Origin of the sequence: Streptomyces sp. NPDC088923 (assembly GCF_044749745.1) — a bacterium.
Classification (GTDB): Bacteria; Actinomycetota; Actinomycetes; order Streptomycetales; family Streptomycetaceae; genus Streptomyces.
Window position 1 is genome coordinate 641,998 of the sequence record NZ_JBIVIO010000002.1, and the last position, 166,027, is coordinate 808,024.

Genomic DNA, 166,027 nt, shown 5'->3' on the forward strand with positions numbered 1-166,027 from the left:
TGCGCCAGCTCCTCCGTCACGCCCTTGTGCGCGCGCAGCCCGGCGTACTCGCGCGCGAAGCGGCCGCGCAGCTCGGAGTCGTGCGGGTCGAGCAGCTCGGCGCCCTCGACGTCCACGCCGAGGTCGGCGGCCTTCTTGCGGATCACCGCGGGGTCCCCGAGCAGCGTCAGCGCGCACACCGAGCGGCGCAGCAGGATGTCGGCCGCGCGCAGCACGCGCTCCTCGGTGCCCTCCGGGAGCACCACGCGGCTGTTTCGCGCGCGGGCCTGCTCGATGAGCTTGTGCGCGAACATCATCGGCGTGACCCGGCCGCTGCCCGCGACGCGGATGCGGTCCAGGAGCGCCGGACCGTTGACCCAGCGCTCGAAGAGACCGAGCGCGGTCTCCGTCTTGCGCGGGGTCGCGGCGCCGAGGCGCCCTTCGAGGGTGTACAGCTCGGTCGCGGTCGGGAAGCTGTTGCCGGGCACCGAGACGATGGGGGTGCCCGGGGCGAGCTGCCCGGCGAGATGCAGTATCCCCTGGTCAGGGCGCTCACCGAGGGTCAGAAGGACGCCCGCGATGGCCGGGGAGGAGGCCGAGTGCGCGGCGAGCGCGCCCACGACGAGGTCCGAGCGGTCGCCCGGGGTCACGACGAGGCAGCCGGGGGTGAGGGCGTGCAGGAAGTTCGGCAGCGTCGCGCCGCCGAAGACGAAGTCGAGCGCGTCGCGCGAGAGTCCCGCCTCGTCGCCCAGCAGAACCGTTCCGCCGAGCGTGTGCGTGATCTGCGCGACGGTGGGTGCCGACAGGCTCGGCTCGTCGGGCAGCACGTACACGGGCACGCCGACCCGGCCCGTGAGGCGCTCCTGCACGAGGTCGCGGTCGGCGGGCGCGACCCGGTTCACGATCATCGCGAGGACGTCGCAGCCGCGGCCCGCGTAGGCGTGGTAGGCGTTGTGCGCCTCGGAGCGCACCGATTCGGCCGACTGCTCCTTGCCGCCCACGACGGGCAGCACGAAGGCCCCGAACTCGTTGGCGAGCCGCGCGTTGAAGCCCAGCTCGTCGGGGAGCTGGGTGTGCGCGAAGTCCGTGCCGATGACGAGGACGGCGTCGTACTCGGCGGCGAGCCGCTGGTAGTCCTCCACGAGCCGCGAGACGAGTTCGTCCAGGCCCTGCTCGGCCTGGAGCGCGCTCGCCCGCGCGTAGTGCATCCCGAAGACCGAGTCGGGCGGCTGTGAGAGCCGGTAGCGCTCGCGGAACAGTTCGTACATGCGGTCCGGGCCGTCGTGGACGAGCGGCCGGAAGACCGCGACCCGGTCGACCCGGCGGGTCAGCAGCTCCATGACCCCCAGCTCGACGACCTGCCGCCCGTCTCCCCGGTCGGTCCCGGTCACATAGACACTGCGCGCCACCGGTATTTCTCCGTTTCCCTACTCATACGAATTCAGGGGTACTCATCAGAGCACGCCGGAATCGTTCTCGGCATCCCGCGCGGAGCGCAAGAGAATGCCGGAGAACTCATAGGACAAAAACACCTGATCTGCTGAACCTGCCCCCTTGACACTACCCACAGCACTCGGTATGCCGCCTGCGCGGGCCCCCGGCGCGCCCGTATTTCCGCGCGCCCCCTACCGTTGTTCCGCTCCGGTACCGGTAAACGCGCGCCCCCGGGACGGACGTATGTTCCGGGCTTTCCCCGGGCGTGCGAGAATCGGCCCGAGTTCAGGGGGAACCCGCACCGTCCATCCGCGTTCTTCGCGTCCTTCCCGTCCTCTCAACCCCCGCGCACCTCTAGTAAGCGAGCAGGAGAACAGCACGATGCGCATCGGAATTCTCACCGCAGGCGGCGACTGCCCGGGCCTCAACGCAGTGATCCGGTCGGTCGTGCACCGCGCCGTCACGCACCACGGTGACGAGGTGATCGGGTTCGAGGACGGATACAAGGGGCTGCTCGACCGGCACTACCGCGAACTCGACCTCGACGCGGTGAGCGGCATCCTCGCCCGGGGCGGCACGGTCCTCGGCTCGGCCCGTCTGGAGCGCGGCCGGCTCGCCGAGGCCTGCGCCAACGCCCCCGAACTCGCCCGCGAACTGGGCATCGACGTCCTCATCCCGATCGGCGGAGAGGGCACCCTGACCGCCGCGCGGATGCTCTCGGAGAGCGGGATGCCGGTCGTCGGGGTGCCGAAGACGATCGACAACGACATCTCCTCGACCGACCGCACCTTCGGCTTCGACACCGCCGTCGGCGTCGCGACGGAGGCGATCGACCGCCTCAAGACCACGGCCGAGTCCCACCAGCGCGTCATGGTCGTCGAGGTCATGGGCCGGCACGCGGGCTGGATCGCGCTGGAGTCGGGCATGGCGGGCGGCGCGCACGGCATCTGCCTGCCCGAGCGGCCCTTCGACCCGGCCGACCTCGTGAAGATGGTCGAGGAACGTTTCGCGCGCGGCAAGAAGTTCGCCGTCATCTGCGTCGCCGAGGGCGCGCACCCGGCGGCGGGGACGATGGACTACGGCAAGGGCGAGATCGACCAGTTCGGCCACGAGCGCTTCCGGGGCATCGGCACGGCCCTCGCCTACGAACTCGAATCGCGCCTCGGCAAGGAGGCCCGCCCGGTCATCCTCGGCCACGTCCAGCGCGGCGGCACCCCGACCGCCTACGACCGCGTCCTCGCCACGCGCTTCGGCTGGTACGCGGTGGAGGCCGCCCACCGGGGCGACTTCGGCAATATGACGGCACTGCGCGGCACCGACGTCGTGATGGTCCCGCTCGCGGAGGCGGTCACGGCGCTGAAGACGGTGCCGAGGGAGCGGATGGAAGAGGCGGAGTCGGTGTTCTAGGAGGACGGGGGCGGAGTCCGGCCCCTGTGCCACGGGCTTCCCCACGCCTGCCACCTGGACTTTTGCTGCCGGAGGCCATGGTCACGCGGCCCGTGCCCGCACTAGTGTGACGGCACCGCTGTTCCCCGATGGAGAGGTGATCGCATGCGCGCGTTCCGTGCGGCCGTGGAGGCCCGTGACCTGGCGGCGATCGAGGCCCTGCTCGCCGAGGACGTCGTGTTCACCAGCCCGGTCGTGCACAAGCCGTACCAGGGCAGGGCGATCACCGCCGCGATCCTGCGCGGCGTGCTCCGCGTCTTCGAGGACTTCCGGTACGTGCGCGAGATCGGCGCGGCGGACGGAGCCGACCACGCCCTCGTCTTCGCGACCCGGGTGGGCGACCGCGAGCTGACCGGCTGCGACTTCCTGCACGTGAACGAGGCAGGCCTGATCGACGAGTTCACCGTGATGGTCCGCCCGCTCTCCGGCGCGCAGGCGCTCGCGGAGGCCATGGGTGCGCAGTTCGAGCGGATCACGCGCGAGGCCGCCTCCGCCTGAGGGCTCAGCCCCGCGCCTCCCAGCGGTAGTGCAACTCCGGGCGCCCCACCTGCCCGTAGCGCGGGGCGCGGGTCGCGAGGCCCGCGGTGACGAGGTGTTCGAGGTAGCGGCGGGCCGTGATGCGGGACAGGCCCGCGAGTGTCGCCGTCGACTGGGCGGTGAGCCCGTCCTCGCCCGCCGCGCGCAACGCCTGGGTCACGCGGTCCAGGGTCGGGGCGCTCACGCCCTTCGGGGGATCGGCCGGGCGCGGGGCGCGCAGCGCGGCGAGGGCGCGGTCCACGTCGTCCTGGCCCGCGGCCTCGCCCGCCGCCGCCCTGAACTCCCCGTACCGCGTGAGCCTGTCCCGCAGGGTCGCGAACGTGAACGGCTTGAGCACGTACTGCACGACCCCGAGCGAGACCCCCTCGCGCACCACCGCGAGGTCCCGCGCGGAGGTGACCGCGATGACGTCCGCGCGGTGCCCCGCCGAGCGCAGCCCGCGCAGGAGTTGGAGCCCGTGCCCGTCGGGCAGGTAGAGATCGAGGAGCACGAGGTCGATCGGCGTGCGCTCCAGGGCGCGGCGCGCGGCGGCCGCAGAGTGCGCGACGGCCGCGACCGTGAAGCCCGGCACCCGCTCCACGTAAAGGCGGTGCGCGTCGGCGGCGACGGCCTCGTCCTCGACGACGAGGACGCGTATCGGCTCGCTCATCGCGTCGCCTCCCCGGCGGGCAGCGGCAGCCTCACGGTGAACTCCGCTCCCCCGCCCGTACGTTGCCGTGCGGCCACGCTCCCGCCCGCGCGCCCCGCCGCCTGTCGTACGAGCGCGAGGCCGAGGCCGTGCGCGCCCGGCTCGGCGGCCTTCGTGGACCAGCCGTCGCGGAAGGCGTCCTCGGCGTGCTCGGGGTCGAGCCCGGGGCCGTTGTCGGCGACGCGGAGCAGCAACTCATCGCGTTCCTCTCCGTGTTCGGCGCGCGCCGTGACCGTCACCCGCGCCCCCGGCGTGCCTTGGGCGGCCTCCACCGCGTTGTCGACGAGGTTGCCGAGGATCGTCACGAGGTCGCGCGGCGGCAGGCTCGTGGGGAGCAGCCCGTCGTCGAGCCCGCTGTCCTCGCTGAGGACGAGCTCGACGCCGTGTTCGTGCGCGTACGCGGTCCGGCCCAACAGCAGTGCGGCCAGGACCGGTTCGCCGACCGCTCCCGTCATGCGGTCCGTGAGCGCCTGCGCCAGCTCCAGTTCGGCCGTGGCGAACTCCACCGACTCCTCGGGGCGCCCGAGTTCGACGAGCGAGACGACCGTGTGCAGCCGGTTCGCCGCCTCGTGCGCCTGCGCCCGCAGCGCCTTGCCGAAACTCCGCTCGGCATCCAACTCTCCCATCAGCGCCCGCAGTTCCGTGTGGTCCCGCAGGGTCACGATCGTCCCCGAGCGCTGACCGCCCGAGACGGGCGAGGTGTTGACGACGAGGACGCGCTCCTCGGTGAGGTGCACCTCGTCCACCCGCGGCTCCGAGGCGAGCAGCGCCCCGGTGAGCCCGCGCGGCAGCCCCAACTCCGCGACGGGCCGCCCGACATAGGCGCCGGGCGGCAGGCCGAGCAGTTCGCGCGCCCCGTCGTTGAGCAGGGCCACGGCCCGGTGCCCGTCGAGCAGGAGCAGCCCTTCCCGTACGGCGTGCAGCGCGGCCTCGTGGTAGTCGTGCACGAGGGCGAGTTCGGTCGCGTTCATGCCGTGGGTGTGCCGGCGCAGCCGCTGGTTGACCACGTACGTGCCCGTACCGCCGAGCAGGAGTGCCGCCGCCGCCGTCACGAGGAGCAACAGCACCTGGTGGCGCAGACGTTCGCTGATGGCCGTGACGTCTATCCCCGCGCTCACCAGCCCCGTGACGCGGTCGCCCTCCTCGATCGGCGTCACGACCCGTACCGAGACCCCGAGCGTGCCCCGGTACGTCTCCGAGAACGTGCGCCCGCGCAGTGCCTCGGCGCGGTGCCCGAGGAAGCGCTCGCCGATCCGGTCGGGGGTCGGGTGGGTGTAGCGGATGCCCTCGGGGGACATGATCGTCACGAAGGTGAGGTCGGCCTCGCGGCGGACCTTCTCCGCGTAGGGCTGGAGGGTGCGGGTCGGGTCGGGCGCGCCGACGGCCTCGCGCACGGTGGGCGCGGCGGCGATCGCGAGCGCGGCGGCGGTGGCCTGGCGCTCGGCGGCGGTACGCGCCTGGCGGCGGTCGCTCACGTACGTGAAGAGCGCGCAGCCCGCGACGACGAGCGCCACGAGGAGCACCTGCATCGCGAAGAGCTGACCGGCCAGGCTCCGGGGACGGGGGAGACGCATCGGGACAGTGTGCCCACGCCGGGCGCGGTCCGCGGCCTCCGGGGCTGGTCCGCGCGACCTTAATGACCGAAACCGTGACGCCGGTCACACCGTACGGGATAGTCGCCGCAGCCCGGCGTGCGGAGCGAGCCGCAGTCTCCCGCGCCTGCCCGGACGACGACGTCACCAGGAGGAACCCGTGTCAGCCACCGAGGCAGCAGCCCCCGAGCCCGAGGGACACGGGCCCGCGACCCCGCCGCCCGCCGCGCGGGGACGCCGTGACAAGAGCCACTACCTCTACCTCGCCGTGATCGGCGCCGTGATCCTCGGGATCGTCCTCGGCTTCGCCGCGCCCGGTGTGGCCGTCGAGCTGAAGCCGCTCGGTACCGGCTTCGTGAACCTGATCAAGATGATGATCTCGCCGATCATCTTCTGCACGATCGTGCTCGGCATCGGTTCGGTCCGCAAGGCCGCGAAGGTCGGCGCCGTGGGCGGGCTCGCGCTCGGCTACTTCCTCGTGATGTCCACCGTGGCGCTCGCGATAGGCATCCTCGTCGGCAACCTCCTGGAGCCGGGCCAGGGCCTCCACCTGACCGAGTCGGTGCGGGAGGTGGGCGCCGCGCAGGCGCCGAAGGCCCCCGAGTCCACCGTCGACTTCCTCCTGGGCATCATCCCGACGACGCTCGTCTCGGCGTTCACGAGCGAGAAGGTCCTCCAGACGCTCCTGGTCGCCCTCCTCGTCGGCTTCGCGCTCCAGGCGCTCGGCAAGAGCGGCGAGCCGGTCCTGCGCGGCATCGGCCACCTCCAGAAGCTCGTCTTCCGCGTCCTGTCCATGATCATGTGGGCGGCCCCGGTCGGCGCCTTCGGCGCGATGGCCGCCGTGGTCGGCGAGACGGGCGTCGACGCGCTCAAGTCGCTCGCGGTCATCATGATCGGCTTCTACGTGACGTGCCTGCTCTTCGTCGTGCTCGTCCTCGGCGCGCTGCTGCGGGTCTTCGCGCGCGTCAACATCCTGCTGCTCCTGAAGTACCTGGCCCGCGAGTTCCTGCTGATCCTCTCCACCTCCTCGTCCGAGTCGGCGCTGCCGCGCCTCATCGCGAAGATGGAGCACCTCGGCGTCTCGCGCCCGGTCGTCGGCATCACCGTCCCGACGGGCTACTCCTTCAACCTCGACGGCACCGCCATCTACCTCACGATGGCCTCGATCTTCGTCGCGGAGGCGATGGACCAGCCACTCTCGATCGGCCAGCAGATCTCGCTGCTCGTCTTCATGATCATCGCCTCGAAGGGCGCGGCGGGCGTCACGGGAGCGGGGCTCGCGACGCTCGCGGGCGGCCTCCAGTCCCACCGCCCCGAACTCGTCGACGGCGTCGGCCTGATCGTCGGCATCGACCGCTTCATGAGCGAGGCGCGCGCCCTGACGAACTTCGCGGGCAACGCGGTGGCGACGGTGCTCGTCGGCACGTGGACGAAGGAGATCGACAAGGGGCGCGTCGACCAGGTCCTGGCCGGGAAGCTGCCGTTCGACGAGAAGACGCTTCTGGACGAGGGGGAGACGGGGACCGGGGCGGACGGTGGGGCCGACGCCGATGCGGACGCCCGGGCGGGGGCCGGTGCGGAGCGGGACGTGCCGGAACCGAGGGACGTCGCAGGGCGGTCCAGTCGCTCCGGCGTGTGAGGAAACGGGGCGCGGGGCGGTGCGGGGGTCGAGCCCTCACGCCGCCCCGCTGGCGTGCGCGGCGGCTCGGGGCGTGCGGGGACGGATGGGTGCGGGGACGGATGCGTGCGGCCGGGCGGGGCAGGGGCGACCATGGGGGCTGACGGTGCCGCCGCCCGCGAGGAGGACGTACGACCATGACCACGACACCGCTGAGGCTCGCTCTCGGCCAGCTCACCTCGGGCCCCGAGCCGGCGGCGAACCTGGACCTCGTCCGGGAGCGCACGCGTGAGGCCGCCCGGGGAGACGCCCGGCTCGTCGTCTTCCCCGAGGCGACGATGGCGTGCTTCGGCATCCCGCTGGGGCCGGTGGCGCAGCCGCTCGACGGGCCGTGGGCGCAGGGCGTCCGCGAGGTCGCGGCCGAGTGCGGGATCACCGTGGTGGCCGGGATGTTCACGCCGGCCCCGGACGGGCGCGTGACGAACACGCTGCTCGCGACCGGGCCCGGGGTGGAGGCCGCGTACGACAAGATCCACCTCTACGACGCCTTCGGCTTCGCCGAGTCGGCCACGGTCGCGCCGGGCTCCGAGGTCGTCACGATCGACGTGGACGGCATCCGCATGGGCCTCGCGACCTGCTACGACGTCCGCTTCCCCGAACTCTTCCGCGCCCACGCGGACGCGGGCGCGGTCCTGAGCCTCCTCCCGGCCTCCTGGGGCGCGGGCCCCGGCAAGCGCGAACAGTGGGAACTCCTGGTCCGGGCCCGCGCCCTGGACGCGACGCTGTACGTGGCGGCGGTGGACCAGGCGGACCCCGGGACGAGCGGCCTGCCCCGCTCGGGCAAGGCCCCGACGGGGATCGGCCACAGCTTGCTGGCGGGGCCGGACGGAACGGTGCGGGCCTCGGCGGGGGCGGAGCCGGGGGTGGTGTTCGCGGACGTGGACGTGGCGGAGGTGGAGCGGGTGCGGGAGGCGATTCCGGTGCTGGGGAACCGGAGGCTGGGGGTGGGGTGAAGGTCCCCGCGGGACCTACCTTTCGCGCCCTGCGGCTTCACGCCGCGCTGCGCCCGATTCCCGTCGCTCGGTTCGCCCCACCCCAGCCGTACGCCCGGCCGAACGGGCCCCGTTCCACTCGCCCAGCGCGAGCACCAGCGTCCCGCTCGCCGCGAGGAGCGTGCCAGGCACGGCGAGGAAGCCGCGTCGCTCGGCGGCCTGTACCTCCTCGTAACGCTCCCGGGAGATCCGTATCCGGTCCTTCGTGCGGGTGTCGAGCGCCGAGTAGCCGCTCGGCTCCGCCCGTGCGTCCGAGAGATCGCCGAGGTGCGCGAAGCCCGTCGCGGTCACGAGGAAGCCCGCCAGCACCAGCGCGGCGCAGCCGACCTGTACCGCCCTCGGCAGACAGCGGAACGAGGCCCACAACGTGGCCCGGTCGACGCTCGCCCACACGCCGCGCAACACGGCAGCGGCACCTACCGGCAGCGCCACGGCGAACCCGGCCACGACGAGCCACCCGGCGCCGGTGCCCCACCGCCCGAGGGGCAGCCCGAGCGCGATGAGCACGGCGCCGAAGCCGAGCGCGAGCCCCGCGTGCCACGTGAATGTCCGTCCCATGGGGGGATCTTCGCAGGGGCATCGCGCGAGGTCACTGCCGGTTTCCGGCAGCGTTGGGTGGCGTGGGGCGGCGAAGTCGTCCGAGGCGCGAAGAACACGCGAAGAGAGGAGACGGGACACCACCCCCGCGCCTGCGGGGCTCACGGCACCGCCCTCCACGTCCTGGCGCACACCATGGGACACCCCCGCGCCTGCGGGGCTCACCACTCCTTCGTGACGGCGACGGGCTGCCAGCGCGGGACACCCCCGCGCCTGCGGGGCTCACCCTTTCCGACCTGCTGCTTCGTGGGCGCTTTGCCAGTCCTTCGCCCTCGCCTCACGCCGCGCCCCCAGCCTAACCGCCCCCCCCGCCTCATCCCGCGCGCCGACCTCCGCACTCCGCGCCCCCGCCTCGTACCGCCCCCACACCAGCTCCACCACCCTCCACTCCGCCCCCAGCGGCGCAGCCACCCGTACGCCCAGTCCCTCCAGCCGACGGGCGAAGAAGCCCGGGGCCAGACACCGACGAGTGGGCCGCCGACCCCGAACGCCTGCGCCGCTTCGCCTCCTTCACCAACGCCCCCGGCACCCCCGACCCCACCGTCACCTTCGTCCCCGAACGCGGCCAGATCCGCCCCGCCCGCCCCGGCGAGCCCGGCACCCTGCTCGACACCCCGGCCGCCTCCCGCGTCCTCATCCCGCTCCCGGCCGTCCCCCGCCGCCACCGCCCACCGCGTCCAGGAGGCCCACCGATGATCACCGCCCCCACCACCGCCCCCGTCGTCGCCACACCCGCCACGACCGCCCCCCTCGCCTACGGGGCCTTCCTCGCGGTGTACGTCGTGTGCGGCGCGGTGACGTGGACGGCGTACGCGCGCCGGGAGCGGTGACACGGGCGGGCGCGGTGCCACGGGCGGGAGAGACCGGCCCGCGCGGGGAGCGGTGACTGCGGGGGCTGGCCTTGACGCCGGGGTCAAGCCCTACCGTCGGGGCATGGACGACGGCGAGATGCGCATCGGGGAACTGGCGGAGCGCGCGGGGACCACGACGCGGGCCCTGCGCTACTACGAGGCGCGCGGCCTGCTCGCCGCGCGGCGCGACGCGCACGGGCACCGCGTGTACGGCGCGGCGGACCTCCGCCTCGTCCGCCAGATCCGCACGCTCCAGGAGGTCGGCTTCGGCCTGGAGGAGACGCGGCCCTTCGTGGAGTGCCTGCGGGCCGGGCACGAGGAGGGCGACACCTGCCCCGCCTCGCTCGGCGTCTACCGCGGCAAGCTCGCCGAGATGGACGCCCTCGTCGCCCAGGTCCTCGCCGCCCGCGCCCGCGTCGCCACCCGCTTGGCGCGCGCGGAGGCGGCGGTACGGGCCCTGGCGGGCGAGGCGCCCCCGGAGCCCGGCTGCGCCCTCGCCCCCGTACGCGACCAGCCGGCCGCCCGGCGGTCCGCCACCCCGACCCGTGAGGAGAACCACCATGCCCGTCAGCTCTGACGTCCTCCACCTCACCGACGACCGTTTCGAGGGCGACGTGCTCCTCGCCCCCGGCCTCGTCCTCGTCGAGTTCACCGCGACCTGGTGCCCGCCGTGCCGCCAGCTCGCCCCCGTGCTCGCCGACCTCGCGCGGGAGCGGTCCGGCGCCCTGCGGGTCGTCGTGCTCGACGTGGACGAGGCGCCGCTCACGGCCGCGCGGTACGGGGTGCTCGCCGCGCCCACGATGATCCTCTTCCGCGACGGCGAACCCCTCGGCAAGCTCGTCGGGGCCCGCTCGGGCCGCAGGCTGCGCGAGGAGCTGGACCGGATGGCCGCCTGACCCCGTAGCGGCCCTGACCCCATAGCGGCCCGGTACGAGTAAGCCCCCGCGACGCGAAAACGCCCCGGCCACTTGAGGCCGGGGCGTTTCGACGCGTATATTGAGCAATTCCGCGCTGCCTCAATTCGGGCACACGGAAGTGCATGTACTCGAATCTTAACGGGCAGGGAGCAGTCTTGTCAAACGAGACCGGCACGGCCGGGAACGGTCAAGAGGGGCGTCGGGACGAGCGGGGCCGCGAGGAGCTGCGTACCGAACAGGATTACGTGGATCTCCTGCACGCCTGCCTCGACGCGCTCAGGGACCGGGCCGAGGGCGCCGCCGAGGACGCCCTGCGCCCGGTCGGCAAGGGGCATCAGGCGCAACTGGAGCGCTCGATCGCCGCCTTCGAGTACGGCAGGACGCTCGCCGAACTCGACGGCATCGAGGAAGGACTCTGCTTCGGGCGGATCGACCAGCGCGACGGCGTGACCCACCACATCGGCCGGATCGGACTGCGCGCCGACGACGGCGAGCGCACCCCCCTGCTCATCGACTGGCGCGCCCCCGTCGCCCGCCCCTTCTACCTCGCCACGGGCCTGCACCCGATGGGCCTCCGCCGCCGCAGGCACCTGACGACGAAGGGCCGTACCGTCACCGCGCTGCACGACGAGACCCTCGACCTGGAAGAGACCGCCCCCGGCGCCTTCGAGAACCCGAGCGGCGACGCCGTGCTGCTCGGCGCGCTCAACGCCGCGCGCACGGGGCGCATGAGCGACATCGTGCGCACCATCCAGGCCGAGCAGGACGAGATCATCCGCGCCCCGCACCGCGGCGTCCTCGTCGTCGAGGGCGGTCCGGGGACGGGCAAGACCGCCGTCGCGCTGCACCGCGCCGCCTACCTCCTCTATGCGGACCGCGAGCGCCTGAACCGCAGCGCGGTCCTGATCGTCGGCCCGGGCGGCGCCTTCCTCAACTACATCGGGGAAGTGCTGCCCTCGCTCGGCGAGACCGGCGTGTGGCTCGCGACGCCCGGCGAGCTGTACCCGGGCGTCAAGGCCACGGGGACGGACTCCCCGCGCGCGAGCGCCGTGAAGGGCGACGCGCGCATGGCCGACGTGCTCGCGAAGACGCTCGCCGACCGGCAGGCGCTCCCCGATCCCGTCCTGGAGATCGCGCACGAGGACTACGGGACGCTCACGCTCGACCGCGAGACCGCCGCCGCGGCGCGCGAGCGGGCGCGGGGCGCCCTCGTGCCGCACAACCTCGCGCGCCCCCACTTCGCCTTCCGCGTCATCGACGCGCTCACCGCGCAACTCGCGGACCGCCTCGGCGCGGACCCCTTCGGCGGCCCCAACTTCCTCGACCCCACCGACGTAGCCGAACTCGGCAAGGAGATCGCCGCGAGCCCCGCCGTGCAGGCCGCGATCGACACGCTGTGGCCCCGCCTCACCCCCGAGAAGTTCCTCGCCGACTTCCTCGCGGAGCCGGACGCCCACGGGCACCTGGCCGCCGAGGACGCCGACGTGATCCGCCGCGCGCCGGGCACGTGGTCGGGGAGCGTCTTCACGCCCGCGCCCTGGACCCCCGCCGACGTCGCACTCCTCGACGAGGCCGCCGAGCTCCTCGGCGAGGACGACTCCGCGCGGCGTGCCGCCGAGACGCGGCGGCGGCGCGAGGAGGCCGCGTACGCGCAGGGCGTGCTCGACGTCGCCGCCGCCTCGCGCACGTACGAGTTCGAGGACGAGGAGTCCGAGGTGCTCGGCGCGCAGGACGTCGTGGACGCCGAGCGGCTCGCCGAGCGGCACGAGGAGCGCGACCGGCGCAGCGCGGCCGAACGGGCGGCCGAGGACCGCACGTGGGCCTTCGGGCACATCATCGTCGACGAGGCGCAGGAGTTGTCCGCGATGATGTGGCGGCTGCTCATGCGGCGCGGTCCCAACCGCTCGATGACCCTCGTCGGCGACCCCGCGCAGACCGCCGACCCGGCGGGCATGCGCTCCTGGGACAGCGTCCTCGCCCCGTACGTCGGTGACCGCTACGCCTACCGCCGTCTCGACGTCAACTACCGCACCCCGGCCGAGATCATGGACGTCGCCGCCGCCGTGCCGCGCGCCGCGGACCCCCGCTTCGCCGCGCCGCGCTCGGTCCGCTCGACGGGCGTGCGGCCGTGGGCGGGCGCGTACGGGGCGGCCGAACTGCCGCGCGCCGTGGGCGAGGCGGCGGCGCGCGCGACCGAGGACGAGGGGCGTGTCGCGGTGATCGCGCCGCGCGAACTGCACCACGTGCTGCTCCCGCACCTGCCCGGCGCCTCGGCGGGCGAGAGCCCCGACCTGACCCGGCCCGTCGTCCTGCTGACGCCGCGCCAGTCCAAGGGCCTCGAATTCGACGAGGTGCTGGCCGTGGAGCCGCAGCGGTACGAGGAGTCCGACCTGTACGTCGCGCTCACCCGGCCCACGCAGCGGCTCGGCCTCCTGCACAGCGAGCCGCTGCCCGAGGCGCTGGCCATAGCGCTCAAGGCATAGCGCTCCAGGCGTGAGGCGTACGGGGTGGTCCCGCGCGGTGTCCGGGATCACCCCGTGCCGGCCGGCGCTCAGAGCCCGATCGGGTCGACGAAGGTGCCCGGGTGCGTGGCGCCCGACTGGTCGAGGATGCCGCCGCCGAACTCCCACGGCAGCGTGACCTGCTTCGTCTCGTCGGGGAGCGTCATGACGACGTCCTGCGGGACGAACACCCGCGCGTCCGGGTCCGTCTCGGGCATGATCGTGAACTTGATGTGGGCGGTGTCGTCACCGGGCTTGAGCGTCATGGTGTCGGCCCGGGCGTTGGAACGGGGGAGGTCCCAGCGCTCGCCCTTCGCGCTCACGAGCTGGACGCCGGGGAAGCCCTTGAGCGTGCACGTGCGCTTGCTGTGATTGGTCAGCCGCACGGTCACGGACTGCTGGTACTTCGACTGCTCCATGTCGGGCTTCCCGCCGTGCGGCGCCCAGAAGTCGAAGTCGATCTCGCTCGTCGAGCAGTGCGCGCCGCTCGGCTTGCCCGCCTCGTCCGAGGGGTTGATGCCGTCGTCGTTCTGCCCCTCCTCCTTCGGAGCGGCGCTCGGTGCCGCGCCCTGACCGCCGCCCTGCGAGGCGCCGTCGTCCCCCTTCGACGCGTCCTGCGCGGGCGCGCCCGCGTTCTGCGAGGCGGTGGGCGCGGCGCTCGCGGAGTCGTCGTCGCCGTCACAGGCGACGGCCCCGGCCCCGAGGGCGAGGACGGCGAGGGCGGCGGCGGTGGTGCGGACGGCGCGGGGCGTGATGATCGACATGGTGTCTCTTTCCGCAGCGGGTGAGTGCGTACGGACTATCTGATGATCACCACCCCCCGCGCAGTTCACGGAAAACTGTCAGGGGCCTGTAACAGCGCGGAAGTGCCTGGTCAGACCCGGCGCAACCACACCGTCGCGAGCGGCGGCAGCGTCAGTTCCAGGCTCTGGGCGTGGCCGTGCGCGCCGGTCTGGTCCGTCCTCGCTCCGCCTTCGGGGGTCGCCGTGATGCCGCCGCCGCCGTAGCGGGCCGCGTCCGTGTTGAGGGCCTCCGTCCAGCGGCCCTCGGGGGCGCCGACGCGGTAGTGCTCGCGGACGACGGGGGAGAAGTTGCACACGGCGAGGAACGGGGTGCCCTCGTGGTCGTGGCGGAGGTAGGCGAGTACGTTGTCCTCGGCCGCGTCGCCCACGACCCACGCGAAACCGCCCGGGTCCGTGTCGCGCTGCCACAGCGGCGGCGTCGCGGTGTAGACGGCGTTCAGGTCGCGCACGAGGTGCTGCACGCCCCGGTGGTCGCCGCAGGCCTCGTACGCCGGGTCGAGGACCCACCAGTCCGGGCCGCGCGCCTCCGACCACTCCGAGCCCTGCGCGAACTCCTGCCCCATGAACAGGAGTTGCTTGCCCGGGTGGGACCACATGAAGCCCAGGTAGGCGCGGGCCGTCGCGCGGCGCTGCCACCAGTCGCCCGGGATCTTCGAGACGAGCGCCTGCTTGCCGTGCACCACCTCGTCGTGCGAGATCGGCAGCACGTAGTTCTCGCTGTACGCGTACACCATCGAGAAGGTCAGCTCGTTGTGGTGGTACTTGCGGTGCACGGGCTCCTTCGCCAGGTACTCCAGCGAGTCGTGCATCCAGCCCATGTTCCACTTCAGGCCGAAGCCGAGGCCGCCGAAGCCCCCGGGCCCGCTCTGGTCGGTCGGCCGTGTGACGCCGTCCCAGGCCGTCGACTCCTCGGCGACCGTGACGACCCCCGGGTTGCGGCGGTAGACGGTCGCGTTCATCTCCTGGAGGAAGCGCACCGCGTCGAGGTCCTCGCGCCCGCCGTACGCGTTCGGAGACCACTGCCCGTACTCGCGCGAGTAGTCCAGGTACAGCATCGAGGCCACCGCGTCCACGCGCAGCCCGTCGATGTGGAACTCCTCGCACCAGTACGTGGCGTTCGCGACGAGGAAGTTGCGCACCTCGGTGCGGCCGAAGTCGAAGACGAGCGTGCCCCAGTCCGGGTGCGAGGCCCGCTGCGGGTCGGCGTGCTCGTACAGCGGCCGCCCGTCGAACTGCGCCAGCGCCCACTCGTCGCGTGGGAAGTGCGCGGGCACCCAGTCCATGAGGACGCCGATCCCCGCCCGGTGCAGGCTGTCGACGAGGAAGCGGAAGTCGTCGGGCGTGCCGAGCCGCGAGGTCGGCGCGTAGAAACCGGTGACCTGATAACCCCACGAACCACCGAAGGGGTGCTCCGCGATCGGCATCAGCTCGACGTGCGTGAACCCGAGGTCCTTCACGTACGCGGGCAGCTCCTCGGCCAGCTCGCGGTACGTGAGCCCCGGCCGCCACGAGGCGAGGTGCACCTCGTAGACGGAGAACGGCGCCTCGTGCACCGGGCGGTCGCCGCGGTGCGCGAGCCACTCAGCGTCGCTCCACTCGTACGCGGACTCCTCGACGATCGACGCGGTCGCGGGCGGCACCTCCGTGCGCCGCGCCATCGGGTCCGCCTTGCGCACATGGTGGCCCTCGGGCGTCGTGATCTCGTACTTGTACAGCTCACCGGCTTCGAGCCCCGGCAGGAACAGCTCCCACACCCCGGTCCCGCCGAGCGAGCGCATCGGGTGCCCGGTCCCGTCCCAGTAGTTGAAGTTCCCGATGACGCGCACGCCTCGCGCGTTCGGCGCCCACACCGTGAACCGCGTGCCCCTCACGCCGTCCCGCTCCATGACGCGCGCGCCGAGCGCCGTCCACAGCTCCTCGTGCCGCCCCTCGCCGATGAGGTGCAGGTCGACGTCGCCGAGCGCGGGCAGGAAGCGATACGCGTCCTCCAGCGGCGCGCCCTCGTCCTCCTCGTATGTGACGAGCAGCCGGTACGGGGTGCCGGGCCGCGTCCCCGCCGGGAGGGGGCCCGAGAAGAAGCCGTCCCCGTCGGAGCCCAGCGGGACCCGGCCGCCGTCCGCGAGCAGCACGGTCACCGCGCGGGCGTGCGGCTTCAGCACCCGCACGACCGTTCCCTCGCCGTCCGCCGCGGGGTGCGCGCCGAGCACCGCGTGCGGGTCGTGGTGCGCCCCGGCGAGCAGCCGCCCCCTGTCCCAGGCGCTCACCGCGTGGGGCGACTCCAAAGCGGGCTCCCGGAGCGATTCCGCGGCGGGTTCGTGCGCGGGCGCGGGGACGGGGGCCTTCCCGGGGAGCGTCGCCGGTTCGGGGGCGGCGGCGTTCTCCGGGGCGGCCGGGTCCAGGGGCGCCGGCCCCTGGGGAGCCGTCTCCTGGGGTGCCGGGGCGGCCGGCTTGCGGCGCGGGGCCTTCGTGGCCTTGGCGGGGCGGGACGAGGACGAGGAGCGGGGGGTCACGGGTAAAACCTCCTGGGGCCGGTGCGGGTCGAACGGAGGACGCGGGCCCGGGGCGTGCTGCCCCGGCGGGTCACAGCAGCTTGGTGGAACGGCGTCCCGCGCCGGGCTCCTCGCGGGACGGCCCCCCGCGCGCGCCGCCCCGCACGGGGGACTGGCGGGCGGGGGCGACGTGGGCGGACTCGGGCCGCGCGGGCTCCGGGTCCCGCGTCTCGCGCGCGGCCTGCGCCTCTCGCGCCTCGCGCGCCTGCGAGTCCCCCGCGAGCCGCGCGATCGCCGCGAGCGGGACGGGGAGCCAGTCGGGCCGGTGCCTGGCCTCGTACAGGACCTCGTACACCGCCTTGTCCGTCTCGTACGCGGTGAGCAGGTCCGCGTCCTCGCGCGGGTCGCGGCCCGCGATCTCCGCGTACCCCTCGCAGTAGGCGGCGCGGCAGGCCGTGGCCCACTCCGGCGCCCACGGTTCGTGCGAGCGGGCCGCGTAGTCGAAGGAGCGCAGCATCCCGGCCACGTCGCGCACGGGCGGGAAGGCGTGGCGGCGCTCGGCGAGCGGCCTGGCGGGCTCGCCCTCGAAGTCGATGAGCGACCAGTAGCCCTCCGCCGAGCGCAGGCACTGCCCGAGGTGCAGGTCGCCGTGCACGCGTTGCGCGGTCCACGTCCTGCCCTCCCGCCCGGCCAGGGCCAGGCGCGCGAAGGCGGCGCGCAGCCCCGGCACGTACGGCTGGAGCTCGGGCACCGCCGCCGCGGCCTCCTCCAGGCGGCGCGTCATGTCCCCGGCGAGCGCGGCGAGCTGCCCGGGGCCGAGCGTCGCGGCGGGCAGCGCCGTCGCGAGCGCGGTGTGCACCTCGGCCGTCGCCCGCCCGAGCGCGCGCGCGTCGGCGGTGAAGTCCTCGCCCGCCGCGAGTCGCCCAAGTGCCAGCTCCCAGCCGTCGTCCGAGCCCTTCAGGAAGGGCTGGAGCACCCCGAGCACGTACGGCTCGCCGCCCGCGCCGCCCTCCGGCTCCGCCTGCATCCACGCGACCGGGGCGGGCACCCGCGCGCACCCCTGCCGCGAGAGCGCGAGAGGCAGCTCCAGGTCCGGATTGGCCCCGGGCACGACCCGCCGGAAGAGTTTGAGGATGAACGTATCTCCGTATACGAGCGAGGAGTTGGACTGCTCCGAGCCGAGCGGCCTGGGCGTCAGCCCGCCCGGGATCGTGGTCCGCGCGTCGTGCCCGAAGCGCAGGGCGCCGAGCCGGCCCGGCAGCCGCATCCGTTCCAGGAGGAGTTCGGCCGGGCGCGGGTCCTGGAGCGCCTCGTACACGACGTGTCCGGCGAAGGGCCCGGACTCCGGGCGGCCGATGCGCGCGTGCGCCAGGTGCGGCGGCAGTGCGCTCCGTACGCCGAGCAGCAGCTGGTAGCAGTCGCCCGGGCGGTCCGCGTCCTGGTCGGCGCGGACCAGGAGGTGGAGGAGGCCGGGGCCGCCCCCGCGCCCGCCGCGCCAGGGCAGCAGTTCGGTGAGTGAGACGAGGGTGAAGCCGGTGACGGGGCGGCCCTTGCCGGCGAACCAGCGCTGCCGGGGCAGCCAGCCGCGTAGCAGCGGGTCGAGCGAGGCGAGCAGTTCCCCCGGGTCCGGGACGGGGCTGGGGGAAGGGACGAGCGTCCTTGGGGCATCCGACATGGCGGCGGTCGTGTCCTTTCCCCGGGTACACCAGCAGGTTCACGCGCCCCGCGCGAAGCGGTAAGACCCTGGCGCGCAGGCCCCACGGTGACCGGTGGGGCAGTAGGGAGGAGTCCGTACGGTGACGGGCCGTTCGCTGGGCCGACCCGTCGGTGGTGCCGGTATTCCGGGAGGGTGCCCGGGGTGGGACACAGTATGCGGGTCGGGACCCAACGGACGTACGGGTCTGGTACGGGATTTCCCTGGCCGAAACCATACGGGTACGTATGGGGCACGGCGACCGCAGCGCCGCCGCTCCGCACGCGTGTCGCGGCCCCCGCGCGGGGCGGGGGCCGCGCCCGTTCAGCGCTCGGCCGGGTCCTTGCGCAGCCGGAACCAGTAGAAGCCGTGGCCCGCGAGGGTGAGCAGGTACGGCAGTTCACCGATCGCGGGGAAGCGCACGCCACCGATGAGTTCCACCGGATGGCGGCCCGCGTACGCCTGGAGGTCCAGCTCGGTGGGCTGGGCGAAGCGCGAGAAGTTGTGCACGCACAGCACCAGGTCGTCCGAGGTCCCGTCCTCCGAGCGCAGCTCGCGCAGGAAGGCGAGGACCGCCGGGTTCGAGGACGGCAGTTCCGTATACGAACCGAGCCCGAAGGCGGGGTTCTGCTTGCGGATCTCGATCATGCGGCGGGTCCAGTGCAGCAGCGAGGCCGGGGCGGACATGGCCGCCTCGACGTTCGTCACCTGGTAGCCGTAGACCGGGTCCATGATGGTCGGCAGGAAGAGCCTGCCCGGGTCGCAGGAGGAGAACCCGGCGTTGCGGTCGGGCGTCCACTGCATCGGGGTGCGCACCGCGTCGCGGTCGCCGAGCCAGATGTTGTCCCCCATGCCGATCTCGTCCCCGTAGTACAGGATGGGGGAGCCGGGCAGCGAGAGCAGCAGCGCCGTGAACAGCTCGATCTGGTCGCGGTCGTTGTCGAGCAGCGGCGCGAGGCGGCGGCGGATGCCGATGTTGGCGCGCATCCGCGGGTCCTTGGCGTACTCCGCGTACATGTAGTCGCGTTCTTCGTCCGTCACCATCTCGAGGGTCAGCTCGTCGTGGTTGCGCAGGAAGATGCCCCACTGGCACCCGGCCGGGATGGCCGGGGTCTTCGCGAGGATTTCCGAGACGGGGTAGCGCGATTCGCGCCGCACCGCCATGAAGATGCGCGGCATGACCGGGAAGTGGAAGGCCATGTGGCACTCGTCGCCGCCCTTGGAGAAGTCGCCGAAGTAGTCGACGACGTCCTCGGGCCACTGGTTGGCCTCCGCGAGGATCACGGTGTCCGGGTAGTGCGCGTCCACCTCGGCCCGCACCCGCTTGAGCATCTCGTGCGTCGCGGGCAGGTTCTCGCAGTTGGTGCCCTCCTCGGCGTAGAGGTAGGGGACCGCGTCGAGGCGGAAGCCGTCGATGCCGAGGTCCAGCCAGAAGCGCAGCGCCGCGATGATCTCCTCCTGCACGGCCGGGTTCTCGTAGTTGAGGTCCGGCTGGTGCGAGAAGAAGCGGTGCCAGTAGTACTGCTTGCGGACCGGGTCGAAGGTCCAGTTGCTCGCCTCGGTGTCGACGAAGATGATCCGCGCGTCGCTGTACGCCTTGTCGTCGTCGGCCCAGACGTAGTAGTCGCCGTAGGGGCCTTCGGGGTCCTTGCGGGACTCCTGGAACCACATGTGCTGGTCGCTCGTGTGGTTCATGACGAAGTCGATGATGACGCGCATGCCGCGCTGGTGCGCCGCGTCCACGAACTCGACGAAGTCGGCGAGGTCCCCGAACTCGGGGAGCACGGCGGTGTAGTCGGAGACGTCGTAGCCGCCGTCGCGCAGCGGGGACTGGAAGAACGGCGGGAGCCACAGGCAGTCCACGCCGAGCCATTGCAGGTAGTCCAGCTTCGCGGTGATGCCCTTGAGGTCGCCGACTCCGTCGCCGTTGCTGTCCTGGAAGGACCGGACGAGGACCTCGTAGAAGACGGCGCGTTTGAACCAGTCGGGATCGCGGTCCTTGCGCGGGGTGTCCTCGAAGGTGTCGGGGACGGGCTCGTTGACGATCATGATGCGGGTGACCCTCCGATCAGCGGGGACGGTCGCAGGGTGAACACGTGCGCGGGCGTGGTGCCCGGCTCGAGGCGCACGTAGTTGGCCCTGCCCCAGTGGTAGGTCTCGCCGGTGAGCGCGTCGCGCACCGGGACGGTCTCGTGCCAGTCCAGGCCGAGCGCCGGCATGTCCAACGAGATCGTCGCCTCCTGGGTGTGGTGGGGATCGAGGTTCGCGACCACGAGCACGACGTCGTTGCCCGCCCGTTTGGAGTACGCGATGACCTGGTCCTGATCCGCGTGGTGGAAGTGCACCCGGCGCAGCTGCTGGAGCGCCGGGTGCAGCCTGCGGAGCCGGTTGAGCTTCGTGATCAGCGGGGCCAGCGAGCGTCCCGCGCGCTCGGCCCCCTCCCAGTCACGCGGCTTGAGCTGGTACTTCTCCGAGTCCAGGTACTCCTCGGAGCCGGGCTTCAGCGCCTGGTTCTCGTACAGCTCGAAGCCCGCGTACACCCCCCACGTGGGGGAGAGCGTCGCCCCGAGCACGGCCCGGGTGGCGAACGCCGGCGGCCCGCCGTCCTGGAGGTAGCCGTGCAGGATGTCCGGGGTGTTGACGAAGAAGTTGGGCCGCATGACCCACGCGGATTCACCCGCGAGTTCCTGGGCGTACTCCGTCAGCTCCTGCTTCGTGTTGCGCCAGGTGAAGTACGTGTACGACTGCTGGAAGCCGACGGCGGCGAGGGTGCGCATCATCGCCGGGCGGGTGAACGCCTCCGCCAGGAAGATGACGTCGGGATCGCGCCCGTTGATCTCCGCGATCACCTTCTGCCAGAACACGACCGGCTTCGTATGCGGATTGTCCACCCGGAAGATCCGCACCCCGTGGTCCATCCAGAAGCGCAGGACGCGGCACGTCTCGGCGATCAGGCCGGGCATGTCCTTGTCGAAGGCGATGGGGTAGATGTCCTGGTACTTCTTCGGCGGGTTCTCCGCGTACGCGATCGAGCCGTCCGGGCGGTGGTGGAACCACTCCGGGTGCTCCTTGACCCACGGGTGGTCGGGCGAGCACTGGAGCGCGAAGTCGAGCGCGATCTCCAGGCGCAGTTCCCGGGCCCGCGCCACGAAGGCGTCGAAGTCCTCCAGGGTGCCCAGCTCCGGGTGGACCGCGTCGTGCCCGCCGTCCGCCGAACCGATCGCCCACGGCACGCCCACGTCCTCGGGCGTCGGGTCGAGCGAGTTGTTGCGGCCCTTGCGGTGCGTCGTCCCGATCGGGTGGATGGGCGGCAGGTAGACGACGTCGAAGCCCATCGCGGCGACCGCGGCGAGCCGCTCGGCCGCCGTCCGGAACGTCCCCGAGCGGCTTCGCCCGTCCGCCGTGACCCGCGCCCCCTCGGAGCGCGGGAAGAACTCGTACCAGGAGCCGACGAGCGCCCGGCGCCGCTCCACGAGCAGCTTGAGCGGCTTCGAGGAGCTGACCAGCTCGCGCAGCGGGTGCCGGTCCAGGACCTCCACCACCTCCGGCGCGAGCGCGGCGGCCAGGCGCTGCCCCGGGGTGCGCGAGGTGTCGCGCAGCGCGTCGGCGGCCGCGAGCACCACCTCGCGCCTGCCGTCCTGCTTGGGGACCTTGCGCGCGGCGCGCTCGTGGAGCAGCGCGCCCTCCTCCAGGACGAGCGCGGTGTCGATCCCGGCGGGCACCTTGATGCCGGCCGCGTGGCGCCAGGTGGCGAGCGGATCGCTCCAGCCCTCCACCTTGTACGTCCAGCGCCCCTCGACGTCCGGGGTCACCTCGGCGCCCCAGCGGTCGGTGCCCGGGGCGAGCTCCCGCATGGGAATCCACGGGCCCGGACGGCCGTCCGGGGACTTCAGTACGACGTTGGCCGCGACGGCGTCGTGACCCTCGCGGAAGACGGTGGCACTGATCTCGAAGGTCTCGCCGACGACGGCCTTGGCGGGCCTGCGGCCGCAGTCGACGAGCGGGGACACATCCAGCACGGGGATGCGGCCGATCGGGGTTTTCACGGCATCACCTGGTGACGTAGCGGGTGCGGGTGCGGGTGCGGGTGCGGGTGCGGGTGCGGGTGCGGGTGCGGGTGGTCGGGCGGCGCGGCGGGGTTCCGGGGGCGCGTCGCGCGCGGACCGCTCCGGTCGCCCGGACCGCCCCCTCGCGGGGACGGCCCGGGCCTTCGCACCGTCTATCGGCAGCGCGGACCCGTCCGTTGACCGGGTCTTCACCCGATTCCCTCTCCGGTGTCCCTGAGGCATGGCCGCTCCTGTCCGCGTTCACCCGAGTGGGTGGATGGAAAAGGGGTGCTGCGGTGGGCTACCGCGGAAGCCTTCCCCCGGTATCCGTATGGGCAACCCGACGGCGTGTTAACTACTCGCTCATCAACACGGACACGATTCCGGCCACGTCACACGGCACCCGGGGGTGCGGCCCCGCCCCATCGGATTGTGGCTGGTGAGCGGGGACGCGGCGATTCGGTGGGCGCATTTGAGGGGCGCGGGGAGCGTAGGGGGTACCGGCGTGCGCCGTGGTTGGCGCGGCACACCCCGCGCTAGGGTCGCCGGGAAGCGGCCTTTGTCCCGGTACCGGAGCCGGTGGCGGTCCTGGTGACCTGCCCCGGGCCCGGCCGGTGACGGGCCGTCTGTTCAGCTTCCTGACGCGAAGGCGGCAACGTGAAGGCCATCCGACGATTCACCGTCCGGCCCGTACTCCCCGAACCCCTGCGCCCGCTCGACGCACTCGCCCGCAACCTGCGCTGGTCCTGGCACCCCCCGACGCGTGAGGTGTTCCGCGCCGCCGACCCCGTCCTGTGGGAGGAGAGCGGCCAGGACCCGCTGCGCCTGCTCGCCGCGCTGCCCCAGGACCGGCTCGCCGCCCTCGCCGCCGACGAGCGCTACGTACGGCGCCTCGGCGAGGCCGCCGCCGCACTGGACACGTACCTCTCGGACGGCCGCTGGTACCAGGAGCGGGACCCCGCGGCGCTGCCCGGCGCGATCGCCTACTTCTCGCCCGAGTTCGGCGTCACCGCGGCGCTCCCGCAGTACTCGGGCGGCCTCGGCATCCTCGCCGGGGACCACCTCAAATCGGCCAGTGACCTCGGCGTACCGCTCATCGGTGTCGGCCTCCTCTACCGGCACGGATACTTCCGCCAGTCCCTCTCCCGCGAGGGCTGGCAGCAGGAGACGTACCCCGTGCTCGACCCGGGCGAGCTGCCCCTCGCCCTCCTGCGCGAGGCCGACGGGACCCCCGCCGAGGTCGCCCTGACACTCCCCGCCGGGCGCGTCCTGCGGGCGAGGATCTGGCGCGCCGCGGTCGGCCGCGTACCCCTCCTGCTCCTCGACTCCGAGGTCGAGGACAACGACCGCGCGGCCCGCGAGGTGACCGACCGCCTCTACGGCGGCGGCAGCGAGCACCGCCTCCACCAGGAGATGCTCCTCGGCATCGGCGGCGTCCGCGCCGTGCGCGCCTACTGCCGCCTCACCGGGCACCCCGAGCCGGAGGTGTTCCACACGAACGAGGGACACGCGGGCTTCCTGGGTCTCGAACGCGTGCACGAGCTGCTGACCAGTGAGGACCCCGCGCACCCCGACTTCGCCTCCGCGCTCGAAGCCGTCCGCGCGGGCACCGTCTTCACCACTCACACCCCCGTCCCGGCCGGTATCGACCGCTTCGACGCCGAGCTGATCGCCCGCCACTTCGGGCCCAGCGCCGAACTGCCCGCGCTCGACGTCGAGGACGTGCTGCGCCTGGGCCGCGAGACGTACGAGGGCGGACAGCCGCACCTGTTCAACATGGCCGTCATGGGCCTGCGCCTCGCCCAGCGCGCCAACGGTGTCTCGACCCTGCACGGGCAGGTCAGCCGCGAGATGTTCGCGGGGCTCTGGCCCGGCTTCGACGCCGAGGACGTGCCGATCACCTCCGTCACCAACGGCGTGCACGCGGCCACCTGGGTCGCCCCCGAGGTCTTCGCGCTCGGCGCCGGACGCATCGGCGCCGCGCGCGCCGAGGAGGCCATGGCGGTCGGTGGCTCGCCCCGCTGGGACGCCGTCGCCGACATCCCCGACACGGACATCTGGGGGGTACGCGGACAACTCCGCGCCCGCCTCGTCGGCGAGGTCCGCCGCCGCCTGGCCGCCTCCTGGCGCCAGCGCGGCGCGGGCGCGGCCGAACTCGGCTGGATCGAGGGGGTCCTCGACCCCGAAGTCCTCACGATCGGTTTCGCCCGCCGCGTCCCCTCGTACAAGCGCCTCACCCTCATGCTCCGCGACCGCGAGCGCCTCACGCGCCTCCTGCTCCACCCCGAGCGCCCCGTGCAGATCGTCGTGGCGGGCAAGGCGCACCCCGCCGACGACGGCGGCAAACGCCTCGTGCAGGAACTCGTCCGCTTCGCCGACGACCCGCGCGTGCGCCACCGCATCGTCTTCCTGCCGGACTACGGCATGGGCATGGCGCAGACCCTCTACCCCGGCTGCGACGTGTGGCTCAACAACCCGCTGCGCCCGCTGGAGGCGTGCGGTACGAGCGGCATGAAGGCCGCGCTCAACGGCGCGCTCAACCTCTCCGTCCTCGACGGCTGGTGGGACGAGTGGTACGAGCCCGACTTCGGCTGGGCGATCCCCACCGCCGACGGCAGCGCGCACCTCGACGAGGAACGCCGCGACGACCTGGAGTCCGTGGCCCTCTACCGCCTCCTGGAGGAACGCGTCGCCCCGCGCTTCTACGACCGCGACGCGCAGGGCCTGCCGGGCCGCTGGATCGAGATGGTGCGCCGCACCCTCACGGGCCTCGGCCCCAAGGTCCTCGCCGGGCGCATGGTCCGCGGCTACGTGGAGGACCTCTACGCCCCCGCCGCGCGCGCCCACCGCGCCCTCACCCCCGAGGCGGCCGGGCAGCTCGCCGCGTGGAAGGCGAGGGTGCGCGCGGGCTGGGGACAGGTCGCCGTGGAGCAGCCGGAGACGACGGCGACGGGCACGGGCGCCGAGTACGGGGCGAGCCTGGGGCTGCGCGCGCACGTCTCGCTCGGGGCGCTCGCGCCCGAGGACGTCGAGGTGCAGGTCGTCTCCGGGCGCGTCGACGCGGACGACCGGATCAGCGAGCCGCACACGGTGCCGCTCAAGCCGGTCGGGGCCGGGCCCGACCTGGAGGGCCGCTGGACGTACGAGGGGCCCCTCGCCCTCGACCGCACGGGCAGCTTCGGCTACACCGTGCGTGTCCTGCCCGCCCACCGGCTGCTCGCCTCGCCCGCCGAGCTGGGGCTCGTGGCGGTGCCCGCGGAGGCGAAGGGGGACGGGGGAGGCGTGCTGATGCGGTGAGGGTGGCGCACGCGGGCGGGCGCGGTGCGCTGATCCGATGAACGGGCGGAAAGGTAAGGGGCGTTCACCAGGTGAACGCCCCTTACCTCATGCCGTGCGCCCTGCCGTCAGCTCACGTTGATCGCCGCCCAGGCCGCGTCCACCGCCTGGTACTCGGCGGAGTCGGCCCCGTACAGGTCACCGGCCGCGCTGAGGGTGGCCTCGCGGGCGTCCGCGTAGTCCGTCGTCGAGGTCATGTACTCGCTGAGCGCCTTGAACCACACCTGCGCGGCCTTGTCGATGCCGATGCCGGTGACCGTCGAGTCGTCGTAGGTCGGCGAGTCGTAGGAGACGCCGTTGACGGTCTTCGCGCCGCTGCCCTCGGACAGCAGGTAGAAGAAGTGGTTCGCCGGGCCCGAGGAGTAGTGGACGTCGGTGTTGCCGAGGTCGGCGGACCAGTAGTCGCGCGAGGCGCCGTCCTTGCTCGGCTCGTCCATGTACCGCAGCGGGCTGCCGTCGCCGTTGATGTCGATCTTCTCGCCGATGAGGTAGTCGCCCGGGTCCTCGTCGGTGTTCGAGTAGAACTCGACGGCGGTCGCCATGATGTCGCTCGTCGCCTCGTTGAGCCCGCCGGACTCACCGCTGTAGTTGAGCCCCGCGGTCGCGGCCGTCACACCGTGGCTCATCTCGTGCGCGGCCACGTCGAGCGCGGTGAGCGGCGCGGCGTTGCCGGCTCCGTCCCCGTACGTCATGCAGAAGCAGCTGTCCTGCCAGAAGGCGTTGACGTAGTTGTTGCCGTAGTGGACGCGCGAGGTCGCGCCCTTGCCGTCCCCGGCGATGCCGGAGCGGCCGTGCACGTCCTTGTAGTAGTCCCAGGTCTCGGCCGCGCCGTAGGCGGCGTCGACGGCGGCGGTCTGCGGGTCGCTCGCGGTGCCGTCGCCCCACTCGTCGTCGTCGTCGGTGAAGAGCGTGCCGCTCCCGGAGGAACTGTTGCCGAGGTCGTACGTCTTGTGCCCGCCGCGGTCCGCGTCGGTGAGCGTGTAAGCGCCCGCCGAGCCGCTCGTGCCGAGGTCCACGTCGCCGTTGTACTCGCTGTGCCCGAGGCCGGTCTCGACGCCGTCCCACCGCGCGAGGCGCTTGCCGCTCGTCGCGTCGGTGACGGTGTGGATCTCGCTCGGCGTGCCGTCCTTCCTGACGGACGTCGCGACGGACTCGTAGGCGAGCACGGGGCTGCCGTCGCGGGGCGCCCACACCACCTTCGTGGCGTTGTCCGGCGCGGCCTTGAGCGTCTTCGGGCTCGTGTCCACCTTGAGCCCGGCCTTGCTCGCGCGGTTGACGCCGAGTTGCTTCCCGCTCTTGGCGGTGTGCACGACGAGGTCGCCGCCGAGGACCTTGAGGCCCTGGTAGGTGCGGTCGTAGCGCGTGTGCACGGTGCCGTCGCGGTCCTGCACGACGTCCTTGACGTGCAACTCCTCCTGGGCGCCGAGCCCGAGGGTGCGCGCGGTGGCCGCCGTGTCCGCTTTCGCCTCCTTGAGGAGACCGGCGCGCAGCGACGCGGTCATCGTGAGCGGCGTCGCGGACGGGGTGCGGTCCGCCGCCGTGGCGGGGGCGCCGAGGGCCCCCGCGAGCAGAGCGGCGGAGGCGACCGCGGTGGCGGTCACGAGAGCCGTTCTGGAGAAACGGGAGGTACGGGACGTGCCGGGGTTACGGGACAACGCTGACTCCCAGTCGATTCGTTCCAGTGGGGGGAGCGCGGACCGGTGTCGTGGCTCGGCGGGGCCTTCGCCCGGGTAGGGCGGTGCCCCGGCGGGGCCGTGCCTCGTGGGAAGGCGGACGACGGGCCGCGCGGTGAACTGACGGGCGTGCGGGTGCCGCGGGGCCGGATCGTCGGGGGAGACGATCCGACCCCGGGGGGTGGGGGGTGTGGCCGACCGTGGGGGGTGGCGCATCGCCACCTTCGCATCGCGGGGCACCGCGTGTCATGACCACGAAGAGAGCTTGGCCGGAACCGTGCCACCCGCTTGTGGTGGTGGCGCCGCGCCTCCCGCGCGGCGGGAAGGAGCACACGGGTTACGCGTCGGTAGCTCAACAAGGCCGGGGGAGCGGTTTCCCCGCACATGCCACAAGGTGGTGCGGCGGGTCTGTGCGAGGGCTGTGAGCGGGACTGTCAAGGGCCCGATGGGTGCGGGCCGTTGGCTGGAAAGTGAGGGACGGCCCCGCCGATGCCGATGGAGGTGGGCCGGACCTCACTCGCCCTCCGCGTCCCCGCTCCACACCCCCGCCCGCGCCGCCGTCGCGGCCGCGTGGGCCGCGCGGCGGGCGTGGTGGTCCGTGAGCGGGGTGCCGAGATTGAGGAAGGCGTAGTACAGCGGGGCCGATACGGCGGCCACGACCGCGTGCGCGTCCGTCCCCGCCGGGAGCTCGCCGCGTGCCACGGCGTCCGTGACGCACCCGGCCCACTCCGCGACCCGCACCTCGTAGAAGCGGTGCAGTGCCCCGGCCGTCTCCGTGTCGCAGAGCGAGGCGGCGACGAGGGCCCGGAAGAGGCGGCCCTGGCGCGGGTCCGTGAGGGTCTTCACGACGAGGCGGGCGTTGGCGAGGAGGTCGCCCTCGACGCCGCCGGTGTCCGCGCGCGGCAGGGACTGCTCGGCCATGTCGGCGAGCAGGTCGGCGGCGAGTGCGGCGGGGGTGCCCCAGCGACGGTAGACGGTCGTCTTGCCCACGTCGGCGCGGCGGGCGACGTCGGCGAGGTCCAGCGCCTCGAAGCCCCGCTCGGCGAGCGCGTCGCCGCTCGCGCGCAGGACGGCCTCGCGGACGCGGGCCGTGCGCCCGCCGGGGCGCACGGTGCCGGGGGGTGGGGCGGGAGCGGGGGTGGCGGTCATGGCGACAGCTTAACGGAATCGGAGTTCCCTTACCGCGTCGGACGGTGCTACCTTTCTCGCCGTAACGGGAATTCAGTCCCGTTTATGGCGGGCGAGTCGTCCGCCGCTCCCGCTGAAGGGTTCGTCATGTCCGTACTCCGCACCGAGACCACGAAAACCCCCGCGCCCGCCGCGCCGCCCCCACCGCCCGGCGCGCCGCGCCTCACCGGGCGGCTCGGGCTCGTCCTCGCCGTCCTGCTCGTCGCCCAGTTCATGCTGGCCGTCGATTTCTCGATCCTGAACGTGGCGCTGCCCGCCATCGGTGAGGGGCTCGGCTTCTCGCTCGCGAACCTCCAGTGGATCGCGACGGCCTTCGCGCTGTGCGCGGCCGGTTTCACCCTCTTCTTCGGCCGGATCGGCGACCTGATCGGCCGGAAACGGATCTTCCTCGGGAGCCTCGCGCTCCTCGGCGCCGCCTCGCTCGCCGGGGGCCTCGCCACGAGTCCCGGCGTGCTGATCGCCGCCCGCGTCGCGCAGGGCCTCGCGACGGCGGCGGCGACCCCGGCGGGCCTCTCGCTGCTCACGACGTCCTTCCCCGAGGGCCCGCTGCGGCAGAAGGCGCTCGGCATCAACGGGGCCCTGATGTCCGCGGGGTTCACGACCGGAGCGATCCTCGGCGGCGTGCTGACGGACCTGCTCTCCTGGCGCTGGGCCTTCTTCGTCAACGTGCCCGTCGCCGTCGCCGTCCTCGTGATCGCGCCGACCGTCATCAAGGAGTCGCGACCCGCGGTGCGCCCGCGCCTCGACCTGCCGGGCGCGCTCGCCGTCACGCTCGGTCTGCTCGGTCTCGTCTACGGGCTCACGCAGGCGGGCGAGTACGGGTGGGCCAGCGGGCGCGCGCTGACCGGGCTGCTCGGCGGGGCCGTCCTGCTCGCCGTGTTCGCGCTCGTCGAGCGCACGGCGCGCGAACCGCTCGTCCCGCCGCGCGTCCTGCGCCGCCGGGGCGTCGCGCTCGGCAACGTCCTCGGCCTGCTCGCCTTCGTCACCGAGACCTCGCTCGTCTACCTCCTGACCCTCTACCTCCAGAAGACCCTGGGCTTCTCGCCGCTCGCCGCGGGCGTCTCCTTCGGTGTGCTCGGACTCGGCACGGTCGCGGGCGGCCTCCTCGCCCCGAGGGTCATCGCCCGCACGTCCACGCGCACCGCGCTCCTCGCGGGCGGCCTCGTCCAGACCGTCTTCACGGCCGCGCTGCTCTTCCTCGGTCTCCTCGGTACGAGCGCGGGCGCGGCGCTCGGCCTCCTGCTCCCCGCGACGTTCTTCGGCGGCGTCGGCAACATGCTCGTGATCGTCGGCTTCATGGTCACGGCGACGAGCGGCCTCCCCGACGAGGAACAGGGCCTCGCCACGGGCCTCGCCTCGATGTCCCAGCAGATCGGCATCACGATGGGCACACCGCTCATGTCGGCGGTCGTCACGGCGAGTTCGGCGGGCGCCGCCACCGCCACGGCCGTCCGCCACGGCGTCACCACCGCACTCGCGGTCAACGCGGCCCTCGTCCTGGTGGGCGTGCTGATCGCGACGCGGCTCCGGCGCCGCGCGTGACGCGGGCCGTACGCGCCCCGCTCACCCCGCCGCGTGGGGCGGCCCCGACGATCGCCGGGGCCGCCCCACGCCGGGCGTCAGGCCAGACTCTCCCGCCACGTCTTGTGCAGCCCCGCGAACGTCCCCGTCCCCGCGATGAGTTGTTCCGGGGTGCCGTCCTCGATGATCCGGCCCCGGCTCATCACGAGGACGCGGTCGGCGATCGCCACCGTGGAGAGACGGTGGGCGATGACGACGGCCGTGCGGCCGTGGAGCACCGTTTCCATCGCCTCCTGCACCGCGCGTTCGCCCGGGATGTCGAGCGAGCTGGTCGCCTCGTCCAGAATCAGGACCGCCGGGTCGGCGAGCAGCGCGCGGGCGAAGGCGACCAACTGGCGCTGGCCCGCCGAGATGCGCCCGCCGCGTTTGCGTACGTCCGTGTCGTAGCCCTCCGGGAGCGCGGCGATGAACTCGTGCGCCCCGATCGCCTTCGCCGCCTGCTCGATCTCGGCACGGCTCGCCTCCGGGCGGCCGATCGCGATGTTGTCCGCGATCGTCCCCGAGAAGAGGAACGCCTCCTGCGTCACCATGACGACCCCGCGCCGCAGCTCCGGCATGGGCAGGTCCCGCAGATCGGTGCCGTCGAGCAGGACACGGCCCTCGGTCGGGTCGTAGAAGCGGGCCAGGAGCTTCGCGAGCGTCGACTTGCCCGCGCCCGTCGAACCGACCACGGCGACCGTCTGCCCGGCCGCCAGCCGCAGGCCGAAGCGCGGCAGCACCTCACCGCCCGTGCGGTAAGAGAACGAGACACCGTCGAAATCGACCTGACGGCCGGGGAGCGCGGCCCTGGCCGGCGGCAGCTCGCGCGGCACCGCCGGCTCGGGCACGCCGGGCTCCTGCGCGAGCAGCCCGGCGACCTTCTCCAGCGAGGCCGCCGCGGACTGGTAGGCGTTGAGGAACTGGCCGAGCCGGTCGATCGGGTCGTACAGCCGCCGCAGGTACAGCGCCGCCGCCGCGAGCGTGCCGAGCGCGAGCGTCCCGTCCGCGACCCGGTAGGCGTCCCACAGCACGATCGCGGCGATCGTCGTGTTCGCCACGAGCCGCGAACCGACCACGTACCGCGCCATCTCGATGAGCGCGTCGCCGTTGCTGCGCTCGTGTTTCCGGTTGAGCGCGCCGAACTCGGCGTCGTTGACCGCCTCGCGCCGGAAGGCCCGTACCGGGCGGATGCCGTTCATCGTCTCGCCGAACTTCACGATGACCGAGGCGATCGCCGTCGAGCGCCGCGCGAAGACCCGCCCCGCGCGCCGCTGGTAGAGCCGCACGAGCAGGTACAGCGGCACGAGGGAGAGCACGGCGAGCGCGCCCGTCCACAGGTCGAGCACGAGCAGCACGACGGAGATCGACAGGAAGGACAGGAGCGTGTTGATCAGCTCCTGAAGGCCCTCGTCGAGCAGCTCGCGCAACGACTCGACGTCCGTCGTCGAACGCGAGATGAGCCGCCCCGACGTGTACCGCTCGTGGAAGTCCACGCTCAGCGCCTGCGCGTGCCGGAAGATCCGCCCGCGCAGATCGAGCAGCACGTCCTGGCTCACGCGGCCCGACAGCTTCGTGTACAGGAACTGGAAGACGCCCGAGCCGAGGGCGCACAGCGCGTAGGCCGTGCCGAGCGCGATGAGCGGACCGTACTCCTCGCGGCGCACCGCCGGGACGCCGTGGTCGATCGCGTACGCGACGAGGAGCGGGCCCGCCTGGGTCGCCGCCTGCTGGAGCAGCAGGAACAGCACCGTGAGCGCGACCCGCCCCCGGTGCGGGCGGAGGAGCGCGCCGAGCAGCGCGCGGGTGGCGCCCTTGGCGACGGGCAGATCGTCCTGGTCGAAGGGATCGGGGGGCGGGGCCGCGTCTTCCGGGGCGGTGGCCGCGGGGGCCGCGTCATCCGGGGCGGTGGCCGCCGGTGTTGTCGTCCTCGCCGGTGCGGTCTCCTTCGGGACCGGCGGTACGGCCGCGGGCGGGGAGGTCAGCAGCGCCTCCGTGCCCGTACCCTCGGCCCCCTCCTCGCCCGCTCCGCCCGGCCTTCGTTCGTCGGCTCCCGTCGTCATGCCTGTCCCTCCAGGGCCCGTTCCGCACCCGACATGAGCCAGGCGTACTCGGCGTTCTCGCGCAGCAGTTGGTGATGAGTGCCTACGGCCGTGATCCGGCCGCCCGAGAGCAGCGCGACCCGGTCGGCGAGCTGCACCGTCGACGGCCTGTGCGCCACGACGAGCGCCGTCGTGCCCTCCAGGACGCGGCGCAGCGCCGCCTCCACGGCCGCCTCGGTGGCGACGTCGAGCGCCGAGAGCGGGTCGTCGAGCACGAGGAAGGGCGGCGAGCCCACCACCGCGCGGGCGAGCGCGAGCCGCTGCCGCTGCCCGCCCGACAGGCTCAGTCCCTGCTCGCCCACCTCGGTGTGCTCGGCGTGCGGCAGGTCCTTCACGAAACCGGCCTGCGCCACGTCGAGCGCCCGCGCCAGGTCCTCCGTCCCGGCCTCGGCACCCGCGCCCATCAGCACGTTCTCCGCGATCGACGCCGAGAAGAGCGTCGGTTCCTCGAAGGCCACGGCGACGAGCGAGCGCAGCCGCTCGCGCGGCATCGCCGTGATGTCCTCGCCGTCGAGCGTGATCCGGCCCGCGCTCGGCTCGTACAGACGCGGTACGAGGTGCGTCAGCGTCGTCTTGCCGCAGCCCGTGGCGCCCACGAGCGCGACCGTCTCACCCGGCCGTACGTGCAGGTCCACGCCGTCGAGCAGCGCGGGCGCACCGGGCGCGGCGTCCGGGAAGCGGAAGCCGACCCCGGCGAAGCGCAGCCCGTCGCGCGTGCCCGGCGCCACGGCCGCCGCGACCGGGGCGGGCGCGGGGACGTCCTCCTCGGGCCGCTCGTCCATGACCTCGAAGTACCGCTCCGCCGCCGCTGCCGCCTCCTGGCACATCGCGAGGAGGAAGCCGATGGACTCGACGGGCCAGCGCAGCGCGAGCGCCGTGGACAGGAAGGCGACGAGGGTGCCCGCCGAGAGGTCGCCGTCCGCGACACGGATCGTGCCGAGTACGAGCGCCGTCACGATCGCCAGCTCCGGGAGCGTCGTGATGACGCCCCAGATCCACGCGAGCAGGTGCGCCTTGCGCAGCTCCGTGGCGCGCAGTTCCTTCGCCCGCGCGCGAAAGACGCGCGCCTGACTGCGGTGCCGGCCGAAGCCCTTCACGACGCGGATGCCGAGCACGCTCTCCTCGACGAGCGTCGTGACGTCCCCGATCTGGTCCTGCGCCCGGCGCGCCGCGGTGCTGTACCGGCGCTCGAAGTACGTGCAGACCGGGACCAGCGGCGCCACGGGGACGAGCAGCAGCAGCCCGAGCCCCCAGTCCTGGATGACCAGGATCACCACGCCGACGACGATCGTCACCCCGTTGACCAGGAGAAAGGTCAGCGGGAAGGCGAGGAACATGCGCAGCATCATGAGGTCGGTCGTCGCGCGCGAGAGCAACTGGCCCGAGGCCCACCGGTCGTGGAAGGAGGTGGGCAGGCGCTGGAGGCGCCCGAACAGGTCCCGCCGCAACTCCGCCTCGACCCCCGCGAGCGGTCTCGCCACGAGCCAGCGCCGGAAGCCGAAGAGCCCCGCCTCCGCTATCCCGAGCAGCAGCAGCCCGAGCGCCCCGAGCCACACCCCGCCCGGGTCGTGGCCCGCGACAGGGCCGTCCACGATCGCCTTGAGCACGAGCGGCACCACGAGGCCCACGCAGGAGGCGAGCACGGCGATCACGGCGGCGGTCGCGAGCCGGGCCCGCACCGGTCGGACGTAGGGCCACAGGCGCGCGAGGGTCCGCGCCGCCGAGCGGCCCTTGGGGGAGTCGGGAAGTTCTGCTGTCACAGCGGCGAGGTTACGTTCCGCCACTGACAATGCCCACCGAGTTTCCCTGTACGCCCCAAACATCCGGCCACCGCGCGGCGGCCGACCGCCCCGCCGCGCCCCGCCCACCGCCGCGCGAGCACCATCGACCGATCGGATGATGGTCCCTGGCGAAGTGGCCGATACCGTGCGCCCGTCCGCCCCGCGAGCCTGGTGCCATGACCGCTCACCCGGACCCCGAGAGCCCCGCCGCAAACGCGGCGCCCGTCCTCGTTGACGTACGTGACCTGCGCAAGAGCTACGCGGGACGCCCCGTCGTCGACGGCGTCACCTTCCGCGTGCACGAGGGCGAGGTCTTCGGCGTCCTCGGGCCGAACGGGGCGGGCAAGACGACGACCGTCGAGTGCGTCGCGGGGCTGCGCGTCCCCGACGGCGGCTCCGTCCGCGTCGCCGGACTCGACCCCCGCGCCGAACACCCCGCCGTCAGCCGCCTCCTGGGCGTGCAGCTCCAGGAGAGCGCCCTCCCCCCGAAGATCACTGTGCGTGAGGCCCTGCTCCTCTACGCCTCCTTCCATCCCGCCCCCGCCGACTGGCGCGCCCTCGCGGAGCGCTTCGGGCTCGGCGACCGTCTCGACGCGCGCTGGGCGAAGCTCTCGGGCGGCCAGAAGCAGCGCCTCTCGATCGCCCTCGCCCTCCTCGGCCGCCCCCGCGTCCTCCTCCTCGACGAACTCACCACGGGCCTGGACCGGGGCGCGGGTCCTCGTCCTCACCACGTACGACAGCGACGCCGACACGCTGCCCGCGATCGAGGCGGGCGCGACGGGCTATCTGCTCAAGGACGCCCCGCGCGAGGAACTCTTCGCCGCGGTACGGGCGACGGCCGCGGGCCGCAGCGTGCTCGCCCCGGCCGTCGCCTCGCGCCTCGTCACCTCGCTGCGCGCGCCCGCCGCCGACGAGGCCCCGCCCCGTACCGCCCTCTCGGCCCGCGAACGCGAAGTCCTCGCGCTCGTCGCGCGCGGCACGCCGAACCGCGAGATCGCCCGCCTCCTCTTCCTCAGCGAGGCCACGGTGAAGACCCACCTCACCCACCTCTACGCCAAACTCGGCGCCACCGACCGCGCCGCCGCCGTCGCGCGGGGGTACGAGCGCGGCATCCTCGGGACGGGGAGCGCGGGGACGTGACGCGCCCGCGACGGAGAAGCGTGTGACGGCCCGCTGACGCACCGCACCCCCGCCCCTCCCGGCCCCCCTCCGTTTCCCGCGCCCCGTAGGATTCACCCCCAGGACACCCCCGCGCCCCGTACCGGCGACGCGCGGGAGCCCGGGTGGGGCGTCCCCGGCGGGGTCCCGACCGGCGGAATCACGGAGCGGAGCGGAGGCGGCGGCCATGCGGCGTGTGGTGCGGATGGCCGGGAGCGGGCTCGCTCTCGCCGGGCTGCTCGGTGGGGTGAGCGCGTGCGGGAGCCCCTTCGGGAGCGAGCACGCCGTGTTCGGCAAGCCGCTCTCCCAGCAGCTCCGGGCCGCCTCGCGGGCGAGCCAGGAAGGACTCACCGCGCGCTTCACCTCGCGCCTCGACTACGGCGGTACGGGCACCAAGGCCACCGACGTCGTCGCCGGGACGCTCGACTGGGACCAGGACGTCGCCCGCGCCGAACGCACCGTCCACGTCCCCGCGCCGCTCGCCGAGGCCGACGCGGGCGCCCTCGGCGGACGCGAGGGGCGCCGCGACGTACGGCAGACGTACGCGGTGCGCGGCCACGGCAGCGTGTACGTCGCCGTGGACGGCGACAAGGGCCGCACCTGGGTGCGCTTCACCCCCGCCGAGCGCAAGAAGCGCGGCCTCAACGGCGACAGCGACCTCAACCGCCTCAACGGCGCGGTCCTGCCCTACGGCGGCACCCTCGCCGAAGTCCTCCCCTACGCGAAGCCCGGCAAGGAGCCCGCGCACCTCCCCGGGGGCGGCCGCCGCTACACCGCGACCGTCCCGGCCGCGCACGCCGCCGACGTCCTGCCCGCCGCCCTCGCCCGGCCCCTGCGCCAGGCCGAACGCCTCGGCCACGCCGAGGGCTTCACCGTCACCGTCACGACCGACGGCAAGGGCCGCGTCGTGAAGATGACCGCCGACCTCGCCGCCCAGCTCGACGAGTTGCACACCCGGGGCCTCCTGCGCGACGTCACGACGCTCCACTCCGAACTGCGCCTGAGCCGCTACGGCCGCTGGCAGCGCGAGGACTTCCCCGGCGCGCACCGCCTCGTCACCTCGACGGAGACCGTCCGCACGGCGCGCGGCCTCGAACCCGGCCAGTGCGCGGACACCCAGCTGCTCGGCCTCGGCAGGCGCGCCCTCTTCCCCGTCGACTGCGCGGACCCGCACGACCTGTGGAAGTTCCCGAGCGGCACGTACGAGCGCACCCTCGGCACCCTCGACGGACTCGACGCCCTCCCGCTCGCCGCCTGCCGCGCCGGACTCGCCGACGCCGGGCCGGTCAACGGCGCGCCCGACCCGAAGACCCTCGCCGTGACCCGCGACGGCCTGCGCTACGCCGTCGTGGGCACGAACGGCGCGGACAAGGCGCCGGACTGGCGCGCGACGCCGCCCACGAAGCTCCCGAAGAACACGGAGCTGCGCGTCGAGGGCGACGCCTCGTGCCTCGTCACGACCGCGTACGAACCGCTCGCGTAACGGCCGTCAGCCGAGCACCCGCAGCACCACCACCGACCGCCCCTCCACCCGCACCGTCGCCCCCGCCGCGTGCACCGTCCCCGGCGCCTCTTCCTGCTCCTCCCGCGCCGTGTCCACGACGACCTCGTACGACGCCCCCCACGGCGCCCCCGGCAGCGTCAGCTCGGCCGGTTCGGGGTCCGCGTGCAGGAACAGCAGGAAGCTGTCGTCCATGACCGGCGCGCCCCCGGCGTCCCGGGCGGGCAGGTCGCGGCCCGAGAGGTACATGCCGAGGCTGCGGCCCGGCGCGTACCAGTCGTCCTCGGTCAGCTCCGCGCCGCGCGCCGTGAACCACGCGACGTCGCGCCGCCCGTCCGCGAAGAGCGCCCGGCCCGTGAAGAAGGACCGCCGGCGCAGCACCGGGTGCGCGCGGCGCAGCGCGACGAGCCGCGCGACGAGCGCGCACTGCGCGCGCCACTCGGGCGCGTCGAGCAGCGACCAGTCGAGCCAGCCGATCTCGTTGTCCTGGCAGTACGCGTTGTTGTTGCCGCCCTGGGTGCGCCCCAGCTCGTCCCCGGCGACGAGCATCGGGACGCCCGTCGACAGGAGCAGTGTCGTGAGGTGGTTGCGGAGCTGGCGCCGCCGCAGCGCGCGGATGCCCACGTCCTCGGTCTCGCCCTCCGCGCCGTGGTTCCAGGAGCGGTTGTCGCCCGTGCCGTCCCTGTTCCCCTCGCCGTTCGCCTCGTTGTGCTTGTGGTCGTAGGTGACGAGGTCCCGCAGCGTGAAACCGTCGTGCGCCGTCACGAAGTTGACGCTGGCCTGCGGACTGCGCCCGCTCCACGCGTACAGGTCGCTCGACCCCGACAGGCGGTAGCCGAGGTCCCGTACGTCGGGCAGCGCCCCGCGCCAGAAGTCCCGCGCCGCGTCCCGGAAGCGGTCGTTCCACTCCGCCCACAGCGGCGGGAAGGCGCCCACCTGGTAGCCGCCCGAGCCCACGTCCCACGGCTCCGCGATGAGCTTGACGCGGCGCAGCACCGGGTCCTGCGCGATGACGGCGAGGAACGGCGCGAGCATGTCGAAGCGCTGCTCCTCGCCGTCCCGCCCCGCCCGCGCGAGCGCCGCCGCGAGGTCGAAGCGGAATCCGTCCACGCCCATCTCGCCGACCCAGTACCGCAGCGAGTCGGTGAGCAGCCGCAGGACCTGCGGCTGGACCACGTTCAGCGTGTTGCCGCACCCGGTGAAGTCGCGATAGCGGCGCGCGTCCTGCTGGAGCCGGTAGTAGCCCCGGTTGTCGATGCCGCGCAGCGAGAGCGTCGGGCCTCGCTCGTCGGCCTCGGCCGTGTGGTTGTAGACGACGTCGAGTATCACCTCGATGCCCGCCGCGTGCAGCGCGCGCACCATGTCGCGGAACTCGCCGACCTGTTCGCCGCGCGTCCCGCGCGAGGCGTACGCGGCGTGCGGCGCGAAGTAGCCGATCGAGTTGTACCCCCAGTAGTTGGTGAGGCCGCGCCGCAGCAGGTGGTCCTCGTGCGCGAACTGGTGCACGGGCAGCAGCTCGACGGCCGTCACGCCGAGCCGCTTGAGGTGCGCGAGCGCCGCCGGGTGCGCGAGCCCCGCGTACGTGCCGCGCAAGTGCGCGGGGATGCCGGGGTGCCGCATCGTGAAGCCCTTGACGTGCACTTCGTAGAGCACCGTGTCCGCCCACGGCGTCTTCGGGCGGCGGTCGTCGATCCACTCGGCGGCCGGGGACTCGTCGTGCACGACGACGCCCTTCGGGACGTACGGGGCCGAGTCGCGGTCGTCGCGCACGGTGTCCGCGACGTGCTGCTCGGGCCAGTCGCGCACGTGCCCGTAGACCTCGGCCGGCAGCCTGAAGTCGCCGTCCACGGCGCGCGCGTACGGGTCGAGCAGGAGCTTTGCCGGGTTCCACCGGGCCCCCGTCCACGGGTCCCAGCGGCCGTGCACCCGGTAGCCGTACCGCGTCCCCGGCGCGACGCCGGGCACGAAGCCGTGCCAGATCTGGTCCGAGCGCTCCGCGAGGCGCACCCGCCGCTCGTTGCCCTCCTCGTCGAACACGCACACCTCGACGGCCTCGGCGCCGCCCGCCCACAGCGCGAAGTTCGTGCCCGTGCGCCCCTCGGGACCCCGGTGCCAGCGCGCGCCGAGCGGCGTGGGGGCGCCGGGCCAGGCGACGTCGCGGGCGAGGGCCGCGGGAGGCGCGGGGCGCGGGGGAGGGCCGTGGCCCGTGGTCGTGGGGGGCGGTCCGGGGTCCGTGCCGTCCTGGCGGGCCCCGGTCTCCTCCTGCTCGGCTGCGCTCGTCACCTTCCGGCCTCCTGGCGGCTCCGGGGACGCGGACGCCGCGCGGCGCCCGGGGCACGTGGTGCGTGGCGTGCCCGCGGTACGGCGTGCGGCATCCGGCCGTGGCTCGGCGGCTTCGTCCCACCCCTGTTCTTCCCCTCGCGAGGGCTTCGCTCACGTTTCGCCCGCGCGGGGCGGGGCGTTCACCCGGGCCCCGCCTCCCGGGCGGACGGGGCTGCGCGGCGCCTGTCGGGAAGAGCGCAGGTGGGGGCGGGAGTTGGAACGCAACAGTGACAAACGCGGGGGTCTCGCGTGTTCGGGTGTGTGGTTATCTGACTGTGCGGATCGGACGCGGGGGGCGCACAAGCGGTCCCCGCGCGTGTGCGAGGGGAGACACCGGAGTGAGCGGGCGACCGACGGCGTACGCGGGTGCGGGGTGGCTGCGGGGGAGCGGTGGCGGGGCACGGGCCCTGCCCGCGCTGCTCCTCGGCGTGCTCCTGCTGCTCGTGACGGCGTGCAGTGGGGGCGGGGACGGCGACGGGGCGGGCGCGGACGGCGAGAACGGGGGCAGGGTCAAGCCGAGCCCGACCCTCTCGCAGGCCGTCGTGACCGTCGCGCCGAAGGACGGCGCCAAGGACGTCGACACGAGCGGCGCCCTGAAGATCACCGCGAGCAAGGGGACGCTCACCAAGGTCCAGGTCGCCGACGACAAGGGCACCGAGGTGGCGGGGGACATCGTCGAGGGCGGCGCCGCCTGGCGGCCGAAGCTGCACCTGGCCGCCTCTACCACGTACAAGGTGCACGCGGTCGCGAAGGACACGCACGGCCGCGAGTCGGCGAAGGACACGACGTTCACGACGCTCGTGCCGAAGAACACCTTCATCGGCCGCTTCACGCCCGAGGACGGTGCGACGGTCGGCGTCGGCATGCCGGTCTCGCTCAACTTCTCGCGCGGCATCACGGACCCGAAGGCCGTCGAGCGCGGCATCGAGGTCAAGGCCGAGCCCGCCATCGAGATCCGCCACAAGTGGTACGGCAACGACCGCCTCGACTTCCGTCCCGAGAAGTACTGGGCGCCGGGCACCAAGGTGACGCTCACCCTCGCGCTCGACGGCGTGGAGGGCCGCCCGGGGGTCTACGGCAAGCAGGCCAAGACAGTGCACTTCACGATCGGCCGCAGCCAGGTCTCCTATGTGGACGCGAGCGCGCACACGATGCGCGTGACCCGCGGCGGCAAGACCGTCAGGAACATCCCCATCACGGCGGGCGCCCCGGGCAGCACGACGTACAACGGGCAGATGGTCATCAGCGAGAAGTACCCGGTGACCCGTATGAACGGCGAGACGGTCGGCTACGGCGGCGAGTACGACATCCCCGACGTCCCGCACGCCATGCGCCTGTCCACCTCGGGCACCTTCGTGCACGGCAACTACTGGGCGGGTCCGGGCGTCTTCGGCAACCAGAACGCGAGCCACGGCTGCGTCGGCCTGCGCGACGCGCGCGGCGGCGGCGACTCCTCGACACCCGCCTCGTGGTTCTACAACAGCTCGCTCATCGGCGACGTCGTCGTCGTCTCGCACTCCAACGACAAGCGGATCCAGTGGTGGAACGGCCTCAACGGCTGGAACCTGCCGTGGGGTGAGTGGGAGAGCTGACGGCCCTGCGTCCGGTACGGGCACGGGGCGGCGCCTTCGCGGGCGCCGCCCCGTACCCGTACTTCCGCCCTGTGGCGGAGCGCACGTCCGCGCCCGTGACCTGGGCGCATAGGGTGCGGGCATGACTGTGCTCCTCGACGTCGACGAAGGTGTCGCCACCCTCACCCTCGACCGGCCCCCCATGAACGCGCTCAACGTCGCCGTGCAGGACCGCCTGCGCGAACTCGCGGACGAGGTCACCCGCAGGGACGACGTGCGGGCCGTCGTGATCCGCGGCAGCGAGAAGGTCTTCGCGGCCGGGGCCGACATCAAGGAGATGCGCGACATGAGCCACAAGGACATGGTCCCGCGCTCCCGCGCCCTCCAGGAGGCGTTCACCGCCGTCGCGCGCATCCCGAAGCCCGTCGTCGCCGCCGTCACCGGCTACGCGCTCGGCGGCGGCTGCGAACTCGCGCTGTGCGCCGACCACCGCGTCGCCGCCGAGAACGCGAAGCTCGGGCAGCCCGAGATCCTCCTCGGGCTCATCCCCGGCGCCGGCGGCACGCAGCGCCTCGCGCGCCTCGTCGGCCCCTCGCGTGCCAAGGACCTCATCTTCACCGGGCGTCAGGTCCGCGCGGACGAGGCGCTGCGGATCGGTCTCGTGGACCAGGTCGTCCCGGCCGAGGAGGTCTTCACCACCGCGCACGCGTGGGCCGCGAAGCTCGCCAAGGGCCCCGCGCTCGCGCTGCGCGCCGCGAAGGAGGCCGTGGACGGCGGCCTGGAGACGGACATCGACACCGGCCTCGCGCTCGAACGCACCTGGTTCGCCGGGCTGTTCGCGACGGAGGACCGCGAGACCGGGATGCGCAGCTTTGTCGAGGACGGACCGGGCAAGGCACACTTCGGCTGAGCGGTGCGCGGGGCGTGCGCGCGCGTGCGCGGCCACCGTGCCCGGCGCGCCGCCCGCGCGGTCCCCGGGCGGCCTCCGGGCGCACGGGGGCGCGCACTCCCCGCGTGCGACGTCTTATGTCCGCCTTAAGCGAACCTTAAGAAACGGTGCGCACCCGGGGTGTGATCACTCGTCCGCACAGCGTCATCACCCCCGGTGACCCCCGCCGGAGCTCTCCTTTTGCCCTCGGCATATGCCGAGCGTGGTCTTCACGAGCTTCCCGGCGGCCCGTCATATTCCGCCGGAACGCGCCCGCGCAGGGCTGGGGGACGCCATCATGGGGGCATGGCGGGGCTGGAGGGCACAGAGCACACGCGGCGGGCCGAGCAGGGCGGGCCCGCGGCACGGTGGACGCCGGGCGCGAAGGACGAACGCGCCCTGGCGGCCTTGGACGCGCACGGGAACCCGGCGGAGTCGGAGATCCGCGTGGAGGCGACCCCGGAGTCGGGGGGCGAGTTGCGCCGCCTCGCCGCGCTCGTCGTCACGGAGGAGTGGAGGTTGTCCCCCGCGCTCGCCGAGACCACCGCGCTCCTCGTCTCGGAGCTGCTCGGCAACGCCGTGCGGCACGCGGGCGCGCGCTCCTTCGGGCTCCGCATGACCCGCCGGCCGGGACGTATCCGCGTCGAGTTCCGCGATCCCTCGCGGGCCCTGCCCTGCGTGATGCCGTCCTTCGGGATGGCGGTCACGAGCGGCTTCGGGCTCGCGCTCGTCGAGCGGCTGAGCGAGCGGTGGGGCGTGGACCTGCTGCCCGTCGGCAAGAAGACGTGGTTCGAGCTGCGCGTGACGGACCGCTGAGGCCCCACGCCCCGCCCTCTCCGAGCGCCTCAGACCGCCCCCTGGGCCGGGCGCCACAGCAGCGCCTCCGCCCCCACCGGTCGGTACCCGGCCGCCTGGAAGGCCCGGACGCTGCGCGCGTTGCCCGGGGCCTGCTGCGCCCACACCGCCGCGTCCGGTACGAGGTGACGCGCCGCCAGCGCGAGGGCGCGGCCCCGGCCGGGTACCGCCGACTCCTTCTCGACCGCCGTCTCCCAGCGCCCGCCCGGCCCCCTGCCGAGGAGCACCACATCGCCCTCGGTCGTCTCCCACACCCGTACCCCCGTGCGACGCCGCAGCGCCCTCGCGACGCGCGGGTGTCCGTGCGGCGCGACCTCCCGCAGCTTCAGCTCCGGCGGCCCGGGGAGCGCGGGGGCGACCGTCAGGAGGTCCACCGTGCCCATCCGCCGCCCGGTCCGCTCCAGGAGCGCGGCGAGGAAGAAGGGGTGCAGGCTCGCGGCGAGCGGGTCGCGGCCGGAGCGCGCGAGCCGCTCCCGCACCCACCCCTCGTCCGCGTCCGCGAAGACGAAGGACCGCGCCGTCAGCGCGAGCACCCCCGCTTCGCGTTCCCCGCCCAGCGGCCACACCGTCGTCGTCCCGTCCGCCGCGGGAAACCGCCCCCGCGCCAGCTCGGCGAAGAGCGCTTCCAGGTCCGTCACGCGCCGTGCTCCTTCCGTACTCGCTCTCCTCGCGCCCGGCGGGGCCGGATACCCTGACCGCCGTACAGAAGCACCGAGAAGGGGTGGACGGGCCGATGGCCGACATCGAGCAGGCACGCAAGACTTTCCAGCAGTTCGACGCCGACGGGGACGGTTTCATCACCGCCGACGAGTACAAGTCGGCCATGGCCCGCATGGGCGATTTCTACGTCACCGCGTCCGTCGCCGAGGCCATCATCGCCTCGAAGGACGCCAACGGCGACAAGCTCCTCTCCTTCGAGGAGTTCTGGGCGGGCGTCCACAAGGGCTGACCCCCGCCAGGAGGGGACGGCCCGTCGCCACGGACCGCCCCCTCCTCGCGTACCGCTTGCTCTCGGACCGCCACGGCACGCGCCCGTACGACGCCAGGCGCGGGCCCCCTCACACCACTTCCGCCAGCGCCCGCGCGACAGCGGCGACCGCTGGAGCGGGCGGCCCGGGCAGCCGCGCCAGCAGCACCCGGCGGACCTCGGCGGGCACCCCGTCCACGCGCACCAGCGCGACCCCGCGCGGCAGGATGCCGGCGAGCAGGCACGGCACCGTCGTCACACCGAAGCCGCCCGCCACGAGAGCGAGCTTCGTGAACCAGTCGCGGGCCGCGTGCACCACTCGGGGGCGCCCGGGAAGCCCCGGCCAGACGCCGAGCAGCGGTTCGGCCCCCGTCGAGGCCGGCCCGATCCACGGGGCCGCCGCCAACTCGTCGACCCGCATTGCGTCCCGGCCCGCGAACTCCCCCTGCCGTACCCCTGGATCATGCGCGACTCGATCACCGTGCGCGGCCAGTGGATGCTGCCGCGCACCGCCAATCCCGGGCTGGTCCGGCTCCTCGCGACGGGCGCGGTGGACCTCGCGGCCGAACGGGTGCGGGCCTTCGCACTCGACGAGGTCGACGAGGCGATCGCCCACGCGCAGGCGCACGGCGGCCCCTTCGACCGGACGGGCCTGGTGCCGGGGGCCTGACGCAGGGGCATATCACCGGGGCGGGGCCGCCCACGCGCCAGGCCCGCCCACGCGCCAGGCCCGCCCACGCGCCAGGCCCGCGCGGCGACTCAGACCTCCACGGCGCGCGCCCGTCCCGCCGTCCGCACGCTCCAGCGGCCCCCGTGCCGTTCGAGTTTCAGCGGGTGCCCGAAGCACTCCGAGGCCGACCCGCTCGTCAGGACCTCGTCCACGGGCCCGCTCCCGAGGACCTTCCCGCCGCGCAGCAGCAGCGCGTGCGTCGTGCTCGGCGGCAACTCCTCCAGGTGGTGCGTCACGAGGACGGAGGCGAGCGCGGGCCGCGCGGCGGTCAGCGCCTCGATGCTCTCGATGAGCTGCTCGCGCCCCGCGACGTCGAGCCCGGTCGCCGGCTCGTCGAGGAGCAGCAGCCGGGGCTCCGGCATGAGGGAGCGCGCGATGAGCGCGCGGCCCCGCTCGCCCTGCGAGAGCGTCGGCCACGTCGCCTCCGCGCGGTGCCCGAGCCCGAGCGTCGCGATGAGCCGCCCGGCGCGCTCGCGCTGCTCCGGGTCGGGCTGCCAGCGCGGCAGCGGCTCGACGCTGTTCGTGAGCCCGGTCAGCACCACGTCGCGCACCTTCAGCGCGCTGCGCAGCGGGTGGCGCGGATTGACGTGGCCCACGTACGTCCGCAGTTCCCGCAGGTCCACGCGCCCGAGCCGGCGCCCCAGTACCTCGACCTGCCCGCGCGTGGGGTGGCCGAGCGCCCCGAGCAGGCTCAGGAGCGTCGTCTTGCCCGCGCCGTTGGCACCGAGCAACGCCCAGTGCTCGCCCTCTCGGACGGTGAGGGACACCCGGTCCAGGAGAAGGGCGCCCTCGCGGACGAGCTCGACCTCCTCGGCGTGCAGCACCGCCGCCGCCCGGGCCTCGTTCTCTGCCTCTGCTGCTGTCTCGCGTACGGGAGTGGTGGTCATAGTGCACCGAAAGGTACGCCCGCGCGGGCGGCGCACGCCCGGCCCGTTCACGATACGGACGCCCCCGCGGCGGCCCTTTGCCCTCAGCCCTCCGCGGCCGCCACCGGCAGCCGCAGCGCCGACTCGCCCGCGCCCCACGCCGCGAGCGCGTGCGCGGCGAGGCGGTCCTCCAGGAGGCTCGTCGCCTCCATCCCGAGGACCACGTCCGCCTCCAGGCCCGGCTCGGCGAGCAGCAACTGCGCGAGCACCTCCGCGCGCAGCACCTGCTCCTCGGCCGCGGCCGACTCGGCGCGCGCCAGCACGTAGCGTGAGGCCTTCTGCGGCGCCCGCGTCCGCTCCAGCGCCGCGGCCACGCGCCCCGCCGCGCGCGGCAGCAGGACACCCCACGCCGCCGCGTGCCCCACGAGCGCGCCGCGCAGCGCCCCGTGCAGGCCGAAGAGCGCGCCCAGGTTGGCGAGCGCGAGGGACTCGGCGGGGACCGCGTCCACGTACCTGCCGGGCGCCGGGTCGAGGCCGAGCGCGCGCAGGTGCTCCGCGGCGAGGGCCGCGTGGCCGCGCGCCGGCTGCCCGTGCCCGGCGCGCGCGTGCAGCAGCGAGAGGAGCCCGGCCCGGGGGCGGGCGGGCAGCCGGGGCAGCGCCCAGGCGGGCCCGTCGTCCTCGAAGGCCCGCGCGGGCGTCCGCAGCACCGCGTACTCGCGGATCTGCCACGGCTTCCCGTCCCGCTCCAGCGCGCCGCTCACGCTCGTCGGATCGCCGCCCTCGGGCCGTACGAGCAGATCGGCGAGGGCCGCGGAGACGTCCTCGGCACCGCGCGTCAGCCCGCGCAGCGCCTCCAGGAAACGCCGCTCCAGGGGACGGCGCAGCCCCAGCAGGAGCGGCTCCCACTCGGCGCCCGGCGGCAGTCCCGCCCAGCCGCCGCGGTGAAACCCGTACAGCACGAAGAGGGCGAGCTGCAGGTCCTCGCCGAGCGGGTCCACGCGCGCGGCCTGCGGCCCCCAGGGCGGCGCGTCCCGCCCCGCCCGCAGCGCCGTGAGCAGGTGCGCGGAGAGATCCCCGCGCGCCTCGGGAAGCTCCGGCGGCTCCTGCCGCCCCCCGCTGACTTCACCCGTCGCCGTCGTCATGCCCCCCAGCCTGCTGCCCCCACCCGGCCCCCACCACTCGGGCGGTCCACACGCGGGACACACCGCACGCCGGGCGAAAAAATGCAGCCCCTCCCGGGGGTCCCCCCGGCCGAAGGCTGGGGGAGTTTGAGGAGCGGGGCCCGGGGCGGAGCCCCGAAAAGGGGGCGCGGGGCGCAGCCCCGCGAGGCGGGCGCGAGGCCGGCCGCCCCCCAGCCCCCGTCAGGGAATCCGCGCCACCACCACCCCCCCATCGTCCCGACGGACCCCCGCCTGGTTGAAGATCTGCCCCGCCACGGTCAACGGCGCCAGAGCGAACAGCCCTGGGAAGTCATTCGGCTCCCACCGCGACGTCAACCCGTCCGAGTGCAGCACGAGCGTCCCGTCCACGCCCGCCATGACCTCCTCGAACACCCGCAGCCTCGGCAACTGGTGCCCCACGATCCCCGGCGCCGAGCCCAGCGACCGCCGCCGTCCCTCGCTGATCACGCAGGCGCTGATGTTCCCGGCACCGCAGAACCGCACGCGCCGTGTGGCGAGATCGAGCCGCGCGATCCCCACCGCGGCGCCCCGCCCGCCCCGCAGCGCCCCGTGCAGGACCCGCAGCACCTCGTCCGGCTCCTCCGCCGCCGTGTTCCGGAACGCCTCGGCGGCCAGTTCCCCGGCACGCGCGGCGAGTGGCCCGTGCCCGAGCCCGTCGCACATCATCACGAGGACCGAGCCGGGCCCCTCGTCCGCCGTGCCCACAGGGCGCGCCGCCCAGGCGTCCCCGCACACGGTCTCGCCGCTGATCGGCCGCGTCAGCCCCGCGACGAGCGGCTCGGGCCGGTGCGGCCCCCGCTCGCGGTCCGGCCAGAACCGCGCCGTGACCACCGTGCCGCGACCGGGCAGCGAGTGGATGCCGAAGCTGTCCGCCAGCCGCCCGATCGTGCCGAGCCCCACACCGAGCGTCCCCGCCGAGGAGGCCCCGTCGCGCAGCGAGTACGCGACGTCGGACATCCCGGGCCCGCTGTCGAGCGCGAGGAATTCGAGCGCGGCCTCGTCGGGGGTGCGTATCAGCCGCAGCAGCAGCGAACCGTCCCGCGCGTGCCGCTGGAGGTTCGTCGCCGCCTCGGTCACCGCGAGCGCGACCTCCGAGGTGCGCCGCGCCCCGAAACCGAGCCGGTGGCACAGCTGCGCCGCCGCGCTGCGCGCCGCCGCGGGCAGCGCCACGTCCACGCGCAGCCACGCGACGTCCTCGGCGGGCGGCATGTCGTACATGTCGACCTGCCGCCCGTACCGCCCCTGCCCGTTGGGCCCTTGCCCGTGCATCTCCTGTCCGTACGGCTGCCGCCCGTACGGCTCCTCTATCGCGCCCACTTCGTCACCGTAACCGTCGTCCCTTCGCCCACCGAGGTCTCCAGGGCGAAATCGTCGACGAGCCGCCGCGAACCGCTCAGTCCGAGCCCCATGCCGTCCCCCGACGTCCAGCCGTCGGTGAGGGCGAGGTCCCGGTCGGGGATTCCCGGCCCGCTGTCGCGGAACACGAGCCGCACCCCTTCGTGACCATCCGCGCTGACCCGGCTCGCGAGCAGCTCACCGCCTCCCGCGTGGACGAGCGTGTTGCGGGCCAGCTCGCTCGCCGCGGTCACCAGTTTGGTCTGCTCCACCAGGGAGAGCCCGCTCTCCTGGGCCAGCGTGCGCACCAGCTGACGGGCCTGGACCACGTCGTTGTTGGTGGCGATGGTCATCGTCTGCGTCGGCGCGGGCGCCGGCTGAGGGCTCGTCATCCGCGTTCCGGACCCGTCCGTCCCGCGCGGCGCAACAGGCGCAAGCCCTGCTCCAGATCGAGCGCGGTGCGTACGCCGCCGAGCGAGAGCCCGAGTTCCACGAGAGTCATGGCGACGGCCGGACGCATCCCGACGACGACCGTCTCCGCGTCGAGCACGCGCGAGACGGCGGCCGTCGTGGCGAGCATCCGCCCCACGAACGAGTCGACGATCTCCAGTGCCGAGATGTCGATGACGACACCGCGCGCCCCCGTCCGCACGATCTCCTCCGAGAGATCCTCCTGGAGATCGAGGACGCTCTGGTCGTCCAGTTCGACCTGGATCGGCACGAGGAGCGTCCCGCCGATCCGCAGGATCGGAACGCGTTCGCTCACAGCAGGCCCCCGGACATGATCGAGCCGTCCGCCTCGTCCGCCTCGCGGTCCGCCTTGATACGGCGCAGGGCGTGCGCGAGCGCGTCCGCGAGCGAGGACTTCGTGACGATGTCGCCGAACTCGATGCCGAGCCCCACGATGGTCTGCGCGATCTGCGGCCGGATACCGGAGATCGTGCACTCCGCACCCATCAGCCGTGCCGCCACGACCGTCTTCAGCAGGTGCTGGGCGACCTGCGTGTCCACGGCCGAGACCCCGGTGATGTCGATGATCGCCTGGGTCGAGTTGTGGTCGATGAGCGCTTGCAGCAGCTTCTCCATGACGACCTGGGTACGGGCCGAGTCGAGCGTCCCGACGAGCGGCACGGCGATCACGCCGTCCCACACCTTCACCACAGGCGTGGACAGTTCGAGCAACTGCTCGGCCTGCGCCGTGATGATCGCCTCACGCGTCGTGGCGTGCGCCTCGACGGTGAAGAGCCCGAGGCCGTCGACGAGCCGCGAGAAGTCGAGGAAGGCGGCCAGATCGGCCCGCGAACCGGACAGCTCCGCCTGAACGACCTCCTTGAACAGGAAGACGCCGAGCGCCGTCTCGGTCGGTGTGAACCCCTGCCTCGCGCGGTTGCGCGACAGCTCCACGAGCAGCCCGCGCACCTCCGTGTACGGCTCGGCGCGGTGGTCGAGCGAGCCCGCGCGCAGCGCGCCGAGCACGGCCGCGTACAGTTCGCGCAGCTCCTGCCCCACCTCGGGCGCGCTCACGCGCCCCTGGAGCGGGGGCAACGCCCGCGTCACCCACTCCGCGGTGAGCCGCTCCTGCTCACCGGCCAGCAGCTCCGCCAGCCTCTCCACGCTCCCGGCAGTCGCCATCGGCTCGCTTCCTCCTCGGCATCATGGGTATGAGGACCACGTCCCCGGCTGAGTCACCGACCCTACGCCGACCCGCCCGGACGGCGGGTAAACCCCTGATCATTGTCGTACGGCAAATATTCGCATGCGTGCCGGACGGCGTGAAGGGCACCCGCCTTCACGCAGCGGAACCGCGGCCGGCGGTTCCCCGGAGACGGGAGAAACCATGACCGACAGCAACCTGTGGAACTACGGCCCCGAGGTCACCAACTACGCGGACGCCGAGATCGTCGGCTACAAGGTCGAGGCCCGAGACGGCCACATCGGCAAGGTCGACAAGCACTCGACGGACGTCGACAGCCAGTACATCGTCGTGGACACCGGCGTCTGGATATTCGGCAAGGAGGTCCTCCTCCCGGCCGGTACCCTCACGGGCATCGACCACGAGAACAAGACGGTGACGGTCAGCCGCACCAAGGACGAGATCAAGTCGGCCCCGGAGTTCGACAAGGACAAGCACCTCGCGGACCCCGGCTACCGCACCGAGCTGGGCTCGCACTACGGGCGCGGCGGCGCCGTGTGACCCACACCGCCCACCGTCCCGGTCCGGACCGCGAGGGTCCGGGCCGGGACGTCGCGCGCGCCGCTCGCCGTTCCCGGACGGCGGGGGCCTCTCACCCCAGGTCCTCGTCCGACCACTGGTCGAGAAGGGCGTCGGCGTCCTGCTCCTCGGCCGCCCGCTCGCCGTTCGCCAGGAACTGCTCGGTCCAGATCACCTTGCCGCGGTTGAGGTAGCGGGTGCCCCAGCGGTCGGCGAACTGCGCGACCAGGAAGAGCCCGCGCCCGCCCTCGTCGCTGCTCTTGGCCCGCCGCAGGTGCGGCGCCGTGCTGTTGCTGTCGGTGACCTCGCAGATGAGCCCCGACACGTCGTGGAGCAGCCGCAGCCGGGCCGGCGGGGCGCCGTAGCGGATCGCGTTGGTGACCAGCTCACTGGTGATCAGCCCGGTCGTGTACGAGAGGTCTTCGAGCCCCCACGCGTCGAGCCGCGCCAGCGCCTCGCCGCGCAGGCGCGAGACGGCCGCCGGGTCCGGCGGGATGTCCCACTCCGCGATCCGCTCGGGGGGCATCCGCCGGGTACGGGTCACGAGCAGCGTCACGTCGTCGGCGGGCTCCGGCACGAGCAGACGGTCCATGACGGCGGTACACGTCTCCTCGGGCCCGCGCCCCGGCACGGCGAGCGTGTCGCGCAGCAGGGCGAGCCCGGTGCCGATGTCCCGCTCCCTGTCCTTGACGAGCCCGTCCGTGAAGAGCACGAACAGGCTGTCGGGGGGCAGGACCAGTTCGGTCTTCTCGACGGGCAGCCCGCTGCCGAGGCCCAGCGGCGGCGAACCGGGGATGTCGGGGTACGAGGCCACTCCGTCCGGGGTCACGAGCGCGGGCCCCGGGTGCCCGGCCCGCGCGACCGCGCACACCCCGGTGACCTGGTCGTAGACCGCGTACAGGCACGTCGCCCCGGTCACGGCGGGATCGTCGCCGCCCGGCGACTCGGCGTTCTCCTCGTCCTTGTCCATCCGCGCCACGAGTTCGTCGAGATGGGCGAGCAGTTCGTCGGGGGCGAGGTCGAGCGCGGAGAAGTTGTGCACGGCGGTGCGCAGCCGCCCCATCGTCGCCGCCGCGTGCACCCCGTGCCCCACCACGTCCCCGACGACCAGCGCGAACCGGGCCCCGGAGAGCGGGATCACGTCGAACCAGTCCCCGCCGACCCCCGCCTTCGTGGGCAGGTACCGGTACGCCACCTCCAGCCCCGACTGCTCCGGCAGCGCCCGGGGCAGCAGGCTGCGCTGGAGTGTCACGGCCATCGAGTGCTCCCGCGTGAAGCGGCGCGCGTTGTCGACGGCGACGGCCGCGCGGGCGGCCAACTCCTCGGCGAACGAGACGTCCTCGGCGGTGAACGCGACCTGCTCCGAGCGCCAGAAACCCACCAGACCCAGGACGACGCCACGGGCCCGCAGCGGCACCGAGACGAGCGAGCTGATGCCGAAGTCCAGGACGTCCTGGGCACGCTCGGGGGCATGCGTGCTCCACTCGGCGGAGCCCCTCAGGTCGGGCCGCAACTGCGCGCGCCCGGTCAGGACGGCGTTCGCGACGGGACTGCCGGGCTGGAAGTCGATGAGCTTCCCGGCCGGGAGGAGCGGGTGGTCGGCCCTGACACCCCCGACCGCGACCCGGCGCATCTCGGGGCCCGCGAGCGTCGGCTCCTCACCGCGCAGCACGGGTTCGAGGAGTTCCACGGTCACGTAGTCGGCGAAGCGCGGCACCGCGATCTCGACCAGCTCCTCGGCGGTGCGCACGGTGTCGAGCGTCGTCCCGATCCGTACGCTCGCGTCGTACAGGAGCTGGAGGCGGTCGTGCGCGACGTCGGCCCGGTCCGCCAGTTCCCGCAGCTCGGTCGTATCGCGCAGCGTGGCCACCGAGCCCTGCCGCCCCTTGCCGCTCTCGCTCACCGGCCGCTGGTTGAACGCGACGAGCCGGTCACCGACGGCGCGCATCTCGTCGTTGACCGCGTGCCCGGAGGCGAGGAGCGAGGCGATGCCGGGTGCCATTCCCACCTCGTGCACGTCCCGGTCCGTCACCTCCTCACCGCCCAGGCCGAGCAGCCGTCGCGCCTCGTCGTTGACGAGCAGCAGCCGCCCGTCCGCACCGACGATGACGACGCCCTCGCGCACGGCGTGCAGGACCGCGTCGTGGTGCTCGTACATCCGCGTCATGCCGCCGGGGCCGAGCCCGTGCGTCTGCGAGCGCAGCCGCCTGCTCACCAGCGCGGTCGCCGCGACGGCGAGCGCGAGCGCCACCGCGAACAGCCCGCCGAGGAGCGGGAGCTGCCCCACGACGACCTGGTCGATGCTGTGCAGCTTGATGCCCACGGAGACGAAGCCGACGATGCGCTGCCGCCCGTCGAAGACCGCCGTCGTCGTGTCGACGGCCTCCCCGAACCGGGTGCTGTCGAAGGTGTTCTGGTACGGCTCGCCCGAGCGCGCAGGCCTGAAGTCTCCCGAGACGTGCCCGCCGATGAGCGAGGGATCGGGGTGGCTCCAGCGGATTCCGCGCGGGTCGAAGGCGACGACGTACGTCACGTCCGCCCTCTCGCGCGCGGCCTCGGCGCTCCGCTGGAGGAGCGCGCTCGAATCGCGCGCGCGCATGGCGGCCACGGTGCCCGGCGCGTTCGCGAAGGTCTCGGAGACGGCCAGGGAGCGGTCGTACGCCTCATCCGTCGCCCGGGAGTGCACCTCGCGCACGTACCCGGCGGCCATCAGCAGGGCGAGCACGACGATCACGAGCAGCTGGAGAACGAAGACCTGCCCGGCGAGGCTGTGGGGGCGGCGCGGGAACAGAGCCCGCGCACGCCGTAGGACTCGTGTCGCGCGCATGGACCAGTTGTAACGCCCCCGCCCAGCCCCACCCCGACGGCACTCCGCGCACCCCCCGACTCCGGGCACCCGGCGGTACCCACCGCGCCTTCACGCACCCGGCGGCCGAAGGCCCCCGCCGCCACTGCCTTGCGGCCCCCTCAGCACTCGATGATGTTCACCCGTGGCCAGGCGTCCGTCGTGGCGGGCCCCGCCGCACCGCAACCGGCATGCATCGTCTCCGCTGTGGATACGCCGATTCCTGTGCCGCTGCCCCTGCTCAGTCGTAGAACCTTTGATGTGAACTCGACAGACGTCACGACTGATCAGAGCGCCAGCAAGCTCATCGCCCTGGGCCTCGACGATCGGGCGATGCTGGTCTATCGGGCGATGGTCGCCTGCGAGGAAGCAGGGGTGGCTGATCTCGCGGAACACCTCAGCATCTCTGACGGCGACGTCCGGAACGCCCTGGAAGCTCTTGCCGGGGCGTCTCTGGCGCGGCCGGCCATGGGCGAGCCGACGCGCTGGCGAGCCGTCAACCCGGAGCTGGAGCTCGCCTCGTTGATAGCCAGGCAGGAGGCCGAGCTCGCTACCCAGCAGCAGGTTCTCCAGCAGAACAGGAGTGTCGTCGCCGACCTGCTGGCGGACTACTCGACGGCCGCGTTTCGCCGGGGTGGCGGGACGAACGCGGACTTCGAGGAGGTCAGCGATGTCGAGGAGGTGCGCGCCAAGCTCCGGATACTCTCGCAGCAGGTGCGCACCGAGGTCTTCGCCCTCGTTCCCGGCGGCCCGCAAAGTGCTGAGGTACTGGCCGCCAGCCGGGTGCTGGACGAGGAGACACTCCGGCGCGGGGTCCGCATGCGCACCGTTTACCTCTCCAGTGTGCGCAACGACGGGCCGAGCGTGAGCTACGCACGCTGGCTCTCGCAGCAGGGAGGCCAGATCCGGACCACCGAGAGCCTGCCGATGCGGCTCCTGCTCATCGACCACAGTGTCGCCCTGATCCGGGTCGACCCCGAACAGCCCGGTCAGGGAGCTCTCTTCATCCGCAGCCCAGGGGTGGTCGCGGCCCTGTACTTCCTCGCCGAGAACGTCTGGGAGAGCTCTCTGCCCTTCGGCTCGCCACCGGTCAAGGACGGTTTCGGCCTCTCCACCCAGGAGCGCGAGCTTCTGCGGCTCCTGGCCGGCGGCCTGACCGACGCGATGTCGGCGCGCAGGCTCGGCCTGTCCATTCGGACCGTGCGCCGCCTCATGGCGGACCTGATGAAGCGGATCAACGCCGCAAGCCGCTTCCAGGCCGGACTGCGACTGGGCCAGCTCGGCTGGTGTGACGCCGACGGCAACCTGCCCGAGCCGGCACATCACGACTGATCGTCGCTCGTACCCGCTGAGGCGGCAGCGTCCGCGGCCCTCGAATGCTCGCCCGCCAGGACCTCGCGCAGCTCGTCGGGGAAGGACAGGAAGCTCCAGTGGCTGCCCTTGAGCAGCCGGGTGTCCGTGTCCGCGTACTGGTCCCAGCCGGACAGCAGGGCTGGTGGCACCTCGTGGTCATCGGTCCACCCCAGCGCGGTGACCGGACACGGCAGGCGGCTGTGGTCGGCCTGGTAGCGACGGTAGGCGCGGACATCGGCCACCATGGAGGGGAGGCCAGCTCGACCAGCTCGGGATCGGGTTCGAGTCCGCGGCCCCGCATCAGATCCGCCACCACCGAGTCCAGTCCCTCCTCCGGCACGTCCAGAATGCTGCCGAAGGGCATCAGGTCCGGGGAGACCATGGAGGACGCGAACAGGCGCCTCGGCTGGGGCAGGCCGCGGCGTTCCAGCCGGCGCGCCACCTCGACGGCGACGTAGACGCTGTTGCAGTGCGCGAACAGCGTGAACGGACGGTCCAGGTACGGGGTCAGCGCGTCGACCAGGTCGGCGGCGAACGCTTCGTAGCTCGCGGGACTCGGCTGGCGCAGACGGTTCTCCCTGCCGGGCGGCTGTATCGGGCAGACCTCCGCTCCGGCGATGGTGCGGGGCCAGCCGTGGAACATCGATGCACCGGTGCCCAGGTAGGGGATGCAGAAGAGCAGGCTCTCCGCCTCCGGAGCCGGCTCCCGGAGCAGCCAGCAGTCTGCCGGCCACCGCGAGGAGCGAGGCGACCGGGCGGCCGACTCCCGTACGGCACCGTGGGCCTCGGCGGACGGGGAAGAAGCCGACCGGGTGGGGATTGCGGACATGAGACGTCTCTCTTCCTTCGTGTGATGCGGGACGCACAACTAGAGATCGGTGGAGACCAGATGCTCGAACTCCTCGTCGGACAGGTCACCGAAGGCGTCCAACGCCAGTCCTTCGATCATTTGCGCCTGTGCGGCCACTGTGGAATTCCGGAAGAGGTCACCGACGCCGAGTTCGACGCCGAAGACCTCGTTCAGCTGGTAGGAGAGCCGCATCAACGACAGGGAGTGTCCCCCCAGCGCGAAGAAGTCCTCGTTCGCGCCCGGCCGCAGCCTCAGCTACCGGGAGCTCAACAGCCGAGCCAACCGGCTCGCGCATCACCTCCGCTCGCTCGGTGTCGGCCGGGAGTCGGTCATCGCGATCGCCATGCCCCGTTCCGCCTCGGCCATCGTGGCGCTCCTGGGGATCTTGAAGGCGGGTGCCGCCTACCTCCCCGTCGACCCGGCCTACCCATCCGAGCGGATCTCGTACACCATCGCGGACGCGAACGTGGTCGCCCTGGTCACCGACCTGGCGACGGAGCGCGGTCTGCCGCCGCACCGGACCCCGGTCATCGTGCTCGACGGCGGTACGGACCGTGACTCCCTGGCCGCGGCCCCGGACACGGACCCCGCGTCCGATGTCCGCGCGGAGAACCTGGCCTACGTCATCTACACCTCGGGGTCGACCGGTCGCCCGAAGGGCGTGGAAGTCACCCACCAAGGAGCGGTCAACCTCGCTCGTGCGGTCCGTGAGGCCTTCGGTATCACTCCTGCGGACCGTGTCTCCCAGTTCGCCTCGCTGAGCTTCGACGCCTCGGTGTGGGAGATGCTCATGGCGCTGACCTCGGGAGCCTGCCTCTCTCTGGTCCCGACCTCGGGGACCGGCGTGGACGAGATCGTCGGACGACTCCAGGACCAGAAGATCACCGTAGGAACCTTCCCCCCCCGTCGTGCCTCGCCCAGGTCGACCCGGCCGCCTTGCCCGCGCTGCGACTGGTCGTCAGTGCGGGAGAGGCGTGCAACGCGTCCCTCGCCCAGTCGTGGTCCGCGGGCCGCCGCTTCGTCAATGCCTACGGACCCACGGAGGCGACGGTCTGCGCCACCTTCGGGGATCACCAGGGGCCGGCCGCGCCGACCATCGGAACCCCGTTCGCGGGAACGGAGGCTCATGTCCTGGGCACCGGCCTCGACCCGCTCGCGGTCGGCCTGTCCGGCGAGATCCACCTGGCCGGGGTCGGTCTCGCTCGCGGTTACCGCAACCGTCCGAGCGCCACAGCCGAGGCCTTCATACCCAACCCGTTCGGAGCGCCGGGCTCCCGCCTTTACCGTAGCCGCGACCTGGGCCGTCGACGGGCCGACAACCGACTGCTGCATCTGGGCCGCACGGACCACCAGGTGAAACTGCGCGGCTACCGGATCGAGTTGGGCGAGATCGAATCGGCACTGGCCGGTCACGCCCGGATCGCCCAGGCAACTGTTCTCGTTCGGACAGTGGCCGGCGCAGGGGACCAGCTCGTGGCGTATCTGACGTTGCGTCAGGAGGCGCGCGAGCAGCCGACCCAGGCCACCTGCTGCTGGACATGCGGAGCCGACTGGGCTGCCGCCCCGGGGACGCTGCGCTGGCCACCACCACCGTCGGTTTCGATGTCGCCCAGCTGGAGCTCTTTCTGCCCTTGGTCGGTGGCGGAACGGTGCTGATGGCATCCGCTGAGGAAGTGCGGGACGCGCGTGCCCTGATCCGAAGGCTGGACGACTGGCGTCCGTCCACGATGATGGGAACGCCTTCGAACCTGCGCAACCTGCTCACGATGGGGTGGCCGACACTGCCCGGGCTGACAATCGTCGCGGCCGGCGAGGCGCTGCTCCCCGACCTCGCCGCGGAACTGCGTTCCCGCAGCCGCGCGGTGTGGAACGCCTACGGACCTACCGAGACCACCGTCTATTCCACCATCCACCGAACCGGCGCGGCGGACGACGACGTCATGGCGATCGGCGGCCCGGTCGCCGGCACCGACCTGCACATCCTCGACGAGTCGCTGCGGCGTGTGCCGGTGGGCGCGGTCGGTGAACTCTGCATCGGGGGAATCGGTGTGGCCCGTGGTTACCTGGGACGTCCGGGGCTGACCGCGGAGCGCTTCGTGCCCGACCCGTACGGCGATCACCCGGGGCGGAGGCTCTACCGGACCGGCGACCTGGTCCGGCTGAGGGCCGATGGCGCGCTTGAGTACCTCGGGCGGACCGACCTGCAGATCAAGATCCGAGGCGTCCGGATCGAGCCCGGCGAGGTCGAGCACGCCGTCATGGCGTTGCCCGAGGTCGGCGAGTGCGTCGTCGTCGCCAGGCCCGGCGCGGGCGGCGTCCTCGTACTCCTCTCCTTCGTCGTGGCGGCACCTGGGGCCCGGGCTGTCGCCGCCGATATCGAGGCGGCCCTCGCCACCAGGCTTCCGCGCATGTCATTGCCCACCGTCGTCGTTCTCGACGCGCTGCCGCTGACCCCGAGCGGCAAGATCGACCGCAAGGCGCTGCCCGCGCTCCACCACGTGCACGGGACGGGGCAGCAGCCGCGCAGCGGTACGGAGAGCGCCCTGGCAACCCTGTGGGCCGACGTGCTCGGTCTGTCCGACCCGCCCGTGGACCGGGACTTCTACGACCTCGGAGGGCACTCGCTGGCGACCGTGCGGCTGGCCTTCGGCATCGAGCGGGCCTTCGGCGTCGAACTCGCCATCCATGACCTGCTGGAACGGCAGACGATCACTGCTCAGGCCGAGCTGATCGATCGCCGAACGGCCGGAGTGGGAGTCTGACGTCCGTGTCCCCACACCAGCGAGACCTCAGCCGTCTCACGCCTGACCAGCGCGCGAGGCTGGTCGAGAAGCTCACCGCGGCCCGCCGTGCGGCGGCGCCCCCACCCCTGCGACCGCGCCCGGGCGGGGCGGACCGGCTCCCCTTGACACGTCACCAGGAATACCTGTGGCTGCAGGAGCGGATCAACCCGGATGAGGCCGCGGCGTTCAACATCTCACTGACCCTGCGCATCCGGGGCGCGGTCGACGTACCGGCACTGCGGGCGGCGTTCCACCGGCTGGCGGAACGCCACGAGGTATTCCGTACGTCCATCATGGCAACGGCGAACGGCCCGGCGCAGTTCGTCGATCCGGAGCCGGGCACCCGACTTCTGGTGGAGCGCCGGTTCGGTCTCGTCGATGAGGAGTCCCGCGCCGAGGCCGCCTCCCGGCTCGCCGACGAGGCGTCCGGGCATCTGTTCGACCTCTCTTCCGGGGGACTGCTCCACAGCCGCTTGGTCACGCTCGACCCCGACGACCACGTGTTGAGCCTGACGCTTCATCACCTCATCGCGGACGGCTGGTCCACCGATCTCCTGTGGCGTGACCTGGCCGAGTACTACGCCGCTGAGTGCGAGGGCCGCGAGCCGGTGCTCCCGGTTCTCCCCGTCCAGTTCGCCGACTACGCACACTGGCAGCGCACGCGGCCCGACGACCGGGTAGTGCGGGCGGACCTCGCCTACTGGCAGGAGCGGCTGGGGGCGCCGGCCGAGGATCTGCCGGGTCCCCGCCCGCCCGGAACACCGGCCTCACCGTCGCGATCGACTGCCGATTCCCTCTCCGCTCTGATCGACGCGAGCGCCTACGCCCGGCTGCGAGAGGTCGCCTCGTCGATGCGAGCCACGCCGTTCATCGTCATGGGCGCCGCCTTCGCATGTGTCGCGGCGCGAAGGACCGGTCGGCCGGACGGGGTCTTCGTCACGCTCGACCACGGGCGGTCTCATCGGGAACTCGATGACACGGTGGGAAGTTTCGCGCACCCGCAGATCCTGCGGGTGCCCCTGGAAGGCGACCCCTCGTTCGCGGAAGTGGTCGAGCGGACCAGGGAGACAGTGGCCGGCGCGCGTGAGCACGGCACGGTCTCACTGGGCCAGATCATCGAGAGGCTCTGTCCCGGCCGCGTCGGCCCCGCCCGACACGGCCTCCTCCCCAGCCTGGCCTTTCAACTGCAACCACGCTCGGCCACACCCCCGGCGGCCTTCGGCTCGGCCTCGGTCGAGCCGGTGGTGCCGCGCAAGCACGGGACCGGGTTCGACCTGCTGCTCACCGCGGAGGAGACCGCTGAAGGGCTCCGCCTGATCTGCGAGTCCGCCCCGGACTTCTGTACGCGCGAGGAGGCGGAGGCGCAGGTCGCGGCCTTCCTGGACATTCTCGATCGCGCCGTGGCCGATCCGGGGCTCGGCCTCGTCCAGCTCCTCGGCCACCCGCTGCCCCTGTACGACGGGCCGCGTCCGCCTGAGGGGCCCACCCCACGGGCTCGTCCGGCCCACGTTGTTCCCCTCCGCCACGGTATGGAAGGGAGCGGCACTCCTCCGCTCTTCCTCGTTCCCCCCATCTCCGGCTCGCCCCTTTGCTATCTGGGGCTCGCCCGCCGCCTTCCGGGCGACGGCCCGGTGCTCGGTCTGCGGGCGCCGGGCCTCGACGGGGAACAGGGCGTCCTGAGCAACGCCGGGGATCTCGCCGACCACTACGCGGCCGCGGTCAGGATGCGCCGACCACGGGGTCCGTACCTTCTCGCGGGATGGTCGGCCGGAGGTCTTCTCGCCTACGAGACGGCTCGCAGGCTCACCGACGCGGGGCAGCGGGTCGCGCTGCTCGCCATGATCGAGCCGACACCCCTGCGCGAGTTCCCGGTGCTGTCCGGTCCCGAGGCGATGAGTCTCTTCGCGGAGGACCTCGCCCATTCGCTCGGCCGCACGCAGCCGACCCTGGATTGTCTTGAGGAACCGGGCTTGGACGAGCAGGAGGCACTTGTCAGGCTGCGGTCGGTCCTGGTCCGGGCCGAACTGCTGCCCGAGCAGGCGTCGGAGAGCTTCGTCGCCAACCGGTTCGCTGTCTTCCGGGCCAATCTCCAGGCGGTGAACACCTATTCACCCGGCAATTGGTCCGGGCAGCCCGTCTACGTCCAGGGCACGGGGTCGCCGGACTTCATGGACACATGGCGGGACGCCACCGGAACCGCGTGGGAACGCGCCGACACTCCTGGTGACCACTACTCCATGTGGTCACCGGAGTATCTTCCTGCCCTCGCGCACTTGCTGGGGGAAAGCATGGAAGCAGTACCTGGAGAGCGACACGACTGCCGCGACTCAGGCGCCTGAAGAACTTCGCCGGCACCCTCGGCGAGGGGTGCGAAGCGGGGACATCATAGGGAGGTCTCAGGGACTTTCCGCCGTGTAAGCAGGGAAGGCCCTGACAGCGCCGAAGACACGAAGGCACTGGTCAGGACCTATCCGCTCAGCACTCGATGATGTGCACCGCGAGCCCGCCCCGCGCCGTCTCCTTGTACTTCACGGACATGTGGACGACCGTTGATCATGGGAGTGACCTGGGGTTTTGTCATGCTCGGGCTTGCCTTGAATCACGTCAGGGACTTTTCGGGGGACTTCTGGCCGGGAGCTGATTACAACGTATCCCATGCATGGCGAGGCGCCCGCTGGGTTGGGTTGTTGATGCTCGGGCGGCATGGGATGGCTCGGGTGAGCCCCGCACTCGTCATGCGGTGCTCACGCACGAGCGTCCTCCCGGGCAGTGGAAGGGCGCTCAACGATGACTGGCTCTGTTCGTGAGAACGGACAGCAGATGTTCACCACCTTGGCAGGCACTGCGGACGGTGCTTGTTCGATGCTCCGTGGGGCGACGAGCTTTCTCTGTCAGGTACGGCGAGTCAGTCGGAGACGGTTTGCCCAGCGTCTTCGGTGTCCTGTGCGGTGGGGTGGGTGGGGAAGACTTGGTCCAGGCCGACCATGCGGAGGATTCGGGCGAGGCGTTCGGGGAGGGCTGCCAGTGCGATGGCCGCGTCGGCGTTCAGGGCATGGTTGCGGGCCGCGATCAGGGCGGTGATTCCGCTGGAGTCGCAGAAGGTGATGCCCTCAAGGTCGATGACGAGCTGCTGCCCCGGGCGCAGGGCGAGCCCGGGAAGGGCGTCGCGGACCTTGGGTGCGGTGTGGTGGTCGAGTTCCCCGGCGAGTTGCATGACCATGCCGGCGGCGGTGGTGCGAGTGCGGAGGGTCAGGTGCTGGGTCACTGCTGCTCTTCACTGAGGTGTCGGGGCACGTGGATGGCGAGGAGGGCAGTGTCGTCGTCCACGCCGGTGCCGAAGGTGTCGAGCAGCTCGCGAACAGCGCCGATGGTGTCCGACGCGGTGGTGGGGGCGAGGTGGCGGCCGAAGTCGAGGAGGGCGTCGTCGCCGTAGCGGTCGTCGCCGCTCGCATCCGTCGTGTGTGCTTCGGTGAGGCCGTCGGTGTACAGGAGCAGGGTATCGCCAGGGGCGAGGTGGACGGCGCTGGTGGCGATGTGGGCGTCCGGCAGCACGCCGATGAGCTGTCCGCCGGGGGTGGGCAGGTAGTCGGCGGTGCCGTCGGTGCGCATGAGGAGGGCAGGTGGGTGTCCGCCGCTGGCCAGGGTGATGTGGAAGCCGCTTCCTTGGCGGTCGGGGGTGAGCAGGCCGAAGACGACGGTGCAGAAACGGGGGTCGGTGCCGTGGTACTCGTGGTTGAGGACGGTGTTGAGGTTGGCGAGTACGGCGGCCGGGTCCGGGTTGTAGACGGCGGCGGCGCGCAGGCTGTAGCGGGCCAGCGAGGTGACAGCGGCCGCGGCGGCGCCCTTGCCGCACACGTCGCCCAGGAACAAGCCCCAGGTGCCGGCGGTCAGGGGGAACAGGTCGTAGAAGTCGCCGCCGACCTCGTCGACAGAGGCGATGTGATAGTGCGCGCTGACGTCCAGGCCGGGAACGTTCGCCAGCGCGGGGGGCAGCAGCGTCTTCTGCAACGTGGTGTTCAGGAGCTTCAGGCGGTCGCGTTCCCGATCGGCTTCCTGCCGGGCCCGCAGCAGTTCCTTCTCGTATGCGCGGCGGTCGCGGGCGTCGAAAATGGTGGTGCGGATCAGCAGCGGCTGTCCGTCGCTGCCGGTCTTGACGGTCGAGTTGACCATGACGGGCAGGCGGGAGCCGTCGGCCGCCTTGAGTTCCAGGGCGATGCCGCTGATCTCGCCCTGCATCCGCAGCAGCGGGGCGAAGTGGGTCTCGTGGTAGAGCCGGCCGCCGACGGTCAGAAGGTCGGAGAAGGCCTTGCGGCCCACCAGGTCGGCGCGCTCGTAGCCGAGCCAGTCCAGCAGGGTCGCGTTGGCCTTGGCGATCCGGCCGTCCAGCAGGGTGGAGAGATAGCCGCACGGGGCGTGCTCGTAGAGGTCCTCGGTGCTGTCTTCCAGCAGCTCGGAGAAGCGGGCGTCGTCATCCACCGGTGCCTGGTCCTCGCGGTTCGCCGCGTCACCGGTCTCGCACATCATCGCGCTGTCCCCGCGAACGCGGCGATCTCCGTGGCGGTCTCCTCCGGGGCGGCGAGCTGAGGGCAGTGCCCCGTCGCGTTCAGCGTCACCAGCCGGCTTCCCGGGATCTGGGCGTGGACGTACGCGCCGACCTCCGGCGGAGCGATCGCATCGCTGGAGCACTGGGCGACCAGCGTGGGCACCCGCACCGCTGCGAGGTCGGCGCGATTGTCGGACAGGAACGTCACCCGGGCGAAGACCCGCGCGATCTGCGGGTCCGTACGGCAGAAGCTGTTCGTCAGCTCCTCACTCAGCTCGGGCCGCTCCGGATTACCCATGATCACCGGTGCCATGTCGCCCGACCAGCCGAGATAGTTCGCGTCCAGCGACTCCAGCAGCTCGTCTATGTCAGCGGCGCTGAACCCACCCCGGTACCCCGTGGCCGGGTCGTCGACGAAGCAGGGGGACGGAGCGAGCAGCACCAGCCCGGCGAACGCCTCCGGCTCGCGGGCGGCGGCCAGCACACCCATCATCGCGCTCACCGAATGCCCCACGAACGTGACCGGCCCCAGCTCCAGCTCCCGGCACACCTCCAGCACGTCGTCGACGTACCCCTCCAGCGACCCGTACCGCTCCCGGCTCCAGGCCGACAGTTGCGAGCTGCCCGAGCCCACATGATCGAAAAGAACGACGGTGAAGTCCCGCTCAAGCGCCGGCACCACCAGACGCCACATGTTCTGATCGCACCCGAACCCGTGCGCCAGCACCACCGCCGGAGCACCGGCCCGCCCGGTCACCCTCACATGGTTCCTGCTCCGCGCATTCATGCCCACCATCGTCGCAGACGGCTCCGGAGCGATTGCGCCACCATCGGGAAGGAGCTGAGGGAGCCTGGGCGCTGAGAATGAAGACGTTCGATTCTCGCGGGAGCTCAGGTGCCTCCCGAACCGGTGGACAATCGCTGTCCATTCTCATGAATATAGCCAGATGACCGCTGTCGACACCGCCGACAGCTCAGCAGGTCAAGACCTTGATCGAGGAGACGGCCGCCGTTGACCATGACTGTGCAGCAGTCGGATCACAGAGCCAAGGCGCAGCGCACGGGCAACAAGGAGGCCAGTCGAAGCACGAGGGCTACGGGAGGCGGAAATGAAGGAGCGCGCTGCGCGGGTGCGAGGAGTCTGAGGGAATCCGAAGGCACATAAGGTTCCCGCTGGCGTCGATCGTTTCAGCGACCGACAGTTCAATAGCCGGGGCGGGGTCACGGACGGATCGTGTTGTTGTCTCCGGTGACGGCCGTGCCGATGATCTGTGCGGCGATAGACCGATCACCCGACGCGGTGATCGTCACCGCACCAGCCGTGGGAAGCTGGGCGGCAAGTTCGGCAAGTAGCTGCGGATTTTCCCTTAGCGTCCGCTTGATCTGCTGACGCAGTGCGGCTGCGGCGTCGGTGTCCTCCGGCTCCTCGGCCGCCTCACGCACCGCCGTCTCCAACTCCGGGCGTCCGGCTGGGCTCCGGCGCCGCCAGACCGCGTGCAGAATACTGCGCCCTGCATTCGCCGTGGCTCCCACCGCAGCGTCCTCGGCCCGGGTCAATACCCCCGCACCGTAGGCGCCCAGGGCCGCGCTTAGATACGGCCCTGCCTGCTCCATGAACTGCGCAATCTCCGCTCCCACAACCCACCCGCCAGATGTGCTGACGTAGGGCTGCAGCTCGGCTGGATTCTCAACGTTGTCGAAGATCAGGAGCCACCCCGGGTGCCACTGCAACCACAGCCTCGCCCAGGCGACGCGTTCTTCGGTCGACGCGCTGCCGGACCACACGGGTATGAGTCGCAGAGCGAGGTCGGCCAGCGATTGCTCGATGTGGACGGGGGATGCGGCGGCAATCCACCATGTCACGTTGTAGTCGCGGCGGTGTTCGTGGGCATACGCAAGCGCGAGGGTGCTCTTGCCGACGCCGCCGAGGCCCTGGACGACGGCAGTCCCATCGGCCGACTGCCCGAGCGTGCCGCTCAGCGAGCCCAGTTCGCTCGCGCGGCCGAAACACAGGGGGAGTGGCGGCAGGTTGGTGAGTCCGGCAGGTGCCTGGACATCGCGTGCCGAGTCCAGCAACTCGGCTGTCAGAACGGTGACCGGGCCAGTGATCGCTGTCCCGATGCTCTGCGCCGCGATGGAGCCGGCCCCTGTCGCCTCGAAAGCGAAGTCCGTCACCGCGGGCCCCGCTGACTCTCCTGGTGAACGGTGACCGTCGACCTCTCTCTGGCCGACGGCATACCGCGTGCCCCCATCTCAGTCCCCCCTGCAGACCGGCTGGTTGTCTCGCTCCCCAGTACGGAGCGTACGCGTTCCCCGTGTCGGGTCAGTATCGGCTGAACGTCGGCGAGAAGTGCCTGGATTTGGGGACTTGGCGTCCGACACAACAATGCCCGGGTGATTCGTTCTCGTGGTGGATGTCTGAGCAAGCCGACGGACCAAGATGCGACAACTCGTTATGCGTAGGTCTCGGGTTCACCCCGAAGGTCTGGTCGGTCGGCCAGGTCTGCTTCATGACCACGTGAGGGTCGCCGCACTCCAAGAGAGGGTGACGGCTTCGCCGTTGAGGAGTGTGTCTGCGAAGGCGGTGACTTGCCGGACGACGTCCGTGAAGTGTTCGGGGTAGCTGGTTGCGGCGGGGCCTTGCCGGCGGCGCCAGGCGGTGTAGGAGGTCTGGCGGCGCTCGCCGAGATCGGTGATGGTGGTGCTGAGGGGTTTCAGAGTGATGCCTCGGTGGCGGTCAGCGCTGTGGTGAGTTCTTGGCCGTCCAGGTCGTTGAGGGTGAGCAGGCGGTGGAGGTCGCCGTAGTCGCGGTCGCGGGTGTTGAGGTCGCCGAGTGAGAGGGCGGTGGAGAGTTTTTCGGCGATGACGGTGGCGAGTGGGTAGCCGAGGAGCTGGAAGCTGTCGGTCGTGAGTTGCTGCGGGTAGTCGACGATCCGGGGGCCGGGGGTGACGGGGTCACCGAAGCTGATATCCAGTTGGAGCTTGAGTCGTGCTCGGGCGATGGAGGCGGCCATCGACAGGCGCAGACCGTGGTACTCGTCCTCCTCGCGAATGGGAACGGTCTTGAGCGTCGTGGGATCGAATGCGACGCCGTCGTCGATCTCGGTGGCGGCGATGGCCGCGACCCTGCGGATGATCTCGGTTTCTGTGCCTGGGAACGAGCGGCCGAGGATGTCGATGTCGCGGGTCATTCGACGTGCGCCGAACTGGGCGAGCAGCAGGCCACCCTTGAGAACGAAGTGCTCCCGGCCCAGGGGTGATGAGGCCAGGCGGTAGAGGAACCGTTCGAGGACGTACTCGACCATGACCTCGTCCGTTGACCGGCTGGTGCGGCGGGCCAGGTTGCGCAGGTCGTTGTAGACGCGGCCGACGGTGGTGTTTCGGGTGGGGTTGGCCATCAGGCGAGCACCGCCTCTACGGCGGGGCGGACGACGGAGAGAGCGTCCAACTCGCGTGCGAAGTACTGAAGTTCGCCGACTCCGCCTCGCCCGCTCCGGCGCAGGTAGCGGCCGAGCGCGGACAGGGCAAGGGTCTCGCCGAGGCGGTTGCGGTGGCGCATCGCGTCGACGACGCTGCGGGCTGCGTTATACATGGGGATGGTCTCTCCCGGGGCTGCCTCGAACCGTTCGACACCGAGGCCGAAGGTCTTCGCGGCATACTGCGCCACCACGGTCGGCGGGTAGGAAATCGTCGGGCGACGCGTACCGCGCGGCACGGCGATGTGTGCTGCTGCGGGGATGTCGTCGATCAGCTCATGCAGGGCCAGGGCGGATTCACCGCACACGACGGCGCGAGGAGCCCGTGCGCACACGGCCAGCAGATCCGCGTGCGCGGTCTCCGGGGCGTCTGCCCGCCGGTACACCCCACGGGACAGTTCGTCTATCTCCGCTTCCGTGACCAAGTGCGCCAGGTCGCGAGGGGAGAGCAGGGCCTGACGTGCCTGCGCCGTCGTGACTTTCACGTCTGTCCCAGCACGTTTTCAGGGACTTTCCGCCGTGTAAGCAGGGAAGGCCCCGACAGCGCCGAAAGACACGAAGGCACTGGTCGGGATCTATCCGCTCAGCACTCGATGATGTTCACCGCGAGCCCGCCCCGGGCCGTCTCCTTGTACTTCACCGACATGTCGGCGCCCGTGTCGCGCATCGTCTTGATGACCTTGTCGAGGGAGACGAGATGGCTGCCGTCGCCGCGCAGGGCCATGCGGGCCGCCGTGACGGCCTTCGCGGCCGCCATGCCGTTGCGTTCGATGCAGGGGATCTGGACGAGGCCGCCGACGGGGTCGCAGGTCAGGCCCAGGTTGTGCTCCATGCCGATCTCGGCCGCGTTCTCGACCTGCTCCGGGCTGCCGCCCAGGACCTCCGCGAGCGCCCCCGCCGCCATCGAGCACGCCGAGCCCACCTCGCCCTGGCAGCCGACCTCGGCGCCCGAGATCGACGCGTTCTCCTTGAAGAGCATCCCGACCGCGCCCGCCGCGAGCAGGAAGCGCACGACGCCCTCCTCGTCCGCGCCGGGGACGAAGTTCATGTAGTAGTGCAGGACCGCCGGGATGATGCCCGCCGCGCCGTTCGTCGGCGCCGTCACGACGCGACCGCCCGCCGCGTTCTCCTCGTTCACCGCCATCGCGTAGAGCGTGATCCACTCCATCGCGCGGGCGAGCGGGTCCCCCTCGGCGCGGAGCTGACGTGCCGAGGCCGCCGCCCGGCGGCGGACCTTCAGACCGCCGGGGAGGATGCCCTCGCGGGACATGCCGCGCGCCACGCAGTCCTTCATGACGCGCCAGATCTCCAGGAGCCCGGCCCTGATCTCGTCCTCGGTGCGCCACGCCTTCTCGTTCTCCAGCATGAGCGCCGGGATCGAGAGCCCCGTCTCGCGGGTGAGCCGCAACAGTTCGTCGCCCGTGCGGAAGGGGTACTTCAGCACGGTGTCGTCGAGCTTGATGCGGTCCTCGCCCACCGCGTCCTCGTCCACGACGAAACCGCCGCCGACCGAGTAGTACGTCTTCTCCAGGAGCAGCGCGCCCGCCTCGTCGAACGCGAACATCCTCATGCCGTTCGCGTGGTACGGCAGCACCTCGCGCCGGTGCAGGACCAGGTCCTCGTCGTAGTCGAAGGGGATCTCGTGCGCCCCGAGCACCGAGATCCGCCCGCCGGTGCGGATCTCCTCGGCGCGCTCGTCGGCGTGCTCGACGTCGACGGTACGGGGCGAGGCACCCTCCAGACCGAGCAGCACCGCCTTCGGGGTGCCGTGCCCGTGACCGGTGGCACCGAGCGAGCCGAACAGCTCGGCGCGCACCCGCGCGGTCGGCACCAGCAGCCCCTCGTTCTTGAGCCGGCGGGCGAACATGCGGGCCGCCCGCATGGGGCCCACCGTGTGCGAACTGGAGGGGCCGATGCCGACGGAGAACAGGTCGAAGACCGAGATGGCCACGGAACACTCCTCAAAAGACGGACGCCGTTGTCCGTCCGGGAACGGGGGACGTGCGGAAGAACGAAGAAGAACGAAGGGGTACGGGGGCGCGCGGCCCGTCCCGCACGCCGGGGTCACTCCCCAGTGTGCGGGACGGGCCGGAAAGGGGCGAAAAGGCCCCCGCGGGCGTGACCCGGCTCAGGCGCCCAGCGCCGGGTACAGCGGGTACTTCTCGGTGAGCGCCGTCACCCGGGCGCGGAGCTTCGCCGCGTCGTGGCCCGGCTTGAGGGCCTCGGCGATGATGTCGGCGACCTCGGTGAACTCCGCGGCGCCGAAACCGCGCGTCGCGAGCGCCGGCGTGCCGATGCGCAGCCCCGAGGTGACCATCGGGGGACGCGGGTCGTTCGGGACCGCGTTGCGGTTGACGGTGATGCCGACCTCGTGGAGACGGTCCTCGGCCTGCTGCCCGTCCAGCTCCGAGTGGCGCAGGTCGACGAGAACGAGGTGCACGTCCGTACCGCCGGAGAGGACCGAGACGCCGTGCTCGGTGACGTCGGCGGCGACGAGGCGCTCCGCGAGGATGCGCGCGCCCTCCAGGGTCCGCGCCTGGCGGTCCTTGAAGTCCTCGGAGGCCGCGACCTTGAAGGCCACCGCTTTGCCCGCGATCACGTGCTCCAGCGGGCCGCCCTGCTGACCGGGGAAGACCGCCGAGTTGATCTTCTTCGCCAGCTCGGCCGTCGACAGGATCACGCCACCGCGCGGGCCGCCGAGCGTCTTGTGCGTCGTCGTCGTGACGACGTGCGCGTGCGGCACGGGGGAGGGGTGCAGACCGGCGGCGACGAGGCCCGCGAAGTGCGCCATGTCGACCATGAGGTACGCGCCGACCTCGTCCGCGATCCGGCGGAACGCCGCGAAGTCGAGCTGACGCGGGTACGCCGACCAGCCGGCCACGATGAGCTTCGGCCGGGCCTCCCGGGCCAGCTCCGCGACCTGGTCCATGTCGACCCGGCCGGTCTCCTCGTCGACGTGGTACGCCACGACGTTGTAGAGCTTGCCGGAGAAGTTGATCTTCATGCCGTGGGTCAGGTGACCGCCGTGGGCCAGGTTCAGGCCCATGATCGTGTCGCCCGGCTTGAGCAGCGCGAACATCGCGGCGGCGTTCGCCTGCGCGCCCGAGTGCGGCTGCACGTTGGCGTGCTCGGCGCCGAAGAGCGCCTTGACCCGGTCGATCGCGAGCTGCTCGATCACGTCGACGTGCTCGCAGCCGCCGTAGTAACGGCGACCCGGGTAGCCCTCGGCGTACTTGTTGGTGAGCACCGAGCCCTGCGCCTCCATGACGGCGACGGGCGCGAAGTTCTCGGAGGCGATCATCTCCAGCGTCGACTGCTGGCGGTGCAGCTCGGCGTCGACCGCCGAGGCCACCTCGGGGTCGAGCGCGTGGAGCGGGGTGTTGAGGAGCGAAGACAAGAGTTCAGTCCCTATCGAGTTCGGGAGCGCGGTCGCGAGGACCGCGCGGCGTCGTCGTCGGCGGCGTCGTCAGTCGTCGGAGCCCGCGAAGGCCGCGTACTCCTCAGCACTCAGCAGGTCGCCGGGCTCCTCGCTCACCCGCACCTTGAAGAGCCAGCCGCCCTCGAAGGGCGCCGAGTTGACGAGCGAGGGGTCCTCGACGACGTCCGCGTTGACCTCGGTGACCTCACCGCCCACGGGCGAGTACAGGTCGCTCACCGACTTCGTCGACTCCAACTCGCCACAGGTCTCACCGGCCTCGACGCTGTCGCCGACCTCGGGGAGCTGCGCGTAGACGACGTCACCGAGCTGACCGGCGGCGTACGCCGTGATGCCGACCGTCGAGACGCCGTCCTCGGCGGCCGACAGCCACTCGTGCTCTTTGCTGTACCGCAGGTTCGTGGGGTTGCTCATGGCCTGAATTCTCCTGTACGCGGGGGAGTGGTGGGAAAAGGGGGTGCGGAAGGAACGGGGCGGAAGGCGCGGGCAGGCGAGTGGGCCGCGACTCGCGCGCGTCCGGTGACTCGCGGAGGTTACTTCTGCCGCTTGTAGAAGGGCAGCGCGACGACCTCGTACGGCTCGTGCTTGCCCCGGATGTCGACGCCGACGCCCTCCGCGCCCGCCGTCGCGTGCGCGGCGTCCACGTAGGCCATCGCGATCGGCTTGCCGAGCGTCGGGGACGGGGCGCCCGAGGTGACCTCGCCGACGACCTGCCCGTCCGCGACGACCGCGTACCCGGCGCGCGGGACGCGACGCCCCGCGGCGATCAGCCCGACGAGCTTGCGCGGCGGAGTGCTCGCGGCCTTCTCGGCCGCGGCCTCCAGCGCCGCACGGCCCACGAAACGGCCCTCGTTCGACGTCTTCTCGAACTTCACGACGCGCCCGAGGCCCGCGTCGAACGGCGTGAGGGCGGTGCTCAGCTCGTGCCCGTACAGCGGCATCCCGGCTTCGAGCCGCAGCGTGTCCCGGCAGGCGAGCCCGCACGGCACCATCCCGAACTCCGTACCCGCCGCGAAGAGGGCGCCCCACAGCCTCGGCGCGTCGGCGGGCGCGCAGAACAGCTCGAAACCGTCCTCGCCCGTGTAACCCGTGCGCGCGATCATGACCTCGACGCCGCCCACCGAGCCCGGCAGGCCCGCGTAGTACTTGAGCCCGTCCAGATCCGCGTCGGTGATCTTCGCGAGGACGGGCGCGGCGGCCGGGCCCTGCACCGCGAGGAGCGCGTACGCGTCCCTGTCGTCGCGCACCTCGGCGTCGAAACCGGCCGCGCGCTCGCGCAGCGCGTCGAGGACGGTCTGCGCGTTGGAGGCGTTGGCGACGACGAGGTAGGTGTCGGCGGCCGTGCGGTAGACGATGAGGTCGTCCAGGATGCCGCCGTCCTCGCGGCAGATCATCGTGTAGCGGGCGCGGCCCTCCTTCACGGAGCCGATGTTGCCGACGAGCGCGAAGTCGAGCAGGTCCACGGCCTGCGGCCCCGCGATGGTGATCTCGCCCATGTGGGAGAGGTCGAAGAGCCCGGCGCGCTCGCGCACCGCCGTGTGCTCCTCGCGCTCGCTGCCGTAGCGCAGCGGCATGTCCCAGCCGGCGAAGTCGGTCATCGTCGCGCCGAGCGCGCGGTGCGCGGCGTCGAGCGCGGTCTTGCGGAGGGGGGCGGTGTCTGGCGTGTCGCTCATGCGGTCGGCTCCCAGAAACGAGACGGGCGAGGTAGTTCCTCCCCATCTGTCATCGGGACCTGAGAGGTTCGCCATGACCCGCGCGCGGCGGGCGGACTTGCACCGTGGGTGGGACCGGTCGCCCGGCCCGCTTTTCAGATGTGCCTCGCCCGCGCGGTATCGGGGCCTGAGAGATTCAAGGGAGGGACTTGCTCCTTCGGCGCCCCGGAGCGGCTGTGCGGCTCCCGGGACTCTCCCGCGCGGATTCAAGCGGCCGGTATGAGGTTGTCCAGCCCTCGGGCCCCGAGGCCGTCGAGCTGTGGGAAAGCGGTCGATCGCCGCCATCATCGCACGCCGTCCCGGGCGACAGAAGGGGCATCCCGCCCCCCGGCGGCGAGGTGCGTCACGCCGGGGTTCCCGCACCCCCCGGCTGGGCACTGTCCCGGTAGTCCGCATTACCTTCTCTTTACTCTGGGGGAGTGTGCGGCGGGCGGACCGCGAGCACGGGGGAGGAAGCGCGATGCGGCAGCGGACCGGAACGGAGCGTGACGGCGCGGGGGAGCGCGGCGGTACGGGGGAGCGCGGGGCTACCGGGGAGCGCGCGGGGACGGGCGCGCGTGGCGGTACGGGGCACGGCGGGGGCGAGGGCGGCGGGGGTACGGGGGAAGCCGCCACGTACACCGGGGACGGGCCCGCGCGGCGGACGGCGGGGGACGCGCCCGTGCGGCAGGCCGCACCCCGCGTCCTGGACCTGCGCGAAGGCGCCCCGTACGCCCCCCGGCGGCTACGGTTCGCCGAGGGCGACCTGGTGGCCGTCTCGGGGCTCCCGGGAAGCGGCAAGTCGACGCTCCTGGCCCGCCTCGCCACCGCCCGCACGATCGACTCGCAGGACACCCGCGAGCGCTGGACCGGCAGACTGCCCGCCCTGCCCTACGCCCTGTACCGGCCGCTCGTCCGGCTCGACCACTACCGCGTCCTGCTGCGCGCCGCGCTCACCACGCACGAGAGCCTCCTCGTGCACGACTGCGGGACGCTGCCCTTCGTACGGGCCCTGCTCGCCCTGGCCGCCCGGCGCCGCGGCACCCGCTTCCACCTGCTCTTCCTCGACGTCTCCCCGCCACTCGCCCGCGCCGGGCAGCGCGCCCGGGGCCGCGAGGTGAGCCGCTACGCCTTCGCCCGCCACCGCAGGGCCGCGAGCGGACTGCGCGCGCGGGCGGCGCGCGGGCGGCTCCCGCACGGCTGCGCCCACCTCGTCCTGCTGGACCGCGAGGCCGCCGCCGAACTGGCCGGGCTCGACTTCGTACCCCCGACGGCACCACGAGCGGCACCGCCCGCCACGCCCCCCGTCGCACCCCCCGCGCTGCCCGCGCCCCGCCGGGCGGGCGACGGCTGAGCCGGGCCGGGACCGGGTCGCTTGTCGGCGTCGCGCGCTACAGTGCGCCCGCAAGCAGCGAACGAGGGCGGCCCCGCGCACAGTGGCGGCCGTGAACGACAGCGGGTCAGGCGCCCGCGGGCTCAGGGTGGGAAGCGGATGAACGTTCCGGCGCAGACGACGGCCGAGACCGCGCCGTACGGCGGATGGCCGGGCAACGAGCTGGAGCAGGTGCTCGTCGCCTCGCTGGGCGTGCCGGGCGCGGGCGGGCGCATCGTCGAGACGCTCGGGCGCGCCACGATATGGGTGCCGCTGCCCAGGGGCGGCGGTCCCGAGAGCATGGCGCTCGACCTCCAGGCCGTCGAACTGGACGGGCAGGCGTACGTGCCGGTCTTCAGCTCGCAGGAGCAACTCCTCGGCGTCATGGGCACGTACACGCCTTTCGCCGAGGTCGCCGCGATCGACTTCGCGCGCGGACTGCCCGCCCAGCTCGGCATCCTCCTCAACCCCGAGGGCACCGTCACCGTGCCCCTGCCCCCGCCCGCCGTCGCCGAACTGTGCCGCGCGGGACGCACGGTGCTCGACGGGCCCGGCAGCGGCGGCCGGGTGCGGCTGCGCGAACCGGACTGGCAGGTGGACCCGGTGGACTTCCTGAGCGCCGCCGCCGAGGAGTTCGCCGTGACCGGCCTCGTGCGCACCGCGCGCCGCTGCCTCGCGGAGGTCGAGGACCAGCCGCCCTCCCTCTTCGTCGGGGTGGAGCTGAGCGACCCGGCGGGCGGCGAGGCGGTGCTCGACGCGCTCGGCCGCGCACTCGGCCGGGCCCCCGTCGCCTGGCCGGTCAACCTGATCCTCCTCGACGTGGCCCAGGACCCGGTCGCCGACTGGCTGCGAGCCCGGGTGCGCCCCTTCCACACGGCCGCGGGGTACTGAGCCGGCGGGGACCGCGCGAGGACCGGTTCGCGCGCCGAACTGGTTTGATGGGAGGTCGCGCGCGGCCTCGCGGGAGACCGGGCCGGGCTGTGACGGGAGGTCGCGCCAGGCTTTGACCGGAGGTCGCGCGCGGCGCGACCCTGCGCTCCGGGACAGGGGCCAGTACGGTGGGGCGGTCGATTCACGACGAAGGGGCGGTCACAGGTGAGTGCGTCGGGCACGGCGGCCGGGGGCGAGATCCCGGGCCGCACGCGGCCGGGGACGGGGGAGTACCTCGAAGAGGCGTTGCGGCAGGTCGTACCGGGCCGCTTCGACTCCTACGAGGCGCTGTTGCACGCCCTCGCCACGAGCAGCGTCCACATGCTGCTCTTCTCCGGCACCCCGGGCTCGCCCGAGGCGCGGTACGGCTCCATGGACGTGGCCGGGCACTCCTACGCGCCCTGCGTCACCTCGCCCGGCGAACTCGCGGTGAGCGGCTGGAGCCGCGCGCAGGTCCTGGAGCGGGGCGAGTCGGTGGCGGGCGCGCTCTACCCCGCCCGCCGCGGCCTGTGGCTCAACCCGCACGCGCCCGGAGGCGGCATCGGCATCCCCTGGGCCGACCTGCGCCGCGTCGCGCTCGGCCCGGCGACGCAGCCGGCCGGACCGCTGCGGCTCGCCGAACCGACCATCGAACTGCCCCAGTTCTACGCGCTCCTCACGCAGCAGGCGCACCGCACGACCGTCGTCCGCGGCCTGCACCGCGCCTGGGTGCAGCCGACCGCGGGCCTGCCGTGCCTCGCCATCGGCCTCGATCTCTACGAGGAGGGCCCGCGGTCCGTCGAGGCCGCGCACACGATGCTCCGCCTCTCCTCGACCGCGCTCCCCGAGGACCTCACGGTCATGGCGGTCTCCCTCATGGACCCGCACGACCCGCTCGCGCAGTGGCTGCGCGAGCGGACCCGGCCGTTCTACACGCGCGAGGCGCACGCGCCGGGGGCGGGGGCGGGGCAGGTGCCGGGGCAGGTTCCCGGGCAGGGGGCGGGGCGGGGGTACGGGTATCCGCCGCCGTATGCGGGGCCGCAAGGCTGAGGCTGCGTGGACAGTCCCCTCCCTCCGGGCGTCGCCGTATGCGGGGCCGCAAGGCTGAGGCTGCGTGGACAGCCCCCTCCCTCCCGGGGGGCGACCCCAATACCATCCTCCCCCAACCCCCACCCCACCCCGCCCCCGCCACAAAAATCTGTGGACAACTCCGCACTTCCCATCAATCGCCTCACTCCTCCGAGTGAGGCGATTTCGCGTAACGGCCGTTTATCCACAGCCCGGCACCGAAAGCACCCCCGAGGTGCTAATGCCCGCCTCTGCCCCCACCGCACCCCTCCCGCACCCCTTGCGCCTTCCTGTACCGACCCGCACCGACCCGCCCCCACCCGCACGCCTCTGTGCCCCCATGCCCCCCTCTCCCCCCATGTGCTGCTCTTTGCCTGCTCAGTTGACGGACACCGGTCCCAACTCGTCCACCATGTGGACGAGTTCAAGGGTGTGCTGGGGTTATTCCGTAGTGATATCCGATATTGACGCAGGTGGTGCATCGGTGCGCTTTGCCGTCATCGAACGAAGTAACTCCCCTCTGTTCGGGTTGCGTTGACCGCTTTGCGGATAACGGTGAAACCGAATACGGATCACGGTTGCGCAACCTTTGGCCGGAGGGTCTGGCCGCCGTGTGCGGGCGGGATGAAGACTTCCGTGCTCAGGGACGGATCGTTCCCGCGTACGACAGTTCGACAGGCCGCTTCGGGCGGCAAGTGTGGGCCGGCCACCGCCGGTTGAGAGGGGTCGCTGGCACGATGACGGCACCACTGCATGAGCCGGCGGAGATGGCACCCTCGGCCGCCGATCTCAAGGCCGGCATGCCCAAGGAGAAAGTGCAGGGCCGCTCCCTGGGCAGAATCGCCTGGGAGCGCCTCAAGCGCGACAAACTCGCCCTGAGCGGTGGGGTGATCGTCGCCGTACTCGTCCTCGTGGCCCTCTTCGCGCCGCTCATCGCGCACCTGTACGGCCAGGACCCGGACTCGTACCACGAGAGCCTCATCGACCCGCTGTTCTCGACCCCCAAGGGCTCCCTCGGCGGGGCGAGCGGCGACCACTGGCTCGGTGTCGAGCCGGTCAACGGCCGGGACATCTTCGCGCGCATCCTCTACGGCGCGCGCATCTCGCTCCTCGTCGGCTTCCTCTCCGCCCTCGTCGCCGTCGCCCTCGGCACCGTCCTCGGTGTCCTCGCCGGCTACTTCGGCGGCTGGGTCGACGCGCTCATCAGCCGCGTCATGGACGCGCTGCTCTCGTTCCCGCAGCTGCTCTTCATCATCGCGCTGGTCTCGGTCATGCCCAACGACATGCTGGGGATGTCCGGTACGAGCGTCCGCGTCTTCGTGATGATCCTCGTCATCGGCTTCTTCGGCTGGCCCAACGTCGGCCGCGTCGTGCGCGCCCAGACGCTGAGCCTGCGCGAGCGCGAGTACGTCGAGGCCGCGACGAGCCTCGGCGCGGGCAAGAGCCACATCATCTTCAAGGAACTGATGCCCAATCTCGTGGCGCCGATCATCGTCTACACGACGATGATGATCCCCACGAACATCCTCAACGAAGCCGCGCTGAGCTTCCTCGGGGTCGGCGTGAAGCCGCCGTCGTCCTCCTGGGGACAGATGCTCTCCAGCGCGCTCAGCTACTACGAGACCGACCCGATGTACATGGTCGTGCCCGGTGTGGCGATCTTCGTGACCGTCCTCTCCTTCAATCTCCTCGGCGACGGCGTGCGGGACGCGCTGGACCCCCGGGGCTCCCGCTAATCGCCCAATCCACGACGGCTCCCGCGCCCGCGGGACGTCAACGACACGGAGGAACCCAGATCGTGAAGACCCACTCGACCGGGCGGCGCAAGCAGGCCCTCGCGGCGACCGCGGCGATCGCGGCGCTGCTGTCCGTCGCCGCCTGCGGCGGAGGCGACTCCGACGACGGCAACGGCAGCAGTGGCGGTGGCGGTGCCAAGGCGGCCGGCTTCGACGCGGCCAACAACAAGGTCGCCAACGCGTCCACCAAGAAGGGTGGCACCCTCAAGTTCGCGTCCGTGCAGGACGCCGACTCCTGGGACACCACGCGTGGTTACTACGGCATGGCGTGGAACTTCATGCGCTACTACAGCCGTCAGCTCGTGACCAACGCGGCCGAGCCGGGTGCCAAGGGCGCCGAGGTGGTCCCCGACCTCGCCAAGGACAAGGCCGAGATCTCCTCGGACGGCAAGACCTACACGTACCACCTGCGCGAGGGTGTCACGTGGGAGGACGGCAAGCCGATCACGTCGCAGGACGTCAAGTACGGCATCGAGCGCCAGTGGGCGCAGGACGTCCTCTCCGGCGGCCCCGTCTACATCAAGAACGTGCTCGACCCGGACGGCAAGTACAAGGGCCCGTACAAGGACACGTCCAAGGAGGGCCTGAAGGCCATCCAGACGCCGGACGACCAGACCATCGTCTTCAAGCTCCCGAAGCGGAACTCCGACTTCGAGGAAATGCTCGCGATGACCTCGTCCTCGCCGGTGCGCAAGGACAAGGACACCAAGTCCAAGTACGGACTGCACCCCTTCTCCTCGGGCCCGTACAAGTTCGAGTCGTACAAGCCCGCCAAATCGCTGACCCTGGTGCGCAACACCGAGTGGAAGCAGGCCTCGGACCCGGTCCGCAAGGCGCTCCCGGACAAGATCACGATCACGTTCTTCACCAACGCGGACGACATGGACAACCGTCTGCTCAACGGTGAGTTCGACCTCGACCTGAACCAGACGGGTCTCTCCCCGCAGGGCCGCACGAAGGCGCTCAGGGAGCACAAGGCCAACATCGACAACCCCGTCTCGGGCTACATCCGCTACGCGGTCTTCCCGCAGAGCGTGAAGCCCTTCGACAACATCCACTGCCGCAAGGCGGTCCTCTACGGCGCCGACCACAAGTCGCTCCAGACGGCGCGTGGCGGCCCGCAGGCCGGTGGCGACATCGGCACGAACATGCTGCCGCCGTCCGTGCCCGGCTCCGAGGGCCAGAAGTACGACCCGTACGGCATGGCCGCCAACGACGGCGCGCCGAACACCGCCAAGGCCAAGGAAGAGCTGAAGGCCTGCGGCAAGCCGAGCGGCTTCAAGACCACCATCGCGGTGCGCAACAACAAGCCGGTCGAGGTCGCCACCGCCACCTCGCTCCAGGCCTCGCTGAAGAAGATCGGCATCCAGGCCGACATCGACCAGTACGACGGCGCGCAGACCGCGGGCATCATCGGTAACCCGAAGGTCGTCAAGTCCAAGAACTACGGCATCATCATCATGGGTTGGGGCCCCGACTTCCCGTCGGTCCAGGGCTACGGCCAGCCGCTGTGGGACTCGCGCTTCACGCTGGACAACGGCAACAACAACTACGCCCTGATCGACGACAAGGCGATCAACGGCGACTTCGACAAGTTCAACAACGAGCTGGACAAGACGAAGAAGGAGCAGATCGCCACCGACCTCAACCACAAGGTCATGGAGGGCGGCTACTACCTCCCGTTCGTCTTCGAGAAGTTCATCAACTTCCGCTCCTCGCGCCTGGCCAACGTCTACAGCACGGACGGCTACTCCGGCATGTACGACTTCGTCAACCTGGGCGTCAAGTAACACCACGACCGTCGGCACACCCGCCGTACTGCACGAAAGGCAGGTGAAGGCCACGACGGCGTGACGGCGGGCCACCGGGACGACCTCCCGGTGGCCCGCGGCCCGCGCCCTGGCCGGAAGCAGTGCTCGCATACCTCATCAGGCGGCTGTTCGCCGTCGTCGTGATGCTGGTGGTCATCATGTTGGTGGTCTTCGGCATCTTCTTCCTCATACCGAAGTGGACCGGAGTCGACCCCGCGACGATGTACGTGGGCAAGCAGTCCGACCAGGCGGCGCTCGACGCCGTCCGGGAGAAGCTGCAACTCGACCAGCCGATCTTCGTCCAGATCTGGGACTTCTTCAAAGGCATCGTCGCCGGCCGCACCTACTCCGGTGGCGGCGAGGTGACGCACTGCGCGGCCCCGTGCTTCGGCTACTCCTTCCGCAGCGAGCAGGCCATCTGGCCGCAGCTCACCGACCGGCTCCCCGTCACGGTCTCCCTCGCCGTCGGCGCGGCCGTGCTGTGGGTCGTCTTCGGCGTGGCCGCCGGTGTCCTCTCGGCGCTCAAGCGCGGCTCGGTCTGGGACCGCGGCGCGATGCTCGTCGCCCTCTCCGGCGTCTCGCTGCCCATCTACTTCACCGGCATGCTCGCCGCCGCGATCTTCCACTTCGGCCTCGGCTGGTTCGATCCCAAGTACGTACCCATCGAGGAGAGCGTCACGGGCTGGGCCAGCGGCCTGATCCTGCCCTGGGTCACCCTCGCCTTCCTCTATGCGGCGATGTACGCCCGAATAACGCGGGCCACGATGCTCGACGTGCTCGGCGAGGACTACATCCGCACCGCGCGGGCCAAGGGCCTCACCGAGACCAAGGTCATCGGCAAGCACGCGATGCGCTCCACGATGACCCCGATCCTCACCATGCTCGGCATGGACCTCGGCGCCATGATCGGTGGCGCGATCCTCACCGAGACCACCTACAGCCTCCCCGGCCTCGGCCAGGCCGTGCTCAAGGCGATCAACGAGCGCGACCTCCCGGTCATCACCGGCGTCGTCCTCATCACCTCGCTCGCCGTCATCCTCGCCAACCTCCTGGTGGATCTCCTGTACGCCGCGATCGACCCCCGAGTGAGGCTCGCATGACGACCCAGCCCGCCGGCACCACGGACAACGACCCCGCAAAGCCCGGCACCACGAAGACGAGCACCGCGAAAACCGGCGCCGCGAAGACGAGCACCGCCAAGGCGAGCGCCGCGCAGACCGGCACCGGCGAGGTCACCGCCGCGCGGAGCGCCGCCGCACCCCGCGCCTTCCTCGAAGTCCGCGACCTGCGCGTCCAGTTCCCCACCGACGACGGACTCGTCAAGTCCGTCGACGGACTCAGCTTCACGCTGGAGAAGGGCAAGACCCTCGGCATCGTCGGCGAGTCCGGCTCCGGCAAGTCCGTCACCTCGCTCGGCATCATGGGCCTGCACACCACCGGCCAGTACGGCAAGCGCAAGCCCCGTATCTCCGGCGAGATCTGGCTCGACGGCGAGGAGTTGCTCACCGCCGACCCCGACCGGGTCCGGGCCCTGCGCGGCCGCGACATGGCGATGATCTTCCAGGACCCGCTCTCCTCGCTGCACCCGTACTACACGGTCGGCAAGCAGATCATCGAGGCGTACCGCATCCACCACGACGTGGACAAGAAGACCGCGCGCAGGCGTGCCGTCGAGATGCTCGACCGCGTCGGCATCCCGCAGCCCGACAAGCGCGTCGACTCCTACGCGCACGAGTTCTCCGGCGGCATGCGCCAGCGCGTCATGATCGCCATGGCGCTCGTCAACAACCCCGAACTCCTCATCGCCGACGAGCCGACCACCGCGCTCGACGTGACGGTCCAGGCCCAGATCCTCGACCTCATCCGCGACCTCCAGAAGGAGTTCGGCTCCGCGGTCATCATCATCACGCACGACCTCGGTGTCGTCGCCGAACTGTCCGACGACATCCTGGTCATGTACGGCGGCCGCTGCGTCGAGCGCGGGCCCGTGGACGAGGTCTTCTACGCGCCCCGCCACCCCTACACGTGGGGCCTGCTCGGCTCGATGCCGCGCATCGACCGCGAGGAGACCGAGCGGCTCATCCCCGTGAAGGGCTCCCCGCCCTCGCTCATCAACATCCCCGACGGCTGCGCCTTCAACCCGCGCTGCCCGTACGCGGACCTCCCCAAGGACAACCTGACCCGCACCGTACGGCCCGAGCTGGCCCAGGTCGGCGACGCCCACTGGGCCGCCTGCCACCTCAGCAAGGAGCAGCGCGAGCGGATCTGGACCGAAGAGATTGCGCCGAAGCTGTGAGCGACGACCCCAAGGACGCGGCGATCCCCGCGCAGAGCACCGCACCCAGCGCTCCCGCCGCCCCGGAGACCCCGGCCGCCCCGGAGACCCCGGCCGCCCCGGAGACCCCGGTCGCCCAGGGGGACACCCTGCTGCGCGTCGAGGGCCTCCAGAAGCACTTCCCCATCCGCAAGGGCCTCTTCAAGCGGCAGGTCGGTGCCGTGCAGGCCGTCGACGGCCTCTCCTTCGAGGTGCGCGCGGGCGAGACCCTCGGCGTCGTCGGCGAATCGGGCTGCGGCAAGTCCACGATGGGCCGGCTCATCACGCGGCTCCTCGAACCCACCGCGGGCAGCGTCGAGTTCGAGGGCAGGGACATTACGCACCTGTCGACCGGCGCCATGCGCAAGATGCGCCGCGACGTGCAGATGATCTTCCAGGACCCGTACTCCTCGCTCAATCCCCGGCACACGATCGGCACGATCGTCGGGGCGCCCTTCCGGCTCCAGGGCGTCAAGCCCGAGGGCGGCATCAAGGCCGAGGTGCAGGCCCTCCTCGAACGCGTCGGGCTCAACCCCGAGCACTACAACCGCTACCCGCACGAGTTCTCCGGCGGCCAGCGCCAGCGCATCGGCATCGCCCGCGCGCTCGCGCTCAAGCCCAAGCTCGTCGTCGCCGACGAGCCGGTCTCCGCGCTCGACGTCTCGATCCAGGCGCAGGTCGTCAACCTTCTCGACGACCTCCAGGACGAGCTGGGCCTCACGTACGTGATCATCGCGCACGACCTCTCGGTCATCCGGCACGTCTCGGACCGGATCGCGGTCATGTACCTCGGCAAGATCGTGGAGCTGGCCGACCGCAAGACGCTCTACTCGACGCCCGGCCACCCGTACACCTCGGCGCTCCTGTCCGCGGTGCCGGTCCCCGACCCGCGCCGCAAGGGCCACGGCAACCGGCGGCTCCTGCACGGCGACGTGCCCTCGCCGATCGCCCCGCCTCCCGGCTGCCGCTTCCACACCCGCTGCTGGAAGGCCACCGCCTCCTGCGCGACCATCGAGCCCCCGCTCATCCAGCTCGGTACGGGCCAGAAGGTCGCCTGCCACCACCCCGAGCACGGCCCCGACCAACTCCCCGGCGACGCGCCCCTGGTGAAGCAGGGCGGGACGGTGACGCTGAGCGAGGCGAAGGCGGAGGCGGTCCCGGCGGTGGAGCCGGAAGCGGCCGCGGGGACGAAGGCGGAACCGGGGGCCGACGCGAAGGCGGGGGCCGACGCGAACGCGGGGGCCGTCTCGGCTGCGGAGCCGGACGCCGCTCCGGAGACGGAGCCGGAGGCCGCCGCCCCCGCGCCGGAGCCCGCGAAGGACAAGGCCGACGCTCGGCCCGCGGCCGAAGCCGAGCCCGTCGCCGCGCCCGAGGAGGAGCCCGAGGCCCCCGCTCCTGACAAGGCCGGTCCGGAAGAGAAGTGAGCCGTGGACCACCCGGCACAATGTCCCGGGTGGTCCATGAACTCTTCTCGCCGGGCGTGCAGCACGTCCTCGACCTCGTCGGCATCTTCGTCTTCGCCATCTCGGGGGCGCTGCTCGCGGTCCGCAAGAACTTCGATGTCTTCGGCATCGTCGTCCTCGCGGAGGCGACCGCGATCGGCGGCGGGGTGCTGCGCGATCTCGTCATCGGCGCGGTCCCGCCCGCGGCCTTCCAGGATCTCGGCTACTTCGGCATGCCGCTCCTCGCCTCGCTCCTGGTCTTCTTCCTCCACCCGCACGTCGAGCGGATCAACTGGGGCATCGCGCTCTTCGACGCGGCCGGGCTCGGCCTCTTCTGCGCGACGGGCACGATCAAGGCGTACAGCTACGGGCTCGGCTACGTCTCCTCGGCCGTGCTCGGCCTCGCGACGGCGGTCGGCGGCGGCCTGCTGCGCGACATCCTCGCCAACGACGTGCCCTCGCTGCTGCGCTGGGACCGCTCGCTCTACGCCGTCCCCGCGATGGCGGGCGCGGCGATCACGGCGCTGTGCATCCGCTTCGACGTCCTCAACGCCGTCTCCACGGCGGGCGCGATCCTCACCGCCTTCGCCGTACGGATGCTCGCGCTGCGCTACGACTGGCGCGCGCCCCGCGCCTGGAACCGGCGCAGCGCCGCCGTGGAGGTCGAGGAGTGAGCCCGCGTGAGCGGCGCCACCCTCCCCCGTACCACAGAAAGCTACCGCTCAGTAGCCCCCTGGCGTAGGCTCTGACCATGGCACAGGCAACCGCCCCGGCGAGCATCGGGAACAGCGAGTTCGACCGCGACACGGCCGTGAGCCGACGCGCTCCCGGCGTCTACGACGCCACCCTCTCCGAGGGCTGGACCATCATCAACGCCGTCAACGGCGGCTACCTCCTCGCCCTCGCCGGGCGCGCGCTCGCCGAGGAACTCCCGCACAGCGACCCCTTCTCGATCACGGCGCACTACCTCACCGCCTCGCGCCCCGGCCCCGCCGAGATCCGCACCGAGACGGTCCGCACCGGCCGCACCCTCTCCACCGGAGCGGCCTCGCTCGTGCAGTACGACGCGCAGGGCGCCCCCGTCGAGCGGCTGCGCGTCCTCGCCTCGTACGGGAACCTCGACGCCCTCGACCCGGAGGTGCGCACCAGCGCGAAGCCCCCCGCGCTGCCGCCCGTCGAGCAGTGCCTCGGCAGCTCCGACGCCCCCGACGGCAAGGTCATACCCGGCTCGAACGCCATCACCGAGCGGCTGCTCCTCAGGCTCGACCCCGCCACGGTCGGCTGGGCGGTCGGGCAGCCCTCAGGCAAGGGCGAGACGCGCGCCTGGTTCGGCCTCGCCGACGGCCGCGACGCCGACCCGCTCTCGCTCCTGCTCGCCGTCGACGCCTTGCCGCCCACCGCCTTCGACCTCGGCCTCATGGGCTGGATGCCCACCGTGGAACTCACCGTCCACGTCCGCCACCGCCCCGCCCCGGGCCCCCTCCGCGTCGCCATCACCACCCGCAACCTGGCCCACGGCTTCCTGGAGGAGGACGCGGAGGTCTGGGACTCGGCCGACCGCCTGGTGGCCCAGTCCCGCCAGCTCGCCCGGGTCGTCCAGCCGCGCTGAGACCCGTCCGTACGAGGCGGGGGCCGCCCCGGTCCCCGGACGGACGGGCCCCCCGCGCGCCCCGCCCCGGGCTCTCGTAGCGTCGTCTGCGAGCGGCCGGAAACGGTCTCTCGCAGACGACGCCACCGGCCCCGGGAGCCCGTATGCAGCCGCGTGCCGACACCCTCAGGCGCGACGAACACGGCAGATCAGTCCTGAGCCTGCGCCGCCGCCTCCCGCACCCCGCGCGCCGCGTCTGGGCCGCCCTCACCGAGGCAGCCCTCACCGCCCGCTGGATGCCCGCCGAGGTCGACCTGAGCCCCCGCGCGGCGAGCCCCGTCCGCTTCCGCCTCCCCGGCACGGCGCCCGGCGGCGGCGAGGTGCTGCGCGCCCTGGCGCCGTGGGCACTGGGCTACACGTGGGGCGAGCACGAGCTGCACTGGTCCCTGCGCCCCGACCGCGCCGCGGGGGCCGCCGACGCGGATGCCGCGCCCTGCGTCCTCGGTTTGCGCCACGTCTTCGACGACCACCGGGGCGCGGCGAGCTACGCGGCGGGCTGGCACACGTGCCTCACCGCGCTCGCGCAGGTGCTCGACGGCGAGGAGCCGGACCACGCGGGCGACGCGGACGGCGCGCTCCACGAGGCGTACATCGGCCTCCTCGGCCTCGCGGGCTCGACGGTCGACGAAGGCCCCGAGAGCCTCACGATCCGCCTGGAGCGCCAGCTCGTCCGCCCCGCCGACGAGGTCTGGTCCCTGCTCACCCGCGGCACGAGCCCCCGCCGGGGCGAACGCGCGCCCGACGGTTTCGGCACCATCGGCGCCCCGGCGGGCGAGATCACCGAACTGTGCCCGCCCCGCCTGCTCGAACACGCCTGGAGCCCGCTCGGCCGCACCCGCTGGGAACTCCTCCCCGGCACCGACCACGGCGCCCGCCTCCTCCTCAGCCACTCCGGCCCCCCGCTCCCCGAACCCGCCGTCGCCGCCGCGCAGGCCGCGTGGCACCAGCGCGTCGAGGAACTCGCGGCCCAGCTCCTGGACACGCCGGTGCCGGGCTGAGGGCGGGCGTGCGTGGCGAGGAGCCCCGGCGCCGGTGGTGCGGTGGTCGCAAACGTCCTGGACGGGGACGGGCGGGGAGTTGCGGGGGCGGGCCGCCGGGGGCCGTACGGTCAGGCTCCCTCGTCCTGCCAGTGCCGCCGCCCCAGCGCCACCACCCGCAGCTTCCGCCGCGCGTCCGTGAGCACCGCGCGCTCCGCCTCCGAGCCCGGCTCCGTCTCCAGGAGGGACGTCGCGGTGAGCAGGAGCAGGTCCACGTACAGCTCGGCGAGCATTTGGACGTCCCGGACGGTCCAGCCCTCGGACTCCGGCTGCGCGGCGAGCCCCGCGGCGACCTCGTACGAGAAGCCGCGAAGCTCCCGGTCCGTCGCCTCGCGCACGGCCCGCACGCCGCCGTGCCGTTCGCGCGCGATGAAGCGCACGTGCGCCGGGTACGCGCGCACGTGGGCCGCGATGAGGGCGACCGCGTCGGTGATGCGGTCCTCGGCGCTCGACCCGGCGGCGAGCAGCGCGCGCACGACCTGGTGGAGGCTGCCGAGCGTCTCGTCGACGAGGGCGACCCCCAGGTCCGGGATATCGCGGAAGTGCCGGTAGAAGGCGGTCGGCGCGATCCCGGCCGCGCGCGTCACCTCGCGCAGGCCGAGGCCGCTGAGGCTCTGTTCGGCGAGGAGGCCGAGGGCGGCGTCCAGGAGGGCCCGGCGCGTGCGTTCCTTCTGCGCGACCCGGCTGCTCGACGCGGCTGCCGCGCCGACGGGTACGGGGACGTCGGTGTGATCCATGCCATCCAGTCAACAACTGTTCGCCAGAATTCCCAAGCTCCCGGATGTGTAGACTGGGCAGTCAGTGAACACTTGTAATCACAACTGTTCACCGGATTCTGTCCGTCGGCCCTCAAGGAGGTTCGGATGCTCGTCCTCGTCGCGGCCCTGCTCCTGCTCGGCGTCGTGCTCGGCGCCGTCGCCCACGTCCCGGTCACCGTCTCGCTCCTCGCGGGCGCCGCGATCGGCGCCTGGCTCGTGGTCTTCGCGGTACGCGAACGCCACCGCGCCCACGGGACGGCACGCCGCTGAGACCCTCGCGACCCCCCGCGCACGTTCGAGCCACCACCTGGAGGTACTCCGTGAAGACCCTCGATCAGGAACGCCGAGCCCACCACCCCGTGCACCTCGTCCGCCTCGCACGCGCCGTGCGCCCCGAAACCACGCCCTCCGAGCCCGCCGCGTCCGCGCGTGACGCCGCGCCCCGGCGCGATGCCGACGCCATGGCCGTCGCGGCCTTCGTGCTCGGGCTCCTCGGCCTCCTCGTGCTCAACGTCGTCCTCGGCCCCGTCGCGCTCGTCCTCGCGAGCCTCGCGCTGTGGCGGGGGACCGCGCGGCGCGGGCGGGCGCTCCTCGGCCTCGGCCTCGGGATCGCCGACCTCGCCGTCTTCCTCGCCCTCGCGGCGGCGGACTCCACGCTCTCGTGGAGCATGTGAGCGCCCGCCGGGGCGGGCGGGTGTGAGCGGCGGCGCGGCGGGGGCGGGCCGAGGCGCCCCGTACGGCTCGTAGAATCGGAGCCACCATGGCCTACCTCGACCACGCAGCGACGACTCCCATGCTCCCCGAGGCCGTCGAGGCGCTGAACGCCCAGCTCACCGCCGTCGGCAACGCCTCCTCGCTGCACGCCTCGGGCCGCCGCGCCCGCCGCGTCGTCGAGGAGTCCCGCGAGACGCTCGCCGACGCGCTCGGCGCCCGACCCAGCGAGGTCGTCTTCACGGCGGGCGGCACCGAGGCCGACAACCTCGCCGTCAAGGGCCTCTACTGGTCCCGTCGCGCCGAGGACCCGCGCCGCGACCGCGTCCTCGCCAGCCCCGTCGAACACCACGCGGTGCTCGACGCCGTCGACTGGCTCGGCAGCCACGAGGGCGCCCGCGTCGAGTACCTTCCCGTCGACGCCCACGGGCGCGTCGCCCCCGAGGCGCTGCGCGCAGCGATCGCGCGCGAGCCCGAGTCCGTCGCGCTCGCCACGGTCATGTGGGCCAACAACGAGATCGGCACGATCCAGCCGGTGGCCGAACTCGCCGCCGTCGCCACCGAGTACGGCGTCCCCCTGCACGCCGACGCGGTCCAGGCGTTCGGCCAGGTCCCCCTCGACTTCGCCGCCTCCGGCCTCGCCGCCGCGACGGTGAGCGGCCACAAGATAGGCGGCCCCTACGGCATCGGCGCGCTGCTCCTGAGCCGCGCCCTGACCCCCGTACCCGTGCTGCACGGCGGTGGGCAGGAGCGGCACGTGCGCTCCGGGACGCTCGACGTCCCCGCCATCGCCTCCTTCGCCGTCGCGGGGCGCCTCGCCGCCGCACGCCAGGAGGACTTCGCCCGCGAGATCGGCGCGCTGCGCGACCGCCTCGTCAAGGAGGTACGGGACGCCGTGCCGGACGCGGTGCTCGGCGGTGACCCCGCCCACCGGCTCCCCGCCAACGCGCACTTCTCCTTCCCCGGCTGCGAGGGCGACTCGTTGCTCCTCCTCCTCGACGCGCAGGGCATCGAGTGCTCGACGGGCTCCGCGTGCACCGCCGGGATCGCGCAGCCCAGCCACGTACTCCTCGCGACCGGCGTCGACCCCGCCCTCGCCCGCGGCACCCTCCGCTTCTCCCTCGGCCACACGACCACCGACGCCGACATCGACGCCCTCGCCAAGGCGATCGGCCCCGTGGTGACCCGCGCCCGGACGGCAGGGCTGAGCTGACGGCGGGGGGGGCGGGCGCCTGTACAGCACCACGCTTCCTACCGCCCCCCTCACACCCTCCGTACCGCCGCCTTCGTCCCCTCCACCTCCGTGCGTGCCTGCCGCACCAGGCGCATGTATGTCTCCCAGGGCCAGTGCGGGCCGGGGTCGGTGTGGTCCGAGCCGGGGACCTCGACGTGGCCGATGATGTGCTCGCGGTCCGGTGGGAAGCCGTAGCGGGCGCATATCGAGGCCGTCAGGCGTGCCGAGGCGCGCAGCATCGGCTCCGTGAAGTCCTGCGGGCGGTCGATCCAGCCCTCGTGCTCGATGCCGACGCTGCGCTCGTTGAAGGTCCTGTTCCCCGCGTGGAAGGCGACGTCCAGCTCGCGGATCGTCTGCGCGATGTGACCGTCCCCGCGCACCACGTAGTGCGCCGCCGCGCCGTGCGCAGGGTCCTTGAAGACCTTGAGCGCCACCGGGTAGCTGCCCTGCACGACATGGATCACGACGCGGTCCACGCCGTAGTCCCCCGGCCGGTCCGCGCGCCGCCAGTTCGCCTCCGAGGCCGCGACCCACTCCGCGCCCGGCTGGTCCACGGCGCCTTCCACCCGCGCCTTCCCGACGCCGGGCGCCCGCCACCACAGGTGCCGCAGCTCCTCGCGCGCCAGCACCCCCGCGCCCACGGCCGCCGCCGCGCCGCCCACGAGCAGCGCACGCCTGCCGAGCCGCCCGCCGCCGTCCGGCAGGCGGGGCCCGTGTCCGCGACCCGACGTACCCTCCATGCCGCTGTCAACGGTCGTGGGCGCGCCGGTGTTCCCCGCGTGAGCGGCGAAACGACGCGCACGGACACCCGGCGGACCGGCCGGTGAAAACCCGGGGGAACCGCGCCCCGCACGGCACGTACTCTGGAAGGGCTATGACTGAGACTTCCCCGCGCCCTCTCAAGGTGCTCGCCGCGATGTCCGGCGGCGTCGACTCCGCCGTCGCCGCCGCCCGCGCCGCCGAGGCGGGGCACGACGTGACCGGAGTGCACCTCGCGCTCTCCGCCAACCCGCAGTCCTTCCGCACCGGCGCCCGCGGCTGCTGCACCATCGAGGACTCGCGCGACGCCCGCCGCGCCGCCGACGTCATCGGCATCCCCTTCTACGTCTGGGACCTCGCCGAACGCTTCCGCGAGGACGTCGTCGACGACTTCGTCGCGGAGTACGAGGCCGGGCGGACCCCCAACCCCTGCCTGCGCTGCAACGAGAAGATCAAGTTCGCGGCGCTCCTCGACAAGGCCCTCGCCCTCGGCTTCGACGCCGTCTGCACCGGCCACTACGCGCGCGTCCTCACCCACCCCGACGGCAGCCGCGAACTGCACCGCGCGAGCGACATGGCCAAGGACCAGTCCTACGTCCTCGGCGTCCTCGACGACCGCCAGCTCGCACACGCCATGTTCCCGCTCGGCGACACCGAGACGACCAAGGACGAGATCCGCGCCGAGGCCGAACGACGCGGCCTCGCCGTCGCCAAGAAGCCCGACAGCCACGACATCTGCTTCATCGCCGACGGCGACACCCAGGGCTTCCTCGCCTCCCGCCTCGGCACCGCCGAGGGCGACATCGTCGACGAGAGCGGCACCCGCCTCGGCACGCACCAGGGCGCCTACGGCTTCACCATCGGTCAGCGCAAGGGCCTGCGCATCGGCCACCCGGCCCCCGACGGCAAGCCCCGCTACGTCCTCGACATCTCACCGGTCGACAACACGGTCACCGTGGGCCCGCGCGAGTCCCTCGACGTCGCCTCGCTCACCGCCGTACGCCCCCGCTGGTGCGGCACCGCGCCGCTCACCACCGGCCGCTACACCGCGCAGCTCCGCGCGCACGGCGGCGAGTGCGAGGTGCGCGCGGAGCTGGCGGGCGAGGAACTGCGGGTCGAGTTCGACGCGCCGGTACGGGGCGTCGCGCCCGGACAGGCCGTCGTGCTCTACGACGGGACGCGCGTCGTCGGCTCGGCGACGATCGCGACGACGCGGAAGCCGGAGCCGGCGGGAGATGTGGCGGTCGTCTGAGCCGCGAGCAGGGCTGGAGGGGGAGGACCCCTTCCGGCCCGGCCCCTCCCCGCCCCCGCCTCAGTCGGCCAGTACCTCCGTCTCGTAGAAGCAGTAGTGCCCCTTGATGCCCGCGACCTGCTCCTTGGGCTCCTCGTAGGCCCAGACAAGGTCCGGGGCGCCGGGCAGCGACCAGTACGAGGCGTCGCCCTTGAACGGGCAGTGCGTCGTCGTGTCCGAGGGGACGAGGAGCGCGGTGCGGACGTCCTCGGGCGGCAGGTAGTACCGCACCGGGCAGCCCGTCTCGCGCAGCACGAGGGGGCGGCGGCTCTCGGCGAGAAGCTCGCCGCCGTGCACGGCCCGCACGTGCTCCGTGCCCTGCTCGACCGTGATCGTGTGTCCTGCCATGGCGGAGTCCTTTCGCTGTGGCGGCCGCCTGGCGCGGGCGGCCCTTCCTCCGTTCAGCTTCCCCCGAGCGGCGTCTGTTCCCGGCACGCGTGGGCCCGTTCCGTACGGCGTGGCGCGCGCCGTACCGTGGCGTCCATGAACATCTGCGTCTTCCTGTCCGCCGCCGATCTCGACGAGCGCTACACCCGCCCCGCCCGCGCCTTCGCGGAACTCCTCGGCCGCCGCGGCCACACCCTGGTCTGGGGCGGCTCCGACACGGGGCTCATGAAGGTCGTCGCGGACGGTGTCGCGGAGAGCGGGGGCGAACTGCTCGGCGTCTCCGTCGAGTTCCTCGCCCACAAGGCGCGCAAGGGCCTCGACACGATGCTCGTCACGAAGGACCTCGCCGAGCGCAAGGCCGAACTCCTCGGCCGCTCCGACGCGATCGTCGTCCTCGTCGGCGGCACCGGCACCCTCGACGAGGTCACCGAGGTCCTGGAGATGAAGAAGCACGGGATGCACCGCAAGCCCGTCGTCATCCTCAACACCGAGGGCTTCTACGACGGACTGCGCCGCCAGTTCGAGCGCATGCAGGCAGAGGGCTTCCTGCCCGTGCCCGTCAACGAGCTGATGTACTTCACGGAGGACCCGGAGACGGCGCTGGACTACCTGGAGCGGGTGACGACGACGGCTGAGTAGAACGGGGCGGTATCCGGCGGCCCGGGTGGCCGGGGCGGAGGCCGGTGCGATCATGGCCGTATGAGTACGTACGTCATCACCGGGGCCGGCTCCGGAATCGGGGCCGCCGTGGCCCGCCGCCTCCACGCGCGGGGCGAGGACCTCGTCCTCCTCGCCCGCGACGCCGGCCGCGCGAAGGAGTTCGCCGCCGCCTTCCCCGGCGCCCGGACCCTCGTCGGCGATCTCGCCGAGCCCGACCGCCTCTCCTGGGCCTTCTCGCACCAGACCCTGCCCGAACGGGTCGACGCGCTCCTCCACATCGCGGGCGTCGTCGACCTCGGCACCGTCGGCGAGCTGTCCCTCAAGTCCTGGCGGCAGCAGATCGACGTCAACCTCCTCGCCCCCGCCGAGCTGACCCGCCTCTTCCTGCCGCAACTGCGCACCGCGCGCGGCCAGGTCCTCTTCGTCAACTCGGGCGCCGGACTCTCCGCGAGCCCCCAGTGGGCCGCCTACGCCGCCTCCAAGCACGGCCTCAAGGCCCTCGCCGACTCCCTGCGCGCGGAGGAGAAGGAGAACGGCGTCCGCGTCACGACCGTCTACCCCGGCCGTACCACCTCGCCCATGCAGGCGAAGGTGCACCAGCAGGAGGGCAAGGAGTACGACGCCACGGCGTGGATCGACCCCGAGTCCGTCGCCACGACCATCCTCACGGCGCTGGACCTGCCCAGGGACGCGGTGGTGACCGACCTGATGGTGCGGCCCGGGGGGTGAGGGGCTGAAGGGCTGAGGGGCTGAGGGGCTGAGGGGCTGAGCCGGTGCGGGTTGCGGGGGGTGCGGGTCGCGGAGCCGGTTCGTGCCGGGTCCGCCCTGCCCCCGCCACTCGCGGGGAGCACCTCGCGGGGGGAGCGCCTCGCGGGGGGAGCGCCTTTGCGCGGGGCGCCGCTCGTCCCCGTACGCCCGCATGCCCCGCCCCCGCCTACGCTTACCGCGTGACCGCACCAACGCCCTCCCTCACCTGGCCCTCCGCCACCGCGATCGGCTCGCTGCCCGGAACCGACGCCCGCGAGGCCGCCCGCGCGGCGACCGGCTCCTTCGAGGACTTCCCGTACCTCGCCGAGCTGCCCGCGCGCGGCCCCGGCGCGGACATGATCGGCCGCACCATCGGGCTCCTCGCCGAGATCTGGGCACACCTCGAACCGAGCGGCTGGCGCGTCAGCGACCGCCCCGGGCGCGACACCCGCCGCGCGCGGTCCTGGCTCGGCGAGGACCTCGACGCCCTGGAGGAGTTCACCCAGGGCCACGACGGCCTCGTCAAGGTGCAGGCGGTGGGGCCGTGGACGCTCGCCGCCTCGCTGGAGCTGCGCGGCGGCGAGGCCGCCCTCTCCGACGCCGGCGCGGTACGCGACCTCGCCGCCTCGCTCACCGAGGGACTGCGCGCCCACCTCGCCGACGTCCGACGCCGCGTCCCCGCCGCCACCGTCGTCCTCCAGCTCGACGAACCCTCGCTCACCGCCGTGCTCACCGGCACCGTCCCCACCGCGAGCGGCTACCGCACCCACCGCGCCCCCGACCGCCAGCTCGTCGAGTCGACCCTGCGCGACGTCCTCGCCGTCACCGAGGACCCGACCGTCGTCCACTCCTGCGCCCCGCGCGTCCCCTTCGCCCTGTTGCGCAGGGCGGGCGCGGACGCCCTCTCCTTCGACTTCTCGCTGCTCACCGAGCGTGACGGCGAGGCGATCGGGGAGGCCGTCGAGGCAGGCACGCGACTCTTCACGGGTGTCGTGCCCGGCAGCGACACGGCATTGTCAGACCCTGCCGGTAGCGTCATGGGGGTCAGGTCGTTGTGGCGGAGGCTGGGGCTCTCACCGGCGATTCTTCCGCGTTCCGTGGTGCTCACGCCGAGCTGCGGGCTCGCGGGGGCCTCGCCCGCGTACGCCCGCGCCGCGATGGCGCACTGCGTCCGCGCCGCGCGCTCGCTCGCGGACCACCCGGAGTGACGACCGGGGCGACGTGACCGAAGTGACCAGGGGCAGGCACGGGGATACGGGAGGACGGACGATGGCAGGCGAGAAGACGCAGGACAGCACGGCACAGGCGGAGGACGCCGGGCCCGTCGAAGCGGGGTCGGGGAGCGCCGGGCCCGTCGCGGCGGAGACCGGCAGCGCCGGTGCCGAGGCCGCCGTGCCCGCCGACGTGCGCGAGGAACACGACCGCCTCGCCCGCGAGGTCGACGAGCACCGCTACCGGTACTACGTCAACGACCAGCCCGTCGTCAGCGACGCCCAGTTCGACGAGTTGCTGCGCCGGCTGACCGCGCTGGAGGAGGAGCACCCGCAGCTCCGTACGCCCGACTCGCCCACCCAGAAAGTCGCGGGCGACTACCAGCAGTTCACGCCCTTCGCCTCCGTCGAGCACCGCGAGCGCATGCTCTCGCTCGACAACGTCTTCGACGACGAGGGCCTCGCCGCCTGGGCCGAGCGGCTCGCCAAGGAGATCGGCGCGCCCGGCTACCACTACCTGTGCGAGCTGAAGGTCGACGGCCTCGCCGTCAACCTCACGTACGAGAACGGCCGGCTCACGCGCGCCGCGACGCGCGGCGACGGCCGCGTCGGCGAGGACATCACACCGAACGTACGGACCATCTCGGACATCCCCGAACAGCTCGCCGGGGAGCGCGTCCCCGCACTCGTCGAGGTGCGCGGCGAGGTCTACTTCCCGATGGAGGACTTCGAGGCACTCAACGCGCGCCTCGTCGACGCGGGCGACAAGCCCTTCGCCAACCCGCGCAACGCGGCGGCCGGTTCGCTGCGCCAGAAGGACCCCAAGGTCACGGCGACCCGCCCGCTCCACATGGTCGTGCACGGCATCGGCGCCCGCGAGGGCTTCACGATCGACCGCCTCTCGCACGCCTACGAACTGCTCCACGAGTGGGGCCTGCCCACCGCCCAGCACAACAAGGTCGTCGACTCGCTCGACGGGGTGCGATCCTTCATCCGCTACTACGGCGAGCACCGGCACTCCGTCGAGCACGAGATCGACGGCGTCGTCGTCAAGCTCGACGAGATCCCCCTCCAGGGCCGCCTCGGCTCCACCTCGCGCGCCCCCCGCTGGGCCACGGCGTGGAAGTTCCCGCCCGAAGAGGTCAACACCAAGCTGGTCGACATTCGCGTGGGTGTGGGGCGCACGGGGCGCGTGACGCCGTACGCCGTCGTCGAACCCATCGTCGTCGCCGGCAGCGAGGTCGAGTTCGCGACCCTGCACAACCAGGACGTCGTCAAGGCGAAGGGCGTCCTCATCGGTGACACCGTCGTGCTCCGCAAGGCGGGCGACGTCATCCCCGAGATCCTCGGACCCGTCGTCGACCTGCGCGACGGCAGCGAACGCGCCTTCGTGATGCCCGCCGAATGCCCCGAGTGCGGGACGCCGCTGCGCGCGATGAAGGAGGGCGATATCGACCTGCGTTGCCCCAACGCGCGCTCCTGCCCCGCCCAGTTGCGCGAGCGGATCTTCTACCTCGCGGGCCGCAAGAGCCTCGACATCGAACACCTCGGGTACGTGGCCGCCACCGCCCTCACCCAGCCGATCGAGCCGAGCGACCCCCCGGTGCGCGACGAGGGCGACCTCTTCGACCTCACCGCCGAGGAACTTCTCCCCATCCGCTCCTACGTCCTCGACCAGGACTCCGGGCTGCCCAAACGCGACCCCGACAGCGGCGAGGAGAAGATCGTCACCTTCTTCGCCAACAAGGAGGGCGTCGCGAAGAAGAACACCCTCTCCATGCTGGAGAACATCGAGGCCGCCAAACAGCGCCCCCTCGCGCAGATCCTCACCGGCCTCTCCATCCGCCACGTCGGCCCCGTCGCCGCCGCCGCACTCGCCCGCGAATTCCGCTCCATCGACCGGATCTTCGCGGCCGAGGAGAGCGAACTCGCCGAGACCGAGGGCGTCGGCCCGACCATCGCCGCCTCGCTCAAGCAGTGGTACGAGGAGGACTGGCACCGCGAGATCCTCCGCAAGTGGAAGGCGGCGGGTGTCCGCATGGAGGCCGCCGAGTCCGAGACCGACAGCGGCCCGCGCCCGCTCGCGGGGCTCACCGTCGTCGTCACCGGCACCCTGGAGCGCTGGACCCGCGACGCCGCGAAGGAAGCGCTTCAGTCGCGAGGCGCGAAAGTGACGGGTTCGGTCTCGAAGAAGACCTCGTTCGTCGTGGTCGGCGACAACCCCGGCTCCAAGTACGACAAGGCGCTGTCGCTGAAGGTCCCCGTCCTGGAGGAGGACGGCTTCGCGATCCTCCTGGAGGAGGGACCGGAGGCGGCCGCGGAGGCCGCTGTCAGGCCGGAGGAGGAGAACGAGGAGCAGGCCGGGCAGGGGGAGGCGGGGGAGGAGCAGGAGGGGTAGGGGAGGAGACGGCGGGGCGGCGAGCGGAGGCGGCGGGGTGGCGAGCGGAGACCCTGGGGAGGCGCGGGCTTGGCTCGTGGGGCTTGCGGGGACTCCGAGGCCGCTGGGGGCTGGTGGGGCTGAGGGGGAGGAGCGCGGGAGTTCTCGGGCGTGCGGCGAGGAGGGGGGCGGAAGGGGGTGCGCCGGGGCGCTCGGGGGGTGCGCGCGGGCTCGTCCGCAGGGGAGGAGGCGGAGCCTGGTGGGTGGTTGACCGGCGCCTTGCCCGCCGGTGCGGGTGGGTGGGGGAGCGGGTGACGGTCCGCCCGTTCGGCGCATACCAGACGCATCCGTAAGGCCGGGGCGCATTCGGGCAACCCCGTGCTACGCCTGCCCCCGGAGGCCCTTCGCGGCCTAGTGTGGACTGGCGCGCCCGCCGTCTCCGCCCGCGAGGCCGGAACGGGGGCTCAGCACCGAAAGGCTTCGGGCCGGGGTACGGGTACCGCCGGTGGTGAGAGGGACGGGAATGGAACCGACCGAGAGTGTCGCCCCAGTCTCCAGGCTGCGGCAGCGAACGCGCCGAGCCCTGCGAAGACTGCGCACGCTCGCCGGACCCGGACCCGGCCCCGGACCCGTGCCCCCCACCCGGACCCCGCCGCCCCCGCGCCCCGTGCTCCCCAGCCCGACCGACGCCCCCGACCCACCCGAGCCCGCTGGTCCCCGCCCCTCCCTCCCGCACCGGCCCGCACCGTCCGCCGGCGGTACGGGACCGTTGAGGGGGCCGGCCAGGCCGGACTTCGAGGCGGGTGCCTCCAGCGTGCGCGGAGGTGGGTCCGTGGCGGGGGCTGGGCCACGTGAGCCGGGGCCGGTGATACGCGGGTCCGAGCCGGTCGTGCGTGGGCCTGAACCGGTCGTGCGTGGGCCCGAACCGGTCGTGCGTGGGCCTGAGTCGGCAGTGCGGGGGGATGTATCGGGGGCGACTGGGCCTCAGCCCGTAGGAGGTGGGCGGCAGTCCGTAGCGCGCGGGAGCCGGGCGGAGGCGCCTGGGACGGAGCGTCGCGGAGCGCGTGGGGGCAAGGCACGTGCGCGGGGGAACGACGCCGAGGGCGGAGAGCGGGGAATGTACGGAGGTATAGCCGGCGGCGCCCACGAGGGCGTCACCGGTGGCAGGGCGGCAGGCGCGTTTCGGGGCGGGGTGATCCGGCCGAGGGGGGTCGGGGCGGTGTCCGGGCGCGTGCTGCCCGCCTTGCCCGCGGCCGTCGTGGCGCTCGCTGCCGCGCTCCTCGGTACGGGGGTCGTGCGCGCCCTCGGTACCCGGCACGGACTCTTCCCCGGTGGTGTCGACGGCTGGTCCCTCGCGGTGCTCACCGGGCTCATCGTCGGCCACCTCGTCGCCCTCGGCCGGGACCGCTGGTGGGGCGGCACCGGCTCCGGTGCCGCGCTCACCCTCGCCGTGCTGCTCCTGTACGGCTGGCTGCCCGCCGTCCTCGTGAGCCTGACCGTCGTCGTCCTCGTCGGCCTGGCCCGTAGGCACCGCTGGCGCCGCGGCGTCCTGCACGGTGCCGTCGACGTCCTCGGCACCGTCGCCGGGGCCCTCGCCCTCGCCGCCTGCGGTGTCGTGCCGAGCGTCGAGCAGCACTGGCACCCCGAACGCTGGGACCTCTACACCGCCCCCGAACTCCTCCTCACCGGCCTCGCGTACCTCCTGGTCACCCGCCTCCTGCTGTGGCTGCTCCACACCCACCGGGTCCCGCGCCTGCCCACCGCCACCCGTACCGCGGTGAACCGGCAGTTCCTCGTCGCCGTCGCCCTCCTCGGCATCGCCCCCCTCATCTGCGTCGTCGCCGCCTACCGGCCCGTTCTGCTGCCCCTGTTCGCCATCCCTCTCTACGCCCTCGACACCTCCCTGTGGATGGCGCACGCCCGCGCCGAGGAACAACTGCGTGATCCCCTCACCGGGCTGCCCAACCGTCAGTGGCTCCTCGAACGCATTTGGACCGCGCTCGACGCCGCCGAACGGGAGGGCGGCCGGACCGCGCTGCTCCTGATCGACCTCGATCGTTTCCGCTCCGTCAACGACACACTCGGTCACCTCGCGGGTGACCGCCTCCTCCTCCAGGTCGCTGAGCGGCTGCGGATCTCACTGCCCCGCGACGCCGAAGCCGCCCGGCTGGGCGGCGACGAGTTCGCGATACTCCTTCCCGCCGCCGACTCGACCACCGCCGCCCAGCGCCTCGCCCGCCGCCTCGTCGGTGAACTCGGCTCGCCCCTCGACCTCGACGGGCTGACCCTCGTCCTGGAAGCGAGTGCCGGCGTGGCCGTCTTCCCCGACCACGCCCTCGACGCGGAAGGGCTGCTGCGCCGCGCGGACGTGGCGATGTACCAGGCCAAGCGCGACCGCACCGGCGTCGAGGTCTACGAGTCGAAGCGCGACTCCAACACCCCCGACCGGCTGGGCCTCCTCGGTGACCTGCGCCGCGCGCTCGACACCGGCGACGTCGAACTGCACTACCAGCCGAAGGTCCGTTTCGACGGCGAGGTCGCGGGCCTGGAGGCGCTCGTGCGCTGGGTGCACCCGGAGCGGGGGAAGGTGCCGCCGGACGAGTTCATCGCCATCGCCGAGAGCAGCGGCCTCATGCCGTACCTCACGGAGTACGTGCTGGAGACCGCGCTCGGCCAGGTCGCGCGGTGGCGCGCGCAGGGACTGTACGTCCCTGTCGCGGTGAACGTCTCTCCCCGTGACGTCCACACCCCGGGTTTCGCGGGGGCCGTTGCGGGACGCCTCGCGCGGCACGGCGTCCCGCCGGGCGCCCTTCAGCTGGAGATCACCGAGCACGTACTCCTCGAAGATCCCCAGCGTGCGGCGGACACCCTCGCCGGCCTCACCGGGCACGGCGTGAAGATGTCTCTCGACGATTTCGGCACGGGTTACTCCTCCCTTGTCCACCTGCGCCGCCTCCCCGTGAGCGAGCTGAAGATCGACCGCTCGTTCGTCGCCCGCCTCGCCATCGACACCGAGGATGCCGAGATCGTGCGGTGCACCGTGGACCTCGCCCACTCCCTGGGTCTCGTCGTCGTCGCCGAGGGCGTCGAGGACGACGAGACGTGGGAGAGGTTGCGAGACCTCGGTTGTGACGCAGTCCAGGGCTGGCTGGTCTCGGCCGCGATGCCCCCGGAGGAGACCACCGCCTGGCTGCGTGCACGTGGCGCCGCACGCGGTCGCGAGCCCCGCGCGGCGTGCCCGCCACAGGTCCGGGGAGGTGGGACCACGGCGGGCTGAACCGGTAACCCTCGTCGCCCTCCCCTTGATGTGGAGCCTGGGGTGGGCCGGACGGAAGCACTGTGCTTGGTGCTTGGGTGAGGCACCGGTTCATGCACTGGGGATGACAATGGCACACCTCGGCGGGCCGTGCTTCGGGCCGAATATTTCCACAACCCGTAAGAGTGAGAGCTTTTTCGGGAACGGCGAAGTTATCCACAGATGCGGGGAATTGGTGCGGGGCGGGCGGCGGGGGCTGAAAGACTGGTTACGGGGCGCCCCCCTGGGAGGGCGGGGGCTGCGCTCACCTCGCGTACGCGCGCCAGCCCACACACCCGCCCCCCGCGTCCCCGCACCACCCCCCGCCCCGCCCCGCCGTTATCGCCCCACCCTTACCCCCGCCCCCCAAGCCCGCCCCCACCCCCGCCCGCCCCACCCCCCTCCCGCTCGGCCATAGGATTGCCCCCGTAGTCCATGAACCGAGACCCCAGAAGGATCGCCGCATGCCTGGCATTACGCGCGAGGAGGTAGCTCACCTCGCACGGCTGGCGCGCCTGGAGCTGTCCGCGGAGGAGCTGGAGCACTTCGCAGGACAGCTGGACGACATTCTCGGCGCGGTGGCCCGCGTCTCCGAGATCGCCGACCAGGACGTACCGCCGACCTCTCACCCGCTGCCGCTGACCAACGTCATGCGCGCGGACGAGGTCCGACCCTCGCTCACCCCCCAGCAGGCGCTCTCCGGGGCCCCCGCGCAGGAGCAGCAGCGATTCAAGGTTCCCCAGATCCTCGGGGAGGACTGACGCGATGACCGACATCATCAGGCTCACCGCCGCGCAGACGGCGGAGAAGATCGCCTCCGGCGAACTCACCGCGGTCGAGGTCACCGAGGCCCACCTCGCCCGGATCGAGGCCGTGGACGAGAAGGTCCACGCCTTCCTCCACGTCGACCGCGAGGGCGCGCTCGCGCAGGCCCGCGCCGTCGACGAGAAGCACGCCCGGGGTGAGAAGCTCGGCCCGCTCGCCGGCGTGCCGCTCGCGCTCAAGGACATCTTCACGACCGAGGGCGTGCCCACGACGGTCGGCTCGAAGATCCTCGAAGGCTGGGTCCCGCCGTACGACGCGACCGTCACCCGGCGCCTCAAGGACGCCGACGTCGTCATCCTCGGCAAGACGAACATGGACGAGTTCGCTATGGGCTCCTCCACCGAGAACAGCGCCTACGGTCCCACCGGCAACCCCTGGGACCTCACCCGCATCCCGGGCGGCTCCGGCGGCGGCTCCAGCGCCGCCCTCGCCTCCTTCGAGGCGCCGCTCGCGATCGGCACCGACACCGGCGGCTCCATCCGCCAGCCCGCCGCCGTCACCGGCACCGTCGGCGTCAAGCCGACCTACGGCGGTGTCTCGCGCTACGGCATGGTCGCCTTCTCCAGCTCCCTCGACCAGGGCGGCCCCTGCGCCCGTACGGTCCTGGACGCGGCCCTCCTCCACGAGGTGATCGCGGGCCACGACCCGCTCGACTCGACCTCCATCGACGCTCCCGTCCCGCCCGTCGTCGAGGCGGCGCGCAACGGCAGCGTCGCCGGGATGCGCGTCGGCGTCGTCAAGCAGTTCCGCGGTGAGGGCTACCAGGCCGGTGTCGTGCAGCGGTTCGACGAGTCCGTCGAGCTGCTCAAGGAGCTGGGCGCGGAGATCGTCGAGCTGGACTGCCCGTCCTTCGACCTCGCTCTCTCCGCGTACTACCTCATCGCCCCCTCCGAGTGCTCCTCGAACCTCGCCCGCTTCGACGCCATGCGGTACGGGCTGCGCGTCGGCGACGACGGCACCCGTTCGGCCGAAGACGTCACCGCCATCACGCGCGGTGAGGGCTTCGGGCCCGAGGTCAAGAGGCGCGTCATCCTCGGCACGTACGCGCTCAGCTCCGGCTACTACGACGCGTACTACGGCTCCGCCCAGAAGGTCCGCACACTCATCACGCAGGACTTCGCGCGCGCCTTCGAGCAGGTCGACGTCATCGTCTCGCCCACGACGCCCACCACCGCCTTCCCGATCGGTGAGCGCAGCGACGACCCGATGGCGATGTACCTCGCCGACCTGTGCACCATTCCGGCGAACCTCGCGGGCAACGCCGCGATGTCCCTGCCCTGCGGCCTCGCGCCGGAGGACGGGCTCCCGGTCGGGCTCCAGATCGTCGCCCCGGCGATGAAGGACGAGCGTCTCTACAAGGTCGGAGCCGCCGTCGAGGCCGCTTTCGTGGAACGCTGGGGGCACCCGCTGCTTGAGGAGGCACCGTCGCTGTGAGCAACGCACTGAGCAAGGCCAAGGGTTTCAAGAAGTCGAAGACCGGCACGTACGTGTCGATGGGCACCACCGCCTTCGGCGCGATCAACGTCGTGAAGCAGGTCAAGCGCGCCCGCCAGGACGGCGACAAGCTGCGCCTGGTCGACGCGGTCGTGACCGGCGTCGGCATCATCACCGGGGTCGCCATCCTCTACCGGGAGCTGAAGCGCCTCGGTGACGACGACGTCCTGCTGGGCTGAGAGGGAAAGTTTCACCGTGACCGTCACCGCTGACCTGGTGCCGTACGAGGACGCCCTCGCGTCCTACGACCCCGTCATGGGCCTGGAGGTCCATGTCGAGCTCGGCACCAGGACCAAGATGTTCTGCGGGTGCTCCGCCGCTCAGGGCGCCGAGCCCAACGCGCAGACGTGCCCCACCTGCCTCGGCCTGCCCGGCGCGCTCCCGGTGGTCAACGCCATCGGCGTCGAGTCGGCGATCCGTATCGGCCTCGCCCTCAACTGCTCGATCGCCGAGTGGTGCCGCTTCGCCCGGAAGAACTACTTCTATCCGGACATGCCGAAGAACTTCCAGACCTCCCAGTACGACGAGCCCATCGCCTACGACGGGTACCTCGACGTACAGCTGGAGGACGGCAGCGTCTTCCGCGTGGAGATCGAGCGCGCCCACATGGAGGAGGACACCGGCAAGTCCCTCCACATCGGCGGCGCCACCGGACGCATCCACGGCGCCTCGCACTCGCTCCTCGACTACAACCGCGCGGGCATCCCTCTCATCGAGATCGTCACCAAGCCGATCGAGGGAGCCGGGGAGCGTGCCCCCGAGGTCGCCCGCGCCTACGTCGCCGAGTTGCGCGAGGTCATCCGCTCGCTCGGTGTCTCCGAGGCGCGGATGGACAAGGGGCAGATGCGCTGCGACGTGAACCTGTCGCTGCGCCCCAACGGGACCCAGCCGCTCGGCACCCGCAGCGAGACGAAGAACGTCAACTCGCTGCGCTCCGTCGAGCGCGCCGCCCGCTACGAGATCCAGCGGCACGCCGCCGTGCTCTCCTCCGGGGGCGCGATCGTGCAGGAGACCCGTCACTTCCACGAGGAGGACGGCTCCACGACCTCCGGGCGGATCAAGGACAACGCGGAGGACTACCGGTACTTCCCGGAGCCCGACCTCGTGCCCGTGGCTCCGCCGAAGGAGTGGGTCGAGGAGCTGCGCGGGGAACTGCCCGAGCTGCCGCTCACCCGCCGCAACCGGCTCCGCGAGGAGTGGGGCGTCGGGGCGCACGAGATGCAGTCGATGCTCAATGCCGGCGCCCTCGACCCGATCGTCGCGACGATCGACGCCGGGGCCCCCGCCGACCAGGCCCGCAAGTGGTGGATGGGCGAGCTGGCCCGTAACGCCAACGAGTCCGGCCGTGCGCTCGACGAGCTGCCCATCACCCCCGCGCAGGTCGCGCGCGTCACCGCGCTCGTGGCCGCGGGCGACCTCAACGACAAGCTCGCCCGTCAGGTCATCGACGGCGTGCTTGCCGGTGAGGGCGATCCCGACACCGTCGTGGAGAAGCGCGGTCTGAAGGTCGTCTCCGATGAGGGCGCCCTCGGCACCGCCGTGGACGAGGCCATCGCGGGCAACGCGGCCATCGCCGACAAGATCCGCGCGGGCAAGGTCGCCGCGGCCGGCGCGCTCGTCGGCGCCGTCATGAAGGCGACCCGCGGCCAGGCCGACGCGGCCCGCGTCAAGCAGCTCATCCTGGAGAAGCTCGGGGTGAGCGAGTAGGCACCGAGCCGACGCCGGCGAGCCAACGCCGGCGAGCCGCGGACCGAGTCATTCGCCACCGGGCCTCTCCGAGGGCCCACCAGGGGCGGTTTCCCACTGCGAGGTGGGAAGCCGCCCCTTTCAGCATACGAGTGTGCACTCGACAGGTTCGGTGGACGCGTGTGTACTGAATCAACTCGGTGCACAGGTGTTCGCTGAGCGGGTTGAGTGTACGGGTGTGCGCCGGGCGCTTTTCGGGCGTACGGGTGTGCGCTCTCCGGGTGTGAAGCGCCCCTCGACCCGAAAAAGTCTCGTAGGGCGGGAATAAGGCACTGTGAGGCGGCACACGAAACGGTCAAACGATCAGGTTTTGCTGCCACAGTGTCCGAAACCGCCCGCTCCAGGCCGGTTTCGGGGTCTGCCCCCTTGGCGTCCGCCGTCGCGATCGCGCCATGTGGCCCCCTCCGCACGTCCACGAAGCCCCCAGGGAGCCGTCCGTGGCAGCACTCGCCCGCTGGTGCGTCAAGCACCGTCTTCTCACCGTCGTCCTGTGGCTCGTCGTGCTCGCGGGCACCGCGGTGGGCGGGCTGTTCGCCGGTTCCGCGTACTCGAACGACTACGACGCCCCCGGCACGGAGTCGGGCCGCGCGACGCGGCTCCTGGAGGAGAACTTCCCAGGGCTCGCGGGCGACAGCGACACCGTCGTCTGGCACACCGACGTGGGCTCCGTCCGTGCCGCCGCCGTCGAGCAGACGATGGGCCGTACCCTCGACGACCTCGCGGACCTGCCCGGCGTCTCCGCCGTCGCGGGCCCCTACCAGGGCACCGGCGAGGGCGGCGGCGTCAGCGCCGACGGGCACACCGCGTACGCCACCGTCACCTTCGACAAGTCCGCCGACGACCTCCCCGCCGGACAGGCGCGGGCCGTCGTCGACACCGCGCGGGACGCGGCCGGCCCCGACCTCCAGGTCGAACTGGGCGGCAGCGCCGTCGCGACCACGGAATCCTCCGGGCTGCACCTGAGCGAGGCGATCGGTGTCGGCGTCGCCGCCGTCGTCCTGTTCCTCGCCTTCGGCTCGCTCCTCGCGAGCCTCCTGCCCATCGCCACCGCACTCGTCGCCGTCGGTACCGCCTACAGCGCCATCACGCTGCTCGGCCACGCCATGACCGTCGCCGACTTCGCGCCCATGCTGGGGATGCTCGTCGGCCTCGGCGTCGGCATCGACTACGCGCTCTTCATCGTCACCCGCCACCGCGGAGCCCTGCGCCGCGGCGCGGACCCCGACAAGGCCGCCGTCGACGCGACGGCGACGACCGGGCGCGCCGTCGTGTTCGCCGGGGCCACCGTGTGCGTCGCCCTGCTCGGGATGCTCGTCCTGGGGCTCTCCTTCCTCAACGGCGTCGCGATCGCCGCCGCGCTCACCGTGCTGCTCACCGTCGCGGCCTCGGTCACGCTGCTGCCCGCGCTCCTCTCGTACACCGGGGCCCGCGCCCTCAGCCGCCGCGAGCGGCACAGGCTCGCCGAGCGCGGGCCCGAGCCGGAGACGCCGAGCGGCTTCGCGGCGCGCTGGTCGGCGTTCGTCGAACGGCATCCCCGGCTGCTCGGCGCGGGCGCCGTCGCCGTCGTCGCGCTGCTCGCCCTGCCCACCTTCTCCCTCCACCTCGGTACCTCCGACCAGGGCAACAACCCCGCGACGTCCACGACGCGCAAGGCGTACGACCTCCTCGCGGGCGACGGCGGCGCGGGTTCGGGCTTCGGGCCCGGCGCCAACGGACCGCTCACCCTCGTCACGCACGTCGAGGGCGCGCAGGACCGGGTGGCGCTCGACCGGCTCCACGGCGACCTCGCCGAGGTGCGGGGCGTCGCCTCCGTCAGCCCCGTCACGTACGACGAGCGCGGCGACGCCGCGTACCTCACCGTCGTGCCCACCTCCTCGCCGCAGTCCAAGCAGACCAGCGCGCTCGTCGAGCGGCTGCGCGACGACGTCCTGCCGCGCGCGGAGAGCGGCACCTCGCTCGACGTCGCGGTCGGCGGCGTCACGGCCGGGTACGACGACTTCGCCCGGCTCATCGTCGGGAAGATGCCGATGTTCCTCGGCATCGTCATCGCCCTCGGCTCCGTCCTGCTGCTGCTCGCCTTCCGCTCGCTCGCGATCCCGCTCAAGGCCGCCGTCATGAACATCGCCGCCGTCGCAGGTGCCTTCGGCGTCGTCGTCGCGATGTTCCAGTGGGGCTGGGGCAGCGAATTGCTCGGCCTCGGCGCCTCCGGACCCATCGAGCCCTTCCTCCCCGTGATCATGGTCTCGGTGCTCTTCGGGCTCTCGATGGACTACCAGGTCTTCCTCGTCAGCCGGATGTACGAGGAGTGGCGCGAGACCGGTGACAACCGCCGCGCGGTACGCGTCGGCCTCGCCGAGACGAGCCGCGTCATCAACTCGGCCGCCGTCATCATGATCTCGGTCTTCCTCGCCTTCGTGCTCTCGGGGGACCGCGTCATCTCGATGTTCGGCATCGCACTCGCCGTCGCCGTCGCCCTCGACGCCTTCGTGCTGCGCACCCTGCTCGTACCCGCGCTCATGCACATGCTCGGGGACGCGAACTGGTGGCTGCCGAAGTGGCTCGACCGGTGGTTGCCCCGGCTCACGATCGAAAAGCCCGTGTCCGACGAAGACGGCGCCTCTAGAGTCGTGCCCCGTCCGTGTCCGGCGGACGGGGAGGGGCGCGGGGACGCGTCCGTCCACGAGGACGACCGGGTACGGGCCGGCTGACCGGCCCCCGCCCCGCCTGGAGGCATCTTGTTCGCCATCCCGCTCGGAGACGACGGCGCGGAACTGCGGCCCCTGGAGACCTGGCACGCCGCGGAGTTCCTCGCCCACGTCGAGCGCGGCCGTGACTTCATCGGCACGTACATCGGCTTCGTCGACGCCGTCGTCTCACAGGACACGGCGCGCGAACTGCTGCGGAGGTACGGCGTCAAGCGCGTCGCCGACGAGGGCTTCCTGTACGGGATATGGACCGGCCGCGCGGAACCGGGAGGGGGCACGCTCGTCGGCGGCGTCCTCTTCCGCGTCTTCGACGCCAGGACGGGCGTCTGCGAGATCGGCTGCTGGCTCGAACCCGCCGGTACGGGGCGCGGCCTCATCACGCGCGCCTGCCGCGTCCTCGCCGACTGGGCCTTCCACGAGCGCGGCATGCACCGTATCGAGTGGTGGGCCGCCGCCGCGAACACCGCCAGCACCGCCGTCGCCCGCCGCCTCGGTATGACGCGCGAGGCGGTCCTCAGGGAGAGCAGTCCGAGGGGCGGGGTGCGCCACGACATGGAGGGCTGGGCCGTACTGGCCCACGAGTGGGACGCGCGCGAGGACGACGAGCCGCGCGCGTAAGCCCTCCTGGCACCGCGCGTAAGGCACCGCGCCGCCCCTGCTGAGGCTCCCGCGTTCCCCGTCGTGGGCGATCGGCCGACGCCTCGCGCCCGCCTCAGCGCGGAGGCTGGCACCACGCCGCGGCGAGAAGCGTCGCGGCACGGTCCAGGGGGCGCACATGTGGGGCTACGACTACGACACGTACCGGATGCGGGCGGCGCAACTGCGCGAGGAGGCCCGCGCGGCGGTGCTGAGGCAGGAGGCGGCAGCGGGGGCGCGGCGCGCGCGGACGACGCGTCGCCGCTCGGCACGGGGACGCGACGTGACGGCGCGGCGGCACGTCGCCTCCGGGGCGCTTGACGTCGCCTCGGGGCCACGCGACGTCGCGTCGGGGTGGCGGGCGGCGAGGGTCGTACGAGTACTGCGCCGGATTCTGCGGGTGCGTGCCGCGCAGGGGGTACGGGGGTGAGCGCGGGCCCGGCGCACGGGGGGCCCGTGGTGCGCGCGGCGGCGTTGTCGTACCCCTGTGCGATGCTCGGACGCGTGCAGAACCAGTCGCTCAGCCCCGTCTTCGTGGGACGTGACGCCGAGTCGGGTGTGCTCGCCGCCGCGCTCGGCGAGGTGTCCGCGCCCGAGGCGGACGGGCCGCGCGCGCTGGTGCTCGCGGGGGAGGCGGGGGTCGGCAAGACGCGGCTCGTCGAGGAGTTCGCGCGCGCGGCGCGGCGCGCGGGGGCGCTCGTCGCGGTCGGGGGCTGCGTCGAGATGGGCGGCGACGGGCTGCCGTTCGCGCCCTTCGCCGCGGCCCTGCGCGCGCTGCGTGCCGCGCTGCCCGAGGAGTTCGCGCGCGCCGGCGCCGGGATGGGCGCCGACCTCGCCCGGCTCCTCCCCGAGACCGCCGCGCCACCCACCGGGACCGGACCCGCCGACATGCCCGGTCCGTCGAGCGACCCGCACTCCGCCGAGGACAGCGCGCGCCTTTTCGGCCACGTCACGCGGCTCCTGGAGGAACTCGCCGCCGCGCGCCCGCTCGTCCTCGTACTCGAAGACCTCCACTGGGCGGACGCCTCGACGCGCCACCTGTACGCGCACCTCCTGCGCACGCTGCGCGCCGGACGGCTGCTGCTCCTCGCCACGTACCGCTCGGACGACCTGCACCGCCGGCACCCCTTGAGGCCGCTGCTCGCCGAGCTGGACCGGCTGCGCGCCGTGCGCCGTATCGACCTCGCGCGCCTCGGCCACGCCGACGTACGCCGTCAACTCGCCGGGATACTCGGCGCCGAACCCGAAGCGGCGCTCGTCGACGAGATATACGGGCGCTCCGAAGGCAACGCCTTCTTCGTCGAGGAACTCGCCGTATCCCTGCGCGCGGGGCACCGCCCGGGGCTCAGTGAGAACCTGCGCGAACTGCTCCTCGTCCGTGTCGAGGCCCTGCCGCCGGACGCCGGACGGGTCCTGCGCCTCGTCGCCGAGGGCGGCTCCGCCGTCGAGCACCCGCTGCTCGCAGCCGTCAGCCAGGTGCCCGAGGAGGCACTGCTCGACGCGCTGCGCGCCGCGACCGGCGCCCACCTGCTGAGCCCCACACCCGAGGGCGACGGCTACCGCTTCCGGCACTCGCTCGTCCGCGAAGCCGTCAGCGACGACCTGTTGCCGGGCGAGCGCGCCGCGCTCAACCGCCGCTACGCCGAGACCGTCGAGGCCGTCCCGCACCTCGTGCGCGCCGAGGAACTCGACGCCCGCCTCGCCGGTTACTGGTACGCCGCGCGCGAGCCCGCCAAGGCCCTGCCCGCGTCCCTGCGCGCCGCCGCGAGCGCCCGCGCCCGGCACGCCTACGCCGAACAGCTCCACCACCTCGGCCGCGCCCTGGAACTGCGCGACCAGGTGCCCGAACCGGAGGCCGGCACCCCCGCGCCCCTCGACCTCCTCGCCGACGCCGTCACCGCCGGACGCCTGTGCGGCGAGGCCGGGCGCGCCCACACGCTCGTGGGACGGGCCCTGCGCCTGCTGGAGCACGAGCCTGACCCGCTGCGCGCCGCCTGGTTCTGGACCCGGCGCTCACAGCTCGCCACCGCCCTCGGCCGCAGCGACGGCGGCGCCGAACTGCGCAGTGCCGAAGAACTCGTCCGGGGACTGCCGCCCTCGGAGACCCACGCCGAAGTCCTCGCGCACCTCGCGGGCTGGTCGATGGTCAACAAGCCCGGAGCCGACAGCCTCGTCGCCGCCGAACGCGCCGTCGCCTACGCCCGCATGGTCGGCGCCGTCCACATCGAACTCTCCGCGCGCGTCACGCGCGGCGTGCTCCGCGTCGGCGCCGGGGACATCGAGGGCGGCCTCGCCGAGCTGTACGAGGTGAAGGAACGCGCCCTCGCGCTCGCGACCCCCGATCACATCGCCCGCTCCCACGCCAACCTGCCCTCCGTCCTCGAAGGCATCGGCCGCTCCGCGGAGGCGGCGCGCGTCGCCGTCGAGGGCGCCGAGGTCTGCGCCCGCCACGGACTCGTGGGCAGCGCCGCGTTCACGTGGTCCAACGCCGCCGAGTCCCTCCTCTCGCTCGGCCGCCACGCCGAGGCCGAGGAAGCCCTGCGTCGCGCCGACCAGCCCGGCGCGGGCGCGGTCGTCCGGGGCCTCGTCGGCCTCACGCGCGGACTCCTCGCCCTGCGTACGGGCGACACGGCGAGCGCGCGCGAGGAGTACGAGACGCTGCGGGACCCCGCCGCGTCCGAAGGCCGCGCCCCGCAGCGCCGCCTCCCTCTGCTCTCCCTCGGCATCCGGCTCGCCACCGAGGCGCGCGACGTCGCGGCCGGGCGCGCCCTCGTCGACGAGGCGCTGCGGGAGGGCTTCCCCGCCGACGCCCACCGCCACGCGTGGCCCGTCCTGCTCGCCGCCGCCCGGCTGGAGGCCACCACGCGGGGGCTGCCCGCCGCCGCGGCGGGCCGTGACGCGGCCCTCGGCCGCCTCGCCGCCGTCGCACGCCGCATGCCCACGCCCGTGGCGTTGTGGCAGGCGCACGCCGCGTGGCTGCGCGCCGAACTGCTGCGCGCGCGGGGCGACGACACCGTCACCGACTGGGAGGAGGTGTCCACCGCCTTCGACGCTCTCGAACGTCCGTACGAGAGGGGGTGTATCCGGCTGCACCTCGTCGAGTCGCTCCTCGCCGCGGGCGAGCGTGACCGTGCGGCGCGCACCCTCACCACCGTCCAGGAGGCCGCCCACGCCCTCGGCTACCGCCCGCTCGCCCGCGAGGCCGCCGAGCTGGCCCGGCGCGGGCGCCTGCTCCCCGCGGCCGAGACCCCGGCGGAACCCGCCGCCCCGCCCGCCGAGACCCTCGGCCTCACCGCGCGCGAGAGCGAGGTGCTGCGCCTCGTCGCCGGCGGGCACAGCAATCGCCGTATCGCGGAAGCGCTCTACATCTCGCCGAAGACGGCGAGCGTCCACGTCTCGCGCATCATCGCCAAACTCGGCGTGACGGGCCGGGGCGAGGCGGCGGCCGTGGCGCACCGGCTGCGGCTCTTCCCCGAGCGCGAGGAGGCAGAGGACACCGCGAGGAGGTAGAGGACACCGAGAGGAGGTATAAGACACAGCGCCTCGCGCGCCCTCTCGCCTTCACTCGAACGGGCTTACGCTGACAGAGCGGGCACCCTGCCCGAGGCGGGAGGCCCACCGTGTTCAGCGCGTTCGACATGCTCTTCAATCCCGGCCGCAAGCACACCGAGGACGAACACAGCCGCCTGGAACTCACCCGTGAGGACGTCGGCGACGGCGACCCCGGCCACGGCCCCATCGACCTGCGCTCCGGCAAGGTCACCGTCCGGGTCGCGAGGAGCGGCCTCGTCCCGCCCACCACGGAGAACACCCCCGAGGAGACCCCGGACGCGCCGGCCCCCAAGCCGCGCGCGGTGACGGACCCGGGAGCCTGGCGGATCTGAGGCACCGGCCGACGGGGCACGGCGACGTCACCTCACCCGCAGCTCCAGGATCTTGTCGTCCCCCTTGGACGGTGTGCCGCGCGAGTCGGTCTCGTTGGTGAGGAGCCACAGCTTGTCGCCGCCCGCCGCGACGACGGCGCGCAGCCGGCCGTACTCACCCTTGAGGAACGCCTGCGGCTTCGCGACCGCCTTCGTCCCGTCGAGCGGTACGCGCCACAGGCGTTCGCCGCGTAGGGAAGCGAGCCACACGGAGCCCTCGGCCCACGCGACGCCGCTCGGCGAGGCGTCTGCCGTCTTCCACTGCTCCAGCGGGTCCTGGAAACCGGACTTGCCCGCCTTGCCCTCCGCGTCGGGCCAGCCGTAGTTCCTGCCCGGCTCGATGAGGTTCAGCTCGTCCCACGTGTCCTGGCCGAACTCGGAGGCCCACAGGTGTTTCGCCGGGTCCCACGCGAAGCCCTGCACGTTGCGGTGGCCCCAGGACCACACGGGCGATTCGGGGTCGGGGTTGCCGCGCGCGGGGGTGCCGTCGGGGTTGACGCGCAGGATCTTGCCCGCGAGGGACTTCCGGTCCTGCGCGAGGCCCCGGTCGCCGGTCTCGCCCGTGCCGATGTAGAGCATCCCGTCGGGGCCGAAGGCGATCCTGCCGCCGTTGTGCGTCACGCCCTTCGGGATGCCGCGCAGCACCGTGCTCGGGGCGCCGAGGCGCTGCCCGGCGGGCTTCTTCGCGTCGTAGAGCATCCGCGCGACGCGGTTGTCCGAGGCGGTCGTGAAGTACGCGTAGACCAGGTGGTCCGTCGCGAAGCCGGGCGACACCGCGAGCCCGAGCAGGCCGCCTTCGCCCTCGTGCACGACGCCCGGCACCGTCCCCGCGACACTCTTCTCGCCGGATGCGGTGTCGATCTGGAGGATCTGGCCGTTGTCGCGCGAGGAGACGAGCAGCCCGTCCTCGGGCAACGGCGCGAGCGCCCACGGCGCCTTGAGCCCCTCGGCGACGGTGCGCACCACCTCGACCGAGCCCTTCGCGGGCGCCGCCGACGGGCTCGCCGACGCCGTTCCCCGGGGCGCGCCGCTCGCCCCGGACCCGGTGCTCGCCGCGCCGGACGGGGACGCGCCGCGGATCGGGTCCCACGAGCCGTCCGAGCCCGAGGAGCAGCTCGCGAGCAGCAGGGCAGCGGCGGCGGCCAGCGCGGCGCGGGTAAACGGAATGCCTCGCACGAATCGGTCCTCTCGGTCGGGCTCGCCCGGTCACATCCACACGACGCGTTCCCGCGCCTGCTCCCAGCATGACGGCGCGGCACGGCTTACGGGGCGTCGCGCGGCACACGCGTCGCCCGGTGAGACGCGTCGCGGGGCGGAACGGGGCGGGACGTCGCGCGGTGCGGGGCGGATCGGCGCACGCGACGTCGCGCGGTACGGGGCGGGTCGCCGCGTTCGCGACGTGCCGCCCGCCTCGCCTGCCGCCACGTCACCTGCCGCCACGTCACCTGCCGTCACGTCACCTGTCGTCGCGGCACCTGTCACCCCCACGCGTCCCAGCTCTCCCGCGCCCTCGGGAGCGCCGCTATCTCGCGCAGGTCGCTCTCGTCGAGGCGCAGCGCCGACGCCGCGGCGTTCTCGGCGGCGAAGGGGGCGCGCTTCGTGCCGGGGAGCGCGACGACGCGCGGGTCGGCGGCGAGGACCCAGGCGAGGGCGACCTGCGCGACCGTCGCGCCGTGGCGCGCGGCGACGCGGCGCAGGCCCGCGACGACGGGCTGGTTGGCGGCCATCATCTCCGCCGTGAAACGCGGGTGCCTGGCCCGTACGTCGTCCGGCTCGAAGCCCTGGCCGGGTGTGAGCGTCCCGGTGAGGTAGCCGCTGCCCAGCGGGCGCGCCGCGAGGAAGCCGACGCCGCGCGCCACGCACCACGGCAGCAGCACCCGCAGCGCCTCGGGCGACCACACCGACAACTCCGCCTGCACCGCGCTCACCGGGAAGACCTGCTGCACCCGCTCCAGGACCCGCACGGTGGGCGCGTACGGGGCCTCGCGCGGCGCCGCGAGCACGCCGCGCGCCGTCCGCACCGTCACGCCGCCCTCGCGCGACGTGCCCCCGCGCGAGGCGGCACCCCCGCGCGCGGCCTCGCCCCGTACCGTCGCGTCGCGCACCGCCCGCGCGTCGTGCGCGCACAGCCCGAGCGCGCGGACCTTGCCGGCCGCGACGAGTCCGGCCATCGCGCCCCACGTCTCCTCGACCGGCACCTCGGGATCGGCCCGCTGCAATTGGTACAGGTCGATGACATCGGTGCGCAGCCGCCGCAGCGAGGCGTCGCAGGCGCGCCGTACGTAGTCGGGGCGGCCGTTCGCGACGAGGTGTCCGTCGCTCACGAGCAGCCCGCACTTCGTCGCGACCAGCGCCTCCCCGCGCCGCGCGCCGAGCGCCCGCGCGAGCAGCAGCTCATTGGTGAAGGGCCCGTACATATCGGCCGTGTCGAAGAGCGTCACGCCGTGGTCGAGAGCGGTCCGCACCGTCCGCTCCGACTCGCTGCCCGAGCGCTGCGAACGCGTGTACGCCCAGCTCATCGGCATGCAGCCGAGACCCACAGCGCCCGCGCGCAGCGCCCCGGAGCCGACCGTCCTGCGCTCCACCTGGTCTTTCCTCCCCGCCGCACGTACGCGCACCAAATTAACCGCAGCGCCGCGCGCGTCCCGCCCCGGCCTCCCCGGCGCCCTCCCGCGGTCGTTAGCCTCCTGACCATGACAGGCGATGTGTGGCTTCCCTATCCGGCCGACCAGATCCCGGGCCTGCCCGGCGAGAAGGAATCAGGACTGACGTACCGCCGCTGGGACGGTGCGCGGGCGTTCCCCGCCGACCCCGCCGACTGCGTGTTCTACGTCGTGCCCTACCTGAGCGGCACCGACGTCGCGTTGCGCCCGCTGCCCGCCATGAGGAACGTCCGCGTCGTGCAGACGCTCTCGGCGGGCACCGACAACGTCGCGCCGGCCGTCGCGGGGCTGCGCGAGGGCGTCGTGCTGTGCAACGCGCGCGGCGTCCACGAGGCGAGCACGGCCGAACTCGCCCTGGCGCTCACCCTCGCCTCGCTGCGCGGCATCCCGCGCTTCGTGGAGGGGCAGCGCGTGGAGGAGTGGCGGTCCGGCTTCTACCCGGCGCTCGCCGACCGGACGGTGCTCATCGTCGGCTACGGGTCGATCGGCGCCGCGATCGAGGACCGGCTCACGCCCTTCGAGTGTGCGCGGGTCCTGCGCGTCGCGCGCTCCGCGCGTGCCACGGAGCGCGGTGACGTGCATCCGCTCGCCGCGTTGCCCGCGCTGCTGCCCGAGGCCGACGTCGTGATCCTCTCGACGCCGCTGACCGAACAGACCCGCGGCCTCGTCGACGCGGAGTTCCTCGCGCGGCTCAAGGACGGCGCGCTGCTCGTCAACGTCGCGCGCGGTCCCGTCGTCGACACGGAGGCGCTTCTCGCCGAGGTCGCCACGGGGCGCGTCAACGCGGCGCTCGACGTCACCGACCCCGAACCGCTCCCGGACGGGCACCCCTTGTGGCACGCGCCCGGCGTCCTCGTCAGCCCGCACGTCGGCGGCTCGACCTCCGCCTTCGAGCCCCGCGCGAAGCGGCTCCTGGCCCGTCAGCTCACCCGCTTCGCCGCGGGCGAACAACCGGACAACATCGTCCTGACGGCGCGCGGCTGAAACCCGGGTCCTCCCCGGCAAGCGGCGCCGCGACACCCCCGGCGCCCCTGCCGCCCCTCCCGCCCGCGCCGTCCCCGTGCGGGCGTGCTTGTTCCGTTCCGGCCCCCCGTGGGTGGTTTTCGCCCCACCATGGGTCGGGAACGGAACCAGCGGACCGGCTACCGGCACGTACCGCGCACGCATCGCCCCGTACCGTAGGCGACGCATCCGGATAGTCACAGAGAGTAGAGATACTATGTCGCTCTGTGACGGTTCTGGTGTATCGTCGGCGCAGGGGTGCCGTCGCGGACGGTGACGGTGCCGGGGACGAGCCGCCGGGCGGCCGGGCCGAGGACGCCGGAGACAGGGACACCGAGGGGGCGACGGGGCATGCGGGGCCTTGAGACACGGCAGCCGAGCACGTACGGGGCGCGGCCGACACAGCGCGGGGTCCGCCCCGCACCGCGCGGCGGGCGCGAGCCGCTGCCCGGACGCACCGCCTCCTGCCCCTCCACCGGACGGGTCCTCATCCCGCCCACAGGAGCGGTCCGGTGAACGCCCGCCAGGCCGTGCGCGGCGCGAGCCCCGGTGCCGGCGCGGACCCCGGGCAACGCGGGCCCAGGCGTCCCGCGCCCGGCCTCGTGGGCCAGCTCCTGCTCGCCCTCCTCAGCGCCGGGTACGCCGTCGGCGCGGTCCTCGGCTGGGGCTCGCCCAGGGTCGCCGCCTTCATGGGCGACTTCGGGCTGAGCCTCGCCGGGGTCGTCGCCTGCGTCTCCTGCGTGCTCTACGCGCGCCGCGGCCGCACCCGCTTCCGGCCCGCCTGGCTCCTCTTCGCCTTCTCCTCGGTGATGGCCGCGGGGGGCAACGCGGTCTGGGGCTGGTACGAGGTCGTCCTCCAGCAGAGCGTGCCCGTCCCCGGTCTCGCCGACCTCTTCTTCCTCCTCTTCGCCCCACCCGCCATCGTCGGGCTCCTCGTGCTCGCCAAACGACCCGTCACCCGCGCGGGCTGGGCCTGCCTCGCGCTCGACTCCTGGCTCATCGGCGGCTCGCTCCTCACGCTCTCCTGGAGCCTCGCGCTCGCCCACACGACGCAGTTCCGCGGCGAGAGCGTGCCCCGCGCGGCGCTCTCGCTCGCGTACCCGCTCCTCGACATCGCGCTCGTCTCGATGGTGCTCGCCCTGCACTTCAAGCGCTCCGCGGCGGGCAGGTTCGCGATCAACACGGCCGTCGGCGCCTTCGCCCTCACGGTGCTGTGCGACGCGCTCTTCACCTCGCCGCTGCTGCGCGACAGCTACCGCTCGGGGCAGTTGCTCGACGCGGGCTGGTTCGCGGGCTCGCTGCTCCTCGCGTACGCGCCCTGGGTCCGTTCCACGCGGCGCGCCCCGGCCGAGGAACCGGTCAGGACCCCACCACCGACGCGCGCGCGCGTCAGCACCTTCGCCGCGCTCACCCCGTATCTCGCGGCCGCCGTCTGCACCCTCGGCCTCCTCTACAGCGCCGTCAACGCCCCCAGCGTCGACCGCGTCGTGCTCATCACCGCCTGCACCGTCGTGCTCGCCCTCGTCCTGCGCCAGGGCATCATGCTCGTCGACAACATCTCCCTCACGCGGGAACTGGCCCACAAGGAGGAGCACTTCAGGTCGCTCGTCCAGGGCTCCAGCGACGTCATCATGATCGTCGCGCCCAGCGGGGTGCTGCGGTACGTGAGTCCGGCGGCGAGCGGCGTCTACGGGCGGGAGGCGGAGTCCATGCTCGGCTGCGAGCTCGCCTCCCTCATCCACCCCGAGGACCTCGGCCAAGTCGTCCACGAGATCCGCCGGTTCCTCGCCGCCGACCCGGCCTCCGAGCCCACGACGCGCATCGAGTGCCGCTTCAAGTCCGGCTGCGGCGACTGGCTCAACGTCGAGTCCACCGTCAACCGCCTGCACGGCGGCCTCATCCTCAACAGCCGCGACGTCACCGAACGCGTCCGTCTCCAGGCCCAGCTCCAGCACAACGCCGAGCACGACCCGCTCACCGACCTGCCCAACCGGGCCCTCTTCACCCGCCGCGTGCGCCGCGCGCTCAAGGGCCGCCGCAGCGGTGACACCGGCGTCGCCGTGCTCTTCATCGACCTCGACGGCTTCAAGGGCGTCAACGATTCCATCGGCCACCAGGCGGGCGACGAACTCCTCGTCCAGGCCGCCCGCAGGCTCCACGAGTCGGTGCGCTCGGGGGACACCGCCGCCAGGCTCGGCGGCGACGAGTTCGCCGCCCTCATCGTCGGCGACGGCAACCGGGACGCCGCCGCCCGCGAGCAGCAGATCAAGGACCTCGCCGAACGGCTCCGCGTCGCCCTCTCGCTCCCGTACTCCATCGAGGGCCAGGACGTGCGCATCGCCGCGTCGATCGGTGTCGCCTTCGCAGAGAACGGCCTGGGCGCGGGCGAGTTGCTGCGCAACGCCGACCTCGCGATGTACCGCGCGAAGGGCCTCGGCAAGGACCGCGTCGAGCTGTACGTCCCCCAGCTCCAGACCGACGCCGCGCGCCGCACAGCCCTCGCCGGGCGACTGCGCACGGCCCTCGACGAGGGCGAGTTCGCGCTCCTGCACCAGCCCGTCGTGTGCCTCCACACCGGTGCCGTCGACGTCGTCACCGCCGAGGCCCGCTGGCGCTCCGCGCAGGGCATCCTCTTCACGCCGGAGGAGTTCCTGCGCGGCCCCGGCGACGGCGAACGCGGCGGAGCGCTCGGCCGCTGGCTGCTCGGCGAGGCCGTCGCGCAGGCCGCCGAGCGCCGCGGCGAGGGCCACACGACACCCGTCTCGGTGCGGCTCGGGGCTCGCGCGCTGCTCGACCGGGCCACGCCGCTCACCTCCGTCGAAGCGCTGCTCACGCGGTACGCGCTGCCCTCGGGCGCCCTCCAGATCGCGGTGCGCCTCGACGACCCCCGCGTCCCGCTCGAAGCCCTCGAACGGCGTCTCAACGTGCTGCGCAGGCTCGGCGTACGGGTCGGGCTCGACGGCTTCGGCGCGGGTCACGCCACGATCGAGGCGCTGCGCCGCCTCCCCGTCGACGCGCTCACCCTCGACCGCGGTCTCGTCGGAGGAGTCGTCGACTCGGCCCGGCACTACAAGATCACCGCCGGGGTGCTGAGGATCGCCACCGACCTCGGCCTCTACACCGTCGCCGAGGGCGTCGACCGCGCCGAACAGGTCACCGTCCTCCAGGCCCTCGGCTGTACCCACGCGCAGGGCCTCGCCTTCTCCGGGCCGCTCGACGAGCACCGACTGCGGCGGGCACTCGCGCACGGCACCTACCCGCTGCCCGGCCGGCGCCCCGAGCCGGTACGGGCCGCCGTCGCCCGCCCCTCGCTCAACGCCCTCGCACGTCCCGTACGGCACACGAGTGCCGCGCACCACGCGGGCACCGGGCCCCTCGTCCCCACCGCCGTCCCCGTCCAGGTCCGCCCCGCGCACACGACCCGCACACCCCCCGCCGGCACCCCCGTGGCCGTCCGCCCGGGCGCCCAGCGCTCCGCGCACGCGCTGCCAGAGCTCGTCACCGAGGCGGCGCCCCGGCTCGCCGGGACGCCGTGGGCGGACCACACGGGGCGCGCGCCGCTGCCGGACACCGGGGCGCGCGACCATGTGGCGGGGGCGACGGGCCCGGGCGTGCTCGCGGTCGGCGGGGGAGTCACCGCGGGCGAGGCCGCCGTGGCGGAGGCGGTGGCGGGGCAGGACTCCGGCGCCATCTACACGGGAGCCGCGGCGCTGGCGCCGGGGGAGCCGTGGGGGCCACCCACCGGAACGAGGACGGGTCCCCCGGGGCGCGTGATCGCCGCGACGGCGACGGAGCTGCGCGCGGCGCTGGCGGAGGCGGGTGCCGCACCGTTGACCACCGCACCGCCGTTCACGACCCCACCGTCCACGGCCACCCCGTCCCCAGCCTCCGTCTCCGCCGGGACCGTCCCCCTCCAGCCCTCCGGCCCCGGAGAGGGCGAGGCCGCCCCGCCCGCTCCCGCGTCCGCGCTCACGGCCTCGGGGCTCGGCGACGTGCAGCCCGTACGCACCTGGCCCGCCGTCGGCGCACGGCCACCGGTGGTGCCGGTGGTCCTCGTGCCGGGAGTGCTGCCACCCGGCCTCACGGAGGCGGTGTCGGCGGCCGGGAGCGGGCTCGCCGCGCTGCTCGGCAAACGGCCCGGTGAGCGGCGCTCCGGGACCCGTACCGCCGCCGAGGGAGCGGGCACCGCACAGCCGGACGCCCCCACGTCCCCGCAGTAAGCGGCCACGGCGGGGCGCCGGCGCGGGGCCCGCCCCACCCCGCCCGCGCCCACCTCGCCCCGCCCGCGCCACCTCCCGACCGATACGCGCCCCTCACGCCCCCGCCGTCCGCATGCTGGTACGTGGCCTTCGCCACCTCGGCGCCGACGCCCCGCCCGGCCCGAGCGGGCTGCCTTTCGCGCGGCCTCGCCGGGGCACGTCCCGCGCCCCCTCCGATGACCACATCGTGAGATCCACATCCCATCGGCTTGACAGTTGACAGCCGCTGGGAGGAGGGTCACTGCCATGCGCACCCGAATTCTCGTACTTGGACAGCGCGTCGGCTGAAGCCGGAGAACGAACTCCGGCACCCGCACCGACGCGCTCCCCTCGCTTGCCACCCGGCACGAGGGGTTTTTTGTTGCACAGGCGCCCGCCGGGCCGGCCCCCGCCGCCGCGCGAACCACCACGAAACGCACCCGCCCACCCGTACCGAGAACTCAGCACCGAGAAGAGAATGCCGATGACCGAGCAGGCCACCGGGGCCCCGCATCCGCAGCCGCGGCCCCGTTCCGGCGGACAGCAGTCCGGACGCGTCGAGCGCGTGACGGGTGCGCAGTCCCTCATCCGCTCCCTTGAAGAGGTCGGGGCCGACACGGTCTTCGGCATCCCGGGCGGCACGATCCTCCCCGCGTACGACCCGATGATGGACTCGACCCGCGTGCGGCACATCCTGGTGCGCCACGAGCAGGGCGCGGGCCACGCCGCGACCGGTTACGCGCAGGCCACCGGCAAGGTCGGCGTCTGCATGGCCACCTCGGGCCCCGGCGCGACCAACCTCGTCACGCCGATCGCCGACGCCAACATGGACTCGGTGCCCCTCGTCGCCATCACCGGGCAGGTCGCCTCGGCCGCCATCGGCACGGACGCCTTCCAGGAGGCGGACATCGTCGGCATCACGATGCCCGTCACGAAGCACAGCTTCCTCATCACCAAGGCCGAGGACATCCCGCACGCCATCGCCGAGGCGTTCCACATCGCCTCGACCGGCCGCCCGGGCCCCGTCCTCGTCGACATCGCCAAGGACGCGCTCCAGGCCGACACCACCTTCAGCTGGCCGCCGACCCAGGACCTGCCCGGCTACCGCCCCGTGACGAAGCCGCACGCCAAGCAGATCCGCGAGGCCGCCCGGCTCATCAGCGCCGCCAAGCGCCCCGTGCTCTACGTCGGCGGCGGCGTCCTGAAGGCGCGCGCGACCGCCGAGCTGAAGGTCCTCGCCGAACTCACCGGGGCCCCCGTCACGACGACGCTGATGGCCCTCGGCGCCTTCCCCGACAGCCACCCCCAGCACGTCGGCATGCCCGGGATGCACGGCAGTGTCACCGCCGTCACCGCGCTCCAGAAGGCCGATCTCATCGTCGCGCTCGGCGCCCGCTTCGACGACCGCGTCACCGGCAAGCTCGACAGCTTCGCGCCGCTCGCGAAGATCGTGCACGCCGACATCGACCCCGCCGAGATCGGCAAGAACCGCACCGCGGACGTCCCGATCGTCGGCGACGCGCGGGAGGTCATCGCCGACCTCGTGCAGGCCGTCCAGAGCGAGCACGCGGCGGGCAACAAGGGCGACCTGACCGCGTGGTGGACCGACCTCGACCGCTGGCGCGAGACGTACCCGCTCGGCTACGAGCAGCCCGTGGACGGCACCCTGTCGCCCCAGCAGGTCATCGAGCGCATCGGCACCCTCGCCCCCGACGACACGATCTTCACCGCGGGCGTCGGCCAGCACCAGATGTGGGCCGCGCACTTCATCGAGCACGAGAAGCCCGCGACCTGGCTCAACTCCGGTGGCGCCGGGACCATGGGCTACGCGGTCCCCGCCGCGATGGGCGCGAAGGCCGGACAGCCCGGACGCACCGTGTGGGCGATCGACGGTGACGGCTGCTTCCAGATGACCAATCAGGAACTGACCACCTGCGCCCTCAACAACATCCCGATCAAGGTCGCCGTCATCAACAACGGCGCCCTCGGCATGGTGCGGCAGTGGCAGACCCTCTTCTACAACCAGCGCTACTCGAACACGGTCCTCGCCGGTGACCCGACCGGCACCGACACCGCCGTGCCCGGCCAGCGCGACGGCGCGCCCCGGCCCGCCGGCACGCGCGTCCCCGACTTCGTCAAGCTCGCCGAGGCCATGGGCTGCGTCGCCCTGCGCTGCGAGGACCCGAGCGAGCTGGACGCGGTGATCGCGAAGGCCAACTCCATCAACGACCGCCCCGTCGTCGTCGACTTCATCGTCCACCAGGACGCGATGGTGTGGCCCATGGTCGCCGCCGGCACGTCCAACGACGACATCATGGCCGCCCTCGGGGTCCGCCCCGACTTCGGCGACGCCGCCGACGACTGAGACGGAAGAGCAGAAACGCACATGAACATGTCCAAGCACACGCTCTCCGTCCTGGTGGAGAACAAGCCGGGCGTCCTCGCCCGCATCACCTCCCTCTTCTCCCGCCGCGGGTTCAACATCGACTCGCTCGCGGTGGGTACCACCGAGCACCCCGACATCTCCCGCATCACCATCGTGGTCAATGTCGAGGAACTCCCCCTGGAACAGGTCACCAAGCAGCTCAACAAGCTGGTCAACGTCCTCAAGATCGTGGAGCTGGAACCCGGCTCCGCGATCCACCGGGAGCTGGTCCTGGTGAAGGTCAGGGCCGACAACGAGACCCGTTCGCAGATCGTCGAGATCGTCCAGCTCTTCCGCGCGAAGACCGTGGACGTCTCGCCGGACGCCGTCACCATCGAGGCGACCGGCTCCAGTGACAAGCTGGAGGCCATGCTGAAGATGCTCGAACACTTCGGCATCAAGGAGCTCGTCCAGTCCGGCACCATCGCCGTCGGGCGCGGCGGACGGTCCATCACCGACCGCTCCCTGCGCGCCCTGGACCGCAGCGCCTGAGCGGCGGGCGACCGCCGCACCGGCCACGAGGCGGCGCGGGGGCCCGGACCGCATCCAGGTGCCGGACCCGATGACGCCTCGCCCGGCTTCGTACCGTACGAAAAAGTGCGCGACCCGCACCCGTACGCGCACGAGCCACCAGGACGTACCCCCGCGCGCGTGACCCGCGCACAGGTCTCCTTCGCACCACCCCGTCTCGCCCCGCGCGCCGGTCCCCGCCGGCGTTCGTATCCCGAGACCCGAGCACACACCAGACGGACCCCGCCGTACGGTGGGACGCACCATCCGCATACAAGGAGATAAACCAGTGGCCGAGCTGTTCTACGACGACGACGCAGACCTGTCCATCATCCAGGGCCGGAAGGTCGCGGTCCTCGGTTACGGCAGCCAGGGGCACGCGCACGCGCTCTCGCTGCGCGACTCGGGCGTCGACGTGCGGGTCGGTCTGCACGAGGGCTCCAAGTCCAGGGCGAAGGCCGAGGAGCAGGGCCTCACCGTCCTGAGCCCCGCCGAGGCGAGCGCCTGGGCCGACGTGATCATGATCCTCGTGCCGGACCCGATCCAGGGCAAGATCTACGAGGAGTCCGTCAAGGACAACCTCAACGACGGCGACGCCCTCTTCTTCGGCCACGGCTTCAACATCCGCTTCGGCTTCGTCAAGCCGCCGGCCGGTGTCGACGTCTGCATGGTCGCCCCCAAGGGCCCCGGGCACCTCGTGCGCCGCCAGTACGAGGAGGGTCGCGGCGTCCCGTGCATCGCGGCCGTCGAGCAGGACGCGACCGGTAAGGCCTTCGACCTCGCCCTCTCGTACGCGAAGGCGATCGGCGGCACCCGCGCCGGCGTCATCAAGACGACCTTCACCGAGGAGACCGAGACCGACCTCTTCGGCGAGCAGGCCGTGCTCTGCGGTGGCACCGCGGCGCTCGTCAAGGCGGGCTTCGAGACGCTCGTCGAGGCCGGTTACCAGCCGGAGATCGCCTACTTCGAGTGCATGCACGAGCTGAAGCTCATCGTCGACCTCATGTACGAGGGCGGCCTGGAGAAGATGCGCTGGTCCATCTCCGAGACCGCCGAGTGGGGCGACTACGTCTCCGGTCCGCGCATCATCACGGACCAGACCAAGGCCGAGATGAAGAAGATCCTCGGCGAGATCCAGGACGGCAGCTTCGCCAACACCTGGATGAAGGAGTATGAGTCGGGCCTGCCGAAGTACAACGAGTACAAGAAGGCCGACGAGCAGCACCTCCTGGAGACCACCGGCAAGGAGCTGCGCAAGCTCATGAGCTGGGTCGACGAAGAGGTCTGAGCTCCCCGCCCCGCCGCCGGGCGGGTGTGACGGCGGCGGGGACCGGGCGACCGGTCCCCGCCGCCGTAGGGGACGAGCGGGGGCGAGGGGTCCGCGGGAGGCACCCGAAGCGGACGTACGTGCTATGGACACGTAGTCCAATCCCGAACGGGTGAACCCTCCGTACGGGCGGATTCAGCCCCCGAGCGCACCACTAGACTGCACTCCCATACGCGTCAGGCCCACAGTGTCGTGCGTCTTCCACGCGGCCAGAACCCCCTCCACCGCATGCGGCCGTCGGGACGGCCGTCCGCATAGGACTTGTGAGGACACACGTGAGCGCGCAAGACAAGCCTGTCGTACTGATCGCCGAGGAACTCAGCCCCGCCACGGTCGACGCCCTCGGCCCCGACTTCGAGATCCGTCACTGCGACGGCGCCGACCGGGCCCAGCTCCTTCCGGCCCTCGCCGAGGTCGACGCGGTGCTGATCCGCTCGGCGACGAAGATCGACGCGGAGGCCGTGGCGGCGGCGCCGAAACTCAAGGTCGTCGCTCGCGCGGGCGTCGGCCTGGACAACGTCGACGTCTCCGCCGCCACCAAGGCCGGCGTCATGGTCGTCAACGCCCCGACCTCGAACATCGTGACCGCGGCCGAGCTGGCCTGCGGTCTCCTCATCGCCACGGCGCGCAACATCCCGCAGGCGAGCCAGGCGCTCAAGGGCGGCGAGTGGAAGCGCTCGAAGTACACGGGCGTCGAGCTGGCCGAGAAGACCCTCGGCGTCGTCGGCCTCGGCCGCATCGGCGTCCTCGTCGCGCAGCGCATGTCCGCCTTCGGTATGAAGGTCGTCGCGTACGACCCGTACGTGCAGCCGGCGCGCGCCGCGCAGATGGGCGTCAAGCTCCTCACCCTCGACGAGTTGCTGGAGGTCGCGGACTTCATCACCGTGCACCTGCCCAAGACCCCCGAGACGCTCGGTCTCATCGGCGACGAGGCGCTGCACAAGGTCAAGCCCTCGGTGCGCATCGTCAACGCCGCGCGCGGCGGCATCGTCGACGAGGAGGCGCTCGCCTCCGCGCTCAAGGAGGGCCGCGTCGCGGGCGCCGGGCTCGACGTGTACACCAAGGAGCCGTGCACCGACTCGCCGCTCTTCCAGTTCGACCAGGTCGTGTGCACCCCGCACCTCGGCGCCTCGACCGACGAGGCCCAGGAGAAGGCCGGGATCGCCGTCGCGAAGTCCGTGCGCCTCGCGCTCGCCGGTGAACTCGTCCCCGACGCGGTCAACGTGCAGGGCGGCGTCATCGCCGAGGACGTCAAGCCGGGCCTGCCGCTCGCCGAGCGCCTCGGCCGCATCTTCACCGCGCTCGCGGGCGAGGTCGCGGTCCGTCTCGACGTCGAGGTCTACGGCGAGATCACGCAGCACGACGTCAAGGTGCTCGAACTCTCCGCGCTCAAGGGCGTCTTCGAGGACGTCGTCGCGGAGACCGTGTCGTACGTCAACGCGCCGCTCTTCGCGCAGGAGCGCGGCGTCGAGGTCCGCCTGACCACCAGCTCGGAGTCCCCCGACCACCGCAACCTCGTGACGGTGCGCGGCACGCTCGGCGACGGCGGCGAGGTCGCGGTCTCGGGCACGCTCGCCGGTCCCAAGCACCTCCAGAAGATCGTCGCGATCGGCGAGCACACCGTCGACCTCGCCCTCGCCGACCACATGGTCGTACTGCGCTACGCCGACCGTCCCGGCGTCGTCGGCACCGTGGGCCGCGTCCTCGGCGAGTCCGGCATCAACATCGCGGGCATGCAGGTCTCGCGCGCCGAGGAGGGCGGCGAGGCCCTCGCGGTCCTCACGGTCGACGACTCGGTCCCCGCGGACGTCCTCGCGGAGGTCGCGCAGGAGACCGGCGCGACGTCGGCGCGCGCTGTCGACCTGACCTGATCCGGCCGAGGGGCGGCCTGATCCGGCCGAGGTGCGGCCGCCCGTCGCGGCGCCCCTCCCGCACGGAGCGTGAAGGGCCCGCTGCCCCCCGCCTGACGGCGGTGGGGGAGCGGGCCCTTCGGCATGAGGGTGGGTCTCGGGCGGGCGCGGATCTCGTGAGGGGAGCGGAACTCCGGCGGGTGGGGGGCTGTACGGGGTGCCGGACGTGCGTGGGGTGCGGGGTCCCTGCGTGGTGCGGAGCGTGTGCGGGGCGTGTGCGAGGCGCGGATCACGGGTCTTCGGGCAGCGGCGGTACGGGGGCGGGGGCGGCTTCCCTCGGTGCGGGGACCGGGGAGGCGTCCGGCGCGGGCCGCGCGGGGGCGGGGTCGCCCTCGGCCTCGTGCGTACCGCCGCCCCCGTGCGTACCGCTGTCCCCGGCCGTGCCCCTGTCGCGCAGGGCGAGCGCGGCGCCCGCCGCGCAGAGGAGGAAGAGCGCGGCGCAGGTCCACGCCGCGACGTGCATCCCGGAGACGAAGGCCTCGCGAGCCGTGCGCAGGAGCGCGGCGCCCCGCTCCCCGCCGAGACGCGTCGCGTGGGCCACGGCGCCGCCGAGTGTTTCGCGGGCGCTGTCGGGGAGGCCGCCCTGTCCGGCGTCCGTGACGGCGGCGCGGTAGCACGTCGTGGCGAGGGAGCCGAGCGTCGCGAGGCCGAGCGCGCCGCCGAACTCCTGGCCGGTCTCCCACAGCGCCGATGCGGTGCCGGCGCGTTCGACCGGGACGGCGCCCAGTGCGAGGTCGGTGAGTTGCGAGAGCGCGGTCACGACGCCCACGGCGAGCAGCCCCGCGGCGGTCAGGACGAGTGCGAGCGAGTCGGTGCCGAGCAGCGCGAGCACCGCCATGCCGCTCGCGCTCAGTACGAACCCCGCGGCGACGACGCGACCGCGCGGGACGCCGCGCTGCACGAGCGCCGTCACGACAGGGGCGGCCGCGCCGATCGGCACCGAGGGCACGAGGCTCCACAACGCGGCCTCCAAGGCGCTCAGTCCGAGGACCGACTGGAGGTACTGCGTCGTGAAGAACGAGGCGCCCATCATCCCGAAGGCCGCGAGCGTGCCGAGGACGAGCCCGCCCCGGTAGCCGCGGATTCTCAGGAGCGCCGGGGGCACCATCGGCCGCGCGGCGGTGCGCTGCCTGCGGACGAAGAGGGCCAGGAAAACGAGTCCGGCGGCGAGCGCGAGGGCGTAGGAGGGGCGCATCCCGTTCCCGGGGATCTCCTTGAGCGCCCACACCAGGGGCAGGACGGCCGCGAGCGAGAGCGGCACGCTCGGCAGGTCGAACTTCCCGCCCTCAGGGTCGCGGTACTCGGGGATGAGGAGGGGCGCGAGGATCAGCAGCAGCAGCATCGCGGGCAGGTTGACGAGGAAGACGGAGCCCCACCAGTAGTGCTCCACCAGGACGCCGCTGACGACCGAGCCGAGCGCGATACCGCCCGTCAGGACCGCCGTCCACGCGCCGATCGCACAGGCCCGCTGCTTCGCGTCCTGGAAGAGGACCCGGAGCAGGCCCATCGTCGAGGGCATGAGCGTCGCGCCGCCGACGCCGAGCACGGCGCGCGCGGCGATCAGCATCTCCGGGCTCGTCGCGTACGCCGCCGCCGCGCTCGCCGCGCCGAACGCGGCGGCACCGCACAGCAGGAGCCTGCGGCGCCCGATCCGGTCGCCGAGCGAGCCCATCGTGAGGAGGAGTCCGGCGAGCAGGAAGCCGTAGACGTCGTAGATCCACAGCTGTTCGGTGCCGCTCGGGGCGAGGTCGGCGTTGATGGCCGGGACCGCGAAGAAGAGGACGGACGTGTCCATCGCGACCATGAGGAGGGCGAGGAGGAGGACGGTGAAGGCGGCCCACTCGCGGCGGCCCGCGCGGAGTGCCGGTTCCGGGAGGTGTGCCGGGGCCAGGTGTTCTGAGGTCATGGGAAGGACGCTAGGAGGGTTCTATACAGCCGTCTATGACGAACGTATAGGACGGTTGTTTAATACGTCTGTCTCATACGTGCGTCTACGTGTTGTGGCGTACGAGGTCCGCACATCTGTACAAGCGTCTGTGACGGGCGTCAGAACATCGCTACGCTGCCCGCATGGGACACCGTGAGGATCTGCTCGAAGGCGCCAAACGCTGCTTGCTGGACAAGGGGTTCGCCGCGACGACGGCGCGCGACATCGTGCGGGAATCGGGAGCGAACCTCGCCTCCATCGGTTACCACTACGGCTCGAAGGACGCGCTGCTCGGCCGTGCCTACGTCGCGCTCGTGGAGGAGATCGACCTGGGCGGGGCGGAGGAGTGGCCGGGGGTCGAGGCGCCGCCCGGCTCGCTCGCGCACTTCCGCGCGCGGTGGGAGTCGGTGCTCGCGGCGTTCCCGGCGCAGCGTCCTCTGTGGCGGCTCAGTTTCGAGATGGCTCTCTTCGGTGACCGCTGGCCGGACGCGCGCGACGTGCTCGTCGCCGCGCAGCCCGCCGGGCGTTCGGGACTCCTCGCGGCCTTCTCCGGACTCGACGAGGACTCGCTGCCCCCCGAACTCGTCGACACCGAGGGGCGCCTCCACCTGACGCTGCTCAACGGCCTCACCCTCCAGTGGCTCTTCGACCCCGATTCGGCGACGACGGCGGAGGCCCTGACGGAGGGGATGCGGAGCTTCCTGGCGCGGGTCTCGGAGTACGGGGAGGACTGACGGCGGGCCGCCCGGGCGCGACGGCCCCGCGTCGCGCGGGGGTGGCGTGACGCCGCGTGCGGGCGACGCGTGCGAGGGCCGCGTATGGACGTTACGTCGGGTGCGCGCGGCACGTCGGGTGCGGGCCCCACGTCGCGTGCGCGCGGAACGTCGCGTGTGCGCGGAACGTCGCGTGTGCGCGGCACGTCGCGTGCGCGCGGAACGTCGCGTGTGCGCGGCACGTCGCGTGCGGGCCCCACGTCGCGTGCGCGCGTCGCGTCGCGTGGCGCGTCACGTCGCGTCGCGTAGCGCGTCACGTCGCGTACGGCGTCACGTCGCGTACCGGGCCACGTCGCGTACGGCCCCCACGTCCTGCGCGCCCGTCACGTACCGGCGCGGCGGACGGCAGGGCGGCGGCACGCGACGTAGCGACCTCACGCCCCGTCCTGCCCCCGTACTACCCCTGCCCTCGTGCCCGTGCTGCCCCGCCCCCCGTGCCCCCACGCAGTCCACCCCCGCCCCCTCACCCCTCCTCCGTCGCCGCCTCGTCGCGCAAGTGCCAGCCGAGCTGGAAGCGGGTGGCCGCGCCCGTGCGGTCCATCATGCGGCGGATGCGGCGGTGGACGGTGCGGACGGAGGTGTTGATGCGCTGGGCTATCGCCTCGTCGGTGAGGCCGGCGAGCATGAGCGACTGGATCGCGCGGTCGTCCTCGCCCCGGGAGTGGCCGTTGAGCGGCCGGGCGCGCTGCCAGACCTGTTCGAAGAGGGCGGTGAGCGCGGCGACGACGCCGGGGGCGTGGACGATCGCCGCGTGTGCGGCGATGCCCTCGGGGTCCGGGTGGAGGGGCAGCAGCGCGTGTTCGCGGTCCACGACGACGAGCTTGGTCGGGACCTCCGCGGCGACCCGTACCTCCTCGCCCAGCGAGACGCCGAGCGTGAGCAGGGAGAGGTCCTGCTCGACGACGGCCGGTTCGACGACCACGCGGATGCGGACGCCGCGTTCGATGGCGGTCAGCTCGGCGGGGTTGTCCTCGCGCCGCACCGCGACGGCGGGGCCCTTGCTGAGGTTGAGGACCTCGCGCTTCGCTCCGCGCTGGAGCTGGAGGAAGCGGTGCCGGATGTTCTCCGGGCCGTGCACGACCTCCAGGCTGTCCCCGCTGCCGCGCCGGGCGACGGTGGTGCGGTACGAGGCGTCGAGCCGGGCGATCTCGGCCGAGACGGCGCGCAGTTCGTCCTGGCGCACCGCGAGCAGCGCCCCGAGCGCGAGTTGCGGCGGAGCCGGTTCCCACCACAGGGCCTCGGCGCGCCCCGCTCCGAGCCGGGTCACCAGTCCCGCCCTGCGCAGTTCCTCCAACGTGGCGACGACGCGGGGGAGTTCGAGGGCACAGGTCTGCGCGAGGGCCTCGGCCGTGGCCGTACCGGCTTCGACGAGGTGCCGGTAGATGGACTCTTGTGACCGGTTGAGATCGAGATTGTGCAGCACTTTTCCCTGTTTCGTCCCCATCCCCGTCATCACCTGTCCACGTGATTATCACTGACAAGTTCTTGCCATTGACAGTGATGCGACACGTGGGGCCATTGCCCGCGCACCAGGTCGCTCGCGACGATTCCGGAGGCCCACTCCTCACCCCCTCCAGAAGGTCAGGCATGCCCTCTTCCAGCACCAGACGCATACGGCTGGCCGCCGCCACCTCGACGGCCGCGCTCCTGTGCGGGCTGTTCACCGCACTGCCCGCCCAGGCCGCCGCCCCGCGGACCGGCTCCGACCACACCCCGGACCGTGTCGCGGGCGCGCACACCGACGTCCCGTCTTTCGTCCGCGGTCTCAAGGATCGCGCCGCGAAGTCCGCTTCGGGCCGCAAGGAGACCCCGGCCCTCGCCGCCGAGGAACACCTCGCCCAGCACGAGGATGTCTTCCACACCAAGGACCTGGACCTGTCGAAGCCGAAGGCGAGCACCGTCGACGGCCGCACGACGGTCAGCTTCACGCAGCGTCACAAGGGCATCCCGGTCCTCGGCGCCGAGTACAAGGTGCACACCAAGGGCACCGAGGTCGAGTCCGCGAGCGGCAGCCTCTTCACCGACCTCAAGGTCAGCGCGACGCCGAAGCTGACCTCGCGGCAGGCGCGGAATCGTCTCTTCACCGACGAGAGCCTGCGCAAGCTGAGCCCGAAGGGCCGCACGATCGAGGCCCACGACCTCGTCGTCCTGCCCCGGGGCGAGGGCGTCCTGACCTACCACTTCACCGTGAAGGGGACCCAGCGCTCCGGCGAGCCGGTGAGCCAGCAGGTCTACGTCGACGCGCACACGGGTGGCATCGCCTTCTCGTACAACGACGTCGCGGGCATCGCCGCCGCGGGTACCCGGGCCGCCGCCTCCGCCCAGGCGCCGGCCGAGGGCGAGGACCCCGCCGTCACCGAGGGCCCCGTCACCGCGAAGGGCACCAACTACGACGGCGCGACCGTCGACCTGAACGCGTACCAGCGCGCCGACGGCAAGGTCGAGTTGCGCGACCGGACGCAGACGATGTTCCAGAAGACCGGCGGCGAGATCCTCACGTACGACGCGCAAGGCGGCGACGTGCAGGACTACCAGGGCGTGCTGCCCGAGGACACCCCGCTCGCCTCGGCCGACTCCACGGAGTTCCCGGCCGCCGCGACCGACAGCGGCGCGGTGGACGCGCACACCAACGCCGCCAAGGTCTACGCCTTCTACAAGAAGCAGTTCAAGCGCGACGGCATCGACGGCAAGGGCGGCACCATGCGCTCGGTCGTCAACGTCACCTCGAACGGTGTCGCCTACCCGAACGCCTTCTGGGACGGCACCAAGATGGTGTACGGCAACATCAACGGCGCCCCGGCCTCGGTCGGTCTCGACGTCGTGGGCCACGAGATGACCCACGGCATCACCGAGCACACCGCCGGTCTCCTCTACGTCTCGCAGTCCGGCGCCCTCAACGAGGCGATCAGCGACTACTTCGGCGAGGCCATGGAGGTCGATGACGAGGGCCTCGCGATGAACGACCCGATGGCGGGTCTCATCGGCGAGGACCTGTGCGGCCACGACGAGGACCCCGCCACGTGCGCCCTCCGCGACCTGAGCGACGGCCGCCGCGCCGACGACGACTACCTCAACATCCCGCTCGCCAGCGACAACGGCGGTGTCCACTCCAACTCCACCATCATCGGCGGGGCCATGTGGGACATGCGCAAGTCGCTGAGCAAGAAGTTCGCCGACAACGTCATCTACACGGCCGCGCTGGAGAACTTCACGCCGTGGACGGACTTCCTCCAGGCGCGCTACGGGATCGTCGACGCCGCGCGTCGTCTCGGTGCCACCAGCACCCAGCTCCAGCAGATCAACAACGCCTTCGACGCGCACGGCATCGTGCCCGGCTGGGAGGACGTCGAGGCCCCGCGTGACTCCGTCACCCTCGCCAAGGACATCGCGCCCGGCGCCGAGGGCATGGACATGTCGCACAACATCGCCGTCGACGGCGACCGCTGGGCGACCTCGTACGTCGACCTGAAGAGCTTCTTCGACGGCACGCCCGAGTACGGCATCAAGACCGGCCTCCTCTCGCGGCCCGAGAAGGGCGCCACCGACCTCTCGACGCCCGGCGTCTGGATGATCGACCCGGCGCTGAAGGGCAACAAGCTGTACTACAGCCGGGTGGGCGTCAACGGCGCGGACGTCGTCAGCCGTCCCGCGGGCGGCGGCAAGAACGCGCGGGAGACCGTCGTCGCGGGCGGTCCCGGCGACCAGCGCGAGGTCGATATCGACGGAAACACCGTGACCTGGGTCGACATCCAGGGCGACGAGGCCGACGTGTGGGTCAAGCAGGGCGCCAGGCCCGCCGTGAACATCACCCCGGAGCCCGGCACCAGCGCCGTGCGCCCGCAGATCGCCGGCGGCAAGGTCTCCTTCATCGACTACGGCGGCACGTCGACGACGATGCTGAACGTCTACGACCTCGCGAGCGGGAAGCTCACCGCCACGAAGGCGGGCGACCTGCTCAGCTCCGCGACCGACTACGTCGCGAACGGCGAGTACGGCTTCGCCGTCATCACCAACCCGTTCCTGCTCGGCTTCCAGAACGTCAAGGGCTACGACCTCTCCGACCCGGCGAACACCGCCAAGCAGAAGAGCGTCAAGCTCCGCTCGATCATGGGCAGCGGCGTCCAGCTCGGGGTCAACGACACGCAGCTCGTCCGCACCGACCTCATGGCCTCGGTGTTCGGCACCGGCAACGCCAACCAGCCCAAGCTGGAGGTCGCGAACGTCGAGGACGTCATGACCGGCAACGGTGGCACCTGGCAGCGCGTCTCCTGCGCCGTCACCGGTCAGATGTACCCGGGCATGGACGACGGCTCGCAGCGCGTCGTCTGGGCCGACACGCGCGGCACGACCGACATCGTCACCCGCGAGACCCCGGCGGGCACCTGCTCCTGACGGCCGCCGCCGAGCCGGACGCGTCGGGGGGCGCGTGACGGCACGGCCCGACCCGCCGTCGCCGCCCCGTGACCCACGTCGCGGGGCGGCGACGGGCCTCACATGCGCGGCGCGGCCCGCGCGTCGTGCACGTACGCCGCCCAGCGCTCCACCAGAGGGCGGTCCGTCTTCCGGGGCGCGGCGAGGAGCACGACGGCGTCGGCCTCGGACAGCTCGCGCGCCGTCAGCGGCACGCACAGGAGACCGGCCGGATGGGCGGCCGTCGCGGCGTGCGGTGCCACGGCGCGTACGAGCGCGCCCGCCGCGTGCAGGAGGCCGGCGAGCGGCGGCACGGCGGACACCTCACTGTCGCGGCACTCCGGGAGACCGAGCAGCAGGACGCGCGCGCCCGCGAGCGCGACGCCGCGCGCGGCGAGCCCCTCGGCGAGGCGGTCCACGGCGGGATCGTGATCCGGCGTGGGGGTGGCGGGCGCTGGGGCGACATCACCTTCCGTCATGGACGTATATGACCTGAAAAGGTGACCAGCGGAGGCCGATGCGGCGCCCACACCCCCCGCACCACCCGGACGCCGCACCGGGACGCCCCCCGCACCTCACAACCGCGCCGCCTTCACCCCCATGTGCAGCAGCAGCCGGTGCTCACCGTCGTCCAGGTCCAGCCCCGTCAGCTGCTCCACCCGCGACAGCCGGTAGTAGAGCGTCTGCCGGTGGATGCCCAGCGCCGCCGCCGTGCGTCCCGCCTGGCCCGCGTGGTCGAGGAAGACCTCCACCGTGCGGGCCAGCTCCGCGTGGGCGGGGGAGAGGAGGTCGCGCAGGACCGGGTCGTGCGCCACGCCGGGCGGCAGCGCCGTCAGGAGGCGGTACGGGCCGACGGCCGACCACTGCGCGACCGGGCCGAGCACCGGCTCGGCCGCCGCCGCGCGCGCCGCCGCCGCGGCCTCCCGCCACAGCTCCGGCACCTCGGCGGGCCCCCGGCGCGGCGCGCCCACGCCCGCCGCCGCGCCCGTCGCGAGCTGACCGGCGGCGGACAGCACAGACGCGGGGACACCCGTCCCGGTCCTCACCCGTACGAGGAGTGCGAGGCGCCGCCCGCCGCCCGCCGTCGGGAGCACGCACGCGGCGGCCGTGCCCGGGACCCGGCGCGCCGGGGGCGGTTCCTCGGCGGGCCACGGCGCGACGCAGACGACGGTGTAGAGGTCGTCGGCGTGCGGACCGAGCGCGGCGCGCAGCGCGGCGAGCGCCGTGTCGCGCTCCCAGTCGGTCGCCGTCGTCACGGCGCGCCGGAACTCGCGCGTCGCGGCGTCCTCCGCCGTCGCCTCGTCCGCGAGCAGCTCACCGATCCGGTCGGCGACCTGCATCGCCGAGGCGAGTTGCGGCGCGCCGGGGCCGTGCGCGCTGTCGAGCAGCCATACGTACCCGTACACCGTCCCGCCGTGCCGCACAGGGAGGCAGACGCGGTCGCGCAGGACACCCGCCTCCGGGGCGGCGGGGATGCGCACCGGACCCGTCGCGCGCGCGATGCCGAAGCCCTCGAACCACGCCCGGACGGCGGCGGAGGAGGTGCGCGTCAGGATCGTGCGGGTCCGCACCTGGTCGAGCGCGTCCTCGGGGCCGCTGTCGTGGGCGCCGAAGGCGATGAGTCCGAAGTCCTTGTCCTCCAGCGTCGCCGGGGCACCGAGCAGCGCGGAGATCTCGTCCACGAGTTCCTGGTAATCGGCCTTCACTCCGCCATTGTCGCGCGCCCACGCGGTCCTTTCATACAAATGTCTGAGAACCGTACGAGGGATGCGTGACAGGTGTCGATGGCATCCGTGGCGTGGCGTCCCGAGAATCGGCAGTGACTGCGGTGTGGTCCCGTGCCCACAGGGCACGCGTGCACACCGGCAGCCCCTGTCGCCTCCCCGCGCGACAGGCCCTCGATCCGCCTCCCCCGCCCCACCCCCCCCCGGGCGGGGGAGGCGCCCGTCCGCATCGTGGAGGTCCCCGTGCTGGGTCCCGTGATCCTCGCCGCGTCGCGCAGCGACCGGCTGCGCCGCGTCGTCTCGGCCGCGCCCGTCACCAAGCCGGTCGTGAACCGCTTCATCCCCGGCGAGAGCGTCGACCAGATCGTCCCGATCATCGTCGACGCCACCAGCAGGGGCCTGGAACTGACGATGGACGTCGTCGGCGAGGACATCACGACACCCGAGCAGGCCGCCGCCGCGCGCGACGCCTACCTGGAGCTGATCGAGCACCTCAAGGCCCTCGACCTCGGCACCCGCGCCGAGATGTCCGTGAAGCTCTCGATGTTCGGCCAAGCGCTGGAAGGGGGCCACGAGCTGGCCCTCGCCAACGTCCGCCCCGTCGTCGAGGCCGCCGCCGCGATCGGCACCACGGTCACGCTCGACGCCGAGGACCACACGACGCTCGACTCGATGTTCGCGATCCACGAGGAGCTGCGGAAGGACTACCCGCAGACCGGCTGCGTCATCCAGGCGTACCTCTTCCGCACCGAGGACGACGCGCGCCGCCTCGCCGCCGCCGGCAGCCGCGTGCGCGTCGTGAAGGGCGCCTACAAGGAGCCCGCCTCCGTCGCGTACCAGGAGAAGCCGGAGATCGACAAGGCGTACGTCCGCGTCCTGCGCATCCTCATGGAGGGCGACGGCTACCCCATGGTCGGCTCGCACGACCCCCGTATCGTGGAGATCGCGCAGGAACTGGCGCGCCGCGCGGGCCGCAAGCCCGGCGACTTCGAGTTCCAGATGCTGTACGGCATCCGCTCCGAGGAGCACGTACGGCTCGCCCGCGAGGGCCACCGCATGCGCGTCTACACCGCGTACGGCACCGACTGGTACGGCTACTTCATGCGGCGCCTCGCCGAGAAGCCCGCCAACCTCCTCTTCTTCCTGCGCTCGGTCCTCACCAAGAACTGAGAACCGGGGCTCCGTCCTCGCCGAGCACCGCCCGCGCGGCGCCCCCCCCCGCACCGCGCACCCCCGACCCACAAGGAGAACGGACACCATGGACGCTGTGACCCAGGTCCCCGCCCCCTACAACGAGCCCGTCCACGGCTACGCGCCCGGCACCCCGGAGCGCGCCCGCCTGGAGACCAAGCTCAAGGAGCTGGCCGAGAACCCGATCGAGCTGCCCATGACCATCGGGGGCGTCAAGCGCCTCGGCGGCGGCGAGGAGTTCCAGGTCGTCCAGCCGCACGCCCACGCCTCCGTCATCGGCACCGGCCGCGGCGCGACGAAGCAGGACGCCCAGGACGCGATCGACGCCGCGCTCGCCGCCGCCCCCGCGTGGCGCGCGATGTCCTTCGACGACCGCGCCGCGATCATCCTGCGCGCCGCCGACCTGCTCTCCGGCCCCTGGCGCGAGACCATCGCCGCCTCCGTCATGCTCGGCCAGGGCAAGACCGCCCAGCAGGCCGAGATCGACGCGCCGTGCGAGCTGGTCGACTTCTGGCGCTTCAATGTCCACTACGCGCGCGGCATCCTCGCCGAGCAGCCCCCGGCGAACTCGCACACCGTGTGGAACCGCATGGACCACCGGCCGCTCGAAGGCTTCGTCTACGCGATCACGCCGTTCAACTTCACGGCCATCTCGCTCAACCTGCCGACCGCGCCCGCGCTCATGGGCAACGTCGTCGTGTGGAAGCCCTCCCCGACCCAGACCCACGCCGCCGTCCTCATGATGCGGCTCCTGGAGGAGGCGGGACTGCCCCAGGGCGTCATCAACCTCGTCACGGGCGACGGCATCGCCGTCTCCGACGTCGCGCTGAACCACCGCGACCTCGCGGGCATCCACTTCACCGGTTCCACCAAGACCTTCCAGCACCTGTGGAAGACGGTCGGCACCAACATCGAGAAGTACCGCACCTACCCGCGCCTCGTCGGCGAGACCGGCGGCAAGGACTTCGTCGTCGCCCACCCGAGCGCCGACCGCGCCGTCCTCAAGACCGCCCTGACGCGCGGCGCCTTCGAGTACCAGGGCCAGAAGTGCTCCGCGACCTCGCGCGCCTACATCCCGGCCTCGCTCTGGAACGACGGCTTCAAGGAGGAGTTCGCGGCCGAGGTCGACGGCATCGCCATGGGCGACGTCACCGACTTCAAGAACTTCATCGGCGCCGTCATCGACGAGCGCGCCTTCGCCAAGAACAAGGCCGCGATCGACCGCGCCAAGGCCGACGACACCTGCACGATCGTCGCGGGCGGTACGTACGACGACTCGGTCGGCTACTTCGTGCGCCCGACCGTCATCGCCTGCACCGACCCGGAGAACGAGGTCTTCACGACCGAGTACTTCGGCCCGATCCTCGCCGTCCACGTCTACGAGGACGACCAGTACGAGGCCATGCTCGACCAGATGGAGTCCGTCTCGGACTACGCCCTGACCGGTTCGGTCATCGCGAACGACCGCGCCGCCGCCGCCTTCACGATGGACAAGCTCCGCTACGCGGCCGGCAACTTCTACATCAACGACAAGTCGACCGGCGCCGTCGTCGGCCAGCAGCCCTTCGGGGGCGGCCGCGCCTCGGGCACCAACGACAAGGCCGGGGCCCCGCAGAACCTCCAGCGCTGGACGCTCACCCGCGCCATCAAGGACTCGCTGGTCTCCCCGACCGACTACACGTACCCGCACATGGGCTGACCGCCGCGAACGGGCCGCGCCCCGTTCCCCGATTCCGCCCCCGGCCCCGGTGCTCATACCGGCCGGGGGCGGTGCCTTTTCCGGGACGGGTACGGGTACGGGGCGCCGCGCCGCCCCCGCGCGGAGGCCGCCCCCGCGCGGAGGCCGCCCCCGCGCGGGCGACGTACCCCACGCCCCGTACCCCTGTCCCCAGCCCTAAGCATCCGCTTAGTATGGTCGGGACGCCCCCTGCCCCCGGAGACCACCATGGCGAAGAACACCCCCGACACGAGCGACTCCCTCCTCCTCTCCCGCAGGGACCTGAGCTTCCTCCTGCACGAGTGGCTCCACGTCGAGGACCTCACCACCCGCGCGCGCTACGCCGAGCACGACCGCGCCACCTTCGACGCGGTCCTCGACCTCAGCGAGACCCTCGCCACCCGCCACTTCGCCCCCCACAACAAGCTCGCCGACGCCCACGAGCCCACCTTCGACGGCGAACGTGTGCACGTCGTTCCCGAGGTCGGCGAGGCCCTGAAGGTCTTCGCCGAGGCCGGGCTCACGAGCGCGGGGCTCGACGCCTCGGTCGGCGGGATGCAGCTTCCGCGCGTCGTCACGGACGCCTGCTTCGCGTGGTTCCAGGCGGCGAACGTCGGCACGTCCGCGTACCCGTTCCTCACCATCGGCAACGCGAACCTCCTGCTCGCCCACGGCAGCCGGGAGCAGATCGACACCTTCGTGCGGCCCATGGCCGAGGGCCGCTGGTTCGGCACGATGTGCCTCTCCGAGCCGCAGGCCGGCTCCTCGCTCGCCGACGTCCGCACCCGCGCCGAGCACGCCGGGGACGGCACGTACCGCCTCTTCGGCAACAAGATGTGGATCTCGGGCGGCGACCACGAGCTGACGGAGAACATCGTCCACCTCGTCCTCGCCCGCACCCCGGGCGGCCCGGCGGGCGTCAAGGGCCTCTCGCTCTTCGTCGTGCCCAAGTACCTCGTGACGGCGGACGGCGGCATCGGCGCGCGCAACGACGTCGTGCTCGCGGGGCTCAACCACAAGATGGGCTACCGGGGCACGACCAACACGCTCCTCAACTTCGGCGAGGGCGCGCACCGCCCGGGCGGGGAGCCGGGCGCGGTCGGCTACCTCGTCGGCGAGGAGAACAAGGGCCTCGCGTACATGTTCCACATGATGAACGAGGCGCGCATCGGCGTCGGCCTCGGCGCCACGGCCCTCGGCTACACCGGCTACCTGCACGCGCTCGACTACGCGCGCACGCGCCCCCAGGGCCGCCCCGTCGCCGCGAAGGACCCCGCGACGCCGCAGATCCCGATCATCGAGCACACCGACGTGCGCCGCATGCTCCTCGCCCAGAAGGCGTACGTGGAGGGCGCGCTCGCCCTCACGCTCTACTGCGGCCGCCTCGTCGACGAGCAGCGCACCGCGCCGGACGAGGCCGCGCGCGAGGAGGCTGGGCTGCTCCTCGACATCCTCACGCCGGTCGCCAAGAGCTGGCCGTCCCAGTGGTGCCTGGAGGCGAACAGCCTCGCGATCCAGGTGCACGGAGGCTACGGCTACACACGCGAGTACGACGTCGAACAGTTCTACCGCGACAACCGCCTCAACCCCATCCACGAGGGCACCCACGGCATCCACGGCCTCGACCTCCTCGGCCGCAAGGCGGTCATGAAGGGCGGCGCCGCGCTGCGCCTCCTGCTCGGCCGCGTCGAGGACACGGCGCGCCGCGCGACGTCGGCGGGCGGCGACGCCGCGACGTACGCGACGTCCCTGCGCGAGGCGGCCACGCGCCTCGGCGCCGTGACGGCGCGCCTGTGGCAGAGCGGCGACCCGCGCACGGCACTCGCCAACGCCTCCGTCTACCTGGAGGCCGCCGGGCACGTCGTCCTCGCCTGGATCTGGCTCGAACAGCTCCTCGCCGCCGGCGAGGGCGAGGGGAACTTCTACGCGGGCAAGCGGGCCGCGGCGCGGTACTTCTTCCGGTACGAGCTGCCGCGTACGGCGCCGCAGTTCGCGCTCCTCGAAAGCCTCGACACGACGGCGGCCGACATGGAGCCCGACTGGTTCTGAGAACGGGCCGCGCCCGGACCGGAGCGGACCGGTTCCGGGACCCGGCCGGGGGAGCGGTGCGGGGGCGGCTCCGGCGCACGCGGCGTGGCGCGTGCGCCGTCGCCGTCTCAGATAGTAGGAAGTCCGAGTAATTGTGGAGACAGCGACGCCGAGCTGCCCTAGCTTTGTAGGAGCCGGACTGTTCTCGCCCGACCTGGCGAAGGCGGTCGTGTGCCGTGGCCCCCGCGCAGGCGAACCCTGCGGGCCCGGTCCCCGCCCCGGACGGCGCGCACCCCGTGGTTCCCGTACCCCGGCATCCCGCCGGAGGTACCCGGTCCTACGGGTCCCCGTCGCCACAGTCCATCCACCACGCCCGACCCGGCCGCACCGCGCCCCGAAGCGGACCGGACCGGCGTGCCCCCACCGCCCACGGGCCACCCGTGGACCTGGACCTGCAAGGAGTCGATCCTCATGGCCGCAGAGACGACCGTCCGCCGAGTCCGCCACTCCGCCACGCGCAGCGAGGCCGAGCGCCGCAACGCCGCCGCAGCCCTCCAGCGCGCCCTCGACCGCCGCGACAACGGCGGCCAGACGGGCCACTGACGCGAGGCGCCCCGCGAGAGCCGAAGCGACCTCGCTCCCGCGCGGGCCTGACGCGACCTCGCTCCCGCGCGGGCCTGACGCGACGTCGCCCCGTGAGGGCCCGTCGCGCCGCCACCCCGCGCGCCGACGCGACCTCGCCCCCTCCCCGTACCGCCCCGTAGCTGGTACACATACGCCACCGGGAGCCGCCGGTCGCCCGGCCGGCCCGCAAGGACGCGGGCCGGCCGGCACCTTCGCGCGAGGCGCCCTGGTTCAGCGCGTGATCGTGAAGTGGTCCACCCGCTCGCCCGTCTCCGCGAGCGCCGTGACCTCCAGCTTCGGCCGTGCCCCCGCCGTCACCTGGACCGCGAGGAACGAGAAGCCCGTGTAGCGCACGCGCGACCACTCGACCGCCTCGGTGACCTTCCCCGCGTCCGTCCAGTGGTACGAGGCCACCGAGTCGACGTGCCGCTCGTGCCCCTCGTACGAGTCGGGCGCCGGGAAGTCGTAGAGCGCCTTGCCCGCACCGCCCGCCGTCACGTAGACGATGCCGTCGCGCGTCGAGGAGACGGACTCGCCGATCGGCACGGTGCGCCCCACCTGCCCGCCGCGCAGCGCGTCGGTGCGCTCGTAGACGTGGTTGTGGCCGTTGACGACGAGGTCGACGCGGTACTTGTCGAAGAGCGGCACCCACGCGTCGCGCACGCCGCCGTCCGAGGCGTGCGCGTTCGTCGTCGAGAAGGCGCAGTGGTGGAAGAAGACCACCACGAAGTCGACGTCGCGGTGCGCCCGCAGCTCCTTGAGCCTCCGCTCCAGCCACCTCGTCTGCGCGCCGCCCGTGTACCCGGTGTTCGCCTTGATCTCCAGGCTCACGTCGTTGGCGTCGAGCGCGACGACGCCGACGTTGCCGTAGACGAAGGAGTAGACGCCGGGCGACTTCTCCTCGTCGAGCCCGCCCTTCGGCAGCGACCAGCGCGCGTTCTGCCCGCCGTAGCCGTTCGGCGAGTACCACGCCTCCATGTCGTGGTTGCCCGTCGTCACCATCCACGGCACCTTCGACGCGACCGACTCGGTCTGCGCGAGGAACTGGTCCCACACGCGGGCGTCGTAGGTGTCGCCGTCCTTGCCCTGCCCGCTGCTGTCCGCGTAGCAGATGTCGCCCGCGTGCAGGTGGAACGACGGGTTCTGGCCGAGGATCAGCGCGTCGTTGGCGAGCGCGTCGTAGGAGACGCCCTGGTCGCCGAAGGCGGTGAAGGTGAACGACTCCGGGCGCGAGGGGGCCGTGCGGAAGCTGCCGACCGTGCCGATGTTGCGCGGGTCGGCCGGGTCGAAGCCGGTGTGACCGACGCCGTAGTAGTACGTCGTGTCCGGGCGCAGCCGCTCCAGCCCGACGTGCAGGTAGTACTGGTCCACGGCCGGGAGCTTCGAGGTGAGCGCGGGGGTGTGCAGCGCCCGTACCTCCGCCTCGATCCTCCGGCTGAGGTCCCAGGGGTGCGTGCCGACGCGCAGGAAGGGCCGCTTGACCGGCAGCGGTACCTGCCAGCTCACCGTCATCTGCGTGCGCGGGTCGGCGCCGAAGGCGAGGTGGCGGGCGAACGGGGCGACGAGCGAGCCGTCGACGCGGGACGCGGCCGAGGAGGGCAGAAAGGCGGGCGACGGGGCGGGGGTGCGCGCCGGCGCGCCCTGTGCGACGTGCCGCGCGGCGTTCGCGCTGCCGCCGAGCACGCCCAGGCCCGCGACGGCACCCGCCGTGACCGTGCCCGCGCGCAGCGCCGAACGCCGCGTCAGCTTGCGGCGCAGGTACTCGTGCTGCTCCGGCATCGTCATACGGGAAGCGAGGTGGTCGGGGATGCCGACCCGTGGAGTCTCCATGACCGGAAGGTCCCACTCGCGCGTGGCTCACGTGTGGCGTACAGGTGTCCGAGACACGACCGGACGGCAATGTGTCCGTATAGTGGACGGCGCGTGTCAGGCAGTGGGACGAGGAGTACGGTGCCCGCATGTCGCGCAGCATCAATCTCGCAGTCATTTCCGGTGACGGCATCGGCCCCGAGGTCGTGTCGCAGGGCCTGAAGGTCCTGCGCGCCGTCCTCCCGCAGGACGCCAAGCTGGAGACCAAGGAGTACGACCTCGGCGCCCAGCGCTGGCACCGTACGGGAGAGACCCTCCCCGACGCGGAGCTCGAAGCGCTGAAGTCGCACGACGCGATCCTCCTGGGCGCGATCGGCGATCCCTCGGTGCCCTCGGGGGTCCTGGAGCGCGGGCTGCTCCTCAAGCTCCGCTTCGCCTTCGACCACTTCATCAACCTGCGTCCCTCGCGCCTCTTCCCGAACACGCCGACGCCGCTCGCGGGCGACCCCGAGATCGACTTCGTCGTCGTCCGTGAGGGCACCGAGGGCCCGTACACCGGCAACGGCGGCTCGCTGCGCACCGGTACGCCCGCCGAGGTCGCCACCGAGGTGAGCGTCAACACGGCGTACGGCGTCGAGCGCGTCGTCCGCGACGCCTTCGCCCGCGCCCAGGCGCGCCCGCGCAAGAAGCTGACGCTCGTCCACAAGAACAACGTGCTCGTCTACGCGGGCCACCTGTGGAAGAACACCTTCGACAAGGTCGCGGCCGAGTACCCCGAGGTCAGCACCGACTACCTGCACGTCGACGCCGCGACGATCTTCCTCGTCACGCGGCCCGAGCGCTTCGACGTCATCGTCACCGACAACCTCTTCGGCGACATCCTCACCGACCTCGCCGCCGCCGTCACCGGCGGTATCGGCCTCGCCGCCTCGGGCAACATCAACCCCAGCGGCGCGTTCCCCTCCATGTTCGAGCCGGTCCACGGCTCCGCGCCCGACATCGCCGGGCAGGGCAAGGCCGACCCGACGGCCACGATCCTCTCCGTCGCGCTCCTGCTGCGGCACCTCGGCTACGAGGCGGAGGCGGCGCGCGTCGAAGAGGCCGTCACGGCCGACCTCGCGGCCCGCGACGGCTCGCCCCGCACCACCGAGGAGATCGGCGACGCCCTCGCCGCCCGAGTAGCCGGCTGACCCGGCAGGTACGACCGTACGGAGGAAGACCGTACGCACAGCACGTCGTACCACCCCTGCTCCACCGAGCACCACAGCCGCCGGGCCACGCACCACCGCCCGGCGGCTTCGGTGCGTCCCGGGGTACGTGACCCGCGCGACGTCCGGCCCTCCGCGCCCCCGATTCCGCGCCCGCACCGTTCCGCTGTTCGAGCGGGCGAGCGATAATCGGACACGGAGCCGCGACATCGCACGATGCTCGGACGTCCTACTACCCAGACGAGAACGCGAAGGAAGAGTCATGACGCCGACGATCGAGCTGAAGCCCACCGCAACGCCCCTCTCCGACGCCGAGCGCGAGGCGATCCTCACCGCCCCGGGCTTCGGCCGGCACTTCACCGACCACATGGTGACGATCAAGTGGACCGAGGGCCGCGGCTGGCACGAGGCCCAGCTCGTCCCGTACGCGCCGCTCTCGCTCGACCCGGCGAACATGACGCTCCACTACGCGCAGACGATCTTCGAGGGCCTCAAGGCGTACCGCCGCCCCGACGGCTCCGTCGCGACGTTCCGGCCCGAGGCGAACGCCGAGCGCTTCCAGCGCTCCGCGCGCCGCCTCGCGATGCCCGAACTGCCCGTCGAGACCTTCGTCGCGGCCTGTGACGCGCTCGTGCGCCAGGACAAGGCGTGGGTCCCCGCACACGGCGAGGCCAGCCTCTACCTGCGTCCCTTCATGATCGCCACGGAGGTCGGGCTCGGCGTCAAGCCCGCCAACGAGTACCTCTTCGTCGTCATCGCCTCGCCCGCCGGCGCCTACTTCTCCGGCGGCGTCCAGCCCGTCTCGGTCTGGCTCTCCGAGGACTACGTGCGCGCGGTCAAGGGCGGCACGGGCGCGGCGAAGACCGGCGGCAACTACGCCGCCTCGCTCGTCGCGCAGGCCGAGGCCGCCGCCAAGGGCTGCGACCAGGTCGTGTGGCTCGACGCGGTCGAGCACCGCTGGGTCGAGGAGATGGGCGGCATGAACCTCTACTTCGTCTACGGCGACCACATCGTCACGCCCGAACTGAGCGGTTCCCTGCTCCCCGGCATCACGCGCGACTCCCTCCTCACCCTCGCCCGCGACCTCGGCTACACCGCCGAGGAGCGCCGCCTGTCGACCGAGGAGTGGAAGCGCGACACCGAGGAGGGTCGCCTCACCGAGGTCTTCGCGTGCGGTACGGCGGCCGTCATCACGCCGGTCGGCACCGTCAAGTCCGCGGGCGCCGAGTGGACCCAGGGCGACGGCACCCCCGGCTCCGTCACGATGCGGCTGCGCGAGGGACTTCTCGCCCTCCAGTCCGGCGCGGCCGAGGACACGCACGGCTGGATGCACGAACTCGGCTGAGTGTTCGCACGCCGGTGACTCGCACAGGGGTAAGGGGCGTCAACCAGGTTGACGCCCCTTACTCATGGGCACCGTTGGCTCCATGGCACGACAGCACGGCCGGCCTGGTCACCCCCGTCACCCCGGTCACCCCGGTCATCCCTGGAAGAAGATCTGGGCCGGCTCGGCCGGGAACATGGTCGAGTGGTTCGACTGGTTCGTCTACGCGAGCTTCGCGCCGTACTTCGCGAGCGCCTTCTTCCCGGACGGCGACGCGACGGCGCGGCTCATGAACACCGCGGGCGTCTTCGCGGTCGGCTTCTTCATGCGCCCGGTCGGCGGCTGGCTCCTCGGCCGCGTCGGCGACCGCAGGGGCCGCAAGGCGGCGCTGACCCTCACCGTCTCGCTCATGTCGGCCTCGGCCGTCCTCATCGCCGTCGCGCCCACGTACGGCGTCGCCGGCTACGGCGGCGCGGCCGTCCTGCTCCTCGCGCGACTCCTCCAGGGGCTCTCGGTCGGCGGCGAGTACGCGGCGAGCGCGACCTACCTCACGGAGGCGGCCGCGCCGCACCGCCGCGGCTTCGCCTCGAGCTTCCAGTACGTCTCCATGACGCTCGGCCAGATCCTCGGCCTCGCCCTGCTCCTCCTGCTCCAGCACACGCTGAGCGACGCGGCGCTGCACGCGTGGGGCTGGCGCGTGCCCTTCGCCGTGGGCGCGCTCGGCGCGGGCGTCGTCCTCTGGCTGCGCCGCTCGATGCTGGAGACGGAGGTCTACGAGGCGGACGCCGCGCCCCGCGACCGGGGCACCGTGCGCGCGCTGCTGCGCCACAAGCGCGAGGCGCTACTCGTCGTCGCGCTCACGATGGGCGGCACGGTCGCGTACTACACGTACACGACGTACCTCACCAAGTACCTCTCGAACACCGCCGGGCTGCCGAAACGGACGGCGACGCTCGTCTCGCTCGTCGCGCTCCTCGTCTTCGCGGCGCTCCAGCCGCTCGCGGGGGCGCTCTCGGACCGCGTGGGCCGCCGCCCCCTGCTCATCACCTTCGCGCTCGGCTCGACGTTCCTGACCGTCCCGGTCCTCACCCTCCTCGCCCACGCGAAGAGCTTCTGGCCCGCGCTCGGCCTCTCGCTCGTGGCGCTGCTCGTCGTGACGGGCTACACCTCGATCAACGCGTGCGTGAAGGCGGAGCTCTTCCCGACGGGCATCCGCGCCCTCGGCGTCGCCCTCCCGTACGCCCTCGCGAACGCGGCGTTCGGCGGCACGGCCGAGTACGTCGCCCTGTGGTTCAAGAGCGCCGGTGCCGAGGGCGGTTTCGCCTGGTACGTCGCGGGCTGCGCGGCGGTCTCGCTCGTCGTGTACGTGGCGATGCGCGAGACCCGCGACCTGGACCTGACCCGCGTCGCGCCCGCGCACGTCCCGGGCCCCGGCCCGGCGCCCGAGCCCCGTACGGAACCGGCCTGATCCGCCCCCGCCCGCATCCTGAGACACCCCCTCCACCCCCGCGCGCCGCTGTGGCACACTGCCTCCATGCTCGTTCGCGCCATGATTATCGGCCGCAGCGCGCCGGTCCTTCGTGGCCGCTGACCCGCGATCCACACCTTCGCGGTCACGGCCACCGAGCCTCGGACCCGCGCGCAGACCTCTCGCACCCGCGAGGGGTCTTTTTCGTTTCCGGCCCCACCCGGCCGACGGACGGAGCGACGCGAGTGGAGAGGCGACGGAGCCACCACGCAGCCCCCTTTCCGATTCCCACAGGAGCCCCAGCCCATGACCGCAACGCCCGACGCCCAGGACCCGGCCCCCACTCCCGGCGCCGCCACCTCCCCCGCCGCCACCGCCCCAGCCGCCACGGCCCCCACCGCCGACGCCGCCGTCGCCCGTGACTTCCACGTCTTCGACACGACCCTGCGCGACGGTGCCCAGCGCGAGGGCATCAACCTCACCGTCGCCGACAAGCTGACGATCGCCCGCCACCTCGACGACTTCGGCGTCGGCTTCATCGAGGGCGGCTGGCCGGGCGCCAACCCGCGCGACACCGAGTTCTTCGCCCGCGTCCAGAAGGAGGTCCCCTTCCGGCACGCCCAGCTCGTCGCCTTCGGCTCCACCCGCCGCGCGCACACCAAGGCCGCCGACGACGCGCAGGTCCAGGCCCTCCTCGACTCCGGGGCCCCCGTCATCACGCTCGTCGCCAAGTCCCACGACCGCCACGTCGAACTCGCCCTGCGCACGACGCTCGACGAGAACCTCGCGATGATCGCCGACACCGTCGCGCACCTGCGCGCCCAGGGCCGCCGCGTCTTCCTCGACTGCGAGCACTTCTTCGACGGCTACCGCGAGAACCCCGAGTACGCGAAGGCCGTGGTCCGCACCGCGCACGAGGCGGGCGCCGACGTCGTCGTGCTGTGCGACACCAACGGCGGGATGCTGCCCGCGCAGGTCGGCGCGATCGTGCAGACCGTCCTCGCCGACACCGGGGCCCGCCTCGGCATGCACGCCCAGGACGACTCCGGCTGCGCCGTCGCCAACACCCTCGCCGCCGTCGACGCCGGCGCGACCCACGTCCAGGGCACGGCGAACGGCTACGGCGAACGCGTCGGCAACGCCAACCTCTTCCCCATCGTCGCCGCCCTTGAGCTGAAGTACGGGCGACAGGTGCTCCCCGAGGGCGCGCTGCGCGAGATGACGCGCATCTCGCACGCCATCGCCGAGGTCGTCAACCTCACCCCCGCGACGCACCAGCCCTACGTCGGCGTCTCCGCCTTCGCGCACAAGGGCGGCCTCCACGCCTCCGCGATCAAGGTCGATCCCGCGCTCTACCAGCACATCGAACCCGAACTCGTCGGCAACCGGCTGCGCATGCTCGTCTCCGACATGGCCGGTCGCGCCTCCGTCGAGCTCAAGGGCAGGGAACTCGGCATCGACCTGTCGGGCGACAGGGAACTCGTCGGCCGCGTCGTCGCGCGCGTCAAGGAGCACGAACTCAAGGGCTACAGCTACGAGGCGGCCGACGCCTCCTTCGAACTCCTGCTGCGCACCGAGGCCGAGGGCCGCGCGCCGCGCTTCTTCCGTACGGAGTCCTGGCGGGCCATCGTCGAGGACCGCCCCGACGGCAGCCACGCCAACGAGGCGACGGTGAAGCTGTGGGCCAAGGGCGAGCGCCTCGTCGCGACCGCCGAGGGCAACGGCCCCGTCAACGCGCTCGACCGCGCGCTGCGCGTCGCCCTGGAGCGCATCCACCCCGAACTCGCGAGCTTCCGCCTCACCGACTACAAGGTGCGCATCCTGGAGGGCCGCCACGGCACCGAGTCCACGACGCGCGTCCTCATCTCCACGGGCGACGGTGCCACGGAGTGGTCGACGGTGGGCGTCGCGGACAACGTCATCGCCGCCTCGTGGCAGGCCCTGGAGGACGCCTACACGTACGGCTTGCTGCGCGCCGGGGCCACCCCTTCCGAGTGACGCGGGGAACGCGCGCGGGTGGGGAGTGACCCGCACGGGTGGACGAGGGAAAAGACCCGGGCCGCAAGGTGTAAAAGGAAGCTTTTGCCGCTCGGCCCGGGGCTCCCCCTCGGCTAGCGTCGAACGCATGAACCAGATCAGGCCGGGCCGCCCCGCGGTCGCTCCCCGGCCGGTCGCCGCCGCCCCCACCCGCCCCCGCGTGGCACCGCTCCCGCCCGCGCCCCGCCCCCGCGTGGCACCAGCCCAGGCCCGTCGCCGCCGCCCCCGCGTGGTACGAGTGCTGCCCGGCCCCCGCACCCGCGTGGCCCCCCGGCTCCTCGCCCCGCTCCTCACCCTCCTGCTCGCCCTCGGTTCCTTCCTCGCGGCGGCCCCGGCGGCGCTGGCCGCGGACGCCGGGGTGCGGTCCGTCGCGCGCGCGCTGCGCGCCGACCCGGTGTACGTGGACCCCGCGATGCGCGCGGAGTTCTCGAAGGCGGGGGAGCGGGCCCTGGAACGGCGCATCGAGGACGGCGACCGGGCCGTCTTCGTCGCCGTGCTGCCGAGCGGCAGCCGCGCCGGGCAACTCCTCGACGAGTTGCGGCAGTCGACGGGCATCGCGGGCGTCTACGCGGTGCGCCTCGGCGACACCCTGCACGCGCGCGCCGACGACACGGTCCTGGCCGCCGACACGGTGCGCCGCGCCGTGTCGGCGGTGCGCGCGCAGGCCCTGCCGCGGCAACTCGACGCCTTCGTACGGCTCACGCTGCGCTCCGCGCGCGGAGCGGCCCCCGCCTCCTGGGGCCTCGCCGAGGACGACGACAGCCCCCTCGTCCCCGCCCTCCTCGCCTCCGGCGCCTTCGTCCTCGTCCTCGCCGGGACCTGGGCGGTGCTGCGCCGCCGCCGGAGCCGGCGCGAGCGCGCCCACGCCGACGTGCTCGACAAACTGCGCGCCGCCGCCGAGGAGGACCTCGCCGCCTTCACCGAACAACTCGAAGGGCTCGACTTCCACCCCGCCGAACCCGGCGCGGACGACACCCGCCGGGCCGACCACGAACGCGCGCTCGACGCCCTCGACCAGGCCCGCTCCCTCCTCGCCGCCGTACGCGCGCCCGCCGGTCTGCGCGCCGTCACGCGCGCCCTGGAGGAGGGCGGCCACAGCCTCGCGACCTTGCGCGCCCGCCGCGCGGGCGTCCCGGTGCCCGACCGCAGGCCGCCCTGCTTCTTCGACCCGGGGCACGGGCCCTCGGCGCTCGACGTGACCTGGGCCCCGCCCGGTGCGGCGCCGCGCCCCGTCCCGGTCTGCGCCGCCGACGCGGCCCTCCTGCGCGCGGGCGGGCCCCCCGCCGTACGCACCGTCCCCACCGCCCTGGGCCGCCGCCCCTACTGGGAGGCCGACCCCGCCTGGTGGGGCCCCTGGGCCACCGGCTGGTACGGCGAGGACCTCGCCCCCACCCTTCTCACCGGCACCCCCCTGGCCGCCGGCCTCCCCCACCACGCCCCGGCCTGAGCCCCGGCGCCGCCCCGCACGCACGACGATGCCCCCCTCGCCGTCCTCCGGCCGGACCGGAGGGCGCCGAGAGGGGCACCGGGGGAGGGGGACGTACGGCCGAGACGGGGCATACACCCGGGCGAACCCACCCCGCCTCGCGGGCTCACGCCCGCGCCCCGCCTCGCGGGCGCCCCCCGCGTCGCGGACTCGCCTCCGCCCCGCGCTTCGCTCACGCGTTCTTGATCGCCGAGATCTCCAACGTCAGCTTGATCTTGTCCGAGACGAGGACGCCGCCGGTCTCCAGGGCCGCGTTGTACGTGAGGCCCCACTCCGAGCGCAGGATCTCCGCCTTGCCCTCGAAGCCGACGCGCTCGTTGCCGAAGGGGTCCTTCGCGGAGCCGTTGAACTCCAGGTCGATCGTGAGCGGCTTGGTCGTGCCGTGGATCGTGAGGTCGCCCGTGATGCGGTACTCGTCGCCGCCGAGCGCCTCGGCGGAGGTGGAGCGGAAGGTCATCAGCGGGTGGTTCTCGACGTCGAAGAAGTCGGCGCTCTTGAGGTGGCCGTCCCGGTCGGGCGCGCCCGTGTCGACGCTGTCGAGCTTGACGTCGAGCGAGGCGCTGGAACGGGAGGGGTCGGCGCCGTCGAGGCGCAGGGTGCCCTCGAAGTCCTTGAAGGAGCCCTTCACGTTGGTGACCATGGCGTGGCGCGCCGAGAAGCCGAGCGCCGAGTGCACCGGGTCGATCGTGTAGTCACCGGTCAGCGCGGCGAGGTCGGGGCTGACGGCGGCGGGCGCGGCGGCCTCGGGGGTGGCGTTCTCGTTCTTGCGGCCGAAGAGACCCATGGTTGCTCCTTGGGAAAGAAGGGGGACGAACGTCGTTGAAGGTTGAACTTTCAACGACACGGCCGAGAGTAAACCCATCCCGTTCAAGTTTCAACAGTTAGTGCGTGGGCTCGCCCGGACACGGCCCATCCTCGCGGCGCGCGGCCCCTCACCGCACCCGCCGCACACCCGGCCGGGTGAACGCCGAGGCCCTCTGGCGCCCCGCCCGTCCCGTACGGCACGATCACCCTGCTCCACCGCGCCACCCCCATGACCCGACGCGTGCACAGGAGACCGTTCATGCCCGCCACCCCCCGCCTGCGCCCCCTCCTCGCCACCGGCGCCCTCCTCGGCGCCGCCCTCTTCGCCCCCGGCGTCGGCGCGCTCGCCGCCGCCCCCGCCTTCGCCGTCGACAAGATCAGCCATGCCACCGCGACCTCGATGTTCAGCGCCTCCGGCATCACGTGGTCCTCGTCCGGCGGCTGCTCGAACCGCGACGTGTCCACCTGTACGTCCTTCGACCAGCTCAACCTCGCCACCGCCCAGGGCGCCCAGACCCTCAAGTCCGCCTCGGGCTGCGCCCTCAACATCACCGGCGGCACCGAGACAGGGCACGCCTCGGGAACGTACTCGCACTGGAACGGCTACAAGCTCGACTTCGGCAAGAACACGTGCCTGACCAATTACGTCAAGAACACCTTCACGTACATCGGGCTGCGCGGCGACGGCTACCCGCAGTGGCAGGCGGCCTCGGGCAATCTCTACGCCGACGAGGGCAGCCACTGGGACGTGACCTTCAAGACCTGCGGCGGCTGCTGAGTCGCGCCGCGGTGGCGGATGCGGGAGGGACCGGACAAGACCCCGCTCCCTCCCGCACCGCCCTGTGGCGCATCTCTCGTACCAAGCCCCCGGCCGCCTCTTGTCGGACCCCGACAAGAGCCGCACCCCCTTACGCGGGGCCTGACCGCACCCTCCCCGTGTTTCTGTGCAAGGACACCAGGAAATGCCGCGCGAGACTGTGCGGACCCGACGGACCCTTTGTCGCGCCCGATTTCGTATGGTCGCTACATGACCGTTTTGGACGAGACGCCGGACGCGACCCCGGACGAGCCCAAGGACGCCAAGGGCCGTGTGGCGGAACTGCTCGCGGTACGTGCCGAGGCGCTGCGAGGCCCCAGCGACCGGGCCACCGAGGCCCAGCACGCCAAGGGGAAGCTCACCGCGCGCGAGCGGATCGACCTGCTCCTCGACCCCGGCTCCTTCCACGAGGTCGAGCAGCTGCGGCGGCACCGCGCCACCGGCTTCGGCCTGGAGGCGAAGAAGCCCTACACCGACGGCGTGATCACCGGCTGGGGCACCGTCGACGGACGCACCGTCTTCGTCTACGCGCACGACTTCCGGATCTTCGGCGGCGCGCTCGGTGAGGCCCACGCCGCGAAGATCCACAACATCATGGACAAGGCCATCGCGGCCGGGGCCCCGCTCGTCTCGCTCAACGACGGCGCCGGCGCCCGCATCCAGGAGGGCGTCTCCGCGCTCGCGGGCTACGGCGGCATCTTCCAGCGCAACACCAAGGCCTCTGGCGTCATCCCGCAGATCTCCGTCATGCTCGGCCCCTGCGCGGGCGGCGCCGCCTACAGCCCGGCGCTCACCGACTTCGTCTTCATGGTCCGCGAGACCTCGCAGATGTTCATCACCGGACCCGACGTCGTCAAGGCCGTCACCGGCGAGGAGATCACGCAGAACGGGCTCGGCGGCGCCGACGTCCACGCCGAGACCTCCGGCGTCTGCCACTTCGCGTACGACGACGAGGAGACCTGCCTCGCCGAGGTCCGCTACCTCCTCTCGCTGCTCCCGCAGAACAACCGCGAGAACCCCCCGGCCGCCGAGAGCGAGGACCCGGCGGACCGCCGCGGCGACGTCCTCCTCGACCTCGTCCCCGCCGACGGCAACCGCCCCTACGACATGCGCAAGGTCATCGAGGAGCTCGTCGACGACGGCGAGTTCCTGGAGGTCCACGAGCGCTGGGCGACCAACATCATCTGCGCCCTGAGCCGTCTCGACGGCCAGGTCGTCGGCATCATCGCCAACCAGCCGCAGTCCCTCGCGGGCGTCCTCGACATCGAGGCGAGCGAGAAGGCCGCGCGCTTCGTGCAGATGTGCGACGCCTTCAACATCCCGCTCCTCACCCTCCTGGACGTCCCCGGCTTCCTCCCGGGCGTCGACCAGGAGCACGGTGGGATCATCCGGCACGGCGCGAAGCTCCTCTACGCGTACTGCAACGCGACCGTCCCCCGGATCTCGCTGATCCTGCGGAAGGCGTACGGAGGTGCCTACATCGTCATGGACTCGCAGTCCATCGGTGCCGACCTCACCTACGCCTGGCCCACCAACGAGATCGCCGTCATGGGCGCCGAGGGCGCCGCGAACGTCATCTTCCGCCGCCAGATCGCCGCCGCCGACGACCCCGAGGCCATGCGGCAGAAGATGGTCAAGGAGTACAAGTCGGAGCTGATGCACCCGTACTACGCGGCCGAGCGCGGCCTTGTGGACGACGTCATCGACCCCGCCGAGACCCGCGAGGTGCTCATCGCCTCCTTCGCGATGCTCCGCACCAAGCACGCCGATCTTCCCTCGCGCAAGCACGGCAACCCGCCGCAGTGAGCGCCCGCGAGGCCACCCGAACCCCTACGAAGCAGAACGGAACGACATGAGCGAGCCCGTCACCGTCGACCCCGGCCTCCTGCGCGTCGAGAAGGGCCACGCCGAGCCCGAGGAACTCGCGGCCCTGACCGCAGTGCTCCTCGCCCGCGCCGCCGAGACCGCAGCCGCGCCCCCCAGCGAGCGGTCCGTCCGCGCCGCCCGGGCCGGCTGGCGCCGCCTGGAGCGCGAGAACGGCTTCCACGCCCCGCACAGCTGGCGCTGAACCGCCGCGGAGAATGCCGAAAGGGCCCGTACTCCCCAGGAGTACGGGCCCTTTCGCACGCGCTTGTCACCGCAGGCGGGCCATGAGGGCGTGTTCGACGAGGGTGATGAGGGCGGATTTGGCGTCGGCGCGGTGGCGGGCGTCGGTGGTGATGATGGGGGTGTCGGGGCCGATCTGGAGTGCTTCGCGTACTTCGTCGGGGGTGTAGGGCTGGTGTCCTTCGAAGCCGTTGAGGGCGATGACGAAGGGGAGGCCCGAGTTTTCGAAGTAGTCGACGGCGGGGAAGCAGTCGGCGAGGCGGCGGGTGTCGACGAGGACGATGGCGCCGATGGCGCCGCGGACGAGGTCGTCCCACATGAACCAGAAGCGGTCCTGTCCGGGGGTGCCGAACAGGTAGAGGATGAGGTCCTGGTCGAGGGTGATGCGGCCGAAGTCCATGGCGACGGTGGTGGTGGTCTTGTCGCCGGTGTGGGTGAGGTCGTCGATGCCGGCGCTCGCGCTCGTCATGACGGCCTCGGTGCGCAGCGGGTTGATCTCCGAGACGGCGCCGACGAAGGTCGTCTTGCCCACGCCGAAGCCGCCGGCGACCACGATTTTCGCGCTGGTGGTCGACCGTCCCGGTTCGCCACTAGAGCTTGCGAAGTCCACTGAGCACCCTTTCGAGCAGTGTCACGTCTGGCTGGCCGCCGGCGTTCTCGTCGCCGCCGGGCTGGTGGATCGCGACGAGACCGGCCTCCGCCAGGTCGGCGACGAGAATCCGGGCCACGCCGAGGGGAATGGAAAGGAGCGCCGAGATCTCCGCTACTGACTTGATCTCCCGGCACAGATTGCAGATCCGCTGATGCTCGGGCAACTGCCCCTGCATCTGCGAAGGCTGAGCGGTGGTGCTGACCAGCGCCTCGATGGCGAGCTGGTAACGGGGCCGGGTGCGGCCACCGGTCATCGCGTACGGCCGCACGAGCGGACTCGGGCCGCGCCCGGCCGAACCACCGGCGCCGCCGGCCGCGTTCTGGCGCGGCAGGGGGGCACGGGGCCCGTCGGGCCCTACGGGCTGTCGCTGCTGCGGGTGCGTCGGCTGCTGCCGCGGCTGAGCGGGCCGGGGCGGCTGCTGCTGGCCGGGATGGGGGTACGGGTACGAGTCGAAGGGGTCCTGCTGGTCCCCGTACGACCGCTGTTCCCCGTACGACTGCTGCTCGTACGACTGCCGCTCCTGCGGCTGCCGCTCGCCGTACGGCCGCTGTTCCCCGTACGACTGGCGCTGCCCGTACGGCTGTTCGGGGCCCGGCTCCTGCCGTTGCCCGTACTGCCACGCGGCCTGCTGCCACTCGTCGTGCCGCTGCTCGTCCTGCTGCTGCCCTGGGAAGGAGTGCGGACCCGGTCCGTCACCCTGGTACCCGCCCTGGCCGTGGGACCAGTCGGCAGGCGAACCACCGGGGGGTGTCGTCACGTTCTTCCTCCTCCTGCTGTCCGGGCGCCGTCAGTGTGGAGCCGCGTCCCGAAACCTTACGGCCCCGGGACGCCAAAACGCACCGCTTGTCTGATGGTTGAGAAAAGCGTCAGTTGAGCAGACCACCCTGGAGTTCCGCGCGCAGGTCCGGGGTCAGGACGGAGCCCGCGCGGTCCACGAGCAGGGCCATCTCGTAACCGACGAGGCCGATGTCGGCCTCGGGGTGGGCGAGGACCGCGAGCGAGGAACCGTCCGAGATGGACATGATGAAGAGGAAGCCCCGCTCCATCTCGACCACCGTCTGGTTCACGGTGCCGCCCTCGAAGATCCGGGAGGCGCCCGCGGTCAGCGAGGTCAGGCCCGAGGCCACGGCCGCGAGCTGGTCGGCGCGGTCGCGCGGGAAACCCTCGGACATCGCGAGGAGAAGACCGTCGGCGGAGACGACCACCGTGTGCGACACCCCGGGGGTGTTGTCCACGAAATTGGTGATCAACCAGTTCAGGTTCTGTGCCGCCTGGCTCATCGGGCTCACGCTAACGCTCCTGGTCGTAGGTGCTGTCGGGGCCGGAACCCCGACTGTTCGTGCCATTCGTGTCGCCTCCCGCGGTGCGGCCCCTGGCGACGCCGTTGCGGAGCCGGCTGAGCCGGCCGCGGACGTCCTCGGGAGCGCGGGAGACCTGGGGGCCGCCCTGCGGGCTCTGTTCCGCCGCGCCCTCGACCAGATTGGCCCTGGGCACCCGGCGCGGCAGACCGGAGGAGGTGACCCCGCCCGCCTGCGGACGGCGCAGGCCGCTCGCGCGCTGGGCGCGGTCCTCGTTGGCCGAGTGGGCCGAGGAACCGGGGGCCTGCTCCGCCTGCGGCTGCTCGCCCGCGGGCGAGCCGTCCTGGGGTGGGGTGCCGCTCGGGCCATTGTCCCATCCCTGACGGTCCGTCACCTCACCGGCCCCCGCGGCGGGAGCCCGGCGCGGCAGACCTGCTTCGGTCACCCCGCCCTCCTGCTCGGCGGCGGCACCGTGCGGGCCGAAGCCTACGCGGTCGGCGTCCTGCTGGGGAGCGCGCGCGAGGGATTCCGCTTCACCCCCGGGGGCGCCGCCGTGCCCGGTCCCCTGCTGCCACTCCTCCTGGTGAGGGGCGGCCGGGTAGGGCCCGGCCCCGGCGGCTTCCGGCGCGTAGGTGGCGTGCGGGGGCTCCGGATAGGGCGTGTAGGCGGACTGCGGGGCGTACTCGCCCTGTTCCCGCGCCGGGTAGCCGCCCTCGGCGCCCGGCGTCCCGGCCTCGGCGCCGGGGTACGCCCCCTGCCCGAAGCCGGGGTACGACGGCTGCGGAGCGTAGGCGTTCCCGTCCGGGGCGGAGGCGGGGCCGCCGTCGCCGCGGTAACCGGCCTGACCGCTCTCGTACGGAGCCGGATAGCCCTGCGCGTAGTCCTGGCCCTCGCCGTAGGAGGGCTGGGGGGCCGGTTCCTGGTAGGCGCCGTACGGCGCGGGGGTGCCGCCGTTCTCGTACTGTCCGCCCCCGCCCTCGTACGGGCCCGGCGCGGCCTCGGCGCGGAAGGGCGGTCGGCCCTCGTCCCGGCGCTGCTCGGGCGCGGGCTCCTGCGTGTGCGTCTGGGCCTCCAGGGCCGCGCGGCGCTCCTCGCGGAACAGTGAGCGGCCCACCGGGTCGAGCCCGGCCGGGTTCTCGCCGGCGGGCAGGGCGTGCTGCCTGGCCCCGTAGCGGGTGTCGTCGAAGCCGAGTTCGGCGGCGGTGCGCAGCGGCGCGTGGCCCGGGCCCTGTTCGGCGTGCGGCTGCGAGGGGATCATCGAGGAGACGGTGAACTCGTTCTCCTGACCGGCCTGCCCGCCCCCGCCGTGCGTGATCGCCTCGGGGAGCATGACGAGCGAGGTCGTGCCCGCCTGTTCGCCCGAGGGGCGCAGCTGGACCCGGATGCCGTGCCGGTCGGAGAGCCGCCCGACCACGAAGAGCCCCATGCGCTGCGAGATCGCCGCGTCCACGACCGGCGGGTTGGCGAGCCGGTGGTTGATGTCGGCGAAGTCCTCCGCCGTGAGGCCGATGCCCTTGTCGTGGATCTCGACCACGACGCGGCCGTCCGGCATGCGCGTCGCCGTGACCCGTACCTTCGTCTGCGGCGAGGAGAACGTGGTGGCGTTCTCCAGGAGTTCGGAGAGCAGGTGGACGAGGTCGGTCACGGCGCGGCCGTGGATCTCGGCCTCGGGCACCCCCGAGAGCTCGACGCGCTCGTACTGCTCGACCTCGGAGGAGGCGGCGCGCAGCACGTCGACGAGCGGTACCGGCTGGTCCCAGCGGCGGCCGGGCTCCTCGCCCGCGAGGACGAGGAGGTTCTCGCCGTTGCGGCGCATACGGGTCGCGAGGTGGTCGAGCTTGAAGAGGTTCTCCAACTGCTCGGGCTCGGCCTCGTGGTTCTCCAGGTCCGTGATGAGGGTGAGCTGCCCCTCGATGAGGGACTGGTTGCGCCGCGAGAGGTTGGTGAATATGGCGTTGATGTTGCCGCGCAGGAGGGCCTGTTCGGAGGCGAGCCTGACCGCCTCGCGGTGCACCTGGTCGAAGGCGCGGGCGACCTCGCCGATCTCGTCGGTCGAGGTGATCGGCAGGGGCGTGACGCGCGTGTCCACGCGGCCCGGATCGGTGCGCGAGAGCTGGTCGACGAGGGAGGGCAGCCGCTTCTGCGCTATGCCGAAGGCCTCCGTGCGCAGGCGCCGCATCGACTTGCTCATCTGCCGCGCCATCATCCCCGCGATGAGGAAGGCGAGCAGCAGGGCGGCGACGACGGCCGCCGAGACGAGGAGCGTGTCGCGCTTGGCGTCGTCGGCGATCTGCATCGCCTCGGTCACCGCGTGCTCGGTCAGCTCGGACTCGACGGTGCGGTACGCGGTGACGCGCGGCGTCGTCGAGGCCCACCACGTCTCGGGGGTGATGCCGCGGTCGCCGAGCGACTTCCGCGTGGAAGCGGGCGAGCCGAGCTGCGCGAGCATCGCCTCGGTCGCGGGCGGCGTGACCCCGCTGCCGCCCTCCTTCGCGGAGGAGACGGCGGCCTTGGCGGCGTTCCGCTTGATCTGGAGCGCGGCCTCCTTCAGCTCCGCGTCGAGCCGCTTGACATCCTCGGGCCGCGCGCTGGAGGTGTACTCCTTCTCGGCGATGCCCTCCAGGTAGGCGTACGAGGAGAGCGCGACGCGCTGCTTCGTCGCGTCGGCCGTGCCGGGGCCCGGCTTGACCCACAGGTGCACGCCGATGGAACGGGTCAGGGAGAGCGCCGACTTCGAGAGCGCGATCGCGTAGACCGAGCGGCCGTACGTCGTGACGTTGCCGGTGCCCAGACCCAGCTCGTTGGCGAACTCCATGAGCGGGTGCTGGATCTGGAGGTAGCCCTCCTCCGTCCGCACACCGGTGAGCTTCTTGGTGTACGCGGCCTGGCGCAGCGGACCGAGCTTCGGCTCCACCGAGCGGAAGTCGGCCATGCGCCGGTCGAGGGCGGCGGTGTGGGGGAGGTTCCTGGCCGCGACGTCGAAGCGCTTGGCCGCCGTGTCGGTCGCCGCGCGCGCCTTGAGGACGGCCGGGTCCTCGCGCTTGCCCTCCAGCAGGGGCTGGGCGCTGATGTCGCGTTCCTCGGTGAGCCGGTTGCCGTAGGTCGCGGCGGCCTGGACGAGCCGGGCGACGTTCTTCGCGTCCTCGGCCTCCTGCCAGGTGTCGATCGACCCCTTCACCTGGAAGCCGCCCATGACGAGGCCGACGATGACGGGTATGAGCAGGATCGCGTTCAGCCGGGTCGGCACCCGCCAGTTGCGGGGCGACAGCCGGCTGCCGCGGGCGGAGGCGGGGCTCCCGTTCTCCCGCACTCCGGCGGGCGCCTCGGCGCCGGCGGGCGGGGTGAAGTTCCCCCGGGCCCGCTCCGCCGGGCCTGAGCCCTTCGTGCTTCGCCTCACTCGACCAACAACCTCTCGGCGTCGGCACTTCTCGCGTGCCGCTGACGTTCTCAGGCCCTCAACCGTGGGCAGCTCACCACCCTGCTACTGGGCAGTTCAGCGATTTCAGCACGCTCCGCCGTGCGCCGCCAAACGTTCTGCGGAAGTGGTCTTCCGGACACCCGAGACGCCGCGGCACGCTAATAAAAGGGGCATAAAAGAACGAGCCCCGGCAAAAGCCGGGACTCGTGTGCGCGCAGCGGCACCGCGCGGGCGCTGCGCGTGGTGGCGCGCGGTCAATTCTCTGTCGAAACGTTATGAACCCTGTCGACACCGTGTCGAAGGACACAGCGGGGCGGAGCGGGCGCGCCGTGCGGCGCGCCGGCCCCGTCCCGCGGCCTTCACCCGAGCCGCACGGGGCCCTCACCGGGCCCTCGCGACCTCACTTGAGGCGGGCCATGAGGGCGTGTTCGACGAGGGTGATGAGGGCGGATTTGGCGTCGGCGCGGTGGCGGGCGTCGGTGGTGATGATGGGGGTGTCGGGGCCGATCTGGAGTGCTTCGCGTACTTCGTCGGGGGTGTAGGGCTGGTGTCCTTCGAAGCCGTTGAGGGCGATGACGAAGGGGAGGCCCGAGTTTTCGAAGTAGTCGACGGCGGGGAAGCAGTCGGCGAGGCGGCGGGTGTCGACGAGGACGATGGCGCCGATGGCGCCGCGGACGAGGTCGTCCCACATGAACCAGAAGCGGTCCTGTCCGGGGGTGCCGAACAGGTAGAGGATGAGGTCCTGGTCGAGGGTGATGCGGCCGAAGTCCATGGCGACGGTGGTGGTGGTCTTGTCGCCGGTGTGGGTGAGGTCGTCGATGCCGGCGCTCGCGCTCGTCATGACGGCCTCGGTGCGCAGCGGGTTGATCTCCGAGACGGCGCCGACGAAGGTCGTCTTGCCCACGCCGAAGCCGCCGGCGACCACGATTTTCGCGCTGGTGGTCGACCGTCCCGGTTCGCCACTAGAGCTTGCGAAGTCCACTGAGCACCCTTTCGAGCAGTGTCACGTCTGGCTGGCCGCCGGCGTTCTCGTCGCCGCCGGGCTGGTGGATCGCGACGAGACCGGCCTCCGCCAGGTCGGCGACGAGAATCCGGGCCACGCCGAGGGGCATCGTCAAAAGCGCGGAGACCTCCGCCACCGACTTGACCTCGCGGCACAGGTGGCAGATCCGCTGGTGTTCCGGGAGCAGGCCCGACATCTGCATCGGGTCCGCCGTCGTGCTGACCAGCGCCTCGATGGCGAGCTGGTAACGGGGCCGGGTGCGGCCGCCCGTCATCGCGTAGGGCCGCACCAGGGGCTGGTCACCCTCGACCGCGTAGCCGGCGGAGGGCGGATTCCCGTACGGGTCGTGCGGTGCGGTGGGCGGTGTCATGCAATCCTCCGGGCGGAACAGCGGATGGTCTCGGCGCCGTCAGGCTGTGGCCGGTGGGGGGCTGATGCGGCCGGGCGGGGTGGCGGGTGAGCGGGCGTCAGTTGAGCAGGCTGCCCTGGAGTTCCGCGCGCAGGTCCGGCGTCAGCACGGCCCCCGCCCGGTCCACCAGAAGAGCCATCTCGTAACCGACGAGGCCGATGTCGCACTCGGGGTGGGCGAGCACGGCGAGGGAAGAGCCGTCCGAGACGGACATGATGAAGAGGAAGCCGTGCTCCATCTCCACGACCGTCTGGTTGACGGTGCCGCCCTCGAAGATCCGGGAAGCCCCCGCGGTGAGCGAGGTGAGACCGGAGGCCACGGCCGCGAGCTGGTCGGCGCGGTCGCGGGGAAAGCCTTCGGACATCGCGAGGAGGAGTCCGTCGGCGGAGACCACCACCGTGTGCGACACCCCAGGGGTGTTGTCCACGAAATTGGTGATCAGCCAGTTCAGGTTCTGTGCCGCCTGGCTCATGGGGGTCAACTAGCGCTCCTGCTGGTGAGAGGGGCGGGGGTAGCCCTCGTTCGGCCGGTTCTCACCGGACGGACGCAGACTGTTGCCGGCCTGGTAGCGGCCCTGCTGGATGCCCCTGCGGAGATTGGTCAGCCGGCCGCGCACGTCGTCGGGCGCCCGGGAGACCTGGGGACCCGTCTGCTGCTGCGGCTGCTGCTGAGCGGTACCGGGCACCAGGTTGGCGCGGGGCACCCGGCGCGGGAGTCCGGAGGTGGTGACGCCGCCCGCCGAGGGCTGCCGCACCCGCTCCGCCTGCCGCACCAACTCGTCGTTGGGCGAAGCGCGCCAGGAGTCCTGGCCGGTCTGCGCGGGCAGCGCGCCCGGGCCCTGGGCCGGGGTCTCCGCGGCGCCCTCGGGCGCTGCGGCGGAACGGAGGGTCTCGTCGGCGGGTCGCTGGGGACCGGTGGTACGGGGCGGCTCGGCCGCGTGCGGCGGCTCGGGCTGCTCCTCCTGCCCGGCGGGCTGCGGGCCGCGGAACCAGCTCGTCTCCAGCGTGTCGTACAGCGGGGTGCGACCGTCGCCGGGACCGGCCGCGGGCAACGCGTTCTCGGCGGGGCCACGACGCGGGAGTTCGCGCGCGGGCGGCCCCTCGGGACGCGGCGCCCTGGGCGGCTCGTAGCCGGTGTTCACCGGGAAGGAGGAGGTCTCGCTGGCCGTGAACCCGCCCTGGCCCTGCGGCGCCTGCGGTCCCTGGGGACCGGGCTGGCGCGGAGCGCGTGGCTGCGCGGCCGGCCCTTCCTCGTACGCGCCGGGGCGTCCGTCCTCGGGGTAGGGGGCGGCGGGGAACTGGCCGGTCTGCGAGGCGGTGGGGAACTGGCCGGTCTGCGCCGGGTCCTGGTACTGACCCTGCTGCGGCGGCACAGGGAACTGCCCGGTCTCGGACGCCCCCTGGTAGGCACCCGGCTCGCCCTGGTACTGCCCCTGCTGCGGCGCGGGGAACTGGCCGGTCTCGGAGGCAGCCGGGTACTGACCGCTGTCGTAGCCGTTCGCCTGCCCGTACGGGGCACCCGGCGTGGGGAACTGACCGGTGTCCTGCGGCGACCAGCCGCCCTGCTGCTGCCGGGCGGCCTCGTCGTAGCCGTAGCCCTGCTGCCGGCCCTGACCGGGCGCGCCCTGGTCCTGCCGCGCGTCCGGCCGCTGCTCGGGGGGCTGGCCCTGGCGCTGGTCCTGGTGCGGCGGGTAACCGCCGTCCTGGCTCTGGCCGCCGGGCGCGTACCCCTCCTGCGGGCGGGCCCAGGCGCCGGTGTCCTCCGCCCCGTACCCGCCCTGCGGGCCCCGCGTGTTCGCGGGGCCGACGGCGGGGAACGCGCCGGTCGACGCGGGACCGCCGGGCGCCTCGTAGCGCCCGACGCCCTCGGGGGCCGGCATGTCGGGGGTGATCGCGGGGAACTGCGCCGTCGAACCGGGGCCGCTGTCGTCGCGGGGCGTGGCGAAGCCCTGGCGCGGGCCGCGCGGCTCGTCGTGCCCGCGCGGCGCGTCCTGGCCCTGTGGTTCCCACGGCGCCGAGGGCTGCTGCCGGTCGGCGGGCACGGGCTGCTGCGGCGGGGTGCCGCCGGGCAGCTCGGCGCGCGGGCCGCCGCGCGGCGGAAGCTGCGGACGGCCGTCCTGGCCCTCGCCCTGCGGGGCGCGGCGCTGCGGCGGGATCGGCGCGGTCCGGCCGCCGCCGAAGGCGCCCTGCCCGTTGTCCTGCGGAGGTACGGGGCGGGCGCCGCCCTGCGGCGGCCCCTGTCGCGTATCGCCGAAGAGGTTGCCCGGAGCCTGCTGCGGGCGCTCGCCGCCGACCTGCGGGAAGGCGTCGCGACCGGCCGGGGCCTGCGGGGCGTTGCCGCGGGCGGGCAGCGCGGCGCGCGGAGCGCCGCCGGGGCCGACCTGGCCACGCTCGGGCCCGGCACCGAGCCGCTTGCCGCCGGGTCCGCCCTGACCGGGTCCGCCCTGACCGGGTCCGCCGTGACCGCCGCCGAGCGCGCCCGCGGGGGCGCGGCGCGCCGCGGCGGCACCCGCCGCGGCCTGCGCGGCGGCGGGGCCGCCCTGTCCGCCGGGCGCGCCGGGCTTGCCCGGAGCCTTGCGGCCGCCCTGCGCGACGTCGACGGGCAGCATGACGAGTGCCGTCGTGCCGCCGGAGTCGGAGGGGCGGAGCTGGATGCGGATGCCGTGGCGCTGCGAGAGGCGGCCGACCACGAAGAGACCCATGCGGCGCGAGACCGAGACGTCCACCGTCGGCGGCGCCGCGAGGCGCTCGTTGATCGCCGCGAGGTCCTCGGGCGAGAGGCCGATGCCGGTGTCGTGGATCTCGACGAGCACCCGCCCGTCGGGCAGCGCGTGCCCGGTCACCTTGACCTTGGTCTGCGGCGAGGAGAACGACGTCGCGTTCTCGAGGAGCTCGGCGAGCAGGTGGACGAGGTCGTTGACGACGCGTCCGGCCACCTCGGTCGAGGGGACGGCGGAGAGTTCGATGCGCTCGTACTGCTCCACCTCGGAGGCCGCGGCGCGCAGCACGTCGACGAGCGGTACCGGGCGCGTCCAGCGGCGGCCCGGCTCCTCGCCGGCGAGGACGAGGAGGTTCTCACCGTTACGGCGCATACGGGTCGCGAGGTGGTCGAGCTTGAAGAGCGAGGAGAGCTGGTCCGGGTCGGCCTCGCGGGACTCCAGTTCGGAGATGAGCGAGAGCTGACGCTGGATGAGGCCCTGGCTGCGGCGCGAGAGGTTCGTGAACATCGCGTTGACGTTGCCGCGCAGCATGGCCTGTTCGGCGGCGAGGCGGACCGCCTCGCGGTGCACGTCGTCGAAGGCCGTGGCCACGCGCCCGATCTCGTCGCGCGAGTGGACACCGACGGACTCCACCGAGAGGTCCACGTCCTGCGGGTCCGACTCGGAGAGCTGGCCGACGAGTTCGGGCAGTCGCTCCTGGGCGACCTTCGTCGCGGTGTCCTGGAGGCGCCGCAGCGAACGGATCATGGACCGCGAGACGACGAAGGCGCCGACGAGCGAGACGCCCAGGACGAGGATGATCAGGGCACCGTTGATGATGGCGTCGCGCTCGGCGCTCTGCCGCAGCTCACGCGCCTTCTGTTCCATCTGGCCGAGCAGCGTCAGCTCGATGGTCTTCATCTGGTTGATCTCTTCGGACGCCGAGTCCGTCCAGTCCCGGTAGGACCGCTTGGCGCGCAGCTCCATGCCGCCCTGGGTGCTCAGGGAGCCCTGGGCGAAGTCGCGCGCGCTCTTGATGGTGGGCTGCTCGTCCGGGTCGATCGGCTTGAGCAGGTCCTCCGGATCGCCCGAGTAGGCGCCGTAGATCTCCTTGAACTGGTTGATCTCGTCGTCCTCGTTGCTCAGCGCGTTGAGGGCGTAGCGGCGATCGGTCTCGGAGAGCTTGCCGAAGTCCTTCTTGTTCGGCGGCAGCGCGGCGGCGAGTACGGCGCGCTGGATGGAGGCGTACTCCTTCGCGGAGGAGAACGCGGCGAGCGCGCGGGTGCGCTGGACCATCTCGGGGTTCGACGTCGCCTGCGCCATCTCCTGGGAGAGGCTGAGCAGCTGGTCGATGAGCTGGCTGTAGGCGTCGACGGTCTGCGTGATGGAGGCGTCGTCGGCGTAGGCGTCGCGGCGGATCGCCTTGAGCTGGGCGACGCGCTTGGTGATGGCGTCGAGGTTGCTGCGGACACCGTTCAGCTCGTTGTTGCCGGTGATGTCCTTGGTGTTCTGGAGGAACGTGGCGACCTGGCGGTCCGTCTTCTGACGCCAGCTCGCGACCGAGTAGTCGGTCGCCTTGACCTTGTGCGAGAGCGGCCCGGCCGACTGGTCGCGCTCGTCCTGGAGCGCGGCCGCCAGCTCGGTGGCCTGCTTCGTCATGTCGGTGAGCAGCTTCATGTTGTCGAGCTGCTGGATGTCGTCGAGGGAGTCGCTGATGCGGATGCCACCGAGGGTGGTCGCCGCCGCCACCGGGAGCACCAGGAGCGAGACCAGACGGGTCGAGATGCGCCAGTTGCGCAGGGCTATTCGCGAGCCGGGCCCGCTCGGGCCCGCCTTCGCCTTCGCCTTGGGCTTCTTCTCGGCCTTGTCGGCCTTCCCCGGCTTGTCGTTCTTGTCGCGCGCGCTCTCGCCGCCCTCGGGTGCGTGCTCCTCCTGGCCCGCGGTGCTCAGCCCCTGCTGCGGTGCGTGCGGGGCAGCGGCGCCGCGGTCGGTCGCGCCGTTCGGCTCCGGCTCGGCCGGAGCACTGCCATCCCTCTTGAAACGTCCCTGCACTAGCGTCGCAACCTCTGGACCAGGCGCCCCTCGCGCCGTGGCGTTCGGGACGGTGTCGAGTCGTGGAGGTCCGTGAACCCCCGGGTGGTCGTAGTGACCGGCGCGTCTCCCCTTGACCGCCGCTCGGCGCTGCGTTGCGCCCTCGCGTGCCGGCCGAAACCCGCGGCGGTCCCGGGAATTCCAGCACAGCCGGGGATCTCCAACAAGGTCCGAAGAACCCTCGCCGGAGCCTGTGACGGCGTGTGCCGGGCGCATCACGAGGAGTGCGAAACGATCTTGCACATTACGGGCATACGGGTCTGATCCCGCATGCGCCGACCCCGCCCCGCTCGGGCCCGTGCGGGGGAGGTGGCGGGCGGAATGCCTTGGTCCGTACCCTGATGACCGATTCACCGGCTCGGGACGGCAGGGCGAAATGCCCCGGTTTCGAGCGGCGCTCGTGAGCAAACTCACATGGGGAGGTCGTGTGCCGGTTGTGGTGGAGGGGGACGGGGCCCGTACGCGTTAGCCTGGGGAAGCGGTTCTCCGCGTCGCGCCTGCCCCCGTTACCGGCGGTCATACCCGCGGGACGGCGAGCCGGAAACCCACGAGCCGCAACGAACAGAGGGGCACCCGCCAGCCGTGCGCATCGCCAGATTCTCCATCGACGGCAATGTGGCCTTCGGAGCCGTCGAGGGCGAAGGCCCCGACGGGCTCGTCCTCGACATCATCAAGGGCATTCCGTTCGCCGAGTTCGAGCTGTCGGGCACCAAGGTCCCCCTGGACAAGGTCCGCCTCCTGCCGCCCACGCTGCCCAGCAAGGTCGTGGCCGTGGGCCGCAACTACGCGGAGCACGCCAAGGAGATGGGCAACGAGGTCCCCGAGTACCCGGTCACCTTCCTCAAGCCCTCCACCTCCGTGAGCGGCCCCGGCGACCCCATCCCGTACCCCTCCTTCACCGAGGAGCTGTCGTACGAGGCGGAACTCGCCGTCGTGATCGGCCGCATGTGCCGCGAGGTGCCCCGCGAACGCGCCAAGGACGTGATCCTCGGCTACACCTGTGCCAACGACGTCACCGCCCGCGACGCCCAGCGCCGCGAGCAGCAGTGGGCCCGCGCCAAGGGCTTCGACGGCGCCTGCCCGCTCGGCCCCTGGATCGAGACGGACCTCGACCCGGCCGACCTCACGCTCCAGTGCACCGTCAACGGCGAGCAACGCCAGCTCGGGCGCACGAGCGACATGCTGCGCTCGGTCGAGGACCTCGTCGTCCACGTCACCGAGGCCATGACCCTGCTCCCGGGCGACGTCATCCTCACGGGCACCCCGGCAGGGGTCGGCCCGCTCAGCGTCGGCGACGAGGTCGCCGTCCACATCGAAGGCATCGGCACTCTCACCAACAAGGTGATCAAGCGTGGCTAACGACGGCACCGTCCGCGTACGTTTCTGTCCCTCCCCGACCGGCAACCCCCACGTCGGTCTCGTCCGCACCGCCCTGTTCAACTGGGCCTTCGCGCGGCACCACCAGGGCACCCTGGTCTTCCGCGTCGAGGACACCGACGCGGCCCGCGACTCGGAGGAGTCCTACGAGGCGCTCCTCGACTCCCTGCGCTGGCTCGGCCTCGACTGGGACGAGGGCCCCGAGGTCGGCGGCCCGCACGCCCCGTACCGCCAGTCGCGGCGCATGGACGTCTACCGCGACGTCGCGCGCCGCCTGGAGGAGTCCGGGCGCGCCTACCGCTGCTACTGCACGACCGAGGAGCTGGACGCGCGCCGCGAGGCCGCGCGCGCCGCGGGGCGCCCCTCCGGCTACGACGGCCACTGCCGCGACCTGAGCGCCGAGCAGGTCGCCGCCTACGAGGCCGAGGGCCGCAAGCCCATCGTCCGCTTCCGGATGCCGGACAAGACGATCACCTTCACCGACCTCGTGCGCGGCGAGCTGACCTTCGCGCCCGAGAACGTCCCGGACTACGGCATCGTCCGCGCCAACGGCGCCCCGCTCTACACGCTCGTCAACCCGGTCGACGACGCCCTGATGGAGATCACCCACGTCCTGCGCGGCGAGGACCTGCTCTCCTCCACGCCCCGGCAGATCGCCCTGTACGAGGCGCTCATCGAACTGGACCTCGCCAAGGAGATCCCCGCCTTCGGGCACCTCCCCTACGTCATGGGCGAGGGCAACAAGAAGCTCTCCAAGCGCGACCCGCAGGCGAGCCTCAACCTCTACCGTGAGCGCGGCTTCCTCCCCGAGGGCCTGCTCAACTACCTCTCGCTGCTCGGCTGGTCGTTCTCGGCCGACGAGGACATCTTCACGCTCGACCAGATGATCGCGAAGTTCGACATCTCCGACGTGAACGCCAACCCGGCGCGCTTCGACCTGAAGAAGGCCGAGTCGATCAACGGCGATCACATCCGGATGCTCTCGGTCGAGGACTTCACCGCGCGCTGCGCGCCCTGGCTCAAGGCCCCCTTCGCGAACTGGGCCCCGGACGCCTTCGACCCTGCCGCCTTCGCCGCCCTCGCGCCGCTCGCGCAGACCCGCCTCACCGTCCTCTCGGACATCACGGCCAACGTCGACTTCCTCTTCCTCGACGAGCCCGCGATCGACGAGACCTCGTGGAACAAGGCGATGAAGGAGGGCTCCGACGCCCTCCTGACCACGGCCCGCGCCAAGATCGCCGAGGCCGACTGGAAGGCCGAGGCGCTCAAGGAGGCGGTCCTCGCGGCCGGCACCGAGCACGGTCTCAAGCTCGGCAAGGCGCAGGCCCCCGTCCGCGTCGCGGTCACCGGGCGCACCATCGGCCTCCCGCTCTTCGAGTCCCTGGAGATCCTGGGCCGCGAGAAGACGCTTCGGCGCATCGACGCGGCGCTGGCGAAGCTGGCCGCCTGAGCCGGCGGGCGGCCCGCGCCGCGTCAGCGGACGGGTCGCGCGCTGCCGCCGCGTGAGACGCGCGTCCCGAGGGGCGGGCACCGGAACCACCTTCCGGGGCCCGCCCCTCGGGCGTGCGCGCGGGTCCTTCGGGGGCCCGCCCCTCGCGCGTCCGCGCGGGTCCGCGCCTATCCTCGGCGGCGTGGCAGCGAATACAGAGGTCAAGGCCGTCCTGTGGGACGTGGACGATACCCTCTTCGACTACACGGGCGCCGACACCGCCGGTCTCGCCGCGCACCTGCGCGCCGAGGGCCTCCTGGAGCGCTTCGGCGGCCCCGAGGCGGCGCTCGCCCGCTGGAGGACGCTGACCCGGCGCCACTGGGGGCGCTTCGCCGCGGGCGGCGTCGGCTTCCTGGAACAGCGCAGGGACCGCGTACGGGACTTCCTCGACACCCCGCTGGGCGACGCGGAGGCCGACGCGTGGTTCGAGGCGTACTTCGGGCACTACGAGGCCGCCTGGACGCTCTTCGCGGACGTCCTGCCCGCCCTCGACGCCCTCGCGGCGAGCCACCGCCACGGCGTCCTCTCCAACTCCTCCGTCAGCGTGCAGGGACCCAAGCTCGGCTCCCTCGGCCTCGGCGACCGCTTCGAGACCCTGCTGTGCGCCGCCGAACTCGGCGTCTCCAAGCCCGACCCGGGCGCCTTCCGCGCCGCCGCGCGGGCCCTCGGGCTGGCGCCGGCCGAGATCGCGTACGTGGGCGACGAACCCTGGATCGACGCACGTGGCGCGGTCGACGCGGGCCTCGTCGGGGTCTGGCTCGACCGCGCCGGACGCCGCGCGCGCGAGGCGGTCCCCGAGGGCGTGCACCGCATCGGCGGCCTCGCCGAGCTGCCGGGGCTGCTCGGCGATACCCGTTTTGGAGCGCCGTCGACCTTCGGGTAATGTTCTTCCTGCGCCGCCGGACGGGATGAACGCCCGAAAGAAAGCGCGAAGCGGATACCGGGCCCCAGGGCTTGCGTATCAATGGGCTATGGTGTAATTGGCAGCACGACGGTTTCTGGTTCCGTTAGTCTAGGTTCGAGTCCTGGTAGCCCAGCTGATCACTTCGAGTGATCTCGCCCCCGTTGTGTAGCGGCCTAGCACGCTGCCCTCTCACGGCAGTAGCGCCGGTTCGAATCCGGTCGGGGGTACAGATCCTTCCCGCGGGAACAACCGGGTCGCACCCGATGTCCCCGAGACGCAGGATCGCCAAAAGCCCCCGTTGTGTAGCGGCCTAGCACGCTGCCCTCTCACGGCAGTAGCGCCGGTTCGAATCCGGTCGGGGGTACGGAAGTTCCTTGGGCTATGGTGTAATTGGCAGCACGACGGTTTCTGGTTCCGTTAGTTTAGGTTCGAGTCCTGGTAGCCCAGCTGATCACTTCGAGTGATCTCGCCCCCGTTGTGTAGCGGCCTAGCACGCTGCCCTCTCACGGCAGTAGCGCCGG

General features: G+C 72.7%; 127 protein-coding genes, 5 tRNA genes, 5 pseudogenes and 1 riboswitch (2 of these 138 running past the window's edge). Of the genes and pseudogenes, 81 read left to right on the top strand and 56 right to left on the bottom strand.

All coding sequences use genetic code 11. The features are described from left to right. Positions 1-1,388: the 5' portion of a phosphate acetyltransferase gene (gene pta / locus ACIP4O_RS14095; protein ID WP_361333618.1), read on the bottom strand. Its footprint begins 694 nt before the window's first position; only the first 1,388 of its 2,082 coding nucleotides appear in the window; it begins with the start codon at positions 1,386-1,388; the stop codon falls past the left edge of the window. A 406-nt stretch (positions 1,389-1,794) separates the two neighbouring features. Here pta and ACIP4O_RS14100 point away from each other — a divergent pair, with 406 nt between their 5' ends. Together ACIP4O_RS14100 and ACIP4O_RS14105 are read left to right on the top strand one after the other, a co-directional pair. After that, on the top strand, positions 1,795-2,820 hold the full coding sequence (locus ACIP4O_RS14100) for an ATP-dependent 6-phosphofructokinase (RefSeq protein ID WP_164282499.1): 1,026 nt from the start codon (positions 1,795-1,797) through the stop codon (positions 2,818-2,820). Between the two features lie 144 nt (positions 2,821-2,964). Then, complete coding sequence (locus ACIP4O_RS14105) at positions 2,965-3,357, top strand: nuclear transport factor 2 family protein (protein ID WP_401574718.1); 393 nt, start codon at positions 2,965-2,967, stop codon at positions 3,355-3,357. A gap of 4 nt (positions 3,358-3,361) precedes the next feature. On the opposite strand, the gene ACIP4O_RS14110 is transcribed toward ACIP4O_RS14105, so the two are convergent. Together ACIP4O_RS14110 and ACIP4O_RS14115 are read right to left on the bottom strand one after the other, a co-directional pair. Beyond that, on the bottom strand, positions 3,362-4,045 hold the full coding sequence (locus tag ACIP4O_RS14110) for a response regulator (protein WP_401574719.1): 684 nt from the start codon (positions 4,043-4,045) through the stop codon (positions 3,362-3,364). Continuing rightward, on the bottom strand, positions 4,042-5,658 hold the full coding sequence (locus ACIP4O_RS14115; protein WP_401574721.1) for an ATP-binding protein: 1,617 nt from the start codon (positions 5,656-5,658) through the stop codon (positions 4,042-4,044). Before ACIP4O_RS14115 ends, ACIP4O_RS14110 begins: the two co-directional genes overlap by 4 nt. A gap of 178 nt (positions 5,659-5,836) precedes the next feature. On the opposite strand from ACIP4O_RS14115, the gene ACIP4O_RS14120 reads away from it, so the two are divergent. Further along, entirely contained in the window at positions 5,837-7,315 is a 1,479-nt protein-coding gene (locus tag ACIP4O_RS14120; protein ID WP_401574722.1) for a cation:dicarboxylate symporter family transporter, read from the top strand. A gap of 191 nt (positions 7,316-7,506) precedes the next feature. Beyond that, positions 7,507-8,307 (top strand): carbon-nitrogen hydrolase family protein, encoded by an 801-nt coding sequence (locus ACIP4O_RS14125; RefSeq protein ID WP_401574945.1) that lies wholly within the window; start codon positions 7,507-7,509, stop codon positions 8,305-8,307. A gap of 15 nt (positions 8,308-8,322) precedes the next feature. Here the strand turns inward: ACIP4O_RS14125 and ACIP4O_RS14130 are convergent, their stop codons facing one another. Continuing rightward, entirely contained in the window at positions 8,323-8,904 is a 582-nt protein-coding gene (locus ACIP4O_RS14130) for a hypothetical protein (RefSeq protein ID WP_401574724.1), read from the bottom strand. Positions 8,905-9,635: 731 nt separating this feature from the next. Between ACIP4O_RS14130 and ACIP4O_RS14135 the strand changes: the two genes are divergently transcribed. The 4 genes from ACIP4O_RS14135 (at position 9,636) to ACIP4O_RS14150 (ending at position 13,194) form a co-directional block, all read left to right on the top strand. Next, positions 9,636-9,773 (top strand): hypothetical protein, encoded by a 138-nt coding sequence (locus ACIP4O_RS14135; RefSeq protein ID WP_401574725.1) that lies wholly within the window; start codon positions 9,636-9,638, stop codon positions 9,771-9,773. 118 nt (positions 9,774-9,891) lie between these two features. Next, the gene (locus ACIP4O_RS14140) at positions 9,892-10,371 is read left to right on the top strand and encodes a MerR family transcriptional regulator (protein ID WP_401574946.1); all 480 of its coding nucleotides are present in this window, start codon (positions 9,892-9,894) and stop codon (positions 10,369-10,371) included. Continuing rightward, complete coding sequence (locus tag ACIP4O_RS14145; RefSeq protein ID WP_401574726.1) at positions 10,355-10,690, top strand: thioredoxin family protein; 336 nt, start codon at positions 10,355-10,357, stop codon at positions 10,688-10,690. The genes ACIP4O_RS14140 and ACIP4O_RS14145 overlap by 17 nt, the downstream gene beginning before the upstream one ends. A 176-nt stretch (positions 10,691-10,866) precedes the next feature. After that, a complete protein-coding gene (locus ACIP4O_RS14150) occupies positions 10,867-13,194 on the top strand; it encodes a HelD family protein (protein WP_401574727.1) in 2,328 nt (775 codons plus the stop codon). A gap of 68 nt (positions 13,195-13,262) precedes the next feature. Here ACIP4O_RS14150 and ACIP4O_RS14155 read toward each other — a convergent pair whose 3' ends face one another. From ACIP4O_RS14155 to ACIP4O_RS14175, 5 genes are all read right to left on the bottom strand, one after another. After that, the gene (locus ACIP4O_RS14155) at positions 13,263-13,976 is read right to left on the bottom strand and encodes a DUF4232 domain-containing protein (RefSeq protein WP_401574728.1); all 714 of its coding nucleotides are present in this window, start codon (positions 13,974-13,976) and stop codon (positions 13,263-13,265) included. Between the two features lie 110 nt (positions 13,977-14,086). Further along, entirely contained in the window at positions 14,087-16,525 is a 2,439-nt protein-coding gene (gene glgB, locus ACIP4O_RS14160) for a 1,4-alpha-glucan branching enzyme (RefSeq protein ID WP_401574729.1), read from the bottom strand. Positions 16,526-16,595: 70 nt separating this feature from the next. After that, complete coding sequence (locus tag ACIP4O_RS14165; protein ID WP_401574730.1) at positions 16,596-18,179, bottom strand: maltokinase; 1,584 nt, start codon at positions 18,177-18,179, stop codon at positions 16,596-16,598. Positions 18,180-18,521: 342 nt separating this feature from the next. Continuing rightward, a complete protein-coding gene (gene treS / locus ACIP4O_RS14170; protein WP_093587572.1) occupies positions 18,522-20,246 on the bottom strand; it encodes a maltose alpha-D-glucosyltransferase in 1,725 nt (574 codons plus the stop codon). Further along, positions 20,243-22,243, bottom strand: coding sequence for an alpha-1,4-glucan--maltose-1-phosphate maltosyltransferase (locus ACIP4O_RS14175; protein ID WP_401574731.1), 2,001 nt, complete (start codon positions 22,241-22,243; stop codon positions 20,243-20,245). The genes treS and ACIP4O_RS14175 overlap by 4 nt, the downstream gene beginning before the upstream one ends. A 657-nt stretch (positions 22,244-22,900) precedes the next feature. Here ACIP4O_RS14175 and glgP point away from each other — a divergent pair. Further along, a complete protein-coding gene (gene glgP, locus ACIP4O_RS14180) occupies positions 22,901-25,540 on the top strand; it encodes an alpha-glucan family phosphorylase (protein ID WP_401574732.1) in 2,640 nt (879 codons plus the stop codon). A gap of 107 nt (positions 25,541-25,647) precedes the next feature. On the opposite strand, the gene ACIP4O_RS14185 is transcribed toward glgP, so the two are convergent. Continuing rightward, a complete protein-coding gene (locus tag ACIP4O_RS14185; protein ID WP_401574733.1) occupies positions 25,648-27,180 on the bottom strand; it encodes a M4 family metallopeptidase in 1,533 nt (510 codons plus the stop codon). Between the two features lie 585 nt (positions 27,181-27,765). Then, entirely contained in the window at positions 27,766-28,401 is a 636-nt protein-coding gene (locus tag ACIP4O_RS14190; protein WP_401574734.1) for a TetR/AcrR family transcriptional regulator, read from the bottom strand. A gap of 126 nt (positions 28,402-28,527) precedes the next feature. Here ACIP4O_RS14190 and ACIP4O_RS14195 point away from each other — a divergent pair, with 126 nt between their 5' ends. Next, complete coding sequence (locus tag ACIP4O_RS14195) at positions 28,528-29,982, top strand: MFS transporter (protein ID WP_401574735.1); 1,455 nt, start codon at positions 28,528-28,530, stop codon at positions 29,980-29,982. Between the two features lie 77 nt (positions 29,983-30,059). Here ACIP4O_RS14195 and ACIP4O_RS14200 read toward each other — a convergent pair whose 3' ends face one another. After that, positions 30,060-32,060, bottom strand: coding sequence for an ABC transporter ATP-binding protein (locus ACIP4O_RS14200; RefSeq protein WP_401574736.1), 2,001 nt, complete (start codon positions 32,058-32,060; stop codon positions 30,060-30,062). After that, complete coding sequence (locus tag ACIP4O_RS14205) at positions 32,057-33,751, bottom strand: ABC transporter ATP-binding protein (protein ID WP_401574947.1); 1,695 nt, start codon at positions 33,749-33,751, stop codon at positions 32,057-32,059. The genes ACIP4O_RS14200 and ACIP4O_RS14205 overlap by 4 nt, the downstream gene beginning before the upstream one ends. A gap of 305 nt (positions 33,752-34,056) precedes the next feature. Here ACIP4O_RS14205 and ACIP4O_RS14210 point away from each other — a divergent pair. The 3 genes and pseudogenes from ACIP4O_RS14210 to ACIP4O_RS14220 all read left to right on the top strand — a co-directional run. Beyond that, positions 34,057-34,512, top strand: a pseudogene (locus ACIP4O_RS14210) (ATP-binding cassette domain-containing protein); the annotation flags it as partial. Further along, positions 34,412-35,020 carry a LuxR C-terminal-related transcriptional regulator gene (locus ACIP4O_RS14215; RefSeq protein ID WP_401574948.1) on the top strand — a complete coding sequence of 203 codons (609 nt, stop codon included), beginning with the start codon at positions 34,412-34,414 and terminating at the stop codon, positions 35,018-35,020. The pseudogene ACIP4O_RS14210 and the gene ACIP4O_RS14215, both read left to right, overlap by 101 nt. Positions 35,021-35,225: 205 nt before the next feature. Then, positions 35,226-36,521: a hypothetical protein gene (locus tag ACIP4O_RS14220; RefSeq protein WP_401574737.1), complete on the top strand. Its 1,296-nt coding sequence runs from the start codon at positions 35,226-35,228 to the stop codon at positions 36,519-36,521. 6 nt (positions 36,522-36,527) lie between these two features. Here ACIP4O_RS14220 and glgX read toward each other — a convergent pair whose 3' ends face one another. Beyond that, positions 36,528-38,822 carry a glycogen debranching protein GlgX gene (gene glgX / locus ACIP4O_RS14225; RefSeq protein ID WP_401574738.1) on the bottom strand — a complete coding sequence of 765 codons (2,295 nt, stop codon included), beginning with the start codon at positions 38,820-38,822 and terminating at the stop codon, positions 36,528-36,530. Between the two features lie 377 nt (positions 38,823-39,199). Between glgX and ACIP4O_RS14230 the strand changes: the two genes are divergently transcribed. From ACIP4O_RS14230 to ACIP4O_RS14240, 3 genes are all read left to right on the top strand, one after another. Continuing rightward, on the top strand, positions 39,200-40,453 hold the full coding sequence (locus ACIP4O_RS14230) for an Ig-like domain-containing protein (protein WP_401574740.1): 1,254 nt from the start codon (positions 39,200-39,202) through the stop codon (positions 40,451-40,453). Positions 40,454-40,574: 121 nt separating this feature from the next. After that, entirely contained in the window at positions 40,575-41,342 is a 768-nt protein-coding gene (locus tag ACIP4O_RS14235) for an enoyl-CoA hydratase/isomerase family protein (protein WP_401574741.1), read from the top strand. Positions 41,343-41,666: 324 nt separating this feature from the next. Continuing rightward, positions 41,667-42,176, top strand: a complete 510-nt coding sequence (locus ACIP4O_RS14240) for an ATP-binding protein (protein WP_401574742.1) — start codon at positions 41,667-41,669, stop codon at positions 42,174-42,176. Positions 42,177-42,205: 29 nt separating this feature from the next. Here the strand turns inward: ACIP4O_RS14240 and ACIP4O_RS14245 are convergent, their stop codons facing one another. Further along, positions 42,206-42,853: a GNAT family N-acetyltransferase gene (locus ACIP4O_RS14245; protein WP_401574743.1), complete on the bottom strand. Its 648-nt coding sequence runs from the start codon at positions 42,851-42,853 to the stop codon at positions 42,206-42,208. Positions 42,854-42,948: 95 nt separating this feature from the next. Here ACIP4O_RS14245 and ACIP4O_RS14250 point away from each other — a divergent pair, with 95 nt between their 5' ends. Then, positions 42,949-43,164, top strand: a complete 216-nt coding sequence (locus tag ACIP4O_RS14250) for an EF-hand domain-containing protein (RefSeq protein WP_361333535.1) — start codon at positions 42,949-42,951, stop codon at positions 43,162-43,164. Positions 43,165-43,273: 109 nt separating this feature from the next. On the opposite strand, the gene ACIP4O_RS14255 is transcribed toward ACIP4O_RS14250, so the two are convergent. Further along, positions 43,274-43,603, bottom strand: coding sequence for a LysR substrate-binding domain-containing protein (locus ACIP4O_RS14255; RefSeq protein WP_401574744.1), 330 nt, complete (start codon positions 43,601-43,603; stop codon positions 43,274-43,276). Positions 43,604-43,645: 42 nt separating this feature from the next. Here ACIP4O_RS14255 and ACIP4O_RS14260 point away from each other — a divergent pair, with 42 nt between their 5' ends. Then, positions 43,646-43,852 (top strand): hypothetical protein, encoded by a 207-nt coding sequence (locus ACIP4O_RS14260; RefSeq protein WP_401574745.1) that lies wholly within the window; start codon positions 43,646-43,648, stop codon positions 43,850-43,852. Positions 43,853-43,941: 89 nt separating this feature from the next. Here ACIP4O_RS14260 and ACIP4O_RS14265 read toward each other — a convergent pair whose 3' ends face one another. The 6 genes from ACIP4O_RS14265 to ACIP4O_RS14290 all read right to left on the bottom strand — a co-directional run bounded on the left by ACIP4O_RS14265 (position 43,942) and on the right by ACIP4O_RS14290 (position 48,926). Beyond that, positions 43,942-44,799, bottom strand: coding sequence for an ABC transporter ATP-binding protein (locus tag ACIP4O_RS14265; RefSeq protein ID WP_401574747.1), 858 nt, complete (start codon positions 44,797-44,799; stop codon positions 43,942-43,944). A gap of 83 nt (positions 44,800-44,882) precedes the next feature. Continuing rightward, entirely contained in the window at positions 44,883-45,920 is a 1,038-nt protein-coding gene (locus ACIP4O_RS14270) for an iron-containing redox enzyme family protein (protein ID WP_401574748.1), read from the bottom strand. Positions 45,921-46,139: 219 nt separating this feature from the next. Further along, positions 46,140-47,168, bottom strand: coding sequence for an ATP-binding SpoIIE family protein phosphatase (locus ACIP4O_RS14275; protein WP_401574949.1), 1,029 nt, complete (start codon positions 47,166-47,168; stop codon positions 46,140-46,142). A gap of 95 nt (positions 47,169-47,263) precedes the next feature. Next, the gene (locus ACIP4O_RS14280) at positions 47,264-47,686 is read right to left on the bottom strand and encodes an anti-sigma regulatory factor (protein ID WP_401574749.1); all 423 of its coding nucleotides are present in this window, start codon (positions 47,684-47,686) and stop codon (positions 47,264-47,266) included. Beyond that, positions 47,683-48,060: an STAS domain-containing protein gene (locus ACIP4O_RS14285; protein WP_361333517.1), complete on the bottom strand. Its 378-nt coding sequence runs from the start codon at positions 48,058-48,060 to the stop codon at positions 47,683-47,685. The genes ACIP4O_RS14280 and ACIP4O_RS14285 overlap by 4 nt, the downstream gene beginning before the upstream one ends. Beyond that, positions 48,057-48,926 (bottom strand): STAS domain-containing protein, encoded by an 870-nt coding sequence (locus ACIP4O_RS14290; RefSeq protein WP_361333514.1) that lies wholly within the window; start codon positions 48,924-48,926, stop codon positions 48,057-48,059. Before ACIP4O_RS14290 ends, ACIP4O_RS14285 begins: the two co-directional genes overlap by 4 nt. A 205-nt stretch (positions 48,927-49,131) precedes the next feature. On the opposite strand from ACIP4O_RS14290, the gene ACIP4O_RS14295 reads away from it, so the two are divergent. Beyond that, positions 49,132-49,488, top strand: coding sequence for a PRC-barrel domain-containing protein (locus ACIP4O_RS14295; RefSeq protein WP_164290981.1), 357 nt, complete (start codon positions 49,132-49,134; stop codon positions 49,486-49,488). A gap of 91 nt (positions 49,489-49,579) precedes the next feature. Here ACIP4O_RS14295 and ACIP4O_RS14300 read toward each other — a convergent pair whose 3' ends face one another. Then, positions 49,580-52,333 carry a SpoIIE family protein phosphatase gene (locus ACIP4O_RS14300; RefSeq protein WP_401574750.1) on the bottom strand — a complete coding sequence of 918 codons (2,754 nt, stop codon included), beginning with the start codon at positions 52,331-52,333 and terminating at the stop codon, positions 49,580-49,582. Between the two features lie 279 nt (positions 52,334-52,612). Here ACIP4O_RS14300 and ACIP4O_RS14305 point away from each other — a divergent pair, with 279 nt between their 5' ends. After that, complete coding sequence (locus ACIP4O_RS14305) at positions 52,613-53,683, top strand: LuxR C-terminal-related transcriptional regulator (protein ID WP_401574751.1); 1,071 nt, start codon at positions 52,613-52,615, stop codon at positions 53,681-53,683. Here the strand turns inward: ACIP4O_RS14305 and ACIP4O_RS14310 are convergent. The 3 genes and pseudogenes from ACIP4O_RS14310 to ACIP4O_RS14320 all read right to left on the bottom strand — a co-directional run bounded on the left by ACIP4O_RS14310 (position 53,674) and on the right by ACIP4O_RS14320 (position 54,809). Continuing rightward, on the bottom strand, positions 53,674-53,949 hold the full coding sequence (locus tag ACIP4O_RS14310) for a hypothetical protein (RefSeq protein WP_401574960.1): 276 nt from the start codon (positions 53,947-53,949) through the stop codon (positions 53,674-53,676). The two genes, ACIP4O_RS14305 and ACIP4O_RS14310, sit on opposite strands and share 10 nt — an antisense overlap. 179 nt (positions 53,950-54,128) lie before the next feature. Further along, positions 54,129-54,533: pseudogene (locus ACIP4O_RS14315) on the bottom strand (thioesterase II family protein); the annotation flags it as partial. Between the two features lie 39 nt (positions 54,534-54,572). Continuing rightward, complete coding sequence (locus ACIP4O_RS14320) at positions 54,573-54,809, bottom strand: phosphopantetheine-binding protein (protein ID WP_401574950.1); 237 nt, start codon at positions 54,807-54,809, stop codon at positions 54,573-54,575. Between ACIP4O_RS14320 and ACIP4O_RS14325 the strand changes: the two are divergent. The 4 genes and pseudogenes from ACIP4O_RS14325 to ACIP4O_RS14340 form a co-directional block, all read left to right on the top strand. Further along, positions 54,745-55,449 (top strand): annotated as a pseudogene (locus ACIP4O_RS14325) (AMP-binding protein); the annotation flags it as partial. The gene ACIP4O_RS14320 and the pseudogene ACIP4O_RS14325 sit on opposite strands and share 65 nt — an antisense overlap. 41 nt (positions 55,450-55,490) lie before the next feature. Continuing rightward, positions 55,491-56,210, top strand: coding sequence for an AMP-binding protein (locus tag ACIP4O_RS14330; protein WP_401574752.1), 720 nt, complete (start codon positions 55,491-55,493; stop codon positions 56,208-56,210). Beyond that, complete coding sequence (locus ACIP4O_RS14335) at positions 56,093-57,316, top strand: AMP-binding protein (RefSeq protein ID WP_401574753.1); 1,224 nt, start codon at positions 56,093-56,095, stop codon at positions 57,314-57,316. Before ACIP4O_RS14330 ends, ACIP4O_RS14335 begins: the two co-directional genes overlap by 118 nt. Before the next feature lie 143 nt (positions 57,317-57,459). Next, positions 57,460-59,676 (top strand): condensation domain-containing protein, encoded by a 2,217-nt coding sequence (locus ACIP4O_RS14340; protein ID WP_401574754.1) that lies wholly within the window; start codon positions 57,460-57,462, stop codon positions 59,674-59,676. Between the two features lie 566 nt (positions 59,677-60,242). Here the strand turns inward: ACIP4O_RS14340 and ACIP4O_RS14345 are convergent. The 10 genes from ACIP4O_RS14345 to gcvT all read right to left on the bottom strand — a co-directional run bounded on the left by ACIP4O_RS14345 (position 60,243) and on the right by gcvT (position 70,465). Continuing rightward, positions 60,243-60,602, bottom strand: coding sequence for an STAS domain-containing protein (locus ACIP4O_RS14345; protein ID WP_401574755.1), 360 nt, complete (start codon positions 60,600-60,602; stop codon positions 60,243-60,245). Next, a complete protein-coding gene (locus ACIP4O_RS14350; RefSeq protein ID WP_401574951.1) occupies positions 60,599-61,858 on the bottom strand; it encodes a PP2C family protein-serine/threonine phosphatase in 1,260 nt (419 codons plus the stop codon). The genes ACIP4O_RS14345 and ACIP4O_RS14350 overlap by 4 nt, the downstream gene beginning before the upstream one ends. Further along, positions 61,858-62,667 carry an alpha/beta fold hydrolase gene (locus ACIP4O_RS14355; protein WP_401574756.1) on the bottom strand — a complete coding sequence of 270 codons (810 nt, stop codon included), beginning with the start codon at positions 62,665-62,667 and terminating at the stop codon, positions 61,858-61,860. Before ACIP4O_RS14355 ends, ACIP4O_RS14350 begins: the two co-directional genes overlap by 1 nt. A 434-nt stretch (positions 62,668-63,101) precedes the next feature. Then, a complete protein-coding gene (locus tag ACIP4O_RS14360) occupies positions 63,102-64,055 on the bottom strand; it encodes a hypothetical protein (protein ID WP_401574758.1) in 954 nt (317 codons plus the stop codon). Positions 64,056-64,594: 539 nt separating this feature from the next. Further along, positions 64,595-65,278, bottom strand: coding sequence for a nucleotidyl transferase AbiEii/AbiGii toxin family protein (locus ACIP4O_RS14365; RefSeq protein WP_401574759.1), 684 nt, complete (start codon positions 65,276-65,278; stop codon positions 64,595-64,597). Further along, complete coding sequence (locus tag ACIP4O_RS14370; protein WP_401574760.1) at positions 65,278-65,841, bottom strand: hypothetical protein; 564 nt, start codon at positions 65,839-65,841, stop codon at positions 65,278-65,280. The genes ACIP4O_RS14365 and ACIP4O_RS14370 overlap by 1 nt, the downstream gene beginning before the upstream one ends. Before the next feature lie 98 nt (positions 65,842-65,939). After that, positions 65,940-67,307, bottom strand: coding sequence for an L-serine ammonia-lyase (locus ACIP4O_RS14375; RefSeq protein WP_401574761.1), 1,368 nt, complete (start codon positions 67,305-67,307; stop codon positions 65,940-65,942). Positions 67,308-67,484: 177 nt separating this feature from the next. Further along, positions 67,485-68,753 carry a serine hydroxymethyltransferase gene (gene glyA / locus ACIP4O_RS14380; RefSeq protein ID WP_361333502.1) on the bottom strand — a complete coding sequence of 423 codons (1,269 nt, stop codon included), beginning with the start codon at positions 68,751-68,753 and terminating at the stop codon, positions 67,485-67,487. 69 nt (positions 68,754-68,822) lie between these two features. Continuing rightward, positions 68,823-69,206 carry a glycine cleavage system protein GcvH gene (gene gcvH, locus ACIP4O_RS14385; RefSeq protein ID WP_361333500.1) on the bottom strand — a complete coding sequence of 128 codons (384 nt, stop codon included), beginning with the start codon at positions 69,204-69,206 and terminating at the stop codon, positions 68,823-68,825. A gap of 119 nt (positions 69,207-69,325) precedes the next feature. Continuing rightward, positions 69,326-70,465 carry a glycine cleavage system aminomethyltransferase GcvT gene (gene gcvT, locus ACIP4O_RS14390; RefSeq protein ID WP_401574762.1) on the bottom strand — a complete coding sequence of 380 codons (1,140 nt, stop codon included), beginning with the start codon at positions 70,463-70,465 and terminating at the stop codon, positions 69,326-69,328. A 144-nt stretch (positions 70,466-70,609) separates the two neighbouring features. After that, a riboswitch (glycine riboswitch) is annotated at positions 70,610-70,713 on the bottom strand. A 251-nt stretch (positions 70,714-70,964) separates the two neighbouring features. On the opposite strand from gcvT, the gene ACIP4O_RS14395 reads away from it, so the two are divergent. The 6 genes and pseudogenes from ACIP4O_RS14395 to ACIP4O_RS14420 form a co-directional block, all read left to right on the top strand. Then, the gene (locus ACIP4O_RS14395) at positions 70,965-71,837 is read left to right on the top strand and encodes an AAA family ATPase (RefSeq protein ID WP_401574763.1); all 873 of its coding nucleotides are present in this window, start codon (positions 70,965-70,967) and stop codon (positions 71,835-71,837) included. Positions 71,838-71,975: 138 nt separating this feature from the next. Continuing rightward, on the top strand, positions 71,976-72,746 hold the full coding sequence (locus tag ACIP4O_RS14400) for an enhanced serine sensitivity protein SseB (protein ID WP_401574764.1): 771 nt from the start codon (positions 71,976-71,978) through the stop codon (positions 72,744-72,746). Positions 72,747-72,950: 204 nt separating this feature from the next. Next, positions 72,951-73,814: an enhanced serine sensitivity protein SseB C-terminal domain-containing protein gene (locus ACIP4O_RS14405; protein ID WP_401574765.1), complete on the top strand. Its 864-nt coding sequence runs from the start codon at positions 72,951-72,953 to the stop codon at positions 73,812-73,814. Positions 73,815-74,569: 755 nt separating this feature from the next. Continuing rightward, a complete protein-coding gene (locus ACIP4O_RS14410) occupies positions 74,570-75,568 on the top strand; it encodes an ABC transporter permease (protein WP_361333486.1) in 999 nt (332 codons plus the stop codon). Positions 75,569-75,630: 62 nt separating this feature from the next. Beyond that, positions 75,631-77,418 (top strand): ABC transporter substrate-binding protein, encoded by a 1,788-nt coding sequence (locus tag ACIP4O_RS14415; protein ID WP_401574766.1) that lies wholly within the window; start codon positions 75,631-75,633, stop codon positions 77,416-77,418. A gap of 179 nt (positions 77,419-77,597) precedes the next feature. After that, positions 77,598-78,470 (top strand): annotated as a pseudogene (locus ACIP4O_RS14420) (ABC transporter permease); the annotation flags it as partial. On the opposite strand, the gene ACIP4O_RS14425 reads toward ACIP4O_RS14420, so the two are convergent. Next, the gene (locus tag ACIP4O_RS14425) at positions 78,374-78,655 is read right to left on the bottom strand and encodes a pentapeptide repeat-containing protein (RefSeq protein WP_401574952.1); all 282 of its coding nucleotides are present in this window, start codon (positions 78,653-78,655) and stop codon (positions 78,374-78,376) included. The pseudogene ACIP4O_RS14420 and the gene ACIP4O_RS14425 overlap by 97 nt on opposite strands. On the opposite strand from ACIP4O_RS14425, the gene ACIP4O_RS14430 reads away from it, so the two are divergent. The 5 genes from ACIP4O_RS14430 (at position 78,536) to ACIP4O_RS14450 (ending at position 83,841) form a co-directional block, all read left to right on the top strand. Then, entirely contained in the window at positions 78,536-79,735 is a 1,200-nt protein-coding gene (locus tag ACIP4O_RS14430) for an ABC transporter ATP-binding protein (protein WP_401574767.1), read from the top strand. The genes ACIP4O_RS14425 and ACIP4O_RS14430 overlap by 120 nt on opposite strands. Then, the gene (locus ACIP4O_RS14435) at positions 79,732-81,177 is read left to right on the top strand and encodes an ABC transporter ATP-binding protein (protein ID WP_401574768.1); all 1,446 of its coding nucleotides are present in this window, start codon (positions 79,732-79,734) and stop codon (positions 81,175-81,177) included. The genes ACIP4O_RS14430 and ACIP4O_RS14435 overlap by 4 nt, the downstream gene beginning before the upstream one ends. Before the next feature lie 29 nt (positions 81,178-81,206). Beyond that, the gene (locus tag ACIP4O_RS14440) at positions 81,207-81,869 is read left to right on the top strand and encodes a trimeric intracellular cation channel family protein (RefSeq protein WP_401574769.1); all 663 of its coding nucleotides are present in this window, start codon (positions 81,207-81,209) and stop codon (positions 81,867-81,869) included. A 77-nt stretch (positions 81,870-81,946) separates the two neighbouring features. After that, complete coding sequence (locus ACIP4O_RS14445; protein ID WP_401574770.1) at positions 81,947-82,804, top strand: thioesterase family protein; 858 nt, start codon at positions 81,947-81,949, stop codon at positions 82,802-82,804. 143 nt (positions 82,805-82,947) lie between these two features. Then, positions 82,948-83,841 (top strand): SRPBCC domain-containing protein, encoded by an 894-nt coding sequence (locus tag ACIP4O_RS14450; protein ID WP_401574771.1) that lies wholly within the window; start codon positions 82,948-82,950, stop codon positions 83,839-83,841. Between the two features lie 110 nt (positions 83,842-83,951). Here ACIP4O_RS14450 and ACIP4O_RS14455 read toward each other — a convergent pair whose 3' ends face one another. Next, positions 83,952-84,617: a TetR family transcriptional regulator gene (locus ACIP4O_RS14455; RefSeq protein ID WP_401574772.1), complete on the bottom strand. Its 666-nt coding sequence runs from the start codon at positions 84,615-84,617 to the stop codon at positions 83,952-83,954. 126 nt (positions 84,618-84,743) lie between these two features. On the opposite strand from ACIP4O_RS14455, the gene ACIP4O_RS14460 reads away from it, so the two are divergent. The 3 genes from ACIP4O_RS14460 to ACIP4O_RS14470 all read left to right on the top strand — a co-directional run bounded on the left by ACIP4O_RS14460 (position 84,744) and on the right by ACIP4O_RS14470 (position 86,562). Then, complete coding sequence (locus ACIP4O_RS14460; protein WP_401574773.1) at positions 84,744-84,908, top strand: hypothetical protein; 165 nt, start codon at positions 84,744-84,746, stop codon at positions 84,906-84,908. Positions 84,909-85,099: 191 nt separating this feature from the next. Next, positions 85,100-85,312 (top strand): DUF4190 domain-containing protein, encoded by a 213-nt coding sequence (locus ACIP4O_RS14465; RefSeq protein WP_401574953.1) that lies wholly within the window; start codon positions 85,100-85,102, stop codon positions 85,310-85,312. Between the two features lie 86 nt (positions 85,313-85,398). After that, positions 85,399-86,562 (top strand): cysteine desulfurase family protein, encoded by a 1,164-nt coding sequence (locus ACIP4O_RS14470; RefSeq protein WP_401574774.1) that lies wholly within the window; start codon positions 85,399-85,401, stop codon positions 86,560-86,562. A 50-nt stretch (positions 86,563-86,612) separates the two neighbouring features. Here the strand turns inward: ACIP4O_RS14470 and ACIP4O_RS14475 are convergent, their stop codons facing one another. Continuing rightward, positions 86,613-87,323, bottom strand: a complete 711-nt coding sequence (locus ACIP4O_RS14475; protein WP_401574776.1) for an N-acetylmuramoyl-L-alanine amidase — start codon at positions 87,321-87,323, stop codon at positions 86,613-86,615. A 134-nt stretch (positions 87,324-87,457) separates the two neighbouring features. Between ACIP4O_RS14475 and mnmA the strand changes: the two genes are divergently transcribed. Next, positions 87,458-88,594 carry a tRNA 2-thiouridine(34) synthase MnmA gene (mnmA, locus tag ACIP4O_RS14480; protein WP_401574777.1) on the top strand — a complete coding sequence of 379 codons (1,137 nt, stop codon included), beginning with the start codon at positions 87,458-87,460 and terminating at the stop codon, positions 88,592-88,594. Between the two features lie 60 nt (positions 88,595-88,654). Here the strand turns inward: mnmA and ACIP4O_RS14485 are convergent, their stop codons facing one another. Beyond that, positions 88,655-88,981 carry a DUF427 domain-containing protein gene (locus tag ACIP4O_RS14485; RefSeq protein ID WP_361334410.1) on the bottom strand — a complete coding sequence of 109 codons (327 nt, stop codon included), beginning with the start codon at positions 88,979-88,981 and terminating at the stop codon, positions 88,655-88,657. 135 nt (positions 88,982-89,116) lie between these two features. Here ACIP4O_RS14485 and ACIP4O_RS14490 point away from each other — a divergent pair, with 135 nt between their 5' ends. From ACIP4O_RS14490 to ACIP4O_RS14555, 14 genes are all read left to right on the top strand, one after another. Next, positions 89,117-89,659, top strand: coding sequence for a TIGR00730 family Rossman fold protein (locus ACIP4O_RS14490; protein WP_361334413.1), 543 nt, complete (start codon positions 89,117-89,119; stop codon positions 89,657-89,659). Positions 89,660-89,719: 60 nt separating this feature from the next. Next, positions 89,720-90,409 (top strand): SDR family oxidoreductase, encoded by a 690-nt coding sequence (locus tag ACIP4O_RS14495; protein WP_401574779.1) that lies wholly within the window; start codon positions 89,720-89,722, stop codon positions 90,407-90,409. A 218-nt stretch (positions 90,410-90,627) separates the two neighbouring features. Continuing rightward, positions 90,628-91,635 carry a methionine synthase gene (locus tag ACIP4O_RS14500; RefSeq protein ID WP_401574780.1) on the top strand — a complete coding sequence of 336 codons (1,008 nt, stop codon included), beginning with the start codon at positions 90,628-90,630 and terminating at the stop codon, positions 91,633-91,635. Between the two features lie 61 nt (positions 91,636-91,696). Continuing rightward, a complete protein-coding gene (ligA, locus tag ACIP4O_RS14505; protein ID WP_401574781.1) occupies positions 91,697-94,036 on the top strand; it encodes an NAD-dependent DNA ligase LigA in 2,340 nt (779 codons plus the stop codon). A gap of 1,096 nt (positions 94,037-95,132) precedes the next feature. Next, positions 95,133-97,292: a putative bifunctional diguanylate cyclase/phosphodiesterase gene (locus ACIP4O_RS14510; protein ID WP_401574782.1), complete on the top strand. Its 2,160-nt coding sequence runs from the start codon at positions 95,133-95,135 to the stop codon at positions 97,290-97,292. Between the two features lie 482 nt (positions 97,293-97,774). Further along, the gene (gatC, locus tag ACIP4O_RS14515) at positions 97,775-98,071 is read left to right on the top strand and encodes an Asp-tRNA(Asn)/Glu-tRNA(Gln) amidotransferase subunit GatC (RefSeq protein WP_007821802.1); all 297 of its coding nucleotides are present in this window, start codon (positions 97,775-97,777) and stop codon (positions 98,069-98,071) included. Between the two features lie 4 nt (positions 98,072-98,075). Continuing rightward, positions 98,076-99,569: an Asp-tRNA(Asn)/Glu-tRNA(Gln) amidotransferase subunit GatA gene (gatA, locus tag ACIP4O_RS14520; protein ID WP_361334428.1), complete on the top strand. Its 1,494-nt coding sequence runs from the start codon at positions 98,076-98,078 to the stop codon at positions 99,567-99,569. After that, a complete protein-coding gene (locus tag ACIP4O_RS14525; RefSeq protein WP_361334431.1) occupies positions 99,566-99,808 on the top strand; it encodes a hypothetical protein in 243 nt (80 codons plus the stop codon). The genes gatA and ACIP4O_RS14525 overlap by 4 nt, the downstream gene beginning before the upstream one ends. A gap of 16 nt (positions 99,809-99,824) precedes the next feature. Next, complete coding sequence (gene gatB, locus ACIP4O_RS14530) at positions 99,825-101,336, top strand: Asp-tRNA(Asn)/Glu-tRNA(Gln) amidotransferase subunit GatB (protein WP_401574783.1); 1,512 nt, start codon at positions 99,825-99,827, stop codon at positions 101,334-101,336. A gap of 476 nt (positions 101,337-101,812) precedes the next feature. After that, a complete protein-coding gene (locus tag ACIP4O_RS14535) occupies positions 101,813-104,083 on the top strand; it encodes an MMPL family transporter (RefSeq protein WP_401574785.1) in 2,271 nt (756 codons plus the stop codon). Between the two features lie 27 nt (positions 104,084-104,110). Continuing rightward, on the top strand, positions 104,111-104,698 hold the full coding sequence (locus ACIP4O_RS14540) for a GNAT family N-acetyltransferase (protein ID WP_401574786.1): 588 nt from the start codon (positions 104,111-104,113) through the stop codon (positions 104,696-104,698). 157 nt (positions 104,699-104,855) lie between these two features. Beyond that, a complete protein-coding gene (locus ACIP4O_RS14545) occupies positions 104,856-105,146 on the top strand; it encodes a hypothetical protein (RefSeq protein ID WP_401574787.1) in 291 nt (96 codons plus the stop codon). 62 nt (positions 105,147-105,208) lie between these two features. Then, on the top strand, positions 105,209-108,226 hold the full coding sequence (locus tag ACIP4O_RS14550; protein WP_401574788.1) for an ATP-binding protein: 3,018 nt from the start codon (positions 105,209-105,211) through the stop codon (positions 108,224-108,226). A gap of 110 nt (positions 108,227-108,336) precedes the next feature. Continuing rightward, complete coding sequence (locus ACIP4O_RS14555) at positions 108,337-108,600, top strand: DUF6191 domain-containing protein (protein WP_401574789.1); 264 nt, start codon at positions 108,337-108,339, stop codon at positions 108,598-108,600. Between the two features lie 27 nt (positions 108,601-108,627). Here the strand turns inward: ACIP4O_RS14555 and ACIP4O_RS14560 are convergent, their stop codons facing one another. Both ACIP4O_RS14560 and ACIP4O_RS14565 read right to left on the bottom strand, forming a co-directional pair. Then, a complete protein-coding gene (locus ACIP4O_RS14560) occupies positions 108,628-109,815 on the bottom strand; it encodes a PQQ-dependent sugar dehydrogenase (protein ID WP_401574790.1) in 1,188 nt (395 codons plus the stop codon). Between the two features lie 302 nt (positions 109,816-110,117). After that, the gene (locus tag ACIP4O_RS14565) at positions 110,118-111,224 is read right to left on the bottom strand and encodes an aldo/keto reductase (RefSeq protein WP_401574791.1); all 1,107 of its coding nucleotides are present in this window, start codon (positions 111,222-111,224) and stop codon (positions 110,118-110,120) included. Positions 111,225-111,332: 108 nt separating this feature from the next. Between ACIP4O_RS14565 and ACIP4O_RS14570 the strand changes: the two genes are divergently transcribed. The 6 genes and pseudogenes from ACIP4O_RS14570 to serA all read left to right on the top strand — a co-directional run bounded on the left by ACIP4O_RS14570 (position 111,333) and on the right by serA (position 122,675). Continuing rightward, positions 111,333-112,286: a 2-hydroxyacid dehydrogenase gene (locus tag ACIP4O_RS14570; protein ID WP_401574793.1), complete on the top strand. Its 954-nt coding sequence runs from the start codon at positions 111,333-111,335 to the stop codon at positions 112,284-112,286. Positions 112,287-112,816: 530 nt separating this feature from the next. Further along, a pseudogene (locus ACIP4O_RS14575) lies at positions 112,817-115,597 on the top strand (putative bifunctional diguanylate cyclase/phosphodiesterase); the annotation flags it as partial. Positions 115,598-117,026: 1,429 nt separating this feature from the next. Then, the gene (locus tag ACIP4O_RS14580) at positions 117,027-118,907 is read left to right on the top strand and encodes an acetolactate synthase large subunit (RefSeq protein WP_401574794.1); all 1,881 of its coding nucleotides are present in this window, start codon (positions 117,027-117,029) and stop codon (positions 118,905-118,907) included. Positions 118,908-118,934: 27 nt separating this feature from the next. Further along, a complete protein-coding gene (gene ilvN / locus ACIP4O_RS14585) occupies positions 118,935-119,459 on the top strand; it encodes an acetolactate synthase small subunit (RefSeq protein WP_009068835.1) in 525 nt (174 codons plus the stop codon). A 307-nt stretch (positions 119,460-119,766) separates the two neighbouring features. Further along, positions 119,767-120,765, top strand: coding sequence for a ketol-acid reductoisomerase (ilvC, locus tag ACIP4O_RS14590; RefSeq protein WP_401574795.1), 999 nt, complete (start codon positions 119,767-119,769; stop codon positions 120,763-120,765). A 314-nt stretch (positions 120,766-121,079) separates the two neighbouring features. Then, positions 121,080-122,675: a phosphoglycerate dehydrogenase gene (gene serA / locus ACIP4O_RS14595; RefSeq protein ID WP_093587132.1), complete on the top strand. Its 1,596-nt coding sequence runs from the start codon at positions 121,080-121,082 to the stop codon at positions 122,673-122,675. Between the two features lie 268 nt (positions 122,676-122,943). On the opposite strand, the gene ACIP4O_RS14600 is transcribed toward serA, so the two are convergent. Further along, positions 122,944-124,620 carry an MFS transporter gene (locus ACIP4O_RS14600; protein ID WP_401574796.1) on the bottom strand — a complete coding sequence of 559 codons (1,677 nt, stop codon included), beginning with the start codon at positions 124,618-124,620 and terminating at the stop codon, positions 122,944-122,946. 164 nt (positions 124,621-124,784) lie between these two features. Here ACIP4O_RS14600 and ACIP4O_RS14605 point away from each other — a divergent pair, with 164 nt between their 5' ends. Then, positions 124,785-125,375 (top strand): TetR/AcrR family transcriptional regulator, encoded by a 591-nt coding sequence (locus ACIP4O_RS14605; RefSeq protein WP_401574797.1) that lies wholly within the window; start codon positions 124,785-124,787, stop codon positions 125,373-125,375. A 502-nt stretch (positions 125,376-125,877) separates the two neighbouring features. On the opposite strand, the gene ACIP4O_RS14610 is transcribed toward ACIP4O_RS14605, so the two are convergent. Then, positions 125,878-126,858: a DUF6879 family protein gene (locus tag ACIP4O_RS14610; protein WP_401574798.1), complete on the bottom strand. Its 981-nt coding sequence runs from the start codon at positions 126,856-126,858 to the stop codon at positions 125,878-125,880. Positions 126,859-127,001: 143 nt separating this feature from the next. Between ACIP4O_RS14610 and ACIP4O_RS14615 the strand changes: the two genes are divergently transcribed. Further along, positions 127,002-129,806, top strand: a complete 2,805-nt coding sequence (locus tag ACIP4O_RS14615; RefSeq protein WP_401574799.1) for a M4 family metallopeptidase — start codon at positions 127,002-127,004, stop codon at positions 129,804-129,806. A 98-nt stretch (positions 129,807-129,904) separates the two neighbouring features. Here the strand turns inward: ACIP4O_RS14615 and ACIP4O_RS14620 are convergent, their stop codons facing one another. Both ACIP4O_RS14620 and ACIP4O_RS14625 read right to left on the bottom strand, forming a co-directional pair. Further along, a complete protein-coding gene (locus ACIP4O_RS14620) occupies positions 129,905-130,303 on the bottom strand; it encodes a hypothetical protein (RefSeq protein WP_401574800.1) in 399 nt (132 codons plus the stop codon). Between the two features lie 96 nt (positions 130,304-130,399). Continuing rightward, on the bottom strand, positions 130,400-131,530 hold the full coding sequence (locus tag ACIP4O_RS14625) for a helix-turn-helix domain-containing protein (RefSeq protein WP_361334477.1): 1,131 nt from the start codon (positions 131,528-131,530) through the stop codon (positions 130,400-130,402). Between the two features lie 261 nt (positions 131,531-131,791). On the opposite strand from ACIP4O_RS14625, the gene ACIP4O_RS14630 reads away from it, so the two are divergent. The 4 genes from ACIP4O_RS14630 to ACIP4O_RS14645 all read left to right on the top strand — a co-directional run bounded on the left by ACIP4O_RS14630 (position 131,792) and on the right by ACIP4O_RS14645 (position 137,087). After that, positions 131,792-132,718: a proline dehydrogenase family protein gene (locus ACIP4O_RS14630; RefSeq protein ID WP_361334480.1), complete on the top strand. Its 927-nt coding sequence runs from the start codon at positions 131,792-131,794 to the stop codon at positions 132,716-132,718. Between the two features lie 88 nt (positions 132,719-132,806). Further along, a complete protein-coding gene (gene pruA / locus ACIP4O_RS14635) occupies positions 132,807-134,438 on the top strand; it encodes an L-glutamate gamma-semialdehyde dehydrogenase (protein ID WP_401574802.1) in 1,632 nt (543 codons plus the stop codon). Between the two features lie 246 nt (positions 134,439-134,684). Then, positions 134,685-136,505, top strand: coding sequence for an acyl-CoA dehydrogenase (locus tag ACIP4O_RS14640; RefSeq protein WP_401574803.1), 1,821 nt, complete (start codon positions 134,685-134,687; stop codon positions 136,503-136,505). A 450-nt stretch (positions 136,506-136,955) separates the two neighbouring features. Continuing rightward, the gene (locus ACIP4O_RS14645; protein ID WP_007821745.1) at positions 136,956-137,087 is read left to right on the top strand and encodes a hypothetical protein; all 132 of its coding nucleotides are present in this window, start codon (positions 136,956-136,958) and stop codon (positions 137,085-137,087) included. Between the two features lie 252 nt (positions 137,088-137,339). Here the strand turns inward: ACIP4O_RS14645 and ACIP4O_RS14650 are convergent, their stop codons facing one another. Further along, positions 137,340-138,938, bottom strand: coding sequence for a purple acid phosphatase family protein (locus tag ACIP4O_RS14650; protein ID WP_401574804.1), 1,599 nt, complete (start codon positions 138,936-138,938; stop codon positions 137,340-137,342). 128 nt (positions 138,939-139,066) lie between these two features. Here ACIP4O_RS14650 and ACIP4O_RS14655 point away from each other — a divergent pair, with 128 nt between their 5' ends. The 5 genes from ACIP4O_RS14655 to ACIP4O_RS14675 all read left to right on the top strand — a co-directional run bounded on the left by ACIP4O_RS14655 (position 139,067) and on the right by ACIP4O_RS14675 (position 146,401). Next, on the top strand, positions 139,067-140,107 hold the full coding sequence (locus ACIP4O_RS14655) for a 3-isopropylmalate dehydrogenase (RefSeq protein WP_401574805.1): 1,041 nt from the start codon (positions 139,067-139,069) through the stop codon (positions 140,105-140,107). A 280-nt stretch (positions 140,108-140,387) separates the two neighbouring features. Continuing rightward, the gene (locus ACIP4O_RS14660; protein WP_401574806.1) at positions 140,388-141,470 is read left to right on the top strand and encodes a branched-chain amino acid aminotransferase; all 1,083 of its coding nucleotides are present in this window, start codon (positions 140,388-140,390) and stop codon (positions 141,468-141,470) included. An 82-nt stretch (positions 141,471-141,552) separates the two neighbouring features. After that, positions 141,553-142,917: an MFS transporter gene (locus ACIP4O_RS14665; RefSeq protein WP_401574808.1), complete on the top strand. Its 1,365-nt coding sequence runs from the start codon at positions 141,553-141,555 to the stop codon at positions 142,915-142,917. Positions 142,918-143,223: 306 nt separating this feature from the next. After that, positions 143,224-144,915 carry a citramalate synthase gene (gene cimA / locus ACIP4O_RS14670; protein ID WP_401574809.1) on the top strand — a complete coding sequence of 564 codons (1,692 nt, stop codon included), beginning with the start codon at positions 143,224-143,226 and terminating at the stop codon, positions 144,913-144,915. Positions 144,916-145,042: 127 nt separating this feature from the next. After that, on the top strand, positions 145,043-146,401 hold the full coding sequence (locus ACIP4O_RS14675) for a hypothetical protein (protein WP_401574811.1): 1,359 nt from the start codon (positions 145,043-145,045) through the stop codon (positions 146,399-146,401). Positions 146,402-146,612: 211 nt separating this feature from the next. On the opposite strand, the gene ACIP4O_RS14680 is transcribed toward ACIP4O_RS14675, so the two are convergent. Continuing rightward, positions 146,613-147,224, bottom strand: coding sequence for a YceI family protein (locus ACIP4O_RS14680; RefSeq protein ID WP_401574812.1), 612 nt, complete (start codon positions 147,222-147,224; stop codon positions 146,613-146,615). 279 nt (positions 147,225-147,503) lie between these two features. Between ACIP4O_RS14680 and ACIP4O_RS14685 the strand changes: the two genes are divergently transcribed. The 3 genes from ACIP4O_RS14685 (at position 147,504) to ACIP4O_RS14695 (ending at position 150,129) form a co-directional block, all read left to right on the top strand. Continuing rightward, complete coding sequence (locus tag ACIP4O_RS14685; RefSeq protein WP_401574813.1) at positions 147,504-148,022, top strand: hypothetical protein; 519 nt, start codon at positions 147,504-147,506, stop codon at positions 148,020-148,022. Between the two features lie 249 nt (positions 148,023-148,271). Continuing rightward, entirely contained in the window at positions 148,272-149,867 is a 1,596-nt protein-coding gene (locus tag ACIP4O_RS14690) for an acyl-CoA carboxylase subunit beta (RefSeq protein ID WP_401574815.1), read from the top strand. Positions 149,868-149,913: 46 nt separating this feature from the next. Then, on the top strand, positions 149,914-150,129 hold the full coding sequence (locus ACIP4O_RS14695) for an acyl-CoA carboxylase epsilon subunit (RefSeq protein WP_401574816.1): 216 nt from the start codon (positions 149,914-149,916) through the stop codon (positions 150,127-150,129). A gap of 66 nt (positions 150,130-150,195) precedes the next feature. Here ACIP4O_RS14695 and ACIP4O_RS14700 read toward each other — a convergent pair whose 3' ends face one another. The 8 genes from ACIP4O_RS14700 to ACIP4O_RS14735 form a co-directional block, all read right to left on the bottom strand. Further along, the gene (locus ACIP4O_RS14700; RefSeq protein WP_008745462.1) at positions 150,196-150,777 is read right to left on the bottom strand and encodes an ATP/GTP-binding protein; all 582 of its coding nucleotides are present in this window, start codon (positions 150,775-150,777) and stop codon (positions 150,196-150,198) included. Then, complete coding sequence (locus ACIP4O_RS14705) at positions 150,758-151,576, bottom strand: DUF742 domain-containing protein (RefSeq protein ID WP_401574818.1); 819 nt, start codon at positions 151,574-151,576, stop codon at positions 150,758-150,760. Before ACIP4O_RS14705 ends, ACIP4O_RS14700 begins: the two co-directional genes overlap by 20 nt. Positions 151,577-151,685: 109 nt before the next feature. Beyond that, a complete protein-coding gene (locus ACIP4O_RS14710) occupies positions 151,686-152,099 on the bottom strand; it encodes a roadblock/LC7 domain-containing protein (RefSeq protein WP_008745460.1) in 414 nt (137 codons plus the stop codon). A 10-nt stretch (positions 152,100-152,109) separates the two neighbouring features. Then, positions 152,110-155,514 (bottom strand): nitrate- and nitrite sensing domain-containing protein, encoded by a 3,405-nt coding sequence (locus ACIP4O_RS14715; protein ID WP_401574819.1) that lies wholly within the window; start codon positions 155,512-155,514, stop codon positions 152,110-152,112. A gap of 421 nt (positions 155,515-155,935) precedes the next feature. Continuing rightward, positions 155,936-156,517 (bottom strand): ATP/GTP-binding protein, encoded by a 582-nt coding sequence (locus tag ACIP4O_RS14720; protein WP_008745458.1) that lies wholly within the window; start codon positions 156,515-156,517, stop codon positions 155,936-155,938. Then, positions 156,498-156,908: a DUF742 domain-containing protein gene (locus ACIP4O_RS14725; protein ID WP_008745457.1), complete on the bottom strand. Its 411-nt coding sequence runs from the start codon at positions 156,906-156,908 to the stop codon at positions 156,498-156,500. Before ACIP4O_RS14725 ends, ACIP4O_RS14720 begins: the two co-directional genes overlap by 20 nt. Before the next feature lie 97 nt (positions 156,909-157,005). Continuing rightward, positions 157,006-157,419, bottom strand: coding sequence for a roadblock/LC7 domain-containing protein (locus ACIP4O_RS14730; RefSeq protein ID WP_007821711.1), 414 nt, complete (start codon positions 157,417-157,419; stop codon positions 157,006-157,008). Between the two features lie 9 nt (positions 157,420-157,428). After that, positions 157,429-161,697 carry a nitrate- and nitrite sensing domain-containing protein gene (locus ACIP4O_RS14735; RefSeq protein ID WP_401574820.1) on the bottom strand — a complete coding sequence of 1,423 codons (4,269 nt, stop codon included), beginning with the start codon at positions 161,695-161,697 and terminating at the stop codon, positions 157,429-157,431. 621 nt (positions 161,698-162,318) lie between these two features. On the opposite strand from ACIP4O_RS14735, the gene ACIP4O_RS14740 reads away from it, so the two are divergent. The 8 genes from ACIP4O_RS14740 to ACIP4O_RS14775 all read left to right on the top strand — a co-directional run. Next, on the top strand, positions 162,319-163,095 hold the full coding sequence (locus ACIP4O_RS14740; RefSeq protein WP_401574821.1) for a fumarylacetoacetate hydrolase family protein: 777 nt from the start codon (positions 162,319-162,321) through the stop codon (positions 163,093-163,095). Beyond that, positions 163,088-164,563 (top strand): glutamate--tRNA ligase, encoded by a 1,476-nt coding sequence (gene gltX / locus ACIP4O_RS14745; protein ID WP_401574822.1) that lies wholly within the window; start codon positions 163,088-163,090, stop codon positions 164,561-164,563. Before ACIP4O_RS14740 ends, gltX begins: the two co-directional genes overlap by 8 nt. A 181-nt stretch (positions 164,564-164,744) precedes the next feature. Beyond that, entirely contained in the window at positions 164,745-165,485 is a 741-nt protein-coding gene (locus ACIP4O_RS14750) for an HAD family hydrolase (protein ID WP_401574823.1), read from the top strand. 82 nt (positions 165,486-165,567) lie between these two features. After that, a tRNA-Gln gene (locus ACIP4O_RS14755) sits at positions 165,568-165,639 on the top strand. 21 nt (positions 165,640-165,660) lie between these two features. Further along, positions 165,661-165,733: transfer RNA gene (locus ACIP4O_RS14760), tRNA-Glu, on the top strand. A gap of 64 nt (positions 165,734-165,797) precedes the next feature. Further along, positions 165,798-165,870, top strand: a tRNA-Glu gene (locus ACIP4O_RS14765). 11 nt (positions 165,871-165,881) lie between these two features. Continuing rightward, positions 165,882-165,953, top strand: a tRNA-Gln gene (locus tag ACIP4O_RS14770). Between the two features lie 21 nt (positions 165,954-165,974). After that, a tRNA-Glu gene (locus ACIP4O_RS14775) sits at positions 165,975-166,027 on the top strand (it continues 120 nt past the right edge of the window).

What these genes read in the sequence shown, in the direction of transcription:
- ACIP4O_RS14100 (WP_164282499.1), top strand. Translation starts at nt 1,795, where the DNA reads ATGCGCATCGGAATTCTCACCGCAGGCGGCGACTGCCCGGGCCTCAAC.
- ACIP4O_RS14105 (WP_401574718.1), top strand. Translation starts at nt 2,965, where the DNA reads ATGCGCGCGTTCCGTGCGGCCGTGGAGGCCCGTGACCTGGCGGCGATC.
- ACIP4O_RS14110 (WP_401574719.1), bottom strand. Translation starts at nt 4,045, where the DNA reads ATGAGCGAGCCGATACGCGTCCTCGTCGTCGAGGACGAGGCCGTCGCC.
- ACIP4O_RS14115 (WP_401574721.1), bottom strand. Translation starts at nt 5,658, where the DNA reads ATGCGTCTCCCCCGTCCCCGGAGCCTGGCCGGTCAGCTCTTCGCGATG.
- ACIP4O_RS14130 (WP_401574724.1), bottom strand. Translation starts at nt 8,904, where the DNA reads ATGGGACGGACATTCACGTGGCACGCGGGGCTCGCGCTCGGCTTCGGC.
- ACIP4O_RS14135 (WP_401574725.1), top strand. Translation starts at nt 9,636, where the DNA reads ATGATCACCGCCCCCACCACCGCCCCCGTCGTCGCCACACCCGCCACG.
- ACIP4O_RS14140 (WP_401574946.1), top strand. Translation starts at nt 9,892, where the DNA reads ATGCGCATCGGGGAACTGGCGGAGCGCGCGGGGACCACGACGCGGGCC.
- ACIP4O_RS14145 (WP_401574726.1), top strand. Translation starts at nt 10,355, where the DNA reads ATGCCCGTCAGCTCTGACGTCCTCCACCTCACCGACGACCGTTTCGAG.
- ACIP4O_RS14155 (WP_401574728.1), bottom strand. Translation starts at nt 13,976, where the DNA reads ATGTCGATCATCACGCCCCGCGCCGTCCGCACCACCGCCGCCGCCCTC.
- ACIP4O_RS14165 (WP_401574730.1), bottom strand. Translation starts at nt 18,179, where the DNA reads ATGTCGGATGCCCCAAGGACGCTCGTCCCTTCCCCCAGCCCCGTCCCG.
- treS (WP_093587572.1), bottom strand. Translation starts at nt 20,246, where the DNA reads ATGATCGTCAACGAGCCCGTCCCCGACACCTTCGAGGACACCCCGCGC.
- ACIP4O_RS14190 (WP_401574734.1), bottom strand. Translation starts at nt 28,401, where the DNA reads ATGACCGCCACCCCCGCTCCCGCCCCACCCCCCGGCACCGTGCGCCCC.
- ACIP4O_RS14195 (WP_401574735.1), top strand. Translation starts at nt 28,528, where the DNA reads ATGTCCGTACTCCGCACCGAGACCACGAAAACCCCCGCGCCCGCCGCG.
- ACIP4O_RS14200 (WP_401574736.1), bottom strand. Translation starts at nt 32,060, where the DNA reads ATGACGACGGGAGCCGACGAACGAAGGCCGGGCGGAGCGGGCGAGGAG.
- ACIP4O_RS14220 (WP_401574737.1), top strand. Translation starts at nt 35,226, where the DNA reads ATGCGGCGTGTGGTGCGGATGGCCGGGAGCGGGCTCGCTCTCGCCGGG.
- ACIP4O_RS14235 (WP_401574741.1), top strand. Translation starts at nt 40,575, where the DNA reads ATGACTGTGCTCCTCGACGTCGACGAAGGTGTCGCCACCCTCACCCTC.
- ACIP4O_RS14240 (WP_401574742.1), top strand. Translation starts at nt 41,667, where the DNA reads ATGGCGGGGCTGGAGGGCACAGAGCACACGCGGCGGGCCGAGCAGGGC.
- ACIP4O_RS14250 (WP_361333535.1), top strand. Translation starts at nt 42,949, where the DNA reads ATGGCCGACATCGAGCAGGCACGCAAGACTTTCCAGCAGTTCGACGCC.
- ACIP4O_RS14255 (WP_401574744.1), bottom strand. Translation starts at nt 43,603, where the DNA reads ATGCGGGTCGACGAGTTGGCGGCGGCCCCGTGGATCGGGCCGGCCTCG.
- ACIP4O_RS14260 (WP_401574745.1), top strand. Translation starts at nt 43,646, where the DNA reads ATGCGCGACTCGATCACCGTGCGCGGCCAGTGGATGCTGCCGCGCACC.
- ACIP4O_RS14265 (WP_401574747.1), bottom strand. Translation starts at nt 44,799, where the DNA reads ATGACCACCACTCCCGTACGCGAGACAGCAGCAGAGGCAGAGAACGAG.
- ACIP4O_RS14270 (WP_401574748.1), bottom strand. Translation starts at nt 45,920, where the DNA reads ATGACGACGGCGACGGGTGAAGTCAGCGGGGGGCGGCAGGAGCCGCCG.
- ACIP4O_RS14275 (WP_401574949.1), bottom strand. Translation starts at nt 47,168, where the DNA reads ATGCCGCCCGCCGAGGACGTCGCGTGGCTGCGCGTGGACGTGGCGCTG.
- ACIP4O_RS14280 (WP_401574749.1), bottom strand. Translation starts at nt 47,686, where the DNA reads ATGACGAGCCCTCAGCCGGCGCCCGCGCCGACGCAGACGATGACCATC.
- ACIP4O_RS14290 (WP_361333514.1), bottom strand. Translation starts at nt 48,926, where the DNA reads ATGGCGACTGCCGGGAGCGTGGAGAGGCTGGCGGAGCTGCTGGCCGGT.
- ACIP4O_RS14295 (WP_164290981.1), top strand. Translation starts at nt 49,132, where the DNA reads ATGACCGACAGCAACCTGTGGAACTACGGCCCCGAGGTCACCAACTAC.
- ACIP4O_RS14300 (WP_401574750.1), bottom strand. Translation starts at nt 52,333, where the DNA reads ATGCGCGCGACACGAGTCCTACGGCGTGCGCGGGCTCTGTTCCCGCGC.
- ACIP4O_RS14310 (WP_401574960.1), bottom strand. Translation starts at nt 53,949, where the DNA reads ATGGTGGCCGATGTCCGCGCCTACCGTCGCTACCAGGCCGACCACAGC.
- ACIP4O_RS14335 (WP_401574753.1), top strand. Translation starts at nt 56,093, where the DNA reads ATGCGGAGCCGACTGGGCTGCCGCCCCGGGGACGCTGCGCTGGCCACC.
- ACIP4O_RS14350 (WP_401574951.1), bottom strand. Translation starts at nt 61,858, where the DNA reads ATGTGCGAGACCGGTGACGCGGCGAACCGCGAGGACCAGGCACCGGTG.
- ACIP4O_RS14355 (WP_401574756.1), bottom strand. Translation starts at nt 62,667, where the DNA reads ATGAATGCGCGGAGCAGGAACCATGTGAGGGTGACCGGGCGGGCCGGT.
- ACIP4O_RS14365 (WP_401574759.1), bottom strand. Translation starts at nt 65,278, where the DNA reads ATGGCCAACCCCACCCGAAACACCACCGTCGGCCGCGTCTACAACGAC.
- gcvH (WP_361333500.1), bottom strand. Translation starts at nt 69,206, where the DNA reads ATGAGCAACCCCACGAACCTGCGGTACAGCAAAGAGCACGAGTGGCTG.
- gcvT (WP_401574762.1), bottom strand. Translation starts at nt 70,465, where the DNA reads ATGAGCGACACGCCAGACACCGCCCCCCTCCGCAAGACCGCGCTCGAC.
- ACIP4O_RS14395 (WP_401574763.1), top strand. Translation starts at nt 70,965, where the DNA reads ATGCGGCAGCGGACCGGAACGGAGCGTGACGGCGCGGGGGAGCGCGGC.
- ACIP4O_RS14400 (WP_401574764.1), top strand. Translation starts at nt 71,976, where the DNA reads ATGAACGTTCCGGCGCAGACGACGGCCGAGACCGCGCCGTACGGCGGA.
- ACIP4O_RS14410 (WP_361333486.1), top strand. Translation starts at nt 74,570, where the DNA reads ATGACGGCACCACTGCATGAGCCGGCGGAGATGGCACCCTCGGCCGCC.
- ACIP4O_RS14430 (WP_401574767.1), top strand. Translation starts at nt 78,536, where the DNA reads ATGACGACCCAGCCCGCCGGCACCACGGACAACGACCCCGCAAAGCCC.
- ACIP4O_RS14445 (WP_401574770.1), top strand. Translation starts at nt 81,947, where the DNA reads ATGGCACAGGCAACCGCCCCGGCGAGCATCGGGAACAGCGAGTTCGAC.
- ACIP4O_RS14450 (WP_401574771.1), top strand. Translation starts at nt 82,948, where the DNA reads ATGCAGCCGCGTGCCGACACCCTCAGGCGCGACGAACACGGCAGATCA.
- ACIP4O_RS14455 (WP_401574772.1), bottom strand. Translation starts at nt 84,617, where the DNA reads ATGGATCACACCGACGTCCCCGTACCCGTCGGCGCGGCAGCCGCGTCG.
- ACIP4O_RS14460 (WP_401574773.1), top strand. Translation starts at nt 84,744, where the DNA reads ATGCTCGTCCTCGTCGCGGCCCTGCTCCTGCTCGGCGTCGTGCTCGGC.
- ACIP4O_RS14465 (WP_401574953.1), top strand. Translation starts at nt 85,100, where the DNA reads ATGGCCGTCGCGGCCTTCGTGCTCGGGCTCCTCGGCCTCCTCGTGCTC.
- ACIP4O_RS14470 (WP_401574774.1), top strand. Translation starts at nt 85,399, where the DNA reads ATGGCCTACCTCGACCACGCAGCGACGACTCCCATGCTCCCCGAGGCC.
- ACIP4O_RS14475 (WP_401574776.1), bottom strand. Translation starts at nt 87,323, where the DNA reads ATGGAGGGTACGTCGGGTCGCGGACACGGGCCCCGCCTGCCGGACGGC.
- mnmA (WP_401574777.1), top strand. Translation starts at nt 87,458, where the DNA reads ATGACTGAGACTTCCCCGCGCCCTCTCAAGGTGCTCGCCGCGATGTCC.
- ACIP4O_RS14485 (WP_361334410.1), bottom strand. Translation starts at nt 88,981, where the DNA reads ATGGCAGGACACACGATCACGGTCGAGCAGGGCACGGAGCACGTGCGG.
- ACIP4O_RS14490 (WP_361334413.1), top strand. Translation starts at nt 89,117, where the DNA reads ATGAACATCTGCGTCTTCCTGTCCGCCGCCGATCTCGACGAGCGCTAC.
- ACIP4O_RS14495 (WP_401574779.1), top strand. Translation starts at nt 89,720, where the DNA reads ATGAGTACGTACGTCATCACCGGGGCCGGCTCCGGAATCGGGGCCGCC.
- ligA (WP_401574781.1), top strand. Translation starts at nt 91,697, where the DNA reads ATGGCAGGCGAGAAGACGCAGGACAGCACGGCACAGGCGGAGGACGCC.
- ACIP4O_RS14510 (WP_401574782.1), top strand. Translation starts at nt 95,133, where the DNA reads ATGTACGGAGGTATAGCCGGCGGCGCCCACGAGGGCGTCACCGGTGGC.
- gatC (WP_007821802.1), top strand. Translation starts at nt 97,775, where the DNA reads ATGCCTGGCATTACGCGCGAGGAGGTAGCTCACCTCGCACGGCTGGCG.
- gatA (WP_361334428.1), top strand. Translation starts at nt 98,076, where the DNA reads ATGACCGACATCATCAGGCTCACCGCCGCGCAGACGGCGGAGAAGATC.
- ACIP4O_RS14545 (WP_401574787.1), top strand. Translation starts at nt 104,856, where the DNA reads ATGTGGGGCTACGACTACGACACGTACCGGATGCGGGCGGCGCAACTG.
- ACIP4O_RS14550 (WP_401574788.1), top strand. Translation starts at nt 105,209, where the DNA reads ATGCTCGGACGCGTGCAGAACCAGTCGCTCAGCCCCGTCTTCGTGGGA.
- ACIP4O_RS14570 (WP_401574793.1), top strand. Translation starts at nt 111,333, where the DNA reads ATGACAGGCGATGTGTGGCTTCCCTATCCGGCCGACCAGATCCCGGGC.
- ACIP4O_RS14580 (WP_401574794.1), top strand. Translation starts at nt 117,027, where the DNA reads ATGACCGAGCAGGCCACCGGGGCCCCGCATCCGCAGCCGCGGCCCCGT.
- ilvN (WP_009068835.1), top strand. Translation starts at nt 118,935, where the DNA reads ATGTCCAAGCACACGCTCTCCGTCCTGGTGGAGAACAAGCCGGGCGTC.
- ACIP4O_RS14600 (WP_401574796.1), bottom strand. Translation starts at nt 124,620, where the DNA reads ATGACCTCAGAACACCTGGCCCCGGCACACCTCCCGGAACCGGCACTC.
- ACIP4O_RS14605 (WP_401574797.1), top strand. Translation starts at nt 124,785, where the DNA reads ATGGGACACCGTGAGGATCTGCTCGAAGGCGCCAAACGCTGCTTGCTG.
- ACIP4O_RS14610 (WP_401574798.1), bottom strand. Translation starts at nt 126,858, where the DNA reads ATGGGGACGAAACAGGGAAAAGTGCTGCACAATCTCGATCTCAACCGG.
- ACIP4O_RS14615 (WP_401574799.1), top strand. Translation starts at nt 127,002, where the DNA reads ATGCCCTCTTCCAGCACCAGACGCATACGGCTGGCCGCCGCCACCTCG.
- ACIP4O_RS14620 (WP_401574800.1), bottom strand. Translation starts at nt 130,303, where the DNA reads ATGACGGAAGGTGATGTCGCCCCAGCGCCCGCCACCCCCACGCCGGAT.
- pruA (WP_401574802.1), top strand. Translation starts at nt 132,807, where the DNA reads ATGGACGCTGTGACCCAGGTCCCCGCCCCCTACAACGAGCCCGTCCAC.
- ACIP4O_RS14640 (WP_401574803.1), top strand. Translation starts at nt 134,685, where the DNA reads ATGGCGAAGAACACCCCCGACACGAGCGACTCCCTCCTCCTCTCCCGC.
- ACIP4O_RS14645 (WP_007821745.1), top strand. Translation starts at nt 136,956, where the DNA reads ATGGCCGCAGAGACGACCGTCCGCCGAGTCCGCCACTCCGCCACGCGC.
- ACIP4O_RS14650 (WP_401574804.1), bottom strand. Translation starts at nt 138,938, where the DNA reads ATGGAGACTCCACGGGTCGGCATCCCCGACCACCTCGCTTCCCGTATG.
- ACIP4O_RS14655 (WP_401574805.1), top strand. Translation starts at nt 139,067, where the DNA reads ATGTCGCGCAGCATCAATCTCGCAGTCATTTCCGGTGACGGCATCGGC.
- ACIP4O_RS14660 (WP_401574806.1), top strand. Translation starts at nt 140,388, where the DNA reads ATGACGCCGACGATCGAGCTGAAGCCCACCGCAACGCCCCTCTCCGAC.
- ACIP4O_RS14665 (WP_401574808.1), top strand. Translation starts at nt 141,553, where the DNA reads ATGGCACGACAGCACGGCCGGCCTGGTCACCCCCGTCACCCCGGTCAC.
- cimA (WP_401574809.1), top strand. Translation starts at nt 143,224, where the DNA reads ATGACCGCAACGCCCGACGCCCAGGACCCGGCCCCCACTCCCGGCGCC.
- ACIP4O_RS14675 (WP_401574811.1), top strand. Translation starts at nt 145,043, where the DNA reads ATGAACCAGATCAGGCCGGGCCGCCCCGCGGTCGCTCCCCGGCCGGTC.
- ACIP4O_RS14680 (WP_401574812.1), bottom strand. Translation starts at nt 147,224, where the DNA reads ATGGGTCTCTTCGGCCGCAAGAACGAGAACGCCACCCCCGAGGCCGCC.
- ACIP4O_RS14685 (WP_401574813.1), top strand. Translation starts at nt 147,504, where the DNA reads ATGCCCGCCACCCCCCGCCTGCGCCCCCTCCTCGCCACCGGCGCCCTC.
- ACIP4O_RS14690 (WP_401574815.1), top strand. Translation starts at nt 148,272, where the DNA reads ATGACCGTTTTGGACGAGACGCCGGACGCGACCCCGGACGAGCCCAAG.
- ACIP4O_RS14695 (WP_401574816.1), top strand. Translation starts at nt 149,914, where the DNA reads ATGAGCGAGCCCGTCACCGTCGACCCCGGCCTCCTGCGCGTCGAGAAG.
- ACIP4O_RS14710 (WP_008745460.1), bottom strand. Translation starts at nt 152,099, where the DNA reads ATGAGCCAGGCGGCACAGAACCTGAACTGGTTGATCACCAATTTCGTG.
- ACIP4O_RS14725 (WP_008745457.1), bottom strand. Translation starts at nt 156,908, where the DNA reads ATGACACCGCCCACCGCACCGCACGACCCGTACGGGAATCCGCCCTCC.
- ACIP4O_RS14730 (WP_007821711.1), bottom strand. Translation starts at nt 157,419, where the DNA reads ATGAGCCAGGCGGCACAGAACCTGAACTGGCTGATCACCAATTTCGTG.